A 183,307-nucleotide genomic window follows, 5' to 3' on the forward strand; every position below is an offset into this window, starting at 1 on the left:
CTGCCTGCGTCGGCGCGCCTTGGCTCAGGTGCGCTGCGCGGTTTTGTTAGCGGCTCTTAGAACGTGTTTACGATCTCGCGAGCCAAGGCGAGACAAGGCGTTGCGGCTGAGAAAGCGGAATGTAAAAGCGGTACATGAGTATTTCGAAGGCGTACTCACCGTGCCACGTCTCACGACGCGCAGCAGATCGTAAACAGGTTCTTATTGTGCCGGCGTCACTCGCACCTTGATGCTGCGCTCCAGCTGCACATTGCTGCGGCTGACGCCGATGAGCACGGTTTCCTGGCCGCTTTGGTCGCGGCCTATGCCGCCCACGGTCAGCCATTCGCCCACCGCGCCTTCCACGGTGGTGGCCAATTTGGCGCTGTCCAGGTTCTGGCCGTTGAAGGCTTGCTGGCTGGCGGCCAGTTCCAGCGTCACCCGCTGGCCGTGCAGCCGCGGCCGGGCGTAGAAACCGGTGACGGCGTCCTGGTAGCGCACGCCCACCACCGGCCGGCCGTCAGGGCCGAACATCAGCCAGGGCAGCGGCCGGCTGCTGCCTATCTCGATGAAGCCGGTCTTGCCGTCCAGCATGCGCAGCGCCTGACTGGCTTGCAGCCGGGTGTTGGACTGGCTGGCGCCGCCGGCGATCACCACCTGGCTGCCGGGGCGCACCGTCATCGGCTTGCCGGTGCTGATGCTGTAGCCGCCGCCCTGTACCTGGCCGCCCAATTGCACCGCGGATTTGCTTTCTCGGCTGACGCCGTCCTGGGCCACTTCCACCAGCAGGGACGAGGATTTGACGTCCAGCTGGCGGATCAGCCGGCGCAGCTCGGCGCTGCGGCCGGGCGGGGCGTCCAGGATCAGCTGGTTGCCCAGCGCGCCCAGTTTTTCGCCGTCGCGCAGTTGCGGCCGCAAGGCGGCGGCCACTTCGTCGCCGTCGCGCCAGTTGAGGGTGATGACGTCGGCGGCGTTGGCCGCGGCGGCGAGGCCGAGCAAAGCGGCTGCGATCAGGGTTGTCTTGCTAGATTTCATGTCACAAATCCTTGCCGGAGCGCCAGATGGCCCATACCAGCCACACGCTGTTGAACATGGCCAGCATGAAGCCGACGAAGCCGAAGAAGGGCAGACCGAACAGCTTGGGCCCGGCGTTGACGGTCATCACGATGGAGGAGCCGATGATCAGACAGCCGGTGACGATGCCCATGGTCAGCCGGTTGGTGCTGCGGTCCAATTGACGGCCGAAGCTGTCCAGCCGCTGCAGGTCCAGATTGACGCGGAACTTGCCGTGGCGCATGTCCTTGCCCATGCGCATCAGGTCGCGCGGCAGGCTGGAGAGCATGGCCAGCGCTTCGCCCAGCGAATGGCGGCCGCGTTTGAGCAGGGCCGCCGGGTGGTAGCGGGCGATGGAGAGCTCGCGCACAAAGGGGGTGATGTGGGCGATGAGCTGGAAATCCGGGTCCAGCTGGCGGCCCAGGCCTTCCAGGGTGATCAGCGCCTTGAACAACATGGCCATGTCCGGCGGCAGCAGGATGGAGTGGTCGCGGATCAGCGCCATGATGTCGGCGATCAGCTGGCTGATGTTAATGCCCTTGAGCGGCACGTGTTCGTACTGGAACAGAAATTCGCCCACGTCGTGGGCGAACTGGCGTTCGTTGACCGGGGTGTTGCCGGTCCATTCGATCAGCACGTCGATGATGCCGGCTTCGTCGCGGTTGGCCACGGCAGCGAGCAGATCGACGATTTCATCGCGGCGGCCATGGCTGATGCGGCCCACCATGCCGAAGTCGATGAAGGCGATGCGGTGTTCGGGCAGGAAGAAGACGTTGCCCGGATGCGGGTCCGCGTGGAAGAAGCCGTGGATCAGAATCATCTTCAGCACCGCGTCCGCGCCGCGCTGGGCCAGCAGCACCGGGTCCAGGCCGCTGTCGGCCAGTTGTTCCAGCCGGGCGGCCGGCACGCCGGCGATGTAGTCTTGCACGTTGACGGCGGCGTTGGTGTAGTCCCAGTAGACCTTGGGTACCTGGACTTCCGGATCGTCGGCGAAGTCGCGGGCGAAGCGTTCTGAATTGCGGGCTTCCACCGCCAGGTCCATTTCCCGCTTCAGCGAGCGGGCGAACTGGCCGACGATTTCCACCGGCTGAAAGCGGCGCACGTCGGGAAACTCCAGTTCCAGCAGGCCGGCCAGGTGGTTGAGGATGCGCAGGTCCGCTTCCACCTTGTCCACAATGCCGGGGCGGCGCAGTTTCACCGCCACGTCGCTGCCGTCGTGCAGGGTGGCGCGGTGCACCTGGGCGATGGAGGCGGAGCCTATGGGGTTGAAGTCGAAGTGGGCGAACACGTTTTCAGGCTCGTCGCCCAGCGCGGCCTTGACCAGGCGGCGCACCGCTTCCGGACGCACCGGCGGCACCCTGTTCTGCAGTTTTTCAAATTCGGCGATCCAGTCCGGCGGGAACACGTCCACGCGGGTGGAGAGAATCTGGCCCAGCTTGATGAAGGTGGGGCCCAGTTCTTCAAAGGCCAGGCGCACGCGCACCGGGGTGGGCGGGCGGTTTTCCGCCTCCGGCAGGTTGAGGTTCAGCCATTGGCCGGCCTTTTCCACCGCGCGCGGTAATTTTAGCCTTTGGGCGAATTCGCCCAGGCCGTGACGGATCAGAATGCCGCTGATTTCCTTCAGTCGCGGCAGGTCGCGCATGGCGATCAGGGTTTCTCTCAGCATCGGTTCTGCCTTGTGGGCATTGGGTTTTCGCTCAAAAACAAAGGCTTGCCGTCCGGGCGCGCCGGCGCCGTCCCGCCGCGCGGTTTCGCCGCCGGCCATGCCAGTGCGATGGATTGTACGCCATTAGTGCCGGCTGTCTCGTCCAAGGTTCAAGCGGGCCGGCCCAAAGCGCTGGAAACGGCCTGCCTGCGGCTTTACACTACCGCCCCCGTCCGATAGAGTTCGGCCTATGAAATTGCAACTCCGCTTAATGACTCTGGTGCTGGCGGGCTTTATGGTATTCGCTGAAGCGGCGCCGGAAAAGGCCCCTCCGGAAGGGCGCCCCGCGGCGGAAGCTAGCGCGCAGTCTGGCCAGGACGACCCCATCTCGAAATTCTCCTCCCCCGCGGAAGACGCGGTGGGGGATTTGTTGTTGCAAGCCATGAGCCTATTGGGCGTGGCCTATCGTTTCGGCGGCAACTCGCCGGAAAACGGCCTGGATTGCAGCGGCTTTATCCGCTATGTGTTTCAAAAGTCCTTGAAAGTGAATCTGCCGCGCACTTCCGCTGAAATGGCTCGCGTTGGGAAATCCATCAACCGCAGCGAACTCGTGCCCGGCGATCTGGTCTTTTTCAATACCCGCGGCTTCAGTTATTCCCATGTCGGCATGTATATGGGTAACGGCAAATTCATCCACGCGCCGCGCACCGGCAAGAATATCGAAGTGGCCAATATCAACCAGAGTTACTGGAACGGCCGCTTCAACGGCGCGCGACGGGTGAACCGCAGCACGGCGGCGCAGGCGGCGGACACTTCCGACGATCTGACCGTGGCGACGCCGACGCGCAAGGCCGCGGCGGTAAGCGCTCCGGCGGCGAAGTGCCGCAAGGGCAAGAAGTGCAAACCGGAGGTCTCCGCCAAGAAGGGCGGCAAGGCCGAAGCCAAGAAGTCCGGCAAGAGCGGCGGCAAAGCCGCGGCCAAGAAGGGCGGCAAGGCGGCCGGCGGCGCCAAGAAAAAAGCCAAGCGTTGATTGGCGGCTTAAGCTGATAAGGATGCAGGAACAACATTGCCCGCGTTGCGGGCAATGTGCTTTGGAGCGAAACGATGGCATTGAAAGTGGACATACCGGTGTGGAAAGACCCGCAAGGCAATGTGGTGGCCTGCGTGGAGAAGCTGAAAGTGATGCAGGAAAACCTGGAGGAGCTGGCCCAATTGGCGCAGGACGCCTTGGAGGACGCGGTGCTGATGGGCTGCGACGAAGGCCAGGTCAAGGATTTCCTGGTGCAGGTGATGCAAAGCCTGCACAACCCTTATCAAGGGCGCTGAGCGCCGTTTTCATCCACCCCCTCGGGCTACGCGCGGCGAGCCCGCGACTCGCTCCGGAAAGGAGCTTTTTTGATGCAGTGGCCTTTTGAAGCCTTTATCGGCCTGCGTTATCTGCGGGCCAAGCGCCGCAACGGTTTCATTTCCTTCATTTCCCTGATTTCCATCGTCGGCATCGCCCTGGGCGTGGCCGCGCTGATCATCGTGCTGTCGGTGATGAACGGCTTCCAGAAGGAAATCCGCGGCCGCATTCTGAGCGTGGCCTCGCATCTGGAGGTGAGCACTTACGACGGCCGGCTGGATCATTGGCGGCAGGTGGCCCAGCTGGGCGGCGCGCAGCCGCATGTGCTGGCCGGCGCGCCCTTCGTCAACAGCCAGGGCCTGTTTACCGCTTACGGCAATGTGCGCGGCGGCCTGGTGCGAGGCATCGAGCCGGCGCTGGAGGACAAGGTGGTGGACGTGGGCCAGCACATGGTGACCGGCAAGCTGGAGAATTTGCGCCCCGGCGAGTTCGGCGTGGCGCTGGGCGCGGAGCTGGCGCGCCAGCTCAATGTGGGCCTGGGCGACAAGGTGATGCTCTTCGTGCCGCAGGGCATGATCACGCCGGCGGGCATGTTGCCGCGTTCCAAGCAGTTCACCGTGGTGGGCATCTTCAAGGTGGACATGTTCGAGTTCGACTCCTCCTTGGCGATGGTGAACCTGCGCGACGCCCAGGTGTTGTCGCGGATGGGGGACAGCGTCAGCGGCGTGCGCTTCAAGCTGGACGATCCGATGCTGGCGCCCGCGGTGAAGCAGGCGCTGCGCGCCAAGCTGCCGCAAAACCTGGTGACGGACTGGACCGACACCAATTCCAATTACTTCCGCGCGGTGCAGATCGAAAAAAGGATGATGACCATCATCCTGACGCTGATCGTGGCGGTGGCGGCGTTCAATCTGGTGTCCACGCTGGTGATGGTGGTGACGGACAAGCAGGCGGACATCGCCATTTTGCGCACCCTGGGCGCGTCGCCGGCCAGCATCATGAAAGTCTTCATGATTCAGGGTTCGGTGGCCGGGGTGCTGGGCACCTTGTCCGGCGTGGCCTCGGGCGTGTTGATCGCCTTGAACCTGGACGTGATCGTGCCGCTGATCGAACGCGTCATCGGCAGCAAGATTTTGTCCAGCGAGGTGTATATGATCGACTACCTGCCGTCCGACGTGCAGTGGGGCGATGTGTCCACCATCACCCTGATTTCCCTGCTGCTGGCCTTGTTCGCCACGCTGTACCCCAGCTGGCGCGCGGCGCGCACGCAACCGGCGGAGGCCTTGCGCTATGAGTAATGTGTTGTCGTGCCAAGGGCTGGGCAAGTCCTATAACGAAGGCAAGCTGCAGCTGACGGTGTTGTCCGATGTCAGCCTGACGGTGGAGAAGGGCGCCAGCCTGGCCATCGTCGGCGCGTCCGGCTCCGGCAAGAGCACGCTGCTGCACCTCTTGGGCGGGCTGGACACGCCCAGCCAGGGCCGCGTGGAGGTGTTGGGGCGGGATCTGGCGACGATGTCCGAGTCGGAGCGCGGCCGGATGCGCAACGCCTCCTTGGGCTTTGTCTATCAGTTCCATCATCTGCTGCCGGAATTCAGCGCGCTGGAAAACGCGATGATGCCGCTGCTGATCCGCCGCATGCCGCGCAAGCAGGCCGAGCGGGAGGCCGGCGAGATGCTGGGCCGAGTGGGCCTGGGCCAGCGCTTGCAGCACAAACCGGGCGAACTGTCCGGCGGCGAGCGTCAGCGGGCGGCGATTGCGCGCGCGCTGGTGACCCGGCCCGCCTGCCTGCTGGCGGATGAGCCCACCGGCAATCTGGACGTGCACACCGCCAAGCAGGTCTTCGATCTGATGCTGGAGCTGAACCGCACGCTGGGCACCAGCCTGATCATCGTCACCCACGATCTGGAGCTGGCGGCGCGCACTCAGCGCACGCTGCGGCTGAACGAGGGCCGGCTGATGGATATGGAGCAGGAGCGCGCGGCCGCCGGCCAGGCGCTTTGATGTTTAGAAACCGGTTCACGCTCCGTCGCAAGGCGAGCGGCGCGTCGGTCCGCCCTTGGCGGCGGCCCCGCTTCTGCTCGCTAGACTTTGAGCCGGTGCTTTGAAAACCGAGCAAACCAACTCTGGGAGAAACCACATTGCTGTTCAAGCGTGAAGAAATCGACTTCGATGCCTTGCTGGATATTTTGCAAACCCCGTCCGGCCTGATGGAGTCGGCGATAGGCGTCTTGTGCGTGTTCATCGCTTTCTATCTGGCCCGTTTCGCCTTCAAACAGTTTTTCGATCACAATCCGGAGCGCTATGAGCGCTTCTTGCCCTATGTGGGCTTCCGTCTGGTGTTGCCGGTGGCGGCGCAAGCGCTGGTGATGCTGTCCCGCTCCGCCTGGGTGCATCTGCTGCACGAGCGCGCGATGGTGCTGCACTTGCTGAGCGCGATGCTGTTCTGGCTGACCCTGATCCGGCTGTGCTGCGCGGTGGTGCGTCAGGCGCTGCCCAAGGGACGTTTCGAACGCCATACCGAGCATTTCCTGGCCACGGTGCTGTGGCTGGGCTTTGTCAGCTGGGCAATCGGCTTCGACATGGTGGTGATCGAGTGGCTGGAGTCGATGTCGTTCTCGGTGGGCAAGACTCGTTTGAATATGCTGACCATACTCAACGGTCTGTTGTGGGTGTCCATCATCGTGATGGTGGCCTTGTGGGTCAGCCGTCTGATCGAATCCCGCTTGCTGAATCTAAAGCAGTTGGACCCCAGCCTGCGCATCGTCATGGCCAAACTGACCCGCACGATATTGCTGGTTTTGGTGGTGCTGATCGCGCTGCCGGTGGTGGGCATCGATCTGACCGTGCTGTCGATGTTCGCCAGTGCGATGGTGTTCGGCTTGAGCTTCGGCATGCAGAAGATCGCCAGCAACTTCGTGTCCGGCTTCATCATTCTGCTGGACCACTCCATCCGCATCGGCGACCGGCTGATGGTGGAGAACCGCGTCGGCTACGTGACCAAGATGACTTCCCGCTACGTGGTGCTCAAGGGCGCGGACGGCACCGAGGCGCTGATTCCCAATGATGTACTGATGACCAATACCGTGGTCAACCAGTCCTATTCCGACAAGAGCATGTGGACCAGCTTGCCGGTGTCCGTGGCTTATGGCACGGATCTGGACAAGGCGCTGGCGCTGCTGCAACAGGCGGCGAGCACACAGCAGCGGATTGTGCAGGACCCGGCGCCGCGCGGCTTCGTCACCTTGTTTGCCGACAGCAGCATCAATCTGGAGCTGGGCTTTTGGGTGGCGGACCCGGAAAACGGTTTCATGGGCTTGAAATCCGATCTGAATATGGCAATCTGGCGGCTGTTCCAGCAACATGGCATACAAATGCCGTTCCCGCAGCGGGAAATCCGCATTCTCAACGATAAGCCGCAAGACTAAGGCAGGGGAGACGCCGCCATGGCAGGCAAACGCTTGGCAATCATAGACGACGACGCCGCGGTGCGGGAGTCGCTGGTATGGCTGCTGGACGGCCAGGGTTATCTGGCCAGCGGCTTCGACAGCGCGGAGGAGTTTCTGGCCTGCCCGGACGGCGGCGACTTCAACGGCATCATCCTGGACCTGCGCTTGTCCGGCATGAGCGGCATCATGCTGCTGGAAAAACTGGCCGGCTGGCCTTACTGTCCGCCGGTGATCATGCTCACCGCCCACGGCGACGTGCCGCACGCGGTGGCGGCGCTGAAGCTGGGCGCGTTGGATTTCATGGAAAAGCCTTTCGACGACGAGCGCTTGCTGGAGCGGGCCGAGGCCGCGGTGCTGCGCGACGAGCAGAACCGCCTGCTGCACGGCCGCCGCAGCAAGGTGTCCGCCGCGCTGTCCTTGCTGACGGACCGCGAACGCGAAGTGATGCAGCTGATCCTCACCGGCAAGCTCAACAAGCAGATCGCCGAGGAACTGACCATCAGCATGAAAACGGTGGAAGTGCACCGCGCCCGCGTGTTCGACAAGATGGGCGTCAAATCCGCGGTGGAGCTGGCCGGCCTGCTGGCCAGCCAGAGCCCGGCCAACGGAGGCAAGCGCTGATGGGCGACAAACAACCGGTGTCGGTGCTGGTGGTGATTCACACCGCGGACGGCCAGGCGCTGTTGATCGAACGCGCCGACAAGCCCGGCTACTGGCAATCCGTGACCGGCAGCCGCGAAGGTGAGGAAGCCTTGCGCGACACCGCGTTGCGTGAACTGGCCGAGGAAACCGGCCTGATCCTGGCGCGCGACGACGCCCGGCTCAGCGACTGGGGCCTGGTCAACCGCTACGAAATCTATCCGCATTGGCGCCACCGTTATCCGGACGGCGTCACCCACAACGACGAGCATGTGTTCGGCCTGTGCCTGGAGCGGCCGCAGACGGTGACGCTGGCGCCGCGCGAGCATCTGGCCCAGCTCTGGCTGCCGTGGGACGCGGCCGCCGACAAGGTGTTTTCGCCGTCCAACGCCGAGGCGCTGCGGCTGTTGCCGCACAGGCTGGCGCCGGCGCCGGCGCGGCCATGAAGCCGCTGATCTGGCTGGCCGAGGACGAGGCCGGCATCGCCGACACCCTGATTTACACGCTGGAGACGGACGGCTTCGACGTCGAGTGGTTCGAGCGCGGCCTGCCACTGCTGGAGCGGCTGGAGCGGGCCGTCCCGGCGCTGTGCATCCTGGACGTGGGCCTGCCGGACATCAACGGTTTCGACCTGTGCCGCCGCTTGCGCGAGCGCGCCGATGTGCCGCTGATGTTCCTGACCGCGCGCAGCGAGGAAATGGACCGCATCATCGGCCTGGAGATCGGCGCCGACGACTATGTGGCCAAGCCGTTTTCGCCACGCGAGGTCAGCGCCCGCGCGCGCACCATCCTGCGGCGCTACGCCAAGGGCCAGGCGCCGGCCGCCGCGCCGGCGCCCGCCGGTTTCGAACTGGACGAGGCGCGCGCCTGCGTCCATTTTGCCGGCCGCAAGCTGAACCTGACCCGCTACGAATACCTGCTGCTGAAAACCCTGCTGGCGGAGCCGGGCCGGGTGTTTTCGCGCCAGCAGCTGATGGAGCGGGTGTGGCGCGACGCCGAGGACAGCTTCGACCGCACCGTGGACACCCACGTCAAGACCCTGCGTGCCAAGCTGCGCGACATCGACCCCGACGCCCAGCCCATCCAGACCCATCGCGGCCTGGGTTACAGCCTGGGCGAGTGAGATGCGCTTCGGCCTGCGGCTGTTCCTCGGCTATTTCCTGATCGTGGCGGTGGCCGGCTGGTTCGTGCTGGCCATTTTCACCCAGGAAGTGAAGCCGGGCGTGCGGCGCGCCACCGAGGGCACGCTGGTGGACAGCGCCAATGTGCTGGCCGGCATCGCCGCCGCCGACCTGGCCGACGGCGACATCGCCAAGGGACGCTTGGCCCGCGCTTTCCGCGACAAGGCGCGGCCGCCCATCGCCGCCAATATTTCCGGCATCGTCAAAAACAATATGGAGTTCCGCGTCTACGTCACCGACGCGCGCGGCGTGGTGATTTTCGACTCCAGCGGCCGCGATCTGGGGCGGGACTACTCGCGCTGGAACGACGTCTACCGCACGCTGCGCGGCGAATACGGCGCGCGCAGCACCCGCAGCAGGCCGGACGACGAAAACAGCAGCGTGATGCACGTGGCCGCCCCGGTGCGGCTGGACGGTCGCATCGTCGGCTCGCTGACCGTGTCCAAGCCCAATGTGACGATGGAGCCGGTGATCCGCCGCAGCGAGCGCAAGATCATGCTGGCCGGCGGCGCGCTGCTGGGCGCGGCCTTGCTGATAGGCGCGGTGATGGTGTGGTGGATCAACCGCTCCATCCGCCGGCTGGTGGGCTACGCCGAGGCGGTGGCGGCCGGCCAGCCGGCCAATGTGCCGCGGCTGGGCAGCCCGGAACTGGACAGCCTGGGCCTGGCGGTGGAGGCAATGCGGCGCAAGCTGGAGGGCAAGGCCTATGTGGAAGGCTATGTACACACGCTGAGCCATGAATTGAAAAGCCCGCTGGCGGCGATACGGGGCGCCGGCGAACTGCTGCGGGAAGACCCGCCGCCGGACACGCGCCGCCGCTTCGTCGACAACATCCTGGCGCAGAGCCTGCGCATGCAGCAGTTGATCGAAAGGCTGTTGTGGCAGGCGCGGGTGGAGTCGCGGCTGCGGCCGGACGCCCAGCCGCTGGACTGGCCGGCCTTGATCGCGGAAACCGTGGACGGCAAGGCGCTGGCCGCCGCCGGGCGCGGCGTGAGCTTGGTTTGCCGGCTGGCGCCGGCCCGGCTGAACGCGGACCGCCTGCTGCTGGCGCAGGCGCTGTCCAATCTATTGGACAACGCGCTGGAGTTCAGCCCGCCGGGCGGCGTCATCGAATTGAGCGGCGCGCCGGAAGAGGGCGGCTATCTGCTCCGCGTGCGCGACCACGGGCCGGGCGTGCCGGATTACGCGCTGGAACGGGTGTTCGAGCGCTTTTATTCTCTGCCGCGGCCGGACAGCGACAAGAGCACCGGCCTGGGCCTGAGCCTGGTGCGCGAAGTAGCCCAGCTGCACGGCGGCCGCGCCGAACTGGCCAACCACGCCGACGGCGGCGCCGAGGCGCGGCTGTGGCTGCCGGCGGGCTGAGCCCGCTTCAATAGCGAGCGGCTTCGGCCAACTTCACCGAGACTTCACACGGGCTCATTCCCGCTTCATCGCCTGGATTTAGGCTGTCTCCCGTCATGCAACCAGGAGACAAGCGATGAAGAAAAACCCCTTATTGACCAAGATACTGATCCTGCTGGCGCTGTCCTTGGCGCTGCTGGTGCCGGTGAGCGCGATCAGCAATCTGATTTCCGAGCGCAAGCACTACCAGGAAGAGGCGGTGGAAAAAGTGGTGGCCAGCACCAGCGGCGAGCAAACCGTGATCGGCCCGGTGCTGGTGATCCCCTATGTGGAAACCGTGGAGGAAAAACAGAACGGCAAGACGCAAAGCGTCAAGCACGAACTGGAACGCTATGTGTTGCCGCGCCAGCTGGCGGTGGACGGCAAACTCAAGGTCAGCCCGCGTTCGCTGGGCATTTATCAGGCGCTGATCTTCGGCAGCGAGGCCGGTTTCAGCGGCCATTTCGAGATCCCGCCGCAGCCTGAGCTGCTCAAACCGTCGATTCAGCTGAAAACCCCCTATCTGGCGGTGGGCATCAGCGATCCGCGCGGCATCGGCAAAGTGCCGCAGCTGAGCGCCGGCGGCAAGCCGCATCCGTTCGCGGCCGGTGCCGGCCTGCCGCGGATGAGCGAGGGCATACACGCGCCGCTGCCGCAGTTGCTGGACTTCGCCAAGCCGCAGACGCTGCCGTTCGCCTTCCAACTCAATTTGCAGGGCACGCGCAGCATCAGCTATGTGCCGGTGGGCGAGAGCAGCACGCTGAGCCTGACGTCCAACTGGCCGCACCCCAGCTTCATCGGCAACTTCCTGCCGGTGCAACGCAGCGTGGACGCCAAGGGCTTCAAGGCGCAATGGGAGAGCAGCTGGTTCGCCAATAATCTGAACGACCGTTTCCAGCAGGCCGCCTTCAGCGACGGCAAATCCGGCCTGAGCGCCTTGCCGTCCTTCAGCACCGGCCTGGTGCAGCCGGTGGACCAGTACCAGCAGAACGAACGCTCGGTCAAATACGCGGTGCTGTTCATCGGTCTGACCTTCTTGTCCTTCTTCCTGCTGGAAACGCTGCGCAGCCTGCGCGTGCATCCCATCCAGTACGTGCTGGTGGGCATGGCGCTGGTGATGTTTTTCCTGATTCTGCTGGCCTTGTCCGAACACCTGGGCTTCGGGCCGGCCTATCTGTTGGCGGCGACGGCCTGCGTCGGACAGATAGGCTTTTACGTCAGCCACATCCTGGGCGGCTGGAAACGAGGCCTTGGTTTCGCCGGACTGATCAGCCTGTTGTACGCGGTGCTGTACGGTCTCTTGCAGTCCGAAGACAACGCCTTGCTGCTGGGCAGCCTGCTGCTCTTCGCCGCGCTGACCGCCATCATGACGCTGACCCGGCGGCTGGATTGGTATCGTTTCTCCGCGCGGAGCGAGGAGGCCGCCGCGCCGCTGGAGCCGCCCCAGCCTTGAGCGCGCCAACGCATTGACAAAAGCATTTTTTGGCTAATTCACAAAACCGACATCATTAGGTAACGCGTTCTCGCTATCGTTTTCCCGCCCGGCCTCATCGCCGGGCTGGGCAAGGGCCTGGGATTCCGCCCCCGGGCCCTTGGTTTTTCACCGCGGCGCGCCGCGCCGCCACAAGACGATTGCACCCCGATGACGCTCACCACTCTTTCGCCCAGCTCCGCCCTTTGGGCGCGCCGGCTGGCCGCCTGTCTGCTGGCGGCCGCGCTCGCCGGCTGCCTGGGCGACAATCAGGACCAAGCCGGCCAACCGGGCAACGGCAATTCCGATCAAACCAAGCCGCCGGCCACGCTGCGCTGCGCGCCCTGAACCCGGATAGCCCGCCATGACCGACACTCCCGTTTCCGCTTCCCGCCGCCAGTTCATCAAGCGCGGCAGCGCGCTGGCCGCCAGTTCCTTGACCTTGTCCCTGCTGCCGGCCTCCATCCAGCGCGCGCTGGCCATTCCCGCCAACAACCGCACCGGCACCCTTCAGGATGTCGAGCACATCGTGATCCTGACCCAGGAAAACCGCGCCTTCGACCATTACTTCGGCAGCCTGGCCGGGGTGCGCGGCTTTGGCGACCGCTTCCCGCTGCCGCTGGCCGACAGCGCCTTGCTCAAGCGCAAGACCGTCTGGTATCAGACCAATCAGGGGAACAGCGCCACGCCGCCGCGAGTGGTGGCGCCGTTCCACCTCAACACCGCCCAGACTTTCGCCTATATGCGGGTGGAGGGCACGCCGCATGTGTGGTCGGACGCGCAATACGCCTGGGGCAAGGGCGTGATGAACGCCTGGCCCACCTATAAGCAGAACCACGCCATGGGCTACTTCAAGGAGACGGACCTGCCGTTCCAGTACGCGCTGGCCAACGCCTTCACCCTGTGCGACGCCTATCACTGCGCGTTTCAGGGCGGCACCAACCCCAATCGCGTGTTCCTGTGGTGCGGCGGCAACGATCCCTTGCAGAAGGGCAAGGGCCCGGTGATCGCCAACGCCTACGACTCCGTCGATTACAACCCCAAGGGCGGCTACACCTTCAGCACCTACGCCGAGCGGCTGGAAGCGGCGGGCGTGAGCTGGAAGATTTATCAGGACATGGCCGACAACTTCACCGACAACCCGGTGGCCGGCTTCCGCAGCTTCCGCGCCGCCTACTTCGGCGAGGCCGGCGCCAAGCCCGCGCTTAAGAGCAAGGGCTTGTCCACCTGGACGCTGGACGATCTGCGTCAGGACGTGTTGGCCAACCGGCTGCCCCAGGTCAGCTACATCGTCGCCACCGCCGACGGTTCCGAGCATCCCGGCCCGTCCAGCCCGGCGCAGGGCGCCGATTACACCGCCCGCGTGCTGGACGCGCTGACCGCCAATCCCGAGGTGTGGGGCAAGACGGTTTTCCTGGTCAATTTCGACGAAAACGACGGCTTTTTCGACCATCTGCCGCCGCCGGCCGCGCCCAGTTATCTGAGTTGGGACGCGGACCCGGCCAAAGCGGTGCTGGCCGGCGCTTCCACCGTGGCCACCGACGGCGAATACCATCATCTGCGCAGCAGCGAGACCGGCAATGAGCGCGCCGACCTGATCCACGTGCCTTACGGGCCAGGGCCGCGGGTGCCGATGTACGTGATCTCGCCGTGGAGCCGCGGCGGCTGGGTCAACTCCCAGGTGTTCGACCACACCTCGGTGATCCGCTTCATCGAACAGCGCTTCGGCGTCAAGGAGCCCAATATCACCGCCTGGCGGCGCGCGGTGTGCGGCGATCTGCTGTCCTGTTTCGACTTCGTCAACCCCAACGCCGAGCTGCCCAAGCTGCCGGCCACCGCCGCGCTGGCGGCGCGGGCGCGCGCCTTGCCCGGCCGCACCAAGCCCAACGCGCCGGCCTTGCCGGAACTGCCGGTCCAGGCCATCGGCCTGCGCCGCTCGCGCGCCTTGCCCTACGAGCTGCACGCCAGCGCGCGGGTGGACGGCAACGCCGGCGCCGTGGAATTGATCTTCGCCAACAGCGGCAAGGCGGCGGCGGTGTTCCACGTGTACGACCGTCGCCATCTGGACGCGCCGCCGCGCCGCTACGCGGTGGAGGCCGGCAAGCAGCTGTCCGGGCTGTGGCGGGTCAATTACGACGCCAACCTTTACGATTTGTGGGTGCTGGGCCCCAACGGCTTTCATCGCCACTTCAGCGGCGACGCCGGCCAACTGGGCCGCGTGAGCAAGGCGCAGCCGGAGATCCAGGTCTGTTACGATCCGGCCGCCGGCGACGTTTATCTGAAGCTGCACAATAGCGGCCGCGAAAACTGCGAGTTCCTGGTGCGCGCCAACGCCTATGCCAAGACCGACCCGCAGCGCGTCACCGTGGGGCCGCAGGGCGAGGCGGTGTTGAACTGGCCGTTGAAAGACAGTCACGGCTGGTACGACGTCAGCGTCAGCGCGCCGGCGTTCCCCGGCTTCAGCCGCCGCTTCGCCGGCCGGGTGGAAACCGGCCGCGACGGTTATAGCGATCCGGCGATGGGCGGCGCGGCGCAGGGCGAGCAGTGGGCCACGTCCTGAGCCGGCCGGTCTTGCCGGTTTAAAACGGGCGGCGCCGACGGCGCCGCTTTTTTAATGGCCCGGCGTGCCCAGGCGCTCGAACCGCATCACCCTGGCCGGCGGCAGATTGCGCCAGACCAGTTGGCTGTCGCGCAGCGCAAAACCCGCGCCCAGCCAGTCCGCCGACGCCTGCAAGGCGTAGCTGAATTGCAGCAGCGCGCCGCCGGCCGGCAATACGCGACGCCATTGTTCGACGATGGCCAAGGCTTCCGCCCGCGGCAGGGAGCGCAGCGGCAGGCTGGAGACGACGGCGTCTATCGCCGCGTGTTCCGGCAATAAGGCCGCCAGCCGCGCGGCGTCGCCCTGTATCACCTGAACCGAGGGGAAACGCTGCCGCAGATGCCGGGCAAAGGCCGGAGAGCGTTCGACCACCCGCAAGCGCTCGCGGCTCAGTCCTTGCGCCAGCAAGGCTTGGGTAATGACGCCGGTGCCGCCGCCCAGCTCGATCACCAAACCGGTGCCGGACATCGGCGTCTGGGCGGCCATGCACTGCGCCAGGCGCTTGGAACTAGGCCAGACCGCGCCCACCCGGCCGGGCCGGTTTATCCATTCGCGAAGAAACAGGCGGGGGGAGCGGGCGGTCAAATGGGCCCGGCAGACGGCGGGCGCGTTCAGCGCTTTGGCGCAAATGGGGCAAAAGGCGGGGGAGGCTTCGAGTGGATCAGGGCTGCGCATGGGACTTTCTCCGGTTTGACATGCTGGTTTGTCCTGGAGAAGCCATGCTAGAAAACAATGCTTAAGCGCAGCTGAAGCGCCGCGATGATTGTCGCATCGCGGCGCTTTGGGGTTTAACAACCGTTCACGATCTCGCTAGCCGTGCGCAGCTTCCTAGAAGAAGCCCAGCGGCTTGCCGTCAAAGCTCACCAACAGATTCTTGGTCTGCTGATAGTGATCCAGCGCGCGCTTGTGGGTTTCGCGGCCGATGCCGGACTTTTTGTAGCCGCCGAAGGCCGCGTGCGCCGGGTAGAGATGGTAGCAGTTGGTCCAGACCCGGCCGGCCTTGATCGCGCGGCCGACGCGGTAAGCGCGGTTGATGTCGCGGGTCCACACCCCGGCGCCCAGGCCGAACTCGGTGTCGTTGGCGATGGCGACGGCTTCGGCCTCGTCCTTGAAGGTGGCGATGCTGACCACCGGCCCGAAGATCTCCTCCTGGAACACCCGCATCTTGTTATTGCCCTTCAACAAGGTGGGCTGGATGTAATAACCCTGCGCCAGGCCGCCCTCCAGCGGTTCCAGCTTGCCGCCGCTCAGCACCTCAGCGCCTTCCTGGCGCGCGATGTCCAGATAGGACAGGATTTTGTCGAACTGCTGCTGCGAGGCCTGGGCGCCCACCATGGTGTCGGTGTCCAGTGGGTCGCCGCGCTTGATCGCCTTCACCTTCTTCAACACCTCGGCCATGAAGGCCGGATAGATGGATTCCTGCACCAAGGCGCGGGACGGGCAGGTGCAGACTTCGCCCTGATTGAAGAAGGCGAGCACCAGGCCTTCGGCGGCCTTCTCGATGAAGGACGGTTCCGCCTGCATGATGTCTTCAAAGAAGATATTGGGCGATTTGCCGCCCAGCTCCACGGTGGACGGGATGATGTTCTCCGCCGCGCATTGCAGGATGTGACGGCCCACCGGGGTGGAGCCGGTGAAGGCGATCTTGGCGATGCGCTTGCTGGTGGCCAGCGCCTGGCCGGCCTCCTTGCCGAAGCCGTGGACCACGTTGATCACGCCCGGCGGCAGCAGATCGCCTATCACTTCCATCAGCACGGAAATGCCCAGCGGCGTTTGTTCCGCCGGTTTCAGCACCACGCAGTTGCCGGCGGCCAGCGCCGGCGCCAGCTTCCACGCCGCCATCAGGATGGGGAAGTTCCACGGGATGATCTGGCCCACCACGCCCAGCGGCTCGTGGATGTGATAGGCCATGGTGTTGTGATCGATTTCCGCCGCCGTGCCTTCCTGGGCGCGGATGCAGCCGGCGAAATAGCGGAAATGATCGGCCGCCAGCGGGATGTCGGCGTTCAGCGTCTCGCGCACCGGCTTGCCGTTGTCCCAGGTTTCGGTGACGGCCAGCACCTCCAGATTGGCTTCGATGCGGTCGGCGATCTGCAGCAGCAGATAGGAACGTTGTTGCGCCGAGGTCTGGCCCCAGGCGTCGGCGGCCGCGTGGGCGGCGTCCAGCGCTTTATCGATGTCGGCGGCGTCGGAGCGCGGAAATTCGGCGATGGGCTGGCCGTTCACCGGCGAGGTGGTGGTGAAATGCTGGCCGTTGACCGGGGGCGTGAACTCGCCGCCGATATAGTTGCCGTAGCGGGGCTTGAAGGCGATCAACGCGCCGGGCGTGCCGGGGTGAGCGTAACGCATGGTGTTTCTCCTGTTGTGGATAGACCGCTTGCCGCGCAAGCTTGGGCGCGCAGCAGGGCATTGTAGAATGCGATGCGTCGGTTCGGGCGTGTCACCTGTCCTATTGGCCGTGTCGTTCAAAGGCGGCGGCGCCATCGCCGCCGGCCTGTCTTGACGGGCCGGATCTGGCGATGGCGGGTTGGGAAATGGTCCAGTCCGCCGCGCGTCGTGAAGCGTGGCGCGCAGAGTTGAAGGCAAGGCATTAGCCGTAGCCGCGCTGTTTCAGCGCCAGATAGAGCATGGCCGCGTTGATGGCGTCGTTGAGCGCGTCGTGGCGCGGCGGCGCGGGCATGTCCAGATCCCGGCAGATGCTGGCCAGCCGCAAATCGATGTGTGCGTCCGGGTTTTGCCGCAGCTTGTAGTCGTAATAGCGGCCGGAAATCTCGATGCGCCGCTGAGGCAGCGGCACGCCCAGCCAGGGACGGACGTAGCGGTTGAGCACGGCCAGGTCGTACTCCAGGTAATAGCCCAGCAGCGGCCGGCCGCCGATGAAGTCCAGCAGCAGACGCACGGCGTCCCGGGCCGCCAGGCCCTGATTGACGTCGATGGGCCGCAGGCCGTGGATGCGCACATTGTCCGCCTGCGGCGCGCGCTCCGGCCGCACCAAGAGATAGAGCGCCTCGCTGGCGAGGATGCGGTTGCCGCGCAGCTTGACCGCGCCTATGGACAGCAGCTCGGCTTCCGCCGGATTCAGGCTGGTGGTTTCGCAGTCCAGGCTGACCAGTTCGTCCGGGTGTTCGCTGTACATGCCGGCGTAGGCCGGGTCGCGCAGCCGGCGGCGTTGCCATTGGCGCAGCAGGGCGGACAGCATCAGAAACTGCCCAGCCGGTAATGGTGGCGCAACTGCGTCTTGAATCGTTTGACCACGCCCAGCGCGTCTTTGAGCAGATCCCGTTCCAGCGAGGACAATTTGTCCGGCTCCAGCAGATTGTCGGCCGCCTTGCCGGCGCTCATTCGTTCCAGCCCTTGTTCCAGTCTCAGTTGCATCAGATAGGACAGCGCCTCGCCCGCGTCCTCGGCCAGGCCTCGCTCCAGCCGTCCCTGGGCCGCCAGCGCCTGCAGTCTTTGCTGTGAATTGTTCTCGCTCACCCCGTACTCCAGCGCCAGCGCGCGGATGCCGTGCACCAGCGGGAAGATGCCGCCTTTTTTCAAGTCCAGCGCCGCCCGGCCGTCGCGTTCGCGGGTTTGCAGATGGGAGAACAGACCCAAGGGAGTGTCGAATTGTTCGATGGCGCGAGCGAAGCGGGAGAAGAAGCCGGCGTCGTCGCGCAAGGTGGCGCGCAGATAGTTTTGCGCGTCTTCCAGCAGCGCGGCGTCGCCGCAGACGGCTTCCGCGTCCACGAAGATGGCCAGCCGCATCAAGGCGTCTCCGTCCGGGCTGTGCACCCAGCGGTGCAGGCGGTCGCGCAGCTCGGCGCCGCTGAAGCGCCAATCCGGGTGGCTGAGCATGATGTTGCCGGGACAGGGCGGATAGCCGAAGCGGGACAGCGCGGCGGAAAAGGCCTGGCAGCTGGCTTCCAGTTGCGGCCAGGGCGCGCCGTCGCGCAGCAGCAGCGCGTTGTCCTGGTCGGTTTTGAGTATCTGTTCGCCGCGGCCTTCCGAACCCAGCACCAGCAGGCAGCTGTTGGCCGCCAGCTCCGGCGGCGCGATCAGCCGCCAGGCGCGGGCGAACAGGCGGGCGTTGAGGCTTTGCACCAGCCGGCCCAGCTGCAGCGCCTTGACGCCGTGGCCGGACAGAATGCGCACCAGCCGCGGGATCTGCTCCGCCACTTCCGTCAGTTCGTCCAGCGTGGCCGCGCGCTCCAGCCGCTGCGCGATCAAGTGGGAGTGATTGGAAAAATAGGACAGCACGTCCACCTGGGCCAGCATGGCCACCGGCTCGCCGCGCTCGGTCACCACCAGGCGCCGCAAATTGCGCCGCGTCATCAGCAATAGGGCGTTGAACAGGAAGTCGTCTATGTCTATGGTCAGCAGCTCGTACTGGCAGTATTCCGCCGCCGGCGCGTCCGAAGGCACGCCGTTCAGCACGATGTCGCGAAAGTCCGTGGTGGTGAGGATGCCCAGCCGCCCGTCGCCGCGCAGCAGCACGGACTTGGATTTGTGTTCCTTCATCGCCGCCGCCGCGTCGCGCAGGCTGGCGCCGTCGTCCACGAACACCGGCTGGCGTCCGCCTGCGTCGCGCACGGTGGCCGCCAGCAGGGTTTGCAGTTCGCGCTGGCCGGCGCCTTGCGCCAGCCGGCCCAGCTTTTCCGACACACTGGCGTAAAAGTAGGCGCCGAAGCGCGGGTTGCTCTCGGTCAGCGCCAGCACTTCGGCGCGCGGCAGGCTGTAGAGCAGCGCTTCCTCCTGGACGATGAAGCGGTGGCGAGTCTGGCCGGCGGCGGTGGCGCGGGCGTCGAAGCCGTCCTGCGCCCGGTACAGCGCGACGACCTCGTCGCCGGCCATTTCCCTGACCACGCCTTTGATCACCACGTACAGGGCGGTGACCGGCGCGTCCGGCGCCAGCACGGTTTGCTCGTCGGCGTAGAACAGGATGTCGGCGCAAGCCTCCAGCCTCAGGCGTTCGTCCGGGCTCAGGGCGTCGAATGGGGCGTGGCTGAAGTCGAATCGCTGCATGGCGGGCCTCGCGGAACAAGACATTGCCGCCAGCATAACACCGGCGGCAAGGGCTTGTCGGCGGGCGCTCAGCCCGGCAGGTGTTGCAGCAGCGGAGAGCCGTCGCGGAACAGCAGCAGCTCGCCGGGGACGAGCGGCGTCCAGCTTTCGTTGTCCGTCAGCGGCTGGGTGGCGATCACCGCCACGCGGTCATGCGGGGTGGTGACCGAGGCGAAATCCACGCTGACGTCGTCGTCCACCAGGTGAGCGGTGTTGAACGGCGCCTGGCGGATGATGTAGTGCAGATGGGTGGAGCAGTGGGCGAACAGCGCCTCGCCGTTGCTCAGCATGAAGTTGAACACGCCGTGGCTGGAGATCTCCGCCGCCAGTCGCGCCACTTCGGCGAACAAATCGTCCAGCTGAGGTTGCTGGCACCATTTGGCGCGCAGCCGTTCCATCAGGTGGCAGAAGGCCCGCTCGGAGTCGGTGCTGCCCACCGGGTTGTAATGGCAGCCGGCCTCGGGCTGGAAGTTTTCCAGGTTGCCGTTGTGGGCGAAGATCCAGTAACGGCCCCACATCTCGCGCATGAAGGGGTGGGTGTTGGCCAGATTGACTTCGCCCTGGGTGGCCTTGCGGATGTGGGCGATCACGTTTTCCGATTTGATCGGATAGTTGCGCACCAGATTGGCCACCGGCGATTCCACCGACGGTTTGTCGTCCAGGAAGATGCGGCAGCCCTTGCTCTCGAAAAAGGCGATGCCCCAGCCGTCGGCGTGGTGGTCGGTCTGGCCGCCGCGGCGGTGAAAGCCTTCAAAGGAGAACAGGATATCGGTTGGGGTATTGCAATTCATGCCCAGTAACTGGCACATGGTTTCTGATTCCACGGTAAAGAGGTTGTCATGGCCGGCCCGCGCCGGCTGCGGTTTTGTTACAGAGCTTAGGCGATAAGCGGGGCCGCGGCAATCCCGCCGCGCCGGCCGTGGAACCCGGGCGCGGCGGGAAAAGCGAAGCTCAGGCCGTCGAACGGACGAGGCCGCGCAGCTTGGCCCAGCCGCCCTGGCTCAGGCTGACGCCGAGCAGGATCAGGCCGCCGCCCAGCCAGTGGTAATCGTGAATGGTTTCGCCCAGCAGCGCGCTGGCGATCACGGCGGTGAACAAGGGCAGCAAATTCATGAAGATGGCGGTGCGCTCGCTGCCCAGGCCCTGAATGCCGCGCATCCACAGATAGGGCGCCAGCACCGAGGAGGCGATGCCGGCGAAGGCGACCAGGCCCGCGCCTTGCGGCGGCACCGCCAGGCTGTCCGCGCTCAGCGCCACCGGCACCAGCATCAACACCGCCAGCAGCACCTGGATGTAAAGATTGGTCCAGCTGCCGAAGGGCGGCGCCCAGCGGCGCAGCAGAATGCCGTACAGCGCGTAGGAGAGCGAACCCACCAGCATCAGCGCGTCGCCGCGGTTGACGCCGCCGCTGAGCAGCTCCAGCGGCCGCCCCTGGCCCAGCAGATAGAGCACGCCCAGCAAGGACACCGCCACGCCGAACAGCGCGTGAGCGCCCACCGGCTGGCGGAAGGCGACGGCGTTCAGCGCCAGCCCCAGCAAGGGAATCAAGGCGCAGATCACGCCCATATTGGTGGCGCTGGTGCTGTGCGCGGCGTAATAAGCCAGGCATTGGTACATCACCATGCCGAGCGCGGCCAACACGGCGAAGCGGCCCAGCCAGGGACGGATGGCGCGCCATTGGCGCAGCGCCGGCCGCAGGCTCAAGGGGGTGAGAATCAGCGCGGCCAGCAGCCAGCGGTAGAAGGAGATGGCGGCGGGGTCCAGCGCCTGGGCCGCGGCCTTGGACACCACGGTGTTGGCGGACCAGATCAGCACGGCCAGCATGGGAAACAATGAATACATGGGATGGCTCCGGATGCGGCTTTCGTCCGATCGGGCGGGCGAGAGCACAGAAAAGCATTGACAGTGCGCAGTGTAGCGCTGTCTGATTCAATGCATATAACGCAAACCAGACAAGACGATAGCGGGAAACCGACAAATTGGACTATTCCGAACTGGACCAGGGCTTGCCGGCGCCGGCGCCGATCCATCTGCGCTACGACCAGCTGACGCCGCAGACCGAGTTCTCGCCGCACAGCCACCCTTGGGGGCAGTTGAACTGCATCAGCCTGGGGGTGATCGAGTTGAGCCTGATCGAAGCCGGTCAGGCCGAACGCGCGCTGGCGGCGCCGGCGGAGTTTCTGATCTGGGTGCCGGCCGGGGTGCGCCACTCCGCCTCGGTGCGCCAGGCGATGCGCTACACCTCGGTCTACGTCGGCGCGGAGGAAGCCGCCGGGCTGCCCGCCCACCCCTGCCTGATTCCGCAAACGCCCTTGCTGCGCGCGCTGCTGGATGACTTCTGCCAGCGCGGCGTTACCGCGATCCGGGACCCGTGGGACCTGCGTCAGGCCGAGCTGCTGCTGGCGCGGCTGGCCCAGGCCGGCCACCAGGACAGCTATCTGCCGGACAGCCGGCATCGTCAGCTGGCGCCCATTCTGGCCGCCATCCGCGACAATCCGGCCGACGCGGCCACGCTGGCGCAGTGGGCGCGGCGCGTGCACGGCACCGAGCGCACGCTGGCGCGCCATTTTCAACGCGAGCTGGGCATGAGCTTTGTCCAGTGGCGCAACCGGGTGCGGCTGCTGCGGGCCCTGGCCTGGCTGCGCGAGGGGCGGGCGGTGCAGGACATCGCCGCCGATCTGGGCTACGGCACCGCTTCCGCCTTTATCGCCATGTTCAACAAGCAGTTGGGCTATTCCCCGGAGCGTTACCGGCGCTTGCTGACCGACGGCGCGCCTTGAGGGAGCTTGTTGCCCGTTTGGCATTGCGGCACACTGGAATGATTGTCAATCATAGAACCAGCCTTCTACGCCCCAAGCCATGAGCAAGAAAATCAAACAACTGGCCCGCCAATTGGGCGACGGCTGGAAGCTGCGCCGCCGCTTGCGGCAGGCCAGCGCGCTGAATTTCGCCTTCTCCGAGCGCATAGACTTTTTGAACGGACAACACTGGGATCAGCTGGCGGCCCGGCACGGGCTGCTGATGTCCCGCGATTACTGGCGCGCGCTGGAGCGATCCGGGCTCGCCCATTTCGAAGTGCGCTACGCGCTGGCCTATCGCGACGGCGAGCCGGTGGCGGCGGTGGCGATGCAGCTGTTGGAAGTCAGCCTGGAAACCATGCACGCCCATCCCGGGCCGCGGCCGGAAGGCTCGCTGCGCGCGGCGCTGGCGCAAAACCTCAAGCCCAAGCTGCGGCAACGGCTGCTGGTCTGCGGCAATATGCTCAGCTACGGCCTGGACGGCGCGGCCTTCGCCGCCGATCTGGACCCGCAGACCCGCTGGCAGGCGGTGGCGGAGATTCTCTACCGCATCCGCCGCGCGGAGAAGCTGAACGGCCAGATCGACTTCGTGCTGGTCAAGGACATGGACGAAACGGCGCGGGAAGACAGCCGGGCGCTGGGCAAGCTCAGCTACAGCACCCTGGAGACGGAACCCAATATGGTGTTGCCGCTGGCCGAGGACTGGCGCGTTTACGACGACTACCTGGCCGGCATGACCTCCAAATACCGCAGCGCCATCCGCCAGCAGATCTTCAAGCCCGTGGAAGCCGCCGGCTGCGAGATCGGCGTGATGACGCCGGAACAGGTGGACGCGCAGGCGGAGCGGATGCAAGCGCTTTACCTGGCGGTGCAAGACAATGCCACGCTGCGGCCGGTGACGGTGAGCGCCGACTACTGGCGGCGGATGGCGGCGCTGGGGCCGGAGCGGGCGGAACTGCGCGGCTTGTGGCGGAACGGCGCGCTGCTGGGCTTCCTGCTGGTCTTGAAAGACGGCGCGGAAGTCACCGCCGCGCAGATAGGCTTCGACCGCGCCGCGGCCAAGGAGCTGCCGCTTTACCTGCGCCTGCTGCACACGGCGATCGAGTCGGCCTTGGCCGCCGGCGGACGGCGGGTGATCTTCGGCCGCACCGCGCTGGAACCCAAGGCGAGGATGGGCTGCCAGCCTGTGCCCACCTCGCTGTGGATACGCCATCGCCAGCCTGTGCTCAATTCGCTGATCCGCAGCAGCTTCGGCATCGTCCAGCACGAGGACGCGCCGACGATCAATCCCTTCAAAAAATAATGGCCCAGCCCTTCGCGCCGCGCGGCGGGGAGGGCGTGTGCATCTTGGTCGCGGAAAGGACCTGATATGACTCAAACGGCGAGCGCCGCCGCGGCACCCGCGCGCAAACTGAACCGGAACGATTGCAAGACGCTGGGCCTGGCTTCGCTGGGCGGCGCGCTGGAATTTTACGACTTCATCATTTACGTGTTCTTCGCCCTGGTCTTGGGCAAGCTGTTCTTCCCCCACGACATTCCGGGCTGGCTGCGCCAATTGCAGGTGTTCGGCATTTTCGCCGCCGGCTACCTGGCGCGGCCGCTGGGCGGCATCGTCATGGCTCACTTCGGCGATTTGTTCGGCCGCAAGCGCATGTTCACGCTCAGCATTGTGCTGATGGCCTTGCCGACGCTGGCGATGGGCCTGCTGCCCACGTATCAGAGCATAGGGATATGGGCGCCGATCTTGCTGCTCCTGCTGCGCGTATTGCAGGGCGCGGCCATCGGCGGCGAGGTGCCGGGCGCCTGGGTGTTTGTCGCCGAGCACGCGCCGCCGCGCCGCACCGGCCTGGCTTGCGGCATCATCACCTCGGGGCTGACCATAGGCATTCTGTTTGGCTCCCTGATCGCGATGGCGATGAATCTGTTCTTCACGCCGCAGCAGCTGGAGGACGGCGCCTGGCGGATTCCCTTCCTGATCGGCGGCGTCTTCGGCCTGGTGGCGATGTATCTGCGCCGCTGGCTGCATGAGACGCCGGTGTTCAACGAAATGCAGGCGCGCAAGGCGCTGTCCGCCGAGCTGCCGCTGAAGGCGGCCTTGCGCGGCCATCGTCTGGGCATGGCCGTGTCGATGGCGGCCACCGCGATGCTGTCGGTCACCATCGTGGTGGTGATTCTGATGACGCCCACTTTTTTGCAAAAGCAGTTCGGCGTGCCGCCGGTGGAGGCCTTGTCCGCCAACAGCCTGGCCATCATCGCGCTGAGCGTGGGCTGCATCGTCGCCGGCCTGGCGGTGGACCGTTTCGGTGGCGGGCCGGTGTTCACCGCGGGCAGCCTGCTGTTGGGCGTCAGCAGCTGGTGTTTTTACCAGACCATGGGGCATGACGTGAGCTGCTTGCGCCCGCTGTACACGCTGACCGGCTTTTTCGCCGGCATTGTCGGCGCGGTGCCTTTTCTGATGGTGCGCGCCTTCCCGGCTCCCATCCGCTTCAGCGGCCTGTCGTTTTCCTACAATGTGGCTTACGCGGTGGTGGGCGGCTTCACGCCGGTCTTGCTGTCGGTGTGGATGGAGGCCAGCTCGCTGGCGCTGGCCGGCTATCTGATGATTTTCTGCCTGGTGGGGCTGGCGATGGGCTTGTTCCTGCTGGCCTGGGGGGATAGGCCGGGCTTGTCCCATCCGGTGCATTGAAGCGCGCATAGAAAAACGGCGGCGTCGATAAAGACGCCGCCGTTTTCTCATGCCAGGGCGAGCCAGTTCAAGGTCTGGCGAGCATTAGCGCGGTAGTTCGCTCCACAGCTTCAACAGCCGCTTGGCGGACACCGGATACGGCGTTTTCAGCTCCTGGGCGAACAGGCTGACGCGCAGTTCCTCGATCTGCCAGCGGAAATCCAGCAGCGCCTGGGACGCGCCTTCGGCTTCATTGTCCTCGGCCACCCGGGTTTCCCATTTCTGCCATAGGTCGCGGATTTCCGCGCCGCGCTGGCCGTCGCGCTGCGGGTTGGCCGGCTGCTTGTCCATGCGCAAGCCCATCGCGCGCATATAGCGCGGCAGGTGAGGCAGCTGGCTCCACGGCGTGGCGGCCAGGAAGCCCTTGTAAACCAGCTTGGCCAATTGCTGCTGCAACTCGTAGCCCAGCTTGTGCTTCTGCATCTTGACGCTGAGCGGGCCGTATTCCGACGCCACCTGGCCCAGGTACTGGGTCACCGCCTGGTTGACGGCCGGCAGCCGGGTGCGGGCGCGGGTTTTCTGCTCGTTGAAGGCTTTCTCATTGCGCGGCAGCGCGTCGTCGCCGATGAAGGCGCGGTCGCAGATGCAGGCGATGGCGTCGGCCAGCAATTCGTCGACATTGGCCACCGCGCGCAGTTGCAAGCCCAGCTGGGTCATGCCGGGCAGGCCCTTGGACAGCTGCTTCATCTGTTCCTTGAGCTGCAGCTGCAGCAGCCGGATCACGCCCTGACGGTGATGGCGCTCGGCCATCAACTGGGTGTCGAACAGGCGGATCGCCACCTTGTCCTGCTCCAGCGTCAGCGCCGGGTAGCCGGTCAGCTGCTGGCGGCCGCGGGCGAACTGAATGCTTTCCGGCAGTTCGCCAAAGTCCCAGCTGCTGACTTCGTCGCGCTCGAACTCCGCGCTGGTGTCGCGGAAGGTCAGCTGGGCGGCCTGGCCGAACTGCTTTTGCAGCGCCAGCAGATCGCGGCCCAGGCCGATTTCCTGCTTGCCGTCGTCAATGACGCGGAAGTTGAACAGCAGATGGGCCGGCAGCTCCTGGGCGCGGAAATCGTCGATGTCCACTTTGACGCCGCCGGTTTCGCGCAGGATGAAGCGCGCCAGCTGCGGCGCGATCGGCTGCTGTTGATCCGGATTGACGCTGAGGAAGCGGGTGACGAAGTCCGGCACCGGCACGCAGCAGCGGCGGATCTGCTTGGGCAGGCCCTTGATCAGCTGTTGTAGCTTCTCGCGCACCATGCCGGGCACCAGCCATTCGAAGGCGGCCGGCTGCAGGCGGTTGAGGATGGCCAGCGGCACGTCCAGGGTGACGCCGTCCAGCGGGTGGTTGGGTTCGAAGCGGTAGCGCAGCTTGAGGCGGCCGTCTTCCAGCTCCAGCCATTCCGGGAACTGGTTTTCGGTGACATGTTGCGCGGCGTGGCGCATCAGTTCTTCGCGCGTCAGGTGCAAGAGCTTGGCTTCGGTCTTTTCCGCCTCCTTGCGCCAGGCCTCGAAGCTGGCGGCGTCCACCACCTCGGCCGGAATCCGTTCGCTGTAGAAGGCGAACAGCGCCTCTTCGTCCACCAGCACGTCCTGACGCCGCGCCTTGTGCTCCAGCTGCTCCACTTCGCGGATCAATTGCTGATTGCGCTGGAAGAAGGGCGCGTTGCTGACGTAGTCCATATTCACCAGCGCGCCGCGGATGAACAGCTCGCGCGCTTCTTCCGGCGCGATGCGGCCGTAGCTGACCGGCCGGCGCGGCACCAGGGTCAGGCCGTACAGGGTGACGCGTTCGCTGGCCACCACCTCGTCGCGGCTCTTCTCCCAGTGCGGGTCGAAGTAATGGTATTTGACCAGGTGCGGCGCCAGCTTTTCCACCCATTCCGGCTCGATCTTGGCCACGCAGCGGGCGTAGAGGCGGGTGGTTTCCACCAGTTCCGCCGCCACCAGCCATTTGGGCTTGGCCTTTTTCAGGCCGGAGCCGGGGAAGACGTGGAAGTTGACGCCGCGGGTGCCTTGGTAATCGTCGCCTTCCTGGTTTTTCATGCCCAGATTGCCGATCAGGCCGGTCACCAGCGCCTTGTGCAGGTTTTCATAAGCGACGGCGTCCAGCTGCTGGCGCTTTTTCTGCGTCATCTGCGCGTCCGGCTGCTCGGCGTCGGCGTGCGCCTGTTCGCGCTTGATCAGGCCCAGCTCGCCGGCGATGTCCGCCAGCTGCGCGTGCAGTTCGCGCCATTCGCGCAAGCGCAGATGGGACAGGAAGTGCTCGTGGCAGGTGTTGATCAGCAGACGGTTGGATTTCTTGTGCTTGAGCGCGTCGGAGAAGAAGTCCCACAGGTGCAGGAAGGACAGGAAGTCGGACTTCTCGTCGTTGAAGCGCGCCTGCGCGCGTTCGGCCGCCTCGCGCGCCTCGAACGGGCGTTCGCGCGGGTCTTGCACGCTCAAGGCGGCGGCGATGATCAGCACTTCGCGCACGCAGCCGAAGTCGCGGCCGGCCAGCAGCAGGCGGCCCACTTTCGGGTCCACCGGAATCCGCGCCAGCTCCTTGCCCACGCTGGTCAATTCCCCCTTGTCGTCCACCGCGCCCAGTTCGGTCAGCACCTGGTAACCATCGGCGATCAGCCGGCTGCTGGGCGCTTCGATGAAGGGGAAGGCGTCCACCTTGCCCAGCCGCAGCGCGGCCATGCGCAGGATGACCGCGGCCAGGTTGGAGCGGACGATTTCCGGATCGGTGAAGGCCGGACGCTGATTGAAGTCGTCCTCGCCGTACAGGCGCACGCAGATGCCGGCTTCGACGCGGCCGCAACGGCCGGCGCGCTGCCGCGCCGCCGCCTGGGAGATCTTCTCCACTTGCAGCTGTTCCACCTTGGCGCGCGGGCTGTAGCGGTTGATGCGCGCCTGCCCGGTGTCGATCACGTATTTGATGCCCGGCACCGTCAGCGAGGTTTCGGCCACATTGGTGGCCAGCACGATGCGGCGGCCGCCGGAGGGCTTGAAGATCTTTTGCTGGTCCTCGTTGGACAGGCGCGCGAACAAAGGCAGGATTTCGTAGCCGCGGATGCCGGATTTGCGCAGTTTTTCCGCGGTTTCGCGGATTTCGCGCTCGCCGGGCAGGAAGACCAGCATATCGCCCGGGCCCTGGCGCGACAGCTCGTCGACGGCGTCGACGATGGCGCCTTCCATCTCCACTTCGCGCTCGTCTTCGTCGCGCTGCGCCAGCGGCCGGTAACGCACTTCCACCGGATAGGTGCGGCCGGAGACTTCGATCACCGGCGCGCCGTCGAAATGGCGGGAGAAGCGGTCGGCGTCGATGGTGGCCGAGGTGATGATCACTTTCAGGTCCGGCCGGCGCGGCAGCAGCTGTTTCAGATAACCCAGCAGGAAGTCGATGTTGAGGCTGCGTTCATGCGCCTCGTCGATGATGATGGTGTCGTAGTTTTCCAGGTAACGGTCGGTCTGGGTTTCCGCCAGCATGATGCCGTCGGTCATCAGCTTGATCACCGATTTGTCCGACAGCTTGTCGGTGAAGCGCACCTTGAAGCCGACATGCTCGCCCAGCGTGGATTTCAGTTCCTGGGCGATGCGGCTGGCCACCGAGCGCGCGGCCAGCCGGCGCGGCTGGGTGTGGCCGATCAGGCCGTGCACGCCGCGGCCCAGCTCCAGGCAGATCTTGGGCAGCTGGGTGGTTTTGCCGGAGCCGGTTTCGCCGCAGATGATCACCACCTGATGGCCGTCGATGGCGGCTTTGATATCGGCCAGTTTCTGGTTGACCGGCAAGGCGTCGTCGAAATCGGGCTTGGGCAGATGGGCGCGGCGCGCGGCCACCTTGGCGGCGGAGCGCTCGATCTGCGTCTGGATGTCGGCCAGCTGCCTGTCCGCGGGCTGGTTTTTCTTCAGCCGCTCGGCGGCGTCGCTCAGTTTGCGGCGCAAGGCGTGGCGGTCGCGGATCAGGCAGGAGGGGAGGTCGGCCTTGAGTTGGGCCAGCAGCTGGGCAGCAGTCATCGGGAAAAGAACACTGGATTACAGGAAAGCGGCGATTATAACAGCTGCGTGGCGGTCCGGCAGGCCTGGATTGCCGGCCGGACGCCGGCGGAACGGCTTATTTGCGCTGGCGGTAGCGGCCCAGCTCCGCTTTCAGCCAGCCGGCGCTGGCCACCGGTTGCGCCGAGCCGCAACGCACCTGATAGGCCTTGCCGCTGATGCTGCTTTGGGTGGCCGCGCGCTCGATGAAGCTTTCCGCGTTGCTGACCCAGTCTTTTTTCAGCAGATACTGGTATTTGTCGTTTAGATGATCGCGGGCCTCTTTAGAGCCGTACCAACTGCCGTTGCGATTGAATTCGCAGCCGGATTGGGCCAGATAGTCCAATAGATGGTTGATCTCGTTCTTGGCGGCCGGGGTGGGCGCGGCGACGGCCGCGCCGGCGCTCAAACAAAAAAACAGCCAGATCGGCAGCTTCGGGGTCATGCTTCGCTCCATTGCAATTGGAATGCGCAGACTATGCGCGATGGGGCGGGGCTTGTCCAACTTCCGCGCCGCCTTTATGCTGTGCCGGTCTTCAGGGCGGGGTGAAATTCCCCACCGGCGGTATGTCGCGGCGAATGCCGGCGACGAGCCCGCGAGCGCCGCGCAGCCGTTTCCACGATGCGCGGGTCAGCAGATTCGGTGAGAAGCCGAAGCCGACGGTGAGAGTCCGGATGAGAGAAGACGCGCGCCAGGCCGTGAGAGCCCGGCGCGCTTTTGCGCGTCGGCATGGCCGCGCGCCGCCCTGGGGCGCTTTCCTTAGATTTTTTACGGAGCTTCCCAATGCAGCAAAACATCTACGACCATCCGGTCTTTTTCTCCCAATACCAAGCCTTGCGCGACAGCGACACCGGGCTGAACGGCGTGCTGGAGCAGCCCGCCTTGCGCGACGCGCTGCCGCCGCTGGCCGGCATCGACATCCTGGACCTGGGGTGCGGTTTCGGCGATTTCGCCCGCTGGGCGCGCGGCGAGGGCGCGGCCAGCGTCACCGCGGTGGATTTGTCCGAGCGCATGCTGGAACAGGCGCGAGCGCGCACTCAGGATCCCGCCATTCAATACCGCTGCGCGGGCATCGAGGATTTTCAGCCTCCGGCCGCCGCCTATGATCTGGCCGTGTCCTCGCTGGCCCTGCACTATGTGGAGGATTACGCGGCGGCGGCGGCGCGCGTGTTCGCCGCGCTGCGGCCCGGCGGCGTGTTCGCGCTGACGGTGGAGCACCCGATTTGCACGGCCAGCCCTCAGGGCTGGGCGCTGGACGCGGCGGGCGAGCCATCGCACTGGACGCTGGACGCCTACTTTCAGCAAGATGCGCGCGCAAGCCGCTGGTTCGTCGACGGCGTGATCAAGCATCACCGCACGGTGGAAAGCTATGTGAAAGGCTTGCTGGACGCCGGCTTCCAATTGCTTCACCTGGGCGAGCCCGCGCCGGACCCGCAGACCCTGGCGCATCGGGACGGTTTGCGGCCGCACGCGCGCCGTCCGGCCCTGCTGCTGCTCTCCGCGCGAAAGCCGGCGCGTTAGCGCGGCCTTGCCGGACTGGCCCGAACCTGTTCAAAGTCTCGCGCAAGTCGCGGCAAGGCGAAAACGGCTGAAAAACGGCATGGCTGTTTTCAACGCCGTATCGCCGACGCGTAGCAGATCGCAAACAGGTTCTTAGAACCAAGCCGCGCATGCCCGGTCCAGCAATGATCGGGCAAGAATCAGGAGGAGGGCGATGAGAAGCGGATGGGTAGCGGGGATTCTGATTCTGGCCTTATCGACGGCGCCCGCCGTCGGCAAGACCCCGCCGGAACGGGCCGTCATCGAACCGGCCCACATCGTCGAGGCCATCAAGCTGCAGCAGGAGGCGGACGCCGCCAAGGACAGGCCGCCGCAAAACGGCGAGCCGTGGTTTACCGTATTGGAGGGCAAGCGTCCCATCATCGTCACCGCGCCGCACGCCACCAGCCCGTTCCGCGACGGGCAATACCGTTTCTCCGACGGCGGCGGCACCGCGGCCTTGGCGGCGATGCTGCACCAACTGGCCGGCGCCACCGCGATCTACACCACCCGCGCCTCGCCGTCTGATCCCAATTACGAAGACGACAACGCCTTCAAACGCAAGCTGGCGGCTTTGATCGCCGATCAGCGCCCCTTGCTGGTGCTGGACCTGCACGGCAGCCATCCCTACCGGCCTTACGATGTGGACTTCGGCACCTTGAACGGGGCTTCGCTCCTGGGCAAGCCCTGGCTGCAACAGCGGCTGGAGCAGCGTTTGCGAGGGCAGGGCGTACTCAATGTCTCCGACAACTACTTCGCCGCGTCCAAGCATCAGACCATCGCCAAATTCGCTTCGCGGCTGGGCGTGCCCGCCATTCAGTTGGAAATCAGCAGCACCTGGCTCACGCCCTCGGACGGGAATCTGGCCGCGCATCGTTTCTCCCAGCTTTTGCAGGCGCTGGTGCGCTATGTGAGAGAGGTGGAGGACTAGGCGCGGCGCTCAGGCGTCGTGCCAGCGGGAGCGGTTTGGCACGGCGCAGCCGATATCGGCCTCAGGCTGGTTTGGGACCGATGGCGAATGCACCACCAGCAAGGACGCGTCGTCCAAGATGGCTTCGTTCTGGCGGTGGCGCTGCAGCGCCTGCAATACGGTATTGCCGATCCGTCCGGGCCAGCCGGCTTCCACCGCCTTGATCACGCCTTCCAGGCCAAACATCTGGCCATTGTCCGCCTGGGCCTCGGTAATGCCGTCCGAGCAGACGACCAGCGCATGCTCCGGCTTCAACATGCTGGTTTCCAGCGAACGGTCGAACTGTCTAGCCGCCAAAATGCCCAGGGGCGGGTGCTCGGAACGGAATTGCTTGACCTTGCGCCCTTGCGGATCAAACATCAGCGCGCAGGGAATGCCGCCGTTCCAGACCTGCACGGACTGCGCGGCCGCGTCGATTCCGATGAGGATGCCGGCGACGAAGCGCCCGGAGGGCAGCAGGCGGTGCAGTTTGTCGTTGATGGCCGCCGCGATGTCGCCCAAGGCCGCTTGCGCCTGAGCCAGTTCGTAAAAGCACTCCACTGCCGGGATGGCGCTGATGGCCGCGGTCAGGCCGTGTCCGGTGCAATCGGCCAGCATCAGGTATTCCCGATCTGCCCCGCGGGCATAGCAGACCAGATCGCCGTTGAACTGGGAAGCCGGCCGCAAATGACGCCAGACATGGGCCGGCAGTTCCAGTTGTTGCCGATTCAGCCGCTCGATCAGCTCCAAGGCGTAGCTTTGTTCGCGCTCATTGTTCTGGAAGTAGCGCTCCAGGCGCACCGCGTCCTGGTTGATCTGCCGCTGCATTTGGGCGATGCGCAAAAATACCTGGATCTTGGCCGTCAGCAGGTCCGGGCTGACCGGTTTGGTCAGATAGTCGTCGCCGCCGGCCTTGAGGCCTTCGATCAGATCTTGCTGCTGGCTCAGGCCGGTCAGGAAGATGATGGGCACCCAGTGTTCTCCGAACAGGGTCCGCAGCTCCATCGTGGCCTGCAGCCCGTTCATCACCGGCATGATGATGTCCATCAGGATCAAGTCGTAGCCGACTGTCTTACACATGGCGACGGCCTCCCGGCCATTGCCGGCGAGATCGCATTGATAGCCCAGGTCTTCAACGAAGGTGCGGACCATCAGGCTATTGGTGGCGCTGTCGTCCACCAGCAAAATTTTGGGCTGGGGCATGCTGTTTCCATTACGTGTCAGGAAAGGGAAGCGAGCGGCGCAAACGAGCGCAAAGGCAATTACATTGGCATTGCACTGTGGGTATAGCATATGTGAGGCGGCGATGGCGCACTGCGGCAATAAAAATCAGTCCGCGCGGCGGATTGGACTTTGCCCGCCGTCGTCAATTTCCGCCAGGGCGCGGGAAACCCCGTGCTAGTATGCGGGTTTTGGCGGCGCAAAGCGCGGCCCGTTTCATCCCAGAGAGCATTAGACCCCCGATCATGAAATTCGCGACGCACACCATTGCGCTGGCCTTGAGCCTGGCGTTGATCAGCCCGGCCAGCCTGGCCGAACCCGAAGACATGCCTTTGCCCGGCGACGTGCAGATGGCGCCGGCGAGCAAGCCCGCGCGCAAGGCCGCGCCGGCCAAAACCGTTCAGGCGGCGGAACCGGCGCGCGCCAAAGAGCAAGCCAAGCCTGCTCGCCAGGCCAAAGGCAAGGCCAAGGCGAAATCCTCGAAGCAGGGCAAGCGTCAGGCCAAGGCCATTAGCGCCAAGCAGACGCGTCACGGCAAGGCGGCGGCCAAGCCGGCGACAAAAAAATCGACCGTCAAAAAATCGACGGCCAAAAAGCCGCGTCACGCAGCCAAAACCGCAAAGCGCGCGCCGCAGGCCAAGGCGCCCGCTAAAAAAATCAGCAAAAACAAAAAGGTAGGCAAAAGCGTGAAGAAGGCGCATAAAAAAGCGCCGAAAAAGACGCGCTGACGGCTTGCCAAAGCCATTGAGGCAAGACATAATACGCCTCTCTTCGCCGGTGTAGCTCAGTTGGTAGAGCACCTGACTTGTAATCAGGGGGTCGCGAGTTCGATTCCTGCCGCCGGCACCAATAAAATCAAGGGCTTATAGAGTTTTCTCTATAAGCCCTTGGTGCGTTTTAGGGGAGTGCCGGCCACGTTGGCTGATATTTCCCACTGCGCCAAAATATCGCCGCCCCGCCGCTTCGCGCATTGTTACGCTTTTCCCCATACTTCTTTAGCCAAGAATCGTCATCATCCCTATAAACCGTCATAAAGCATTGTTTCTGTAGAAAAAATACTTTAGTCGGCTACTTATTGATGTAACGGCGACATTAATCGGCACGCCAATCGTTAATTTGACTCACCCCTTATGGGAGACTGACAAATGACTGGAGATGGCAATTTCCTCACTCCGGAAGGAATGAGAGTCGATATCGAAACAAGCGCGGCCGAAACGCTGAGAATTCTGAATCAGAACTTTCCATGGGCGCCGAACTTGCAGTTCGACCTTATGGCTTTTAGAGAGTGCTGGAATTTTGCAACGGCAAGAATTGGCTGGCTGTGGTTACAGACCCAAAGGGAACTGCAGTTTCATTTCAATTGGAAAGCCGGGCGAGCAGGTTTCTTGCAAGCCACCCTGTGTGCGCTGAACAGCCTCGCGATCTACGAGGCCCGCACCTCTTCCAGTTGGACGGTATACGGGACCGCCTTCACCAGCGCTTTGGCCAATTTTTTCGCTTACTACGATAAGGGCCCAAGCAAAAGAAGCAAGAAAAAATTCTTTGGGATGCTCTTGGTTTCTGCCGGATATGCCTTTCTTTCGTATGCCGGCAGCAATGCCTATCAATTCTTGCTTGCCTATGACTCGATCGCATTTTCAATTTGCGTCATTTTAGTCGGCCACCATCTTGCCATCAGGGGATAGGCCTCTTTTTTCGAGGGCATAAAAAGACCCCAGCCAAATCAGGCTGGGGCTCATGGTCATAACAGGAGGCCGACATGAGGATGCCAGCTACTGCCTGTTATAGGTGGCCGGCATGCTTGTTCGAACTGACCAAAAGACGGGCGGCCATCATTGGCCGCTCATTCCGAGAACGCTCTCGGCTTGAAGCGCAGCGGATTTTGAAACGCTTTTAAGCGGCAAAGCGCTTGCGCAGCCAGTAATCCGCGCTGACGTAGCGGCCGCCGCCGTAAAAGAACAGCACCAACAGCATGACGAAGTAGGTGGCGGCGAACTCCATCCCGTTGTTCAGGATGACCGGGTCGCCCAGTTCAGTGATGTAGTTGTAACGGCCGGGGAAGTTCTCCGCCAGCCAGGACAGGAAGCCGGCCAAGCGCTGGCTGGACTCCATGTCCTTGGCGGCAATGGCCAGCCAGCCGCGGGGCAGGTGCACCATGGCGCTGGCCGCGCTCATCAGCACCATCATGGGGATGGCCATCACCCGGGTGAACAAGCCGAGCGCGATGCAGACCAGGCCCAGCACCTCGGTGGCCGCGGCCAGAAAGGCGAACAGCACGGGGAAGGGCAGGCCCAGGCCGCCTTCGCTGGCCGGAGCGCCGAACCAGCTCACCGCCGCGCTGAAGCCGACCACCTTGGAATGGGCGCCGACGTAGATCACCGGCAGCAGATAGAGGCGGACGCCCAGCAGGGCGATGAAGTCGTATTGCTTGCAAGCCGCAAGCGCCCGGTCGAAACCATTCATTATCTTGGCAATCATTTTCGTATTCCTCATATTGGGCGGCCGGCGTCGGACGCCGGCGCGCGCATGTCGCGCATCTGTATCAAGCCGGTGGCGAGCGCTTCCTTGAGCCAGGTCCAGAGCGCGTCGGGCGGAACTTCGGCCGACAGCGCCGGATAGGCGCAAGGCGTCCGCAAGGCCTCCAGCAGCCAGCGATCTAAGGCGCTCAGCGGTTTCCGGATCACCTGATGCCGGGCGTCGCGGAAGATGGCGTAAGGGCCGGCAAGCCCGGCGAAGTCCAGCTGCAGTTCAACGCAGGCCAGCGTGGGATTGAGCGAGAAAACGGAGCTTTCCGTCGCCAGCCCGGCGGAGGGCGGCGTTACGACAGCCTCGTCTATTTCCACGCTGAACAGCAGCCACTCGTATTCCAGGCATTGCCGCAGATCCGCGGGCAGGCCGGCTTGGGAGAAACAGAGAAACTCGGTGGCGATGTGGTGGAACTCGGGGCTGGACGAGGCGTGGCCCGCCAAAAAGTCGTCGATGCGGCTGCGCAGCTGCTCAGCCGACAGCCTGGCGCAGAACAAGGGGAAGACATGGCTCAGCACTTCCTCGATATTGCCGCGCAGAAACTGGCGGTAAAGCTCGACGGAACGCTCGCCCAAGGCCTCCGGACCGCCCCGCAGCCGCCGGCTGAAGGTTTCGATGTCCGATATCGCGTTCATGATGTCTCCTTTGTCGCGCTCAGGCGGCCTGGGCCGCCGGCAGGTGGATGCGGCGCCGCAGCGCGGCCGCTTCTTCGCACAGCTCCCGCCACGGCGGCAACTGGTTGTCGCGCTCCAGCAGCAGCGGACGGGAGCCGTGCAAAGCCACGGCGTGCCGGGCCAGTTCCAGCACCTCTTCGCATACGGCCGCGCCGTGGGTGTCGATCAAGATGCCGTCGTCGCGGCGCCAGTGGCCGGCGATGTGGAAGTAGCGGATGGCCCGGGACGGCAGATCGGCGATGAAGCGTCGCGGGTCGTAACCGTGGTTGCAGGCGTTGACGTAGACGTTGTTGATGTCCAGCAGCAATTGGCAGCCGCTTTGTTCGACAACGGCGCGGATGAAGTCCGCTTCCTCCATCTGGCCGGCGTGGGCGTGGTAGTAGCTGATGTTTTCCAGGATCAACGGTCGATCCAGGAGGTCTTGAACCTGGCGTATCTTGGCGGCGACGCGCGCCGCGGCCGCTTCGCCGCGGGGGATCGGCAGCAGTTCGTATAAATAACCTTGCCGATCGCGGGAGTAACTGAGGTGGTCGCCGTGCAGGCGGATGCGATAGCGGTCGAGAAAGCGCTTGGCGCGCTGGAGATAGTCCGCGTCCAGCGGCAGCTCGTCACCTATCGACAGGCTGAGCCCATGCGAGATCAACGGGTATTTCTCCGCCAGACGGTCCAGCTGCTCGCGTTTGCGGCCGCCGATGTCCATCCAGTTTTCCAGCGTGATTTCCAGGAAGTCGATTTCAGGCTGCGGGGGGTGATCGGCCAGCCATTGGGCATGTTCGGCGCGCAGCCCCACGCCGACGGCCTGTTGATTTATTGTCCGCATACGCCCTCCACCATTTTTCCCTTGCCGGTTTGGTCGGAGTGGACGCCTTGGCCGGTCTTGCCGCACTTGCCGTCGCGGGCGCGCACCAATTGATCTTGCGGATCGTGCCGGAGAGGGGCTTTCTCATACATCTTCACCGTGCCGCACTTGCCGCTGGCGCATTTGCCGCCATGGCCGCTTTGGCTTTTCACCGCTTGCGCCGGCTGGCTGGCTTCCGCCGCCAATGCGGCTTCGGCGCTCAGGCCGAGCAAGGATGTCATGGCGATGGAAAGAATGATCTGTTTTTTCATGTCGGTTCTCCTTTGGGATGGCGGCGCTCAATGCGCCGGGAAGCATGAAAGGTCGCGGCTGGCGTGGATCGGGCCTGGGTAATAACGGCGGACGATGGAGACCGATTGCTCCTTGAGCCGCAGGCCCTTGCCCATGAAATGGTTGAGCACCAGCTGCTTGGGCTTCGCCGCGGCGGCGATGCGGCCGACGACGGACGGCTTGGCGTGCAGGAAGGCGGAGGCGGGGTCCGCCTGCTCGTCGATGGCGAGCGGCATCACCAGAATGTCCGCGTTCTTGGCGAAATCGATAAAGCGAGGGTTGCCGCCGTTCTGATCGGCGGAGACGACGATGCTGCCGTCCTTGGTGTCGATCCGATAAGCGAGGCAGGGCACGTCGCCATGAGGAATGCCGAGCGCGCTGATGCGGACGCCGTCTTTTTCATACACCGTGGTCGGCGTGGTCTTGCGGTAGTCCACATTGGACAGCGAGACCTTGAGCGGGATGTCGCCCTGGCCGGAGTAGAGGCCGGACAGATAGGCGTAAGCGCCGCTTTTGGCGTTGAACTGGGCGTTCATGAAGCCGCTCAGGCTGGGAAAGCCGGCGCCGCCCGTTGGGCCGGACATCTGAATGGCGCGGGGCGAGCTGAAAAAGTAGCTGCCCTTAAGCAGCGCGGGCAAGTCCGATACATGGTCGGTGTGAAAGTGGGTGAGGCCGATAAAGCCGACGTCTTCCAGCCGCGCGCCGGATTGGCCGAAGCGCAGAAAGGCGCCGCCGCCGGCGTCTATCAGCGCCACCGGCTTGCCCTTCCACCAGATCAGCGAGGCGGACGAAGCGCGGCCGTCGTCGGAGATCGGCCCGCCCGAGCCCAGCAATTGCAAGGCGTAGTCTTTGTTTTCGCATTGAGTTGGGCTGGCCAGGGAAGCGTTGGCGGCGCAGGCCAGCAAGAGGGATAAGGCAAGCATGCGGATTTTCATTTTGCGCTCCTTGTGCGGCGCGGTGATTTGGCCTGAGGAGGGAGGCCGGCCTGCGTCATCGCCGCCGTATTTCATTGAATTCGACGAGATTTCCCCTTGCAGGCGGGAGTCGCGTCGCTTTGGCTATGACTAAAGCTTATCACTGCGCTTATATCAGCATTACTTTTTATATTTATAGATATGAGTAGAAAAACTTATATGCAAAGGTGAAGATCCCTTGAATATTCGGCGATGGGCGGCGGGAGAGGACGGAGGAAGTAGACGGGGACAGCGTCAAAACGATGTGGAGGATCAAGCAGGCGCGCCGGCCTGCTTGTGATGGAAGGATCGATAGGGGTGTAGCGCGGGGGCGAGACGGAGGCCGTCCGCCATGCGCCGAAGCGGCTAGGCCCGCCCCTCGTCCCGCGCGCGCAGCCACGCCACGGTGTGATTCAGCAATTGATAGGCGATGGAGATGGGCGTCGGCGTTTGCGGCAGGGCGTCGATGTCGAACCAGCCGGCGTCTTCGATCTCGCCCTCCTGAGGCTGGATGTCGCCGCTGTCGTACTCCGCGGTAAAACCCAGCATCAGCGAGTGGGGAAAGGGCCAGGATTGAGAGCAGACGTAGCGCAGATTTTTGATGCGCACGCCCACCTCTTCAAACGCCTCGCGGTGCACGCATTCCTCCAGGGTTTCGCCGGGCTCGACAAAGCCGGCCAGCGCGCTGTAGACGCCGGGGACGAAATGAGGGCTGCGCGCCAGCAACAATTGCCGGCCGCGATGGATTACCACCATCATCGCCGGCGACAGCTTGGGATAGTAGAGCTGGCCGCAGCTGGAACAGCGTTTGCCGCTATCGTCCGGCCGCTGAAGCAGGGGCCCGGCGCAACGGCCGCAATAACGATGAGTGCGCTGGAACTGGCGGATTTGCGCGGCGCGGGCGATGGCCGGCGTCAGCCCGGAAGGCAGGCTGAGCAAGGCCGGACGCAGGGCCAGCCACTCGCAGCCGTCCGGCGGAGCGCCCACCAGTTCCGCCAGAAACAGATTGTGTTCCTCATGCACGCCGATGAACAGGATCTGGGCCAGCGGCCAGGCGCGCGCGCGGTCATCCGGCAGGGCCTGGTCCAGCAACAGGATCTTGGGCCCTTCGAAAATGCAGTAGCGGGCAGGCAGCGCGGGATCGGGCAGGGCGGGCAGGTCGAATGGCATGGCGGCTTGGTTAAGGTTTGAGCCCCTCAGTTTACGCCCACTCCCGGCGCCGCGTACATCCAGTGTTCGCTTTGCCGGCGCACCACCTCGGACAAAGAACCGCTGTCGTCGAACACCTGCCGCAGCCAGGCGCTGTCGGACTGCCGCTTCAACACCCGCTGGCGCAAGGCGGTCAACTGCGCCTGATTGCCCAGCGCCTCGGCCTGCGGCTCCAGCTGATTCAAGGTGTTGAGCAAATCCTCCTGCAGCCCGATCTGGCTATTGTTGCCGGCATCCACCAGCATGCCGTCAAAGCCGAAGCGGCAGGCCTGGAAGCGGTTGTAGCTATACGTCAGATAATGTTCCTGACACACCTCGTCCTGGCGTTCGCTCAGACAGCGGTGCGCCAGCATCTGCGCGTAAGCCGCCAGCAGCACCGGCGTCTCCACCGACAGCGGCGTGTCGCAGATGCGGATTTCCACCGTGCCGTACTCCGGCTTGGGCCGGATGTCCCAGTAAAAGTCCTTCATGCTGGCGACAATGCCGAGGTTGGCCATGCGCCGGAAATAGTCGTTGAACTGCGCCCAGTTGTTGACGCAAGGCATGCAGCCGGACAGCGGGAAGGCGTTGACGCTGGTCAGCCGCGAGGTCTGGAACAGCGTGTCCACCCCCTGGTAAAACGGAGAAGACGCGGACAGCGCGATGAAGTGCGGAATGTAGCGCGCCAGATAATGAGTCAGGCGCACCGCGCTGTCGCCGTCCGGGCAGCCGATATGGATGTGCTGGCCGTAAACGGTGAACTGCTTGGCCAGATAGCCGTACAGCTCGGACACCAGGTGATAGCGCTCCTTGGGGTAGATGCGTTGCTCGTCCCAATGCTGGAACGGATGCGAGCCGCCACCGGCCAGGCCCAGATTCAGTTTGCGCGCGCTGCTGACCAGCAGCTCGCGGATGGCCAGAATCTCCTCCAGCATCTTGTTGACGTCGCTGTGCACGGCGGTGCCGATCTCAATCATGCCCTGGGTGATTTCCGGCTTGATGTCGAAACCGTGCTGCAGGCGATTCACCTGCAACAGCAAATCGTCCGAGCCGCGGGTCAGATCGTAATCGCGCCGATTGAGAATCATCAGCTCCAGCTCCACCCCCAGGGTCAGCGGCTGACTGCGGTTGAATTCCAGCATCGTCTCACTCCTGCGGCCGGGTTTCGCCGGCCAGCTTCAAGGCCAGGCGGGTCAGCACCGGCGCGCACAATTCATTGATCACCAGGATGGCCATCATCACTCCGCTGAAGTTTCCCGCGGCGGCGCCCAGGGAAATCGCTCCCAAGCTCATCAACAGCGAAGTGCCGCCGGACCAGGAGTTCAGCGCCAAGCCCAGGCAGGCGCCGTGGCGCTTGGGCAGGCCATTGGCGCCGGCCGCCAGCCACCAGATCAACACGGCGAAGCCGGTGCGCAGCAGCAGGCAGGCCAGGGCCACCGGCCAGAACTGCGCCAGCGACTGCGGCGCCAGTTGCGCGCCGGCGGCCACGAAGAACGCCACGGTAAAGATATGGGCGGACGACATGATGCCGCGTTCGGTCACGGTATGGCCGTGCTTGAGGTTGCGCGTGGCCAGGCCGGCCGTGAGCAAGGCCAGGGACGGCAAGACCTGCAGCATGTCCGCCACGCCGACCACCAGCGCGATCAAACCGAACAGCATGACTTTCTGCGATTCCCGCTGCCGGCCGCCCAGCCAGCGATTAAGCTGGATTGCCGCGAGACCGGCCAACAGGCCCAGCGCACAGGAGGCCAAGGTCAGCCAGCCCGGCAGCAGAATGCCGCTTTCCACGCCGTTGTTGCCGGACAGATGGCCATAGGACAAGGCCAGCGCGAAGCAGGGCAGGGCCAGCAGATTGGACAATGCCGTGGCCACCAGCAGGCGTTCGCTGACCTGGCCGTCCGCGTTAGACTCGCGCACAATCTCCAGCGTGACCACCGGCGAAGTGGCCACGCCCAGCGCGGCCAGCATCAGGCTGGCCGCCAGACCCAGGCCGAACAGCTGCAAGGCGGCGAACAGGCCAAGCAAGGTCAGCAGGCAATAGAACAAGGTGGTCAGCAACAAGGTGCGTTCCACCCGCAGCCAGCGCAAATCCACGCGGCGCCCGGCCTCAAACAGCGCAATGCCCAAGGCCAGGTGCACGAAGATGGACGCTTGCTGCAATAGTTGCTCGTCCAGTAGCCGCAGGCTGTGCGGACCAATCAGCAAGCCGGTCAGCACATAACCGACGATGGCGGGCAGACGCGCCACCCGCACGGCGATCTGGCCGCCAATCACGCCCAGCGACAACAGCACGCCGAATGCCGCCAAAGGATTGAGCGCCAGCGTTTGCCAAGGCAGGCTCATGATAATTCCCCCGTTTATTTTTTGATTTTGACTGACGCGCCAGCCTGAGCCGGCGCAGCGAAAGCGGAATGTTGACGTCTTGCGACGGATCGGATGGGACGCGCATTGAAATGCGCGAAATCGCCCTCAGAGTATGAGAGACGATAAAACGGGACGAGAGTTCATGGTGATTGAGTGGATTCGCCGTGCGCTATCCGGCAAAACCGCTCCGGAAACGATGGCCGCGCTGCGAGAGCAGGCCGCGCGCATGCCGCTGCTGGCGGGGCTGAACGAGGCGGAGCTATCGCGCCTGATCGAACTGGCGGCCTGGGTTTTGCGCAGCAAAAGCTTCTCCGGCCAAGACGGGGTGCGCTTAAGCGCCCGCTCATGCGCCAGCGTGGCCCTGCAAATGGCGCTGCCCGCCATGAATCTGGGCAAAGCCGCCCTGAGCGGCTGGAACGACGTGGTGCTGTACCCGTCGCCGTTTGTCGCGCGCGACATCTGGATGGACGGCATAGGCCTGCAGCATGAGAGCGAGAGCGTGCTGATAGGCCAGGCCCGTCAGGACGGCCCGGTGGTGTTGTCGCTGCCGGACGCGCGCGCCTCCGAGCAGCTGGACGGCTGGAACGTGGTGATTCACGAAGTGGCGCACAAGCTGGACATGCTCAATGGCCCGGCCAACGGTTCGCCGCCCTTGCACAAGGGCATGCAACAGGCGCAATGGAGCCGCGTCTGGTCCCGGGGCTATCGCTTGTTGTGCCGCATGCTGGACCGCGGCATCGACCCCGGCTGGCTGGACCCGTACGCGGCGGAGAACCCGGCCGAGTTCTTCGCGGTGTTGAGCGAAGCCTTTTTCGAGCTGCCGCACCATCTCAAGTTGGACTGTCCGGAGCTGTACGAGCAGCTTGTCTTGTTCTACCGCCAAGATCCGGCGGCGAGGTTGCCCGAGCCCGAGGCGGAACCCGCCCCGGGCCCGGAGTTCTGATCAACCGGCGCGCGGCGCCGGCAGCTTCTCCAGGTCATCCAGCAAGCCCAGCAACTGGCTCAGCTTTTCCTGGCCCAAATGGCTTTCTATCTGGCGATAACAGTCTTCCGCCAGCGGGGAGATCTGTTGAATCAGGTCACGGCCGTCCCGCGACATTGAAATGATCAGACGTCGGCTGTCCACATGGTCGCGCTGACGATGGATAAGCCCCGCTTTTTCCATGCGGACCAGGATGCCGGTCAGGCTTGGCGGCAGGATACAAGCCCGGTCCGCGATAACGCCGGCCTCCTGATCGCCAAAGTCCTCCAGCACTCGCAGAATGCGCCACTGTTGCTCTGTCACCCCGTAACGGTTGAGGATCGGGCGGAAGTAAGCCATCACCGATTCCCTGGCCCGCAGCAGGTGCTGGGGCAGCCGTTGATTATGTAGTTTTATGTTTTTGTTGGTCATTTAGATCGTTGCTTCCGGCTGCGCGCAGCCAGTGTTGCTGGTTATCGCCCGAGAGGGCGAACTCGACAAATAAAATGCCATGCAAATACCTGTCACATATTTACTTTATTCCAAATTTTAATCCAAAAACAAAAAAAATAGCATCTCAATACCATATATTCATTGAATTAATTATGCATACCGGGCGAAGTAACGGGCAAAAGCGCCAAGCGACAGAGCCTCCAAGAGCATAATTTGCGTTACGGTGACGATAATTTTGAATTTACGTCACAGTGACGCATAATTAACTTGGACCAACAGACACAAACGGGCAGAGGAGGGCGGGCAATGAAGGAAGAACAGCGACAAGGCGAAGCCGCCGCAGGCAGGAAGCGCGGCCGTCCTAGTACCGGCCTTGCAATGTCCGGGGCGGAACGGCAACGAAAGTACCGAGCAAATACCGTCACCGTAACGTTAAATGATAAGGAATGGGCCCACCTGACCAATATGCTGGAGCAGGCGCTGAAAGCCGATCCATCGCGTTACGGCGAGTCCGATTTCGCGCTGGCCAGAAAAATCTACAGCGCCGCCATCAAGGGCAACCCGCCGCCGGATTGTTTTCACAAGCCCGCGACCAAGCGTCAAAACGAAACATAGTCATTCCAGGACGCAACCATCCCAATGGCCACTGCGCAAGACGCCGCCTGGCTTATGCTGATGAGTGTTGTTTTTTGCGTGAGACCAAGAAGATGAACGCCTCTTACAGTCCAAGCGGAGTCTGCGTTGAAGCCGCTCCGGCCGGCGCGCATGGCTTTGACGCCGATACGCCGCTGTCCCTGGAGCTTGCCCGGCAGTTCGCCGCTTCCGGCTACCAGTTTTGCGTTCGTTATCTCTCGCTAGGGTCCGATGAAGACGCCTCAGACCTGTCCGCAAGCGAAGCGCAGGATATTCTTGAAGCGGGCCTGGCCTTGATGGCCGTGCAACATGTGAGAGAGCCCGGCTGGTCGCCGAATGCGGATATGGGAAAAAGCGACGGCCAGAACACCGCCGCGCATGCGAAAACGGTCGGATTATTGCCCGGCGTGAACATCTGGTGCGACCTGGAAGGCGTGGCGGACGGGACGGCGGCGCAGGATGTGGCCGACTATTGTTCGCAATGGTTTGAAGCGGTGTCCGACGCGGGCTACGCGCCAGGCTTGTATGTAGGGTCCGACGCGGGATTGAGCGGAGCGCAGTTGTATGAATTGCCTTTCCAGCATTACTGGCAATCTTGCAGCAGCGTGCCGGAGATCCCGCAACGGGGCTACCAAATGGTGCAGACCCTGGTGCCTCAGCCGGTGAACGGGATCGGCATCGACGCCGATCAGACGCAAACCGACCAGTTGGGCGGCACGGTGAGATGGCAGGTTCTGGCGGAGAGGGCTTGACGATGAAGGCGGCGAAGAACTTGGAGTGCTTTTCCTAGTCTCCTTGATTTGACATAATATACACTTGGCATGTTGCGGCAACGCTACATGCGGCATTTGTCATGCGCTGAGACGCACTAGCATTGTCAGCGCTTAGACTCCCCATCAACATCGCCCCCGCCGTCAGCCCGCCCAGGGCGAGGGCGCCCATCTTTTTTAGTAGGTCTTCCCAAACGTCCTTACGTGCTTGATTTTTCTCGCGTTCCATCTGCGCTGCGGCAATCACCACCATGCCGTCTATTCCCAAAATTTTTGCGACCATGATGCAGGCGAAGTCATCCATGATCTTTTTCCCGGTCATGTACTGACTCATTCCGCTGCTGCTGATCCCTAGTCTCTCAGCTTTTTTGTTCTGGCTGATGTCACCCATTTTTTCGAGTGCTTCGCGCAGGTAGTCGCTGCTTAGCTTCATGTCATCTCCGTTGTGCTTACCTGGGTAAGCAATCTATCATGGCACTGCTACTTACCCAGGTAAGCAAAAGTCTGTTACCCAATTTTAGCAGGGGAGGCATGCCGTGTACCGGTCCAAATTCTGCGCGCTATTTCGCTGTCATGGCCACGTCCTGATGACGTCCAAGCCGTCTGTCTTTGTCTGCCGCACCGGCTTTGTCTTCGCTTCTCGGCCAGTCGTCCGTCTGGCCCTTTCCCGTACCAACTGAGGACCTACCCATGAAAGCCATTTTGTCCGGTTTCCTGCACATGAACGGCATTGCCAAGCAGTCCGGCAAGCCGTTCGACATGCGCACCTTGATTGTGCTTGTCCCGGCTCAGAACACAGCGTCTGAGAAATTCAACAAGCTGGGCGTTGGCTACGAGGTTGCTGAACTCCCAGTGGCCGACTCTGCCAAGGCCGCCTTCATGTCGCTGACGTACCCGTGCCACGCGCAACTGGACATCAGCCACGAAATTTTCAACGGCAAGATGCAGCCGACCGTCAACGGTGTTTCCCACGTCGTGCTGCTCAAGCCTGTAGACAAGGCCACCGCCTGATATGTCTGCTTTCATCGACTACATCTCGATCTCGCAGCTGCACCCGGGTCGACTTAACCCCGAGACCGGGGAAGTCGAGCCGACTTTGCCGCTCGTGGATTCGGGTGTGGTCGGGAAGTGGGGCAGGGACATGGAAACCGGCGAACTCATTGATAACCCTGAGTGGGGACAGTCTTCAAAGCTGTTCCTGCGCGGCTCTTTCGACAGCCTGGTTATCGTCAAGTGCGACGGTTTCCGCATCACTTTGTCCGGCAACGTGGGCCGCCTGGATCGCCCCGACAACCTGTTCAACCTGGACTTCGATCAGACCATTGCGAAGTGCAATGAAGTCCTGTCGCGTTTCCGTTTGCCACCTTTTGAACCTGGTCAGCAGGTGGTAAACGCAAATCCGTCAGCGTATGACCTGGAACACGGCGTCAACCTTGTCCATTGGACTGGCGCTACCGTTTCCGGCCTTCACATCACGCGCAACTATCAAACCGGCAGTCCGAAGGACGCCGAAGCCTTTATGCGCTGGCTCTCTACCCAGTCCATCAGCAACGTCAAACGCAACCGCGCTAGTCCTGAGTCCTGCGCCTGGGGCAGCAAGGGCGGTCGCAAGATGCTGAAGGCTTACATCAAGCATTTGGAAATGCTCGCCCCCGGTCACAAGCATGGGCGCTCTACATCTCAAATCAAGTGTGACCCTGTTTATCAATTTGCACGGGAACAAGGCATTGTGCGGCTCGAAATGGAGGCAGGACGTCTCTTGCTGCGCGACAAAGGTCTACGGTTCCTGGGAGACATCACGATGGACAACATCGTTAACCTCTTTGACGCCGAAGTCCGGCCTCTCTTGTCCCGCGTCCGTCAAGACATCACCCGCCTGGACATCGAGGGCTTGCCCTCAAAAATCCGCATGACTGCCGCTTGTTACCTACGCGGCGAGGATGTTCGCCAGTTGGTCAGCCAAGCCACGTTCTACCGTCACGCAAAAGCCTTGCGTGATTACGGCATCGACATCAGCGAACCGCTGGCCAAGTTCGACAAGATCAATCACGTCATCAAGGTTGTTGAAGTGGCGCCGGCCACTTGCCCTGACTGGTACTGGCAGCACCAGGAACGCTTGTTTGTCGAGCGAACACGCCTGGAGTCCGATCAGGCGCTGGCAGAGGCTGAGCGTGCAGATCGCGCCGCAGCTGTGGCGGCAAACGAGGAAATTCCGCTCCCGATGGTGGCCAACGGCCTCATTGAAGACCCCGATAGGCTCGCGCACTTGTTCAAGTCAGCCCAGGAGTACGAAGTGCCGCACACACGCCCAGGCACCTCAGGAGTAGCCAATTTTGCGTCACGGTAACGATAAATATGCCGCCCTAACTCCATCCGCTGCCACCGCACGGAGGAGGACGGCAGCGGATGGAGTTAGGCGCATTGCTTTTTGCGCGCTGCAATTATTTTATTTTCGCGAAAGTAGAGGATGAAATGGACGCGATTATGAATGCTTCGTTTCAGTTGGGATTTTTCCTACCTGTTACGGCATATATGATCGGTTTTCCGATCGGGGTAGTTGTTTCTGGTATTCGTAAAGCTTAATAGGAGGTTATATGAAGCATTTCAACATGGTTCGCAAATTCGTTTCCGTGGCAGTTGTCGCCGTGGCTACTTCGCCGGTTTTCGCCGCAGGTGAGAAGGTATCTTTCACTCCTCCGGACGTGGATTTTTCCACGATTCTGGCGTGGGTGACTGGCGTGCTGGCCATCGGCGTAATTGGTATCTGCGTTGCTTTCAAGGGCATCGATCTGTCGAAGCGCGGCATTAACAAAGCCTAGCCCGGCATCAATCTAAGGAGGAGGGGGCTAATGCCCCCTTTTTTTATGGAAACATTGATTGCTGATCTTTGGCAGCTGGCATATTTTCTAGCCGGCTTGATTTCTGGCGCTATGTTTATTTTGGGTATTAGAACGAGAATGTGAGGTTTCAAATGCCTGTCCGAACAATGCGCAATGTCACATTTTTTGCTTTGGGTGTGTTGATTTCTTTGTTTGCCTGCATGGCGATGGCTGGTAGTTACAAGATTGGAGGCTATTACCGTTATGGCGACTCTGTTACTCGTAAGTACACATCAACAGCTGATGCACAAAGGCTCTCAGATGTTGTGATGAAGGTGCATTTGGATGATGCTAAAAATGCGCGCGTCACTACTCAGATTGCCATGAATTTAGAGTCAAATTTAGTTAAGGCTAGAGTTTTAGATGACATTCCCGTTCCTGCGGCGGCTGCGGCTTCTGCTGCTGCGGCTGCATTGAAAAGAGGCCGGATTAACCCAAGTGCTGTTGTTGCGAATTTGCTTGCTGATTATGCCATTCAAAAGGGCTGGGAGTTAATGCAAGAGGCTAAATGTGAGATGAAGCCTGGTGGTTGTTGGAATGCTCCCGCTAGCGGAGTTAATGAATCTAACGCTTCGGATTGTGACTCTTATTCATTGGCCTGGGGGCAAAAGGGCACTTATATTGTTCATATTCCTGGCTGGGTTTGTGTTCAAACCATGGGCAGCGGTGGACCTTCATATAATTCTGATAAATGCTTCTGGAAAAACAATGTTCCTGTTGGTGGTGGTGAATTTGCTGGCTATTACTGGTGCCGTGAGACAACTCCGGTGAAGTATGCTCAAAGCTCCCCAGCTACAGCCGCGGACGTCGAAAATATTGCGCGAGAATACTATTACGCACAACCTCAGCAATTGTTTAATGCTTTCATGCAAGAAGGCACAATTCTTAGTTTGGATGATGAATCTCCGGTTGCAACAACTGCGGATTCTGTGAAAGGTCAATCGTCTGTTTCTAGCTCAGGAACTACCAAAAATCCTGACGGATCAGTTTCCGAGTGGAAAACTGAAACTCAAACTGATTACACACCTAAGGGTGATGGAAAACTTGGTGGCAATATTAATATAGAGAAAACCACGACTTCAACGACGACAACGAACACTTGTACTGTTGCGGGGTCTTGCACTACTTCTTCATCAAGCAATACGTCTACTGAAAAGCCGAAGCCTGATCCGGTTTGGACTGATCCGGACATGCCTAAAATAACAGAGCTATATCAGCAAAAATACCCCGGCGGCATCAAGGGCGTTTGGGATAAAAAGTCAGACGCTTTCAAGCAAACTGCATTCATGAAATCTTTGGCAACTCTTGTTCCATCCATATCTAATGGATCGTGCCCATCTTTTTCTATCAATACAAATAACGGTTGGGTTAACGGAGGGGAACAAGCTATTCCTGTCCCATGCTGGGTTTATTCTTTTATTCGTGCCGTCATTTTGTTGACTGCTGTCTTCTTTGCGCGTTCTATTATTTTTGGAGGCTGATATGGCATTTCTTGGCGTGTTTTTTTCGCAACTGCTTGCAAAATTGGTGGCACAATCGGCATTTTTATTAGCGCTTGTTGTTGCCGCTTTTGCAGCATTTTGGCTGTTGGGCACAGACCTAGGTGTTTGGATTTTTGAACAATTCATGGATTTATCTATTGCGATTTTGAATAGCCTTAGTTTTGATTTTGATTCGCTCAATGTCACCAAATATATAACTGCTTTGCCGCCTGAAACCGTGAATATGATGGGTCTGATCGGCCTTGGTCAGGCAATGGCAATTATCATTGGCGCAATTGGTGTTCGCATCGTATTGCAGTTGATCCCGTTTACGCGCCTAGGCAGCTGAACATGATCAATCTAATGTTGGGTGGCCCGCGCTCAGGTAAGTCTTATGAATCGACCGTTTACCACATCTTGCCGGCTCTGGAGCAGGGCAGAAAAGTCGTAACGAACTTGCCGATAGACATTGAAGCTTTTTGCGCGATCAATTCGGACTATCGCAAGCTCATTCGCAAGATTGACGATGAGCCGAATGTAAAAGCTTTCTCACTTCAAGAGCACTGGCATGATGACTGGAAAGACCCCGCTACAGGTCGAGGCCCTTTATTTGTTGTAGATGAAGTGCATTTCATTATGCGGCGGGGCGAAACGCCTAAGTGGCTGAACGAACTTGCTTCAATGCACGGCCATTATGGTTATGACTGGCTATTAATTACGCAGTCCTATGGCAAGATTTCAAAAGAAATCTGCGATATGGTCCAGCTAACTTATTTTGTACGCAAAATGGTGGCATGGGGCAAAACTGACTCATATATCAGAAAAGTTTACGATGGTCTTAAGCGCCCATCTCACCCCGATATTCAGACGAATATCCGCAAGTACATTCCTGCCTACTTCAAGCTTTACAAGAGTCACACACATAGTAATTCGGCTGTTATCGAGTTTGAAGGCTCTGATTTGACGCCGGCTTTTCGTAAGTGGAAGTTGGCTAGCTTTGTTTTACTTTTGCTTTTTATCCCCTTGGCTTACAAGGCATTTGTTTCTTTCAAGGGGATGGGATCTCAACAGACTGAGGAGCCTATTGCAGCAACAAAGGCAGCATCTAAGCCCTTACCTAGTAAACCACCATCCCCTGCGTCCGCACCTGCGGTTACTGAAAAGCCTACAGACATGGAGAAAGATCCGTTTGAAGGGATGCATGTCTACATCAAAGCGAACATATCGGATGCTCACAAAACGCTGTGGCTATTCGGCGTGTCCAGGGATGGGGTTGAGCTTATGACGCAGACGGGCATTCAGCTTGCAGATGCCGGCTACGCGATTCGGGCCGTTAACGACTGCCTGGCGATCGTGAGTCACCCGCGCATGGTAAGGCCTTTTTATGTCTATTGCGACTCGCCACGGCCTCCTCAAGTCAAATCAGTTGCCGTTTCATCGCCAGATATGGGTGCTGCGGTTTCAGCTGCAGGGAATGGAGTAAAACAAGGTATTCAGGGTGGCGGCTCTTTAGCTGGATCTGTTACGACAAATCCGAAACAATAGGGAATACAATTATGGATTCACATTCTCTTGTTGGGTTTATTTTGTTTTGTTTAATTTGCTCCCTGGTTCTTTATTTAAAACACGGCATTTAAAGGATTGCTCCATGTCTTCAAATGACATTTTCAAACTTTGCACTATTGTTTTTTTCTTTGCTTTTTTGTCTGGACTTGTTGTCTCAAGCTTTTTTGATATTTTAATTAATTCAAGGCGAATCGAAAAATATTTCGATAGATTAATTAAGCCGCCTTCAAAATATCAAGTTACCCGAGTCTTAAAAATAAGAGTTGTTAAATTGCAACGGAGAATAAAAGAATTGGAGAATTCCAATTAAATAACTTCCATTATTCGTTACCATAACGGATAATGAATTATCTAAACGGAGGTTACGAAAATGGCTAAAGACATGAATGACAGCGCAACGCTTGAATTGATTCCGGCTGCTAAGAAACGTGGCCGTCCCGCTAGTGGCAAAGCATTATCTAATGCTGAACGTCAGCGTCGCTTTAGAATGGCTCAGAAACAACGCGTTCATATAGATTTGTCTTCTGAAGATTGGGCTGACGTTATGGTGATGCTTCAATTGAAATATGAAGCTGACGCTAATAGTCAATCGCAGCTGTCTTATGCTCATATTGTTGAGCATTTTTATCGGGCTGGATTGGGTAAAGCTAAAGCCATGCCGGCTTGGTTTGAAGAAAACCGCTACAAAGAACCCGTTACCGTAACGAAAAATCAACCCGAACATCAACCCGTTACCGTAACGGAAATTGAGCCTATCGAGGATAAACCCGTTACCGTAACGGAAATTCCTGATGCACCTAAAGCCGTTACCGTAACGAAAAACAATTTTCAGGTGCGCTACGCTCATCCGGATGAACCTGTGTTGACCTGGACGGGCAGGGGGCGGAAGCCTGTATGGGTTCAGCGATGGCTTTCTGCTGGTGGTGAGCTTTCCGATCTGGAGGTTTCTTTGTGACTGACCAGGTATCTTTGCCAGCAGCTCCGTCACAACTCGTCTTGAGTCTATTTCCGGGTGTTGATCTGCTGGGGCGTGGATTTGAAGCTGAGGGCTTCTCGGTTGTGCGTGGGCCTGATCTTATATACGGCGGAGATATTCGGCAATTTAGGGTTGTCGCTGGCCGTTTTGATGGGGTCATCGGTGGTCCGCCGTGCCCCGATTTCAGCAAAGCCCGCCGCTCTGAACCGTCCGGCTATGGTCTCGAAATGCTGGGTGAGTTTCGCCGCGTTGTTCTTGAAGCGCGTCCGCTCTGGTGGCTGATGGAAAATGTTGCCGGTGTACCTGACGTGATGCTGCCGGGCTATAGTCACCAGCGCATTGATATCAACGCATCGGAATGCGGTTTGCAGCAAAACAGACTGCGTCATTTTCAGTTCGGCCACTGTGACGGCCTTGTACTTACCGTGAAGCGTCTTCCTGTTCGTACTGACGTTGAGCCGTGTTGTACTGCAAGCGAGGGTACGCAACTGGGTAAGCGTGACTGGCTTCGTTTCTGCCAGCTTCAGGGCCTTCGCGATGGAATAGACTTGCCCGCGTTCACTCTTGGTGCTCGCTATCGTGCGGTTGGCAATGGTGTGCCTGTTGATATGGCTCGGATGATGGCCTCCGGCATTTTGTCACTTCGTGACCCGGATGATGTGAAGGTTTGCGAATGTGGCTGTGGCCGAGAAGTCGAGGGCAGGGCACGTCTAGCAACGCCGGCTTGCCGTAAGCGCCAGCAGCGGAAGCGTGACTCTGCCGGCGTTATTCATTCGAGCTCGGTCACACTGTGACTAACCGCGGTTGGCTCTTACCTGGATTGTCACTGTGACTATACGGTCGCGAAAATGCCCCGGGTAGTCACGTGACCGTCCTGGTGTGACGGATCCTGGATGGGTCACACCAGGTAAGTCACATCGTGACTGAGTTGCGGTGACTCAGCACCGGCCAGTCACTTCACGAAAATCCAGAACGTAAAAAAGCCCAAGTGCTCTCCCTGGGCTTTTTTATTACAACTTCCTTGAATTTATCACGCACGCTCTAGTGCTTTTTCCTCCCTAGGGTGCATTCTTTTCAGCACGCTAGCGTATTCATCTAGTGTTCGTTGTGGGGGTGTTCTTGGGATCCGTAGCGGCATGAGTCCTATCTGTCTAATGATCGAATCTCTTTGCCTGTCCTTCTCTTCTTTCCCAATGTGCGACCTGTCATCAAGCTCGATAATCGCGATCATTGTGAGGTCTCTCTTGCAGATCACGAAGTCAGCTACCTTCTGGCTCATTGTTCTGCGCAGCCCTTCGTTGTCGAATTTGCTTCCTCCTTCAGTGTCGATAATCTGGCTAAAGGCCACTTGAGGAAAAACGAGGAATTCAGGCGAAAGGCTTTTTGTCAGTCGGTTAAAGCACTCTTGCTCACGCTGCGTGAGCAGCGTTTTCCCCTTGAGCTTGAACCTGGCTGAACCGAATTTTCTTGGGCTTGTAGCCTCGCTCCTGGCTTCTACTTTGAATGAGCGTTTTTGTGCTTTGCTTTTCTTCGCTCCGCTCATCGCTCCAGCTACGATAGCTATCACGATGAAGATGATGACGATTGTTGTCATGCTTTTTCTCATCACGTTACGGTAACGGCGATGCTAAACGAATAAGCCTTACCTGCAAACTCGTCTTATACGTCACCGTAACGAAAATAGAGAGAGGCCACGCCCGGCTCTTTTGCAGACAGTAAAAACCGTGTAGAGCGATCACCTATGGTCAGCCCCGCGCTCGCGCGCCCCTAGGGGCCCCGCCTGGACGTTCTTTGTCCAGGAAGGGGGTAGGGGGACTAGCTCGGCTTTGGCCGAGCGTAGTAGGGCGTTGCAACCTGTAGCGTCGCGCCGCCTTCGGGCCGCGCAGCGGCCTAGACGGGTGACTGGTAATACCCGTCTTTTTTCTCATTTTGAGAAACCGGTAGGAGGGCGGCAGCATCGAAACGGCGCTGCAAGGCGCGCCAGAGCTGGCTTTTGGGTCTCTCTGACAGAGCGCGTCTTTTTTCTCAAGAATGAGAATGGGAATGCTGATGGGATTGCCTGTTAGCAGCTGTCGTCGGGGCCGATAATTCGGTTCAGCATCGCGCCGAACTTGGCCTGCCGGTGGCAGTTCTCACGGTAGAAGTCCCGCTCGATCATGAGCCGTTCGATCAGCTCCGCTTGCTGTACTGCAAGGCGCTTGGCCCGGCGATAGTCTCGCATTAGTGCAACTTCTTCGTAGTTGATGCGTTCACCCGTGGCCGGGCAGATTAGCGCCTGGCCATCTTTGGCCAGCTTCCAGCCCCAGAACGGGCCGAATTGCTTGCCTAGTACGGTTGATGCTTTGTGAGCTAGATAGAGATAGGCAAGCTTCGGGACCGGCTTGTGTCCGGATCGCCAGCGGCCGACCTCGTCAACGTCTACGCCGATCTCTGCGGCAATTTCCGTTACGTCACGAAAACAAACAGCCCTGATCAAGTCATCAGGGCTGCACGGGAACTCACACCAAGGTAGCTTGCGTTTCATTTTGCTGCGGATAGTTGTTGCTCGAACCTCCAACGATGGAAAGTGTTGCGTTTTATTAACCTGTACAAAAGGACAGGGTATTGAACCAATGGAGCAGGCTGCGGACCCTACGCCGTATGTTTCCAAGATTTGACATAATATACATTATGCGAACATAAGGATAAACCAAGGCACCGCCAGAACCCGCCTGAAGCCCACCCCTGGGCTTCAATGACTCAATCGCCTTTAGGCAAGCCGCTGATGATAGGCCCAAGGTCCAAAAACTGTTCCAGCATGTCCGCCAGCTTGTCGATATTGGTTTCTCGCAGCGCCGGGTAATCCAGCGCCACGGGGTCTTGCAATCCGGCCCAGCGCAGGATGGCCTGGCAGGCGGCCGGCTCGTCGAAGACGCCGTGCAGATAAGTGGCCAGGATCTGATCATCTTCCGAGCGCGCGCCGTCCGCGCCGCCGTCCTTGAAATGCAGCGCCGGCCGCTGCAGCGCCGGGCCGGAGCTGACTCCCATGTGGATTTCGTAGCCGGTGGCCTCGGCGTGGTCCAAGGTCAGCCGGCCGCACACACGCGTCAGTCGCTTTTCCGGCGCCAGCGTGGTTTCCATATCCAGCCAGCCCAGTCCGTCGCCGCTGCCCGGTTCGCCTTCCAACCCGTCTGGATCGTGGAGCTTGCGGCCCAGCATCTGCAGGCCGCCGCAAATGCCCAGCACCTTGCCGCCGTAGCGCAGATGGCGGCGTATCGCTTCTTCCCAGCCCTGCGCGCGCAGCCAGGCCAGGTCCGCCAACACGCTCTTGCTGCCGGGTAGCACGATCAAATCGGCCGGCGGGATGGGCGCGCCGGCGCGCACCAGGGTGAATTCCACTTGCGGATGCAGGCGCAAGGGGTCGAAGTCGGTGTGGTTGCTGACGCGCGGCGCGGCCGGGGCGATGACGCGCAGCTTGTCGCCGGCGCCGCTCGCGCCGCCCGGCTTGTCCAGGCCCATGCTGTCCTCGGCCTCCAGGTGCAAATCGTGCAAATACGGCAGTACGCCCAGCACGGGCTTGCCGGTATGTTGTTCCAGCCAATCGATGCCGCTGTTGAGCAGGCTGGGGTCGCCGCGGAAGCGGTTGATAACGAGGCCGATCACCCTGGCGCGCTCGGATTCCGACAGCAAGGCCAAGGTGCCGGCCAGGTGGGCGAATACGCCGCCGCGCTCGATGTCGGCCACCAGGATCACCGGGCAATCCACCGCCTCGGCGAAACCCATATTGGCGATGTCGCCGTCGCGCAGATTGATCTCGGCCGGGCTGCCGGCGCCCTCGGCGATGATGCACTGATATTGCCCCGCCAGCCTGGCGTGGGACGCCAGCACCGCCTTTATCGCCACCGGTTTGTAGTCGTGATAGCCGCGAGCCTCCATATTTCCTATCGCCCGCCCGTGGATGATGACCTGAGAGCCGGTATGGCTGTTGGGCTTCAATAGCACCGGATTCATATCGGTATGCGGCTCCAGCCCGCAGGCCTGCGCTTGCACCGCCTGCGAGCGGCCGATCTCGCCGCCGTCCACCGTCACCGCGCTGTTCAGCGCCATGTTCTGCGGCTTGAACGGCGCCACCCTCACGCCACGGCGGGCCAACAGCCGGCACAAGCCGGTGGCCAGCGCGCTCTTGCCGGCATCGGACGTGGCGCCCTGAATCATGATGGTCTTGGCCATGGCATTCCCCCTGCACATAGATGGCGAACAAGGCTTAGAATGGCGGCTTGATTCATTCCGGCCATCCCAAACCCTAGAAATTTGCGCATTGGATACCTCCAAGCGGCGGTCGGCCATTATATAAGGTTGTGTGTTGAATTCCGCATTGTTTCTACCGTTAGCGCTGTTGCTGGACCGCCTGCTGGGGGAGCCGCGGCGCTGGCATCCACTAGTCGGCTTCGGTCGGCTGACCCGGGCCGTTGAGCGCTTTGGCTTCCCCTCCTCGCCCGATGCCGAGCCCCGCTGGCGCATGCGTCTGCGCGGCGCCCTCTCCGTTTCACTCTTGATCCTGCCTCTGACGCTGGCGGCCTGGCTGCTGGCCCGGCTGCCGCTGCTGTCAGCCATTGTCCCGCTTGTTCTGCTCTACTTGGCGGTGGGCGCCAGGAGCTTGGCTCAGCATGCGGAGGTGGTCAGACAGGCGCTGGCCGACGGCGATCTCGCCTTGGCCCGTGAACGGGTGGGCTGGATCGTCAGCCGCGACACGAGCGAGCTGGATGAGGCGGGAGTCGCCCGCGCCACCATTGAGTCGGTGCTGGAAAATGGCTGCGACGCGGTCTTTGCCGCGCTGTTCTGGTTTCTGCTGCTGGGCGCGCCCGGGGCGGTACTGTACCGGCTGTCCAACACGCTGGATGCGATGTGGGGCTATAAGAACGCCCGCTATTTGCATTTTGGCTGGGCCGCCGCCCGCCTCGACGATGTGTTGAACTATGTCCCGGCGCGGCTGACCGCCCTCACCTATCTGCTGCTGGGCCACGCGGCAAGCGGCTGGCGCTGCTGGAGAACGCAGGCACCCACTTGGTACAGTCCCAACGCCGGCCCCGTGATGGCGGCCGGCGCCGGCGCGCTGGGCGTCTCCCTTGGCGGCGGCGCGCGCTACCATGGCCAGTGGAAGGAGCGCCCGCCCTTGGGCTGCGGCCCCGCGCCCACGCATCAGGACATCGGCCGCGCGGTGCGCTTGGTCAGCCGCGGCGCCTGGCTGTGGGCCGGTCTTTCCCTATTGTCGGCTGTTTTGATTGGAGTCATGCATGCTTGAACACGGAGGCGGCCTGCTGCGCGCGGCCGCTGAATACGGTATTCCGCCTGGGGATTGGCTGGACCTGTCCACCGGCGTCAATCCCAATGGCTGGCCAGTGCCGCCGCTGTCCGCCGACGGCTGGCTGCGGCTGCCGCAGGACCACGACGGGCTGGAAGCGGCGGCGGCGGAATATTACGGTTGCGAGCAACTGCTGCCGGTGGCCGGCTCCCAGCCCGCCATCCAGGTGCTGCCGCGGCTGCGAGCGCCCTGCCGCGTCGGCATGTTGACCTTGTGCTACGCCGAGCACCCCTACCAGTGGCAAAGGCGCGGACACAGCGTGGAACGGTTCACGCCGAATGGGCTGGCCGCGAATATTGATCAGCTGGACGTGGTTCAAATCTGCAACCCCAACAACCCCACCGGAGACCGTTTTGAACCGGCTTTGCTGGAAGACTGGCGGCAAAGGCTGGCGGAACGCGGCGGCTGGCTGCTGGTCGACGAAGCGTTTCTGGATGCGTCGCCGCGGGACAGCATGCTCCCCCATATCGGCAAGCCGGGCCTGATCGTGCTGCGCTCGGTCGGCAAATTCTTCGGCCTGGCCGGCGCGCGCGCCGGTTTCGTGTTCGCCCAGGCCGCGCTGCTTCAAGCGCTGGCCGAGGAACTGGGGCCTTGGGCCATGGCGGGTCCGGCGCGCGAAGCGGTGACGCTGGCGCTCTGCGATACCGCGTGGCAGCAATCCATGAGGAGCAAGCTGCTGCGCGATAGCGCGCGGCTGCGGGACTGTCTGGAGCGGCACAGGCTCGCCCCGGCCGGCGGCTGCGAACTGTTCCAGTGGGTTCCCGGCGAGGCCAGCCTGCCCTTGCATCGCCATCTGGCGGGGCGTGGCATCTTGAGCCGTTATTTTGAGTCCCTGCCCAGCTTGCGCTTTGGCCTGCCTAGCGGCGAACAGGACTGGGCGCGGCTGGAACAGGCCTTGGCGGATTGGCGGCGATTGTAATTAAAATCAAAACGCCAGCTGTTCACAGCCTGGTTTTTGTCACGTATCATCCGACCCCATCATGACGGTGCCCCCAAAACCTGTGTGCGAGCTCGCCAGCCAAGACGCGCGGCAGCTCGTAAACAGGTCCTCAGAGGGTGAAACGGGAACGCGGTGCAAGACCGCGGCTGCCCCCGCAACTGTAAGCGCAGAGTCCACGCCTAAAGCCACTGGTCCCTAAACGGGCCGGGAAGGCGGCGCCGGACGGCGACGCGCGAGCCAGGAGACCGGCCGTCATACGTGTCGACGCAAGCAGAAACCGGGCGGGGTGAACCGGGGGATACGCACATGCGCCGCTCATGAACACTCGGCGACCTGTGCCCTCGTTTGCGCGACGGAAATCGTCTCCGAGGGCACCATGCATTCATCCACCGCGCCGTCCACCGGCCGCCGTCTGGCGCAGCACGCGCCGATACTCGCCGGGCTGATCCTGGCCAATCTATTGGCCTGGGCCTGGGCTTTCGCCGCCTTCGCCGATCATCCGGCCCAACTCGCCACCGCCCTGCTCGCCTATCTGTTCGGCCTGCGCCACGCGGTGGACGCCGATCACATCGCCGCCATCGACAACACCGTGCGCAAGCTGATGCAGGAAGGCCGCCGACCGTCGGCGGTGGGCCTGTTCTTCTCCGCCGGCCACTCCGCGGTGGTGGTCATCGCCGTCGCCCTGATCGTGTTCGCCGCCAGCGCGCTGCAAAGCCGCGTCGCCGGCTTCAAGGAGATAGGCGGCGTTATCGGCACCAGCGTGTCGGCCTTCTTTCTGCTGACGCTGGCGCTGATCAATCTGTCTTCCTTGCGCGCGGTATGGGGCGCTTTCCGCCGCGCCCGCGCCGGCGAAGCCATTTGCGACGAGCAGCTGAATCTGCTGCTGAACAACCGCGGCCTGATCGCGCGCCTGCTCAAGCCGCTGTTTCGCATGGTGACCAAGAGCTGGCATATGTTGCCCATCGGCTTTTTGTTCGGCCTGGGTTTCGACACCGCCACCGAGATCGGCTTGTTCGCCATCGCCACCTCGCAAAGCGCCAACGGCGTGGCGCTGTGGCACATCATGGTGTTCCCGGCGCTGTTCGCCACCGGCATGGCGCTGGTGGATACGCTGGACAGCATGATGATGGTGGAAGTCTACGGCTGGGCCTTCGTCAATCCGGTGCGCAAGCTCTGGTACAACCTGACCATCACCTTCGTTTCCGTTCTCGTCGCCGTCGGCATTGGCGGCCTGGAGGGCCTGGGCCTGCTGGCGGACAAGCTGCAGCTCACCGGCGGCTTCTGGGACCTGATCTCAGCGCTCAACGACGATCTGGCTCATTTCGGCTACTTCGTCATCGGCGTGTTCCTGCTGACGTGGCTTGCCTCCGCCGCCATTTATAAATGGAAGCGTTTTGACCAACTGACGCCGGAGGCGCGATGAGAACCCACGACAAACACGTGCTGATGTGCACCGGCCCGCGCTGCACGCCGGACGGCCAGGGTTCGGAAGCGATGTTCCTGCACCTGGGCCGCAGCATAGACGCTTGCGAAGGCCTGCGCGCCAAGCGCACCCGCAGCCACTGCTTCGCCGTGTGCAAGGAAGGCCCTGTGATGGTGGTGTATCCGGACGGAGTCTGGTACCGCAAGGTGAATGAAAGCGATATCGAACGCATCGTCTGCCAGCATCTGAAAGGCGGCATTCCGGTCGAGGAATTGGTGTTCCATAAAACCGGCGTCGGCGACATCGAAACGGAGGCGCAGGCATGAGCGCCGCACTCGCCCTGTTAAGCCACGCCGGCACCGATCTCGCCGCGCTGTCGCGCGCGCGCTGGCCGGAAGACTTTCCCTCCGTGTCCGGCATCTCGCTGCAAGGCATTGCCGACGAGGCCGCGATGCAAGCGCTGCTGGACGGCCAGCTGGCCCAGGTCCGCGCCATCGTGCTGCGCGTGCTGGGCCGCGCCGACGCGATACCCGGCCTGGAGCGGTTGCTGGCCCACGCGCGCCGGCTGCAGACCGCGGTCATCGTGCTCAGCGGCACCGGCGAGCCGGACCCGGAGCTGCAAGCGCTGTGCAGCGCGCCGGTATCGCTGCAGCAGGACGTCCACGCCTATCTGCAGGCCGGCGGCAGCGCCAATCTGGGCGAGCTGATGCGCTGCCTGGCGGACAGGCTGCTGCTGACCGGCTTCGGCTACCAGCCGCCGCTGCCGCTGCCCGAGCACGGCGTTTACCACCCGGAGCTGAGCGCGCCCTGCTCGCTCGCCGACTGGCTGGAAATCCGCAACCCGGACTGGCCCACCGTGGGCCTGTGCTTCTACCGCGCCCACTGGCTGTCCGGCAACACCCGCTTCATTGATCTATTGGTCGATTGCCTGGCCGAGCGCGGCGTCAACGCGCTGCCGGTGTTCACCTCGTCCTTGCGCACGATTCAAGACGGCGGCCTGCCGGCGGCGCTGGCGCTGCTGGCCGATCCGCGCGCCAAGGTGTCCTTGCTGATCAACACCACCTCGTTCGCGATGGGCGACATCAACAACGACGGCCCCACCCAGCCCGGCTGGGCGGTGGAGGCTTCGGACCGGCTGAACCTGCCGGTGCTGCAGGCCATCACCAGCAGCATGACGCGCGAGCAATGGGAAGCCTCGGACCGCGGCTTCAACCCGCTGGACACCGCGATGAACGTGGCGCTGCCGGAATTCGACGGCCGCATCATCGGCGTGCCGCTGAGCTTCAAGCAGCCGGCCATGATGGACCAGCCCGGCCAGGCCGAACAATACGCGCCGCTGCCGGACCGCGCCCGCCGCCTGGCCGGCATCGCCGCCCGCCTGACGCGGCTGCGCCATGTGGAAAACGCCGACAAACGCATCGCCTTCATCTTCACCAACTCCAATAGCAAAGCCTCGCAGATAGGCAATGCGGTGGGGCTGGATTCCCCGGCCTCCTTGTACGCGATGCTGCGCGGCATGCAGGGCCGCGGCTACCAGATGGACCCGCTGCCGCCGGACAGCGACGCGCTGATGCACGAGCTGATAGACCGCGGCGCCTACGATCAGGACTACCTGAGCGCCGAGCAGATGCGAAACGCCGCCGCCCGCGTGCCGGCCCAGCGCTACCAGGCCTGGTTCGACGAGCTGCCTGACAGCCTGCGCGACAAGATGCTGCAGCGCTGGGGCCAGCCGCCGGGCGGCGCTTACGTCGACGGCGACGAACTGGTGTTTTCCGGCCTGGATTACGGCCATGTCTTCGTCGCGCTACAGCCGCCGCGCGGCTACGGCATGGACCCGGACGCCATCTACCACACGCCGGACCTGCCGCCCACCCACCACTACTACGCGCTGTACCGCTGGCTGCGCGACGACTGGCGCGCCGACGCCATCGTCCACGTCGGCAAGCACGGCACGCTGGAATGGCTGCCGGGCAAGGGCGTGGGCCTGTCGCAGAACTGCTTCCCGGATGCGCTCTTGGGCGACATGCCGCTGTTTTACCCCTTCATCGTCAACGATCCGGGCGAAGGCGCGCAGGCCAAACGCCGCGGCCACGCGGTGATCATCGACCACCTGACGCCGACGATGACCACCGCCGACAGCTACGGCCCGCTGGCGCAGCTGACCCAGTTGGTGGACGAGTACTACCAGGTGGAGCTGCTGGACCCGAACAAGCTGCCGCTGCTGCAGCAACAAATCTGGGACCTGATCAAGGAAGCCAAGCTCGACACCGACCTGGCGGCGATGCTGAAACATGATCACGAGCATGAGCACGACCATGATCACGAGCCTCGCCACGATCATGATCACCCGCACCCGCATGGCGGACATCATCACGCGCCCGCCGCCGTCCACGGCAAATACCGGCCGCAGGCGGCCAAACCGGCTGCCGCGATGAAACCGGCGACGGCCGCGGCGGCGAAGTATCGCCCAGCCAAGGCCGCGCACGGCCACGATCATGGCCACCACCATCACCATCATGGCGACCACGACCATCACCGCGGCCACCATGATCACCATGACCATCACGGCCACAGCCACGACCACCACGATCATGACCACGACTGGGACGACACGCTGAACGAAGACGGCGTGCCCTTGAGCCTGGCCAAGATGGACGGCGTCGACGTCGCCCACCTGATCGAGGACATCGACGGCTATCTGTGCGAACTGGGCGCGGCGCAGATCCGCGACGGCCTGCATGTGCTGGGCAACGCGCCGCAGGGCGAGGCGCTGGTCGACATGCTGCTGGCGCTGACCCGGCTGCCCAATCTGGGCATCCCCGGCCTGCCCGCCAGCGTGGCGGCGGCCTGCGGCGGCGACTGGACGCTGTGGCAGCAGGATCAGGGCAAGCGTCTAGCTGAGATGCCCGCTGCCTTGCAGACATTGGCCGATCAGCCGCTAGTCACCCGCGCCGACGCGCACGACGCGGTGCTGAAGCTGGCGCGCGGCTTGATCGCCGAGCTGGCCGCGCGCGGCTACGACAGCGCCGCCGTGCCGGCCGCCGTCACCGCCATGCTGCCCGGCATCGAGCCGAACGCCGATCTGGAACGGGTGCTGAACTTCGTCTGCGCTGAGCTGTGCCTGAAGCTGGCCCGCACCGCGGAGGAGATAGACAATCTCTTGCGCGGCCTGGAAGGCGGCTACGTGCCGGCCGGCCCCAGCGGCGCGCCCACGCGCGGCATGGCCCATATCCTGCCCACCGGCCGCAATTTCTACTCGGTGGACCCGCGCAGCCTGCCCTCCAACGCCGCCTGGCGTATAGGCGACGGCCTGGCGCGCGAGATGCTGGCCCGCCATCTGAAGGAAACCGGCCAGTACCCGGAGTCGGTGGCCATCAGCGTGTGGGGCACCAGCGCGATGCGCACCCATGGCGACGACATCGCCGAAATCCTGTCCCTGCTCGGCGTCAAGCCGCGCTGGCAGCAGGAAAGCCGCCGGGTGCAGGGCCTGGAAGTCATTCCCCTGGCCGAACTGGGCCGGCCGCGCATCGACGTCACCGTGCGCATCAGCGGCTTCTTCCGCGACGCCTTCCCGCATCTGATTGCGCTGATCGACGAGGCGGTGCACACCGTGGCGCGGCTGGACGAGCCGCTGGAGCAGAACTTCCTGCGAAAGCACTACCTGGCCGATCTGAAAAACGAGCTGCTGGGCGCCCTGCCCGACGCCGACGCGCATGCGCTGTACCGCGTGTTCGGGGCCAAGCCGGGCAGCTACGGCGCCGGCATTCTGCCGCTGATCAATGAGCAGAACTGGCAGAACGACGCCGACTTCGCCACCGCCTACGTCAACTGGGGCGGCTACGCCTACGGCCGCGAGGCCAACGGCGCCGACGCCCGCGACGCGCTGCGCCACCGGCTGGCCGGCGTGGAAGTGGCGCTGCACAACCAGGACAACCGCGAACACGACATCTTCGACAGCGACGACTACCTGCAATACCACGGCGGCATGATCGCGACGATACGCAGCCTCAGCGGCCGCCAGCCGCGCGCCTTCTTCGGCGACAGCCACAATCCGGAAGCGCCGGCGGTGCGCGGGCTGAAGGAGGAAGTGCTGCGCGTGTTCCGTTCGCGGGTGGCCAACCCCAAGTGGATAGCCGGCATCCAGAAGCACGGCTACAAGGGCGCGCTGGAGCTGACCGCCACCGTCGATTATCTGTTCGGCTACGACGCCACCGCCCAGGTGGTGGACGACTGGGTCTATGAGCAACTGGCGCAAAGCTACGCGCTGGACCCGGCGATGCAGCAGTTCTTCGCCGACAGCAACCCCTGGGCCTTGAACGCCATCACCGACCGTCTGTTGGAAGCCGCGCAGCGCCAGCTGTGGGCGGAGCCGGACCCGGAGACGCTGGCCGCCCTGCGCCAGCTGCACCTGGATAGCGAGGCGCTGCTGGAAGCGCGCGGAGAGAGCAAAGCATGAACCCCCAAAACAGAATGAGCCAGGGCAACACTTGGAAGGCAGGGAAATGAAAACCGGAAAAATCCCATCGTTTCCCGGAGCATGGGCGCAGAAGTATCCACATCACCCCGCTGCGCCCAATTCCGTGTCTTTCCGTGTGCTTCCGTGGCAAATAAGGGTTTCAGCATGAGCCCGATTTACCCCTTCGCCGCCGTCGTCGGCCAGCAACAACTGAAGCAGGCGCTGCTGATCTGCGCGGTGGACCCCACCGTCGGCGGTGTGCTGGTGCGCGGCGACAAGGGCAGCGCCAAGAGCACCGCCGCGCGCGGCCTGGCCGCCGTGCTGCCGCCCATCCGCCGCGCCGCCGGCTGCGGCTACAACTGCGAGCCGGACCACCCGCTGCCGCTGTGCCCGGTGTGCTCCGGCGACGCGCGCGCGCTGCATGACGGCCCGGTGCCCTTCATCAACCTGCCGCTGGGCGCCACCGAGGACCGGGTGCTGGGCAGCCTGGACTTCGAAAAGGCGCTGCAAGGCGGCAAGCAGGCCTTCAAGCCCGGCCTGTTGGCCGCAGCCCACCGCGGCATGCTCTACATCGACGAAGTCAACCTCTTGGCCGACCACCTGGTGGACGTGCTGCTGGACGCCGCCGCGATGGGCGTCAACACCGTGGAGCGCGAGGGCCTGGCGGTCAGCCACCCGGCGCGGGTGACGCTGCTGGGCACCATGAACCAGGAAGAAGGCGATTTGCGGCCGCAGCTGCTGGACCGCTTCGGCCTGATGGTGGACGTGGCCGCGCCGCGCGAGCCTCTTCAGCGCGCCGAGGTGGTGCGCCGCCGCCTGGCCTTCGAGGCCGATCCGGCCGGCTTCGCCGCGCAGTGGCAGGCCGACAGCGAGGCGCTGCGCGCCAAGATCGCCGCCGCCCGCGCCTTGCTGCCGCAAACCCGGCTCAGCGATAGCTTGTTCCACTTCGTCAGCGAGCTGTGCTGCGAATTCGAAGTCAGCAGCTTGCGCGCCGACATCGTGCTGAACAAGGCCGCCCGCGCGCTGGCGGCGCTGGACGGCCGCGTCGACGCCTCCGCCGAGGATGTCCGCGACGCCGCCCGGCTGGTGCTGCCGCACCGCCGCCGCAGCAAGCCGTTCGAACAGAGCGGGCTGGATCAGGACAAGCTGGAACAGATGACGCGGCAAGCGTCGAATCCGCCGCCGCCTCCGCAGGAGCGGAACGGCGCCGACCAGCCGCCGCCGGATGGCGACGGCGAACAGCAAGCGGACACGTCCGGCCATGGCGCCGAGCAAATCTTCGCCGCTGCGCCGGCCGGCGACATTGCCCGCATCCGCGTCCAGGCCCCCTCCTCCGGCGACGCCGCCGGCCGCCGCAGCGACGGCGCCAGCCGTCAGCGCGGCCATTACGTCCGCGCCGAAGCCAATCCGCAGCCGGCCCAGCTGGCGGTGGACGCCACCCTGCGCCACGCGCTGCTGCGCGACCCCAACAACTTCGCGGTCACCCGCGCCGACCTGCACGACAAGGTCCGCGTCGCCAAACAGGGCAATCTGATCCTGCTGGTCGTCGACGCGTCAGGATCGATGGCCGCCCGCCAGCGGATGGAACAGGTCAAGGGCACGGTGCTGAGCCTGCTGGAAGACGCTTACCGCCGCCGCGATCAGGTGGCGCTGATCGCCTTCCGCGGCCAGCAGGCGGAACTGCTGCTGCCGCCGTGCAACCGAGTGGAACAGGCCGAACGGGCGCTGCGCGAGCTGCCCGCCGGCGGCCGCACCCCGCTGGCGCACGCGCTGGCGCTGGCCGCCGACACGCTGTCCCGCCAGCTGGGCGGCCCGGCGCCGCTGCTGGTCATCCTGAGCGACGGCCGCGCCAATGTGGCGCTGGACGGAGACGGCGACCCGTGGCGGCAGGCGCTGGACCTGGCCGGCCAGCTGGCCGGCACGCCGACGCTGGTGCTGGACACCGAGCAGGACTTCGTCCGCCTGGGCCGCGCCCGCGAACTGGCCGAGGCGCTGGGCGCCGAATACCTGGCTTGCGACGCCCTGACCGGCGAGCAACTGACATTGACGATTCGACAAAGACTGGGCCGCTGAGATGACGGGCAAGGTTTATCTGATAGGCGCCGGTCCCGGCGACCTGGACATGCTGACGCTGAAGGCCGCGCGTTGCCTGCGGCTGGCCGATGTGGCGCTGGTGGACGATCTGGTGCATCCGGATATTCACACCATGCTGCGGCCGGACGCTGAAATCGTGCCGGTGGGCAAGCGCGGCGGCCGGCCGTCTACGCCGCAGGCCGCCATTGAGCAAAGAATGATGGACGAGGCCCGAGCCGGCAGGACGGTGGCGCGCCTCAAGGGCGGCGACCCCTTCGTCTTCGGCCGCGGCGGCGAGGAAATGCTGACGCTGCAAGCGGCCGGCATCGAGGTGGAGATCGTCAACGGCCTCAGCGCCGGCCTGGCGGTGCCGGCCACGCTGGGCATACCGCTGACCCACCGCCATTTCGTCCACGGCGTCACTTTTGTCTCCGGCCACCCGCATCAGGACGGCGACGAGCCCAACTGGCGGGCGCTGGCGCAAAGCGGCATGACGCTGGTGATCTATATGGGCGTCAAGCGGCTGCCCTTGATCCGCGCCGAACTGCTGCGCCACGGCCTGAAACCCGACACCCCGGCGGCGGCGATAGAAAACGGCACCCTGCCGCAGCAGCGCCAGGTGCTGAGCACCCTGGACGCGCTGGAACAAGACATGAGCGCGGCCGGCATCCACAGCCCGGCGCTGATCGTCATCGGACCGACGGTGGCGTTGGCGTCCTGTAGCCCGTCCGCCGCCAACGAAACAAGGAAGGAATACGCATGATCATCTGCATAGGCGCCGGCCCCGGCGACATCGGCTACCTGCCGCAACGCTCGGCCCAACTGATACGCGAGGCCGACGTGGTGGCCGGCTTCAACGCGGTGGTGGACGTGGTGCGCCCGCTGATCCCGGACACGGCCGAAGTGATCCAGATGGGCTACCGCGACCAGGTGGCGCAGCTGGACATCGTCGCCGAGCGCCATCGCGCCGGCAAAAACTGCGTGGTGGTGTTCATGGGCGACATCCACTTCAGCGGCTTCCAGTATCTGGAGCGGGTGGAGCGCGCCTGCGGCCACCCGGTGGACACCATACCCGGCATCTCGTCGGCGCAGATCCTGGCCTCGCGCGGCAAGGTGTGCTTCGACGAAACCAGCTTCATCACCTTCCACCGCCGCGGCGACCTGACCCCGTTCAAGCGCCACCTGGTGCATGTGCTACAGGACGGCCGCAACGCCATCGTGATTCCCTGCCCCTGGGACGAGGCGCGTTCCTTCATGCCCTGGCACATCGCCGCCTATCTGCTGGAAAACGGCATCCCGGCCGGCCAGCAGGTGGAGGTGTGGGAAAACCTGACCCGCAACGAGGCGGAATGGCGCGGCACGCTGGCCGAGTGCGCGGAGCAGCGCTTCTCCGACATGAGCATCATGCTGATCCGCACGCTCGCGCCCATGGACAGCCAGATCGAGCCGACCCACAAATGAGCCAGCAAGACTACGCCATCGTATTGGCCGGCCACGGCAGCCGCGACCCGGACGGGGTGAACGAATTCATGCAATTGGTGGACGCGCTGAAGGCGCGCGCCGGCGAGCGCCCGGTGGCTCACGGCTTTCTGGAGTTCGCCCGCCCCACCATAGACGAGGCGGTGGACCAGGTGCTGGCCGCCGGCGCCAAAACTGTGGTGATGGTGCCCGGCGTGCTCTTGGCCGCCACCCACGCCAAGAACGACATGCCCAGCGAGCTGCTGGCGCTGCGGCAGGCGCATCCGGGCATAGCCTTTCACTTCGGCGCGGCGCTGGACCTGCATCCGCGGCTGTTGGCGCTGTGTCGTCAACGCATCGTCGAGGCCGAGGCGGCGTCGCCGCACACGGTGTCGCGCAACGACGCCTGTCTGGTCGTCGTCGGCCGCGGCACCTCGGACCCGGACGCCAACTCCGAAATCTCCAAGCTCACGCGCATGCTGGAAGAAGGCCTGGGCTTCGCCGCGTCTTTCGTCTGCTATTCCGGCACCGCCAAACCCTTGGTGGCCGACGGCCTGCGCGCCGCCGCCATGCTGGGCTACCGCCGCATCGTGATGCTGCCCTACTTTCTGTTCGACGGCGTGCTGGTCAAGCGCATCTACGGCGCGGCGGCGGACCTGGCGGCGCGCCATCCTGAGATCGAGGTGCTGAGCGCCGGCTATCTGGGCCCGGACGAGCAAGTGGCCGAGGTGTTCCTGGAACGCGCGCAGGAGGGCGTGGAAGGCCGAGCGGCGATGAACTGCGCGCTGTGCAAGTACCGGGTGCAGATCGTCGGCTTCGAACAACAAGTGGGCGAGCCGCAGCGCGGCCACCACGGCAAGGTGCGCGGCCTGCTGGAGCGCGAACCCAGCTCCAGCCAGCCGCCGGCCTGGAAACGCTACACCCCGCACCCGATAGAAGCGGAAAGCATGCGCATCATCAATGAGGGCCGCGACTGGTCGGCCTTCCCCGCCGAGCAGCGCACCGCGCTGATGCGGCTGGTGCACACCACCGGCGACTTCAACAGCGTGGACGAGCTGTTTTTCTCGCCCGGCGCCTGTGAAACCGGCATGCGCGCGCTGCTGCGCTGCCGCCGCGTGGTCACCGACGTCACCATGGTGGAAACCGGCCTCAAGCGCGAAGTGCTGCGCCAGCTGGAAGTGGAAACCTGGTGCGGCGTGCACGACGAGGAAACCCGGCTGCTGGCCGAGGCCAGCGGCATCACCCGCTCCGCCGCCGGCATCCGCCGCGCCTGGCAGAAGTTCGGCAACGACTGCGTGGTGGCGATAGGCGACGCGCCCACCGCCATCCGCGAGGTGGTGCGCCTGGTGCGCGATCACGGCTGGCGGCCGCAGCTGGTGGTGGGCCTGCCGGTGGGCTTCGTCGGCACCCGCGAATGCAAGGACGAGCTGCGCGCGCTGCTGCAAGTGCCGCGCATCACCAATCGCGGCACCCGCGGCGGCTCGCCGTGGGCGGCCACCGTGGTCAACGCGCTGATGATAGACGCGATCGAACACGTGCATCAGCAGCAGAAAGCCTGAGCCCGGTGCGCCAGCCCTACGACCTCGCCGCCCTCGCCCCCAACGGCATGCGCCGCGGCCGCACCACCGGCAGCTGCGCCACCGCCGCCGCCAAGGCGGCGCTGATGCTGCTGCTGGACGGCGTGGACGCCGACGAGGTCTTCATCAGCCTGCCGGACCCGGATTTCTATTTGGCGGTGCCGATACAGCGCGTGGCCTGGCTGGACGAAAACACCGTGCGCGCCGAAGTGCTGAAGTACGCCGGCGACGACCCGGACAACACCGACGGCGCGACGATCTTCGCCGAGGTAAAAGTAAACGGCAGCGGCGCGCTGCGCTTCCTGGCCGCGGCCGGCGTCGGCATGGTCACCCAGCCCGGCCTGCGCATCCCGCCCGGCGAGCCGGCGATCAACCCGGTGCCGCGGCAGATGATGCGGCTGGCGCTGGCCGAAACGCTGGCCGGCCGGCCCGACCCGGGCTTCGACCTGGCGATAGGCTGCGTCGACGGCGACAAGATCGCCAAGCGCACCTTCAACCCGATGCTGGGCATCGTCGGCGGCATCTCGATCCTGGGCACCAGCGGCATCGTCGAGCCGATGTCGCAGGCGGCGTGGATCGCCTCCATCGAAGTCTATGTGCGGGTGGCGCTGGGCGAGTTGCCGGCCGCCATCGCCTTCACTCCGGGCAAGATAGGCCGCGGCTACGCCGCCGACACGCTGGGGCTGGAGAAAAAGCAGGTGGTGCAGATCGCCAACTTCGTCGGCGACTCGCTGGACTTCGCCGAATCGGTGCTGCTCGAACAGGGCCGCACCCTAGACACGCTGTGGGTGCTGGGCCACCCGGGCAAGATCGCCAAGCTGCTGGACGGGGTGTGGAACACCCACTCCGGCAAGAGCGGCATGGCGATGGACGCCGTCGCCGCCGTCGCCGCCGAGCTGGGTTATGCGCCCGAGCTGGTGGCCGCCATCAAACAAGCGAATACCGTGGAGAACGTAGTGCAGATCATGAGCAGCCAGCCGGACGCGCGCGGCTACTGGATGGAAATAGAACGCCGCACCGCGGCGCTGATGGCCGCGAAAGTGCCCAGCGCGCGGCAGGTGGCGGTGCGCCTGTTCAGCATGGACGGCACCCCGCTGGGAGAAGCGGCATGAAACTGGGACGATTGATAGGCATAGGCGTCGGCCCCGGACCGGCCGGCTTGATTCCGGTGGCGGCGCTGGCCGCCTTGCGCGAGGCCGACATCGTCTACCTGCCGCGCGCCACCTCCAGCGACACATCAGTCGCCCGGCAATGCCTGGCCGGGCTGGCGCTGGATGAGGGCCGTTTCCGCGAGATCGAATTCGAGATGAATCCGGACCGCGGCGCGCTGTCCCGCCATTACGGCGCGCTGGCCGAGCAATTGGCCGCCGAACTGAAAACCGGCCGGAACGTCGCCTACCTGACCATAGGCGACTCGATGACCTACTCCACCTACGGCTATCTGCTGGCGGCGCTGCGCGAAATGCTGCCGGCGCTAGAGACGCAGACCTTCCCCGGCGTCACCAGCTTCGCCGCCACCGCGTCGGCGCTGTCCTGGCCCTTGGGCGAAGGCAAGGAACGCATCCTGATCCTGCCCTGCCCGGACGAGATGGCCGCGCTGCGGGCCGATATCGACAGCCATGACCTCATCGTGCTGATGAAGATAGGCAAGCGGCTGCCGGACGTGCTGGCGCTGCTGAACGAGATGGGCATCGCCCATCTGTGCGCCTTCGCCCGCCGCATCGGCCTGCCCGGCGAAGTGCTGTGCGCCGACGTCTCGCAACTGAACGCAGACGCCAGCGGCTACCTCGCCACCATGCTGATCCGCAAGACAGCCAGAGAAAGACGCCATTCATGAAAGTGTATTTCATCGGCGCCGGCCCCGGCGCCGCCGACCTGATCACCTTGCGCGGCAGCCGCCTATTGGGCGCGGCGCCCATGGTGCTGTACGCCGGCTCGCTGGTGCCGGCGGAGATGCTGAGCCACTGCCGCCCGGACGCGGAAATCCACGACACCGCCGAACTGAACCTGGACCAGCAGGAAGCGCTGTACCGCCGCGCCCAGGCCGAGGACAAGGACGTGGCGCGGCTGCACTCCGGCGATCCGGCGATCTACGGCGCCACCAACGAGCAGATGCGCCGGCTGGAAGCGCTTGGCATTGCCTATGAGGTCATTCCCGGCGTCTCCTCCTTCACCGCCGCCGCCGCCGCATTGGGCAGCGAACTGACCCGGCCCGAGGTGTCCCAGTCCATCATTCTGACCCGCACCAGCGGCCGCGCCAGCGCGGTGCCGGAGACGGAGTCCATCGCCAGCTTCGCCGCCCACCGCGCGACGATGTGCATCTTCCTGTCCGGCCAGCGGCTGAAGCAGACCGTCGCCGACCTGTCGCTGCATTACCCGCCGGATACCCCGGTGGCGCTGGTGCGCCGCGCCAGCTGGCCGGACCAGTCCGTCCACCGCTCCACGCTGGGCAAGATGCTGTCCGAGGTGAAGCAGAAAGACTGGCTGCTGACCACGCTGCTCTTGGTCGGCGCGGCGCTGTCGCGCGAAGGCGGCGTTGAATCCAGCCTGTACGCGGCCGGCTTCACCCACATCTTCCGCGACGGCGACGCGCGCAAGACCAAGCGGGCCAGCCTTCAGAAAGAAAAGCAGGCATGAGCCGCGCCGTGTGGCTGGTGCGCGCCGAGGCGCTGCCGCTGGGGCAAAAGCTGGCGGCGGCGCTGGACGCCAAGCTGTACCAGCCGTGGTTGCAAGCCGGGACCGGCGCGCGCGAGCAATTCCGCGCCGCCTTCCATGCGCACAGCCACTGGGTGCTGGTGATGGCCAGCGGCATCGCCGTCCGCTACCTGGACGGCCTGCCGCAAAGCAAATACAGCGACCCGGCGGTGGTGGTGATGGACGAAGCCGCCCGTTTCGCCATCCCGCTCTTGTCCGGCCATGAAGGCGGCGCCAATCAACTGGCCTACGAGGCGGCGCGGCTGACCGGCGCGGTTCCGGCCATCACCACCGCCACCGAAGCGATGAAACCGCTGACGCTGGGCATAGGCTGCCGCCGCGGCAAAAGCGCCGAGGCCATCGAACAAGCGGTTCTGCAGGCCTTGGCCGGCCGGCCGCTGTCCGCCGTGCGCGAAGTGGCGACGATAGACCTGAAGGCCGACGAAGCCGGCCTGCTGGCGTTCTGCGCCCGCCACGGGCTGCCCTTGCGCGTCATCGCCCGCGCCGACGTCGCCGCCCGCGGCTGGACCGGCGCGCCTTCGGACTGGGTGCGGCGGAACGTCGGCGTGGACGGCGTGTGCGAACCCTGCGCGCTGATCGCCAGCCCCAGGGGCGGGCTGATCGTGCCCAAGACCGCGCGCGACGGGGTGACGGTGGCGGTGGTGGAGGATGCCCCCCTCTCCCCAACCCCTCTCCCGCGAGGGGAGAGGGGCTTGACGCAGTGCGTAGCGCGGGTTGGCCATGCCATACCCGCGAGCGATGCGGCCGACAAAACATGAGCCATCGAAAATGGAATCGCAGGTATTGCCTGGCGTCCAACCCGCGCTACGGACTTACCCGCCCGCAGAGCGGAACCAGCACCCCAAGATCGTCCAAGGAGAGGGCTCGACGCCCCCTCTCCCCAACCCCGCTCCCACAAGGGGAGAGGGGCTCCAATATGGACACTGCGGTAAGGCGGAAGCCCCATGCCACGCCTATCCCTTGGGTGGGCATACAGGGATTTTCCCACGCGGGGCGCATCGCACACCTATCCAGCTTTGCAGAAACCATCTGCAAACCAACACCCGACATTGCATAGCCATCATCCATGAATACGAATGAACCCATGACCGGCAAACTCTACCTCGTCTCGGTCGGCCCCGGCCGCGCCGAACTGATCCCCGATCTCGCCCGCCAGGCGCTGGCGGCGAGCGAGGTGATCGTCTCCTATGATCTTTACCTGACCTGGGTGCAACCGTGGATAACCGGCAAGGACATCCGCACCCTGCCGCTGACCCAGGAGCGCGAGCGCGCCCAGCTGGCGCTGGCGGAAGCCCGCGCCGGCAAAACGGTCGCTCTGCTGTCCAGCGGCGACATCGGCGTCTACGCGATGGCCACGCTGGCTTACGAGGACATGCGCGAAGACGACGGCTTCGACGTGCAGCTGATCCCCGGCATCACCTCGGCCAACTCCTGCGCGTCCCTGCTCGGCGCGCCGCTGTCGCACGACTTCGCCACCCTGAGCCTGTCCGACCTGCTGTGCCCGTGGGAATGGATTGAAACCCGCGCCCGCCACATCGCCCAGGCCGATCTGGCGGTGGTGTTCTACAACGTGCAAAGCCGCCAGCGCCAGGAAGGCGTCTACCGCATCCTGGACATCATGCTGGAGCACAAGAAGCCGGAAACGCTGTGCGGCATCGTCCGCAATGCTTACCGCGAGGACCAGGCGGTGGAAATCGTCACCCTGACCGAGCTGCGCACCCGCCGCTTCGACATGCTGACCAGCATCGTCATCGGCAACCGCTTCACCCGCCGCAAACGCAACTGGATGTTTACCCCGCGCGGCTACTTCAACTGGGACGACACTCAGGACACGGTGAAGGCCGACGCGCTGCCCGCCGGCGCGGCCTGGGTGTTCTCCGGCACCAGCGACGGCAACGCGCTGTCCCGCGCCATCGCGGAAACCGGCCGCGCGGTGGTGATCAGCAGCGCCAGCGATTACGGCAACGAGCAGGCGCAGCAGGCGGCGCCCGGCGTCGCCACCGTCAGCGGCCGGCTGGGCGTGGAGCGCCGCCGCGAACTGCTGTCCGGCAGCCGGGCCAGCGCCATCGTCGACGCCACCCACCCCTACGCCAGCGAGATGTCGCAGCAACTGATGGCGCTGGCCAAGGAACTGGCCCTGCCCTATCTGCGCTATGAGCGGCCGGCCAGCGCCAGCGCGCATCCGCTCATTCGCTGCGCCGACAGCGATGCGGCCGCCAGGCTGGCGATGGCTAAAGGAAAACGCGTCTTCCTGGCCACCGGCAGCAAGGAGCTGCACCGCTTCGTCGCCGCCGACTCGGAACAAAAGCATCAATGGTTCGTCCGGCTGGCGCCGGACCCGCAGCACCTGCAACGGGCGCTGGAGCTGGGCATCCCGCGTTCACGCGTCTGCGCGATGCAAGGCCCGTTCTCGCAGGCGGCCAACGAGGCGCTGTGGCGCGACTGGGGCATAGACTGCGTGATCAGCAAGGACGGCGGCGCGGCCGGCGGCTTTGACGCCAAGGCGGCCGCCGCGGCCGCGCTGGGCATCCCCTTCATCGTGATCGACCGGCCCCGCTTGGATTATCCGCAGGCCTTCGACGACTTCGCCGGCGTGCTGGCGGCCTTGCCCGCAGGAGAGCCCGCATGAGCGCGCCGCGCCTGCCCGTTACCGTGCTGACCGGCTTCCTCGGCGCCGGCAAGACCACGCTGTTGAGCAAGCTGCTGGAAAACAATAAGCAGCGCCGGTTGGCCATCCTGGTCAATGAATTCGGCGAGGTGTCGATAGACGGCGGCCTGCTGCGCGGCGGCGACGCCGGCGGCGTGGAAATCCACGATCTCGCCCAGGGCCTGGTGGCTTACGACGACGACGCCGACTTCCTGCCCACCATGCTGGCGCTGTGGCAGCGCCGCCAGCAGATCGACCACGTGCTGATCGAAACCTCGGGCCTGGCGCTGCCCAGCGCGGTGATGGCCCAGTTGCAAAGCGAGGCGCTGGCGCCCTATTTCGTGCTGGACGCCACGCTGGCGGTGGTTGACACCCCCTTGCTGCTGGCCGGGCATTTCGCGCCGGCCGGCGACGGCGGCAAGGCCGACGCGGTGGCGGGTTTGTTCGAGCAACAACTGGGCCACGCCGACATCGTGGTGCTGAACAAGATAGACGCGCTGTCCGCCGACGCGCTGCTGGCGGCGGAAGACGCCGTGCGCCGGCAAGCGCCGTCGATACGCTTCATCGAACTGGCCTATGGCGCCAAGCTGGACACCCGGCTGACGCTGGGCCTGCACCTGCACGAGGCCGCGCCGGCCGCGCACCGCCATTACGGCCCGGTGGCCAGCATACCGGGGCTGGCGATGCGGCCGCTGGCCAACCAGGCCTTGCTGGACGGTCACAGCCACGGCGGCCAGGCCGCGCACAGCCATGGCCTGTCCACCCACAAGCATTTCCACGAGCAAGACCCGGGCTGGCAATCGTTCATGATCCGCAGCAAGGAAGCGCAAAACGCCGACAAGCTGGCCGCGGCGCTGGAGGCCATCGCCGGCGAGGAGCCGCTGCTCAGAATCAAGGGCTTCGCCGCTTGCGCGGAAGGCCCCGGCCGCTTGCTGGCCCAGGGCGTGCGCAGCCGCATCGAACTCAGCCGCGACGAGACGCTGACCGCGCCGCGCCAGGCGCAGCTGGTTTTCATCGGCTACCACCCCAGCCGCCCGCGGGTGCTGGCGCTGCTGCGCGACATCACCGGCGCGCACTGGAGCTAGCCGATGAGCGCCTTGGAACTATGCGGCCTGGACTGGTCGCCGGACCCCGCCGTGGCGCCCGAGACCCGGCTGCTGCGCGACATCGCGCTGACGGTGCGGCCCGGCGAATTCGTCGGCGTCATCGGTCCCAACGGCAGCGGCAAGACCAGCACCTTGCGCTGCGCCTTCCGCTTCAACAAGCCGCTGGCCGGCGAGGCCAGGCTGGACGGCACCGACATCTGGTCCCAGTCCGCCGCCGCCTTCGCCCGCCGCGTGGCGGTGGTGCTGCAGGAATTCCCCGAGGACTTCGGCCTGACCGTGCGCGAGGTGGCGGACATGGGCCGCATCCCGCACCAGTCGCTGCTGCGCGGCGGATCGCCGGCCGATCACGCCATCGTCGACGAGGCGCTGGCCCAGGTGGGACTGACGGCGCAGCAATACCAGCCTTTCGCCACCCTGTCCGGCGGCGAGAAGCAGCGCGCGCTGTTGGCGCGGGCGCTGGCGCAGCAGCCCGAGCTGCTGATCCTGGACGAACCCACCAACCACCTGGACCTGCGTCACCAGCTATCGCTGTTGCGCCTGGTGCGCCGGCTGGGCATCGCCGCCGTCGCCACCCTGCACGACCTGAACCTGGCGGCCGCCTTCTGTCACCGCCTGTACGCGCTGAAGGCCGGCCGCATCGTCGCCAGCGGCGCGCCGGAAACCGTCTTGACGCCCCGGCTCCTGGCCGAGGTGTTCGGCGTGCGCGCGCTGGTGGACCGCCACCCGCAGGCCGGCCACCCCCGCATCACTCTGTTGGAAGAAGAAAACCTATGAAACTGAATCCGTCTTCGCTCATCGCCTGCGGCCTGGCCGCGCTGCTGGCCTCCCAGGCCCAAGCCAGCGCCTACCCGCTGACCGTGGACAGCTGCAACCGCAAGGTCGTCTTTCAGCGCGCGCCGCAGCGCGCGGTCAGCCACGACATCAATCTGACCGAGATGATGGTGGCGCTGGGCCTGCAAAACCGCATGGTCGGCTATACCGGCATCAGCGCCTGGAACAAGCTGAACGCGCCGTTGAAACAGGCGCTGGGCAAGCTGCCGGAACTGGCCGGCGACTACCCCTCGTCGGAAGCGCTGCTGGCCCGCAACGCCGACTTTTTCTTCGCCGGCTGGAACTACGGCCTGCGCGTGGGCGGCCCGGTGACGCCGGCCTCGCTGGCGCCCTTGGGCATCAATGTCTACGAGCTCAGCGAATCCTGCGCCCATGTGATGAAACGCCCGGCGGCGAGCCTGGACGACGTTTATCGCGACATCCATAATCTGGGCCGCATCTTCGACGTGGAGCCGCGCGCGCAAAAAGTGGTGGCCGAGATGCGGGCCAAGGTGGACGGCGTCGCCGCCCGCGTCGCCAAACGCAAGGCCACGCCGTCGGTCTTCGTCTACGACAGCGGCGAGGATCGCCCCTTCAGCGCCGGCCGGCTGGCGATGCCCGACGCGCTGATCCAGGCCGCCGGCGGCCGCAACATCCTAAACGACGTCAACGCCAGCTGGACCCGCGTCGACTGGGAAACCGTGGTGGCGCGCAATCCGCAGGTGGTCGTGATCATCGACTACGGCAAGGTCACCGCCCAGCAAAAGATCGCCTTCCTGCAGAAACACCCGGCGCTGAACAAGATGGCGGCGGTGCGCGACAAGCGCTTCATCGTGCTGCCCTACGACAGCGCCACGCCCGGCATCGCCAACGCCGACGCCATCAGCGCGCTGGCGCGCGGCCTGCACCCGGAAGTCTTCGCCAAGTGATCCGCGCCATCGCCAACCGTCCGCCGGCCTGGCCCTTGCTGAGCCTCTTGCTGGCCCTGCTGGCGCTGTCGCTGCCGCTGGCCTCCGGCCTGGGCGCCGCGCCGGTTGAATTCGCCGTCAGTTCCAATGTGCTGCTACACCAGCTGGGCCTGCCGGTGGAACCGGCCTGGCAGCCGGGCCAGGATCTGATCATCTGGCAGCTGCGGCTGCCGCGCGTGCTGCTGGGTGGCATGGTCGGCGCCGGCCTGGCCTTGGTGGGCGCGGCCTTGCAGGCCACCACCCGCAACCAGCTGGCCGATCCCCACCTGTTGGGCGTCAGCTCCGGCGCCACGCTGGGCGCGGTGACGGTGCTGCTGTTCAGCGGCAATGTGCTGGGCGGCGCCACCCTGCCGCTGGCCGCCTTCACCGGCGCCTTGCTGGCCACCCTGCTGGTCACCGGCATCGCCGTGCGCCAGCGCCGCTTGCAGGCCGAGCGTCTGCTGCTGGCCGGCGTGGCCGTGTCCTTCCTGCTGATGGCCCTGGCCAATCTGATGCTGTATCTGGGCGACCACCGCTCCGCCTCGGCGGTGCTGTTCTGGATGCTGGGCGGACTGGGCCAGGCGCGCTGGGAGCTGCTGCCGGCGCCGCTGGCCGCGCTGTGCCTGGGTCTCGCCGCCTTGCTGACCGTGGCGCGGCCGCTGAACGCCCTGATGGCCGGCGAGCAGACCGCGGTCACCCTGGGCATACGCGTGACCCGGCTGCGGCTGGCGGTGTTCGCCGCCTCCTCGCTGCTGACCGGCACCATGGTCGCGGTCAGCGGCGCGATAGGCTTTGTCGGCCTGATGATTCCGCATATCGCCCGCCGTTGCGTCGGCGCCGACCACCGCCGCCTGCTGCCGGCCTGCGCGCTATTGGGCGCGCTGTTCCTGATCTGGGTGGACGCCGCCGCGCGCACCCTGATCGCGCCGGAAGACATCCCGGTGGGCGTCGGCACCGCCGCCGTCGGCGGCGCCTTCTTTATCTGGCTGCTGCGCCGCTGACGGCGCCGGCCCCACACAAGGACGACACGATGAAAACCGATCCGGCATCCCACCAGCGCATGACCGAGAAGCGCAAGGCGGGCTTTGAAAAGAAAAAGGCCGCCGCCACCGGCGAAAAAGGCCTGCTCATCGTCAACACCGGCACCGGCAAGGGCAAGAGCAGCGCCGCCTTCGGCATGGGCTTGCGCGCCGTCGGCCACGGCATGCGCCTGGGCGTGGTGCAGTTCATCAAGGGCGCGCTGCATACCGCCGAGCGCGATCTGCTGGGCGGCTTCGACAACTGCGACTTCCACACCATGGGCGAAGGCTATACCTGGAACACTCAGGACCGCGAGGCCGACATCGCCACCGCGCGCAAGGGCTGGGAGCAGGCGCTGGCGATGCTGGAGAGCGAGGACTACGAGATGGTGATCCTCGACGAATTGAACGTGGTGCTGAAGTACGAATACCTGCCGCTGGACGAAGTGCTGGCCGCCTTCGCCGCCCGGCCGGCGATGCAGCACGTGGTGGTCACCGGCCGCCATGCGCCGGAAGCCTTGCTTGAGGCCGCGGATCTGGTCACCGAAATGCGCTTGGTCAAACACCCTTACCGCGAGCAAGGCATCAAGGCGCAACGCGGGGTGGAGTTCTGATGACGTCCTTGCGCTGCCCGGCGCTGTTCCTGACCGCCCCCGCCTCGCATCAGGGCAAGACCACGCTGACGGCGGCGCTGGCCCGCCATCACCGCAATCAGGGCCGCCGGGTCCGCGTGTTCAAGACCGGGCCGGACTTCCTGGACCCCTATGTGCTGGAGCGGGCCAGCGGCCACACCGTCTATGGCCTGGACTTGTGGATGAACGGCGAGGACGATTGCCGCGCCCGCCTGTACAAGGCCGCCGCCGAGGCCGACCTGATCCTGATCGAAGGCAGCATGGGCTTGTTCGACGGCACGCCCAGCAGCGCCGATCTGGCCGCCCTGCTCGGCGTGCCGCTGGCGGCGGTGATAGACGCCGCCGGCATGGCGCAGAGCTTCGCCGCCGTCGCCCACGGTCTGGCCAGCTTCCGCCCCGGCCTGGCCTTTCACGGTTTTATCGCCAACCATGTCGCCAGCGATCGCCACGCCGAAATGCTGGCCCAGCAGTTGCCGGCTCATCTGCCCTTGCTGGCCGCGCTGCGCCGGGACGAGGCGGCGCGGCTGCCGGAGCGTCATCTGGGCCTGGTGCAGGCGCAGGAGATCGCCGACCTCGACGTGCGTCTCGAGCGCATGGCGGGCCAGATCGCCGCCACCGCCTTAGCCGCGCTGCCGCCGGCGGTGGCCTTTCCCCCCGCCGCGCCCGCCGAGCCGCCAAAACTGCTGGCCGGCCGGCGCATCGCCATCGCCCGCGACGCCGCCTTCGCCTTTGTCTACCCGGCCAATCTTGAAACGCTGCTCCAGCTGGGCGCGGAGCTGCGCTTCTTCTCGCCGCTGACCGACACGGCGCTGCCGGACTGCGACGCCGTCTACCTGCCCGGCGGCTATCCGGAGCTGCATCTGGACACGCTGTCCGCCAACACCGCGCTGAAAGCGGGGCTGCATGGACATATAGCGGCCGGCAAGCCGCTCTACGCCGAGTGCGGCGGCATGCTCTATCTGCTGGACCGGCTGACCCGTCGCGACGGCGACAGCGCGTCTATGCTGGGCCTGCTGCCCGGCCGCGCGGTCCTTCAAGACAGGCTATGCGGGCTGGGACTTCAGCAAATGACCTTCCCCGGCGGCGCGCTGCGCGGCCACACCTTCCACTACACCCGGCTGGACACGGCGCTGGAGCCGATCGCCCGCGCCGCGCGCGCCAGCGGCGCCGGAACCGGCGAGGCCTTGTACCGCAGCGGCAGCCTGTTGGCCAGTTATTTCCACGCCTATTTCCCGTCCAACCCCCGCGCCGCGGCAAGCCTGTTTCTACCCTGAACCGTTGCCTGAGCCCTTGCCCGCGATCCGAGACGCGGCCGGCTCGCCTTCATGACTTGCCTTGCTCCCAGGTCTCCCACCACGACAAGACCTTGGCGGCCGGCATCGGCTTGGCGATGCTGAAGCCCTGGGCCAGGCAGCAACCCAGTTGCATCAAGACCGGCCAATACTTTTTACGCTCAACGCCTTCGACAATGAAGTCAATGGCGCGGCTTTGACAGAAGACCGCCATGCACTGAATCAAGGAGGCGTTGAAGGAGCCAGGCTCCAAGTCCTGCGCAAACGCCTTGTCCAGCTTGATCTCGGTGATGGGGCAGCTTTTCAGGTAGGTAAAGGAGGTGAAGCCCGCGCCGAAGTCGTCTATCGACAAGGACACGCCCTGAGCGTGCAGTTGTTCTATCATTTCCTTGGCCTTGACCGGGTTGATGACCAGCGCGGTTTCCGTCAACTCCAGCACCAGCAGGCTGGGCGGAACCTTGTAGAGCGCCAGCCGCGCCATCACTTCTTCGACAAACCGATTGTCCTCCAGCATGCGCGCGGAAATGTTCACCGCCACCTTGAACGGCTTTTGTCGCTGGCTGATCCAGCTTTGTTGCTGGGACAGCACCAGCTCCAGCGTCAGATAAGTGAAACGGCTCAAGAGATTGCATGACTCCAGCGTGGGCATGAAGTCGTCGGGGTTCACTCGCCCTTGCGCCGGGCTGTTCCATCTGACCAGGGCTTCGAAACCCACCACCTCCTCGGTATCCAGCCTGACCTTGGGCTGATAATGCATTTCCAGCTCGCCTTGCTGGATCGCCCGGGTCAATTGCGTGATCAAGGCCTGGGTGGTTTGCCCCGCCTTGGGCCAGGGCTTGTCGTTTTCTCCCGCGTACAAGGCGACGGCGCCCAGATGGCTCTTGGCCTGATACATCGCGATATCGGCGCGGGACAGCAATTGGGCGGGATCGCAGCCGTGCTGCGGGCACATCGCCACGCCGAAGGACGCGCCTATCGACAAGGCGTGCTCGCCCACCAGAATGGGCGCGTCCAGCGTATGGCCCACTTTTTCCGCCATGGCCAGCGCGCATTCCGCGCTATCCACTTCCAGCAGCAAGGCGGCGAATTCGTCGCCGCCCAGGCGCGCGATGGTGTCCGAGCCGCGCAGCAGGGTGGCGAAACGCGCCCCCACCTCCCGCAGCACCAAATCCCCGGCCTGATGGCCCAGCTTGTCGTTGACCTCCTTGAAGCGGTCCAGGTCTATCATCAGCACGGCGAACGGCAGTTGATTGCGAGCGTGCAAGGCGCACAGCTGATCCAGGCGGTCGAGAAACAGATTGCGGTTGGGCAGATCGGTCAGCGAGTCGTACAGGCTGCGGTGTTGCAGCAGTTGTTCGGTTTCGCGCAGCTTGGCCTGTATCGCCGCCACCCGCACGCCGTCGCTGATGGTCTGGCGCAGGCGGTCCTCGGTCAGTTCGAACTTGGGCAGGTATTCGTAGACGCCCAGCTTGATCGCCTCGGCGGCGATGCGTTCATTGCCGGTGCCGGTGACCGCCACGATCAGACAGGATTGGTTGCGTTGCTGGATGGACGGCACCAGTTCGCGGCCGTCGCCGTCGTCCAGCTTGAAGTCCAGAAACACAAAGTCGAACAACTCCCGGCCCAGCAGCTTCAAGGCGCTGGCCTTGGAGTCCGCTTCCAGAATCTGGGAGCACAGGGCGTTTCGGTGCAGCAGGCGGATGATGCGCTCGCGGTCGACGTCGTCGTCGTCCACCACCAGCACGCTGACTTGCGGCGGCGTTTCCAACAGGCATTCGACGTCGTCGATCATCTTGATTACCGGGCGGGTAAAACCACGGACTGGGCGTAGGAATGCAGCAGCTCCATCAGTTTCACGAACTGCGGGCCCACGGCGGACTTCATCATATAACCCGCCACGTTTTCCTCGTAGGCGCGCATGCGGTCCGCGTCCCGCGAGGAGGTGGTCAGCACGAAGATCACCGAGTTGCGCAGCTGGCTGTCCGCGCGGATGGTTTCCAGGAATTGAAAACCGTCCATGCGCGGCATATTGAGATCCAGCAGGATCAGAAAGGGGCTGGTGATCCGCTTGCTGTCGTGCGCGCCGCGCAGGATTTGCAAGGCCTCCAGGCCATCGCAGGCGGTGACCATCTTGCATTCAAGCCCTTGACGGCGCACGCCGCGCAAGACGCCCTCAATGGCCACGTCGTCGTCGTCCACCAGCAAAACCGTGATATCGCTCGCTACCGCCACGCTTGCCATCATCCCACCTCCTTGAGCGGAAACCGCGGCCAGCGGATGCGGAAACAGGCGCCGCCCAGCGTGCCGTGTCTATCCAGCACCACCGTGCCGCCATTGCTATTGACCATTCGACGCGTCACCGCCAGCCCCACTCCATGCCCCTCCGCCTGGCTGCTGGCGCGGTGAAACAGCTTGAAAATGCGTTCTTCCGAGCCTGGCGGCACGCCTACGCCGTCGTCTTCCACCGTGAACAGATTGAAGCGCCCGTCCTCCTCCACCGCGATGCGGATCACGCCCTTGCCGCCGCCGTGATGCTTGCAGGCATTGGACAGCACATTGCGGATCGCCAGCGACAGCGGCGTGCGCGCGGCGGGAAACGGCCGGGCCTTGATTTCCACTTCCACTTGAAAGCCCGGGGGGATATCGAGCATCTCCAGGGTCTCGCGCACCAGCAGGCCGGGATCGACTTCCTCGACGCGTTCGTCCTGGCGCCCGGCCCGCGCGTATTCCAGCAAGTCTTCTATCATGCGTTCGGCGCGGGCGATGCGTTCCTCGGCGCGGACAAAGTTTCTCTCGATGTCCGCGCTCAACTGGGACGGGTCCAGGTCTTCGCGTATCCAGGAGATCAGGTCGGCAATGCCGCGCAAAGGCGAGCGCAAATCATGGGAGGCCACATAGGTGAACTCCTCCAGCTGAGCGTTGGCCTGTTGCAGCGTCTCCTCAAATTTCTTGCGCAGGGAGATGTCGGTGATCGCGGCCAGCACCAGCCGCTCTCCTTCCGTTTCCAGCGGGGTCAAGCCCACTTCCACCGGGAATTCGCTGCCGTTCTTATGCTGGGCCAGCAGATCGCGCCCCGAGCCCATCGCCCGGACTTCCGGCGCCTTGGCGAAGGCGGCCCGCAAAGCCGGGTGGCCCTGCCGCACGCGTTGCGGCAGCAGCACCTCCACCGGCTGGCCGGTCAACTCTCCCGGCGAGTAGCCGAACAGGGCGTCCAGCGCCTGGTTGGTCATTGAGATCTTGCCGTCCGCGCCCGCCATCAGCAGGCCGATGGGCAGCGAGGCCACCACCTTGGCGAAGCGATGCTCCAGCCGGCGCCGCGGCGTGATGTCGCTGACAAAGGCCACCGCGCAGATTTCATCTTCGTGCGGCATGGAGCCGAGGCCGATTTCAATGGGAAACTGGCGGCCATCCGCATGCTGGGCGAACAGCTCGCGGCCGCTGCCCATGGTTCTGGGCGTGGGATGGGAGAAAAACAGCTGGCGAAAATCGAGATGGCGTTCGCGGATATCGGCCGGCAGCAGCATTTCCACCGCCTGGCCCAGCAACTGGGCCTTGCTGTAGCCAAACATATTCTCCAGCGCGCTGTTGACGTAGAGCATGCGGCCGTCGGCCGCCACCACCAGCACGCCCACCGGAGCGGCCTCCACCACGGAGGCCAGCCCGGCATTGCCGGAAGCGCCGGCGGGCGCCCTTTCCGGAAATTTGAACGACATGACAGCCTGCTTTCGCCTATGTCTTATTGCTGTAGGTTTAGCATAGGGTTTTCCGCCGCGCAGTTAATTCTGATGTCCTATCCGCGTCGTTCTCGCCGCGCGGCTCACACCGCCAGCAGCGCCAGTTCCGCCGCGGCCTCGCGCAGCACCGGCAAGATGCGCAGCAGCAAATCCTCGCGGCTGACGCGCGCCGCCTGCACCCCCACATTGATGGCCGCCGCGGCGCGGCCGTCGACGCCGATGATGGGCACGGCGATGGAGCGCAGGCCGATTTCCAGCTCCTGATCGATGATGGCGTAACCCTGCTCCGCCACCCGCGCCAGTTCCGCCTCCAGCGCCGGCCGCTCAATCAGGGTGTGCGGCGTGTGCCGGACCAGCCGCGCCCGGTCCAGCAAGAGGGCGAGTTCCGCGGCGGGCAGCCGGCTCAGCATCGCCCGGCCCATCGAGGTGCAGACCGCCGGCAGGCGGCTGCCGATGTCCAGATCCACCGTCATGATGCGGCTGGTGAAGGCGCGCGCGATGTAAAGGATGTCGTCGCCGTCCAGAATGGCGATGGAGCTGGATTCGTTGACGCTGCTGCTGACGTGGCGCAGCACCGGCTGGCCGGCGCGCGCCAGCGGCGTGGAGCCCAGATAGGCGTGGCCCAGTGCCAGGATGCGCGGCCGCAAGGCGAAATGGCGGCCGTCCTCGCTGTCCACGAAACCCAGCTTGGCCAGGGTGTACAGGCAGCGCCGCACCGCCGCGCGCGGAATGCCGGTGCGCTGGCTGATCTGCGAGGTGGACAACAGGCGGCGCTGCGCCGAGAACGCCTGAATCACCGCCAGGCCGCGCGCCAGCGAGGCCATGTAATTGGGATCGCCGCTGAAGTTCTCTTCCACGCCCTCCTCGGCCGCCGCCTCTTGCCACTGTTGCATCTTGTCACCTTTTATCGTCGTTGAGCGATCACCGCACACTATTGCGATCATCGTATTGACCCTGCGGCAGGCCGGCAAGCATGCTGAATGCGCGATTAAAAACATATCGTTCGATAATCGCACAAAATCCTTTCCATTCATGGCTGCACGCAGCCCGCAAAGGACAGTCGATGATAGATAAAACGGTAAGCTCGGCCGCAGCCGCCATTGCCGACATCCACGACGACGCCACAGTGATGATCGGCGGCTTCGGCGTCGCCGGCCAGCCGGCGGAGTTGATAGACGCGCTGATAGACCACGGCGCGCGCAATCTCACCATCGTCAACAACAACGCCGGCAACGGTGAGGCCGGCCTGGCCGCGCTGCTGCGCGCGCGCCGGGTGCGCAAGATCGTCTGCTCGTTTCCGCGCCAGGCGGATTCCCAGGTCTTCGACGCGCTCTACCGCGCCGGCGACATCGAACTGGAACTGGTGCCGCAGGGCAATCTGGCCGCCCGCATCCAGGCCGCCGGCGCCGGCCTGGGCGCCATCTTCACCCCCACCGGCTACGGCACCCTGCTGGCGGAAGGCAAGGAAACCCGCCGCATCGCAGGCCGCGACTATGTGCTGGAATACCCGATCCACGCCGACTTCGCGCTGATCAAGGCCTGGCGCGGCGACCGCTGGGGCAATCTGCAATACCGCAAGGCGGCGCGCAATTTCGGCCCCATCATGGCCGCCGCCGCGCGCCAGACCATCGTCCAGGTGGGGCAGTTGCTGCCGCTGGGCGAAATGGACCCGGAAACCGTGGTGACGCCGGGCATCTTCGTTCACAAGCTGGTCTGCGTCGCCGGCCAGCCCATGCAAGGAGGCCGGCATGCATAAGCGACTGGACCGCGAACAGATGGCGGCGCGGGTGGCCCGCGACATCCCCGAGGGCGCTTACGTCAACCTGGGCATAGGCCTGCCCACCCGGGTGGCCGACTATCTGCCGCCGGAACTGGACATCTTCCTGCACAGCGAGAACGGCCTGCTGGGCATGGGCCCGGCGCCGGAACCCGGCCAGGCGGACCCGGACCTGATCAACGCCGGCAAGGAGCCGGTCACCCTATTGCCCGGCGGCTGTTTCTTCCACCACGGCGACTCCTTCGCCATGATGCGCGGCGGCCATCTGGACATCTGCGTGCTGGGCGCCTTCCAGGTGTCGCGGCGCGGCGATCTGGCCAACTGGCACACCGGCGCGGCGGACGCCGTCCCGGCAGTGGGCGGCGCGATGGACCTGGCCATCGGCGCCAAGCGGGTCTTCGTCATGATGGAGCATCTGAACAAGCAGGGAGACTGCAAGCTGGTGGAAGCCTGCAGCTACCCGCTGACCGGCGTCGGCTGCGTGCACCGGGTGTATACCGATCTGGCGGTGATCGACCTCAGCGACGGCGAGCTCTTGGTGCGCGAATGCGTGCCCGGCCTGGATTTCGCAGAACTAGAGCGGCTGACGCCGCTGCCCCTGACCGACGCCCGCCAAGGAGAGACGCCATGAGCCCGGCCTATATCTGCGACGCCATCCGCACCCCCTTCGGCCGCTACGGCGGCGGCCTGTCCGCCCTGCGCGCCGACGATCTGGCCGCCCTGCCGCTGAGCGCGCTGCGACAACGCAACCCGGGCGTGGACTGGGACTTGCTGGACGATGTGCTCTACGGCTGCGCCAACCAGGCCGGCGAGGACAACCGCAATGTGGCGCGCATGGCCGTCTTGCTGGCCGGCCTGCCGCCGTCCACACCGGCCAGCACCGTCAACCGCCTGTGCGGCTCCAGCCTGGACGCCATCGGCCAGGCCGCGCGCGCGCTCAAGAGCGGCGAGGCCGAGCTGATGATAGCCGGCGGCGTGGAAAGCATGAGCCGCGCGCCCTATGTGATGGGCAAGGCGGACAGCGTCTTCGCCCGCAATCTGCGCATCGAGGACAGCACCATGGGCTGGCGCTTCGTCAACCCGCTGCTGCGCGAGCGCTACGGCGTGGACTCGATGCCGGAAACCGCGGAAAACGTGGCCGAACAATTCCGCATCTCGCGCGCGGATCAGGACGCCTTCGCGCTGCGCAGCCAGCTGCGCGCCGCCGCCGCGCAGGAAGCCGGCCGGCTGGACGACGAGTTGATGGAAGTGACGATTCCGCGGCCCAAGGGCGAGCCGCTGCGTGTTGTCCGCGACGAACATCCGCGCGCCACCTCGCTGGAGGCGCTGGCCCGGCTCAAGGGCGTGGTGCGGCCCGAGGGCAGCGTTACCGCCGGCAACGCCTCCGGCATCAACGACGGCGCCGCCGCCTTGCTGCTGGCCAATGAGGCCGCGCTGAAACGCCATGGACTGACGCCGCGCGCGCGGGTGCTGGCCATGGCCTGCGCCGGCGTGGAGCCGCGCATCATGGGCTTCGGACCGGCGCCGGCGATACGCAAGGTCTTGGCTCTGGCCGGGCTGCGCCTGGAACAGATGGACGTGATCGAGCTGAACGAGGCCTTCGCCGCCCAGGCGCTGGCGGTGCTGCGCGAACTGGGCCTGCCGGACGATGCCGAACACGTCAATCCCAACGGCGGCGCCATCGCCCTGGGCCATCCGCTGGGCGCCAGCGGCGCGCGGCTGGCGGCCACCGCGCTCTATCAGTTGCAGCGCGGCGGCGGCCGCTACGCCTTGTGCAGCATGTGCATAGGCGTGGGGCAAGGCATCGCGCTGATCATGGAGCGCGTCTGAGCACCGGTTAAGATGTCGCGGCGGGACGCCGCCCCCGCGGTTTTGAAATCCCAGGCATAGATAAGGAGATCCGCCATGCCCATGCTGAAACTCGGCACGCACGCGCTGCGCTACCAAGTGGACGGGCCGGCCGGCGCGCCGGCGCTGCTGCTGTCCAACTCGCTTGGCACCACGCTGGAAATGTGGCGGCCGCAACTGGCGGCGCTGAGCCGCCGCTACCGCGTGCTGCGCTACGACGCGCGCGGTCACGGCGGCAGCGGCGTCGGAGCCGTTCCGCCCCGGCTGGCCGACCTCGCCGGCGACGCGCTGTCCTTGCTGGACGCGCTGGACATCGAGCGCGCTCATTTCTGCGGCATTTCGATGGGCGGCCTCACCGGCCTGTGGCTGGGCGCGCACGCGCCGGAACGCCTGCAATGCCTGGTGGTCAGCAATAGCGCCGCCAAGATAGGCGCAAGCGAAGCCTGGCGGCAACGCGCCGCCCAGGTGCGCGGCGGCGGCCTGGCCGAACTGGCCGCCAGCGCGCATCAACGCTGGTTCAGCGCCGACTTTTGCGCCCAGGCGCCGGACATCGTCGAGCAGGCGCGCGCCTGGCTGGCGGCCACCGCGCCGGACGGCTACGCCGCCTGCTGCGAGGCGCTGGCCGACGCCGACCTGCGCGCGGACTTGCCGCGCATCGCCGCGCCCGCGCTGCTGATCGCCGGGCTGCTCGATCCGGTGACCACAGTGGCTGAGGCGGAAGCCATGGCCGCGGCGATGCCGAACGCCCGCCTGGCGCGGCTGCCGGCCTCCCATCTGTCCAATCTGGAAGCGCCGCTCGCCTTCGAGCGGGCCTTGCTGGACTTTCTGGACGCGGCCTGAGCCGTCCGATTGTTCAGCCGGCCGCGCCTAGCCGCAGGCCTTCCAGCAAGGGCTCCAGCGCGTCCAGCGTCTGGGCCAGCGCCTCCGCCGGCCGCTCGGCGCCGGACGCCCAGCCGGCGCCTTCCACCAGCGCGCCGTTGATCAGCCGCGCCAGCGCCTGCGGGTCGGCGCGGCGGATCAGGCCGGCGTCCATCAAGGCGCGCAAACGCTCGGCGATATTGCTCACGCACTGCCGCTGGCCGGCCTGCGCGTACTCCGCGCCCAGCGCCGCCGGCGCGTCGCGCAGCAGAATGCGCTGCGCCTCCGGCTGGGTGGCCGCTTGCAGATACGCGCGGCAGCGGCGCTTGAAGCCCTGCCACGGGTCCGCCGCCTCGCGCTCCGCCAGCGCCAGGCCGGCCTCGATCTCGGCGTCCAATTCTTGGGCCACCGCCAGCAACAAGCCTTTCTTGTCGCCAAAGTGGTGGTAGAGCGCGCCGCGGGTCACGCCGGCCGCGGCGGTCAGCTCGTCCATCACCGTGGCCGCATAGCCGTCGGCGCCAAAGCTGCGGCGCGCGGACAGCAACAGCCTGCGCCGGGTTTCCTCCATGGCTTCGCTGCGTGTTTTGCTCATCATCCCGCTCCCCTGTTTCCGCATTGACCGTCGCGCCGCTGTTGACATACGGCGCGTATGTCAATTAGTTTAGCATACGTCGCGTATATTAAAACAGCGGACCAGGCGAGATCAGCGCCGTCCGCCACAAGGAAACCCGATGGCCAACCCCTACCTCAGCCTGTTCTCCCACCCCGGCAGCCTGGCCTTCTCCGCCGCCGCCTGGGTGGCGCGCATGCCCATTTCCATGACCGGCATCGGCATCATCACCATGTTGTCGCAAACCTCGGGCTCCTACTGGCTGGCCGGCGCCGTCGCCGCCACCTTCACCTTTTCGATGGCGCTGCTGGCGCCGCAGGTGTCGCGGGCGGTGGACCGCTACGGCCAGCGCCGGGTCTTGCCCGCGGCCACCGCGCTCAGCGTGGCGGCGATGCTGTCGCTCCTGTTCTGCAGCTGGGCGCAATGGCCGGCCTGGACGCTGTTCGTCTCCGCCGCCTTCGCCGGCTGCATGCCCAGCATGTCGGCGATGGCGCGCGCGCGCTGGACCGAGATTTACCGCGGCACGCCGCGCCTGCACACCGCGTTTTCGCTGGAATCGGTGCTGGACGAGGTCTGCTTCATCGTCGGCCCGCCCATCGCCGTGGGCCTGAGCGTGGCGGCGTTTCCGCAGGCCGGCCCGCTGCTGGCCGCCGCCTTGCTGGCCGGCGGCGTCGCCGCCTTCTGCGCGCAAACCGGCACCGAACCGCCGGTGCACCCCGAAACCCAAGAACGGCGCGGCTCCGTCGCCGCCCTGGCCGGCATGCGGGTGCTGATCCTGGCCCTGGTGGCGCTGGGCGCCATCGCCGGCGCCGTGGACGTGATCAGCGTCGCCTTCGCCCAGCAGCAGGGACAGCCGGCGGCGGCCAGCATCGTCTTGTCGGTGTACGCGATAGGCTCTTGCCTGGCCGGCCTGCTGTTCGGCGCGCGCAAGGCCAGCATGCCGCTGGCGCGGCTCTTCGTCTGGGCGGCCGCCGCCACGGCGCTGGCCACCCTGCCCTTGCTGCTGGTCTCCAATCTATGGATGTTGAGCGCCGGCGTCTTGCTGGCCGGCGTGTTCTTCGCGCCCACCATGATCGTGGCCATGGGCTTGGTGGAGGAGATGGCGCCGCCGGCGCAACTGACCGAGGGCCTGACCTGGCTGATCACCGGCCTCGCCAGCGGCGTGGCGCTGGGCGCGGCGGCGACGGGATGGGTGGTGGACCATGTCGGCGTGCGCGCCGGTTTCGGCGTGATCCTGGCCGCCGGCGCGCTGATGGCCGTGATCGCGCTGGCCGGGCAGCGCCGGATAGCCCGCTCTTTGCAAGAGAAAACGGCCTAGGCCGCGGCATCGAACGGCAAGGGCCGCCTCAACCCGCCCCTGCGGCGATGGCGGCCTGCCCTACTCCTCCAGCGCCTCCTCGCGCGGCAGCAGCTCGCGCAATAAGCGCCGGATCAGGGCCAGCTCCTCGGAGCGGTCCCCGCGCCGCGCGCTCATGATCAGCGGCGAGGCCAGGCCTTCGTCCGTCAGCGGCCGGTACACCACGTCGTCGCGGCGCAGCCTCAGCACGCTGGCCGGCACCACGCACACCCCCATGCCGGCGGCCACCAGGCCCAGCGCGGTTTGCAATTCTCGCACCTCCAACGCGTAAGCCGGCTCCAGCGCGCGCTGGCGGAAAGCCGCCAGCACCTGGTCGGCGTAGCTGGGCCGCGGCTGGCGCGGATAGATCAGCACGGTTTCCTCCGCCGCGTCGCGCAGGCGCAAGGGCCCTTCGCGCCGCGCCAGCGGGTGCTCCAGCGGCAAGGCCAGCCACAAGGGCTCCTCGGCCAGCACTTCGCGCTCCACCGCCGGGTCGTCGAACAAGAGCCGGCCGAAGCCCACGTCGATGCGGCCGGCCTTCAGGGCCTCCACCTGCTCCAAGGACGTCATTTCCAGCAAGGACAGCTCGGTGTCGACATGGATGGCGCGGAAGCGGCGTATCACCTCCGGCAAGGGCCGGTACAAGGTGGAGCCGACATACCCTATCACCAGTTGCCGGCGCGCCAGCGCGATCTTGCGCGTCATCGCGCGCATGCCCTGGGCCTGGGCCAGCAGATTGCGCGCCTGGGCGTAGAAGAAACGGCCGGCCTCGGTCAGTTGCAAGGGCCGCGCGCCGCGGTCCAGCAGCAACAGGCCCAGTTCCTCCTCCAGTTGCTGGATCTGCCGGCTTAGCGGCGGCTGGGCGATGTGCAGCCGTTCCGCCGCGCGGGTGAAGTTGAGCTCTTCGGCGACGGCGACGAAGTAGCGCAGATGGCGCAATTCCATTCAATACCTCACAGGTATGGAAGCAGACGAAAACGGTGTTGGACCCGCGGCTCCACAGGCTTGCATGATATCCGAAACCACGGGAGCGCAATCTTGATACCTGATACCGCGATAGACACGGTGGAGACCATTCTGGTCGATCTGCCCACCATCCGCCCGCACCAGCTGTCGGTGGCCACCCTGCGCGGCCAGACGCTGGCCCTGGTCCGCATCCGCTGCCGAGACGGACAAGAAGGCTGGGGCGAGGCCACCACCATAGGCGGGCTGCAATACGGAGAGGAAAGCCCGGAAAGCGTCAAGACCAATATCGACTGCTACCTGGCGCCGCTGCTGCTGGGCGAGGACGCCCGCGACTTCGGCCGCCTGCTGGGCAAGCTGCGCCGCGGCGCCCGCGGCAACCGCTTCGCCAAGTGCGCGCTGGAAACCGCCTTGCTGGACATCCAGGCGCGGCGGCTGGAGGTGCCGCTGAGCGAGCTGCTGGGCGGCCGGGTGCGCGACAGCCTGCCGGTGGCCTGGACCCTGGCCAGCGGCGACACCGGCCGCGACATCGCCGAGGCCGAGGCCATGCTGGAGCGGCGCCGCCACCGCGCGTTCAAGCTGAAGATAGGCTTGCGCGCGCCGGAAGACGACGTGGCCCATGTGCTGGCGATACGCCGCGCGCTGGACGGCCGCGCCGGCGTGCGCGTCGACGTCAACCAGGCCTGGAGCGAGATGCAGGCCGAGCGCGCCATCGCCCGGCTGCAGGACGGCGGCGTGGAGCTGATCGAACAGCCGGTGCCGCGCGAACACCCGGCGGCGCTGGCCCGGCTGGCGCGGCGCTTCGAGGTGCCCATCATGGCGGACGAATCCCTGCACGGCCCGGCGGACGCCAATCAGCTGGCGCGCCGGGACGCCGCCGACGTGTTCGCGGTGAAGATAGCGCAGTCCGGCGGCCTGTTCGCCGCGCGCCAGGTGGCCGAGATCGCCGCCGTCAACGGCCTGGGCCTCTACGGCGGCACCATGCTGGAAGGCGGCATCGGCACCATCGCCTCGGCCCAGTTGTTCTCCACCTTCGAACGGTTGGACTGGGGCAGCGAGTTGTTCGGCCCGCTGCTGCTGACCGAGGAATTGCTGAGCGAGCCGCTCTGTTACCGCGATTTCGAACTGCAACTGCCGTCCGGCCCCGGCCTGGGCGTGCGCCCGGACCCGGACAAGCTGGCGGCCCTGCGTCGCGACCGGACCGCGCCGCGCCTGCACGCGGTCTGACACCCGACCTCCCAAGGAGACCACCATGCTGTTTCATGTGGAAATGCAAGTACAACTGCCGCACGACCTGGACCCGGAGCGGGCGGCGGCCTTGAAGCTGGACGAGCGCGAACGCGCGCAAGCGCTGCAACGCAGCGGCCAATGGCGCCATCTATGGAGGCTCAGCGGCCAGTACGCCAACATCAGCGTATTCGACGTCGCCGACGCCGAAGAACTGCACCAATTGCTGTCCAGCCTGCCGCTGTTCCCCTTCATGCGCATCGAGGTCAGGCCCTTGAACCGGCATCCGTCCAGCATCCACGCCGACGACCGCTAGGCGCCCGCTTTAGCGGTCCACAGCGGCGGCGGCAAAACACAAGACCCCCGCCCCGCCCGTCAACAAAGGAGAAACACCATGGAACGCGCCGAAATCGACGCCCTGCTGCAACGCTTCGACCAAACCGCCAGCGAGCAGGCCAATCCGCGCACCCGCGCCATCGTCAATCATCTGATGCGCGAGCTGTGCTACGCGATCGAGGATTTCGACATCCAGCCGTCGGAGTTCTGGAGCGCGGTGGAGCTGTTGGCCGACGCCGGCCGCAGCGGCGAGCTGGGCCTGATCGTGCCCGGGCTCGGGCTGGAACACTTCCTGGACCTGCGCGCCGACGAGGCCGAACGCAAGGCCGGCCTGCTCGGCGGCACGCCGCGCACCATAGAAGGGCCGCTCTACGTGGCCGGCGCGCCGCTGTGCGAATGCGAGGCGCGGCTGGACGACGGCAAGGACGACGGCGAACCCTTGTTCATGCGCGGCCAGGTGCGGGACGACGCCGGCCGGCCGGTGCCGCACGCGCTGGTGGAGGTATGGCACGCCAACAGCCTGGGCAATTACTCCTACTTCGACCAGACCCAGAGCGATTTCAATCTGCGCCGCGGCATCCGCGCCGACGAGCAAGGCCGCTACCGCTTCCGCAGCATCATGCCCTGTGGCTACAGCGTGCCGCCGGGCGGCGCCACCGACCGGCTGCTGCGGCAGCTGGGCCGTCACGGCCACCGTCCGGCCCACGTGCATTTCTTCGTGTCCGCGCCGGGCTTCCGCAAGCTGACCACCCAGATCAACATCCAGGACGATCCGCATCTGTGGGACGACTTCGCCTTCGGCACGCGCGAAGGGCTGGTGCCGGACGTCCAGCGCGTCAGCGCGCCGGAGGAACTGCGCCAGAGCGGCGTGGGCAAGCCTTTCGCCCGCATCGAGTTCAACTTCACCCTGCACCGCGAAGCGGCTCCGGCCCCCTCCACCGAGGTCAGCCGCGCCCGCGCCCAGGCCTGATGGACCAAGGCTGATGGACTGATTGAAACCGCGGCCCGCCGCCCGGCGCGGCGGGCCCGCCGGAACGCAGAACCTGTTCAAGGACATTACGATGAGCACAACCTTCCGCACCACGGCGCAATGGCGCAGCTTCGTCGGCGGCTGCCTGGACTTTCGCCCGGACGACGGCGTCTACCGCATCGCCCGCGACATGTTCACCGACGCTCAGCTGTTCGAGCTGGAGATGGAGCTGATCTTCGAGAAAGTCTGGATCTACGCCTGTCACGAAAGCGAAATCGCCGAGCCCAACGACTTCATCACCCTGCAGGCCGGCCGCCAGCCGCTGATCGTCAGCCGCGACGCCAACGGCGGCCTGCACGCGCTGGTCAACGCCTGCCAGCACCGCGGCGCCACCCTGGTGCGCCAGTGCAAGGGCAATCAATCCACCTTCACCTGCCCCTTCCACGCCTGGTGCTACAAGAACGACGGCCGCCTGCTCAAGGTCAAGGCCCCGGGCGAATACCCGGCGGACTTCGACAAGGCCGGCCGATCGCTGAAACAGGCGCGCGTCGCCAGCTACAAGGGCTTCGTCTTCGTCAGCCTGGACACGGACGGCGCGGACGCGCTGGAAGACTATCTGGGCGACGCCAAGGTCTTTTTCGACATGATGGTGGCGCAATCCCCCAGCGGCGAGCTGGAAGTGCTGCCCGGCAAATCCAGCTACACCTACGACGGCAACTGGAAGCTGCAAAACGAAAACGGCCTGGACGGCTACCACGTCAGCACCGTGCATTACAACTACGTGGCCACGGTGCAGCACCGCCAGGAAGTCAGCCGCCAACAAGGCGAGGCGCAGGCCGCCACGCTGGACTACAGCAAGCTGGGCGCCGGCGACGCCGCCACCGACGACGGCTGGTTCTCCTTTCCCAACGGCCACAGTCTGCTGTTCAGCGACATGCCCAACCCCGCGGTGCGGCCCGGCTACGCCGGCATCATGCCGCGGCTGGTGGCCGAACACGGCCAGGCCAAGGCGGAATGGATGATGCACCGGCTGCGCAATCTCAACATCTATCCCAGCCTGTTCTTCATGGACCAGATCAGCTCCCAGCTGCGCATCATCCGCCCGCTGGCCTGGAACAAGACCCTGGTGCAAAGCCAATGCCTGGGCGTCAAGGGCGAATCCGCCGCCGACCGCGAAAACCGCATCCGCCAGTTCGAGGACTTCTTCAATGTGTCCGGCATGGGCACGCCTGACGATCTGACCGAGTTCCGCGAGGCCCAGCGCGGCTTCCAGGGGCGGCTGGAGCGCTGGAGCGACATCTCGCGCGGCCACCCGCGCTGGCAGACCGGCGCCACGCCCAATAGCCTGACCCTGGGCATCCGCCCCTGCCTGACCGGGACCGAAATCACCCATGAGGGCCTGTACGTCAACCAGCACAGCGCCTGGCGGCAATGTCTGCTGCAAGGGCTGGAGCGGCGCGCCGCCGCCGAGGAGGCCGAGCAATGAATATCGAACTGCATTATCAGGTGGAGCAGTTTCTCTACCGCCACGCCGAGCGCTGCGACAGCCAGGACTGGGACGCCTACCTGGCCGATTACGCGCCGGACTGCGAATACCACGTGCCGCAATGGGACGCCGAGCATGTGTACACCACCGACCCCAAGCGCGAAATGTCGCTGATCTACTACGCCAGCCGCGCCGGCCTGGAAGACCGGGTATTCCGCATCCGCACCGGCAAATCCGCCGCCTGCAACCCGATGCCGCGCACCTTGCACCAGTTGGCCAATCTCCGCGTGGAACGCGGCGCGGACGGGCTGGTGGAGGCGCGCGTCAACTGGGCCACCTTCTACACCCGCTTTGGCGAGACCCGCTATTTTTACGGCCGCGCCGCGTACACGCTGGCGCGAAACGGCGACGGCTGGCTGATCCGGCGTCAGCATGTGCTCTTGCTGAACGATACCGTCAACGCGGTGTTGGACTTCTACCATCTTTGAATCGGAAAGCGCCGATATGCATCAAGTGGCTTTGAATTTTCTCGATGGCAGAACGCTATTTCTGGAAGCGCGGCCGGGGGAATTGCTGCTGGACGCCGCGCTGCGCCAGGGCATCAAGATCCCGATGGACTGCCGCGAGGGCGTATGCGCCACCTGCCGCGGCCGCTGCGACCGCGGCGATTACAGCCAGGACTACGTCGACCCCGAGGCGCTGTCCGCGGAGGAGTTGGCGGAACGCAGCGTGCTGTCCTGCCAGACCCGGGTGCTGTCGGACGCGGCCTTTTCCTTCGACTTCGACTCCAGCCTGTGCCGCGGCGCGCCGGCCGCCCGTCTCAGCGCCGTGGTCAGCCGGGTGGAGCCGGTGTCGGACAGCTGCGCCGTGCTGTGCCTGGACGCCTCCGCCGCAGCAGGCGCGCTGTCCTTCCTGCCCGGCCAGTACGCCAGGCTGCGCGTGCCCGGCGGCGAGCAGTGGCGCGCCTACTCCTTCGCCCACGCCCCCGGCGCGGACAAGCAGCTGCGCTTTCTGGTGCGGCTGCTGCCGGACGGCGCGATGAGCAATTATCTGCGCGACGGCTGGCGGACCGGCGACCGCATCGAGCTGGAGGCGCCGCTGGGCAGCTTCTATCTGCGCCACATCGACAAGCCGGTGCTGATGCTGGCCGGCGGCACCGGCCTGTCCGCCTTTCTCGGCATGCTGGATCAATTGGCGGAACAAGGCGGCTGCGGCCAGCCGGTGACGCTGTACTACGGCGTCAACCGCGAAGGCGATCTGTGCGAGCTGCCGCGCTTGCGCGGCCTGGCCGAACGGCTGCCCGGCTTTGTCTGGCATCCGGTGGTGACGGCGCCGGGAGAGAATTGGAGCGGCAAGCGCGGGCTGATCCCGGATCATCTGGACGCGGACGCGCTGCGCGCGCGGGCCGCCGACATCTATCTCTGCGGCCCGCCGCCGATGGTGGACGCGATGCGCGACTGGCTGCGCCGTCACGGCTGCGAGCGCCTCAAGCTCTATCTGGAGAAGTTCGCCGACAGCGGCGGCTGAACGGCGGCCAGGGCCCGGGACGGGGATGCGCCCCGGGCTCCCGCCCGTCCCGCCTATTTCTTCATGAAGGGCGCGAAGAAGGCTTCCGGCATTTCCGTGGGGAAGCCCTTGGCGTCGCTGGGGCGCAGGTCGGACATGTCCGGCTGGAAGTCGTAAGTCTTCTGCCGGCGCTGCTGGTCCTGGTGCACCGCCACCTGCTTGTCCACCGCGGACTTGATCGCCGTCATGTGATCCAGCATCTGACGGCCCACGTCCTGCACATTGCCTATCATATTGCTGGCGTTGCTGCCGGAGGCGGTGGACATGCCCGGCACCGAGTTCATGAACGGCTCCGCCATGGAGCCGCCGGCGCTCTGGCCGTACTGGTGGGCGGCGCTGCACGCCTTGAGGATTTCCGCCGGGTTGATCATGTTTTCTGCGGCCTTGGTCATGGTGTTTCCTTTCAGTGGGTCATGGAATGAAGCAAACGGCGGCAATGCTGCCCGGGACCGGCCGCGCCGGCCCCGGAGCCGTTGTCAGCCGCCTTGCGGACAACGGAAGGACTGGATCAGCCCGGACCACAGCGGCGACGGCGAGGACAGCGACTGCCACTCGATGCGCACCGAACCCAGGCTGCCCTGGTACAGACGCTCGCGGCGGTCCGCGGTCCCGCCCACGCCGCGGCCGGCGTCGAAGAAGCGGAACAGCGCCCACGGCCCGTCGTATTGCAGGGTGTTGACCCGGCCGTCCACCGACTTCATCTGCAGCCGTATCGCCAGCTTCTGGCTCTGGCCGTTCCAGTCGATGCGCTGCGGCGTGGTGGCGCCGTGGGCGAAGCGCAGGGTCTGGCCGGCCAGATCCAGTTGCACCTCGGCCAATTGCGGGTCCATGTCCAGGAAGCGCAAGACCGTGGGCACGCGCAAGCGTCCGCCGTCGTCCAGCATCGCGTCGCGGATGCGGCTGGCGCTCTCGTAAGCGCCTATCACGTCCGGGCTCAGCAGCGCCTGCTTGCCGCCGTCCACGCTGCGCGCCTTCCACGGCGCGACCGAGGTGTCGACATAGGCGGCCAGATGCTCGCGGAAATACACCGCCATCGCGCCCTGCGGCGCGAACAGCCGCTCAAAACCTTCCACGCTGGCGTCCGCGCCGGCGCCGCGGCGGAACGGATAGCGTCCGGTCAGGCCCTGGTCGCAGGCGCTGCGCGTGGCGCCGGCCGCCCCCTTGTTGAGCACCGCCTGGGTCTGGCTGGAAGTGGCGGCGCTGCCGTTGTTGATCAGGTCCAGCATGATGCCGCGCACCGGTTCCGGCTGCAGGCCGGCGTCGCCGCGCAGCTTGGTGAACACATCGTATTGCGCCGGCAGCACCTGGCCGGTTTGCAGCGCGCCGTTGACCAGGCCCAGCTGGCGGTACAGCGAATCGAACAGCCGCGCCAGCGGATTGCTGCCGCTGTTGTCGTTCCTCTCCAATTGCTTGGCGATCTGGCGCAAGGACTGGAAGTGCTCCTCCACCGCGTGTTCCGGCAGCAAGGTGGTCCGGTAGCGCTCGCCGTTGATCTCGCCCACCAGCGAGCGGCGGCTTTTCTCCAGCCGCGCCTTCTGGCGGTCTATCCAGCTGTCCATGCCGCCGTCGTAGTTTCCGGTCAACATGGTTTCGCGTCCGGCGAAGCGCAGCAGATTGGCCAGCGGGGACTGCGAGTTCATCATGGACGCCGCCAGTTGCGCGGCGTCGTCGAGGCCGGTGACGGAGCGCACGCTGACATTGGCCAGAAAGCTTTGCCAGGCGGTGATGTAGTCCTGCAGATACTGGTTGCGGGCGCTGTCGGCCAGCTTCTGCACCAGGCTGTCGATTTCAAAGCCGTTGCCGCGCAGCGGTTCGTTGCGCAGCACCCAGCTCTGCTCCTCCAGCATGGCGCGGGCGCTGGTCTCCAGCCGCGGCAGGAAGGCGTCGACATAGCCGGCGCGGGTGTACCAGCCGGAAACGGCGCTGTCGGTGTCCGGCACGTTGTTGCGCATGCGCAAGCTCATCGCGGAGCCGAAGCCGGCCGCGCGCGCCAGCGAGATGTCCTGAATCTGCGCCGGCAGGCCCTGCTCCCGCACATGGTTGAGCACCCGGGTCACTACCGGAATCTGCGAGGCGCGGGCGCGGGCCGTCTGCACCAGATTGGCGTCCTCCGGCGCCGCCGGCAGGCCGGGCAGTGCGATCAGCGCGCGCGCGTCGGCGATCAGCATGCGCCGGTCCTCGTCGTTGTACTGGCCTTCGGACAGCGCCTCCCAGCGCCCGGCGATCCAGCGCTCCACCGCGTCGGCGGAGCGGTATTGCGGCCGGCACAGCATCAAGTAAACCTTGAGCGTCAGGAAGATGTCGCCGGGGCTGCCCTCCGTCTGCGCCAGCAAGGTGCGTTTCACCTCGTTGTACAGCTCCGGCATCAGCGTTTTCTGCAGATGGCGGTGATAGGTGGCGGTGGCAGTTTCGGCCACGCGGCGGTGCTCGAAATACGGGGTTCTCATCCCGCGTTCGGCGCTTTCCGCCTGAGCCTGGGCGTAGCGCATCTGCGCGGCCACCGCCAGCAGCGGCGATCCGGCGCTGGGCGCGCTGCCGGCCTGTTCCCGCGCCAGCGTCTTGCCCTCGCTGAACTGGGCCCAGACGTATTCCAGATAGTTGCGCTCGGCGAAATAGCCCCAGGCCACCCAGACCAGCAGGCCCAGCGCCAAGGCCGGCAAGGCCGCCCAGCGCAGCGCGTTCAGCAGGCGGCGCTTGCGCGAGGGCGGCGCGGGCGGGGCCGGCCGTTCCCGCGCCTGACGTTCGGCCGCGGTCAGGTTCTGCTCCATCAACTGCCGTTCCACCGTCACCTGGCGCAGCAAGGGCGTCCACAGCTCGCCCAGCGGCCGCGTCGCCGGTTCCGGTCCGTCGATTTCGATGTCGGCCACTTCCGCCACCGAGCCCAGCCACAGGCCGCGCAAATGAGCCGCGTCCTCGTCGCCGTCGCGGGCGAACAGCGGCGGCAGCAGGCCCTGCAAGGCCTGGCGCAGCCGGCCCAGCGCTTCCACGAAGCGCAGCTGGGCGTGGTTGGCCTCCACCTCGCCGGCCAGGGGCGCGGCGAACTGCACCTGGCGCTGCACTCTTTGCTCCAGGCTGTGCAAGGCCGGCGCCCAGGCGCCGGCGGCGTCCGCGCCGGCTTCCAGCGGCAGCGGGAAGCCGATGCCGCGCGCCCAACGCTCCGGCCGCATCTGGTTCAGCATCGCCAGCGCGCCGTCCAGCCGGTCCGCCCCGGTCAGGGCCAGGTAAACATTGGGGGTGCGGCCCAGGCCGTCGCGCAGCTTGAGCAGGCGCTGGCGCAAGGTGGCGGCCATTTGCTGACGGCGTTTGGACGCCATGGAAATCAAATCGTCGCCGCCCACGCACAGCACCACGCCGCTGACGCTGAGCTGGTCGCGCAGGGCCGCCAAGCCGGCCAGCAGCTTGTCCCAGGCGGCGGAGGCTTCCTGATCGTAGCCTTCGCCGACATTCCACTGGCCCTGGGTGTCCAGCCACACCGCGTCCGAAGACAGGCGGAAATCCAGGCCCAGGCCCTGCCCTATCGCCGTCGCCGGCGCCGCGCCGTCGCGCAGCGTCCAGGACAGCAGGCTGCTTTTGCCGCTGCCGGCGGCGCCCAAGAGCAGATAGCACGGCAGCGGCGCGCCGCCGCGGCGGCTCAGCTGGCGCTCCAGTTGCTGCAAGGTGTCGCTGATATAGTCCGGCGGGCCGGGGTCCGGCTCCGGTTCCGGCGCGGGTTTGGGCGCGCGTCGGAAGGCGCGCGGCGCGGCGGTCAGCCGGCCCCACAGCCAGCTCAGCAGCGGCCAAAAGCCCCAGATCAGCGCCGCCGCCACCAGGATGTGCCGCAGCAAGGCCCAGCCCAGCGGCCGGTAGACGCCGATGGAGATCAGCGGGCCTATCCACCAGATCGCCAGCGCGATCAAAAGCGCGATCAAGACGCGCATGCTTTGCCGGATCATGGTTGTTGCTCCTTATAGCCGGGCTCCAGCGGGCTGGGGCCGTTGGCGATGCCGACGCCCGGGGCCAGCGCCAGCGGGGCCGGCGTCTGAGCGCTTTGACCGGGCGACGGGACGGCGGCCGCCGCGCCCTTGGCCGCGTCCGCCACTTTCCACAACACGTCGACGCGACGGTTGCGCTCATAGGCGGCCGGCGTTTGCGCCGCGTCCAGCGGCGCGCTGTCGCCGCGGCCGGAGGAATCGATGCGCCGCGCCACCGCGTTGTCGGGCGCTTGCGCGCCGCCGGGAATCGCGGTCTGGCGCAGGGTGTCCGCCACCGAGCGAGCGCGCGCCTCGGACAGGCGCTGATTGCTGGGGAAGGCGCTGGTCTGGATCGGCTGGCGGTCGGTATGGCCTATCACCTCCAGATCGCCCGGCCACGGCGCGAAAGCCTGGCCCAGCCGTTCGATGTTTTTCTGGAAGGAAGCCCTCACCTCGGCCTTGCCCACGTCGAAGGCGCCGTCGCTGCGGAAGACCAGCAGCCAGCCTTGCGGGTGCTTATAGGCCACCAGCCAGCCTTCGGACAGCAGCTGCGGCAGCGGCGGCGGCAAGGTGGTGGCCAGATTGATGCTGCGCAAGGGCGGGGTCCAGGCCGCCAGCGCTTCGCGTATCGGCCGGCCCAGCAGGTCCAGGCTGATATTGGCCGCGCCGTAGGCCAGCGCCACCACGCCCAGCGCGATGGCGCCGCCGCGCAGCGGGGTCAGCCAGCGCTGGCGCGGCGGGGCTTCGGGTTCCGGCGGCGGCGGCGGGGGCGGCGGCGCGATCAATTCCGCGCCCAGCGGCTCCGGTTCCCGCTGGCGCCAGATCGCCGCGTGCAGCTGCGAGCGCAAATCCTGCAGCAGCGCCTCGCCGCGATCCAGCACCCGATAACGGCCTTGCCAGCCCAGGGCCAGCACCAGTTCGTACAGCTCCAGCAAGGGGGCGGGCGACGGCTCGTGGCGCAGCCAGCGCTGCAGGTCGGCGAAGGCGTCTTCCCCGCCCCAGGCGTCGTCGTGGAACTCCACCAGCAGGCTGCGCTCGCCGTCGTAGGGCTGCTGGCCGGCGCCGCGCGCCGCGTCGTTGCAGACCTCGTCCAGATAGGTGCACAGCAGGTAGGAAGCGTCCTGGGCCTGTTGCCACTCGCAGCCGGAGGCCGCCAGGCGTTCGCGGTAGAGCTTGAGTTCCAGGCCCAGCTGGGCGCGGATCTGCGCCTGGCTCTCCGCCGCGCCGCCTTGCAGCCGCTGCAATTGCAGCACCGCCGGCAAGGCGTGGGAGATGAAGGGATTGTCCCATTGCGCCTGTTGCAGGCCGGCCTTGAGCAGGCCGCCGCGCGCGCCGGAGCGCTGATAGATCACCGGCGCGTCGTCGGGCTCGGCCTGCGCCCTGCCCGCGCCCGCCGTCGGCGGCGCGGCGGGCGGCAGCGCCAGCGGCAAGGCGTCCAGCGTCTCAGGCTCCGGCTGGGCGTCCAGCGTGGACACTTGCTGGCCCGGCATCAGCAGCGGCAGGTTTTCCAGCCGGCTGCGCATCGCGCCTTCCAGCATGCCGCTGTTCAGGTGCGCGGTGGAGGCCCGGCGAAAGATGGAGGAAAAATTATGCAGCAGATTCATTTAGGTTCACTCTTTCGGCTATTGGGTTTTGAACCTGTTTACGAGCTTGCGAGCTAAGGCGAGACAAGGCGAAAACGGCTGAGAAAGCGGAATGTACGGTTGGTACATGAGCATTTCGAAGACGTTTTCAACGCCGTATCGCCGACGCGCAGCCGATCGTAAACAGGTTCTAAGCGACCTTGCCTTCGCGCAACCCCCAGGCCTCAAACCTCAAGTCCTGGAAGTCCCCGACGATGCGCAGCGCCAGCGCCGAGCCGGCGAAGGCCTGCGCCCAGAACGGGTCGCTGGATTCCACTTCGAAATACACGCTCTGCGCGTAGTACGGCACCTGGCGCGGCGGATTGGGCGCGGGGATCAGGCGCGCGCCCGGCAATTGCAGGTCCACCAGTTTCTGGATCTGCTCCACCGCGCCCAGCTTGGCCTGCTGCGGCAGCAATTGGCGCAGCTTGTCCGCCGGCATCGCCGCGGAGAAGGCGAACACCATCTTCTGCAGCTTCCACTGGCGGTCCACCACGCAGACGTGGACCTGGTCGCCGCGGTCCTCGAACTTCAGCGGCAGCACCGGGGTTTCGATCACCCTGGCCAGCGCGTAGCGCAAGGTGGCCGCCAGCGGCTCGAACCCGGCTTGCAGGTCGTTGTGCTGATAGACGAACTGCCGTTCGGCCAGAGCCTCGTCCACGCCGGGCAGCACGCTGAGGCGGCCCAACAGGCCGATCAGCTCCTGGAACAACAAGGCCGGCGGCAGCGGGTCGAAGGCGTCCAGGTGGGCCAGCCGCATCCGGTATTCGGCGATGCCCTGGCGCAGCATCAGCTCCACCAGATCGGCCAGGCCGCCGCCGGCGGACAGCAGGCGCAAGCCGGCGCTGCCGGCCAGCCGCACTTGCAGCGTGCTTTGCAACTCCTCGATCAGCGCGCGCAGCGTCTGGTGGGCGCGGCTGTCCAGCAGCGGCGGGATGAAGCGCGGGTCCAGCAGCAGGGTCAGCGCGCTGCTGCGCCCGGCCACCCGGGCGAAGGGCAAGGCGGTTTCATCGGCGCGCAATTGCGATTGCCAGCACAGCCGCGTCATCATGCGGCCGGTTTCCAGCGTCAGCCGCCGCGGCGAGCCCGGCGCGTCCAGGCCCACGCTGAGGTCGGGCACTTCGGTGGCGGCGGCGTGGTAGCGCGCGGCGGCCGGCGCGTCGCCGAAGGCCATTTCCGGGCCGCCGCAGCCGGCGGCCGGCAAAGCCAGGCAGGCGATGTCGCCGGCCTGGGCCTCCGAGGTGTCCAGCGGCGCCGGTAAGGGGTCGTGCGCCGGCAGCGCGAACGGGGTGCCGTCCGGCAGCACGCCTTCGGCGGCGCGCAGGCCCAGCCGGCCCAGGCCCAGGCCGTCGCTGTCCACGTCCAGCCGGAAAAAGCCCCAGCCGTGGTTGGAGGTCTGGCGCATCCGCAGGCCGAACTGATGGGCCAGATGGCGTTCCTGCTGCTGAAAATGCTGGGTTTCTATCAACATGCCGTCGCTCCAGGCGACGGGTCCTACCGGCAAAGCGCTCATGGGCTTTCCTCCAGATGGGCGATGGGCGCCTTGCGCGTTTTGCGCCAAGGCTTGCGGCCGGGCTTGGCCGGCGGCGGCGACGCGGCGGGCGCCGCCGCGGAGACGTCCGCCGGCAAGGGCGCGGGCCGCAGCGCGTCGACGATGCGGCTGCGCTCCAGCAGCACCGCCAGATGGATCAGCTGACGGCCGTCCACCCGGATGCGCAGCGGCGCGTAGCCGGGCGGCTTGCTGGCGAAGTCCGCGTCCGCCAGCAGCCAGACCGGGTCCGAGCCGGAGGCCGGCAGCAGCACTTGCTGCACCTGATTGGGCGCCACCACGTGGCGGGATTCGGCCGCCACTTCGCGGCCGCGCTGGGCGCAGCTGGAATCCTCCAGCCCGGCCGGCGGCAGCCAGTTGGCCTCCCGCACCACGTACAGGCAGACCTGCACCGGCCGCGGGCCGCCGCCGCTGTTGTTCAGCTGGCCGCCGCCCACCAGGGTGACGTGCAGCTGGCGCGGCCCCTCGTCGCTCCGCGAGGAGAACAGCGAGGAGCAGCCCGCCAGGCCGGCCAGCGCGCACAGCAGCAGCGCGCGCCGGACAAAGGAGAAGGAGATCATTAGCTCAAGGTCATGGTGATGGTCTGAGAAGGAGCCACCGTCTGCCCGGCGGTGTTCTGGTTATTGGGCAGATTGGTGTCGGTCAGCCGCGTCTGCGGCGCGCCCTGGATCAGCACCTTGCCGGAGCCGGTCACGTGGCGGGACAACGCCGCCACGGTGCCGGAAGCCACGCCGCCCATCGAACCGCCCTCGTCGCCGTGGGTCATCGGGATGATGGTGTTGAGGTTGTGCACCGGGCCGCCGGCGTAAATGATGGTCGGCACATTGGGCACCGCCTCCGGCTTGTTGGCGATATTGGCGTAGGTGGACGGAATCCCCAGCGGCGGGGTCTTGCAGACGTCGGAGGCCGCCAGGGCCATGCCGCCCGCGGAACAATTGGCGAACATCGCGATTCTCCTCAAGCTACGTGGATCTGGCCGGCGTCCAGCTTCAACAGCGAAGCCGAACTCAGCGCCGTGCTCTTGGCGTGCAGCCCCATGTGGCGGTCCGCGTGCAGCAGCAGGCTGCCGCAGTGCGCGGCGTCGGTGCCGCCGATATGGGTCTGCCGCTCCTGTGCCGCGGTGGCGATGGCCTGAGCGCGGCTGTTGAGCTGCCGGCCGTTCAGGCTCAGTTCGCCGTCGGCGCACAGATGCAGTTCGGCGGCGTGCAGCTGCACGCTGGCCGCGCCCAGTTCCAGCCGGCAGACGCCGCCCGGCTGCGGGCGCTCCAGCACGGCCAGCACCCAGCACCCCTCTTCCGACGCCGCCAATTGCACCAGATCGCCGCGCTGCGGCCTCACCAGGCAGCTGAAGGCGGCGCGCGCCTGGCGGAGCGCGCCGGTCGGCAGCCGGACCAGCCATTCGCCGTCTCCCTCGCCTTGCGCGCACACCCGCGCCGGCAGCCATTCCTGGCTGGGGCGCGGCGTCGGCGCGGCCACGCGCAGCGCGCGCAGCACCGGATCGGATTCGGCCGGGGTTTCAGCCCAGGCCAGGGCGCTCTCTTGCATCCATGTCATCATGCGGCTCCTCTAGGTCCGGGCTGCGCCTGTTGCCGCCAGGCCCGGTCTTGCTCAAGTTTGCTATCGTCGAACAACGCGCCGGCGGTGTCCGCCGCGCTCCATGCGCCGCGCGGCTGGCCTATCAGCCTGCCGCCGCGGCAATCGCAGCCGGACAGCTTCACCGACTGCAGCGCGGCGCCGCTGGCGTCCAGCCCGCGCAAATTGGCGCCGGACAGATTGACCTGTTCCAGCCGCGCCTGCCGCAGCGACAGCCGCGGCGCGCTCAATTGCTCGAAGGCGCAGTCCTCCAGCCGCGCGCCGTCGAACAGGGCCTGCTCCAGATCGGCCTCGCGCGCTTGCACCCGCCGCAGCCGGGCCTGGTCGAAGCTGGCGCCGGCAAGACGGCTGGCGCGGATGGCGCCGCCGTTCCAGACGCTGTGCGACCAGGCCGCCTGGCGCAGCTCGCAGTGGTCCAGCGCCATATGCTCCAGTTCGCAATCTATCCAGCGCGCGTTCAGGCCCCGGCAGGCGCTCAGCGCCACGCGCCGCGCCCGGCTCTGGCCGTGGATGAAGTTGCGCAGCTCCGCGCCTTCCACGCTGAAACCGTCCAGCTGATTGCGGATCCAGGCGCTGTCCGACCAGCGCCCGCCCTGCAACTGCCACTCGCGCAGCCGGCAATCGACGAAGGAGCCGTGCGCGCTGTGCACATCGCTCAGCCGCCAATCGGCCGCGTCCAGCTCCACGCAGGAAAAGTCGCGCTGCCGCCCGCCGCGCCATTGGGCCCCGGACGCGCTCACCCGCTGCCAGCCCACCCGTTCCAGTTCGCATTCGTCCCAAACGCAGTCGATGAACTGGCTGTCGGCGCAGCCCAGCTCGCGCCAGACGCAGCGTTCGAAACGGTTGGCCTCGAAACGGCAGTTGACGAAGCGGACCTCCTCGAAGCGGCACCGCTGCCAGTGAACGCCTTCGAAACGGCAGTCGATGTAGACGGCGCGGTTCAGCGTCGCCGCCGGCGGCGCGTCGAAACGCAGCCCCTCCACCACCGCCGGCAACTGCCCGGCCAGCTCCCGCAAGACCTCCTCTCCCGCCGCGCTCATGGCGCCCTCCTCGGCCAGTCCTGGCGTCCGGTTTCCAGATTGCCTCTCCAGCCGCCGCCGGACGGCGGCCGCATCCAGGCGGTTTTGGCGTCGATCAGATTGCAGCCCTCCATCCGGCTGTCCTCCAGGCCTGCGCCGTAGAACAGCGCGTCCTTCAAGGCGCAGGCCTCGAAGCGGGCGCGCGTCAGATCGGCGTGGGTGGCGTTGAGGCCGTCCAGCGCGCAGCCCCGCCACAGCGAATCCGGCGCCCGCAGCCGCTGAGCGTGCAGTTGCGGGCAGGCGCAGTGCTCCATCCGCAGCTGCGCCGCGTCCAGCTCCTGCCAGCTGCACGACAGCAGTTCGCAGTCTTCCAGCCGCGCCTGGCGCAGCGAGCTGCCGTGCGACACCACGCCGAAGCGTTGCTGGCAGCGCTGCCAGACGCTGGCGGACAGATCGGTGTCCAGCGCGCTGAACTTCAGCAGCCGGCATTGCCGCCAGCCGCTGCGCGGCAGCTGGCATTCCACCAGCCCCAGGCCGTCGGCCTGCAGGCCGGTGAAGCGCCAGTCCTCGGCGCGCACCCGGCACCAATTGACCTGATCCCAGCGCAGCTGGCCGATCCGGCCGCCGGCGCCGCCCTCGCCCTGCACGGTGACCGCGCGCCAGGCGCCGCCGTTGACCGCGATGTCGTCCAGCCGGCAATCCTCTATGCCCAGCTGCGCCAGCTCCACGCCGTTCCAGACGCTGGCGCCCAGATTGCAGCGGTTCAAGCCGCCGCCGCTCCAGCGCACCGCTTCCAGCACGGCGCCGGCCAGCGAGCAATCGACGAACTGCACCTGCTCCAGCCGGCATTGCCGCCAGCGGCCGTGATCCAGCTTGCAGCGTTCGAAGCGGACCTGGTTCAGTTCGCGGCCGTCGATGACCAGGCCGCTCAGATCGGCGTCGCGTATGGTCAGCTCGCTCCAGGGGCCGCGCTCGCTTTGCAGCCGCGCGCGCCAGTCTTCCTCGTCGGCCGCCGCCTGCGGCAGGCCGGCCAAGGCGTTTTCATTGGCGCGGACAAAGGACTGCAGCCGGCTTTGCGCCGTCTGCGCCTCGCGCAAATCCTCGCGGTTCTGTTCCAGCCGCGCGCGGATCTCGGCGCGATCGCGCGGCGGCGGCGCGAAGCGCGGATGGTCGGCGGAGTCCAGGATCTGCTCCCAGACCCAGCCGCGCGCGGGGTCCGGCATCAGCGCGTGATCGGCCAGCAAGAGCGGGTCCTGGTCGTCCAGCCGCGCGCGCCGCTCGGCGAAAGCGGCAAGCTCCGCCGGCCGCTCCGGCTCGGCGGCGTCCTTGAAGCCCAGCGCCAGCCGGCCCACGCTGTCGTCCAGCACGTAATCCAGCGGCAGGAAGCCGTTCCACCACATCACGCCCAGATCCGCGTCCGGCAGCAGCCATACGGTTTGCAGCCTCAGTTCCGGGCGCTCGTCCAGCGGGCCGTCGCCGCGCCCGGCCAGCAGCAGCGGCCGCAGGGCCGGCAAACGGCCCTGAAGCTCGCCGCCGCGAAAACCGCTGAGCGCGTACGGCGCTTGCGCCGGCCAGCAAGCCTGCTCCGACCATTGGTCCGGCGCCGCCTGCTGGAAGAAGCGCAGATCGGTGGCCGCCGGCCAGCCCATATGGCTGCCGTCCTCCGCCATCGCCTGCGGCGAGCCGGCGAAGCGCGGCTGCCATTGGCGGCGTTCCGGCCAGTCGCTGCCCAGCGGCCCCATCGCCGCCAGCGGCGCCGGGCTCACGCTCAGGCCGCGGACCCGTTGCAAGGGCGGCGCCGCGTGGCGTTGGCCGAAAGGGTTTTCGCCCTGCAGGCCGGCGGCGGCCTGACGCGGGTCCAGCGCCAGGCTGGCCTCGGCGCGGCTGCCGTCCACGCGCGGCCGCGCCCGGCAACTCGCGATCTTGCGCACGCCGCCCAGCTCGGCCTCGGCCAGCCAGTCCAGCGCGCCGGCGCCGGCCGCCGGGCCGCGATAATGCGCGCTGCCCAGCAACAGCCATTCGGCGCGCAGCTTGGGCATGGCCGGCTCGAACAGCGGCAGCGCCGGCTCCGCGGCCTTGATCGCCTCCCAGCACGCGGCCTCGTGCGCCAGGATGAAGGGATCGCTCAGGCGGAAGCCGACGCCGACGCCGACGCGCAACATGGCTTGAGCGCCGATCTGGGTGCGCGACGAGGACACGAGCGCCGCCTGGGGTTTGATATGACGCAAGGGCATCAGCTTTTGACCTCCATGCCGACTTTTTTCAGATCCACGCCGGTGTCCGAGTAGGACGCGCCGGTGTAGGAGTATTTGAAACCGGTGGTGGAGTTGCTGAAGCCGGTGCTGCTGACCTCAGACCCCACCGAACTGATGCTGGAACCGGTGGTGGACATCTTGCTGCCCACCGCCTTGGTCTCGGAACCCGTCATCGAGGTATCGCTGCCCACCAACTTGACCGAAGCGCCGGTGGTGGACACCGAACAGCCGGTGACGCCGACGTCGGACCCGGTGGTGGACATCTTGCTGCCGGTCACGCTGGTGGACGAGCCGGTGGTGGACATCGAGGTGCCGGTAATGCTGACCGAGGAACCGGTGTCCGACATCGAGGTGCCGGTCACGCTCTTGGAGGTGCCGGTCACCGACATCTTGCTGCCGGTGACGCTGGTGGAGGTGCCGGTATAAGAGGACGACACCCCGGTCATGCTTTGCGACATGCCGGTGGCCGACACGCTGGTACCGGTCATCGAGGTGGAAATGCCGGTCATGCCCTGCGAGGTGCCCGTCACCGAGGTGCGCGTGCCGGTCAGGCTGGTGGACACGCCGGTAAAGCTGGTGGACACCCCGGTGAAACCGGTGGAAATGCCGGTGAAGCTGGTGGACACGCCGGTAAAACCGGTGGACACCCCGGTGAAGCCGGTGGAGACGCCGGTAAAGCTGGTGGACGCCCCGGTGAAACTGGTGGACAGGCCGGTGAAGCTGGTGGATACCCCGGTGAAGCTGACCGACAGGCCGGTGAAGGACACCGACACCCCGGTGAACTTGATCGACGCGCCGGTGACCGAGGTCGACGTGCCTTTCACATCGATGTTCTGGTCCTGGCCCACCGCCTCCGAGCTATTGCGCTCGGTGGTCTGCTGCATGTCTCGCTCGGCGTGCACCATCACCCGCTCCGCGCCGCGCTGGTCATCGAAGGTGATCTGACTGGCGTTGCTGTAACGGCCCTGCTTCAAGGAACGCGTGACCAGACCGGTGTAGCGGATGTCTTTCGGCAGGTCGTAAGGCGTCGGATTGTCGCCGTTGTAGACAATGCCGGTGACCATAGGCCGGTCCAGATCGCCGTCCACATAGGTGACCAGCACTTCCTGACCCACCCGCGGCAGCGCCAGCACGCCCCAACCCTTGCCGGCCCAGGCTTGCGACACCCGGATCCAGCACGAGGCGTCTTCTTCCTGGGTCTTGTAGCGGTCCCAGTGGAAGTGCACGCGGATGCGGCCCAGCTTGTCGGTATGCACTTCCGCGTCCACCGGCCCCACCACGGTGGCGCTCTGGATGCCGGGCAGGATGGGCTTGGCCGTCAGCCGCAGCGGGCGGAACGGACGGTCGTCCGTCATCGCCCGGAACACGGCCATCACATTGCGGCCCTGGCCGCTGCTGTCCGGCCCGTCCTGCAAGAAAGTCAGCTGGCTGGCGGTCACGTAGTAACGGCGGTTGCGCGCCGCGTCCGGGTGGCCGTCCAGCGTGAAGGCGCCGCCGGTGGCCAGGCCGCGGGCGTTGGCGGTGCCGGTGAGCTGGTGGGAATCCGCCTGCAAGGCCTCCAGCCGCAGCCGCGCCAGCCGGTCGCCGCCGGCCTGATCGCTATAGCCGGCGCCGTAGTCGTAGTGCTCCAGCCGGATGCCGTCCAGGCTGGCTTGCGCCTCCTGGGCGTCGCTGTCCAGCCGGTTGGACGGCGCGTGGTAGTCGAAATCGCGCAGCGCGACATTGGTCGGCCGCACTCGCCGCCCGCGTTGCAGCCGCTGCACCCCTTCACGGCCCGGCACCGGACGGAATTCGTCGCCGTCCGGCAGGAAACGCAGCAGGCCGTAGCCGGCGGCCAGATCGTCGAAGCGCTGGGTGTCGGACAGCACCACCACATGACGCTCCGGCTGGTGCTCGATCCAGAAGTAAATGCCCTCGTCCTCCAGCAGCCGCTTGACGAAGTTGAGGTCGGTCTCCAGGAACTGCACGCAGTATTCGCGCGGCTCGTAAGCGTGTTCCAGCTCGAAACGGAAGTCCGGCCGCTGATGCTCGCCGAAGACCTGCTCGACGATCTGCGGCACCGTCAGCTGCTGGAACACACGGCAGTTCTGGTTCTCCGCCAGAAAGGACAGCCAGCTGCCCAGCTCCAGCGTGTAGGTGTAGCTGTCCTGGGTCTGACCGCTGTCGTAGCCGCCCAGCACCTGGCAATGGAAAGGCCGGACGCCCTCGTCGCCCAGGTCGATGTCCACCGTCAGCCGCGAGCCGAGCAGCCCGTCCAGGTCCAGCGCCGGGTCGGCGCAGGCGATGTCGAGCTGGTAACTGGGCTCCTGCGACAGACGCTCGTCCGCCTTGAAGCTCAGCGCGACGCTGTCCGCGTCCAGCAAGGGGCTGTGCAGTTCGATCAAGCGCATGTCCGCTCTCCTTTCCCGTGTCCAAGCCTGCGCCGCGTCATCAGCTTTTCACCTGCATGCCCAGCTTCTTCAGATCCACGCCGGTGTCCGAATAGGACGCGCCGGTGTAGGAATAGCTGACCCCGGTGGTGGAGCAGCTGGAGCCGGTGCTGGACACGCTGGAACCGGTGCTGCTGACCGAGGAACCGGTGGTGGACATGCTGGAGCCGGTAACCCCGGTGGATGAGCCGGTGACCGAGACCGACGAGCCGGTGACGCTGGCGGAAGCGCCGGTGGTGGACACCGAGCAACCGGTGACGCTGGCGGACGAGCCGGTGGTGGACATCGAGGTGCCGGTGACGCTGGTGGACGAACCGGTGGTGGACATCGAAGTGCCGGTGATGCTGGTGGACGAGCCGGTGTCCGACATCGAGGTGCCGGTCACGCTCTTGGAGGTGCCGGTGACCGAGGTGCTGGTCCCGGTGACGCTGGTGGAGGTGCCGGTATAAGAGGAGGACACCCCGGTCATGCTCTGCGACATGCCGGTGGCCGACACGCTGGTGCCGGTCATCGAGGTGGAAATGCCGGTCATGCTCTGCGAGGTGCCGGTCACCGAGGTGCTGGTGCCGGTCAGGCTGGTGGAGACGCCGGTAAAGCTGGTGGACACCCCGGTGAAACCGGTGGAAATGCCGGTGAAGCTGGTGGACACGCCGGTAAAACCGGTGGACACCCCGGTGAAGCCGGTGGAGACGCCGGTAAAGCTGGTGGACACCCCGGTGAAACTGGTGGACAGGCCGGTGAAGCTGGTCGATACCCCGGTGAAGCTGACCGACAGGCCGGTGAAGGACACCGACACCCCGGTGTAGCTGATCGAGGCGCCGGTGACCGAGGTGGACGTGCCCTTGACCGAGATGTTCTTGTCCTGGCCCACCGCCTCCGAGCTATTGCGCTCGGTGGTCTGCTGCATGTCCCGCTCGGCGTGCACCATCACCCGCTCCGCGCCGCGCTGGTCGTCGAAGGTGATCTGGCTGGCGTTGCTGTAACGGCCCTGCTTCAAAGAACGCGTGACCAGACCGGTGTAGCGGATGTCTTTCGGCAGGTCGTAAGGCGTCGGATTGTCGCCGTTGTAGACAATGCCGGTGACCATCGGCCGGTCCAGATCGCCGTCCACATAGGTGACCAGCACTTCCTGGCCCACCCGCGGCATGGCCAGCACGCCCCAGCCCTTGCCGGCCCAGGCTTGCGACACCCGGATCCAGCACGAGGCGTCTTCTTCCTGGGTCTTGTAGCGGTCCCAGTGGAAGTGCACGCGGATGCGGCCCAGCTTGTCGGTATGCACCTCCGCGTTCACCGGCCCCACCACGGTGGCGCTCTGGATGCCGGGCAGGATGGGCTTGGCCGTCAGCCGCAGCGGGCGGAACGGACGGTCGTCCGCCATCGCGCGGAACACGGCCATCACATTGCGGCCCTGGCCGCTGCTGTCCGGCCCGTCCTGCAAGAAAGTCAGCTGGCTGGCGGTCACGTAGTAGCGACGGTTGCGCGCCGCGTCCGGGTGGCCGTCCAGCGTGAAGGCGCCGCCGGTGGCCAGGCCGCGGGCGTTGGCGGTGCCGGTGAGCTGGTGGGAATCCGCCTGCAAGGCCTCCAGCCGCAGCCGCGCCAGCCGGTCGCCGCCGGCCTGATCGCTATAGCCGGCGCCGTAGTCGTAATGCTCCAGCCGGATGCCGTCCAGGCTGGCTTGCGCCTCCTGGGCGTCGCTGTCCAGCCGGTTGGACGGCGCGTGGTAGTCGAAATCGCGCAGCGCGACATTGGTCGGCCGCACCCGCCGCCCGCGTTGCAGCCGCTGCACGCCTTCGCGGCCCGGCACCGGACGGAATTCGTCGCCGTCCGGCAGGAAGCGCAGCAGGCCGTAACCGGCGGCCAGATCGTCGAAGCGCTGGGTATCGGACAGCACCACCACATGACGCTCAGGCTGGTGCTCGATCCAGAAGTAAATGCCCTCGTCCTCCAGCAGCCGCTTGACGAAGTTGAGGTCGGTCTCCAGGAACTGCACGCAGTATTCGCGCGGCTCGTAAGCGTGCTCCAGCTCGAAACGGAAGTCCGGCCGCTGATGCTCGCCGAAGACCTGCTCGACGATCTGCGGCACCGTCAACTGCTGGAACACGCGGCAGTTCTGGTTCTCCGCCAGAAAGGACAGCCAGCTGCCCAACTCCAGCGTGTAGGTATAGCTGTCCTGGGTCTGGCCGCTGTCGTAGCCGCCCAGCACCTGGCAGTGGAAGGGCCGGACGCCCTCGTCGCCCAGGTCGATGTCCACCGTCAGCCGCGAGCCGAGCAGCCCGTCCAGATCCAGCGCCGGGTCGGCGCAGGCGATGTCGAGCTGGTAACTGGGTTCCTGCGACAGGCGTTCGTCCGCCTTGAAGCTCAGCGCGACGCTGTCCGCGTCCAGCAAGAGGCTGTGCAATTCGATCAAACGCATGCGGTTTCTCCCGGGGCGGCGGATTCGGCCGGCGCGGCCGGCGGCAGCGGCACGCCCTCCCCGTCGTCGAAAATCAGTTCCAGTTTTTCGGCGGCGCTCAGGCGCACGCTGTGCAGGGCGCGGTCGGCGGCGCGCGCTTCCAGCACGCCGCGGGCGATGGCCGGCATCACCCGCTGGCGCAATAGATCGCCCACCGCGCGGCCGCTGGCCGGGTGCCTGGCCACCGCTCGGGCGATCCAGTCCGCGGCCTCGGCGTCGGCGCGCCAGTCCAGGCCGTTGGCGCTCAGGCGCTGACCGATGTCGTCCAGGGCCTGGCGCGCGATGCCGGCCAGCGCCGGCTCGCCCAGCGGCCGGAAGGCCACCACCCGCATCCGCGCCAGCAAAGCCGGCGCGAAACGGCGCTGCAAGCGTTCGCGCGCCAGCGCGTCCAGCCGGGACTGAGAGACTTCGGGCTCGGCGGCGCAGGCGGCTTCGATCTCGGCGTCGCCCAGATTGCTGGTCAGCAGGATCAGGCAGTTGCGGAAATTGATGTGCCGCCCCTCGCCGTCCTCCATCCAGCCCTGATCGAACACCTGATAGAACATTTCGTGCACGTCCGGATGGGCGCGGTCGAACTCGTCCAGCAAGAGCACGCTGTAGGGTTTTTTACGCACCGCCTCGGTCAGGCGGCCGCCTCGGCCGTAGCCGACATAGCCCGGCGGCGCGCCCTTCAGCGTGGACACGGTGTGGGCTTCCTGGAATTCGTTCATATTGAAGCGCAAGAGATTGCGTTCGCCGCCGAACAGCGCCTGCGCCAGCTCGGCCGCGGTCTGGCTCTTGCCGGTGCCGGTGGGGCCGGCCAGCAGCATCACCGCCATCGGCCGCCGCGGATCGCCCAGGCCGGAGTGCGCCACTTGCAGCGCCTCCACGATGGCGTCCAGCCCGCTTTCCTGGCCCTGGATGCGCTGGTTCAGCCCTTCGCGCAGCGCCATCAGCCGCCGCGCCTCGTCCTGAGCCATCTGGGTGACCGGCACCTGGGTCCATTCCGACAGCACTTCGGCGATGGCCTGCGCGTCCACCCACGGCCGCACCAGCCGTTCCGCCCCGCTCAGGGCCTCGGCCCGCTCCGGATCGGCGCCGCCCGTTTCCAGATCCTCCAGCCAGGCGCCCACCTCGGCGCGCTGCTCGCTCAGGGCCGCGTCCAGCGCGTCGGCGCGCGCGGCGGTTTCCTCGCGCTCCCTTTCCAGTTCCGCGCCGTCCGCCGGCGCGGCCAGGCCCAGCCGCGCGTCGCTGGCGCGCCAGTTCAGCGCCTGCTCCAGCGTCATCGCGCGATGGCGCAGCCGGTCCAGCGCCGCCGGCTGGCAGCTCTGGCTCATCGCCACCCGCGCGCAAGCGGTGTCCAGCAGGCCGATGGCCTTGTCCGGCAGCTGCCGCGACGGCAGATAGCGGCGCGACAGCGTCACCGCGGCGCGCAAGGCGGCGTCGACGATGCGCACGCCGTGATGGCCGGCGAAGCGCGGCGCGATCATGCGCAGCATGTCCACCGCGGTGTCGTCGTCGGGCTCGTCCACGGCCACGGTCTGGAAGCGGCGCACCAAGGCGGCGTCCGGCTCGATGAACTGCTTGTATTCCGACCAGGTGGTGGCGGCCACCATGCGCAGCTGGCCGCGCGCCAGCATCGGTTTGATCAGATTGGCGGCGTCGCCGGTGCCGGCGTTGCCGCCGGCACCGATCAGGGTGTGGGTTTCGTCGCAGAACAGGATGACGGGTGCCGGCGCGGCGATCACCGCGTCTATCACCGAGCGCAGCCGCTGTTCGAACTCGCCGCGCGCGCCGGCGCCGGCCTGCAGCCTGGCCACGTCCAAGGCCCAGATCTGCGCGCCGCGCAGGCCCGGCGGCACTTCGCCGCGATGGATGCGCTGGGCCAGCGCCTCCGCCACCGCGGTTTTGCCGACGCCGGCCTCGCCCACCAGGATGGGATTGTTCTGCCGCCGCCGCGACAACACGTCGATCACCGCGCGCAATTCGGCGTCGCGGCCTATCACCGGGTCCAATTCGCCGGCCGCCGCCTGATCGCTCAGGCTGACCGCCCATTGCCGCAGCACCGCGGCCGGATCGGCGGCTTCGCCTGCGGCCCCCTGGGCGGCGGTTCCGGCGGGCGCGTCGGCCGCTTCCGGCCAAGCGCCGGCCAGCGCCTCGTAACGCGCGACGATATCGTCCAGCGACAGCTTGGCCAGCGCCTGGCCGATGCGATGCTGCAGCCAGCGCCGCGTCGGCTCCTCGTCCAGCCAGGCCAGCAAGAGATGGCCGCTGCGCACCTTGGCGGCCGGCGCGGCCACCTGGCTCCAGCTGATGGCCGGCGCCACGCTGCGCTCCAGCGCCGGCGAAATGTCGCGCAGCGATTCGCCGCCGGCCTCGGCGGCGTCCAGCGCCTTGCCCACGCGTTGCAAAGCGGCGGCCGGCTCGCAGTCCAGCGCCTCCAGCAAGAGCGCGACGTCGCCGCCGCCGCGGCGCAGCAGGCAAAGCAGCCAATGATCTAGGTCCACCAGCGCGTGCCGGCGCGAGCGCCCCAGGGCGGTGGCTTCCACCAAGGTGTCGTATGCGGTTGGGCCTAAGCGGCCGAAAATGCGTTCTCGGTTCACAGCGGATCCTGGAAAGATTCATACACGGTGAGAGTCCGGAGCGAGACGCCGGGGCGGGACCATGCGTCCACCCCCAGGCGCATGCGCCCCACCTTGCCTGCCAGTTCCGGCCGGGTGCGGACCTGGACCTTGATGACCGGGGCGGCCCGGCCATCGGCGAAATCTGCGGCGACGGCGAACATCGCCAGCACCGCGGGCGCGCCGCGCCGCCAGCGGGAAAACTCGGCGGCGTCGATCGGCCCTATGGTGATGTCCAGCGCGTGCTGGACGTCCCAGATCCGGCTGCCCACGCGCCAGCTCCCCAGCCGGCGCGGCCCGCCTGCGCCTTCCCGCAGCGGAATCCAGCGGCCCTGGCGCGGCGACAAGCGCACCGGCGCGCCGAAATAGCCGGCCAGGATTTTCTGCAAGTCCGCCAGCGAGCGGCGCGGCGCGTGATAAGCGCCGGGATGGCTGCGCCGGCAGGCGGCGGCGTGCGGGTCCAGCAGCGGCTCCGCCTCCGGCGCGGCGCCGGCCAGCGCGGACACGCGCTCGGCGAAGGGATGGCGGCCGCGCTCGTAGCCCAGCGCCGGATGCATCGCCGCGCGGGCGGCGTAGTGCAGCCAGGCCAGATCGCCGCAGGCCAGGTTGACGAAGCGTTCGAAGGCGGCGTTGCGTTCCAGCCGGCGCTCGTGCAGCGCGTGCTCGGTGATGTGCAGCGGCAAGGGCCCGTAGGGCGCGAACAGGCCGAAATGGCGGCAGACCACGCTGACGCGCGGCGCGGCGTCGTCCTCCGCCTCTTCCACCTTCACCCCGCTGATCTCGCTGCTGGCGAAGTGCATGTCGGCGGCCTGTTCCAGGCCCAGCCAGTCCGGCCGGCGCCGCAGCCGGCCCGCCGCGGCGGCGTCCGGCAGCCGCCATTGCCAGGTTTCCACGCGGCGCATCAGTTCGAAGAAGGTGCGCTGCGGCTTAAGCTCCCGGATCATCTGCTGTCGTTTCATTGCAGTTCTCCGTCCGCGCGTTGGGTGTTGCCGTGCCGGCTGACCGGTTCGCCGTCCAGCCTCAGGCTGACTTCGATGCCGTCGTTGAGCGTGACCGCCTGGGCCAGCGCCTGGGCCAGCAGCCGGCCGAACAGCCAGCCGCCGCGGTCCGCGTGCATCACGGCGGCGATGTCGATGTCCACCAGGGAGGCGCGCACCAGGGCCTGCGGCGAACCGCGGCCGGCGGGCAGGAAGCCGGCTTGCAGATGCGCGGCCTTCAGGCTGTCTATGCGCTGGCGGTCCAGCGCCAGTTCCGGCTGCGCGGCCAGCCGCAGCTGCTCCGCCAGCCGCGCGGCGATGTCCTGACGGCCGGCGCCGCGCAGGCTCAACGGGTTCTGGCCGATATGGGCCACCGCCTGCCAGCAGCGCTCCAGGTCCGGAATCGGCCGCGGCGCGCTGGCCGGCCACAGGCACTCCAGCCGCGCCACCGCGCCGCCCTCGGCGCGCAGCTCCGCCGCCGGCAGGTCTTCCGGCCGCCAGCCGCGGTCCGCCACCAGCGCGCGCCCGGTCAGGGTGGCGATGTCGTCCAGGCCCAGATCACCGGCGCAGGCGGAAATGGTGATCAGATCATGACTGCCCAGCGCGTCCGGGCGCGCCTGGCGCGGCCCCTCGCTTTGCAGCGCCGGCTCGCGGCGCAGCGAATAGCGCGCCGCCGCCGGGGCGCTCTGGTAGCCGCCGGCGTCCAGCGCCGGCCGCGCCTCCCGCGAGCGGCCGTTGCTGTCGCAGACATTGATTTCCAGCAAACGCCACAGGTGATGTTCGGCCGGCCGCATCCGGTCCACCGGAATCCATTGCTCGGTCTGGTTCGGATCGTAGGGCACCGGGTCCAGGCGCTTGGGATAGAGATTGATCGCCGGGGTGGCGAACAGACGGAACTGGCCGGCGTCCACCTCGCCTATCAGGTCCAGCGGCGCCTGGCGCAAGGCCAGGATCAGTTCGAAGCCGCGCGCCGACGGCGCCCGCGCCGCCAAGGCCGCCAACGCGTCCAATTCCACGCTGAGCAGCCGCGCCGGCTGGGCGAAGTATTCGCGCAGCAAGCGCAAGCCCGGCAAGCCGCCCGCCTCGGCCGGCAGCAGGGCCTCGCCCTCGTCGGCGGCGGACAGGCGCAGGCCGCCAAGCGGCAACTCCAGCAGGACTTCGCCGCCGCGGCCGTCGTCGGCCGTCGCGTACCAGGCGCCGACGTCGGCCAGCATCGCGCGGTGCAGCGCGTAAGCCCGCGGCAGATCGCCGGCCAGGCTCAGTTGCAGCGGCTTGGCGCCGCCCTCCGTCGCGGCCAGATCGCCCAGCGACACCGTGCCCTCCAGTTTGAAGCTCAGGCGCAAGGCGGCCTGGGACGAGGCCAGCCGCCGCGCCAGCTCGGCGGACAGCCGGGTCAGGCCGCGGCCGCACTCCGCCCGCTCCAGCCGCAGCGGCAGCAGGGTCACCTCGCGCCCGGTGGCGAAGGTGATGGGCCGGGTCGAACCCGGCAAGGTCGCCTGGATCAGGGTGCCGCGCGGCAGGCTGCGGCCGCGGAAGGCTTCCGGCGAGGCGAAGTCCGGATGGAAGGCGAAGCTGCTGATCGCCGGCGTGGCGCTCAGATACAGCGGGCAGACCTGGGCCAGCGCCTGACGCGCGAATTCCGCGCACTCCAGATCCAGCCGGGTCTGCACTCGGGCGGACAGAAAGGCCACGCCCTCCAGCAGGCGCTCGACGAAGGGATCGGCGACCGAGTTCGGCCGCAGGCCGAGCGCCGGCGCGATCTGCGGATGCTCGCGGGCGAAACGCGCGCCGGCCTCGCGCAGATGGCGCAATTCATTATTGTAGTGATCGAGGAAATTCATCCGGCCGCCCCCGCCTCCGCGGCGCGCGGCAGGCCGAAATAACCGTCCAGATAATCCAGCGTCAGGCTGAGCCGCAGCGCTTCGCCGCCGTCGCGGGTCACCGCGGCCACATCGAAATACAGCAGCTGCCGCGCCTGCGGCCCGCTGCCGGCGCGCGCGCTCACTTCCAGCCGTTCCGGGTCCAGCCGCGGCTCGAAGCGGCGGATGGCGTCGCGGATGTGGGCGCTGACGCGCGCCGGGTCGATCCGGCTCGACTTTCTCTCCGCCAGCGGCGGCCGTCCGTAATTCCACACCGAAGTCTCCAGCTGGCTGCCCGCCGCCAGCGGCAGGCGCGCGCCGCGCAGCGCGGCGTTCATCAAATGCGCCAGATCGCGCGCGATGCTGGCGGCGAGCGTCTCGCGCCCTGCGCGGGCGGACAGTTGGTCGAATAATCGTGGCGTCATGGCTGCCCGGCGCCGCCTGGGCGACGCCGTCCCGATAGAGAGGAAAGAAGGCCGGAAAGTCCCGGCTCATAGTGCTTAAACGGCTGCGTTCAGCTTCAGGTCGTAACCCGCCTTGATCACCGCGCCCATGGTTCCGTCATTGCGCTGTTCGCGGTATTCGAACTCGATCTTGGCGAAGTTGATCTTGATCTCGTCGGTGGGCAGCACGCTTTCCACATCGCCGCTGCCGTGGCCCATGATGGCGTACGGCATATTGCCCAGCGTGCGGAAGGAGGACACCAGACCGCTGGCGAAGGTGATGATCATGAAGTCCTGCTGGCCGTTGCCGGACTTGCGGCAGATCAGCTTGGCGCGCGGGATGTGTTCGCCGGTGGCGCACATCAGGAACAGCTTGGGCGAGGCCTTGTTCGAGACCATGCGGAACTCGAAGTCCTTCATTTCCACCTTGCCGGCGCCGCCGCCGCTGCCGAAGCCCCATTTGCCCGAGTTCTCCTCGGCCCATTGCCAGCTCTGAATCTGGATCAGGCCCGAGTACTGCTGGTCAGTTGATTCCCCCTCGACTCCTTCAATCTGCAGAAAGTAGTCAACCAATGCATTTGCCATGTTGCGATACTCCGAAAAAAAGTGATGGACAAGCCAGACCTGAAACGGAATGCAAGCGCCGGGGCGACTCAGGTCGTTCCCGCCCCGCGCCAAACCGGCCGCCGTCAGCTCTTGCTCAAGCCTTGCTTAAGCTAAGCGCGGCGGTGAATGAACGGGCTATCGGAAGCGAACCGCGCGCTAGCGAGCCCCCTCCTGCTTGGCCGACGGCAGCTTGGAAACCAGCCGCAGCGACACGGTCAAGCCTTCCAGCTGGAAGTGCGGCCGCAGGAAGAACTGGGCGCGGTAGTAGCCGGGGTTGTCCGGCAGCTCGTCCACCAGCACCTCGGCCGCGGACAGCGGGCGCTTGGATTTGGTGACCTCGCTGGAAATGCTGGGATCGCCGTCCACGTAGTTCATCAGCCAATCGTTGAGCCAGCGCTGAGTGTCTTCCCGCGATTTGAAGGAGCCGATCTTGTCGCGCACGATGCACTTCAGGTAATGAGCGAAGCGGCAGGTGGCGAAGATATAAGGCAGGCGCGAGGACAGATTGGCGTTGGCGGTGGCGTCGTCGTCCTCGTACACCGCCGGCCGGTGCACGGTCTTGGCGCCGATGAAGGCCGCCATGTCCGAGTTCTTGCGGTAAACCAGCGGCATCAGGCCGGATTCGGACAGCTCGTGCTCGCGGCGGTCGGAGATGGCGATCTCGGTGGGGCAATGCAGCTCCACTTCCTTGTCCTGCGAGGGCAGCACGAATTTGGGCAGCACCTCCACCGCGCCGCCGGACTCCACGCCGCGGATCTTGGTGCACCAGCCGTAGGTGCTGAAGGCGCGGGTGATGTTGGCGGCCATCGCGTAGGCGGAATTGGCCCAGCAAAAATCGCTGGCGCGGTTGGGGTCCACCTTCTCCTCGAAGCCGAACTCCTCTATCGGCTGGGTCTTGGGCCCGTAAGGCACCCGCGCCAGGAAGCGCGGCAAGGTCAGCGCCAGGTAGCGCGAATCGTTGCTTTCCCGCAGCCGGCGCCAGAACGCGTATTCGGTGGCGGTGAAGATCTTGGACACGTCGCGCGGATTGCCCAGCTCGCTCCAGTCGTCCATCTGCAACAAGCTGGGCGCGGCGGCGGAGATGAAAGGCGTGTGCGCGGCGGCGGCGATCTTGGACATCTCGGTCAGCAAGGCCACGTCCTGCGCGCTGTGGTCGAAGTGATAATCGCCCACCAGGCAGCCGAAGGGCTCGCCGCCGAACTGACCGTACTCCTGCTCGTAGATCATCTTGAAGATGGGGCTCTGGTCCCAGACCACGCCCTTGTAGCGGCGCAGGGTCTTGCCCAGCTCTTTCTTGGAGACGTTCAGGTAGCGGATCTTCAGATTCTCGGTGGTGTCGGTGTTGGACACCAGGTAGTGCAGGCCGCGCCAGGCCCCTTCCAGTTTTTGGAAGTGCTCGTTGTGCAAGACCAGGGTCAGCTGTTCCGAAATCTTGCGGTCCAGCTCGGCCACCAATTGCTCCACCGTCTGCGCCACGTCCTCGCGCACCACCACCCGGCTGCGGCGCGCATAGGCCAGCAAGGTCTGCACCGCGCTTTGCACCGCCTCGGCGGCTTCATTGGTGCGCGGCCGGAACGAGCGGCGCAGGATGTCCTTCAGGCCGTCGTCCACCGTGGTTTCGGTCTGGCCGGCCGCGGCCGGCGCCTGCATCTCGGCATGGGTGCTCATCTCGCCTCCCCGTCGGCCTGGGCCGCCTCGCCCGCCGCGGCGTCGTCCGCGGGCAGATGCAGGTCCTTCAGCAGCTGCTCGATCAACTCCTCGGCCGCCACCTTGCCGTCCATATAAGTCAACAATTCCTTCAACTGGCTGCGCGCGTCCAACAGCACCGCCAGCTCGGGGATTTTCTTCACCACCTCGGCCGGCTCGAAGGACTCCATGGAGTCGAAGCTCAAGTCGATCGGGATCAAGGTTCCGTCATCGGTGATCACGTTCTTCACGTGGTAGCTGAGTTCCGGCGCGATCTGCGCCATCCGCAAGTCGAAGTTCTCCACGTCGATCTCGGTGAAACGGCGGTCCTCCACCGCGCCCAGCGCTTCGATGTTGTCGCCGGACAAGTCCGCCAACACCCCGGCTACAAAAGGCAGCTCCACCTTTTTCTGCGAACCGTAGACTTCCACGTCGTATTCGATCTGCACGCGGGGCGCACGGCTTTCCCCGATGAACTTCTGCGCATCCTTCTGTCGCGCCATGGCATATGTCCTTTCCCTGATATTGCTTGACTACCCTTGTAAAGGCCGGGGGCGATCCAATTTCGCCACCAGCGCATCCGATTCGGCGAACAGCTCCGCCATCAACTCCTCAAAGCCCGCGCCCAACATCCGCTTGGCGCGCAGCAGAAAGATGGGCGCCGGGTGCCCGGGCTCGTGCTCGCGGAAATACGCGACGATCAAGTCCAGCGCCGCCGCCACCTCCTCGCGGCTGTTCAAGGCGCCAGCCGGCAACGCGCGCGCCGCCGGGGCGGCCTCGCTCAAGACGGGCGCTTCTGCGGGGACCGCGGCAAGCATCGGCGTCAGCGCCGCTTCCAGCTCATCCAGCAAGGCGTTCAGACCGGCGCAATCGAACTGCTCGGCGAAACCCTCGCGCTGGCTCAAATCCGTCAAGGCGGCCAGGCCGGCGCGCAGCCGGGACAGATCCCGCAACGCCCGCTCCCGCTCCGCCGGCGGAGCGGCGGCCGGGTCCTTGGCCAATTGGCCGACGCGCAGCTCGCTGTCCGCGCTCAGCCGGCTATGCGCCAGCTGATGCAGGAAGGCCGGCCCGCACAGCCAGGCCAGATGCAGCGCGTGGGTTTCACCCGCCGGCGCGTCCGGCTGCCCGGCCGGCCGGATGTTTTCCAGCGGCTGCGCCGCGATCGCGGCCAGCGCCGCCAGTCCTTCCGCCGCCCCGGCCAGACCGCGCTGGGCCAGCGCCGCGCGCAGCAGCCAAACGCCAACCCGCACATCCGCGGCCTTGCCAAGCAGGCCGCGGCAGGCGCTTTCCACGCTGGTCCAGTGGAAGGGCTCCGCGCCCTTGCGCAAAGGCGCCTGGCCCACCGCGTCGTATTCGCAGATCGCGGCGTCGACGCGGGCGAAGTCCGCGTCGAAATCCAGCTCTTCCGCGGCCGGGGTGTCCGGCAAGGCGATATCGGCGATGGCGTGGTTCATGGTTTCAGCGTTCATGACGAAAGTTTGCTTCCAACGGCGGCCCTGCCCGGCCCGCCTCAATGTTTTGAATAAGGCGCCGATAAACGGCTGGCGCGCTTTCACAAAAACTCGAGAACAAAGTTATAAGCAAACGCTTGAGTCTGTCCAAATAAACGCCCGGCGGCGGGTTTACCGGTAAACACCGGGGAAACGGGGCGAAACCGCACGGCAATACAAATGCATAAACCGTTTTTCATGACGGCCGCGCATGCAAGGACTTGGGGAAATAGTTAAGCGCGCAGCCGGAAGAATGGCTTGCGGCAGAGCAGAATACGGAAGGAAGACGCTGAGTTTGACGCGGCGGCCGGCTTAATCGGCGTCGATTTTCAAGGCTGGCCGATAAAATAAGCTCGGCAATCGCAAGCGCAAGATTTTATTTGCATTTTTAGCGAATATCGGCCGCGCCCGATCCATGCTCGGTGAGTGCGCAAGCACGGCGGCGCCAGTCGCGGCGCGCCGCCCGCTCGTCGGCGCGGCCTGCCGGATCAAAGAAGCGATCCGGGCGGCAGACAATGTGCAAAACACATACTTATTAGGATAATTTGGAGAAAAGTTTTTAATGCCGAGACTTGTTTGGTGTAAATTGGCATAAGCCGTCTATTTTCTAAAACGCTTATGCGCAAATGGCGATTTTATTAAGCCAAGACTTAATAAATCATGGAAAGACGGATCTCAAGCGGCTAAAACGTGGAAAGTGCAAATTCACATTTTGCTCAAACTTTGTTGCATTTGATACACAAAACCCAGGCATTGGGAATAACGCTTTTTCCGCACGTTAGCATATTTAGATAGTCCCGCATGTCCGCGCGCCTTATTTGCATAAATCAAAAACAAGATCAGGGTTTTCCCTAATGATCGGCAATAAAATAAACGATTGTTTAATTTTGTAACCGTTTAGTAATTTTTATTAAATATCCTGAACGCGCTAAAAAAAATAAACCCCGTCAATGACGGGGTTTAGGATTCAGCGATTTTCATTCATTTCGCTTGCGCCGCGGCACATCGCCGCCGCGCGTTCAAGCCGGTTCACATCAGTTCGCCGGCCTCCAGCGTTTTGCCCACCAGGCGTTCGCGCAGATCGAGGATTTCCTTGACCAGGGCGGCGCGCAGCTCCAGCACCAGGGCCAACAAGGTGGCCATGCGCCGGCGCGGCTCCAGCTTGGCCAGATCCTTGGGCTTCATCTGCCGGCCCTCGGCCGCCAGCCTGCCCATCCTCTGTTGCGACACCAGATTCTGCAAACCGGCGGGCAGGGACAAAGCGTCAATCGCCTTCAGTTTTTCCAGGTTCTGCAACATGCGCAGCAGGGCCGCGCGCGCCTGCAACACGATGGCCACCAGGGTGGCCATGCGCCGCGGCGGCTCCAGTTCGGCCAGATCATGGCAGCTCATGCCGTCGCCGGCGCGGGCCAATTCCTGCATCCGCCCCGGCCCCACCAACTGAGTCAGGTGGGCCGGCAAGGCCAGCGCTTCCACCACTTGCAAGCGCTCCAGCTGCGGCGCCGCGCCGCGCGCGCGGTCCGCGTTCAGCCGCAGCCAGGCCAGCGTCGTCAGCTTGCCGCCCTCCCGCAGTTCCAGCAGGGCGTCCAGCCGTTGGCGCTGGCAGGCGCTCAAGGCCTCGTTGAGCCGGGAGTAGACTTGACGCGATCCCAAGGTCAGCGCCGCCGCGCAACTGCGGTCAATCACGCCTATGGCCGGCAGCACGATGCGCCTCTGGCGCAGCCAGGACACCATGGCCTGCGCCAGGCACAGCGGCTGATCGGTTTGAGTGGCCAGCCGGGCCAAGTGGCGCAAGACCGCCTGGCCGTCCTCGGCCCGGTACGGCCTCAATCCCAGATAGGCGTAGAGTTTGACCAGATGCTCGCGCCGGGTCTGATCGCGGGTGGCGTAGCGTTCCCAGTCCTCCTCGCGCGCGCCCAGCGCGGCCGCCACCCGCCGCAACAAACGTGGTGCGGGCTGGCAGCCCTCGTCCAGCGCGATGCCGGGATGGCGCAGATAGCACAGCAGCACGGCCACGCCCAAGCGGTTGGCGCTGCCGCGGTGCTGCTGGATCAAGGCGAAATCCTGTTCGCTGAAGGCGGTTAACTGATCTAACTCGTATTCGTCGTCTGGAGGCTCCAGCAAGCTGGCGCGCTCTGGCGGCGAGAGCAACGGACGTCTCGGCATAGTTCTCTTCCCCTGGCCTTGGCCAATGCGCGAAGCGCCGGCGTTTCTGCGGGCCGGCTGCCTCGCTTGGGCTCCACCGCTCTGACGGCGGCACTGGAGCCGGTGACGCCCTTTGCCGGCCATGTCCGCCGACGAAAGGGCTAACTAAAACATTATGAAGTTCAAGTTGCTTCACTGGTAAGCATTACTTTGTGATGGACCGCATTTGCGGTAGTTCCCGGAAATATGCCGATTTCTTAATTTGAATAGTGAATTAGTCACACGACAAAGGTTTCCACCCCCATAAAATGCCAATGTATTTATTTTTGCCATGGTAAGTCCGGGTAAAAATAGCCGATGGGCGATTAGAATCACCGCATAAGGGCGCTCGCCGCGGGAAAGACGGGAACTTCTGTCATTCCAAACGAATCCCATGCTTCCATAAAGTGCTTAATATTGTCAGTTTCGCGCGCGAAGCGGGCCGCCGGTCCGACGCCGCCCACGCCTTGCAAGGAAGACGCCGATGTTCGAGTCCTGGATCCGTTTTTCCGTGCTCCTGTCGATAGGAGTCACCGTGTTGTCGCTGGCCATCACCGGCTTTCTGCTGTTTCGCTCTTTCGACTGGACCTCGCAATTGCGCGGACTGTCCGGTCCCTGGCAGCGAGAAAGCGTGAAAGACGGCGTCCGTCTCAACGCCGACGTCTTGTCGATCCGGCAAACCGGCCTGCTGGTGAACCAGGTGCCGATGATGCGATTGGAGTTGAGGGTGTGGCAGGACGGCTTCAGCCGGGAACTGACGATTGAACAACTGATAGATCTGGGCAATATGCCGCGCGCCGGCGAACGGGTGGAAGTCATGGTGGACCGCCAGGACCCGTCCCGCGCGTCCTATCTGCGGCTGGCGCCGGCGGGCGACGCGCCGCCTGCTCGCCTGCCTTGAAAACCGGCAAAGTCCGCCTCGCGCGGCGGACGAGCGCTCGCGAGGCGGGGCGCTCCTTCCGCTCGCGCGGCGCTAGGCCCGGGTGGGTTTGCGCGGTCGCCGCGCGCGCCGCTGCAACAATTCCTCCAGTTGCGCGCTGATTTCCAGCGAGGCCTTCGCGCCCAGCCCCTGCTGCAGCGCGTCGCGCTGCGGCGGCGCCGCCTGGGCGAACAGCATGGTTTCCCGCAACAGGGCGTTCATCGAATCCAGCCCGCCCTGCGCATGCGTCTGCAAGCGCGCGTTGATGCGGCGCAGGCTGTCGGACACGTCGATGGAATCCGTGACCGCGCTGTTCAAACGCATCAGCTGCCCTATCTTCAGATAATCCTGCAGCTTGATGGTGCCGCTTTGGTTCATGGTCAGCACCAGGCCTTCGATAATCCTCTCCAGCGCGGCTTGCCGCGCAACCAGCATCTCCAGAATGTCATCCATATCCACTCCTCAATATCAGGCGCGTCAAAGGCAGACTAACAAGTAAACAGTTTTAAATACATATTAATTTAGACCAGTTTACGCGGCTGCCTTATCACGCCGGGTTTTTATCGGCTTATGGCATTAAATATTCAATATGGGAAATGGGTTTGGCAAGCGAAATACCGCAGGATCCGGCTATCGCCGGCGCGGTTGTCGCCAAATTGCGTCGGGAAACGGATAAAAAAAGACGGCGGGCATTGCCCGCCGCCGTTTGGAAGCTAAATCACTATTACATTAGATTCTGTTCCGCCACGTTCAGGTTCAGATCGATCATATGTTCGCTGCCGCCCTGCTCCGCTCCGGTCTTGCCGTCCAGACGCTCGGCCTCGATCGCGTCCAGATAGGCCGGCGTGATGTCGCCGGTGATGTATTCGCCGTTGAAGCAGGAGGTTTCGTAGCAGCTCAGCTTGGGGTTGACGCTGCTGACCGCCTCTTCCAGCGCGGACAGATCTTGATAGATCACCGCGTCGGCGCCGATCTCGCGCGCGATCTCGGCCTCGTCGCGGCCGGTGGCCAGCAGTTCCGCCCGCGTCGGCATGTCGATGCCGTAGACGTTGGGGAAGCGCACCGCCGGAGCGGCCGAGGCGAAATACACTTTCTTGGCGCCGGCGTCGCGCGCCATCTGCACGATTTCCTTGGACGTGGTGCCGCGCACGATGGAATCGTCCACCAGCAGCACATTGCGGCCCTTGAATTCGCAGGCCACCGGGTTCAGCTTCTGGCGCACCGATTTCTTGCGCACCGCCTGGCCCGGCATGATGAAGGTGCGGCCGATGTAGCGGTTCTTGATGAAGCCCTCGCGGTACGGCAGGCCCAGGTGGTTGGCCAGTTGCAGCGCGCTGGGGCGACTGGTGTCCGGGATGGGCATCACCACGTCGATGTCCTGCTCCGGCAAGGCGCGGCGGATTTTCTCGGCCAGCTTTTCGCCCATCACGATGCGCGCCTGGTAAACCGAAGCGCCGTCTATCACCGAATCCGGGCGCGCGAAGTACACGTATTCGAACAGGCAAGGCGCGTGGCGGGTGTCGCTGGCGCAGCTGCGGGCGTGGAATTCGCCGTCGAAGCTGACGAAGACGCCCTCGCCCGGCTGCACGTCGCGCAGCAGGCTGAAACCGGAACAGTCCAGCGCCACGGATTCCGACGCGAACATGTATTCGGTCTTGCCGCTGTTGACGCAAGTGCCTATCACCAGCGGGCGGATGCCGTTGGGGTCGCGGAAGGCCACCAGGCCGTAGCCGGCGATCATCGCCACCACCGCGTAAGCGCCGCGCACGCGGCGGTGCACCGCCTCGATGGCGCCGAACACCGCGTCCACGCTCAATTCGTTGGCGCTGAGGCGCTGGGTCAGCTCATGAGCGAACACGTTCAACAACACCTCGGAATCGGAGTTGGTGTTGATGTGGCGCAGATCGTGGCGGAACATGTCCGCCTTGAGCTCTTCGGTATTGGTCAGGTTGCCGTTGTGCGCCAGCACGATGCCGAACGGCGAGTTGACGTAGAACGGCTGCGCCTCGGCCAGGCAGGAGGCGGAGCCGGCGGTGGGATAGCGCACATGGGCGATGCCGGCCGCGCCCAATAGGGAACGCATATTGCGCGTGCGGAACACGTCGCGCACCATGCCGCTGCCCTTGTGCATGTGAAAGGTCTTGCCATTGGCGGTCACGATGCCGGCGGCGTCCTGACCTCGATGTTGCAGCACCTGCAAACCGTCATACAGCAACTGGTTGACCGGAGCCTGACCGACCACGCCTAGAATTCCACACATCTTTTGCTCTCTTCCCTACTACTAAAGAAACGGACAAAAAAACAAGACAAAGAAAAAGGCGGAATCTTGAAGTGAAGATATCAAGATATTCCGCCTTGTTCACCAGCTACCCGGTGTAGTGGAGGTTATCGGCCAGCATCGCCGGTAACCAGGGCCTTAATGATAAGGCCACCGATTCAAATGGCGCCGAGAGCACGGCATTCCTCCACATGGGTTGTCGCGGCAGATCGCTCAAGCCGCCCACCAAAACCAGGGCCGTCACCAGCACCAGCCCGCGAGCCAGGCCGAACACCGCCCCGAACAATCGATTGACTCCGCCCAGCCCCACGCTGTCCAGCATGCCGGTCAGCGTGACCCGCAGCAAGGCCGTGGCCAGCCAGGCCAGGAAAAACACCGCCACGAAACCGGCCACCAGCCGCAAGCCTTCCGAACTCAATTCGCCGGGCAGGAACGCCGACACCACCGGCGAAAACTGCTTGGCGCACCAGAAGGCGATCAGCCAGGAGCCCAGCGACAGCACTTCGGCCACCAGGCCGCGCATCATCGCCACCAGGATGGAACCGGCGATGATGGCGATGGCAATATAGTCGAAGATGGTCATGACGGCTACTTGGTCACGATAATGCCGTTAACGCCGGCCTTGGCCAGCTTCTGCAAGGTGGCTTGCGCCTCGGCGCGGCTGTTGAACGGGCCCACCCGCACCCGGGTCACCTCGCCCTTGCTGGTCTGCACCTTGCTGAAATGAGCGGACACGCCTATCGACGACAGCTTGGACTTCAAGGCGTCGGCCTTGTCCGGGTCCGACAGCGCCGCCAGCTGGATCACCGATTTGCTCTCGCCCTTGGCCGCCGGCTCCTCTTTCTTCGCCGCCGGCTTGTCCAGCGAATCGAAGCGTCCTTCCAGGATAGCCGCCGGGTCCGGCTTGCGGGCCGGCTTTTCGTCCAGCTTGATTTCGGGCTTTTTATGCTCGGGCTTGGCCGGTTTCGGCTCCGGCTTGTGTTCGGGTTTGGGCTTGGCCTCCGGCTTGGGCTCCGGTTTGACTTCCGGCTTGGGCTCGGGTTTCGCCGCGGGGGCCGGCTGCGCGGCCGGCATCGCCGGCGTCATCGTGGACAGATTGGCCGCCAGTTCGGTGGCGCCGGGCTTGGCCGCGGGCGAGACTTCGGCCAGCGCGGCGGAGGCCGCGGACGGCGCCGAGGCCGGCTGGGCCGGCGGCGGCAAGGCGCCCGCCGGCGCTTCGGCGTGATTGGCGGCCGGCGCGGAAGCGCCCGCGCCCAGCACTTCTATGGACTCCGGCTTCATCTGCTGCTCGGGCAGGCGTCCCACCACGTTCCACAAAACGACGGTGGCGACGGTAACCAAGACGACAGCGCCCACCAGACGGCGTCTGGCGCGCTTGCGCAACAGGATCAACTCCTCGTGGGTGGATAAAGCCATGCTTTCCTCAAGCCGGGTGTTGCCGGGCTTCCATCACCTCGGCAACGGTGTGGAAGGAACCAAAAACGACAATTCTATCACTCTCCTCCGCCTGCGATAAGGCCGCCGACCAGGCTTGCGCCACGGTGGCGAAGGATTGCACCCTCTCAACGCCCATTTCCGCCAGCCTGGCGGCGATGCGTTCGCCGCTCTGGCCGCGGGGCATGTCGAGGCCGCCGACGAACCAGGCGTCGAACGCCTCACGCGCCAAGGCCGCCACCTGTTCCAGGTCCTTGTCTTCCAGCATGGAGAACACCGCCAGCCGGTTGCGGGCGAACGGCAGCTGTTTCAGGCTGGCCGTCATCGCCTTGACCGCGTGCGGATTGTGGCCCACGTCCAGCACCACCGCCGGACGGCCCGGCAGCACCTGGAAACGGCCCGGCCACTCCACTTCCAGCAGGCCGCGCTTGACCGCGCCCAGGTTCACCGGCAGCCGCGGCTTCAAGCACTCCAGCACGGCCAGCGCCGCCGAGGCGTTGACCATCTGATAGCCGCCGCGCAGCGCCGGCAAGGGCAAGGCGTGGCGATGGGCGTCGCCCATGTGGAAGGACCATTGATTGTCCATGCGCTGATAGCCGAAGTCCGGCCCGTACAGCTTCAGGTCCGCGCCGATGGCGCGCGCGTGCTCGATCAGCCTGGCCGGCGGATTCGGGTCCGCGCACAAGGCCGGCTTGCCGGCGCGGTAGACGCCGGCTTTCTCAAAGCCGATGTCCTCGCGGTTGTCGCCCAGGATGGCCTGGTGGTCTATGTCCACGCTGACCACCACCGACACGTCCGGCTCGAAGATGTTGACCGCGTCCAGGCGTCCGCCCAGGCCCACCTCCAGCACGATCACGTCCACTTTTTCGGCGACGAAGCTGTGCACCGCCGCCAGGGTGCCGAACTCGAAATACGTCAGCGAGGTGTCGCCGCGCGCGGCGTCTATCGCCTCGAAGCTGGCGACGATGCGCTCATCGCTGGCGGGCGCCAGATCGATGGCGATGCGCTCGTTGTAACGCAGGATGTGGGGAGAGGTGTAAGTGCCCACCTTGAAGCCGGCGCAATGCAGCATGGCGGACAGCATCGCGCAGACCGAGCCCTTGCCGTTGGTGCCGGCCACCATCACCACCGGGCAGGACGGTTGCAGTTTCATCGCGGCGCGCACCCGCTCCACGCGGGCCAGGCCCATATCGATGGCGGTGGCGTGCAGGCTTTCCTGCCAGCTCAGCCACTCGGCCAGAGTCTTGTGTCCAGTCATTTCGTCTCAGTGTCGTCCGCGGCTTGAAACCACAGCAAATAAGTCCGCAAGCGGCGGCGGCCGTCCGCCGGCGCCGAATCCGGCCACACCATCAAGGCGCGCCGGCGGCCGCCGATGCGCACATTCAATACCGTCAGCCAAGGGGTGACGAAGCAATCGTCCAAGGCCTGCGCCGGCAGCGCGGCTTCGCGCCACACGCTCAGCCGCCCCAGGCCGTCCACTTCCAGCCGCCGGAAACGGCCGGCGTCGCCCCAGCCGTCGGCGCGCAGCGCCCGCATAAGCAAGAAGGCCTCGGCCGGCAACAAGGCCAGCCAGATGGGCGGCAGATGGCGGATCACCGCCCAGGCCAGCAGCGCGGCGGCGGAAACCGTCAGCGCCAGCCAAAGGCGCGAAGGCCTCAGCTCGAAGCCGAAAGGCTCCAGCCGGGGCCGCCGGTTCATGGTTTAGAGATCCAGCGCCGGGGTGTTGCTGATGTCGGCGTCCACGCTGTCTATCACCGTGGAGTGGATCTCCACGTCGAACCATTCCCAGAAGGCTTTCAAGGACAGATCCTTGGGCCATGTGTCTTCGTCCTCGTACCAGGACGCCAGTTCCATCTTGAACAATTGTTCGTAGATTTCGTCGATGTAGGCGACGCCCTCTTCCGGCTCGTCGAACTCCGGCAGCAGGATCACGGTGCAGTCGGTGCGCAGGCTGTCCAGCGCCAGATCCATGTCGTTGTCCGGGGCCTGGTTCAGCCAGTCCAGGAACGGTTGTTTCGGTTTGATCACGGCCACCGAGCGGTCAACGAAGTACATAGCATGCCTTTCATTCAAGTTTGGCCGGCATTGTAACAGCACAAACCGCGCGGCGCTAAGCGTGGAAAGGTGAAGCCCATGTTACAATCCGCCCAACTTTCCATACAGAAAACAACACGCACCATGGCTCTGATTACCGTCGAAAAAGCCTGCCTGGCTTTTGGTCACCACGCATTGCTGGATAACGTCGATTTCGCGCTGGAACCGGGCGAAGTGGTCGGCCTGATCGGCCGCAACGGCGCCGGCAAGTCCTCGCTGCTCAAAAGCGTGGCCGGCGCGGTGGCGCTGGACGACGGCCGCGTCAACATCAAGGGCGACGTCAAAGTGGCCTATGTGCCGCAAGAGCCTGAGCTGGCGCCGGAACACACGGTGTTCGAAGCCGTGGCCGAAGGCCTGGGCGAACTGAAAAGCCTGCTCACCGAATACCACCAAGTCACCCATCAGCTGACCCAGGCCGACGCCGACCACGAGCAGGCGCTGGCGCGGATGGAGCACATCCAGCACGAGCTGGAGGCCCGCGGCGGCTGGCAGTTCGACGCGCTGATCTCCTCCACCCTGTCCCATCTGGGCCTGAACCCGGACGCGCGGATCGAGGAGCTGTCCGGCGGCTGGAAAAAACGCGTGGCGCTGGCGCGCGCGCTGGCCGCCAGACCCGACGTGCTGCTGCTGGACGAACCCACCAACCACCTGGACGTGTCCGCCATCGAATGGCTGGAAACCCTGATCAAGAACTACGGCGGCAGCGTGCTCTTGATTACCCACGACCGCCGCTTCCTGGACAATGTGGCCACCCGCATCGTGGAACTGGACCGCGGCCTGCTGCGCAGCTACCCGGGCAGCTTCTCCAGCTACCATGTGCGCAAGGCGGAAGAACTGGCCGTCGAGGAGGAGCAAAACCGCATCTTCGACAAATTCCACGCCCAGGAAGAGGTGTGGATCCGCAAGGGCATCGAGGCGCGCCGCACCCGCAACGAGGGCCGGGTGCGCCGGCTGGAGGCCATCCGCCGCGAGCGCTCGGCGCGGCGCGAGCGCGTGGGCCAGGTCAACTTCCAGCTGGACGCCGGCGAACGCTCCGGCAAGCTGGTGGCGGAGCTGGAACACGTCGGCAAGGGCTTCGAGGGCAAGACCCTGATCCGCGACTTCACCACCCGCATCCTGCGCGGCGACAAGATCGGCCTGATCGGCCCCAACGGCGCCGGCAAAACCACGCTGCTCAAGCTGATTCTGGGCCAGTTGGACGCGGACAGCGGCAGCGTCAAGCAGGGCAGCAAGCTGGAGATCGCCTACTTCGACCAGTTCCGCGAACAGCTGGACGAGGAAACCAGCGTCGCCGACATCATCAGCCAGGGCAACGACTTCGTTGAAATCGGCGGCGTGAAGAAACACGTGATGAGCTATCTGGAAGACTTCCTGTTCTCGCCGCAGCGCGCGCGCAGCCCGGTGCGCTCGCTGTCCGGCGGCGAACGCAACCGCCTGCTGCTGGCCCGGCTGTTCACCCGGCCGGCCAATGTGCTGGTGCTGGACGAGCCCACCAACGACCTGGACATCGACACGCTGGAACTTCTGGAAGACGTGATCGCTCAATACTCGGGAACCGTGTTCCTGGTCAGCCACGACCGCGCCTTCCTGGACAACGTGGTCACCCAGGTGATCGCCTTCGAAGGCGACGGCCGGCTGGAAGAATATCCGGGCGGCTACCAGGACTGGATCGACACCAAGGCGCGCATGGCGGCGATGAAGCCGGCGGAGAAGCCGCGGGACGCTTCGGCCCCGCAGGAGAAACCCAAGGACAAGCCCAAGTCCGCGCGCAACAAACTGTCCTACAATGAAACGCGAGAGCTCGCCGCGCTGCCGGACGAGATCGCCGCGCTGGAAACCGAGCAAGCCAGCCTGAATCAGCAATTGCTGGACCCCAACTGCTACCGCGACACGCCCAAGGAGGCCATCGCCTGGCAGCGCCGGGTGGAGGAAATCGACGAATTGCTGATGGACAAGCTGGCGCGCTGGGAAGAACTGGAGTCAAAGCAACAATGAGCAAAACCCTGCCGCCTTCGCCCTCTTCGCCGTTGGACCGCCGCGCGCTGCTGCGCGGCGCCGCGCTGCTGTCGCTGGCCGGCCTGCTGGCCGCCTGCGGCACCACGCCCTCCAAGGTGGTCGGCGGCCGCAAGCCCCGCCCTTCCGGCGACCTCAGCCTGTCCGGACTGAAGGCCGACGGCGCCAGCCGGGAAATCCTGATCTATACGCTGGGCCTGCTGGGCCTGGACTATAAGTTCGGCGGCACCAACCCCGAGGCCGGCCTGGATTGCAGCGGCATGGTCGGCTACATCTACCAGAACGCCGTCGGCGTCACGCTGCCGCGCACCGCGGCCGAGATCGCCGGCGTGGCGCGGCCCATCCCGGACAGCCGGATGCGGGTCGGCGACCTGGTGTTCTTCAACACCATGAACCGCCCGTTCTCGCACATGGGCATCTTCATCGGCGACGGCAAGTTCGTGCACGCGCCGCGCACCAACAGCTCCATCCGCGTGGCGCGGCTGGACAATAGCTATTTCGCCGCCCGTTACGAGGGCGCGCGCACGCTGTTCAGCTAAGAAGCTGTTTACGATCTGCTGCTCGTCGGTAGAGACATTGTGCGATGAGTGCCGTCCTCGAAATGCTCATGTACCACTCGTACATTCCGCTTTCTCAGCCGCAACGCCTTGTCTCGCTCTTGCTCGCGAGATCGTAAACACCTTCTAAGCGCCTCCCAAGCGCTCGCTAGCCCGGCGCCAGCGCCGGCGTCGCGCTAGCGCTTTCCGCCCCGCGCGCAGCCCGTCCCAACAAGGCCTCCTCCACGCCGTCCAACAGCGCCCGCGTCGCTTCCGCGCCGGCCGCCATGCGCAAGGCCAGCTCGCGGCAGGCCGGGCCCGGGCCCGGCTCGGCCAGCAAACGCGCCAACAAACGCTCCATTCTCCCCGCGGACACGCGCTGCGCGTGCAAGACCTCGGCCACGCCCAGGCGCTTGGCGCGCTGGCCGTTGTCGAACTGATCGTAGGCGTAAGGCACGATCAATTGCGGGATCCCGGCGCGCATCGCGTCCGCCATGGTGCTGACGCCGCCGTGATGCGTCAGCGCCGCCGCCCGCGGCAACAGCGCGGCGAAAGGCGCGTACGCCTGCCACAGCACATCGGCCGGCAAAGCCGGCGGCAACTGCGCCGCGTGCGGCGTGACGAAAATCCCGCGCCGGCCCAGCCGCCGCAAGGCCCGCAGCGCGGCGTCGAAGAAGGCCGCAGCGTGCCGATGGCCGGTGCCCGGCGTGAACACGACGGGCGCATCGCCGGCGGCCAGAAAGGCCTCCAGCTCGGCGGACAGCCCCGCGCCCCGCTGCGCGGCGGGCAGCAGGAAATCCCCTTCGAAGAACGGCCGCGGCCAATCCGGCTGCAAGGCGGCGAACCAGCGGGGAAACAGGCCCACCGAGGCGTTGGGGGCTCTCAGCATATGCTCGAAAAAATGCGGCTCCGCCGGCAGGCCGCGCTGTGCGCGCGCCGCGTTCAGACTGGGCAAGGTCTGGGCGTTGAACCAGCGATGCAGCGCCCACCACAGCAGGCCGGCTCCGGCCGGCGGCAGCCAGCCGGGAATCCGCAAGGAGCCCAGGGTGAGCAGGTCGTGGCGGCTGCACAGATTGGACGGCGCGAGATAGGCCGTCACAATGCGCAAATCCGGCCGCGCCGCTCGCGCCAGCGCCGCCATCGGCACCAGGACGGGGTGGCACAAGACCACGCAGTCCTCATCCGCCGGCAGATCCCTCACCCGCTCCCGTAAGGCGTCCAGATCCGGCGCCAGGCTATCCCAGAGCACGCCCCAGCTCTTGCGCTCATGCCATAGATCGGGGTTGTCCAGCGCCGCCTGTTCCCGCTCGACGCTGCCGAACAGCCAGTACGGCAGGCCGGCCGCCCGCGCCGCTTCCTCCTGCAAGGCCGGCGCCAGCATCCGCACCCGGTGGCCGCGCTCGCTCAAGCCGCGCGCCAGCGCGATAAAGGGCTGCATGTCCCCGCCGGTGCCGCTGGACGCCACGATGATCAAAGGACCGCGCGCCGGGTCCGCGCCGGCATACGACAACGACAGCTCCCGCTCCATGACCCGCCTCCTTCCTTTAGGACGACAAGCCACTTTACGCCAATGTCATTTATCTGGCAAAAAGAAAACCGCCCGAGGGCGGTTGCGTGCGCATGGCGACCCTGCGCCGCGCCATGGCTTAGAGCCTGTTCAAAGTCTCGCGAGCAAGAGCGAGACAAGGCGAAAACAGCAGAGAAAGCGGAATGTACATACGGTACATGAGCATTTCGAAGGTGTTTTCAACGCCGTATCGCCGAAGCGCAGCAGACATTGAACAGGTTCTTAGAGCGTGAACTGCTGTACCACGCCGCGCAAAGACACCCCGCGCTCCAACAGATTGACCACGCCCTGCTGGGCCTCTTCCGCCGCCAGCCGGTTTTCCTCGGCCGAGCTGCTGACCGACTCCACGCTGCCGGCCAGATGCTGCGAAGCGTTGGCCTGCTCGCGCACCGCCGCCGAGATATCGCCCATGCCGCGCGACACGCCCTGGATCTGCACCGAGAAGCCCTGCAAGGTGTCCTGCGCCTCGCCGGCGTGATTGACGCTGGCGTCCACGCGGTCCACCGCCGCGCGCATGCCGGAGATGGCGGAGGCGGAATCCTGCTGCACCGAAGCGATCATCGAGCCGATCTCCACCGTGGCGTTGGCGGTGCGTTCGGACAGCTTGCGCACCTCGTCCGCCACCACCGCGAAACCGCGGCCCTGCTCGCCGGCCCGCGCCGCCTCGATCGCCGCGTTCAAGGCCAGCAAATTGGTCTGATCGGCGATGTCCTTGATCACCGCCACAATCATATTGATCTCATTAGTGCGCGAATCCAGCTGATCCAGCTTGCCGGCCAGCTGGGTCACTTCCTGCTGCACCGTCCGCATGCCTTCCACCGCGTTCTGGATGTATTGCACCGTGGTCTGGGTCTGGCCTTCGAACGAAGACATCAGCGTGGCCGCGTCCTCGGCGATTTCCGAGACATGGGCGATGCTCACCGCCAGCTCCTCCACCGCCGCCGCGCTGCCGCGCACGTCCTCGGCCTGCTGGCCGGAACGCGCGGCCACGCCGCCCACCAACTGATCGATGTGCTGGGATTCGCTCTGCACCGCGTCGGATTCGCCGCGGATCTCCAGCAAGCGCTCACGCAGGGCCGCCATGAAGGTGTTGAAGGAGGACGCGATGCGGCCCACTTCGTCGCGACTGCGCACCGGCATGCTGCGCACCAGGTTCCAGTCGCCGCCGGCCAGTTGCTGCAGGGCCACGTTCAACTCGTTCACCGGCTGCACCATGCGGTTGGCCAGCAACAGGGCCGCCAGCTGGGACATCAGCAGCAGGCCCAGGCCCACCGCGCCGCTTTGCCACAGCACCTGGGTGCGCAAGGCCTCCACTTTTTGCAAGGACGTGTCCACCCCCACCACGTAGCGCATGCCGCTGGCCGAGGTGAAGGGCACGAACACCGAGCGGAACAGGCCGAACTCGCCCTGGTATTCCTCAAACTGGGTGGAGCCGCTGCGCAAGGCCGCGGCCAGGCCGGCCGGCACATCCTTGTATTCCGCCAGGAACCACTGTTGGTACTGGCCGGACTTCACCTCGTCGGGGCTGGCGGAAGAACTGGTGTACAACACGCGGCCACCGCGCTGAATGGTGGAATAGGCGTAGGCCAGACCGCTGTCGCGCGCAAAATCGGTCAGCTGCTTGGTGGTGACCTGGCTATTGGGGTTGCTGTCCGGCAATTGGTCGTGGAAGTTCTCGCCCACCATCTGGCGCGCCGCGTAGGCGGCGGTCAGCAGGGTCTGATCCACGCCCTTCATTTCGGAATCGACCGTGCTGCGATAAGCGTAGATCGAATAAACCGCCACGATCAGCAGGCTCACCAGAGTAAAAGCGGCGGATAGTTTGGCCCGCAAGCCCCAGTCCTTGTTCAAGACACTCATACGGATGCATTCCTTCGACATTCATTCCAAAAACGGCTCCCCGCCGCCGGCGGCGCATCCGGAGCGCGCCGGACCGGCGCCGCAGGTCCAGGCAGTGGATCAGGCAGTAATCGACAAGAGACGATGACAGCGCCGCGAAGTGGTGCGGAGCGGGCGGGGAAAGATAGACAGGCGGCGGCGCGCCGGGACAAGCGGCCCGGTGCGGCGGCGAGCGCTGAATATGGAAAGTGATGATAACGCCAATTAAACGCGAATCAATGCGACTGGCTTTGGTAGTTTGCACATAGCAAGTGCATAATCGCTTTTTCTCGAGGTGAAGCGACCCGCGCCGGCTTTGTTTTTAAAAGGTTTTTTACAAATAGACACCGACAAGCATCGGTATTTACGTAAAAACACCTATCGCATCTGTATCTATCTTGAGGGCCGCGTCCGCCGCCGCGCGGCGGACCATGGACAGGTTCTCAGGCGCGCAGACCCTGCAACAGCCGCGCCAGGCGCTCCAGAGACATCACCTCGTCCACCCCGCCGCGGGCGATGGCCGCCTGCGGCATGCCGAACACCACGCAGGACGCCTCGTCCTGGGCCAGCGTGCGCGCGCCGGCGTCGTGCATCTCGCGCATGCCGCGCGCGCCGTCGTCCCCCATGCCGGTGAGGATCACGCCCACCGCGTTGGCCCCGGCGCTCACCGCCACCGAGCGGAACAACACGTCCACCGACGGCCGGTGCCTCGATACCGGCGGCCCGCCCTTGACCTCCGCGACAAACTGCTTCTGCCGGCGGTGCAAGAGCAGATGCTGGCCTCCCGGCGCAATCAGCACCGTGCCGGCGCTGAGCACGTCGCCGTTCTTCGCCTCCCTCACCTCCACCTGGGCCAGCTGGTTGAGCCGGCCGGCGAAGATGGAAGTGAAGCCCTCAGGCATATGCTGCACCACCACCATGCCCGGGCAATGCGGCGGCAGCCGCTGCAACAGGAACTCCAGCGCCTGGGTGCCGCCGGTGGACGCGCCCAGCGCGATGACGCGCTCCGTGCCCTGCGCCGGCCGCCGGCGCTCCGGCGGCGCGTCCAGAATGGCGTCGGCGGTCAGCTTGGGCGCGGGATAGCCGGACGGCGACGTCTGCTTCAAGGCCTCCACCCTCACCCGCGCCGCCGCGTACACCTCCTCCACCAGCCGCTTGGCGTTCTCGACGAAATTCGTCCTCGCGTTGACCAGCGGCTTGAGCAGCACCGACACCGCGCCGGCGCTCATCGCCTCCAGCGACACCAGCGCGCCCTCGGTGGTCAAGGCCGAGCAGATGATCACCGGCGTGGGCCGCTCCGCCATCACCTGGCGCAGAAAGGTCAGGCCGTCCATCCGCGGCATGGCCAGATCCAGGATGATCACGTCCGGCCAGCGGATCTTCATCCGGCTCATCGCGTAAATGGGGTCCGGCGACGCGCCCAGCAGCTTGATGTCCGGCGCGGTGGCCAGCATCTGGCCCAGCATCTCCCGCGCCACCGCGGAGTCGTCAACAATCAGAACACTGATGCTCATCGATTCTTCCGCCCGCCAAGTGGGCATCCAGCCGGTAGCGCGACGGCGCCTCCTGCGCCAAGGGCAGCGCCAGGTGCCGGATGGATTCCGAATGCCCGATGATCAAATGTCCGCCCTGCCGCAGCTTGTCGCACAGCGACAGCAAAACCCGCAGCTTGGTGGCCTCGTCGAAATAAATCAGCACATTGCGCAGGAAAATCACATCGAAATGACTATGGTTGAAGTCCGTCGCGTGCAGCAGGTTCAGATTGGCGAAACTCACCTTCTTCGCCAGCTCCGGCGCCACCTTGACCATGCCGGCGTATTCGTCGCGGCCGCGCAGGAAATAACGCCGCCACAGCTCCGGCGGCGTCCTGCGCGCGCGCTCCACCGAGTACACCCCGCGCCGGGCCAGATGCGTGACCCGGGTATTGATGTCGGTGGCGTACACCCGCCACTGGCCCAGCAGGCCCAGCGCCTCCGCCAGAATCATCGCCACCGTGTACGGCTCCTCGCCGGTGGAGCAGGCCGCCGACCACACCCGGAACTCGCCCTTGCCCTGCAGCCGCGCCGCCTCTTGCCGCAGCCAGGCGAAGTGTTCCGGCTCGCGGAAAAAATAGGTTTCATTGGTGGACAGCAGATTGATCGCGTACTGCCGCTCCGTCACATTGGCCGGGTCCGAGATCAGACGCCAGTAAGCCGCGTAGCTGTTCAGCCGCAAATGGCGGATGCGCTTGGCCAGGCGCGACTGGATCAGCGAACGCTTGCTCATCGGCATGGCGATGCCGGCGGTCTGGTAGATGAAGCGGCGCAGCTGGAAAAACTCCCCATCCGTCAACAAGGGCGCGGCGGCCAGCGTCTCTTCCAGGGCGAACATCTACAGCGCCTCGATGTCGTCGCTCAGAAACTGCTGGGTCACCGCCTCCGCCATCGCGCTGAGCTCGGACACCGACAGCGCCTGGCGCACATTCAGCAGGATGGCGAAGCGCTGATTGATGGTGGCGATGCCCTGGATGAAGTCGCTGCGGATATTGGAGCCGAAGCTGGGCGAGGGATCGATCTCGCTTTGCGGGATCTCCAGCACCTCGCACACCGAATCCAGCAGGATGCCGATGTCGGCGTAGCCGCCCTCCAGGCCCGGCAAGGACAGGATGGCCACGCAGGTGGACGCCTTCAAGGCCGTCTGGCCGCGGCCGAAGCGCACCGACAGATCGATCACCGGCACCACCGCGCCGCGCAGATTGATGATGCCGCGCACGAAGTTGGGCATCATCGGCACCTCGGTGATGCCGTCGAACTCGATGATCTCCCGGATGAAGTTGATCTGAATACCGAACAAATCCTCGCCCAGGATGAATGTGACGCAATGGAATTTCTGGTCGCCGCCGTCCTGGCCGGCCGGCTGGTCGCTGTTTCTCATCGCCGTTTTCCTCCCTCTCAATACTTGGAGAACTTGTCCTCGTCCACGGTCAGATCCATATCGTCATCATCGTCCATCGGCGGCGGCGGCGCGGCCTTGCCGCCGTGCAAGTGGCCGATGTGCACCAGCCGTGACTTGCGGCCGCCGCGAGTATTGCGCAGCTTGAACTGCTGCATCAAATCCTGCAGCTGCATCGCCGCTGAACTCAGTTCCTCGGAGGTGGAGCTCAGTTCCTCGGCCGACGTGGCCGAAGACTGCATGCCGCTGCTGATCTGGGTCACCGCGCTGTTGATCTGATCAATGCCGGTGCGCTGCTCGCGCGAGGCCGCGGAAATCTCCTGCACCAGGCTGGCGGTCTGGTCTATGCCGGGCAACATCTCCTGCAGCAAGGTGCCGGCCTTCTCCGCCACGCTCACCGAGCGGCTGGCCAGATCGCCTATCTCCTTGGCCGCCACTTGGGAGCGCTCCGCCAGCTTCCTCACCTCCACCGCCACCGTGGCGAAGCCCTTGCCGTGCTCGCCTGCGCGCGCCGCCTCGATCGCCGCATTGATGGCCAGCAGATCCGTCTTGTTGGCGATATCGTTGATCACCGTGATCCGCGACGCGATCTCCTTCATCGCGTGCACCATATCGCTGACCGCGCTGCCGCCCTGGGTGGCGCTGGACGCGGATTTGGACGCAATGCCCTCGGTCACCCGCGCATTGTCGGCGTTCTGCGTCACCGTGGCCGCCATCTCCTCCACCGAGGCGCTGGTCTGCTCGATGCTGGACGACAGCTCGGACGAAGTCTGCGCCAGGGAGTTGGCGGTGGACGACACCTCCTCGGACGCCGAACCTATCGCCTCCGACATCGCGCTGACCTCGGACAAGGTCTCGGACAGCCGGTGCGCCATGGATTTGATCGAATACAGCAGGCTGGAAGTATCGTCCGGATGCAGCTTCACCGGCACCGACAAATCCCCTGCCGCCACCCGGCTCACCACCTGCACGGTGTAGGACGGGTCGCCGCCCAATTGCTTGAGCAGGCTGCGCGTCACCATCACCCCCAGCGCGATGCTCAGCAGCACCGCCGCCACCGCTATCGCCACCAGCACCCGCAAGGCGTCCGTGCTGATCGCCTTGGTTTCCACCAGGGAGTTGTCGGCCAGCTTGGCGTTCAGATTGATCAGCTCGGTCAGCACCCCGTCCACCGCCTGGAAGGCCGGCCAGCCCTTTTCCGCCATCAACTTCAACGCAATCTTATTGTTCTCGCCGTCGCCGCGGTCGGTATAGGACAGCCGTTTCACCTCGGTGGCGTAGGGCTGGTAAATGGCCCAGGCGGCGTCGAAGCGGCGCAGCGCGTCCACCTCGGGCGGCGTCAGATCCGTCTTGCGGTAGGCGTCTATGCTGGCGTTCATGCTCTTCTCGAAGCCGACCATCTCCAGGTCCACCGTATCCATGGCCTTGGTGTCGGTCTCGGCGATATAGCGGTACAGGGAGCGGTTGCTGGCCATCGCGTTGCGCGCCGCGCTGCCGATATCCTTGATCGGCGTCAGCTGGTTGTCGAACAGATTCACCATCACGCCGGTGATGCGCTCGGTGGCGGAGTAGCTGACAAAGCCCAGCGCCAGCAGGAAAGCCAGCACCACGCCAAACGACAGACCCAGCTTGGTCTTGACCTGCGCATTGTGAAACCACTGCATGACTACCTCCCGGCGCGCATCGGCGCGCTAAATGACGTCGCTCGCCTGCGTCTCACTGGACTGGCGAATCCGCCGCCGCTCGCGGCGGCAGGCGTGGTGGATCAATTGCGGAATGTCCAGCACCAGCGCCGGCTTGCCGTTGCCCAGAATGGTGGAGCCGCTGATGCCACGCAGCGATCGGAATATCTCGCCCAAGGGCTTGATAACCGCCTGCACCTCGCCCATCAGCCGGTCCACCACCACGCCGGCGCGGTTTTCCCCGTAATGCACTATCACCACGTACTCCGGCTGCGCGGCCGGCGGCAGATTGAACAGCTCCCGCAAGGACACGAAGGGCAGCCAATCGCCGCGCACATTGATCTGGCGCGCGTTCTGCCGCATCGTCTCCTCAGGCATGTCCACGCACTCGATCATCATGTCCAGCGGCATCACCAGCGAGGAATCGTTCACCTCCACCCGGAAGCCGTCGATGATGGCCAGCGTCAGCGGCAGCCGCAGCCGGAAGGTGGTCCCCTGGCCCGGCTGGGAAAAGATTTCGATCTCGCCGCGCAAGAGTTCGATATTGCGTTTCACCACGTCCAGGCCCATGCCGCGGCCGGACAGATCGCTCAGCGCGTGCGCGGTGGAAAAGCCGGGCAGGAAAATCAGCTGCAGGGTTTCCTGCTCGCTCAACTGCCGGCCCTCGCTCAGCAAACCGCGCTCCAGCGCCTTGGCCAACACTTTGTCGCGGTCTATGCCGCGGCCGTCGTCCTTGATCTCCACCACCACCGAGCCGGCGTCGTGAAAGGCGTTGAGCACCACCTTGCCGGTTTCCGGCTTGCCCGCCTCCCGCCGCTCCGCCGCCGTTTCCAGGCCGTGGTCCACCGCGTTGCGCACCAGGTGCATCAGCGGGTCGGTCAAGCGCTCCACCATGGATTTGTCAATCTCGGTGTCCGCGCCCTGAATCGACAGCTGTATGGATTTGCCCAGTTGCCGCGACACCTCGCGCACCATGCGCGGAAACCGGCAGAACACCTCGTCCACCGGCACCATGCGCAAGGTCAGCGCGTCGTCGCGTATGCTTTCCACCAGCGTGTTGATGATGGCCACGGACTCCAGCAGCTCCGCGTCGCAGCGGCTCTGCGCAATCAGCTTGGTGCCGGCGGACGCGATCACCAGCTCGCCCACCCGGTTGATCAACCGGTCCAGCTTGCCGGCTTCCACCCGGATATAGTGACTGTCGCCGCGGACCGGCCGGCCCGCCGCCGTTCCAGCCTCTCCGCTCCGGCCGCTCTCCGGCCGCGCCAGCCAGCGCGCCTCCCGCACCCGCTCCGCCTCCGCCGCCGTCAAGGCCCCGCGCGCCAGCCAGCGCGACAGCTGCGGCTCTATCGATTCCCCCAGGCGCTCCGCCAGCGAGCGGAAGGCCGCCAGCGGCGCGTGCGGCGGCAGAATGCCCAGCATGCTGTCTTCGGCGACAAACTCGAACACGTCGCGCACCTGCTCCAGGCTGGCCGCGGATTCCAGGCTCAGCTCCAGGCCGATGAAGCAATCCGTCGGCTCCAAGTCGGCGAAGGCCGGCAGCGGCGGCCAGACCAGCTCCACCTCGCGCAGCGCGCCCAACTGGCTGAGGAAACGCAGGCAGGACAGCGGATCGAAGCCGTCGCGGAACAGATCGGGATAAAAGCGCAGCGACAACTGCCACAGCGGCGTGGCGGCGGCGTCCAGCGCCTCCTCGCCGGCCACCGCGCAGGGGGCCCCGTCCAGCAGGAACAGCTGCAAACGCTGCAACAGCGGCGCGCCGTCCGGCCAGACCGGCTCCGCGTCCAGCGCGGAGGCCTCCACCGCCTCCAGCATCCGCCGCAGATGATCGTTGCAGGCCAGCAGCAGGCTGACCAGATCGTCACCCAGCGCGATCTTGCCGCCGCGCAGCCGTTCCAGCACGCTCTCCATCGCATGGGCAAAGGCCACCAGCGCGTCGAAGCCGAAGGTGCCGGCGGAGCCCTTGATGGTGTGCGCGGTGCGCAGCAGCAGGTTGAAGGTCTCGGCGTCGGCGGGAAAGGCGGCCGGGTCCAGCAGCGCGCCTTCCAGCGCGTCGCACAGCTCGCGGGACTCCTCCAGGAAAATCGCCCTGGCCTTACTCCAGTCCATCCTCGCCTCCCGCCGTCGGCGCCGTCAGCGCCACGCCCAGCAACTGAAAGGCCTCGCTGACCAGGGGGTTGTCCGCCAGCAGCACCAGCCGCCGCAGCTGCCGGCCAAAGACCAGCAGCAACTGCAAGGCGCAGCCGTCCACCTCCGTCACCTCGGCGAAGCTCAACGACACCGCTTCGTGCGCCAGCAAGGGCAGAAGCTCGCTTTTCAGCTGCTCCACCGTGTAAACGCTCAATTCCCCGCTCAGACTGGCCCTGGCCCAACCTTCGCCGGTTTCGACGTGCACTCTCATTAGGCCCCCAGACCAAAGCCAAGCGGCGGTTAACTCACTGTTTTTACTTAAGTGTCCACACTAAAAGTAGTCAAGAAACAGATTGTTTTATAAAAAACAGTAAGCAAGCCAACGCGCGACGGTGCGAACACGGCTACAGCAGCATGGCGGGAGGCCTATGAAACTGAGCATCAAATCCCTGCTGACGGCCAGCGCCGGCGTCTTCGCCCTGCTTTTGTTGCTGCTCCTGCTGTGCACCCTGCGCCTGCGGCATGAGCTGGATCTGCAAGCCCGGGCCGAGTCGCAGCGCAATCAAAGCTATCTCTTGGCCAACGAACTGCGGCAAAGCTCGGACGACCTCACCCGCCTGGTCCGCACCTACGCGGAAACCGCGGACCCGCGCTACGAGCGGCAATACTGGGCGGTGCTGGCGATACGCAACGGCCAGCAGCCGCGCCCGCAGCACTACAACCGCATCTACTGGGACTTCATGGCGGCTAGCGACAACAAGCCGCAGCCGGACGGCCCCGCCGTGCCGCTGCAACAGCTAATGCGGCAGGCCGGCTTCACTCAGCAGGAGTTCGACAAGCTCGGGCTGGCCCAGGCCAACTCGGACCGGCTGGTCAATACCGAAACCGTGGCGATGAACGCGATGAAGGGACGCTTCGCCGACAGCCAGGGCGGCTTCAGCCGCCAAGGCCCGCCGGATCCGGAACTGGCCCGGCGCATCCTGCACGACCGCCAATACCATCTGGACAAGGCCGCCATCATGCAGCCGGTGGACGCGTTTTATCAGTTGATGGAAGAACGCACCAACCAGGCCGTCGTCCAGTCCCGCGCCCAGGCCGAGCGGTGGCTGGCCATCGTCATCGGTCTGATGCTGGGCTGCTGCGCGCTGGGCCTGTTGATGTTCTGGACCATTTACCGGCGCTTGTTCGCCATGCTGGGCGACGAGCCCTTGCGCGTCACCCGGCTGATGCGGGCGGTGGCGGCCGGCGATCTGGCCGCCGCGGCCCCGCCCGGCGGCTACCCCAGGGACAGCCTGGCGGAAGCCATGCTCCAGACCGTGACCACACTCAGCCGCGCGATAGCGGACTCCCAGCGCGGCGCCGGCCATCTGTCCATGATGTCGGCCCAGATCAACCACAGCTCCCAGCAACTGTCCCTCAACACCAACGGCCAGGCGGCCAGCCTGTCCGAGGCCGCCTGCTCGCTGGAGCAGATCTCCTCCGCCATCAACCAGAGCAGCGACAACGCCAAGCTCACCGAAACCATGGCCGTCCAGGCGGCGGACGACGCGCGCCAGGGCGGCGAAATCGTCGAACACACCGTGCGCAGCATGCAGTGCATCGCCGAGCACATCTCGGTGATAGACGACATCGCCTATCAAACCAATCTGTTGGCGCTCAACGCCGCCATTGAAGCCGCCCGCGCCGGCGCCCAGGGCAACGGCTTCTCCATCGTGGCCCAGGAAGTGCGCAAACTGGCGGAACGCAGCCAGCTGGCCGCCAGGGAGATCAGCGGCATGGCCGCCAGCGGCGTTCAGCTCGCCGGCCAGGCCGGCGCGCAACTGGCCGCCATCGTCTCCTCCAGCGGCAAGACCGCCAGCCTGATCCAGCAAATCGCCGTCGCCGCCAACGAGCAGGCGCAAGGCGTGGGACAAATCAACGCCACCATCCAGAGACTGAGCGCCGCCACCCAGCAAAACGCCAGCCTGGTGGAAGAACTCGCCGCCATCTCGGCGGACAGCCGCGGCCATGCGGACCAAGTGCATGCTCAGATGCAGCGCTTCCACGCCGCCGCCCCCGCTCCCCCAGGAGAAACCAGCGCCGCCGGCCGCGTCACCGCGGGCCATGGACCCCGACATTGACCGGCCACCACAACATCGTTCAGCTGCACTGTGAGGACCTCTCCATATGAAAAATTTTCGCGCCAACCAGGCCATCACCGGCCTGCTGATTCTTATCGCGCTCACCTTTATCGGCGTGATCTACACCTTCATTTCCATGCGCCAGGCGGTGGACGTGATGAGCGCCGCCAGCGAAAGCCGTTATCACTCCTACCTGCTGGCCTCGGAGCTGAGACAAAGCTCGGATGATCTGACCCGCCTGGGCCGCACCTACGTCGTCACCGGCGATCCCGGCTATGAACAGCAATACAACCGCGTGCTGGACATCCGCAACGGCAAGGCGCCGCGTCCGAAGGAATACAACCGCATCTACTGGGACTTCGTCGCCGCCGGCCAGGAAAAACCCCGGCCGGACAGCGAAACCGTGCCGCTGCAAACCCTGATGCAGCAAGCCGGCTTCACCGATGGCGAGTTCGCCAAGCTCAAGGAAGCGCAAGCCAACTCCGACGGCCTGGTCAAGCTGGAAGTGCGGGCGATGAACGCGGTCAAGGGCAAGTTCGCCGACGCCCAGGGTCAGTACAGCGTCAGCGGCCAGCCTGACATGGAACTGGCGCGCAAACTGGTGCACAGCAAGGAATACCACCAGTTCAAAGCCCAGATCATGAAACCCATCGACGACTTCTTCGTGCTGCTGGACCAGCGCACCAACGCCGCGCTGGCCCAGGCCAAGGACAGGCTGTCCAGCGCCCAGCTGCAATTCCTCACCGCCATCGTGCTGCTGGTGGGCGAAATCCTGCTGCTGATCCTGCTGGGCCGCCGCCAGATCCATACCCAGCTGGGCGGATCGGTCACCGACATCGAAGGCGTGTTGCAGGAAATCGCCTCCGGCAACCTGGCCGTGGACGTGCCCAAGGCGCCGGAAGCCAGCGCGTTGGGCCAGATCGGCGTGATGAATCAGCGGCTGCGCCGCTTGATAGGCGAAGTCAACAACAACGCCGGCCAGCTGGTCAGCGCCGTCGGCTCCCTGCATCAGACCACCAACCGCATCAGCGAGGACGCGGACCAGGTCAATCAGGCCATCAGCTCCAGCGCCGCCACCATTGAGCAGATCACCGTCAGCGTCACCCATGTGGCCGACACTACCGCCGACGCCAACGCCATCATCTCCCAGGCCAATAGCAGCGCGGAACGCGGCCGCCACGCCATGCATCAGGTTTCGGCCGAGGTGGGCAAACTGTCCCAGGCCATGTCCACCCTCAGCGACACGCTGAACTCGCTGGGCACCCGCTCCGAGGAAATCAGCTCCATCGTCAACGTGATCAAGGACATCGCCGACCAAACCAACCTCTTGGCGCTCAACGCCGCCATCGAAGCCGCGCGCGCCGGCGAAATGGGCCGCGGCTTCGCCGTGGTGGCGGACGAAGTGCGCAAGCTGGCCGAGCGCACCGCCCAGGCCACCACCGAAATCACCCAGATGACCCAGGGCATGCGCCAGCAAACCGCCGGCACCGTGGCCAGCATGCAGCAGGCCCGCTCCACCGTGGATCAAAGCGTGGGCCTGGCCCAGGGCGCGGCCAGCGAGATTGAAAACATCGGCGGCCTGATGCGGCAAGTGGTGGACACCTTCACCCAGATCACCCACGCCACCCGCGAGCAATCCACCGCCGTCGGCAACATCGCCCACACCACCGAGCACATCAACGGCATGACCCGCAGCACCTCCGAGGTGGCGCAAGGCGCCAGCGCCACCCTGAGCGAGCTGAACGGCCACGCCAGCAAGCTGAAGAACGTGGTGGAGCGCTTCCACCTCTAAACCGGTCCGTGACAAAGCAACAGGGCTCCGCAATGCGGAGCCCTGTTTTCCTTCATTGGACTCTCAGAACCGGTTCAAAGTCTACCCCTCAAATCGGCGCCAAACTGGCGGACAGCGGCAAATGATCGGACAAGCGCGACCACGGCGCGCCCTTCAGCACCTCCGCCCCCAAGGGCTTCAGCCCGCGCACATAGATCCGGTCCAGCGGCAGCATGGGCATGCGCGCCGGAAAGCTGCGCGCATGGCGGCCGAACAACTGATCGAACACCTCCACCATGCCCAGGCTGTCCATCAGGTGATCCGTCGCCTCTTCCCGCCAGTCGTTGAAATCGCCGGCCAGAATCAGCGGCGCGTCCGCCGGCACGTTCTCGCGCACATAGCGCGCCAGGTCCAGATACTGCTTGCGCCGGTCTCGCGCCAACAGATTGAAATGGCCGCACAAGGTCACCACCGGCCGCTTCCAGCCCGCCGGCGTCAGCTGACAGTGCAGCAGGCCGCGGTTCTCGAAGCGGTTGACCGAGATGTCGCGGTTGCACCAGGTATTGATGGGAAAGCGCGTCAGCAAGGCGTTGCCGTGATGGCCGTGCTCATAAGCCGCGTTCAGACCGTAAGCCGCCTTGTGGTCCAGCCGGCGCGCCAGGAAATGATGCTGCGGCAGCTTGGGCCAGCTGGCGTGCTGCAAGGCGCGTTCTATGTTCTTGCCCTGCACCTCCTGCAAGAACAACACGTCGGCGTCTATGGATTCCAGCGCGGAGGCCATATCGCCCAACCGCACATGGCGGTTCAGCGGCGACATGCCCTTGTGGATGTTGTAAGTGGCTACGGTGATGGCTTTCATGCAATACGCTTCTTTATCGGGCGGACATACCCTCCGCCGCTTCTAACTGCCCCGTGAACAAGCTAAGTCAGACCGCCGGCCGCCGGCCCTGTTCCCGCGCCCATTGTCCGCCGCCTCAGTTTCAAAGATAAGCGCTGGCCGCGCAAATTCAATCTCCACCCCCAGGCAAACAAGGAACTGAAAATCATTCACCTAAAACGGACTGCCCGTCTGCAAAATTTCCTACATCAAGCATTGCAAGATGAATACAGCTGCACTACACACTTATAACAGTAGCTAGAAAACAATACATGATTATCGGCGGAAGTTAGGGAGCGAGCGATGGGAAACTTTCTTGCGCAGTTCAGCATCAAGGTCAAGATCTTTGGGCTGATTCTGCTAGGCGTGCTGGCCAGCGTGATCATCGGCATGGTTGGCGTCAAAAGTACCGCGGAGATGAATAATCTCACCATTGACATGCATGACAACCTGCTGATGTCTGTCAATTGGGTGGCCAGCGCCAACCAGTACGCCATCTACGCCAGCCGGTCCGACTACCGCTTCATCGCCGAAAGCGAGAAAAAGCAGATGGATCAGGTGACGGCCAACCGCGCCAAATACGTGACGGAAATGAACCGGCTGCTGGATCTCTATCGCAAGACCGAACTCACCCCGCCGGAAGTGGACGCGCTCAAACGCTTTGACGCCGCCTGGCCGGTAATGGAGGAAGTCTGCAAGAAAGTGCGCGACCTCAGCTATAGCGATACCGGCGACGGAGCCAACAACAAGAAAGCGCTGGAACTGATGGCCAAGGAATGCCGACCCAAGTTCCAGGTTGTCGACGACATCATGAGCCAGATCGTCGATATCAATGTCAAAGTGTCCGATCAAGCTTTGAAAAACGCCGCCGACAAGTACCAGCAAGCGCGCAACACCATCGTTACCGTGCTGGTCATTGCCTTGATCGTACTGTTTTTGTTGGGCATGACAATACAGAACGGCATCATCGGCAGCCTGAAAAAAGGCATGGAAGCGCTGTTCCTGCTGGGCAGCGGCGACCTGACCGGCACCATAGAAGTTCAGGGCCGGGACGAAGTGGCCCAGATGATGCAATCGCTGTCCGACACCCAGAAAAAACTGCGCGTCACCGTGGGCGACATCATCAACTCCGCCTCCAGCGTGGCCGCCACCGCCGAGGAGCTGGCCGCGTCCACCGAGCAAGTCAGCGCCAGCATCGGCCAGCAGGTCAACGCCACTTCCAGCGCCGCCGCCTCGATCGAAGAACTGACCGTCAGCATCGACCAATGCTCCAACAACGCCTCGCTGGCGGACTCCCAGGCCAGCGAAGCCGGCAGTCAGGCCAAGATAGGCAATAAGGAAGTGCAGGACTCCACCCAGCAAGTGCGCAAGGTCAACGACAGCGTGGCCGCCTCCGCCAACAACCTGGAATCGCTGTCCGAACAGGCGCAGATGATCAGCAGCATCGCCACCGTGATCAAGGAAGTGGCGGATCAGACCAATCTCTTGGCGCTCAACGCCGCCATCGAGGCCGCGCGCGCCGGCGAACAGGGCCGCGGCTTTGCCGTGGTGGCCGACGAAGTGCGCAAGCTGGCCGAGCGCACCACCGGCTCCGCCACCGAAATCACCCAGATGATCGCCAAGATCCAGGCCGGGGCCAAGGAGGCGGTGGACAGCATGCGCAGCAGCCGTCACATCGTCAGCCAGGTGGTGGAATCGTCGGAACATGTGTCCACCACCATCAGTTCAGTGGAAGAAAGCGCGGAAGGCGTGGTGGGCGCCATCAGCGACATCGCGCTGGCGATGCAGGAACAACGCCAGGCCAGCACCGATCTGGCCGGCCGCGTGGAGGCCATCGCCCAAATGTCCAAGGAAAACGGCGTGGCCGTGGACGTGTTCTCGCAAGCCACCCGCGAACTGGCGGTGGTGGCGGAGCGGCTGCAGCAGACCACGCTGGCCTTCAAACTTTAAGAACCGGTTTACGATCCGCTGCGCGTCGGCGATACGGCAACCACTTCTACAATCAAACGGCTTCAAATCCCCCGCCCCGCCGGCCTGATCCGCGGGGCGGTTTTTTCACGGATGCCGTCCCTTCATTGACAGCAAAGGCCCGCCTCGCCAACAATAGCCCCGCGCCGCTGCAATTGCGGCGCTCGGGCTTGGACTCCCGACGTTGAGATCATTCCGGCAGACCGCGGCCTCCCCGCGCTCTGTCTCGCTATTGCTTTGCCCATTCGGGCGGGCCGTGGCGAGGGCACCTCACGGTGCGCCGGTCTTTGGAATGATCTCCCGGTAGTCCAACCTTGTCATGCGCCCGCCTAGCCGCGCCCCGCGGCCAGGCCGGCATCCGCTTGAGGAGGTAGCAATGTCGAAATCCATTAGGCGCGTATCCCGCCCCGCGTCCCCGTCTTTCCCCGCATCGGCGCTTGCCTGCTTCAACCAGGAGGCCCGCCATGAGTAAAACCAAGGAAGAACTGCGCGCCTTCTACCGCTTGTTGGAAGCCCGCGAAGCCAAGCTGCCCTTTGTCGGCCCCTCGCCCGAGCGCAGCCGGCCGCATTACTGGCGTGTGCCTCAGTGCCGGGATTTCCCGGAGGCCTACGCGCTGGGCGAGCGTCACGGCCGCGCGCTGGTTGAACTGCTTCGTCAGCACCCGGAGCACGCCGGCCACGGCCTGCTCAGCCGCATCGCCCATGATATGAATTTGTTCGACTTCAGCCCGCAGCGCGGCGCTTGGGCCGGTTTCTTCGACCATCTGGAAGTGTTGATCGCGGTCAGCACCTGCATGCATGAGTCGGACGCGGAGGCGCAAGCCGCGCTTCCCTGAGCCGCAAAACCAGCCCGGACGGCCTCCGTCCGGGCGGCAATGGGGAATGTGACAATGGCTGGCGCCGGCAATCTATGGTAAAAAGCCTGCAATCCTTGCTGGAAAGCGCTGGCAAGGCGGCTGCGCGAGTCACCTGTTTGATCCATTCACCCTCCCTCTTGGTGCCGGATAAAAACCACAGGCGGGTGACTCGCCCAGCCGAAATGCTTGTCATTTCCACCTACCCTCCCCTGATTTTCCGCGCCCCTAAGAACGTGTTTACGATCTCGCGAGCAAAGCGAAAACGGCTGAGAAAGCGGAATGTATACGTGGTACATGAGCATTTTGAAGACGTACTCACCGTGTAACGCTTCACGACGCGCAGCAGATCGTAAACAGGTTCTAACTGCATTCGCGTTCATCCCCCCACTGTCAACGACCTAAAGGTCCGGTGTTTATTCTCCGCCAGGCCGTACCATGGGGGTTCGATTCATCAATCCGTAAAGGAGAGTCTGAATGGCCAAAATCAAACGCGCCGCCAAAAAACTGGCGGCGTTGGCGGACAAGGTGCGCGGACAGAAGAAGGCCACCAAATCGGCCAGAAAGCTGGCCGCCAAGGTGCTGAAGCACCCGATGACCGACAAACCGGCCAAGAAGAAGGAGCTAAAACGCGCCAAGCGGGACAAGGCCGACAAGCAGGCTGAATAAGCCGGCTCCCACACGCCAAAAGGCGGCGAACGGCAAGCATGCCGCGCCGCCTTTTGGCATTCCTGCGCCGGGCTTCACACCTGATAGGCCGACACCGTCTGCAAGATCACCCGCGCCTGCTTGCTCAACTGGCCCGCCGCGTCCGCCGATCCGCTGGACGCCGACGAATTTTCCTCGGCCATCTGGGCGATCTGCTCCACCCGCTGGGCAATGGTATTGCTGGCCACGCTCTGCTCCGCAATGCTGTTGGAAATATCGCGCACCAATTCCATCGCCTTGCCGCTGCTGTTCCGTATCTGGTCTATGGCGTCGTTGGCGGCGCGGGTGTTGGCGGTTTCCTGATGCACCTGCTCCACCACTCTCTCCATGCTTTGCACCGCTTCCATCGTGCTGCCCTGCATCTTGTTGATGATGGCGGCAATTTCAGTGGTGGAACTGGCGGTGCGTTCCGCCAGCTTGCGCACTTCGTCCGCCACCACGGCGAAGCCGCGTCCCATCTCGCCGGCGCGCGCCGCTTCGATTGCCGCGTTCAAGGCCAAGAGGTTGGTCTGGTCGGCAATGTCCTTGATCACCCCCATCACCGAGGCGATAGTGGCGCTGTCTTCTTTCAATTGTCCAATGCGCTGTGCGGCGTCGGTAATCGCGCCGGCTACCTGGGTGATGCCGCGCACGGTGGCGGAAATCACTTGGCCGCCTTCAGTCGCCATCTCGCCGGCCTGCTGCGACTGACCCCGCGCCTCCTGCGCACTGGAGGCAACATGGTTGATGCTCACCGTCATCTGTTCCACCGCCGCCGCCATCGCCGCGGCGGATTCGCTTTGCATCTCCGAACTGCGGGCAATCTCATGGGTGTTGTTGGCCAGGCCGGACATCGCGCCGTCGATGGAGCCGATGCTGTCGCGGATGTCCCGGAAGCTGCGTTGCAGGTTCTCCAACAGTTGGTTGAAGGCGGAGGCGGTCTCGCCCACTTCGTCCATGCGTCCCACCGGCGCGCGCAAGGTGAAGTCTTTGTCCTGATTCACCTTGAACAGCGTGGAGCGGATCTGGTGCAAGCTGGTCCGGATATGACTGAACAACAGCCAGCCCAGGCCGCCGCTCAGCAGCAGACAGGCGGCGATTACCGCCACCGAGCTGCCGAAGGCCATGCTGTAGGCGGCGGCATTGTCCTTGGACAGGCTGTCCGCCAGCGAGTAATTGAAGTCGATGTGGTCGATGAGGTCTTTGGCCAAGGCCTTGGCGGAGTCCGGTATCGGCCCGGCCACCAGCATGGCCTGCGTCGCCGGGCCAGGATGCTCGCGCGAAGCCTTTAAAAAGCTCTCGCGATTATTGCGGTAGGCCTGCAGATCCGCTCGGTCCTGTTGCAGCAGCTTGCGGTCCGCGTCGTTGGACAGCAGGTCTTTCTCGTAAGCGGCCAATACCTGATCCAGGGTCTTGTCGCCTTCGGCGATCTGCGCCTCGGCGTCCGCCTTGCTCTTGGCGTCCGCGGCGATGCCGTGGCGGTAAGCCGCCACCCGCATCTTGGTCAAGGCCAGCAGACCCTGATCCAGCGCCTGTATGCTGGGAAAGGTGTTGTTCTTCAAATAGTTGAAACGTTCATTGGCGCTGTGCAACTGCCACAGGCCGTAACTGCCGACGCCGATCAAGGCCAGCATGGCCACCATCAAGGTCAGCAAGAGCCGCTGTGAGATATTCATCCTTATTCTCCGTGTCTTCGCCCGATACCACATGTAGCTTTGTTATAGGCGCAGTCAGAAAACAGGAGAAAGTACTAAGTGAGAATATCTATTAAGAACAAATATTTAGCGTCGACTCTGCCCTACACTTGATATTGGGTCACGGTGTTCAGGATATTCTTGGCCTGCTGCTGCAATTGCTCCGCCGCGTCCGCCGAGGCGCTGGAGGCGGACGCGTTTTCTTCCGCCATCTGCGCAATCTGCTCCACTTTTTGGGCAATGGTGTTGCTGGCGGTGCTTTGCTCATTGATGCTGCCGGAAATGTCCTTGACCAGTTCCATCGCCTGGCCGCTGCTGTCTTGAATCTTCTCTATCACGCTGCTGGCTTCGCGGGCGTTATCGGTTTCCTGATGCACCTGTTCCACCACTTTTTCCATGCTTTGCACCGCTTCCAGCGTGCTGCTTTGCATCTTGTTGATGATGGAGCCGATTTCCGTGGTGGAACTGGCGGTGCGCTCGGCCAGCTTGCGCACCTCGTCCGCCACCACGGCGAAGCCGCGGCCGGTTTCGCCGGCCCGCGCCGCCTCGATGGCCGCGTTCAGCGCCAAGAGGTTGGTCTGGTCCGCAATGTCCTTGATCACGCCCATCACCGAGGCGATGGTGGCGCTGTCTTCCTTCAATTGCCCAATGCGATGCGAGGCGTCGCTGATCGCGCCCGCCACCTCGGAAATACCCAGCACGGTGGCGGAGATCACCTGGCCGCCCTCGGTGGCCATGCTGCCCGCCTGCTGCGCCTGGGTGCGCGCCTCCACCGCGTTGTCCGCCACATGGTTGATGCTCACCGTCATCTGCTCCACCGCCGCCGCCATCGCCCCGGCGGATTCGCTCTGCACTTCCGAGCTGCGCGCAATCTGATTGGTGTTGGCCGCCAGGCCGGAGGTGGCTTTGTCGATTTCCGAAATATTGTCGCGTATGCCGCGGAAGCTATGCTGCAGATCGTCCAGCAAATGGTTGAAGGCGGCGGCGGTGCGGCCGATCTCGTCCTTGCGCAAGACCTTGGCCCGCAGGCGGAAATCCTTGCTGGCGCTGACCTGATCCAGGGTTTCGCCAATCTGGTTCAGGCTGCTGCGTATGCTGCGGAACAGCGCGAAGCCCAGCGCCCCGCTCAGAATCAGGGCGCCCACAATCACCACCAGGGAGGACACGAAAGCCTCCTGATACGCCGTGGCGTTCTCGCCCGCCAGCTTCTTGGCCAGGCCGTAGTTGAATTCAATATGCTCCTTGATGTCCTTGACCACGGTCTTGGCCGTGGCCAACAGCGGACCGCCCACCAGCTCCCGCCGCGTGGTTTCCGGCGGCTGCTCGCGGGAGATCTTGAACACGGTGTCGCGCTGCTGGCGGTAGATCCGGATGTCCGCGCGGTCTTTTTCTATCATCCGCCTGTCCTCGTCGTCGGACACCAGGTCTTTCTGGTAATGGTCCAGCGCCGTGTCCATCTGCTTGTCCAGCTGCGCGATATTGGCTTCGATATCGGCCTTGACCTTGGGATCTTCGCTGATGCCGTGGCGGTAGGTCAGCACCCGCATATCGGTTTGCGCCTGCAAAGCCTGATCCAGGGTGTGGATGCTGGGAAAGGTGTTGGCCTGCAGATAGTCGAAGCGCTCATTGGCCCGGTGCAGCTGGAGCAGCCCGAAGCTGCCCACAATGAACAAGCCGAGCAAGGCGACCGCCAGGGTCAGCAGCAAACGTTGGGATATGCTCATGGTAGCCCCCTAGGTGATGACTTATGAAACTCGATTCTTTATAGGCGTGTCTGCTTGGGATTTTCAAATCATTTGGCATGGAAAATCAGGCTTTTGCGACAGGCGGCGGCACCGTAGAATGTTCTCGCAATCACAACATTCATAAAACGCCAACAACAAAGGAGAATCACCATGACGCCATTCCGTCCCCGCCCCAGACTGCTGCTGAGCGCGCTGGCCCTGAGCCTGGGCCTGAGCCTGGGCTTCAACGCCCCGGCCCTGGCGCTGAGCCCGCCGGCGCCGCCGCAGGTCAAATACGATTACGACTACGATGTCTTCCACCCGGTCTACGCCCGCAACGGCATGGTGGCCACCGAACAGGGCCTGGCCACCCAGGTGGGCCTGGACATTCTGCGCCAGGGCGGCAACGCGGTGGACGCCGCGGTGGCGGTGGGCTTTGCGCTGGCGGTGACGCTGCCCAACGCCGGCAACCTGGGCGGCGGCGGCTTCATGGTGCTGCACGACGCCAAGAGCGGCCGCAATATCGCGCTGGATTTCCGCGAGATCGCGCCGGCCAAGGCCAGCCGCGACATGTATCTGGACGCGCAGGGCAAGGTCGTGGACGGCCGCTCGCTGTACACCCACCTGGCAGTGGGCGTGCCCGGCACCGTGGCCGGCCTGGCCCACGCTCAGCAGCGCTGGGGCAGCCTGCCGCTGGCCAAGGTGATTGCGCCGGCGGTGAAGCTGGCGGAGCAAGGTTTCCCGGTGTCTCAGACGCTGGCGGAAATGCTGGAAGTGGAAAAAGACAATCTGGGCCGCTGGGACAGCAGCCGGGCGGTGTTCTTCCGCGACGGCCGCCCGCTGCGCGCCGGCGAGAAGCTGGTGCAGCGCGACCTGGGCAAATCGCTGCGCCTGATCGCGCAACAAGGACCCAAAGCCTTCTATCAGGGCGACATCGCCGACAAGATCGTGGCGGAAATGGCGCGCCACGGCGGCCTGATCAATAAGGCCGATCTGGCCGGCTACAAGGTGGAGGAGCGCGCGCCGGTCAGCGGCACGTATCGCGGCTACCAAGTGGTGTCCATGCCGCCGCCCAGCTCCGGCGGCATCCACATCGTCCAGATCCTGAACCTGCTGGAACGCTATCCGCTGGCCGACTACGGCCCCAACAGCGCGCAGACCATCCACTATCTGGCCGAGGCGATGAAGCTGGCCTACGCCGACCGCTCGGAATTCCTGGGCGACCCGGCCTTCGTCAAAGTGCCGCAGGCCGGCCTGACCTCCAAGCGCTACGCCGATCAGCTGGCCACGACGATAGACCCGGTCAAGGCCCGCCCCGCCGCCGAGATCAAGCCCGGCAAGCCGCAGCCCTATGAGAGCGACCAGACCACCCATTACTCCATCGTGGACAAGCAAGGCAACGCGGTGGCGGTGACTTACACGCTGAACCTGAACTTCGGCAGCGGCATCATCGCCGGCGGCACCGGCATTCTGCTCAACAACGAGATGGACGACTTTTCCGTCAAGCCCGGCGTGCCCAACGCCTTCGGCCTGATCGGCGGCGACGCCAACGCGGTGGCGGCCGGCAAGCGGCCGCTGTCCTCGATGTCGCCGACGCTGGTGCTGAAAAACGGCAAGCCCTGGCTGGTCACCGGCAGCCCGGGCGGCGCGCGCATCATCACCACCACTTTGCAGACCATCGTCAACGCCGTCGATTTCGGCATGAACCCGGCGGAAGCCGCGTCCACGCCGCGGGTGCACCATCAATGGCTGCCGGACGAATTGCGGGTGGAAAAGGGCCTGAGCCCGGATACGCTGCGCCTGCTGCGCGAACAAGGCTACAAGATCGCGCTCAAGCCCAGCATGGGCCGGACCCAGACCATACAGCTGCGCGACGGCGGCTTGTACGGCTATTCCGACCCGCGCAACCCTGACGGCGCCACGATGGGCTATTAAGACGCGCCGGCCGGGCGCCGTTCAAGGACGCGCCCGGCCGGCCGATAAAGCGAGAAACCGGCGTCAAAACTCAACCATAATGTAATAAGGAAACTGTTCAAAGTCTGCCGCGCTGCGGCGATACGGCGTTAAAACCGGCTTTCGCCTGAGCGCCGCCGGCCCCGCGCCGTCACTGGGGAGAAGCCCGCACATGCTGAAATTGTCGAGCAGCGCCGCGCTGGTCTTGTCGCTGTCGCTCCCCGTCAACGCGGCCACCCTGCACTTCGTCACCCAGGATTTTCCGCCCTTCATCGAGGTGACCGACAAACCCCAGCCCCAAGGCCTGATGGTGGATACGCTGGTGGCCGTCTGCCAGCGGCTGAACTGGAACTGCGAAATCCAGGCCATGGTCTGGCGCCGCGCCCTGCTGCTGGCCGATGAAGGCAAGGTGGACGGCATCTTCCCGGTGCAGGACACGCCCGAGCGCAGGATGTCGCTGGCCTTGAGCGCCCCGGTGTACAACAGCAGTTACGGCCTGTTCGCCACCGCCAGCTCCACCTTCCGCTACCAGCGCCCCCAGGACCTGCTCAACCACCGCATCGCGGTCTACGGCCCGTCCATCTCTCAAAACGCCCTGGACAAGCTGATCGCCGGCTTGCCCAATATGAACATCTCCGTGGAAAACAATCAGGAAACGGTGTTAAAGAAATTGGCCGCCATGCGTTACGGCGCGGACGCGGTGGTTTTCGCCAACGAAGACGTCACTCGCTACATCATCCGGCGCGAAGCGCTGAGCGGCCTGCGCCCGCTGGCCACCATACAGCCGCTGACCTATCTATACGGATTCCCTTTGAAATCAGTGAAACCCGGCATGGTGGCGGACTTCAACCAAGCCTTGAACGCGCTGTGCCACGACGGCACGCTGCCGCGCCTGGCGCGCCGCTACAATGTCCGGATGGCCGCGTGCAAATAGCATTTGAAAGTTTTTGCTATCAATTAAATTGAACAACTATTAGCGTTGTGTTATATTTGTTCAAAATATCAAACAGCCACCATAAGCGCCTCGCCTTTGACAGGCGCTTATCTTGCGCTTCAATGCGATAAACAACCCTTCTGCCCCAGACGGTTTCACGGGGCAGCCTAAGCGACCGACTGTCTTTGCTGACGGCGTCATCCGCGCTTTTTGCGGAGCGTTGTTGCGCCTCTAGCGCATGTGGCTTCCGGATTTCCAATCACAGGAGCGTAGCATGCAAACTCAATCGTCTTCCCCAGTCTGGCTGGGCTGGGCCTTTCTACTGGTGGCCATCGCCACCGAAATCCTGGGCACGTCCTTCATGGCCTACGCCGCCCGCACCGAGAGCTACTGGGGCTACGGCGTGATGGCGGCGGCGCTGGCGCTGTCCTATTACTTCCTGTCCCTCGCCATCCGCACCATTTCCGTGGGCGTCGCCTACGCCGCCTGGGAAGCCCTGGGTCTGGCCGGCCTGGCGCTGATCGGCGTCCATCTGTTCGGCGAAACGCTGCTGACGCAGGAAATCATCGGACTGGCCTTGTCCGTGGTGGGCATCGCCTGCGTGGTGGCCGGCGAAGCCGATGAACACACCCAGGAGCAAAGCGCATGAAAACCGTATTTTATGTATTCGTGGTGTCCTCGGCCCTGATCGAGGTGGCCGCCAACCTGATGCTGGAAAAATCCAACGGCTTCCGCAACAAGGCCTGGGGCTTCGGCGCCATCGCCATGGTCTGGGTGGCTTTCGCCCTGCTGGGCCAGGCGGTGCGCGGCATCGATCTGGCCGTGGCCTACGCGCTGTGGGGCGCGCTGGGCATCATCGGCACCGCCATCGGCGCGCGCATCTTCTTTGGCCAGCGGCTCAAGCCGCTGGGCTGGGTGGGCATGGCGGTGGTGATTTCCTCGGTGGTGGTGCTGACCACCGCCTGATAAACCTCGGCGGCGTTCAGTGACGCTTTTATGACGCGCCGCCCAGCCCGACCTGTCCTATCTGAGTATGGCGACCCGCGCCATAACGGTTTAGGGTACGGGCTCCATCCAAGCAATGAAAGGCTGAGACATGCAACAGTATCAAGTCTTGAGCGGCATGAGCCAAGAGTCCTTGGAAAACACCCAAGCCTTGCTCACCCTCTGCGAGCACTGCGCCAGCGATGTCGGCATCCTGGCCATCCACGGCGAAACGGATCAACCTTGCGAGCTGTGCGGCGAAGTCGATTGACGCGCCCCCTTCGACCACACACCGGGCCGGCCATGCCGGCCCCTTGTTTTTCCCCGCCGCGCGCCCTGAGGACGATATGCACATCCGAACACTGGAACTCGCGACGCTGCCGGCCTGGCAAGCCCTGCGCCGACAATTATGGCCGCATCACGACGACGCCGCGCACCGCGCGGACGGCGAGCACATCCTGGCCTCCCGCCACCTGACGTCCTTCCTGGCCCTGGACGACGACGGCCAGGCGCTCGGCTTTGCCGACGCCGCAGTCCGCCAAGACTACGTCAACGGCTGCGACGGCAGCCCGGCGGCTTTTCTGGAAGGCATCTTCGTCGCCCCCGCGCACCGGCAAGCCGGCGTCGCCCGCCAACTGGTGGCGGCGGTACGGGCCTGGGGCCTGGAGCGCGGCTGCGCCGAACTGGCGTCCGACGCGCCGCTGGACAATCTCGCCTCCCAAAGCATGCACGCCCGGCTGGGCTTCGAGGAGACGGAAAGAGTGGTGTTCTATCGGATGCCGCTGCGCTGAACCCCGCTCGCGCCCAATAAAAATACCCCGCTCGCGCGGGGTATTTTCTTGGGGGTATCTCCGGGGGCATCCATCGATACGCCCCGGATTTCTCAAGCAAAGCCCAGTCCGTCAAACCATGGCTTGGCTTACACCTTCACGGTATCGGCCAGTTCCTGGTAGTCGGCGATCTCGTTGAAGTTCATGTAGCGGTACACTTCGCCGGCCTTCTGATTGAGCACGCCGATGTCGGCCATGTATTCCTCTTTGGTCGGAATGCGGCCCAGACGGGAGCAGATCGCGGCCAATTCGGCGGAACCCAGGTAGACGTTGGAGTTCTTGCCCAGACGGTTGGGGAAGTTGCGGGTGGAGGTGGACATCACGGTGGCGCCCTCCTTCACCTGCGCCTGGTTGCCCATGCACAGCGAGCAGCCCGGCATTTCCATCCGCGCGCCGGCGGTGCCGAAGGTGCCGTAATGGCCTTCCGCGGTCAGCTGTTCGGCGTCCATCTTGGTCGGCGGCGCCACCCACAGTTTCACCGGGATGTCGCGCTTGCCTTCCAGCAGCTTGGAAGCGGCGCGGAAGTGGCCGATATTGGTCATGCAAGAACCGATGAACACTTCGTCGATCTTGGCGCCGGCCACGTCGGACAGGGTTTTCACGTCGTCCGGGTCGTTCGGGCAGGCCACGATGGGCTCGTGGATGTCGGCCAGATCGATCTCGATCACCGCCGCGTATTCCGCGTCGGCGTCGCCCTTCAGCAGCTGCGGATTGGCGATCCAGGCCTCCATCGCCTTGATGCGGCGCTCCAGCGTGCGCGCGTCCTGATAGCCGTTGGCGATCATGGTCTTCATCAGGGTGATGTTGGAGGTCATGTATTCGATGATCGGCGCTTTGTCCAGATGCACGGTGCAACCGGCGGCGGAACGCTCGGCGGAGGCGTCGGACAGCTCAAACGCTTGCTCCACCTTCAGATCCGGCAAGCCTTCGATTTCCAGGATGCGGCCGGAGAAGGCGTTTTTCTTGCCGGCCTTGGCCACGGTCAGCAGGCCTTGCTTGATCGCGTACAGCGGAATGGCGTTGACCAGATCGCGCAGGGTCACGCCCGGCTGCATCTTGCCCTTGAAGCGCACCAGCACCGATTCAGGCATGTCCAGCGGCATCACGCCGGTGGCGGCGGCGAAGGCCACCAGGCCGGAGCCGGCCGGGAAGGAGATGCCGATCGGGAAACGGGTGTGGCTGTCGCCGCCGGTGCCCACGGTGTCCGGCAGCAGCAGGCGGTTCAGCCAGCTGTGGATCACGCCGTCGCCCGGGCGCAGCGACACGCCGCCGCGGGTGGAGATGAAGGCCGGCAGTTCCTTGTGCATCTTCACGTCCACCGGCTTGGGATAGGCGGCGGTGTGGCAGAAGGACTGCATCACCAGATCGGCGGAGAAGCCCAGGCAAGCCAGGTCTTTCAGTTCGTCGCGGGTCATCGGGCCGGTGGTGTCCTGGGAGCCGACGGTGGTCATCTTCGGTTCGCAGTAGGTGCCCGGGCGCACGCCCTGGCCTTCCGGCAGGCCACAGGCGCGGCCGACCATTTTTTGCGCCAGGCTGAAGCCCTTGCCGGAATCCACCGGGGATTTGGGCAGGCGGAATTCCGTGGACGCCGGCAGGCCCAGCGCTTCGCGCGCCTTGCCGGTCAAACCGCGGCCGATGATCAGGTTGATGCGGCCGCCGGCGCGCACTTCGTCCAGGATCACCTCGGACTTGAGCGCGAAGTCGGCGATCTTCTGGCCGGCCTTCTCGATCTTGCCTTCATACGGGTAGATGTCGATCACATCGCCCATGTCCATCTTGGACACGTCCACTTCGATCGGCAGCGCGCCGGAGTCTTCCTGGGTGTTGAAGAAGATGGGGGCGATCTTGCCGCCCAGGCACACGCCGCCGAAGCGCTTGTTGGGCACGTAAGGAATGTCTTCGCCGGTGCCCCAGATCACGCTGTTGGTGGCGGATTTGCGGCTGGAGCCGGTGCCGACCACGTCGCCGACGTAGGCGACCAGATGGCCTTTTTGCTTCAGGTCTTCGATGAACTGCATCGGACCGCGCTTGCCGTCTTCTTCCGGGGTGATGCCGGGACGGGCGTTTTTCAGCATGGCGAGGTAATGCAGCGGGATGTCCGGGCGGCTCCAGGCGTCCGGCGCCGGGGACAGGTCGTCGGTATTGGTTTCGCCGGTGACCTTGAACACGGTGACGGTGATTTTATCGGCCACCGCCGGGCGGCTGGTGAACCATTCGGCGTTGGCCCAGGATTCCACCACCTGCTTGGCGTGGGCGTTGCCCTTGTCCATTTTCTCCTTCACGTCGTGGAAGGCGTCGAACATCAGCAGGGTTTTCTTCAGGCCGTCGGCGGCGATCTGCGCCACGGCGGCGTCGTCCAGCAGGTCGATCAGCGGCTTGATGTTGTAGCCGCCCAGCATGGTGCCCAGCAGCTGAGTGGCCAGCTCGCGGGAGATCAGCGGGGATTGGGCGTCGCCCTCGGCCACGGCGGCCAGGAAGGAAGCCTTGACCTTGGCGGCGTCGTCCACGCCCGGCGGCACGCGATGGGTGATCAGTTCGACCAGGGTGCTTTCCTCGCCCTTGGGCGGGTTTTTCAGCAGTTCCACCAGCGCTTCCACCTGCTTGGCGGACAGCGGCAGCGGCGGGATGCCCAGCGCGGCGCGCTCGGCCACGTGTTGACGGTAAGCTTCCAGCATGACTTTTGACCTTTATGGCTTGGGTTGTTGGCAGCGTCCCCGGCAAGGCCGGGACTCCGACGCTGCGGGACAATGAGGTAAGGCTATGGCTGCGGCCATCAAGACCGCGCCGCAACGCCGGGCGGCGGCCTTGATTTCATGCCTGAAGATTACGCTGTTAGCCGTCCGCTTTCAAACGAGTTATCGCAACATAGATTGTGAGTTAAAATCACAGCATGAGCACTTACCCCCCTCTCAACACCCTGCGTATTTTTGAGGCAGCGGCCCGGCTGGAGAGCTTTTCCGCCGCCGCCGGCGAACTCTTCGTCACCCACGGGGCTGTGAGCAAGCAGATCAAGCAGCTGGAGGACTGGCTGGGCGTGCCGCTGTTCGAGCGCAGCGGCGGCAGAGTCAAGCTGACCGATCCCGGCTGGCGCTATCTGGTGCAGGTGCAGGACGGCCTGGATCTGATCGCCAACGCCACCTCCCAGCTGCTGCAGGCGGACCGCCGCCGTCGGATCAGCATCAATTCCACGCCCACCTTCGCCATGCACTGGCTGCTGCCGCGGCTGAGCCGTTTTCGCGAGCAGTTTCCGGAGCTGGAGCTGCATCTGGCCACCTCGGACCGCGACATCAGCCGGCTGGACAGTCCGTTCGACATCGCCATCCGCCGCGGCCCCGGCGATTGGCCCGGCCACATCGCCAAGCCCTTTCTGAAGGAATGGGAGCTGCCGCTGTGCGGTCCGGCGCTGCTGGCCGCCGCGCCCATCGCCAGCCCGGCGGATCTGGCGCGGCATACCCTGCTCTACGCGGACACCCGCCCCACCGCCTGGCAGCGCTGGCTGACCCTGGCCGGGGTGCCGGAGCTGAAGCCGGCCAGCGCCATGCATTTCGACAGTTTCTCGCTGGCCTTGCAGGCGGCGATGGACGGCCTCGGCGTGGTGCTGGGGCCGATGCCGATGGCGCAGGCGCAGATAGACGCCGGCGTGCTGCTGTCGCCGTTGCCGGCGCCGGTGGCCACGGTGCGCGACTACTGCTGGGTGGCGCCGCGCGCGGCGGCGGAGGACGCCGCCGTCGCGGCCTTCTGCCGCTGGCTGGAGGGCGAGGCCGTCCGCCCGGACGCGGCCGCCTGAGTCAACGCGCGGAACCGGGGGGCAGGCCAATCAGCTTGAGCTCCATCGGCGCCGCGTCGCGCGGCAGCCATTTGTTGTAGATGCGCTTGAAGCTGCCGTCTTTCTTGACGGCGGCGAAGGCGGTCTGCCAGCGCTTCACTTCCGCCGCCGAGGTGCCGCGCGAAAACGCCAGGTAGAGTTCCAGCGTTTCCAGCACCCGCACCACTTCCACCGCCTCCGGCGGCTGGTGGATGTCTTTCAACACCGAGGCCACGACAAAGCCGCCTTCCGACCACATATCGTAGCGGCCGACCAGCAGCTTCTGCGCGGTGATCTGCGGGGTGGGCGCCAGATCCACCTCGATGAAGCCAGCCGCGATCGCCGCGTCGGCGAAGATGCTGCCGCGGTAAGCGCCCACCGGCCGGTGATAAATGCCGTTGCCCAGCGCCAGCAGGCCGGCCGCCTCGCCCTTGCGCGCCAGCAGCACGGTCTGCGAGATGGCGATGGGGCCCAGCAGCGTCATCTGTTTTTCCCGGGTGTCGTTGCGCCCCACAGTGAACAGCATCACCCCCGGCGTGGTCAGCAGCTCTTTATAGCCTCGCGCCCAGGGCACCACGTCGATGGCGCTGTTGTCGTGCATGCGCGTCTGGATCTCGCGCACCACTTCCACCGCCATGCCGTCCGGCACGCCGTTGTGCTGGAATGTGATGGGCGGCCAGTCTTCGGTGTAGATGGTGATGGCCCGCGCCTGCCAGGCCGCCAGCAGCAATAGCAGCGTCAATAAACCCTTAGCCATGGTCTTTCCCCGTACCGCGTGAACCCGATTTTATTCATAGCCGTTCCACGCGCCGCCTGCCTGCGATTTCCGCCCGCCCCCGCGCCCCCGGGGGCATGACGACCGCAACTCGCTTATCCGTTATAATGTGGCGGTCAAGCCGGCTCATGCCGGCATATCGAGCATTTGTTTCGCGCACCCACCCAAAGCTAAGGATTGCCATGAGCCGCATCACCCTCTCCCGCTTTTTGATCGAACAGCAACGCAAGGCCGGCACGCTGCCGCCTGAGTTGCGCCTGCTGATCGAAACCGTAGGCCGCGCCTGCAAGGCCATCAGCTATTCGGTGAACAAGGGGGCGCTGGCCGACGTGCTGGGCGAAGCCGGCACCGGCAATATCCAGGGCGAGGCGCAGAAGAAGCTGGACGTGATCGCCAACGATTACCTGCTGGACGCCAATGAATGGGGCGGCAGCCTGGCGGCGATGGCCTCCGAGGAAATGGAGCTGCCTTACCACATCCCCGGCGAATACCCGAAGGGCGAGTACCTGTTGATGTTCGATCCGCTGGACGGCTCATCCAATATCGACGTCAACATCTCGGTGGGCACCATTTTCTCCATCCTGCGCTGCCCGCAGGGCATTGACCACGCCACCGAGGGCGCCTTCCTGCAGCCCGGCACCGAGCAAGTGGCCGCCGGCTACACCGTGTACGGCCCGCAAACCCTGCTGGTGCTGACCTTCGGCAGCGGCGTCCACGGCTTCACGCTGGACCGCGAACAAGGCTCTTTCGTGCTGACCCACCCGGACATGAAGGTGCCGGAAAGCACCGGCGAGTTCGCCATCAATATGTCCAATATGCGTCACTGGGATGCGCCGGTGAAACGCTATGTCGACGAACTGCTGGCCGGCAGCACCGGTCCGCGCGGCCGCGATTTCAATATGCGCTGGGTGGCGTCCATGGTGGCCGAGGTGCATCGCATCCTGACCCGCGGCGGCATCTTCATGTATCCGCGCGACGCGCGCACCCCGGACCAGGCCGGCAAGCTGCGGCTGATGTACGAAGGCAATCCGATGGCCTTCGTGGTGGAACAGGCCGGCGGCGCCGCCACCAACGGCCATCAGCGCATCATGGACATCCAGCCGCAGAAGCTGCACGAGCGGGTGGCGGTTTTCCTCGGCTCCAAGGAAGAAGTGGAACGCGTCACCGCCTACCACGCCGAGCAGCAGTAAGCGGCTCCGCCCAACAAAAAACCCTGCCGAAACCGGCAGGGTTTTTTAATGTCGTCCGCCTGCGTCAACGCAGGCGTTCGCGCACTTCCATCAGGGCGAAGCCCAGCAGATTGCTGCCGTCCCACATGTCCGGCAGACTGGCCTGCGGGTCGTCCTCGGCCCAGCCTATGCCCCAGATGCAGTCCACCGGGCTGGCCTCCACCAGGATGGCGTCGCCGGTGCCGCGCAGGAAATCGCCCAGCGCCGGGTTTTGCTCGAACTTGGCCAGATTGCCCCGCATCACCACCTCGCAACAGCGCTGCTGCCACAAGACGGAATCAAAGCCGCGCACCTGGCGGCCCAAGGCCTTGGCGTCCGCCGGCGTGGCCGCGGCCAGTATCCTGCCCCGGGTTTCCGCGTCTTCGAACAAGCGGGCTTTCTCCGCCATCATATAATGCTCGGCGCTGGCGTAGCTCACGCCATCCAGCTCGAAGCCCACCGGAAACCACTGACTCAGGCAGCTCTTGCAGACGCCGTCCTCGTGTTTGGGCCTGTGTCCCCAGAAAAACAGAAAATCCAGCGTTTCGCCGGCCGCAGCCCGCTTGCGCAACTCGCTTACTGTCCGGATCGCCATGGTCCGCGTCCTCCACTTCCTGCGCGGCCATATGCCGCAAAAAATGCCAAGAGCCCCTCTTTGTCCGCTGTCGCCGCGGCGCTGAACATCTTCATGGCCATCACTATAAGGAGCCGGAACCGGGTTCGACAAGCGCGGCGCGAAGCCGGGCCGCGCGTGCGTCCGCCGATTTCGATGCAAACAGACGAAAACAATGATTAATTACCGCGTCGCGATGATTTCGCCGCCGCCGCCCGCATCGCGAGCGCAGTGGATACGCAACACCGCCCTACCAACATAGGTCCGTCCACCCCGCTTGCCCATAGGTAAAACTACTCAGCGCGGACGCAACCGTCCGCATTGCCACAGGACGGCGTAGCGGAGTATGTTTCCCCACATAAGCCTGTAAGCCGCTGTTGGAAAAGACATTAAAAACCCTGGGGAGACCGGCATGGCTATCGTGATCACGCTGGACGTCATGCTGGCGCAACGCAAGATCAAATCCAAGGATCTGGCGCGGGCCATCGGCATCACGCCGCACAATCTGTCGCTGTTGAAGCTGGGCAAGGTCAAGAGCCTGCGCCTGGACACGCTGGATGCGCTGTGCCGGCAGCTGGGCTGCCAGCCAGGAGATTTGTTGAGCCACTCGCCGGAAGCGGACCCGGCCGACGGAGAGCCATCGGTCTGACTCTCCGCCCTTCCCGCCTCAGCCCGCCGGCTGACGCGCGCCGCGCGTCGAGGTGCGGCCCGAGTTCAGATAGCCGGCGATGTAGTCTTGCGACACTTCGCCGTTGTAGCGGCCGTCGTCGTCCAGCACCGGCATCCAGGTCAGATTGTGCTCGTACAGGCGGGACAGCACCACGCGCAGGTTTTCGCCCGCCGCCGCGGTCACGCTCACCGGCTTGATCTTGTCCGCGCACACGCCGTCCGCGCCGCGCGCGTCGCGGCGCCGGACAAAGCCCAAGGGCTGTCCGTCCGCGTCCACCACGGTCAGGTGCATCAGGTCGTTGTCGTCCATCAGGCCGTAAGCGGCCGCCAGCGGCGTATCCAGCCGCGCGGTCAGCGTTTCCTGCTGATCCGCCACCTCGCCGGCCTGCACCAGCAGCAAGCGCTTGAGCGTGCGGTCCTGGCCGACGAAGCTGGCGACGAAATCGTCCGCCGGACGCGCCAGGATCTCGTCGGAGCCGGCGCACTGCACCATGCGGCCCTGACGGAACACGGCGATGCGATCGCCCAGCTTGATCGCTTCGTCGATGTCGTGGCTGACCAGCATCACGGTCTTGCCCAGTTGGCGTTGCATTTGCAGGAACTCGTTCTGGATCTGTTCGCGGTTGATCGGGTCCACCGCGCCGAAGGGCTCGTCCATCAGCAAGACCGGCGCGTCGGCCGCCAGCGCGCGGATTACGCCGATGCGCTGCTGCTGGCCGCCGGACATCTCGCGCGGATAACGTTGCAAGAAGCGGTTGGGGTCCAGAGCCACCATGCTCATCAGTTCGCGCGCCCGCTCGCGGCAGCGCTTCTTGTCCCAGCCCAGCATCCGAGGCACCACGGTGATGTTGTCCTCGATGGTCATATTGGGGAACAGGCCGATCTGCTGGATCACGTAGCCGATCTGGCGGCGCAGCGTCACGCTGTCTATGCCGGCGGTGTCCTCGCCGTTGATCAGCACCTTGCCCGAGGTGGGCTCGATCAGGCGGTTGATCATTTTCATGGTGGTGGTCTTGCCGCAGCCGGACGGGCCCAGCAGCACGCAGATTTCGCCTTCCGGCACGTGCAGATTGACCTTGTCCACCGCCTGGAAGACCTGGCCGTTTTTCTGGGTAAATTGCTTGCAGAGATTTTGCAGTTCAATCATCAACGAATTCCTTTCGGGGTCAGCGCGCGCTGAGCGCGCAGCAACAACCAATCCATCGCGACGGCGAGCACGCTCACCGCCACCGCGCCGGCGATCAGCTTGCGAATGTCGCTCTGGCTGATGCCGTGCAATATCAAAGTGCCCAGGCCGCCGGCGCCGACGATGGCGGCAATCGCCATCACGCCGATGTTCAGCACCACCGCGGTGCGGATGCCGCCGAAGATCAGCGGCGTGGCCAGCGGCAGTTCCACCCAGCGCAGGCGCTGCCAGAAGGTCAGGCCCAGGCCGCGGCCGGCTTCTCTCACGCCGGGCTCCAGATGGGTCAGCGCGGTGTGGGTGTTGCGCACGATGGGCAGCAGGGAGTACAGGAAGGCGGCGGTAATGGCCGGCACCGCGCCGATGCCCTGCCCGATCATGGAAAACAGCGGCACCATCAGGCCGAACAAGGCGATGGCCGGAATGGTCAGCACCACGGTGGCCAGGCCCAGCACCAGGCCGGCCAGCGCCTGAAAGCGGACGATCAGCACGCCCAGGGGCACGCCCAGCACCACCGCCAAACCGACAGCGATGCCCACCAGCCTCAGATGTTGTTCCGCCAAGGCGGCGATTTGCGGCAGGTCTTGCCAGATGAACTGGCAGGTTTGCAATAGGGTTTCCATGCGGCCTCCTTTAGATCAGGCCGCGCTGGCGCAGGAATTCGCTGGCGACTTCCTTCACCGGACGGTGTTCGATGTCCACTTTGGCGTTGAGCTCGGACATGGTGTCGTTGTCCAGCAGCGCGGCCAGCTTGTTCAGTTCCTCGGCCAGGCCGGGGTTGCGTTCCAGCGTGTCGCGGCGCACCACCGGCGTGGCGGCGTAAGCCGGGAAATAGCCCATGTCGTCCTGCAGCACCACCAGGTCGAAGCCCTTGACGCGGCCGTCGGTGGTGTAGACCAGGCCGGCGTCGACGAAGCCGTCGCGGATGGCGTTGTAAACCAGGCCCGGGTCCATCTGGCGGATCTGCGGCCGGCTCAATTCCATGCCGTACAGCTGCTGCATCGGCTTGAGGCCGTCCGGACGCCCGGCGAACTCCATGTCGAAGCCCAGCTGCCAGCGTTTGGACGAACCGTTGTTTTCATTGACCCGCCGCGCCAGATCGGACAGCGTGCGCACGCCCTCGGCTTCGGCGCGCACGCGCTTCATCGCCAGCGCATACGTGTTGTTGAGCGGAGCCGGGTTCAGCCAGATCAGCCCCAGGGGCTCGTCCAGCTTCTTGACCGTGGCGTAAGCCTCCTCATTGCTCATTTTCTTCTGGATGCCGTGATGGATGATCAGGCCGGTGCCGGTGTAATCCCACACCAGATCCAGCTGGCGGTTTTCCAGCGCGTTGCGCAGGATCACCGTCGCCAGGTCCGGCTTTTGCGTGACCTGGTAGCCCTTGCTGCCCAGGTACTGTGTGGTGATGTCGGACAGCAGATGCTGTTCGGTGAAGTTCTTGCTGCCCAGCACCAGGCCGGCGGCGAAGGCCGGCGCGGCGGTCAGCAAGGCCGCCAGCGTCAGCGCGCGGCGCGCCAGCCGACGCCAGGGCGAAAAGGAAAGTGCTTTTGTCATAGGGGTCCTCCGTGCGAGCGCCCGCCGGAACGGGCGACAAGGGGGTTCGAATCAGGCCAGGCCGCGGGCGGCGGCCAGGCGGCCCAGGCCGGCCAGCGTCAGGTCCAGCGTCAGCGCGATCAGCGCGGTGCCGCCGGCGCCCAGCAGCAGCGCGGTGTGGTTGTTCAGGTAGATGCCGGGGAAGATCAGTTCGCCGTAGCTGCTGGCGCCGATCAGGAAGGCCAGCGGCGCGGTGCCCACGTTCAGCGCCAGCGCCACCCGCACGCCGGTCAGAATCACCGGCAAGGCGTTGGGCAGCTCCACCCGCCACAGCCGTTGACGCGGGGTCATGCCCAGCGCGTCGGCGGCCTCCAGCAAGGCCGGCTGCAGGCCGGCCAGGCCGGCGTAGGTATTGCGCACGATGGGCAGCAAGGACGCCAGGAACAGCGCCACGATGGCCGGCGCGTCGCCGATGCCGACCAAGGCCATCGCCAGCGCCAGCACCGCCATGGGCGGCAGGGTGTTGCCGATATTGAAAATCTGCATCCAGTGCTCGGCGCTGCCCCGCAGCCGCTGACGGCTGAGCAGCACGCCGCTGGGCAGGCCCACCGCGAGAGCCAGCGCCATGGAGACGCCCACCAGATAGAGATGCTGCCGGCCCAGGTAGATCAGATCTTCCCGGTACTCGGTCCATACGGCTGGGCTTACACCGTAAATCAATCCCGCCGCCGCTACGGCGACCAGGATCAGCCCGATCATGCTGCGCTTGCTAAACGCTCTTTTGTGCATCTGCGTCCTCCTTGGCGAAAGCAATGGCCGGCAAGGCCACGGCGATCCGCTGTAATGATCGCGACAACTAGAGAGCTGCCAGTAAATAGACGTCCGGCGCGGGCCGGACATGAGGTGCGTTTAAGGCGAGGCTCGACGGCGCGAAACCGTCGATTTTGAGTGGCGCGGTGTGCGCCTGATGAAAAACCTAATAAGTTATAACACTGTTTGTATCGAACATGCAAATTTTCTAATGTACTTCGCCGCACTTGACAGACAAGGACAAGGCCTTGAAAACGCTTTATTTCTTTCCGTTCACGTCAAACCAAATGGATAAGCCGGCCGCGCTCCGCCGCTCCGCCCTATAAGGAACGCGCGCGGCGCCGTCCCAACGGCCACTTGCCGCCTTCCCGCCCCCGGCCCACAATGCTCTGTTTCGCCCATTGCAACAATCACGGCAAAAAACATGGATCGATTGCACTTGATGACCGTATTCATCGCGGTGGCGGAAGCGGAAAGCTTTGCCGGCGCGGCGCGCAAGCTGGGCATGTCGCCGCCGGCGGTGACGCGCGCGGTGGCGGCGCTGGAGACGCGGCTGCAAGCCCGCCTGCTCAACCGCAGCACCCGCCATGTGCGCGTCACCGAGGCCGGCCAGCGTTATCTGGAGGACGCGCGCCGGGTGATCGCCTCCGCGGACGAGGCGGACGAAGCCGCCTCCGGCGGCAAGGCGCCGCCGCGCGGTTTGCTGACCGTCACCGCGCCGGCCTTGTTCGGCTTGCGCTACGTGATGCCGGGCATCAACGACTACCTGCGCCGCCATCCCGAGGTGACGGTGGACGCCTTGCTGCTGGACCGGGTGGTCAATCTGCTGGAAGAAGGCGTGGACGTGGCCATCCGCATCGGCGAACTGCCGGACTCCAATCTGCGCGCCCTGCGCGTCGGCCAGGTGCGGCGGGTGGTCTGCGCGTCGCCGGCCTATCTCGCCGAGCGCGGCGTTCCGCTCACCCCGGCGGATTTGCAGCGCCACGCGCTGATCGCCTCGCGCGGCGTGGGCTCCTGCCACGAATGGCGCTTCAGCGACGGCGGCAAGCCGCTGAGCGTCCGCCTCAAACCCCGGCTCACCGTCAGCAACAACGAGGCGGCCATCGCCGCCGCCGCGGCCGGGCTCGGCGTCACCCGCCTGCTGTCTTATCAAGTGGCGCCGCAATTGGCCGCCGGCCAATTGCTGCCGCTGCTGGCCGAATACGACGATGCCAGCCAGCCCATCCACATCCTGCATCAGGAAGGCCGGCTGGCCTCGGCCAAGACCCGCGCCTTCATCGAACTGATGGCGGAGCGGCTGCGCGGCCATCCCGAGCTGCGCTAACGCCATCGACATCGCCATCCCCCACAAGGAGATTCATCATGTTGACCCCGCTTCAAGACAAAAACGTTCTCATCACCGGCGGCACCGCCGGCATCGGCCTGGGCCTGGCCCGGGCCTTCGCCCGCGCCGGCGCGCGCGTCACCATCAGCGGCCGCAGCCGGGACAAGCTGGACGCCGCGCTGGCCCGCCTGCGCGCCGACGGCCTGAACGCCGTCGGCCGCGTCGCCGACGTGGCCCGTCCCGAAGACGTGGCCCGCCTGCTGGCGGACACCGCCGCGTCCAACGGCCTGGACGTGCTGTGCTGCAACGCCGGCATCTTCCCGTCCGCGCCGCTGGAGAGCATGAGCGCGGAGGAATGGGATCAGGTGCAGCACACCAATGTGCGCGGCAACTTCCTTTGCGTGCAGGCGGCGCTGCCCTATCTGCGCCAGGCCGAATACGGCCGCGTGATCCTGACCTCCTCCATCACCGGCCCGGTCACCGGCTACGCCGGCTGGAGCCATTACGGCGCCAGCAAGGCCGCGCAACTGGGCTTCATGCGCAGCGCAGCGCTGGAGCTGGCGCGCGACGACATCACCATCAACGCGGTGATGCCGGGCAATGTGCTGACCGAGGGGCTGCGCGAGCTGGGCGAGGACTATCTGGACAAGATGGCGGCGGCGGTGCCGCTGCGGCGGCTGGGCAGCGTGGACGACATCGCCAACGCCGCGTTGTTCTTCGCCAGCAAGGAGGCGGGCTTCATCACCGGCCAGACCCTGATCGTGGACGGCGGCCAGGTCTTGCCTGAGTCTCTGGACGCGCTGACCGGCTAGCCCTGGTAGACATCCGGCCGGTGCAGCTCCATATAGCGCTCCGGGTGTTCCAGCGCGGCGAAGCCGAAGGGCCGGTAGACCGCGTGGGCGTTGGAGGTCACCAGCACGATGCGACGCAGCCGGGCCAAGGCCGGCTCGGCCGCGACGCCGCGCATCAGCTGCCGCGCATAGCCGCGGCCGCGGTGCTCCGGCGTCACGAACACGTCGCACAGATAGCCGAAGGTGGCCAGATCGGTCACCACGCGGGCGAAGCCCACTTGCCGCCCGTCCAAATAGGCGCCGAAGCACAGCGAGCCGGCGATGGCCTGCTCCACCGTGGCGCGCGAAATGCCCTTGGCCCAGGGCGCGTGATCGTGCAAGAAGGCGTGGATCAGCGCCAGGTCCAGCCGGTGCTTGTCGGTGGAAATCTCCAGTTCGGCCTCCTTCATCGCGGCGCGGTCCTCTTGTTCAGTTGGACGGCCAGCCAGCCGCGCGCGGCGTCCAGTTTGCCGGCGTAAGTGTTCAAGGCCAGCGCGGCGACGATCAAGGCCGACGCGACGATGCTGAGCGCGTCGTAATGTTCATGCAGGATCCAATAGCCGCCCAGCAGGCCGAAAACCGGGCTGAGCAGCGAAAACGGTGCCACCAGCGTGGCCGGATACAGGCTGAGCAGCTTGCCCCAGCTGCCCAGCGCGAACAGGGTGCCGACCAGGGCCAGGAACAACAGCGCCAGCGTGGCGGTCCAGCCGAAGCCGGCCACGGCGCTCCAGGCCGCCGCCGGTCCGCCCTCCAGCGCGAAGGACAGCAGCAGCAGGGGCAGCGGCGGCACCAGGCTCATCCACACGGTGAAGGCGAACATGTCCACCTTGCCGGCGCGCTTGAGCTCCACATTGCCCCAGGCGAAGCCGGCCGAGCCGATCAAGGCCAGCGCCAGCGGCAGCAAGGGCAAGGCGTCCTGGTAACGGGCGTAGCCCAGCAGCAAGACGCCCAGCAACGCCAGCGCCATCACCGCCTTTTGCAGCCGGGAGCGCGTTTCGCCCAGCAGCAGACTGGCCAGCAGCAAGGTGATGAACACCTGCAACTGGGCCAGCACCGACACGATGCCGGCCGGCATGCCCAGCTTGATGGCGGAAAACAGGCCGGCGAACTGGATCACGCCCAGGCACAGCCCGGCGCGCAGATACCAGCGCCAGGGCAAGGACGGCCGCGTGAACCACCAGGCCCCGACCGCGAACACCACCACGAAGCGCAGCGCCGCCAGCAAAAGCGGCGGACACTCGGTCAGCCCTATCTTCACCACGATGAAGCTCAGGCCCCAGATGGCCGCCACCAGCACCGCCAGCAATACGTGTCGTATCTTCATGATGTCGTCGCCTCTTGTTCCAGCGCGGCGATGGCGCGCCGGCAGGCTTCCAGGAAAAAGTCCAACTCGGCTTCCGCCACATTCAAGGGCGGCAGCAAGCGCAGCGCGGCGGCGTCGTGCGCCGCCGGCACCGTCAGCACGCCTTCTTGCAGCAATTGCAGCCACAGCAGGCCAGCGGCGCCCTCGCCCAGCCGGTCTTGCGCCGCCGGACCGGCGCGCAGCGCCAGCATCAGGCCCTGGCCCTCCAGCTCGAAGCCCTCCAGCCCGGCCTCCCGCCAACGCCGCCGCAAGGCCCTGCCGCTCTCCCGCGCCCGCGCCGGCGCGTCCAGCTGGCGCAACAGCTCCAGCATGCGCAGGCCGCAGCTCAAGGCCAGCCGGTTGCCGCCGAAGGTGGAGCCGTGGATTTTGGCGCAGCCGGGCCGGGCGAACACCGCCTGGTAAATGTCTTGGCGGAACAGCAGCGCCGACACCGGCAGCACGCCGCCGCTCAGGCCCTTGGCGACAATCAGCAGGTCCGGCGCCGGCGCGCCCAGCGCCTGATAGGCGAACCAGGCGCCGCAGCGGCCCAGGCCGGACAGCGCCTCGTCGTAGATCAGCCGCGCGCCGTGGCGGCGGCACAAGGCGGCCAGCTCGGCCAGATCCTCGCCGCGCCAGGCGCGCGCGCCGGCGCTGCCCTGCACCGGCTCCAGCAGCACCGCGGCCACGTCGCCGCGCGCCAGCTCCGCCGCCGCCGCGGCCAGATCGCCCCAGGGCAAGACCGCGCAGTCCTCGCGCCGCGGCAGGCCCTGCCGCCAGAAATCGCCGCCGGCCAATTCGGTGGCTTCCAGGGTCAGCCCGTGAAAGCCGCCGTCGAAACTCAAGGCGCGCCGCCGGCCGCCGGCCATCCGCGCCAGCTTCAGCGCGCCCTCCACCGCCTCCGCGCCGGTGCTGGCGAACAGGGCCTTGCCGTCGGCGAAGCCGGCCAGCGTCAGCAGCGCCGCGGCCAGATCGCCGGCCAGGCCGGAAAAGCCCAGCGGATGCAGATTGGGCGCGGGATCGAACAGGTCTTCCGCCAGGCCGGACAGCAGCGCCCGCGGGCGATGTCCCAGCGCCGCCGCGCCGTAGCCGGCGACGAAGTCCAGCCAGCGCCGGCCGTCCTCCAGCCGCAGCCAAGCGCCCTCCGCCTCCAGCGGCCGGGCGTCCAGCCCGCACTGCCTCAGCGTTTCCAGCCAGGCCGGATTGACGCTGGCGGCGTAGGCGGCTTGCGTCGCCGCGCGTTCAGCCGGCGACGGCATAGCCGTCCAGCGAGCAGACGGCCAGCTGCGCCTGCGGACCGTAGAAGTCCGCCACCTGGTCCATCGCCCGCAGATTGAGCTCCAGCAGATACGCCAGATTGGCCTCTGCGCGCTGCTGCGTCCGCGGCGACAAGGCGCTGATTTCGCGGAAGAACAGCCGGGACAAGGCGGCGTGGTTGAGCTCCAGATTCAAATCGTCGTGGCGCTTGGCCACGCGCTGGTAATCGGCGCGGAACTCCACCAGCGACTCCAGCCGCTCGTGCACCGGATTGTCCACGCCCAACATGCCCTCGGTGACCATGATGGAGCTCAGATAGCCGATGGGGTCGTAACGGCCCAGCACGGTGAAGGCGTCGACATAGGCCTGGAACAAGGGCAGCGGCAGCGCCTGGTCCAGCCAGGCCGGCGGCACGCCCAGCGCTTCGCAGGTGGCGCGCTCGTAGACTTCGTGGCCCAGCTCCTCCTGGAAATAACGGTAGACCCGTTGCTTCAGCGGGCTGCGCAGCCGCTTGGTCATCAGCGGCGCGATGATTTCCACGAAGCGCTGGGTGACGTGGTATTGCTCGATGAACAGGCCTTGCACCAGGGGGCCGAAGCCGGCGTCGGCGGCGTTCACCCTGCGCACATAGCGCGATTCGCCCAGCTCGGCCAGGCCGTCCAGCGCAAACTGCTCGGCGCGGCGCATGAAGTTGACGCCGCTGTCCACCGCCGAGGCCGGCTCGCGGCGGAGGAGCCGCCGCCGCGCCTCGGGCTTGGGCGCCAGCAGCAGCAGATCCACCAGGCACAGCGCATAGGCCTCCAGATGCGCCGGGCAGTAAAAGCCTTCGCTGGCCGGCATCTCCGCCGCGCCGGCCTCGCGGCGGCTGAGCCCGACGAAGCCGGCCCCGTCGGCGAAGCCGTTGAGCACCCGCCGCCACAGCGTCAGCGCCTGCGGCAGATTGTCGGCCAGGTACAGCTTTTGCAGATAGAAGGTTTGCAGCGCGAAATTGTCCCGCCACTCCGGCGCGCCCGCCTCGTCTATGCAAAAGGCGTCAGCCTGCGGCGCCGGCTCGTCCAGCAGGCGCAGCATGTTCAGCACCACCGGCGCGTAAGCGCCGCGCGCCGCGCCGGCGGTGGCCGCCAACAACTTGTCCACGCAGCGGCGGCTCAGCGCCTCCCACTGCCGGCGCTGCCGCTCCAGCGCCGCCGGGTCCGCCGGCGCGTCGCGGATCAGCGACAGCGCGTCCAGCTGTTCCGCCAGCGACAGCTGCCAGGACGGCGCCGATCCGGCGTGGATGTCGAACCAGATTTCCGCGTCCGGATTGGCCATCGCCAGCACGCTGTCCAGCACCCGGCCGCCGTCCACGCCGGAAAACTGGATTTCATACTCCTTGGCGTCCGCCGCCAGCACCACGGTCTGGCCGTCGTCGGCCAGATGGGCGCTGAAGGGCACCAGGTGGGGCGCGCGATAATGGGTGACTTGCCAGGCTTCCATCGTTCTCTCCTTGGCTGCCGTCTCGAGGACTACTGCGGGGGATTACAAATAGAGCCGCGGCATCAAGGCGTCCGGCCGGCTGTAGTAATCGACGATTTCCTCGTCCTGCAGCGCCATGGTTTCTATGGTCAGCACCAGGTTTTTCTCCACCACCAGCTGCTCCTCGCGGCTGATGGCGCTGATGTCCTGCAGCAGTTCGGAGGTGATGTCGTCGTGCCCCAGCGTATCGTTGAGGTAGGCGTGGCGCAGCAGCGGCTCCCAGAAGCCCTTGTCCAGTCCGGCGCGTTCGCAACAGCGCACCAGCGCGCGGTTGAACTCGTCGCCGGGCATCTCGAACAGAAACAACACGCTCTTGAACGACAGCAGATGCTGACGCGCGAACACGCCCAAGGCCGCGCACAAGGCGAAGGTGGACGGCAGGGGCTGCAGATGGTCCAGGCCCTCCACTTCCATGTCCACGCTGGCCAGGCTCTCGGCCAGCATCTGATCGTGATCCAGCTCCGACACCAGGAAGCGCTGGATGCTGCGCTGGTTCTGCCGGCTGTCCGCGTGCGACAGCGCGGAGGCGATCAGGCCCGGCGCCGCGCGCACCAGGTAGTAATACTCCAGCGCGTAGCCGATCAGCACATTGCGCGGCGCGCTGCCGTCGGACAGCATGCCGTACAGCCGGGAATGGCCGCGCTTGCGCATCGCCCTTTGCGCCAGATTGCGCAGCCGGGTGTTGAACTCGCAACCGGACAGCGCGTCGTCCGGCAATTCGAAGCTGGCCTCGGTCACCAGGCCCAGGCGGTCCAACTCCTCCAGCAGGCCGGGAATCGTCCCCGCCAATTCCGGATGGGCGGCGCGCAGCGCCGACATGCTGGCCGGCGCGCGCTGCAGATCGTCCAGCAGGGCCAGCAATTGCAGCCGCCCTTCGTCGGCCACTTGCAGATCGCAGGACTGCTCGCGGTACAGCAGGGCCACGCCGCCGTCCTGCGGCTGGATTTCCACCCCGGGCCGCAGCGCCGGGTAACGAAACAGATCATGGGTGCCGGGGCCGTGCATAATGCCTCCTCAGTAATGCTCGATGCGGCGCAGCAAGGTGTCGGCGTGCAGATAATGCCGCCAGACCGCGCTGTAGAAAGCGTCGTAGAGCTCGACGAACAAATGGGTTTGCGCCAGCAGGCGCCGCGCCGTTTCCTGATCCACCACCGGGATCTGCGCGAAGATCTTGCGGGTCAGGCTGCCGTGCTCGCCCTTCAGATTGATGTCCGAGTGCGCCTTCACCGGGCGCAGGAAATCCGCGTCCACGCCCAGCCGGTAAGCGGCGTCCAGGAAGGAGTCCTGACGGATGTCCTTGCCTTCCAAAATGCCCAGCGTGGTGAAGAAGAACAGCGGATCGTTGTGCGACCAATAGGCCAGCGCATTGCACAGCGCCATGGTCTGCGGCAGCGGCACGGCGTGCGCCAGGTCCTCGCGGCTGATGCCGATGCGGTTCAAGGCCTGCAGCAGCAGCTCGTCGTGGCCGTACTCCTCGGCGAAGAAGGCGTTCATCGCCAGCCGCGCCTGGGTATTGGGCACATAGGACAGCACCGGCGCGTCGAAATAGCTTTCGCGGAACAAAAAGTGATAGTTCTCTATCACCATGCCGTGGAACACCCGCTCCGGAATATCCCCCGGCTGGCTGGCGTTCTGGCAATGGGTCCAGAACGGATTGCGGTACAGCGTCTGGTAGAGCAGGCGGTTGGACAGGTCCTCCACCTCCAGCAGCACTTCCAGCCCGGTCTTGCCGCGCGCCGGCGCCAGCGGGCGGATCACGCCGTAGTTTTCCAGGCTGACCAGCAAACGACGCACCTCGTCGGCGGACTGGCGCGGCAGGAGGCGCTCCGCGTCCCGCTGGCTGCAGCCGCCGGCCAGGCGCGCCATCAGCGCGCTGACCTCCTCCGTGCTGGCAAGGCCTGCGGAAATCTCCAATTCCTCGTCGCCGGCGGTTTTGACCACCAGCGGCGATTGCGAAATCACATCGCCGTTCAGGCAAAAACGAAGATCGGACGGATGGGACACAAAGGAGTCTCCTCTTAAAGATGAGCGCGGCCGCCGGCAAGCCGGCGGCGCGGAATCCGGATCGGCCCAGGGCTTTGCGCCTGAAACGGCGGCCCCGTTCCTACCCGATTACAAGTGGACCGGCACCAGGACCGGACGCGGATTGCGGGGTTTGACCACAACCACCGCTTCTTGCGTGCTGGCTTGCATTTGGCTCTCCTTGGCTTAAGAGAAAACAAAAACGCCCTTTTGCAGGCCTCCCTATCTTATGCCTGCCGCCGCAATGCAGAAACGCCTGAAAACTGACACAAATAACTGTTTTTAAATATCATTCTTAAAATGCGCCCAGCTCGTCGAAACGAAAATCTCAAATGCGGGCGCGCTTACGCCGCAGCGCACGATTGACGCCGGGGCAACAATCTATATGCTGGCAGGGTCTTCCGTTCCCGCCTTAGTCTCTTGAATCCGGCATCAAATGGGCATCCCAAACGCATGCCGGGCCGCCAAAACGGCGGGAATCGGACAGATGAACAAATAGAAAGCCCCCAAGGGCCTGCCAAGCACTCATGAAGAAGGCGTCCGCGCCCTTCACCGCTCTGCAAATAGGGAAATAGCAATGAGAAAGATCCAACCGCAATTGTTGGCCGCGGCCTGCTGCGCCGCTTTCGCCGTCTCCGTCCAGGCCGCCGGCACCCTGGTCTACTGCTCCGAAGCCAGCCCGGACGGCTTCGACTCCGCCCAGTTCACCTCAGGCACCACCTTCGACGCGGCCGGCCACGCGCTGTTCGACCGCCTGGTGGGTTTCGAGAAAGGCTCGACCAAGGCCATTCCCAGCCTGGCCACCTCCTGGAGCGCCTCGCCGGACGGCAAGGTCTACACCTTCAAGCTGCGCCAGGGCGTGAAGTTCCACACCACCGACTATTTCAAGCCGACGCGCGACTTCAACGCCGACGACGTGGTGTTCACCTTCATGCGCATGTTCGACAAGAACCACCCCTTCCGCAAAGCCTACAACACGGAATTCCCCTACGCGGTGGACACCGGCCTGGCCAGCAACGTCAGCGCCGTGGAAAAAGTGGACGCGCAAACGGTGCGCTTCGTCTTGAAAGCGCCGGACGCCGACCTGGCGATCAAGATCGCCATGCCCTTCGCCTCCATCCTGTCCGCCGAATACGCCGAGCAGCTGCTCAAGGCCGGCCGCGCCGCCGACATCAACCAGAAACCGGTGGGCACCGGCCCCTTCATCTTCAAGCGCTACCAGAAGGACGCCCAGATCCGCTACGCCGGCAACAAGGCTTACTGGGACAAGAGCGCGGTGAAGGTGGACAATCTGGTGTTCGCCATCGCCACCGATCCCTCGGTGCGCTACCAGAAAATGAAGGCCGGCGAGTGCCAGATCATGTCCTATCCGCGCCCCAGCGATCTGGCGGTGATGAAGACCGATCCCAAGCTGAAAATGCTGACCGCGCCCGGTTTCAATATCGGCTACCTCAGCTACAACCTGGACAAGCCGCAGTTCCAGAAGCGCGAGGTGCGCCAGGCGCTGGACATGGCGATCAACCGCCAGGCCATCATAGACGCGGTCTACCAGGGCCAGGGCCAGGCCGCCAGCAACCCCTTCCCGTCCTCGCTGTGGTCCTACAACAAGAGCCTGAAGAACGCGCCCTATAATGTGGCCGCCGCCAAGGCGCTGCTGGCCAAGGCCGGCTACCCCAACGGCTTCGAGCTGAGCTTGTGGGCGATGCCGGTGCAACGGCCGTACAACCCCAACGCCAAACTGATGGCGGAGATGATCCAGTCCGACTGGGCCAAGATCGGCGTCAAGGCCAAGATCGTGTCCTATGAATGGGGCGAATACCTGAAGCGGATGAAGCGCGGCGAGCACGACGCCGGCCTGATGGGCTGGACCGGCGACTACGCCAGCCCGGACAACTTCCTGGGCGTGCTGCTCAGCTGCGAGGCGGTGAACGGCTCCAACTACTCGCGCTACTGCAATAAGGAGTTCGACGCGCTGATCATCAAGGCCCGAACCCTGAACGACCAGGCCGAGCGCGCCAAGCTGTACTCGCAGGCGCAAACCCTCTTCAAGCGCGATCTGCCGTGGACCACCATCGCCCACTCCATCATCAATCAGCCGATGCGCAAGGAAGTGAACGGCTTCAAGATCAGCCCCTTCGGCGATTATCAGTTCAGCGGCGTCAGCGTCAAATAAGTCATCAAGTCTCCAGCGGGCGTCGCTTTGCGGCGCCCGCTTTTTTTCCGCTCCCTCGCAGGCCCAGCTTCAAGCCCCCCCCGAACAACCCGCTTTATTTTTCCTCACAAAACAGATAATTAATAAATTTATTTTATAAGCCAAGCAAGCAAAACCGCCTGACTTCATCCAATGAGCCGCATTTGATTGAGCTCAAGCATTTCTCGGCATTTTCAGACTTTTCCTGATTCACACCCACGTTTAAACATGGCTGAATCGCCATTGACATGCGCTGTTTTTAAATAAAGGAAATTGCCATGCCTTTGAATAGTCAGCCTTCAAATCATTACCGTTTGAAGATCGCCGAACTGCCGGCCGAGCTGCTGTCGGTCGAATCCTTCACCCTGGACGAAACCCTGGGCCGGCCCTTCGCCGCCGACATCCGCTTCACCTCCGCCCAGCAAGACATCGACCTCGTCTCCCTGCTGGGCCGCTACGCGCTGTTCTCCATCCACGGACCCCACCCGGACGCCGCCCTCTTTCCCGACACCCCGCCCCAGCTGCTGCGCCGTTGGCGCGGCGTGGTCAGCCATGCCCAGCGCCTCAGCGCCAGCCGCGACGAGGCGCTGTATCAGGTCCGCGTCGAATCCCAGCTCGCCCGCCTGGCCGAAGGCCGCTTCTCCCGCATCTTCCAGCAGCAAACCGTGCCGGACATCATCGAAACCGTGCTGCGACGCCACGGCTATCGCGGCCATGAAATCGCCTGGCGGCTGCGCCCCTTGTTCGGCCAAGACCCCAATCCCTATCCCAAGCTGGAGTTCGTCACCCAGTATCAGGAGTCCGATCTGGACTTCATCCATCGGCTGGCCGAGAAAGCCGGCCTCTATTACTACCTGCTCACCGAACCCGACAACGCCGCCTGGGAAACCATTGTCTTCGGCGACGACATCGACGCCTACGTCCGCACCGGCCGCGATCCCGCCCAGC

At 65.3% G+C, this 183,307-nt stretch carries 163 protein-coding genes, 1 tRNA gene and 2 riboswitches; of the genes, 83 read left to right on the plus strand and 81 right to left on the minus strand.

Annotated elements, in window-relative coordinates; all coding sequences use genetic code 11:
* Positions 1-201: 201 nt before the first annotated feature.
* Together ACODRW_RS10680 and ACODRW_RS10685 are read right to left on the minus strand one after the other, a co-directional pair.
* Positions 202-1,014, minus strand: coding sequence for a hypothetical protein (locus tag ACODRW_RS10680; RefSeq protein WP_488905711.1), 813 nt, complete (start codon positions 1,012-1,014; stop codon positions 202-204).
* 1 nt (position 1,015) lies between these two features.
* Entirely contained in the window at positions 1,016-2,698 is a 1,683-nt protein-coding gene (locus ACODRW_RS10685) for an ABC1 kinase family protein (RefSeq protein WP_486637155.1), read from the minus strand.
* A 229-nt stretch (positions 2,699-2,927) separates the two neighbouring features.
* Here ACODRW_RS10685 and ACODRW_RS10690 point away from each other — a divergent pair, with 229 nt between their 5' ends.
* The 12 genes from ACODRW_RS10690 (at position 2,928) to ACODRW_RS10745 (ending at position 14,699) form a co-directional block, all read left to right on the plus strand.
* Entirely contained in the window at positions 2,928-3,707 is a 780-nt protein-coding gene (locus ACODRW_RS10690; protein WP_107798973.1) for a C40 family peptidase, read from the plus strand.
* 74 nt (positions 3,708-3,781) lie between these two features.
* Positions 3,782-4,003 (plus strand): hypothetical protein, encoded by a 222-nt coding sequence (locus ACODRW_RS10695; protein WP_048415208.1) that lies wholly within the window; start codon positions 3,782-3,784, stop codon positions 4,001-4,003.
* Positions 4,004-4,075: 72 nt separating this feature from the next.
* On the plus strand, positions 4,076-5,320 hold the full coding sequence (locus ACODRW_RS10700) for a lipoprotein-releasing ABC transporter permease subunit (protein ID WP_488877603.1): 1,245 nt from the start codon (positions 4,076-4,078) through the stop codon (positions 5,318-5,320).
* Positions 5,313-6,023 carry a lipoprotein-releasing ABC transporter ATP-binding protein LolD gene (gene lolD, locus ACODRW_RS10705; RefSeq protein WP_107798975.1) on the plus strand — a complete coding sequence of 237 codons (711 nt, stop codon included), beginning with the start codon at positions 5,313-5,315 and terminating at the stop codon, positions 6,021-6,023. The genes ACODRW_RS10700 and lolD overlap by 8 nt, the downstream gene beginning before the upstream one ends.
* 137 nt (positions 6,024-6,160) lie before the next feature.
* Positions 6,161-7,447, plus strand: coding sequence for a mechanosensitive ion channel family protein (locus ACODRW_RS10710; protein ID WP_227108322.1), 1,287 nt, complete (start codon positions 6,161-6,163; stop codon positions 7,445-7,447).
* An 18-nt stretch (positions 7,448-7,465) separates the two neighbouring features.
* A complete protein-coding gene (locus ACODRW_RS10715) occupies positions 7,466-8,089 on the plus strand; it encodes a response regulator transcription factor (protein WP_019100757.1) in 624 nt (207 codons plus the stop codon).
* Complete coding sequence (nudB, locus tag ACODRW_RS10720; RefSeq protein ID WP_488905712.1) at positions 8,089-8,553, plus strand: dihydroneopterin triphosphate diphosphatase; 465 nt, start codon at positions 8,089-8,091, stop codon at positions 8,551-8,553. Before ACODRW_RS10715 ends, nudB begins: the two co-directional genes overlap by 1 nt.
* Positions 8,550-9,230 carry a two-component system response regulator CreB gene (gene creB, locus ACODRW_RS10725; RefSeq protein ID WP_107798977.1) on the plus strand — a complete coding sequence of 227 codons (681 nt, stop codon included), beginning with the start codon at positions 8,550-8,552 and terminating at the stop codon, positions 9,228-9,230. Before nudB ends, creB begins: the two co-directional genes overlap by 4 nt.
* A gap of 1 nt (position 9,231) precedes the next feature.
* The gene (gene creC, locus ACODRW_RS10730; RefSeq protein ID WP_488905713.1) at positions 9,232-10,650 is read left to right on the plus strand and encodes a two-component system sensor histidine kinase CreC; all 1,419 of its coding nucleotides are present in this window, start codon (positions 9,232-9,234) and stop codon (positions 10,648-10,650) included.
* Positions 10,651-10,765: 115 nt separating this feature from the next.
* A complete protein-coding gene (gene creD / locus ACODRW_RS10735) occupies positions 10,766-12,121 on the plus strand; it encodes a cell envelope integrity protein CreD (RefSeq protein ID WP_107798979.1) in 1,356 nt (451 codons plus the stop codon).
* A gap of 189 nt (positions 12,122-12,310) precedes the next feature.
* A complete protein-coding gene (locus ACODRW_RS10740) occupies positions 12,311-12,487 on the plus strand; it encodes a hypothetical protein (protein WP_488905714.1) in 177 nt (58 codons plus the stop codon).
* A 16-nt stretch (positions 12,488-12,503) separates the two neighbouring features.
* The gene (locus tag ACODRW_RS10745) at positions 12,504-14,699 is read left to right on the plus strand and encodes a phosphocholine-specific phospholipase C (RefSeq protein WP_488905715.1); all 2,196 of its coding nucleotides are present in this window, start codon (positions 12,504-12,506) and stop codon (positions 14,697-14,699) included.
* Between the two features lie 51 nt (positions 14,700-14,750).
* On the opposite strand, the gene ACODRW_RS10750 is transcribed toward ACODRW_RS10745, so the two are convergent.
* The 6 genes from ACODRW_RS10750 to ACODRW_RS10775 all read right to left on the minus strand — a co-directional run bounded on the left by ACODRW_RS10750 (position 14,751) and on the right by ACODRW_RS10775 (position 21,623).
* Positions 14,751-15,224 carry a class I SAM-dependent methyltransferase gene (locus tag ACODRW_RS10750; protein ID WP_488905716.1) on the minus strand — a complete coding sequence of 158 codons (474 nt, stop codon included), beginning with the start codon at positions 15,222-15,224 and terminating at the stop codon, positions 14,751-14,753.
* Between the two features lie 342 nt (positions 15,225-15,566).
* The gene (gene exaC / locus ACODRW_RS10755) at positions 15,567-17,087 is read right to left on the minus strand and encodes an acetaldehyde dehydrogenase ExaC (protein ID WP_107798982.1); all 1,521 of its coding nucleotides are present in this window, start codon (positions 17,085-17,087) and stop codon (positions 15,567-15,569) included.
* 241 nt (positions 17,088-17,328) lie between these two features.
* A complete protein-coding gene (locus ACODRW_RS10760) occupies positions 17,329-17,937 on the minus strand; it encodes a 3'-5' exonuclease (protein ID WP_199225847.1) in 609 nt (202 codons plus the stop codon).
* Positions 17,937-19,742 (minus strand): putative nucleotidyltransferase substrate binding domain-containing protein, encoded by a 1,806-nt coding sequence (locus ACODRW_RS10765; protein WP_488905717.1) that lies wholly within the window; start codon positions 19,740-19,742, stop codon positions 17,937-17,939. Before ACODRW_RS10765 ends, ACODRW_RS10760 begins: the two co-directional genes overlap by 1 nt.
* Before the next feature lie 68 nt (positions 19,743-19,810).
* On the minus strand, positions 19,811-20,590 hold the full coding sequence (locus ACODRW_RS10770; protein WP_107798984.1) for a class II glutamine amidotransferase: 780 nt from the start codon (positions 20,588-20,590) through the stop codon (positions 19,811-19,813).
* A gap of 142 nt (positions 20,591-20,732) precedes the next feature.
* The gene (locus ACODRW_RS10775) at positions 20,733-21,623 is read right to left on the minus strand and encodes a DMT family transporter (RefSeq protein ID WP_488905718.1); all 891 of its coding nucleotides are present in this window, start codon (positions 21,621-21,623) and stop codon (positions 20,733-20,735) included.
* Between the two features lie 137 nt (positions 21,624-21,760).
* Here ACODRW_RS10775 and ACODRW_RS10780 point away from each other — a divergent pair, with 137 nt between their 5' ends.
* From ACODRW_RS10780 to ACODRW_RS10790, 3 genes are all read left to right on the plus strand, one after another.
* The gene (locus ACODRW_RS10780) at positions 21,761-22,561 is read left to right on the plus strand and encodes an AraC family transcriptional regulator (RefSeq protein WP_488905719.1); all 801 of its coding nucleotides are present in this window, start codon (positions 21,761-21,763) and stop codon (positions 22,559-22,561) included.
* 79 nt (positions 22,562-22,640) lie between these two features.
* A complete protein-coding gene (locus tag ACODRW_RS10785; protein ID WP_488905720.1) occupies positions 22,641-23,882 on the plus strand; it encodes a GNAT family N-acetyltransferase in 1,242 nt (413 codons plus the stop codon).
* Positions 23,883-23,948: 66 nt separating this feature from the next.
* Positions 23,949-25,265, plus strand: coding sequence for an MFS transporter (locus tag ACODRW_RS10790; protein WP_488905721.1), 1,317 nt, complete (start codon positions 23,949-23,951; stop codon positions 25,263-25,265).
* Positions 25,266-25,349: 84 nt separating this feature from the next.
* On the opposite strand, the gene hrpA is transcribed toward ACODRW_RS10790, so the two are convergent.
* Together hrpA and ACODRW_RS10800 are read right to left on the minus strand one after the other, a co-directional pair.
* Positions 25,350-29,285, minus strand: coding sequence for an ATP-dependent RNA helicase HrpA (gene hrpA, locus ACODRW_RS10795; RefSeq protein WP_488905722.1), 3,936 nt, complete (start codon positions 29,283-29,285; stop codon positions 25,350-25,352).
* Between the two features lie 97 nt (positions 29,286-29,382).
* Positions 29,383-29,748: a YfeK family protein gene (locus tag ACODRW_RS10800; protein ID WP_107798990.1), complete on the minus strand. Its 366-nt coding sequence runs from the start codon at positions 29,746-29,748 to the stop codon at positions 29,383-29,385.
* An 83-nt stretch (positions 29,749-29,831) separates the two neighbouring features.
* A riboswitch (FMN riboswitch) is annotated at positions 29,832-29,994 on the plus strand.
* 93 nt (positions 29,995-30,087) lie between these two features.
* Between ACODRW_RS10800 and ACODRW_RS10805 the strand changes: the two genes are divergently transcribed.
* Both ACODRW_RS10805 and ACODRW_RS10810 read left to right on the plus strand, forming a co-directional pair.
* Positions 30,088-30,825: a class I SAM-dependent methyltransferase gene (locus ACODRW_RS10805; RefSeq protein ID WP_486637163.1), complete on the plus strand. Its 738-nt coding sequence runs from the start codon at positions 30,088-30,090 to the stop codon at positions 30,823-30,825.
* 193 nt (positions 30,826-31,018) lie between these two features.
* Positions 31,019-31,774: an N-formylglutamate amidohydrolase gene (locus ACODRW_RS10810; protein WP_107798992.1), complete on the plus strand. Its 756-nt coding sequence runs from the start codon at positions 31,019-31,021 to the stop codon at positions 31,772-31,774.
* Between the two features lie 9 nt (positions 31,775-31,783).
* On the opposite strand, the gene ACODRW_RS10815 is transcribed toward ACODRW_RS10810, so the two are convergent.
* Complete coding sequence (locus ACODRW_RS10815; RefSeq protein ID WP_488905723.1) at positions 31,784-32,995, minus strand: SpoIIE family protein phosphatase; 1,212 nt, start codon at positions 32,993-32,995, stop codon at positions 31,784-31,786.
* A 200-nt stretch (positions 32,996-33,195) separates the two neighbouring features.
* Between ACODRW_RS10815 and ACODRW_RS10820 the strand changes: the two genes are divergently transcribed.
* The 3 genes from ACODRW_RS10820 to ACODRW_RS10830 all read left to right on the plus strand — a co-directional run bounded on the left by ACODRW_RS10820 (position 33,196) and on the right by ACODRW_RS10830 (position 34,698).
* Positions 33,196-33,741, plus strand: a complete 546-nt coding sequence (locus ACODRW_RS10820) for a hypothetical protein (protein WP_488905724.1) — start codon at positions 33,196-33,198, stop codon at positions 33,739-33,741.
* Between the two features lie 45 nt (positions 33,742-33,786).
* A tRNA-Thr gene (locus ACODRW_RS10825) sits at positions 33,787-33,862 on the plus strand.
* Between the two features lie 296 nt (positions 33,863-34,158).
* Positions 34,159-34,698 (plus strand): hypothetical protein, encoded by a 540-nt coding sequence (locus ACODRW_RS10830; RefSeq protein WP_486637165.1) that lies wholly within the window; start codon positions 34,159-34,161, stop codon positions 34,696-34,698.
* A 208-nt stretch (positions 34,699-34,906) separates the two neighbouring features.
* Here ACODRW_RS10830 and ACODRW_RS10835 read toward each other — a convergent pair whose 3' ends face one another.
* From ACODRW_RS10835 to ACODRW_RS10870, 8 genes are all read right to left on the minus strand, one after another.
* Positions 34,907-35,491, minus strand: coding sequence for an HvfX family Cu-binding RiPP maturation protein (locus tag ACODRW_RS10835; RefSeq protein WP_227108348.1), 585 nt, complete (start codon positions 35,489-35,491; stop codon positions 34,907-34,909).
* An 11-nt stretch (positions 35,492-35,502) separates the two neighbouring features.
* Complete coding sequence (locus ACODRW_RS10840) at positions 35,503-36,174, minus strand: HvfC/BufC family peptide modification chaperone (RefSeq protein ID WP_488905725.1); 672 nt, start codon at positions 36,172-36,174, stop codon at positions 35,503-35,505.
* Between the two features lie 19 nt (positions 36,175-36,193).
* Positions 36,194-37,033 (minus strand): MbnB/TglH/ChrH family RiPP precursor modification enzyme, encoded by an 840-nt coding sequence (locus ACODRW_RS10845; protein WP_235088694.1) that lies wholly within the window; start codon positions 37,031-37,033, stop codon positions 36,194-36,196.
* On the minus strand, positions 37,021-37,323 hold the full coding sequence (locus ACODRW_RS10850; RefSeq protein WP_107800000.1) for a hypothetical protein: 303 nt from the start codon (positions 37,321-37,323) through the stop codon (positions 37,021-37,023). Before ACODRW_RS10850 ends, ACODRW_RS10845 begins: the two co-directional genes overlap by 13 nt.
* Before the next feature lie 27 nt (positions 37,324-37,350).
* On the minus strand, positions 37,351-38,265 hold the full coding sequence (locus tag ACODRW_RS10855; protein WP_488905726.1) for an MBL fold metallo-hydrolase: 915 nt from the start codon (positions 38,263-38,265) through the stop codon (positions 37,351-37,353).
* A 396-nt stretch (positions 38,266-38,661) separates the two neighbouring features.
* Complete coding sequence (gene nudC, locus ACODRW_RS10860; protein ID WP_488905727.1) at positions 38,662-39,465, minus strand: NAD(+) diphosphatase; 804 nt, start codon at positions 39,463-39,465, stop codon at positions 38,662-38,664.
* Between the two features lie 26 nt (positions 39,466-39,491).
* A complete protein-coding gene (locus ACODRW_RS10865; RefSeq protein WP_107800002.1) occupies positions 39,492-40,625 on the minus strand; it encodes a YbdK family carboxylate-amine ligase in 1,134 nt (377 codons plus the stop codon).
* 4 nt (positions 40,626-40,629) lie between these two features.
* A complete protein-coding gene (locus tag ACODRW_RS10870; RefSeq protein ID WP_227108360.1) occupies positions 40,630-41,826 on the minus strand; it encodes a cation:proton antiporter in 1,197 nt (398 codons plus the stop codon).
* A gap of 163 nt (positions 41,827-41,989) precedes the next feature.
* Here ACODRW_RS10870 and ACODRW_RS10875 point away from each other — a divergent pair, with 163 nt between their 5' ends.
* Positions 41,990-42,790: a M90 family metallopeptidase gene (locus tag ACODRW_RS10875; protein ID WP_235088692.1), complete on the plus strand. Its 801-nt coding sequence runs from the start codon at positions 41,990-41,992 to the stop codon at positions 42,788-42,790.
* Here the strand turns inward: ACODRW_RS10875 and hpaR are convergent, their stop codons facing one another.
* Positions 42,791-43,240: a homoprotocatechuate degradation operon regulator HpaR gene (gene hpaR / locus ACODRW_RS10880; RefSeq protein ID WP_227108364.1), complete on the minus strand. Its 450-nt coding sequence runs from the start codon at positions 43,238-43,240 to the stop codon at positions 42,791-42,793.
* A 327-nt stretch (positions 43,241-43,567) separates the two neighbouring features.
* Here hpaR and ACODRW_RS10885 point away from each other — a divergent pair, with 327 nt between their 5' ends.
* A complete protein-coding gene (locus ACODRW_RS10885; protein ID WP_107800004.1) occupies positions 43,568-43,876 on the plus strand; it encodes a hypothetical protein in 309 nt (102 codons plus the stop codon).
* A 74-nt stretch (positions 43,877-43,950) separates the two neighbouring features.
* Positions 43,951-44,646, plus strand: coding sequence for a DUF1906 domain-containing protein (locus tag ACODRW_RS10890; protein WP_488905728.1), 696 nt, complete (start codon positions 43,951-43,953; stop codon positions 44,644-44,646).
* Positions 44,647-44,680: 34 nt separating this feature from the next.
* On the opposite strand, the gene ACODRW_RS10895 is transcribed toward ACODRW_RS10890, so the two are convergent.
* Positions 44,681-45,097 (minus strand): DUF3693 domain-containing protein, encoded by a 417-nt coding sequence (locus tag ACODRW_RS10895; protein ID WP_488905729.1) that lies wholly within the window; start codon positions 45,095-45,097, stop codon positions 44,681-44,683.
* Between the two features lie 257 nt (positions 45,098-45,354).
* Here ACODRW_RS10895 and ACODRW_RS10900 point away from each other — a divergent pair, with 257 nt between their 5' ends.
* From ACODRW_RS10900 to ACODRW_RS10935, 8 genes are all read left to right on the plus strand, one after another.
* Complete coding sequence (locus ACODRW_RS10900) at positions 45,355-45,675, plus strand: hypothetical protein (protein WP_488905730.1); 321 nt, start codon at positions 45,355-45,357, stop codon at positions 45,673-45,675.
* 1 nt (position 45,676) lies between these two features.
* Entirely contained in the window at positions 45,677-47,011 is a 1,335-nt protein-coding gene (locus ACODRW_RS10905; protein ID WP_488905731.1) for a phage/plasmid replication protein, II/X family, read from the plus strand.
* A 247-nt stretch (positions 47,012-47,258) separates the two neighbouring features.
* The gene (locus ACODRW_RS10910) at positions 47,259-47,483 is read left to right on the plus strand and encodes a hypothetical protein (protein WP_474930992.1); all 225 of its coding nucleotides are present in this window, start codon (positions 47,259-47,261) and stop codon (positions 47,481-47,483) included.
* 152 nt (positions 47,484-47,635) lie between these two features.
* Positions 47,636-49,024 carry a hypothetical protein gene (locus tag ACODRW_RS10915; protein ID WP_488905732.1) on the plus strand — a complete coding sequence of 463 codons (1,389 nt, stop codon included), beginning with the start codon at positions 47,636-47,638 and terminating at the stop codon, positions 49,022-49,024.
* A 1-nt stretch (position 49,025) separates the two neighbouring features.
* A complete protein-coding gene (locus tag ACODRW_RS10920) occupies positions 49,026-49,373 on the plus strand; it encodes a DUF2523 family protein (RefSeq protein WP_488905733.1) in 348 nt (115 codons plus the stop codon).
* A 2-nt stretch (positions 49,374-49,375) separates the two neighbouring features.
* On the plus strand, positions 49,376-50,569 hold the full coding sequence (locus ACODRW_RS10925; RefSeq protein WP_488905734.1) for a zonular occludens toxin domain-containing protein: 1,194 nt from the start codon (positions 49,376-49,378) through the stop codon (positions 50,567-50,569).
* A 391-nt stretch (positions 50,570-50,960) separates the two neighbouring features.
* Positions 50,961-51,545 carry an H-NS histone family protein gene (locus ACODRW_RS10930; protein WP_488905735.1) on the plus strand — a complete coding sequence of 195 codons (585 nt, stop codon included), beginning with the start codon at positions 50,961-50,963 and terminating at the stop codon, positions 51,543-51,545.
* A complete protein-coding gene (locus ACODRW_RS10935) occupies positions 51,542-52,360 on the plus strand; it encodes a DNA cytosine methyltransferase (RefSeq protein ID WP_488905736.1) in 819 nt (272 codons plus the stop codon). The genes ACODRW_RS10930 and ACODRW_RS10935 overlap by 4 nt, the downstream gene beginning before the upstream one ends.
* 236 nt (positions 52,361-52,596) lie before the next feature.
* Here ACODRW_RS10935 and ACODRW_RS10940 read toward each other — a convergent pair whose 3' ends face one another.
* From ACODRW_RS10940 to ACODRW_RS10950, 3 genes are all read right to left on the minus strand, one after another.
* Complete coding sequence (locus tag ACODRW_RS10940; protein ID WP_488905737.1) at positions 52,597-53,160, minus strand: DUF2726 domain-containing protein; 564 nt, start codon at positions 53,158-53,160, stop codon at positions 52,597-52,599.
* 468 nt (positions 53,161-53,628) lie between these two features.
* Complete coding sequence (locus ACODRW_RS10945; protein WP_488905738.1) at positions 53,629-54,090, minus strand: hypothetical protein; 462 nt, start codon at positions 54,088-54,090, stop codon at positions 53,629-53,631.
* A 215-nt stretch (positions 54,091-54,305) separates the two neighbouring features.
* Positions 54,306-55,775, minus strand: a complete 1,470-nt coding sequence (locus tag ACODRW_RS10950; protein WP_488905739.1) for a cobyric acid synthase — start codon at positions 55,773-55,775, stop codon at positions 54,306-54,308.
* A 145-nt stretch (positions 55,776-55,920) separates the two neighbouring features.
* On the opposite strand from ACODRW_RS10950, the gene cbiB reads away from it, so the two are divergent.
* The 20 genes from cbiB (at position 55,921) to ACODRW_RS11050 (ending at position 79,984) form a co-directional block, all read left to right on the plus strand.
* A complete protein-coding gene (gene cbiB / locus ACODRW_RS10955) occupies positions 55,921-56,847 on the plus strand; it encodes an adenosylcobinamide-phosphate synthase CbiB (protein WP_488905740.1) in 927 nt (308 codons plus the stop codon).
* Entirely contained in the window at positions 56,840-57,826 is a 987-nt protein-coding gene (gene cobD / locus ACODRW_RS10960) for a threonine-phosphate decarboxylase CobD (protein ID WP_488905741.1), read from the plus strand. The genes cbiB and cobD overlap by 8 nt, the downstream gene beginning before the upstream one ends.
* Positions 57,827-57,933: 107 nt before the next feature.
* Positions 57,934-58,115, plus strand: a riboswitch (cobalamin riboswitch).
* Between the two features lie 108 nt (positions 58,116-58,223).
* Positions 58,224-59,270: a HoxN/HupN/NixA family nickel/cobalt transporter gene (locus ACODRW_RS10965; protein ID WP_488905742.1), complete on the plus strand. Its 1,047-nt coding sequence runs from the start codon at positions 58,224-58,226 to the stop codon at positions 59,268-59,270.
* A complete protein-coding gene (locus ACODRW_RS10970) occupies positions 59,267-59,596 on the plus strand; it encodes a (2Fe-2S) ferredoxin domain-containing protein (protein ID WP_488905743.1) in 330 nt (109 codons plus the stop codon). The genes ACODRW_RS10965 and ACODRW_RS10970 overlap by 4 nt, the downstream gene beginning before the upstream one ends.
* On the plus strand, positions 59,593-63,726 hold the full coding sequence (locus ACODRW_RS10975) for a cobaltochelatase subunit CobN (protein ID WP_488905744.1): 4,134 nt from the start codon (positions 59,593-59,595) through the stop codon (positions 63,724-63,726). Before ACODRW_RS10970 ends, ACODRW_RS10975 begins: the two co-directional genes overlap by 4 nt.
* 165 nt (positions 63,727-63,891) lie before the next feature.
* Positions 63,892-65,799: a putative cobaltochelatase gene (locus tag ACODRW_RS10980; RefSeq protein ID WP_488905745.1), complete on the plus strand. Its 1,908-nt coding sequence runs from the start codon at positions 63,892-63,894 to the stop codon at positions 65,797-65,799.
* A 1-nt stretch (position 65,800) separates the two neighbouring features.
* On the plus strand, positions 65,801-66,562 hold the full coding sequence (gene cobA, locus ACODRW_RS10985; protein WP_253314333.1) for a uroporphyrinogen-III C-methyltransferase: 762 nt from the start codon (positions 65,801-65,803) through the stop codon (positions 66,560-66,562).
* Positions 66,559-67,260 carry a cobalt-precorrin-7 (C(5))-methyltransferase gene (locus ACODRW_RS10990; protein WP_107800028.1) on the plus strand — a complete coding sequence of 234 codons (702 nt, stop codon included), beginning with the start codon at positions 66,559-66,561 and terminating at the stop codon, positions 67,258-67,260. The genes cobA and ACODRW_RS10990 overlap by 4 nt, the downstream gene beginning before the upstream one ends.
* Positions 67,257-68,816: a precorrin-8X methylmutase gene (locus ACODRW_RS10995; RefSeq protein ID WP_488905746.1), complete on the plus strand. Its 1,560-nt coding sequence runs from the start codon at positions 67,257-67,259 to the stop codon at positions 68,814-68,816. Before ACODRW_RS10990 ends, ACODRW_RS10995 begins: the two co-directional genes overlap by 4 nt.
* A gap of 5 nt (positions 68,817-68,821) precedes the next feature.
* Positions 68,822-69,946, plus strand: a complete 1,125-nt coding sequence (cbiD, locus tag ACODRW_RS11000; RefSeq protein ID WP_488905747.1) for a cobalt-precorrin-5B (C(1))-methyltransferase CbiD — start codon at positions 68,822-68,824, stop codon at positions 69,944-69,946.
* Positions 69,943-70,671 (plus strand): precorrin-2 C(20)-methyltransferase, encoded by a 729-nt coding sequence (gene cobI / locus ACODRW_RS11005; RefSeq protein ID WP_488905748.1) that lies wholly within the window; start codon positions 69,943-69,945, stop codon positions 70,669-70,671. The genes cbiD and cobI overlap by 4 nt, the downstream gene beginning before the upstream one ends.
* Complete coding sequence (gene cobM / locus ACODRW_RS11010; RefSeq protein ID WP_488905749.1) at positions 70,668-71,471, plus strand: precorrin-4 C(11)-methyltransferase; 804 nt, start codon at positions 70,668-70,670, stop codon at positions 71,469-71,471. Before cobI ends, cobM begins: the two co-directional genes overlap by 4 nt.
* Entirely contained in the window at positions 71,468-72,307 is an 840-nt protein-coding gene (locus tag ACODRW_RS11015) for a cobalamin biosynthesis protein (protein ID WP_488905750.1), read from the plus strand. The genes cobM and ACODRW_RS11015 overlap by 4 nt, the downstream gene beginning before the upstream one ends.
* A 326-nt stretch (positions 72,308-72,633) precedes the next feature.
* Positions 72,634-74,178 carry a precorrin-3B C(17)-methyltransferase gene (gene cobJ, locus ACODRW_RS11020; RefSeq protein WP_488905751.1) on the plus strand — a complete coding sequence of 515 codons (1,545 nt, stop codon included), beginning with the start codon at positions 72,634-72,636 and terminating at the stop codon, positions 74,176-74,178.
* Complete coding sequence (locus ACODRW_RS11025; RefSeq protein WP_488905752.1) at positions 74,175-75,281, plus strand: CobW family GTP-binding protein; 1,107 nt, start codon at positions 74,175-74,177, stop codon at positions 75,279-75,281. Before cobJ ends, ACODRW_RS11025 begins: the two co-directional genes overlap by 4 nt.
* 3 nt (positions 75,282-75,284) lie before the next feature.
* Entirely contained in the window at positions 75,285-76,076 is a 792-nt protein-coding gene (locus ACODRW_RS11030; RefSeq protein ID WP_488905753.1) for an ABC transporter ATP-binding protein, read from the plus strand.
* A complete protein-coding gene (locus ACODRW_RS11035; RefSeq protein ID WP_488905754.1) occupies positions 76,073-77,041 on the plus strand; it encodes an ABC transporter substrate-binding protein in 969 nt (322 codons plus the stop codon). The genes ACODRW_RS11030 and ACODRW_RS11035 overlap by 4 nt, the downstream gene beginning before the upstream one ends.
* The gene (locus tag ACODRW_RS11040) at positions 77,038-78,060 is read left to right on the plus strand and encodes a FecCD family ABC transporter permease (protein WP_227108425.1); all 1,023 of its coding nucleotides are present in this window, start codon (positions 77,038-77,040) and stop codon (positions 78,058-78,060) included. Before ACODRW_RS11035 ends, ACODRW_RS11040 begins: the two co-directional genes overlap by 4 nt.
* A gap of 29 nt (positions 78,061-78,089) precedes the next feature.
* The gene (gene cobO, locus ACODRW_RS11045) at positions 78,090-78,692 is read left to right on the plus strand and encodes a cob(I)yrinic acid a,c-diamide adenosyltransferase (RefSeq protein ID WP_488905755.1); all 603 of its coding nucleotides are present in this window, start codon (positions 78,090-78,092) and stop codon (positions 78,690-78,692) included.
* On the plus strand, positions 78,692-79,984 hold the full coding sequence (locus ACODRW_RS11050; RefSeq protein WP_488905756.1) for a cobyrinic acid a,c-diamide synthase CobB: 1,293 nt from the start codon (positions 78,692-78,694) through the stop codon (positions 79,982-79,984). Before cobO ends, ACODRW_RS11050 begins: the two co-directional genes overlap by 1 nt.
* Before the next feature lie 49 nt (positions 79,985-80,033).
* Here ACODRW_RS11050 and ACODRW_RS11055 read toward each other — a convergent pair whose 3' ends face one another.
* The 4 genes from ACODRW_RS11055 to ACODRW_RS11070 all read right to left on the minus strand — a co-directional run bounded on the left by ACODRW_RS11055 (position 80,034) and on the right by ACODRW_RS11070 (position 84,629).
* Positions 80,034-81,794 carry a putative bifunctional diguanylate cyclase/phosphodiesterase gene (locus tag ACODRW_RS11055; protein ID WP_488877554.1) on the minus strand — a complete coding sequence of 587 codons (1,761 nt, stop codon included), beginning with the start codon at positions 81,792-81,794 and terminating at the stop codon, positions 80,034-80,036.
* A 5-nt stretch (positions 81,795-81,799) separates the two neighbouring features.
* Positions 81,800-82,246, minus strand: coding sequence for a response regulator (locus ACODRW_RS11060; protein ID WP_227108433.1), 447 nt, complete (start codon positions 82,244-82,246; stop codon positions 81,800-81,802).
* Positions 82,243-83,715: a sensor histidine kinase gene (locus ACODRW_RS11065; RefSeq protein ID WP_488905757.1), complete on the minus strand. Its 1,473-nt coding sequence runs from the start codon at positions 83,713-83,715 to the stop codon at positions 82,243-82,245. The genes ACODRW_RS11060 and ACODRW_RS11065 overlap by 4 nt, the downstream gene beginning before the upstream one ends.
* 104 nt (positions 83,716-83,819) lie before the next feature.
* Positions 83,820-84,629, minus strand: a complete 810-nt coding sequence (locus ACODRW_RS11070) for an IclR family transcriptional regulator domain-containing protein (RefSeq protein ID WP_488905758.1) — start codon at positions 84,627-84,629, stop codon at positions 83,820-83,822.
* Between the two features lie 170 nt (positions 84,630-84,799).
* Here ACODRW_RS11070 and ACODRW_RS11075 point away from each other — a divergent pair, with 170 nt between their 5' ends.
* The 4 genes from ACODRW_RS11075 to pcaD all read left to right on the plus strand — a co-directional run bounded on the left by ACODRW_RS11075 (position 84,800) and on the right by pcaD (position 88,201).
* Complete coding sequence (locus tag ACODRW_RS11075) at positions 84,800-85,492, plus strand: 3-oxoacid CoA-transferase subunit A (protein WP_227108439.1); 693 nt, start codon at positions 84,800-84,802, stop codon at positions 85,490-85,492.
* Complete coding sequence (locus tag ACODRW_RS11080) at positions 85,485-86,144, plus strand: 3-oxoacid CoA-transferase subunit B (protein ID WP_488905759.1); 660 nt, start codon at positions 85,485-85,487, stop codon at positions 86,142-86,144. Before ACODRW_RS11075 ends, ACODRW_RS11080 begins: the two co-directional genes overlap by 8 nt.
* Positions 86,141-87,343 (plus strand): 3-oxoadipyl-CoA thiolase, encoded by a 1,203-nt coding sequence (pcaF, locus tag ACODRW_RS11085; protein ID WP_488905760.1) that lies wholly within the window; start codon positions 86,141-86,143, stop codon positions 87,341-87,343. The genes ACODRW_RS11080 and pcaF overlap by 4 nt, the downstream gene beginning before the upstream one ends.
* A gap of 75 nt (positions 87,344-87,418) precedes the next feature.
* A complete protein-coding gene (pcaD, locus tag ACODRW_RS11090) occupies positions 87,419-88,201 on the plus strand; it encodes a 3-oxoadipate enol-lactonase (protein WP_488905761.1) in 783 nt (260 codons plus the stop codon).
* 13 nt (positions 88,202-88,214) lie between these two features.
* Here the strand turns inward: pcaD and ACODRW_RS11095 are convergent, their stop codons facing one another.
* On the minus strand, positions 88,215-88,811 hold the full coding sequence (locus ACODRW_RS11095) for a TetR/AcrR family transcriptional regulator (protein ID WP_199225903.1): 597 nt from the start codon (positions 88,809-88,811) through the stop codon (positions 88,215-88,217).
* A 139-nt stretch (positions 88,812-88,950) separates the two neighbouring features.
* Between ACODRW_RS11095 and ACODRW_RS11100 the strand changes: the two genes are divergently transcribed.
* A complete protein-coding gene (locus tag ACODRW_RS11100) occupies positions 88,951-90,147 on the plus strand; it encodes an MFS transporter (RefSeq protein WP_488905762.1) in 1,197 nt (398 codons plus the stop codon).
* 60 nt (positions 90,148-90,207) lie between these two features.
* Here ACODRW_RS11100 and ACODRW_RS11105 read toward each other — a convergent pair whose 3' ends face one another.
* Positions 90,208-91,110, minus strand: coding sequence for a LysR family transcriptional regulator (locus tag ACODRW_RS11105; protein WP_227108446.1), 903 nt, complete (start codon positions 91,108-91,110; stop codon positions 90,208-90,210).
* A 93-nt stretch (positions 91,111-91,203) separates the two neighbouring features.
* On the opposite strand from ACODRW_RS11105, the gene ACODRW_RS11110 reads away from it, so the two are divergent.
* The 6 genes from ACODRW_RS11110 to antC all read left to right on the plus strand — a co-directional run bounded on the left by ACODRW_RS11110 (position 91,204) and on the right by antC (position 96,674).
* Positions 91,204-92,355, plus strand: a complete 1,152-nt coding sequence (locus ACODRW_RS11110; protein ID WP_256477411.1) for a muconate/chloromuconate family cycloisomerase — start codon at positions 91,204-91,206, stop codon at positions 92,353-92,355.
* Positions 92,356-92,380: 25 nt separating this feature from the next.
* On the plus strand, positions 92,381-92,671 hold the full coding sequence (catC, locus tag ACODRW_RS11115; protein WP_107800049.1) for a muconolactone Delta-isomerase: 291 nt from the start codon (positions 92,381-92,383) through the stop codon (positions 92,669-92,671).
* A 78-nt stretch (positions 92,672-92,749) separates the two neighbouring features.
* Positions 92,750-93,661 carry a catechol 1,2-dioxygenase gene (gene catA, locus ACODRW_RS11120; protein ID WP_488905763.1) on the plus strand — a complete coding sequence of 304 codons (912 nt, stop codon included), beginning with the start codon at positions 92,750-92,752 and terminating at the stop codon, positions 93,659-93,661.
* A 91-nt stretch (positions 93,662-93,752) separates the two neighbouring features.
* Positions 93,753-95,147 carry an anthranilate 1,2-dioxygenase large subunit gene (antA, locus tag ACODRW_RS11125; protein WP_227108448.1) on the plus strand — a complete coding sequence of 465 codons (1,395 nt, stop codon included), beginning with the start codon at positions 93,753-93,755 and terminating at the stop codon, positions 95,145-95,147.
* Positions 95,144-95,635 (plus strand): anthranilate 1,2-dioxygenase small subunit, encoded by a 492-nt coding sequence (antB, locus tag ACODRW_RS11130; RefSeq protein WP_227108449.1) that lies wholly within the window; start codon positions 95,144-95,146, stop codon positions 95,633-95,635. Before antA ends, antB begins: the two co-directional genes overlap by 4 nt.
* 16 nt (positions 95,636-95,651) lie before the next feature.
* Positions 95,652-96,674 carry an anthranilate 1,2-dioxygenase electron transfer component AntC gene (gene antC, locus ACODRW_RS11135; protein WP_488905764.1) on the plus strand — a complete coding sequence of 341 codons (1,023 nt, stop codon included), beginning with the start codon at positions 95,652-95,654 and terminating at the stop codon, positions 96,672-96,674.
* Between the two features lie 53 nt (positions 96,675-96,727).
* Here antC and ACODRW_RS11140 read toward each other — a convergent pair whose 3' ends face one another.
* The 20 genes from ACODRW_RS11140 to ACODRW_RS11235 all read right to left on the minus strand — a co-directional run bounded on the left by ACODRW_RS11140 (position 96,728) and on the right by ACODRW_RS11235 (position 125,409).
* Entirely contained in the window at positions 96,728-97,105 is a 378-nt protein-coding gene (locus ACODRW_RS11140) for a DUF6277 family protein (RefSeq protein ID WP_199225904.1), read from the minus strand.
* An 84-nt stretch (positions 97,106-97,189) separates the two neighbouring features.
* Positions 97,190-100,645, minus strand: coding sequence for a type VI secretion system membrane subunit TssM (gene tssM / locus ACODRW_RS11145; RefSeq protein WP_488905765.1), 3,456 nt, complete (start codon positions 100,643-100,645; stop codon positions 97,190-97,192).
* Complete coding sequence (gene icmH / locus ACODRW_RS11150; protein ID WP_488905766.1) at positions 100,642-102,267, minus strand: type IVB secretion system protein IcmH/DotU; 1,626 nt, start codon at positions 102,265-102,267, stop codon at positions 100,642-100,644. Before icmH ends, tssM begins: the two co-directional genes overlap by 4 nt.
* 169 nt (positions 102,268-102,436) lie before the next feature.
* Positions 102,437-103,798, minus strand: a complete 1,362-nt coding sequence (tssK, locus tag ACODRW_RS11155) for a type VI secretion system baseplate subunit TssK (protein WP_235088624.1) — start codon at positions 103,796-103,798, stop codon at positions 102,437-102,439.
* Complete coding sequence (locus ACODRW_RS11160; RefSeq protein WP_488905767.1) at positions 103,795-104,394, minus strand: type VI secretion lipoprotein TssJ; 600 nt, start codon at positions 104,392-104,394, stop codon at positions 103,795-103,797. The genes tssK and ACODRW_RS11160 overlap by 4 nt, the downstream gene beginning before the upstream one ends.
* Positions 104,394-104,780, minus strand: a complete 387-nt coding sequence (locus ACODRW_RS11165; RefSeq protein ID WP_043593253.1) for a DUF4150 domain-containing protein — start codon at positions 104,778-104,780, stop codon at positions 104,394-104,396. Before ACODRW_RS11165 ends, ACODRW_RS11160 begins: the two co-directional genes overlap by 1 nt.
* An 11-nt stretch (positions 104,781-104,791) precedes the next feature.
* Positions 104,792-105,388, minus strand: coding sequence for a DUF3540 domain-containing protein (locus ACODRW_RS11170; RefSeq protein ID WP_107800058.1), 597 nt, complete (start codon positions 105,386-105,388; stop codon positions 104,792-104,794).
* Positions 105,388-106,467: a pentapeptide repeat-containing protein gene (locus ACODRW_RS11175; protein WP_486637206.1), complete on the minus strand. Its 1,080-nt coding sequence runs from the start codon at positions 106,465-106,467 to the stop codon at positions 105,388-105,390. The genes ACODRW_RS11170 and ACODRW_RS11175 overlap by 1 nt, the downstream gene beginning before the upstream one ends.
* Positions 106,464-108,680, minus strand: a complete 2,217-nt coding sequence (locus ACODRW_RS11180; protein WP_488905768.1) for a DUF2169 family type VI secretion system accessory protein — start codon at positions 108,678-108,680, stop codon at positions 106,464-106,466. Before ACODRW_RS11180 ends, ACODRW_RS11175 begins: the two co-directional genes overlap by 4 nt.
* The gene (locus ACODRW_RS11185; protein WP_488905769.1) at positions 108,680-111,091 is read right to left on the minus strand and encodes a type VI secretion system Vgr family protein; all 2,412 of its coding nucleotides are present in this window, start codon (positions 111,089-111,091) and stop codon (positions 108,680-108,682) included. The genes ACODRW_RS11180 and ACODRW_RS11185 overlap by 1 nt, the downstream gene beginning before the upstream one ends.
* A gap of 40 nt (positions 111,092-111,131) precedes the next feature.
* Positions 111,132-113,543, minus strand: a complete 2,412-nt coding sequence (locus ACODRW_RS11190) for a type VI secretion system Vgr family protein (RefSeq protein ID WP_488905770.1) — start codon at positions 113,541-113,543, stop codon at positions 111,132-111,134.
* Positions 113,534-116,164, minus strand: a complete 2,631-nt coding sequence (gene tssH / locus ACODRW_RS11195) for a type VI secretion system ATPase TssH (protein WP_227108460.1) — start codon at positions 116,162-116,164, stop codon at positions 113,534-113,536. Before tssH ends, ACODRW_RS11190 begins: the two co-directional genes overlap by 10 nt.
* Positions 116,161-117,141: a type VI secretion system baseplate subunit TssG gene (tssG, locus tag ACODRW_RS11200; RefSeq protein ID WP_488905771.1), complete on the minus strand. Its 981-nt coding sequence runs from the start codon at positions 117,139-117,141 to the stop codon at positions 116,161-116,163. The genes tssH and tssG overlap by 4 nt, the downstream gene beginning before the upstream one ends.
* Complete coding sequence (gene tssF, locus ACODRW_RS11205; protein ID WP_488905772.1) at positions 117,138-119,000, minus strand: type VI secretion system baseplate subunit TssF; 1,863 nt, start codon at positions 118,998-119,000, stop codon at positions 117,138-117,140. Before tssF ends, tssG begins: the two co-directional genes overlap by 4 nt.
* Positions 118,997-119,443 carry a GPW/gp25 family protein gene (locus ACODRW_RS11210; protein WP_107799088.1) on the minus strand — a complete coding sequence of 149 codons (447 nt, stop codon included), beginning with the start codon at positions 119,441-119,443 and terminating at the stop codon, positions 118,997-118,999. Before ACODRW_RS11210 ends, tssF begins: the two co-directional genes overlap by 4 nt.
* Positions 119,444-119,518: 75 nt before the next feature.
* Positions 119,519-120,046, minus strand: coding sequence for an Hcp family type VI secretion system effector (locus ACODRW_RS11215; protein WP_039755389.1), 528 nt, complete (start codon positions 120,044-120,046; stop codon positions 119,519-119,521).
* Between the two features lie 177 nt (positions 120,047-120,223).
* Positions 120,224-121,735, minus strand: a complete 1,512-nt coding sequence (gene tssC, locus ACODRW_RS11220; RefSeq protein ID WP_107799087.1) for a type VI secretion system contractile sheath large subunit — start codon at positions 121,733-121,735, stop codon at positions 120,224-120,226.
* Entirely contained in the window at positions 121,732-122,256 is a 525-nt protein-coding gene (tssB, locus tag ACODRW_RS11225; RefSeq protein ID WP_107799086.1) for a type VI secretion system contractile sheath small subunit, read from the minus strand. Before tssB ends, tssC begins: the two co-directional genes overlap by 4 nt.
* A 30-nt stretch (positions 122,257-122,286) precedes the next feature.
* Positions 122,287-123,222: a type VI secretion system ImpA family N-terminal domain-containing protein gene (locus ACODRW_RS11230; RefSeq protein WP_488905773.1), complete on the minus strand. Its 936-nt coding sequence runs from the start codon at positions 123,220-123,222 to the stop codon at positions 122,287-122,289.
* 1,050 nt (positions 123,223-124,272) lie between these two features.
* A complete protein-coding gene (locus ACODRW_RS11235) occupies positions 124,273-125,409 on the minus strand; it encodes a DUF4158 domain-containing protein (RefSeq protein WP_158274267.1) in 1,137 nt (378 codons plus the stop codon).
* A 502-nt stretch (positions 125,410-125,911) separates the two neighbouring features.
* On the opposite strand from ACODRW_RS11235, the gene ACODRW_RS11240 reads away from it, so the two are divergent.
* Positions 125,912-126,328 (plus strand): hypothetical protein, encoded by a 417-nt coding sequence (locus ACODRW_RS11240; RefSeq protein WP_199225851.1) that lies wholly within the window; start codon positions 125,912-125,914, stop codon positions 126,326-126,328.
* 72 nt (positions 126,329-126,400) lie between these two features.
* Here the strand turns inward: ACODRW_RS11240 and ACODRW_RS11245 are convergent, their stop codons facing one another.
* The 7 genes from ACODRW_RS11245 to ACODRW_RS11275 all read right to left on the minus strand — a co-directional run bounded on the left by ACODRW_RS11245 (position 126,401) and on the right by ACODRW_RS11275 (position 132,113).
* Positions 126,401-126,799 carry a hypothetical protein gene (locus ACODRW_RS11245; RefSeq protein ID WP_107799084.1) on the minus strand — a complete coding sequence of 133 codons (399 nt, stop codon included), beginning with the start codon at positions 126,797-126,799 and terminating at the stop codon, positions 126,401-126,403.
* 271 nt (positions 126,800-127,070) lie between these two features.
* Positions 127,071-128,606 carry an amidophosphoribosyltransferase gene (purF, locus tag ACODRW_RS11250; RefSeq protein WP_488905774.1) on the minus strand — a complete coding sequence of 512 codons (1,536 nt, stop codon included), beginning with the start codon at positions 128,604-128,606 and terminating at the stop codon, positions 127,071-127,073.
* A gap of 106 nt (positions 128,607-128,712) precedes the next feature.
* Positions 128,713-129,207: a CvpA family protein gene (locus ACODRW_RS11255; RefSeq protein WP_048415279.1), complete on the minus strand. Its 495-nt coding sequence runs from the start codon at positions 129,205-129,207 to the stop codon at positions 128,713-128,715.
* A 5-nt stretch (positions 129,208-129,212) separates the two neighbouring features.
* Complete coding sequence (locus tag ACODRW_RS11260; RefSeq protein ID WP_107799082.1) at positions 129,213-130,040, minus strand: SPOR domain-containing protein; 828 nt, start codon at positions 130,038-130,040, stop codon at positions 129,213-129,215.
* A gap of 7 nt (positions 130,041-130,047) precedes the next feature.
* Positions 130,048-131,316: a bifunctional tetrahydrofolate synthase/dihydrofolate synthase gene (gene folC / locus ACODRW_RS11265; protein WP_486637212.1), complete on the minus strand. Its 1,269-nt coding sequence runs from the start codon at positions 131,314-131,316 to the stop codon at positions 130,048-130,050.
* Entirely contained in the window at positions 131,313-131,756 is a 444-nt protein-coding gene (locus tag ACODRW_RS11270) for a protein YgfX (RefSeq protein ID WP_486637213.1), read from the minus strand. Before ACODRW_RS11270 ends, folC begins: the two co-directional genes overlap by 4 nt.
* A gap of 3 nt (positions 131,757-131,759) precedes the next feature.
* Positions 131,760-132,113, minus strand: a complete 354-nt coding sequence (locus ACODRW_RS11275; protein WP_107799079.1) for a hypothetical protein — start codon at positions 132,111-132,113, stop codon at positions 131,760-131,762.
* Positions 132,114-132,236: 123 nt separating this feature from the next.
* Here ACODRW_RS11275 and ACODRW_RS11280 point away from each other — a divergent pair, with 123 nt between their 5' ends.
* Positions 132,237-134,147, plus strand: coding sequence for an ATP-binding cassette domain-containing protein (locus tag ACODRW_RS11280; RefSeq protein WP_107799078.1), 1,911 nt, complete (start codon positions 132,237-132,239; stop codon positions 134,145-134,147).
* Entirely contained in the window at positions 134,144-134,704 is a 561-nt protein-coding gene (locus ACODRW_RS11285) for a C40 family peptidase (RefSeq protein ID WP_488905775.1), read from the plus strand. The genes ACODRW_RS11280 and ACODRW_RS11285 overlap by 4 nt, the downstream gene beginning before the upstream one ends.
* Positions 134,705-134,870: 166 nt before the next feature.
* Here the strand turns inward: ACODRW_RS11285 and ACODRW_RS11290 are convergent, their stop codons facing one another.
* From ACODRW_RS11290 to ACODRW_RS11325, 8 genes are all read right to left on the minus strand, one after another.
* Entirely contained in the window at positions 134,871-136,229 is a 1,359-nt protein-coding gene (locus ACODRW_RS11290; RefSeq protein ID WP_488905776.1) for a nucleotide disphospho-sugar-binding domain-containing protein, read from the minus strand.
* A 261-nt stretch (positions 136,230-136,490) separates the two neighbouring features.
* Positions 136,491-138,128 (minus strand): methyl-accepting chemotaxis protein, encoded by a 1,638-nt coding sequence (locus ACODRW_RS11295; RefSeq protein ID WP_227108468.1) that lies wholly within the window; start codon positions 138,126-138,128, stop codon positions 136,491-136,493.
* Positions 138,129-138,589: 461 nt separating this feature from the next.
* Positions 138,590-139,660, minus strand: coding sequence for a protein-glutamate methylesterase/protein-glutamine glutaminase (locus tag ACODRW_RS11300; RefSeq protein WP_227108469.1), 1,071 nt, complete (start codon positions 139,658-139,660; stop codon positions 138,590-138,592).
* Positions 139,635-140,516, minus strand: coding sequence for a CheR family methyltransferase (locus tag ACODRW_RS11305; RefSeq protein WP_227108470.1), 882 nt, complete (start codon positions 140,514-140,516; stop codon positions 139,635-139,637). Before ACODRW_RS11305 ends, ACODRW_RS11300 begins: the two co-directional genes overlap by 26 nt.
* Positions 140,517-141,059, minus strand: coding sequence for a chemotaxis protein CheW (locus ACODRW_RS11310; RefSeq protein WP_488905777.1), 543 nt, complete (start codon positions 141,057-141,059; stop codon positions 140,517-140,519). It abuts the gene before it with no gap.
* A gap of 17 nt (positions 141,060-141,076) precedes the next feature.
* Positions 141,077-142,741 (minus strand): methyl-accepting chemotaxis protein, encoded by a 1,665-nt coding sequence (locus tag ACODRW_RS11315; protein WP_488905778.1) that lies wholly within the window; start codon positions 142,739-142,741, stop codon positions 141,077-141,079.
* Positions 142,742-142,768: 27 nt separating this feature from the next.
* Positions 142,769-144,868 carry a chemotaxis protein CheA gene (locus ACODRW_RS11320; RefSeq protein ID WP_488905779.1) on the minus strand — a complete coding sequence of 700 codons (2,100 nt, stop codon included), beginning with the start codon at positions 144,866-144,868 and terminating at the stop codon, positions 142,769-142,771.
* On the minus strand, positions 144,855-145,160 hold the full coding sequence (locus ACODRW_RS11325; protein WP_488905780.1) for an STAS domain-containing protein: 306 nt from the start codon (positions 145,158-145,160) through the stop codon (positions 144,855-144,857). The genes ACODRW_RS11320 and ACODRW_RS11325 overlap by 14 nt, the downstream gene beginning before the upstream one ends.
* A gap of 157 nt (positions 145,161-145,317) precedes the next feature.
* Here ACODRW_RS11325 and ACODRW_RS11330 point away from each other — a divergent pair, with 157 nt between their 5' ends.
* Positions 145,318-147,009, plus strand: a complete 1,692-nt coding sequence (locus ACODRW_RS11330) for a methyl-accepting chemotaxis protein (RefSeq protein ID WP_488905781.1) — start codon at positions 145,318-145,320, stop codon at positions 147,007-147,009.
* 46 nt (positions 147,010-147,055) lie between these two features.
* A complete protein-coding gene (locus ACODRW_RS11335) occupies positions 147,056-148,801 on the plus strand; it encodes a methyl-accepting chemotaxis protein (protein WP_235088580.1) in 1,746 nt (581 codons plus the stop codon).
* Between the two features lie 88 nt (positions 148,802-148,889).
* Here the strand turns inward: ACODRW_RS11335 and ACODRW_RS11340 are convergent, their stop codons facing one another.
* On the minus strand, positions 148,890-149,639 hold the full coding sequence (locus ACODRW_RS11340) for an endonuclease/exonuclease/phosphatase family protein (RefSeq protein WP_107799067.1): 750 nt from the start codon (positions 149,637-149,639) through the stop codon (positions 148,890-148,892).
* Positions 149,640-149,960: 321 nt separating this feature from the next.
* On the opposite strand from ACODRW_RS11340, the gene ACODRW_RS11345 reads away from it, so the two are divergent.
* The 3 genes from ACODRW_RS11345 (at position 149,961) to ACODRW_RS11355 (ending at position 153,148) form a co-directional block, all read left to right on the plus strand.
* Positions 149,961-151,607 (plus strand): methyl-accepting chemotaxis protein, encoded by a 1,647-nt coding sequence (locus ACODRW_RS11345; protein WP_488905782.1) that lies wholly within the window; start codon positions 149,961-149,963, stop codon positions 151,605-151,607.
* A 482-nt stretch (positions 151,608-152,089) separates the two neighbouring features.
* Entirely contained in the window at positions 152,090-152,461 is a 372-nt protein-coding gene (locus ACODRW_RS11350) for a hypothetical protein (protein ID WP_488905783.1), read from the plus strand.
* A 495-nt stretch (positions 152,462-152,956) separates the two neighbouring features.
* Positions 152,957-153,148, plus strand: coding sequence for a hypothetical protein (locus ACODRW_RS11355; protein ID WP_488905784.1), 192 nt, complete (start codon positions 152,957-152,959; stop codon positions 153,146-153,148).
* Positions 153,149-153,222: 74 nt separating this feature from the next.
* Here the strand turns inward: ACODRW_RS11355 and ACODRW_RS11360 are convergent, their stop codons facing one another.
* Both ACODRW_RS11360 and ACODRW_RS11365 read right to left on the minus strand, forming a co-directional pair.
* Positions 153,223-154,842 carry a methyl-accepting chemotaxis protein gene (locus ACODRW_RS11360; RefSeq protein WP_488905785.1) on the minus strand — a complete coding sequence of 540 codons (1,620 nt, stop codon included), beginning with the start codon at positions 154,840-154,842 and terminating at the stop codon, positions 153,223-153,225.
* 122 nt (positions 154,843-154,964) lie between these two features.
* A complete protein-coding gene (locus ACODRW_RS11365) occupies positions 154,965-156,584 on the minus strand; it encodes a methyl-accepting chemotaxis protein (RefSeq protein WP_107799062.1) in 1,620 nt (539 codons plus the stop codon).
* Between the two features lie 171 nt (positions 156,585-156,755).
* On the opposite strand from ACODRW_RS11365, the gene ggt reads away from it, so the two are divergent.
* The 6 genes from ggt (at position 156,756) to aac(6') (ending at position 161,246) form a co-directional block, all read left to right on the plus strand.
* Positions 156,756-158,519 (plus strand): gamma-glutamyltransferase, encoded by a 1,764-nt coding sequence (gene ggt / locus ACODRW_RS11370; protein WP_488905786.1) that lies wholly within the window; start codon positions 156,756-156,758, stop codon positions 158,517-158,519.
* Positions 158,520-158,709: 190 nt separating this feature from the next.
* Positions 158,710-159,471: a substrate-binding periplasmic protein gene (locus ACODRW_RS11375; RefSeq protein ID WP_107799060.1), complete on the plus strand. Its 762-nt coding sequence runs from the start codon at positions 158,710-158,712 to the stop codon at positions 159,469-159,471.
* A gap of 274 nt (positions 159,472-159,745) precedes the next feature.
* A complete protein-coding gene (locus ACODRW_RS11380) occupies positions 159,746-160,120 on the plus strand; it encodes a DMT family transporter (RefSeq protein WP_488905787.1) in 375 nt (124 codons plus the stop codon).
* Positions 160,117-160,437, plus strand: a complete 321-nt coding sequence (locus tag ACODRW_RS11385) for an SMR family transporter (RefSeq protein ID WP_107799058.1) — start codon at positions 160,117-160,119, stop codon at positions 160,435-160,437. Before ACODRW_RS11380 ends, ACODRW_RS11385 begins: the two co-directional genes overlap by 4 nt.
* A gap of 130 nt (positions 160,438-160,567) precedes the next feature.
* Positions 160,568-160,726, plus strand: coding sequence for a hypothetical protein (locus tag ACODRW_RS11390; protein ID WP_158274264.1), 159 nt, complete (start codon positions 160,568-160,570; stop codon positions 160,724-160,726).
* A 76-nt stretch (positions 160,727-160,802) separates the two neighbouring features.
* The gene (aac(6'), locus tag ACODRW_RS11395; RefSeq protein ID WP_486637235.1) at positions 160,803-161,246 is read left to right on the plus strand and encodes an aminoglycoside 6'-N-acetyltransferase; all 444 of its coding nucleotides are present in this window, start codon (positions 160,803-160,805) and stop codon (positions 161,244-161,246) included.
* A 128-nt stretch (positions 161,247-161,374) separates the two neighbouring features.
* Here aac(6') and acnB read toward each other — a convergent pair whose 3' ends face one another.
* Positions 161,375-163,960: a bifunctional aconitate hydratase 2/2-methylisocitrate dehydratase gene (gene acnB, locus ACODRW_RS11400; protein ID WP_107799054.1), complete on the minus strand. Its 2,586-nt coding sequence runs from the start codon at positions 163,958-163,960 to the stop codon at positions 161,375-161,377.
* A gap of 215 nt (positions 163,961-164,175) precedes the next feature.
* Between acnB and gcvA the strand changes: the two genes are divergently transcribed.
* Positions 164,176-165,072, plus strand: a complete 897-nt coding sequence (gene gcvA / locus ACODRW_RS11405; protein ID WP_107799053.1) for a transcriptional regulator GcvA — start codon at positions 164,176-164,178, stop codon at positions 165,070-165,072.
* Between the two features lies 1 nt (position 165,073).
* Here gcvA and ACODRW_RS11410 read toward each other — a convergent pair whose 3' ends face one another.
* Positions 165,074-165,847, minus strand: a complete 774-nt coding sequence (locus tag ACODRW_RS11410; RefSeq protein WP_235088558.1) for a substrate-binding periplasmic protein — start codon at positions 165,845-165,847, stop codon at positions 165,074-165,076.
* A 200-nt stretch (positions 165,848-166,047) separates the two neighbouring features.
* On the opposite strand from ACODRW_RS11410, the gene ACODRW_RS11415 reads away from it, so the two are divergent.
* On the plus strand, positions 166,048-167,055 hold the full coding sequence (locus tag ACODRW_RS11415) for a class 1 fructose-bisphosphatase (RefSeq protein ID WP_227108495.1): 1,008 nt from the start codon (positions 166,048-166,050) through the stop codon (positions 167,053-167,055).
* A 64-nt stretch (positions 167,056-167,119) separates the two neighbouring features.
* Here ACODRW_RS11415 and ybiA read toward each other — a convergent pair whose 3' ends face one another.
* Complete coding sequence (ybiA, locus tag ACODRW_RS11420) at positions 167,120-167,668, minus strand: riboflavin biosynthesis intermediates N-glycosidase (RefSeq protein ID WP_107799050.1); 549 nt, start codon at positions 167,666-167,668, stop codon at positions 167,120-167,122.
* Positions 167,669-168,098: 430 nt separating this feature from the next.
* Here ybiA and ACODRW_RS11425 point away from each other — a divergent pair, with 430 nt between their 5' ends.
* Entirely contained in the window at positions 168,099-168,335 is a 237-nt protein-coding gene (locus ACODRW_RS11425; protein ID WP_107799049.1) for a helix-turn-helix domain-containing protein, read from the plus strand.
* Positions 168,336-168,353: 18 nt separating this feature from the next.
* On the opposite strand, the gene ACODRW_RS11430 is transcribed toward ACODRW_RS11425, so the two are convergent.
* The 4 genes from ACODRW_RS11430 to ACODRW_RS11445 are packed head-to-tail and all read right to left on the minus strand — an operon-like array spanning position 168,354 to position 171,860.
* Positions 168,354-169,502 (minus strand): osmoprotectant ABC transporter ATP-binding protein OsmV, encoded by a 1,149-nt coding sequence (locus ACODRW_RS11430; protein WP_107799048.1) that lies wholly within the window; start codon positions 169,500-169,502, stop codon positions 168,354-168,356.
* Complete coding sequence (locus ACODRW_RS11435) at positions 169,502-170,161, minus strand: ABC transporter permease (RefSeq protein ID WP_107799047.1); 660 nt, start codon at positions 170,159-170,161, stop codon at positions 169,502-169,504. Before ACODRW_RS11435 ends, ACODRW_RS11430 begins: the two co-directional genes overlap by 1 nt.
* Before the next feature lie 10 nt (positions 170,162-170,171).
* Entirely contained in the window at positions 170,172-171,092 is a 921-nt protein-coding gene (locus tag ACODRW_RS11440) for a glycine betaine ABC transporter substrate-binding protein (protein ID WP_227103200.1), read from the minus strand.
* Between the two features lie 51 nt (positions 171,093-171,143).
* Entirely contained in the window at positions 171,144-171,860 is a 717-nt protein-coding gene (locus ACODRW_RS11445) for an ABC transporter permease (protein ID WP_107799045.1), read from the minus strand.
* A 445-nt stretch (positions 171,861-172,305) separates the two neighbouring features.
* Here ACODRW_RS11445 and ACODRW_RS11450 point away from each other — a divergent pair, with 445 nt between their 5' ends.
* Positions 172,306-173,205: a LysR family transcriptional regulator gene (locus ACODRW_RS11450; protein WP_235088557.1), complete on the plus strand. Its 900-nt coding sequence runs from the start codon at positions 172,306-172,308 to the stop codon at positions 173,203-173,205.
* 38 nt (positions 173,206-173,243) lie between these two features.
* Positions 173,244-174,017 carry a 3-oxoacyl-ACP reductase FabG gene (fabG, locus tag ACODRW_RS11455; protein ID WP_107799043.1) on the plus strand — a complete coding sequence of 258 codons (774 nt, stop codon included), beginning with the start codon at positions 173,244-173,246 and terminating at the stop codon, positions 174,015-174,017.
* On the opposite strand, the gene ACODRW_RS11460 is transcribed toward fabG, so the two are convergent.
* The 6 genes from ACODRW_RS11460 to ACODRW_RS11485 are packed head-to-tail and all read right to left on the minus strand — an operon-like array spanning position 174,014 to position 180,150.
* Complete coding sequence (locus ACODRW_RS11460) at positions 174,014-174,445, minus strand: GNAT family N-acetyltransferase (RefSeq protein ID WP_227103203.1); 432 nt, start codon at positions 174,443-174,445, stop codon at positions 174,014-174,016. The two genes, fabG and ACODRW_RS11460, sit on opposite strands and share 4 nt — an antisense overlap.
* Positions 174,442-175,359, minus strand: coding sequence for an EamA family transporter (locus ACODRW_RS11465; RefSeq protein ID WP_227103205.1), 918 nt, complete (start codon positions 175,357-175,359; stop codon positions 174,442-174,444). Before ACODRW_RS11465 ends, ACODRW_RS11460 begins: the two co-directional genes overlap by 4 nt.
* Positions 175,356-176,633: an aspartate aminotransferase family protein gene (locus ACODRW_RS11470; protein WP_488905788.1), complete on the minus strand. Its 1,278-nt coding sequence runs from the start codon at positions 176,631-176,633 to the stop codon at positions 175,356-175,358. Before ACODRW_RS11470 ends, ACODRW_RS11465 begins: the two co-directional genes overlap by 4 nt.
* Entirely contained in the window at positions 176,617-178,107 is a 1,491-nt protein-coding gene (locus tag ACODRW_RS11475) for a hypothetical protein (protein WP_488905789.1), read from the minus strand. The genes ACODRW_RS11470 and ACODRW_RS11475 overlap by 17 nt, the downstream gene beginning before the upstream one ends.
* Before the next feature lie 42 nt (positions 178,108-178,149).
* Positions 178,150-179,151, minus strand: coding sequence for a TenA family protein (locus ACODRW_RS11480; protein ID WP_107799038.1), 1,002 nt, complete (start codon positions 179,149-179,151; stop codon positions 178,150-178,152).
* Positions 179,152-179,160: 9 nt separating this feature from the next.
* Complete coding sequence (locus ACODRW_RS11485) at positions 179,161-180,150, minus strand: iron-containing redox enzyme family protein (protein WP_199225850.1); 990 nt, start codon at positions 180,148-180,150, stop codon at positions 179,161-179,163.
* Between the two features lie 595 nt (positions 180,151-180,745).
* On the opposite strand from ACODRW_RS11485, the gene ACODRW_RS11490 reads away from it, so the two are divergent.
* Both ACODRW_RS11490 and ACODRW_RS11495 read left to right on the plus strand, forming a co-directional pair.
* Positions 180,746-182,341, plus strand: a complete 1,596-nt coding sequence (locus ACODRW_RS11490; protein WP_107799037.1) for an ABC transporter substrate-binding protein — start codon at positions 180,746-180,748, stop codon at positions 182,339-182,341.
* Positions 182,342-182,637: 296 nt separating this feature from the next.
* Positions 182,638-183,307 (plus strand): contractile injection system protein, VgrG/Pvc8 family (locus tag ACODRW_RS11495; RefSeq protein ID WP_488905790.1); only part of this gene is annotated, 670 nt, incomplete at its 3' end.

The sequence above is a fragment of the Chromobacterium sp. FG89 genome, assembly GCF_057808735.1.

What these genes read in the sequence shown, in the direction of transcription:
- ACODRW_RS11055 (WP_488877554.1), bottom strand. Translation starts at nt 81,794, where the DNA reads ATGATCGACGACGTCGAATGCCTGTTGGAAACGCCGCCGCAAGTCAGC.
- creB (WP_107798977.1), top strand. Translation starts at nt 8,550, where the DNA reads ATGAAGCCGCTGATCTGGCTGGCCGAGGACGAGGCCGGCATCGCCGAC.
- ACODRW_RS10845 (WP_235088694.1), bottom strand. Translation starts at nt 37,033, where the DNA reads ATGCGGACAATAAATCAACAGGCCGTCGGCGTGGGGCTGCGCGCCGAA.
- ACODRW_RS11035 (WP_488905754.1), top strand. Translation starts at nt 76,073, where the DNA reads ATGAAACTGAATCCGTCTTCGCTCATCGCCTGCGGCCTGGCCGCGCTG.
- ACODRW_RS11260 (WP_107799082.1), bottom strand. Translation starts at nt 130,040, where the DNA reads ATGGCTTTATCCACCCACGAGGAGTTGATCCTGTTGCGCAAGCGCGCC.
- ACODRW_RS11345 (WP_488905782.1), top strand. Translation starts at nt 149,961, where the DNA reads ATGGGAAACTTTCTTGCGCAGTTCAGCATCAAGGTCAAGATCTTTGGG.
- ACODRW_RS11280 (WP_107799078.1), top strand. Translation starts at nt 132,237, where the DNA reads ATGGCTCTGATTACCGTCGAAAAAGCCTGCCTGGCTTTTGGTCACCAC.
- ACODRW_RS11385 (WP_107799058.1), top strand. Translation starts at nt 160,117, where the DNA reads ATGAAAACCGTATTTTATGTATTCGTGGTGTCCTCGGCCCTGATCGAG.
- ACODRW_RS11445 (WP_107799045.1), bottom strand. Translation starts at nt 171,860, where the DNA reads ATGCACAAAAGAGCGTTTAGCAAGCGCAGCATGATCGGGCTGATCCTG.
- ACODRW_RS11190 (WP_488905770.1), bottom strand. Translation starts at nt 113,543, where the DNA reads ATGCGTTTGATCGAATTGCACAGCCTCTTGCTGGACGCGGACAGCGTC.
- ACODRW_RS10945 (WP_488905738.1), bottom strand. Translation starts at nt 54,090, where the DNA reads ATGAAACGCAAGCTACCTTGGTGTGAGTTCCCGTGCAGCCCTGATGAC.
- ACODRW_RS10690 (WP_107798973.1), top strand. Translation starts at nt 2,928, where the DNA reads ATGAAATTGCAACTCCGCTTAATGACTCTGGTGCTGGCGGGCTTTATG.
- ACODRW_RS10800 (WP_107798990.1), bottom strand. Translation starts at nt 29,748, where the DNA reads ATGACCCCGAAGCTGCCGATCTGGCTGTTTTTTTGTTTGAGCGCCGGC.
- ACODRW_RS11340 (WP_107799067.1), bottom strand. Translation starts at nt 149,639, where the DNA reads ATGAAAGCCATCACCGTAGCCACTTACAACATCCACAAGGGCATGTCG.
- creD (WP_107798979.1), top strand. Translation starts at nt 10,766, where the DNA reads ATGAAGAAAAACCCCTTATTGACCAAGATACTGATCCTGCTGGCGCTG.
- purF (WP_488905774.1), bottom strand. Translation starts at nt 128,606, where the DNA reads ATGTGTGGAATTCTAGGCGTGGTCGGTCAGGCTCCGGTCAACCAGTTG.
- ACODRW_RS10850 (WP_107800000.1), bottom strand. Translation starts at nt 37,323, where the DNA reads ATGAAAAAACAGATCATTCTTTCCATCGCCATGACATCCTTGCTCGGC.
- ACODRW_RS10980 (WP_488905745.1), top strand. Translation starts at nt 63,892, where the DNA reads ATGAGCCCGATTTACCCCTTCGCCGCCGTCGTCGGCCAGCAACAACTG.
- ACODRW_RS11285 (WP_488905775.1), top strand. Translation starts at nt 134,144, where the DNA reads ATGAGCAAAACCCTGCCGCCTTCGCCCTCTTCGCCGTTGGACCGCCGC.
- cobJ (WP_488905751.1), top strand. Translation starts at nt 72,634, where the DNA reads ATGACCGGCAAACTCTACCTCGTCTCGGTCGGCCCCGGCCGCGCCGAA.
- ACODRW_RS10950 (WP_488905739.1), bottom strand. Translation starts at nt 55,775, where the DNA reads ATGGCCAAGACCATCATGATTCAGGGCGCCACGTCCGATGCCGGCAAG.
- ACODRW_RS10970 (WP_488905743.1), top strand. Translation starts at nt 59,267, where the DNA reads ATGAGAACCCACGACAAACACGTGCTGATGTGCACCGGCCCGCGCTGC.
- ACODRW_RS10910 (WP_474930992.1), top strand. Translation starts at nt 47,259, where the DNA reads ATGAAGCATTTCAACATGGTTCGCAAATTCGTTTCCGTGGCAGTTGTC.
- antC (WP_488905764.1), top strand. Translation starts at nt 95,652, where the DNA reads ATGCATCAAGTGGCTTTGAATTTTCTCGATGGCAGAACGCTATTTCTG.
- ACODRW_RS10715 (WP_019100757.1), top strand. Translation starts at nt 7,466, where the DNA reads ATGGCAGGCAAACGCTTGGCAATCATAGACGACGACGCCGCGGTGCGG.
- ACODRW_RS11390 (WP_158274264.1), top strand. Translation starts at nt 160,568, where the DNA reads ATGCAACAGTATCAAGTCTTGAGCGGCATGAGCCAAGAGTCCTTGGAA.
- ACODRW_RS10855 (WP_488905726.1), bottom strand. Translation starts at nt 38,265, where the DNA reads ATGCTTGCCTTATCCCTCTTGCTGGCCTGCGCCGCCAACGCTTCCCTG.
- ACODRW_RS11490 (WP_107799037.1), top strand. Translation starts at nt 180,746, where the DNA reads ATGAGAAAGATCCAACCGCAATTGTTGGCCGCGGCCTGCTGCGCCGCT.
- hpaR (WP_227108364.1), bottom strand. Translation starts at nt 43,240, where the DNA reads ATGACCAACAAAAACATAAAACTACATAATCAACGGCTGCCCCAGCAC.
- ACODRW_RS11330 (WP_488905781.1), top strand. Translation starts at nt 145,318, where the DNA reads ATGAAACTGAGCATCAAATCCCTGCTGACGGCCAGCGCCGGCGTCTTC.
- ACODRW_RS10695 (WP_048415208.1), top strand. Translation starts at nt 3,782, where the DNA reads ATGGCATTGAAAGTGGACATACCGGTGTGGAAAGACCCGCAAGGCAAT.
- ACODRW_RS11480 (WP_107799038.1), bottom strand. Translation starts at nt 179,151, where the DNA reads ATGCACGGCCCCGGCACCCATGATCTGTTTCGTTACCCGGCGCTGCGG.
- ACODRW_RS10830 (WP_486637165.1), top strand. Translation starts at nt 34,159, where the DNA reads ATGACTGGAGATGGCAATTTCCTCACTCCGGAAGGAATGAGAGTCGAT.
- ACODRW_RS11435 (WP_107799047.1), bottom strand. Translation starts at nt 170,161, where the DNA reads ATGGAAACCCTATTGCAAACCTGCCAGTTCATCTGGCAAGACCTGCCG.
- ACODRW_RS11095 (WP_199225903.1), bottom strand. Translation starts at nt 88,811, where the DNA reads ATGAGCAAAACACGCAGCGAAGCCATGGAGGAAACCCGGCGCAGGCTG.
- tssK (WP_235088624.1), bottom strand. Translation starts at nt 103,798, where the DNA reads ATGAGCGCTTTGCCGGTAGGACCCGTCGCCTGGAGCGACGGCATGTTG.
- ACODRW_RS10745 (WP_488905715.1), top strand. Translation starts at nt 12,504, where the DNA reads ATGACCGACACTCCCGTTTCCGCTTCCCGCCGCCAGTTCATCAAGCGC.
- cobO (WP_488905755.1), top strand. Translation starts at nt 78,090, where the DNA reads ATGAAAACCGATCCGGCATCCCACCAGCGCATGACCGAGAAGCGCAAG.
- ACODRW_RS11180 (WP_488905768.1), bottom strand. Translation starts at nt 108,680, where the DNA reads ATGCCCTTGCGTCATATCAAACCCCAGGCGGCGCTCGTGTCCTCGTCG.
- ACODRW_RS11305 (WP_227108470.1), bottom strand. Translation starts at nt 140,516, where the DNA reads ATGTTCGCCCTGGAAGAGACGCTGGCCGCCGCGCCCTTGTTGACGGAT.
- ACODRW_RS11335 (WP_235088580.1), top strand. Translation starts at nt 147,056, where the DNA reads ATGAAAAATTTTCGCGCCAACCAGGCCATCACCGGCCTGCTGATTCTT.
- catA (WP_488905763.1), top strand. Translation starts at nt 92,750, where the DNA reads ATGGAACGCGCCGAAATCGACGCCCTGCTGCAACGCTTCGACCAAACC.
- antA (WP_227108448.1), top strand. Translation starts at nt 93,753, where the DNA reads ATGAGCACAACCTTCCGCACCACGGCGCAATGGCGCAGCTTCGTCGGC.
- ACODRW_RS11165 (WP_043593253.1), bottom strand. Translation starts at nt 104,780, where the DNA reads ATGTTCGCCAATTGTTCCGCGGGCGGCATGGCCCTGGCGGCCTCCGAC.
- ACODRW_RS11255 (WP_048415279.1), bottom strand. Translation starts at nt 129,207, where the DNA reads ATGACCATCTTCGACTATATTGCCATCGCCATCATCGCCGGTTCCATC.
- exaC (WP_107798982.1), bottom strand. Translation starts at nt 17,087, where the DNA reads ATGCGTTACGCTCACCCCGGCACGCCCGGCGCGTTGATCGCCTTCAAG.
- ACODRW_RS11105 (WP_227108446.1), bottom strand. Translation starts at nt 91,110, where the DNA reads ATGGAATTGCGCCATCTGCGCTACTTCGTCGCCGTCGCCGAAGAGCTC.
- ACODRW_RS10840 (WP_488905725.1), bottom strand. Translation starts at nt 36,174, where the DNA reads ATGAACGCGATATCGGACATCGAAACCTTCAGCCGGCGGCTGCGGGGC.
- ACODRW_RS11465 (WP_227103205.1), bottom strand. Translation starts at nt 175,359, where the DNA reads ATGAAGATACGACACGTATTGCTGGCGGTGCTGGTGGCGGCCATCTGG.
- ACODRW_RS10775 (WP_488905718.1), bottom strand. Translation starts at nt 21,623, where the DNA reads ATGTATTCATTGTTTCCCATGCTGGCCGTGCTGATCTGGTCCGCCAAC.
- ACODRW_RS10990 (WP_107800028.1), top strand. Translation starts at nt 66,559, where the DNA reads ATGATCATCTGCATAGGCGCCGGCCCCGGCGACATCGGCTACCTGCCG.
- ACODRW_RS11275 (WP_107799079.1), bottom strand. Translation starts at nt 132,113, where the DNA reads ATGTACTTCGTTGACCGCTCGGTGGCCGTGATCAAACCGAAACAACCG.
- ACODRW_RS11235 (WP_158274267.1), bottom strand. Translation starts at nt 125,409, where the DNA reads ATGCCGAGACGTCCGTTGCTCTCGCCGCCAGAGCGCGCCAGCTTGCTG.
- ACODRW_RS11175 (WP_486637206.1), bottom strand. Translation starts at nt 106,467, where the DNA reads ATGAGCGCGGCGGGAGAGGAGGTCTTGCGGGAGCTGGCCGGGCAGTTG.
- tssG (WP_488905771.1), bottom strand. Translation starts at nt 117,141, where the DNA reads ATGAAACGACAGCAGATGATCCGGGAGCTTAAGCCGCAGCGCACCTTC.
- ACODRW_RS11350 (WP_488905783.1), top strand. Translation starts at nt 152,090, where the DNA reads ATGAGTAAAACCAAGGAAGAACTGCGCGCCTTCTACCGCTTGTTGGAA.
- ACODRW_RS10895 (WP_488905729.1), bottom strand. Translation starts at nt 45,097, where the DNA reads ATGAAGCTAAGCAGCGACTACCTGCGCGAAGCACTCGAAAAAATGGGT.
- lolD (WP_107798975.1), top strand. Translation starts at nt 5,313, where the DNA reads ATGAGTAATGTGTTGTCGTGCCAAGGGCTGGGCAAGTCCTATAACGAA.
- ACODRW_RS11470 (WP_488905788.1), bottom strand. Translation starts at nt 176,633, where the DNA reads ATGCCGTCGCCGGCTGAACGCGCGGCGACGCAAGCCGCCTACGCCGCC.
- ACODRW_RS11170 (WP_107800058.1), bottom strand. Translation starts at nt 105,388, where the DNA reads ATGACATGGATGCAAGAGAGCGCCCTGGCCTGGGCTGAAACCCCGGCC.
- ACODRW_RS10750 (WP_488905716.1), bottom strand. Translation starts at nt 15,224, where the DNA reads ATGGCCGCCCAGACGCCGATGTCCGGCACCGGTTTGGTGATCGAGCTG.
- ACODRW_RS11315 (WP_488905778.1), bottom strand. Translation starts at nt 142,741, where the DNA reads ATGCAGTGGTTTCACAATGCGCAGGTCAAGACCAAGCTGGGTCTGTCG.
- ACODRW_RS11230 (WP_488905773.1), bottom strand. Translation starts at nt 123,222, where the DNA reads ATGAACGCTGAAACCATGAACCACGCCATCGCCGATATCGCCTTGCCG.
- ACODRW_RS11025 (WP_488905752.1), top strand. Translation starts at nt 74,175, where the DNA reads ATGAGCGCGCCGCGCCTGCCCGTTACCGTGCTGACCGGCTTCCTCGGC.
- ACODRW_RS10940 (WP_488905737.1), bottom strand. Translation starts at nt 53,160, where the DNA reads ATGACAACAATCGTCATCATCTTCATCGTGATAGCTATCGTAGCTGGA.
- ACODRW_RS10875 (WP_235088692.1), top strand. Translation starts at nt 41,990, where the DNA reads ATGGTGATTGAGTGGATTCGCCGTGCGCTATCCGGCAAAACCGCTCCG.
- ACODRW_RS11050 (WP_488905756.1), top strand. Translation starts at nt 78,692, where the DNA reads ATGACGTCCTTGCGCTGCCCGGCGCTGTTCCTGACCGCCCCCGCCTCG.
- ACODRW_RS11355 (WP_488905784.1), top strand. Translation starts at nt 152,957, where the DNA reads ATGGCCAAAATCAAACGCGCCGCCAAAAAACTGGCGGCGTTGGCGGAC.
- ACODRW_RS11320 (WP_488905779.1), bottom strand. Translation starts at nt 144,868, where the DNA reads ATGGACTGGAGTAAGGCCAGGGCGATTTTCCTGGAGGAGTCCCGCGAG.
- cobM (WP_488905749.1), top strand. Translation starts at nt 70,668, where the DNA reads ATGAAAGTGTATTTCATCGGCGCCGGCCCCGGCGCCGCCGACCTGATC.
- ACODRW_RS11240 (WP_199225851.1), top strand. Translation starts at nt 125,912, where the DNA reads ATGTTCGAGTCCTGGATCCGTTTTTCCGTGCTCCTGTCGATAGGAGTC.
- ACODRW_RS11300 (WP_227108469.1), bottom strand. Translation starts at nt 139,660, where the DNA reads ATGAGCATCAGTGTTCTGATTGTTGACGACTCCGCGGTGGCGCGGGAG.
- ACODRW_RS11310 (WP_488905777.1), bottom strand. Translation starts at nt 141,059, where the DNA reads ATGAGAAACAGCGACCAGCCGGCCGGCCAGGACGGCGGCGACCAGAAA.
- ACODRW_RS10760 (WP_199225847.1), bottom strand. Translation starts at nt 17,937, where the DNA reads ATGCTGTCCGCCCTGCTGCGCCAATGGCAACGCCGCCGGCTGCGCGAC.
- catC (WP_107800049.1), top strand. Translation starts at nt 92,381, where the DNA reads ATGCTGTTTCATGTGGAAATGCAAGTACAACTGCCGCACGACCTGGAC.
- ACODRW_RS10870 (WP_227108360.1), bottom strand. Translation starts at nt 41,826, where the DNA reads ATGAGCCTGCCTTGGCAAACGCTGGCGCTCAATCCTTTGGCGGCATTC.
- ACODRW_RS11450 (WP_235088557.1), top strand. Translation starts at nt 172,306, where the DNA reads ATGGATCGATTGCACTTGATGACCGTATTCATCGCGGTGGCGGAAGCG.
- ACODRW_RS11360 (WP_488905785.1), bottom strand. Translation starts at nt 154,842, where the DNA reads ATGAATATCTCACAGCGGCTCTTGCTGACCTTGATGGTGGCCATGCTG.
- folC (WP_486637212.1), bottom strand. Translation starts at nt 131,316, where the DNA reads ATGACTGGACACAAGACTCTGGCCGAGTGGCTGAGCTGGCAGGAAAGC.
- ACODRW_RS10900 (WP_488905730.1), top strand. Translation starts at nt 45,355, where the DNA reads ATGAAAGCCATTTTGTCCGGTTTCCTGCACATGAACGGCATTGCCAAG.
- ggt (WP_488905786.1), top strand. Translation starts at nt 156,756, where the DNA reads ATGACGCCATTCCGTCCCCGCCCCAGACTGCTGCTGAGCGCGCTGGCC.
- tssM (WP_488905765.1), bottom strand. Translation starts at nt 100,645, where the DNA reads ATGATCCGGCAAAGCATGCGCGTCTTGATCGCGCTTTTGATCGCGCTG.
- ACODRW_RS10930 (WP_488905735.1), top strand. Translation starts at nt 50,961, where the DNA reads ATGGCTAAAGACATGAATGACAGCGCAACGCTTGAATTGATTCCGGCT.
- pcaD (WP_488905761.1), top strand. Translation starts at nt 87,419, where the DNA reads ATGCCCATGCTGAAACTCGGCACGCACGCGCTGCGCTACCAAGTGGAC.
- ACODRW_RS11380 (WP_488905787.1), top strand. Translation starts at nt 159,746, where the DNA reads ATGCAAACTCAATCGTCTTCCCCAGTCTGGCTGGGCTGGGCCTTTCTA.
- ACODRW_RS11425 (WP_107799049.1), top strand. Translation starts at nt 168,099, where the DNA reads ATGGCTATCGTGATCACGCTGGACGTCATGCTGGCGCAACGCAAGATC.
- ACODRW_RS10805 (WP_486637163.1), top strand. Translation starts at nt 30,088, where the DNA reads ATGCAGCAAAACATCTACGACCATCCGGTCTTTTTCTCCCAATACCAA.
- ACODRW_RS11290 (WP_488905776.1), bottom strand. Translation starts at nt 136,229, where the DNA reads ATGGAGCGGGAGCTGTCGTTGTCGTATGCCGGCGCGGACCCGGCGCGC.
- ACODRW_RS10820 (WP_488905724.1), top strand. Translation starts at nt 33,196, where the DNA reads ATGCGGGTTTTGGCGGCGCAAAGCGCGGCCCGTTTCATCCCAGAGAGC.
- ACODRW_RS10925 (WP_488905734.1), top strand. Translation starts at nt 49,376, where the DNA reads ATGATCAATCTAATGTTGGGTGGCCCGCGCTCAGGTAAGTCTTATGAA.
- ACODRW_RS11440 (WP_227103200.1), bottom strand. Translation starts at nt 171,092, where the DNA reads ATGACAAAAGCACTTTCCTTTTCGCCCTGGCGTCGGCTGGCGCGCCGC.
- ybiA (WP_107799050.1), bottom strand. Translation starts at nt 167,668, where the DNA reads ATGGCGATCCGGACAGTAAGCGAGTTGCGCAAGCGGGCTGCGGCCGGC.
- ACODRW_RS10815 (WP_488905723.1), bottom strand. Translation starts at nt 32,995, where the DNA reads ATGCCCCAGCCCAAAATTTTGCTGGTGGACGACAGCGCCACCAATAGC.
- antB (WP_227108449.1), top strand. Translation starts at nt 95,144, where the DNA reads ATGAATATCGAACTGCATTATCAGGTGGAGCAGTTTCTCTACCGCCAC.
- ACODRW_RS10905 (WP_488905731.1), top strand. Translation starts at nt 45,677, where the DNA reads ATGTCTGCTTTCATCGACTACATCTCGATCTCGCAGCTGCACCCGGGT.
- nudC (WP_488905727.1), bottom strand. Translation starts at nt 39,465, where the DNA reads ATGCCATTCGACCTGCCCGCCCTGCCCGATCCCGCGCTGCCTGCCCGC.
- cobA (WP_253314333.1), top strand. Translation starts at nt 65,801, where the DNA reads ATGACGGGCAAGGTTTATCTGATAGGCGCCGGTCCCGGCGACCTGGAC.
- hrpA (WP_488905722.1), bottom strand. Translation starts at nt 29,285, where the DNA reads ATGACTGCTGCCCAGCTGCTGGCCCAACTCAAGGCCGACCTCCCCTCC.
- ACODRW_RS11245 (WP_107799084.1), bottom strand. Translation starts at nt 126,799, where the DNA reads ATGGATGACATTCTGGAGATGCTGGTTGCGCGGCAAGCCGCGCTGGAG.
- ACODRW_RS11460 (WP_227103203.1), bottom strand. Translation starts at nt 174,445, where the DNA reads ATGAAGGAGGCCGAACTGGAGATTTCCACCGACAAGCACCGGCTGGAC.
- ACODRW_RS11375 (WP_107799060.1), top strand. Translation starts at nt 158,710, where the DNA reads ATGCTGAAATTGTCGAGCAGCGCCGCGCTGGTCTTGTCGCTGTCGCTC.
- ACODRW_RS11410 (WP_235088558.1), bottom strand. Translation starts at nt 165,847, where the DNA reads ATGGCTAAGGGTTTATTGACGCTGCTATTGCTGCTGGCGGCCTGGCAG.
- icmH (WP_488905766.1), bottom strand. Translation starts at nt 102,267, where the DNA reads ATGAATCTGCTGCATAATTTTTCCTCCATCTTTCGCCGGGCCTCCACC.
- nudB (WP_488905712.1), top strand. Translation starts at nt 8,089, where the DNA reads ATGGGCGACAAACAACCGGTGTCGGTGCTGGTGGTGATTCACACCGCG.
- ACODRW_RS10975 (WP_488905744.1), top strand. Translation starts at nt 59,593, where the DNA reads ATGAGCGCCGCACTCGCCCTGTTAAGCCACGCCGGCACCGATCTCGCC.
- ACODRW_RS11270 (WP_486637213.1), bottom strand. Translation starts at nt 131,756, where the DNA reads ATGAACCGGCGGCCCCGGCTGGAGCCTTTCGGCTTCGAGCTGAGGCCT.
- ACODRW_RS11160 (WP_488905767.1), bottom strand. Translation starts at nt 104,394, where the DNA reads ATGATCTCCTTCTCCTTTGTCCGGCGCGCGCTGCTGCTGTGCGCGCTG.
- tssB (WP_107799086.1), bottom strand. Translation starts at nt 122,256, where the DNA reads ATGGCGCGACAGAAGGATGCGCAGAAGTTCATCGGGGAAAGCCGTGCG.
- ACODRW_RS10765 (WP_488905717.1), bottom strand. Translation starts at nt 19,742, where the DNA reads ATGCAGCGATTCGACTTCAGCCACGCCCCATTCGACGCCCTGAGCCCG.
- ACODRW_RS10865 (WP_107800002.1), bottom strand. Translation starts at nt 40,625, where the DNA reads ATGCTGGAATTCAACCGCAGTCAGCCGCTGACCCTGGGGGTGGAGCTG.
- ACODRW_RS11065 (WP_488905757.1), bottom strand. Translation starts at nt 83,715, where the DNA reads ATGTCGTTCAAATTTCCGGAAAGGGCGCCCGCCGGCGCTTCCGGCAAT.
- gcvA (WP_107799053.1), top strand. Translation starts at nt 164,176, where the DNA reads ATGAGCACTTACCCCCCTCTCAACACCCTGCGTATTTTTGAGGCAGCG.
- ACODRW_RS10680 (WP_488905711.1), bottom strand. Translation starts at nt 1,014, where the DNA reads ATGAAATCTAGCAAGACAACCCTGATCGCAGCCGCTTTGCTCGGCCTC.
- ACODRW_RS11070 (WP_488905758.1), bottom strand. Translation starts at nt 84,629, where the DNA reads ATGCAACAGTGGCAAGAGGCGGCGGCCGAGGAGGGCGTGGAAGAGAAC.
- ACODRW_RS11185 (WP_488905769.1), bottom strand. Translation starts at nt 111,091, where the DNA reads ATGCGCTTGATCGAACTGCACAGCCCCTTGCTGGACGCGGACAGCGTC.
- ACODRW_RS10835 (WP_227108348.1), bottom strand. Translation starts at nt 35,491, where the DNA reads ATGATTGCCAAGATAATGAATGGTTTCGACCGGGCGCTTGCGGCTTGC.
- cobI (WP_488905748.1), top strand. Translation starts at nt 69,943, where the DNA reads ATGAAACTGGGACGATTGATAGGCATAGGCGTCGGCCCCGGACCGGCC.
- ACODRW_RS11060 (WP_227108433.1), bottom strand. Translation starts at nt 82,246, where the DNA reads ATGATGGCAAGCGTGGCGGTAGCGAGCGATATCACGGTTTTGCTGGTG.
- ACODRW_RS10785 (WP_488905720.1), top strand. Translation starts at nt 22,641, where the DNA reads ATGAGCAAGAAAATCAAACAACTGGCCCGCCAATTGGGCGACGGCTGG.
- ACODRW_RS11100 (WP_488905762.1), top strand. Translation starts at nt 88,951, where the DNA reads ATGGCCAACCCCTACCTCAGCCTGTTCTCCCACCCCGGCAGCCTGGCC.
- acnB (WP_107799054.1), bottom strand. Translation starts at nt 163,960, where the DNA reads ATGCTGGAAGCTTACCGTCAACACGTGGCCGAGCGCGCCGCGCTGGGC.
- cobD (WP_488905741.1), top strand. Translation starts at nt 56,840, where the DNA reads ATGCTTGAACACGGAGGCGGCCTGCTGCGCGCGGCCGCTGAATACGGT.
- creC (WP_488905713.1), top strand. Translation starts at nt 9,232, where the DNA reads ATGCGCTTCGGCCTGCGGCTGTTCCTCGGCTATTTCCTGATCGTGGCG.
- ACODRW_RS11075 (WP_227108439.1), top strand. Translation starts at nt 84,800, where the DNA reads ATGATAGATAAAACGGTAAGCTCGGCCGCAGCCGCCATTGCCGACATC.
- ACODRW_RS10740 (WP_488905714.1), top strand. Translation starts at nt 12,311, where the DNA reads ATGACGCTCACCACTCTTTCGCCCAGCTCCGCCCTTTGGGCGCGCCGG.
- tssF (WP_488905772.1), bottom strand. Translation starts at nt 119,000, where the DNA reads ATGAATTTCCTCGATCACTACAATAATGAATTGCGCCATCTGCGCGAG.
- ACODRW_RS11430 (WP_107799048.1), bottom strand. Translation starts at nt 169,502, where the DNA reads ATGATTGAACTGCAAAATCTCTGCAAGCAATTTACCCAGAAAAACGGC.
- ACODRW_RS10885 (WP_107800004.1), top strand. Translation starts at nt 43,568, where the DNA reads ATGAAGGAAGAACAGCGACAAGGCGAAGCCGCCGCAGGCAGGAAGCGC.
- ACODRW_RS11015 (WP_488905750.1), top strand. Translation starts at nt 71,468, where the DNA reads ATGAGCCGCGCCGTGTGGCTGGTGCGCGCCGAGGCGCTGCCGCTGGGG.
- ACODRW_RS10770 (WP_107798984.1), bottom strand. Translation starts at nt 20,590, where the DNA reads ATGTGCCAGTTACTGGGCATGAATTGCAATACCCCAACCGATATCCTG.
- ACODRW_RS10790 (WP_488905721.1), top strand. Translation starts at nt 23,949, where the DNA reads ATGACTCAAACGGCGAGCGCCGCCGCGGCACCCGCGCGCAAACTGAAC.
- ACODRW_RS10920 (WP_488905733.1), top strand. Translation starts at nt 49,026, where the DNA reads ATGGCATTTCTTGGCGTGTTTTTTTCGCAACTGCTTGCAAAATTGGTG.
- pcaF (WP_488905760.1), top strand. Translation starts at nt 86,141, where the DNA reads ATGAGCCCGGCCTATATCTGCGACGCCATCCGCACCCCCTTCGGCCGC.
- ACODRW_RS10810 (WP_107798992.1), top strand. Translation starts at nt 31,019, where the DNA reads ATGAGAAGCGGATGGGTAGCGGGGATTCTGATTCTGGCCTTATCGACG.
- ACODRW_RS11325 (WP_488905780.1), bottom strand. Translation starts at nt 145,160, where the DNA reads ATGAGAGTGCACGTCGAAACCGGCGAAGGTTGGGCCAGGGCCAGTCTG.
- ACODRW_RS11030 (WP_488905753.1), top strand. Translation starts at nt 75,285, where the DNA reads ATGAGCGCCTTGGAACTATGCGGCCTGGACTGGTCGCCGGACCCCGCC.
- fabG (WP_107799043.1), top strand. Translation starts at nt 173,244, where the DNA reads ATGTTGACCCCGCTTCAAGACAAAAACGTTCTCATCACCGGCGGCACC.
- ACODRW_RS10965 (WP_488905742.1), top strand. Translation starts at nt 58,224, where the DNA reads ATGCATTCATCCACCGCGCCGTCCACCGGCCGCCGTCTGGCGCAGCAC.
- ACODRW_RS11140 (WP_199225904.1), bottom strand. Translation starts at nt 97,105, where the DNA reads ATGACCAAGGCCGCAGAAAACATGATCAACCCGGCGGAAATCCTCAAG.
- ACODRW_RS11210 (WP_107799088.1), bottom strand. Translation starts at nt 119,443, where the DNA reads ATGACGCCACGATTATTCGACCAACTGTCCGCCCGCGCAGGGCGCGAG.
- ACODRW_RS10700 (WP_488877603.1), top strand. Translation starts at nt 4,076, where the DNA reads ATGCAGTGGCCTTTTGAAGCCTTTATCGGCCTGCGTTATCTGCGGGCC.
- ACODRW_RS11080 (WP_488905759.1), top strand. Translation starts at nt 85,485, where the DNA reads ATGCATAAGCGACTGGACCGCGAACAGATGGCGGCGCGGGTGGCCCGC.
- ACODRW_RS10995 (WP_488905746.1), top strand. Translation starts at nt 67,257, where the DNA reads ATGAGCCAGCAAGACTACGCCATCGTATTGGCCGGCCACGGCAGCCGC.
- ACODRW_RS10685 (WP_486637155.1), bottom strand. Translation starts at nt 2,698, where the DNA reads ATGCTGAGAGAAACCCTGATCGCCATGCGCGACCTGCCGCGACTGAAG.
- ACODRW_RS11475 (WP_488905789.1), bottom strand. Translation starts at nt 178,107, where the DNA reads ATGGAAGCCTGGCAAGTCACCCATTATCGCGCGCCCCACCTGGTGCCC.
- ACODRW_RS11415 (WP_227108495.1), top strand. Translation starts at nt 166,048, where the DNA reads ATGAGCCGCATCACCCTCTCCCGCTTTTTGATCGAACAGCAACGCAAG.
- ACODRW_RS11295 (WP_227108468.1), bottom strand. Translation starts at nt 138,128, where the DNA reads ATGAGTGTCTTGAACAAGGACTGGGGCTTGCGGGCCAAACTATCCGCC.
- ACODRW_RS11365 (WP_107799062.1), bottom strand. Translation starts at nt 156,584, where the DNA reads ATGAGCATATCCCAACGTTTGCTGCTGACCCTGGCGGTCGCCTTGCTC.
- ACODRW_RS10915 (WP_488905732.1), top strand. Translation starts at nt 47,636, where the DNA reads ATGCCTGTCCGAACAATGCGCAATGTCACATTTTTTGCTTTGGGTGTG.
- ACODRW_RS11215 (WP_039755389.1), bottom strand. Translation starts at nt 120,046, where the DNA reads ATGGCAAATGCATTGGTTGACTACTTTCTGCAGATTGAAGGAGTCGAG.
- tssC (WP_107799087.1), bottom strand. Translation starts at nt 121,735, where the DNA reads ATGAGCACCCATGCCGAGATGCAGGCGCCGGCCGCGGCCGGCCAGACC.